This is a genomic window from Pseudomonas sp. LG1E9 (assembly GCF_003290225.1).
GTDB classification, from domain to species: Bacteria; Pseudomonadota; Gammaproteobacteria; order Pseudomonadales; family Pseudomonadaceae; genus Aquipseudomonas; species Aquipseudomonas cyclaminis.
In genome coordinates this window covers 2966221-3196906 of record NZ_CP029983.1, presented here as the reverse complement: position 1 = coordinate 3196906, position 230686 = coordinate 2966221, and the positions used below count along the sequence as shown (strand labels likewise).

The following is a 230686-nucleotide window of genomic DNA, read 5'->3' as shown; positions in this document are numbered from 1 at the left end:
TCCCCACTCAGCCCCCTACCAAGACCAGCGTGAGAAAAACACGCGCCTTAAACCGGAACAATCGGCAGCGCACGCTTATGTGCGGTCTTGCTGTACGCCCCCTCGACAATCGCCGTCACCCGCTCACTCACCGGTTCGCCCATCAGGTACGCATCAATCTCTTCGTATGAGCAACCATAGGCCTGCTCATCCAGCTTGCCCGGCGCCAGCTCTTCAAGGTCTGCGGTGGGGTGTTTGTGCACCAGCTCTGCCGGGGCGCCGAGGGCGCTGGCGAGCAGGCGCACCTGGGTTTTGGTCAGGCCGGACAGTGGCGCCAGGTCGCAGGCGCCGTCGCCAAACTTGGTAAAGAACCCCATCAGCGCTTCGGCGCCATGGTCGGTGCCGACCACCAGGCCATTGTGCAGGTTGGCCACGGCGTACTGCGCGATCATCCGAGTGCGGGCCTTGACGTTGCCTTTGATGAAGTCGACGTGGCTGGCGTTGGCCTCATTGGCGGTCAGGCTGGTCATCAGGCCGTCGACGCTGGCGGCGATATTGAGGGTCTCGACGTGGTCCGGGGAGATGAAGTCCAGGGAGGCCTGGGCATCGCTTTCATCCGCCTGGATGTTGTAAGGCAGGCGCATGGCGACAAAGCGTGCGGCGTAGTGTTCGCTACGCAGTTGCTCCACCGCCAATTGGCACAGACGGCCGGCAGTGAGGGAATCCACGCCACCGCTGATACCCAACACCAGGGCCTTGCAGCCCGAGTGACGCAACGTGGTCTTGATGAAGTCGATGCGTCGCTGGATTTCCTTGGCCTCACCGCCCTTCCCCAACTGCCGGTCGATATTCAGTTCCTGCGCGATACGGTCTTGCATGTCACACCTCCACAGTGCCGACGTTGAATACCTGGGCTGCATACTGCAAAAACGAGGCGTCTTCGCAGACGTTCTTGATCGGGTCATCGGAAAACTTCACCACCGGTTCGCCGTGCACCCGCACCAGTTTCATCACGATACTCAGCGGCTCCACGCCCTCCACATCGCAGGCCAGGCTGGTGCCCATGCCGAAACCGAACTTGGCCTTGCCACGCACGTGGCGCAGGATCGGCAGGCATTTTTCGAAGTTCAGGCCATCGGAGAACATCAGGTCCTTGGTCATCGGATCGATGCCCAGCTGTTTGTAGCGGGCCAGCACTTTGTCGGCCCAGACGATGGGATCACCGGAGTCCTGGCGCAGCCCGTCGTAGAGCTTGGCGAAGTACAGGTCGAAGTCCTTGAGGAAGAAGTCGGTGCTGATGCAGTCGGTCAGGGCGATACCGAGACGGCCACGGTATTCATGCACCCAGTTCTCCAGGGCGGCGTTCTGGCTTTCGCGCAGACGACCCAATTGCTGGTGCACCATCAGCCATTGGTGGGCCATGGTGCCGATCAGCGGCAAATCGAATTCGTAGGCCAGGTGCGCATTACTGGTGCCGACGAACTGGCCGGGGAAGTCGCGACGCATGATATCCACCACTTCGCGCTGGGCCTTGAAGGACAGCCGCCGACGGGTCGAGAAGTCGGAGACGCGCAGGTCGGCCAGTTCATCGCGGCTGAGGTTCTTCTCCAGCCAGTCAAACTTCTGGTAGAGCTTGCGAGTGACGTCTTCCAGGGTCACCTGGGGGTATTTGTCGCGGTTGCGCAGTTCGCTGACCAACGCGAGCACCGGCTGCTCGAACATGATGCAGTGCAGCATCGGGCCGACCACGCGGATGTTCAGTTGGCCGTCAACTTCGCTGACGTGGATATAGCGCAGGTTGAAGCGAAACAGGCCGAGGAAACGCTCGTAGTCCGGGGTGAGGTACTCGCGAAAGCGTGGGTTGAACAGAAAACGCAGCTCGCCTTCACGCATCTGCAAACTGGCAAGTTTGTCCAACTCGGCGCGCAACTGCGGGATCAAGTGGCCGAGTCTTTCCTTGGAGCGGACGATGAAGTTGTATTCCACATCGACGTTGGGGTACTGGTGCAACACCGCCTGCATCATGGTGAAGGTGTAGTAGTCGGTGTCGAGCAGGCCCTGGATGACCGGGGCTTCGTAGTCGTAGGCACTTTCCATGGTCAGTCTCCTTAACGCGCGGCCATCGCGGCCAGTTCTTCGCGGGTGCGGCTGATGCTGGCACCGGCCTTGAGCAACTCATTGACGGCATGCTCGCCGCCTTCCTCGCTGATCCCTCGGCACGCCGGCAGGTGCAGCACGACTTCGAGGCCGGCCTTGAGCAATTGCAGGGCGGTGGTCTTGACGCAGAAGTCCAGGGCCAGGCCGCCGACGATTACGCGAGTGACGCCTTGGGCCTTGAGGTACTCGATCACTCCGGTGGACAGCTTGTCGTGCAGGTCGTGGTAGCAGGCACCGTAGGGGTGCAGGTCGGGCTCGACGCCTTTCCAGATGAAGTAGTCGTAGTCATAAGGCGTGGGCAACTCGTCCAGCAAGGTGAAGCCTTCGGTGCCCGGTACGCAGTGACTGACCCACGTAAGGTCGGCGTGGACCAGGCCGGTGGGTTGCAGCATCTCGCTGGGCTTCGCGACCACCCAGGGTGCTTGCGGGGTATGGGCATCCTTGCTGCCGACGCGATGGCCGGCGAGGCTGGCCATGTAATTGAGTTCGGCGCCGATCAGGTCACCACCGGCCACAGGCAACTCGTTGGGGCACAGCGGCGTGAAGCTCTTCTGGGCGTCGACATCAAAGGATGCAATAGCAGTTTTCGAGAGGGTCATGGCGGTTCTCCTGTGGCCCGGCAACAAAAGTACATGTCATGTACTCTCATTGCAAGAAACATTTGCTTATCTATTCTCTATCGAGAACATGACATATCTTTTCGATCCGTTAGACTGAGCCCTCTTCGCCGTTCAGAAGGATGTTCACATGCCCCTTAGCGCCTACCTCCATACCGTCGACCTCTGCGTGCTGTTTTACTGCCGCGCGGCCGGTGAACTGAAACTGCTGCTGAACAAGCGCGACGCCGAGCCCTTCGCCGGGCATTGGGCGCTGCCGGGTGTGGTGGTGAATGGCGGTGTGCAGGACCTGAGCCTCAAGGATGCCGTGGAGCGGTTGCGCGCCAGTGACAAGGTCGGACTAAAACTGGCCTGGAGCGAGCAAGTGGGCACGGTGGGCGATGCGTTTCGCGACCCGCGCTGCTGGTCGTCGTCCACGTACTACCTGGCGATCCTGGCGGATGAGGTGGTCTTGGCTGACCATCAGGCGTGGTTTTCGTTGAGCGCAGTAGCTGACGGGAGCATCAAGCTGCCGTTCGATCACAACCTGATCGTGGCGGCGGTGCAGGAGCGGCTGGTATCCAAATCGCTGTACAGCAGTTTGCCACTGATGTTCCTGGGCGATGAATTCAGCGCGCCGCAAGCGACGACGATCTTTTCCCTGGTGCTGGAACGCCCGGTGCTGAAGACCAGTATCCGCCAGCGGTTATTGAAGCTGACCGAGGCGGGGTATCTGCGGGAGACGGGGCGCAAGAAGCAGGGTGAAGGGGGCAGGCCCCAGGCGACGCTAGAGAACCTCAAGCCTGGAGCGGTGTATTTTTTTGATCGCAGTTTTGCCGAGTGAACCCGCTATAAACAGGCGAACACTTGTGGCGAGCAGGCTCGCCACAATGATCACATTCCAAATCCGCGTTTTTAATTCATCCAGTTGCCGCCATCGACGTTGTAGGTCTGGGCCACCACGTAGTCGGCATCCTTGGACGCCAGGAAGATCGCCATTCCGGTCAGGTCCTCTGCGGTGCCCATTCGCCCGAACGGCACCTCGTCCCCTACCCGCTTCTTCTTCTCGCCGGGCGCCAGGCCTTCATGCCTGGCAAACAGCGCATCCACCCCATCCCAATGCTCACCGTCCACCACACCCGGTGCGATGGCGTTGACGTTGATGCCCTGCTTGATCAGGTTCAACCCCGCCGACTGCGTAAGGCTGATCACCGCCGCCTTGGTCGCGCAGTACACCGCGACTAACGGCTCACCCCGCCGCCCGGCCTGGCTGGCCATGTTGATGATTTTGCCGCCATGGCCCTGGCTGATCATCTGCCGGGCGGCGGCCTGCAGGGTGAACAGCGTGCCGGCGACGTTGATCGCGAACAGCCGCTCGAAGCTGTCGCGGGTGATGTCGACGATGGGCGCCAAGTCGAACAGCGCCGCGTTGTTGACCAGAATATCCAACTTGCCTGCATGGGCCACCACGGCGGCAATTGCGCCATCAATGGAGGCCTGGTCGGTGACATCCATCGCTACCGCATAGGCCTGCGGGCCCAGTTCGGCGGCGGTTTGCCCGGCGCGTTGCAAGTTGATGTCGGCGATGGCAACCGTCGCGCCTTCATTGATATAGGCCTGGGCAAACGCGCGGCCAATCCCCCGCGCCGATCCAGTGATCAGCGCGCTTTTACCTTCCAGTCGTTTCATGGGTGGTGTCCGTCAAGGTTACTTGGGATAGCCGGCGCGTTTCATTTCGCGCTCGGTGGTGGACTGCGCCTGCACCAAGGCCTGGTCAACCGTCATGCCGCCGGTGAGCGCTGCTGAAAACAGCTTGCCGACCGAGGTGCCGATGGCCTGGAACTCGGGGATGGTCACGTACTGAATGCCCACGTACGGCACCGGCTTGGCTGAAGGATGGGCGGGATCGGCGTGTTTCATCATCTCCAGGGTCACCTGGGCAAACGGCGCGGCCTTGAGATATGCCTCGTTGTAGGTGGACTGGCGCGTGCCCGGCGGTACGTTGGTGATGCCCTCTTTGTCGGCGACCAGTTGGATGTAGTCCTTGGAGGTGGCCCAGGTGATAAAGGCCTTGGCGGCGTCCTTGTGCTTGGAGGTGGCCGGGATCGCCAGGGACCAGGCGTAGAGCCAGGACGACCCTTTGTCGGTCACTTCGGTAGGCGCTGCGGCGAAACCGACAGTGTCGGCGACCTTGCTCTGGCTGGCATCTGTGGTGAAAGAGCCGGCGACGCTGGCGTCGACCCAAATCGCGCACTTGCCGCTGTTGAACAGCGCCAGAGTTTCGTTGAAGCCGTTGCTGGACACACCGGGCGGGCCGTATTGCTTGAGGGTGTTGACGTAGAAGTTGGCGGCGGCCTTCCATTCGGGGCTGGTCAGCTCGGGCCTCCATTGTTCGTCGAACCAGCGTGCGCCAAAGGCGTTGGCCATGGTACTCAGCAACGCGATGTTCTCCCCCCAGCCAGCCTTGCCCCGCAGGCACATGCCGTACTGACCTTGGTCCTTGGCGGTGAGCTTGGCGGCGAACTCGCCGAGTTGGCTCCAGGTGGGGTGCGCAGGCATGCTCAGTCCGGCACGCTTGAACAGGTCGGTGCGGTAGTAGGTGACGGTGCTTTCGCCATAGAACGGCAAGGCGTAGAGGGTGTTATTCACCGACAGGCCCTGGCGTACAGAGGGGAAAATATCGTCGACGTCGTAATCGGCCGGCAGTTCGCTCAGCGGTTCCAGCCAGCGTTTGGCGCCCCACAACGGGGTTTCGTAAGTGCCGATGGTCAGCACATCGAACTGCCCGCCCTGGGTGGCGATGTCGGTGGTGAGGCGTTGGCGCAGAACGTTTTCTTCGAGCACCACCCAATTGAGTTTGATGTCCGGGTGCTGCTGTTCAAACACCTTGGACAGGCGCTGCATGCGGATCATGTCGCTATTGTTGACCGTGGCAATCGTCACGGTATCAGCGGCGTGGCCAGGCAGAGCCAAAGCCAGGCCGGACAGCAGGAACAGTGCTTTGGGAAGCGTTGACATGGCGGTTTCCACCTGTTGTTTTTGTTGTTGAGCACCGATTACAGCAGCTCGGCCAAGCCCCCACAAACGCTTGACGAATGCCTGACTGATACTTTTTTAACCGCAACTCCAGGATCAAAAAAGCATCAGTGCCGGGTAAAGGCAGGGGTAGCACGCCCCCTGCAAACCCGCGTATTTTGGCGTGACCCAATGCACAAGAGGCAGCACCATGCCCGTCAGCCGCGCCACACTGTTCGAGCACCGCCCCGCCGAACTGGAAGTGATCCTGCCCGAGCCGGACCACTGCTTCCGCTGGTTCGAACACGACTATCCCTTTGACCTGGCGCGCTGGAACCACCACCCCGAATTTGAAATCCACCTGATCCGCCAAGGCAGCGGCAAGCTGGTGGCGGGCGACTATATCGGTGCCTTCAACGCCGGCCATGTCGCGTTGATCGGCCCTGACCTGCCCCACGACTGGATCGGCGAGCTGGCCCCCGGCGAACACCTGAGCGGGCGCGACGTGGTGCTGCAATTCGACGGCGCCGCCCTGCTCGCCCTGCGCAGCACCCTGCCGGAACTCGGTGACTTGCAACCGCTGTTCGAACAGGCCCGGCGCGGCCTGGAGTTCAGCGGCGACTGCGCCGTACAGGCGGCGCAGCTGATGGAGGTCATCGGCAGCGCCCATGGCCTGCAACGGCTGATCCTGTTCCTGCAACTGCTAGACACCCTGAAAAACGCGCTGCCCGCCCAGGTCAAGTCGCTGGCCAGCCCCTGCTATGCGCCCACCCTGGACGCCCGCAGTGCTGAACGCATCAACAAGGCATTCGATTACCTGATGCGCGAACTCACCGGCGACGTGCGCCTGTCGGTCATTGCCCAGCAACTGGAGATGAGCGAACCGGGATTCTCGCGGTTTTTCAAACGCAACACCGGCCACGGGTTTATCGACCTGATGCGCAAATTTCGCGTACAGCGCGCTTGCCGACTGTTGCTGCACACCGAGCGGTCGGTGGCAGATATCTGCTTTGAAGTGGGCTACGCCAACCTGTCCAATTTCAACCGACACTTTCGGATCGAGATGAACCAGACGCCGAGCGAATATCGCCGCGAAACCGCGCTGCACCTGTTCAATCCCATCGCAAAAATGACACCCAGTCATTTCTGATCAAAAGGTCGACTAATTTGTCTTTTTCCTAGGGCATTCAAGCCATTGAGCAAAGTTGGTACAGCCTGTGCAAACGTTTGCGGTACGAACTTGTCCGCCAAGTTCACCATGACCTGAGGAATCGGGTTCCAACCGCGTACGAATAGGGATTTTCAATGCACCTAACCTCAAGGCCGCGTGCCTGCTTTGGTGTTTCCTTGCTACTGGCCGCCGTTACGGGAGTACTCAGCGCACCCATTTTGGCGCAGGAAACACCCGCCGATGACTCAGCACAGGGCGAAACCCTCAGCCCTGAAGCCACCCAATCGAACAAAGGCCCGTATCTGTCGGAGTGGTTCAACCAGGACCTGACGCTGATCGGCAGCAAAGACATCAGCTTCGGCCCCAAGCCATCCGATGACATTTACCTGGAATACGAGTACTTCGGTCGCAAGGGCCCTTTCGAGCTGTATGGCTACATCGACGTGCCAAAGATCCTCGGCATCGGTAACAGCAATGACAAAGGCGTCTGGGACCACGGCTCGCCAGTGTTCATGGAGCATGAACCGCGTATTTCCATCGACTACCTGGCCGGTCGCAGCCTGGCCATCGGCCCGTTCAAGGAATGGTACGTGGCGTTTGACTGGATCTACGACCACGGCAGCAACAAGGAAAACCGCGCCAACACCCTGTACAGCGGCCTGGGCACCGACATCGACACCCATTCGCGGGTCAACCTGTCGGCCAACTTCTATGGGCGCTATCAGTGGGAAAACTACGGTGCGAGCAATGAATACTCATGGGACGGCTACCGCGCCCAGATGAAGTACATCGTGCCCATCGGCAAGTTCGACAACGGCGCCTCGCTGACTTACATCGGCTTCACCAACTACGATTTCGGCTCCGACCTGCACAAGGACAACCCGGCGCGCACCGCCAATTCCCTCGTGGCAACCAACGTGCTGCTGTACTCGTTTACCCACCTGCGCTTCACCCTGGTGGGCCGCTACTTCCATAACGGCGGCAACTGGGAGGATGGCAGCGAGTTGAATTTCGGCGAAGGCAACTTCCGCGCCCGCTCTGACGGCTGGGGCTACTACGCCGGTGTCGGTTACCAATTCTGATCAAGGAGCATGAGATGAACACGTTTACCCGTCTATCGATGGCCGTCGGCCTGGCCCTGATGCCGCACCTGGTGCTGGCAGATACCCCGGCACCGATCAAACCCAAAGTGATGCTGATCACCATGTTCGCCCCCGAGGCGCAAACCTGGATCGACCGCCTGCAACTCAAGCAGGAAGTGCGCGTGCCGGGCCTGTCCGCTGAATACCCGGTGATCCGCTGCAACACCCAGGACGTGTGCCTGCTGGTCACCGGCATGGGCCAGACCAACGCTGCCGCCTCCACCCTTGCCCTGGCGCTGTCGCCCAAGTTCGACCTGCGCCAGAGTTACTTCCTGATCGCCGGGATCGCCGGCATCAGCCCCAAGCACGGCACCATCGGCACTGCCGCCTGGGCGCATTACCTGGTGGAGTTTGGAACGCAGTGGGAGCTGGACTCGCGAGATGCGCCCAAGGATTGGCCAACCGGCTATCTGGGCATCAACACCAAAGGCCCCAACGAAAAACCGCCGCTGGACTACAAGACCGAAGTGTTTGAGCTCAACCCAAAGCTGCAGGCCAAGGCGTTTGCCTTGTCGCAAAAAGTCGAGCTGACGGAAAGCAAAGAATCGGCCGCCTGGCGCAAGCATTATCCTGCCGCCCCGGCCAACCAGCCGCCGCAAGTCACCCGCTGCGACACGCTGGCGGGCAACACCTGGTTCTCCGGCACGCGCCTGAGCGAACGTGCCGAGGTCTGGACCAAGCTGCTCACGGACAACAAAGGCGAATACTGCACCACCCAGCAGGAAGACAACTCCACCTACGAGGCCCTGCTGCGGGCCAGTCGTGAAGGGTTGGTGGATATTCAGCGCTTGGCCGTGGTGCGGGCAGGTTCCGATTTCGACCGGCCTTACCCTGGCTACAGCGAGGTGGATAACCTGCTCAAGTATGCCGACCAGGGCGGGTTCGCGCCGGCGTTGGAAAACCTGTACCGCACGGGCAATCCGTTGGTACAGGCAATCCTCAACAACTGGTCGGCCTGGGAAAAAGCTGTTCCCGACGCATGATCAGTGCAATCAAGGCAGCAGGATGATCTTGTCCGGGCTGCCTTGATTCACGCCTTGGGGGTTCACGTCAATCCAGGACGACCCGCAATGGTAATGACCACCGCTCGGCAATCCGAGTGAATTTTTAGCGCTGGGGGCGATCACTTGCTTACACCTCCAGGGTTGATGGACCAATGAATAACGCGAAACTGTTTGTGATCGACTACACCCTCCATGGCGAAGCCAAGTCATTCATTATCCGCCTGGAAAAACTCGATGCCGCCGAAGCCTGGCATTGGGCCAGCTGTGATGCCGGCGTGGGTCGTATTGGCCGTTTCGCCCGCGAACAGGTCAAGAAAACCAGCCAGGCTCAGGCCGAGAAATTTGGCATTACCCATGTGCAATGGCGCCGCTCGGACGCGCGCGCCCAGGCTTGAACAAGGAGAAATACCCATGGATTCACGCCCTCAAGTCAATGGCAAGGCTCGAATTGATTACACCCAGGACACCCTGTTTGGGCCACAGGCCAGACATGCTGAATGCCAGGTGAGCGTGCAGCACAAACCGGACAGGCTGGTGCTGAAGGTTTTCCAGCCGCTTCCGGATGATCTGCATGCTGCGAAAACGGTGGTGTTTGCGTTGGAGGGGCGGCGAACCAGCGGGGTAGTCAGAGGTCGGCAGCGCCTGTCGGACCATAGCCTCAGGCTGGAACTGGAAACCCAATAGCCGCTTCCAGACAGATCAAATGCGGGAGCGGTTTAACCGCTCCCAGCGCGTTCAGCCGTGGGCCGACTTGGCGCACTCGCAACCAGTCGCCGCAGCACACGGCTCACCATGGGCATGATGCTCCGCGCAGCCCTGGCAGCAATAGCCTTTACCGTCTTTCATCACAGCATCGACACCCAGTACACACTTGCAGTGTGGGCAGGCACAGGTTTGATCTGGCATGGTCAGACTCCTTCTTCATGGTCGTCTCGGTACGGCGAGCGCCGGCACCTTTAGCAATGACTGCCGGCTCACGCAGATCGTTCAAACCATCAGTCAGTGCGCGTATTACTGCGATACATGAATACCAGCGCCAGCGCGAGACACACCATCGCCAGCAGGCGACCGCCCGACAATTCGATGGCCGGGTTGCCCAGCCAGCCAAAGTTGTCGATCAGCATGCCCATGCCCAACTGCCCCGTGATCACCGCCACGGTCGCCACCGCCGTGCCGACCACCGGCACCGCACCGACCATCACCATCATGTACACCACACCGAACAACGCGCCGGTCAGTTGCCATTTAGGCACATCCAGCAGGCTCACGGCCTGTGCCGGTTCAAAGAAGAAAATCAACAGCGCGGTAGTGAGCGCGCCTACCGCGAAGGTCAGCAAACTGCTGCGCAATACACCGACTGTCTGGCCCAGACGGCCATTGATCGCCGCCTGCACACTCAATACCGCACCGGCCGCGATGACCACTACCAACAACAGAATCAGATTCATCGTCTTAACCTCGTGCAATCAGAACAAGTGCCACCACAATCAGCGCCAATGCGATCCAGCGCTCACCATTGACCCGCTTGCGCGCTGTGCCAAACCAGCCGAAGTGGTCGATCAACACGCTTTTGCCCACCTGACCGGACAGTATCGCGATCATGGTCATCGCAATGCCGATGTGCGGCGTGGCCAGGGTCAGCACCACCACGTACATCGGCCCCAGGAAGCCACCGATCAACTGCCAGCGCGGCAAGTCAGTGAGCGCCGGGCCTTTTTGCGGGCCGCTGAACAGCAGCAGCAGGAACAGAATCGCCGAACCCACGCCAAAGATGCTCAAGGTCGCCCACAGATGCCCCACCTGCACACCCAACGGGCCGAGCAAACCGGCCTCCACCGACAAGCCCATACCGGCAAGGATCACCAGCGGCAACAGCAGCAACCGCAGAAGGTTTTTTTTCGGCGTGGCGTTCGCCGCACCCTCGATAGAACTGGCCTGCATACATCACCTGCGCATCAACAAATGGATTAATGGCGCGCATTATCCAGTGGCCGTCCTGTGCGATAAATGGGAGCATACCAACAACACCTTTGCGCAAAACGCACAGCCTGGAGCCATGATGCAGGGTTTGAATGAATTGAGTTTCAAGGCGCTCCGCCTGTTCGTCGCGGTGCTGGACCACGGCAGCTTCTCTGAAGTGGCGCGCCGCGAAGGCCTGGCGCCCTCCTCGATCTCCCGCCAGATCCAGCTGATGGAACAGGCCCTGGGGCAACAGTTGTTGTATCGGCACACCCGTGCTGTCAGCCCCACCGAGGCTGGGCGTCTGCTCGGGCGGCACGCGCGCCTGATGCTCGAACAGCTGGAGTCCGCCGGCCAGGCCCTGCAGGAACAGGAAAGTGAGCCCAGCGGCCTGGTGCGGATCAATGCACCGATGGTATTCGGCCAGCGTCACCTCTCCCCCTGGCTGGGTGAGTTGTGCCGCCGCTACCCCAAGCTGCAACTGGACATCCAGCAAACCGACACCTACGTCGACCCGCTGCAAGATGGCACCGACCTGCTGTTTCGCATCGGCGTGCTCAACGACTCCGGCATGCAGGCCCGCATCTTCGCGCCCCAGCGCTTTCGCATCGCGGCCAGCCCGGCTTACCTGGCAAAGCACGGCACGCCCGTGCACCCCGACGAACTGATCAACCACCAATGCCTGGCCTACAAGGGCGTCACCGGCCAACAACGCTGGTTCTTCCGTCGTGACCAGGGCGACTGGACGCCCTACAGCGTCAAAGGCCCGATCACCGGCAACCACGCCGATACCCTCACCCACGCTGCCGAGCAAGGCTTGGGGCTGGTGGTGTTTCCGTCCTGGCTGATCGGCGAAAGCCTGCGCGCTGGCACCTTGCAGGCAGTGCTGACGGAATACGAGGTAGCGACCACGCTGGAGCCGCAGCAGATTGCGGCGTTGTGGCCGGGGAGTCGGCGCTTGTCGCTGAAGGTGAGGACGGTGATTGATTACTTTGTGGAGTGTTTCGGCGCCGTGCCTTATTGGGATCGTTGAGGATTTTTCCTATTTAACGAGGTGGGGGGTTTCTGATTTTACGGGCCATTATTTTATTCTGCTGTGGGCACTGGCGGATGACCCCAGGCTATCCAGCAAAGCCCGGAAACTGATTGAGAATGCAGCAGAGATTTACGTCAGCGCCCTCGCCCAGTACACGCCCCTGGCGATTCAGGTGTAAGCCACCAAAGCCGCTCGTACGGTCAATTCAAAACACCCACTGCCCAATCAACCATGCGTTCGCACCACTGATCACCGCAAACAGGAACCACACCAGCACCCGTGTCGGCAGGCTGTTCACAAACGGCCCCATCAGTTGCTTGTCGCCGGTCATGCGAATCAGCGGATACAGCGCAAACGGCAATTGCAGGCTCAGCACCACCTGGCTCAGGATCAGTAATTTGCCGATGGCATCGTCGCCCATCAGCCAGACCCCGAGGAACGCCGGGATCAGCGCCAGCCCACGGGTAATCAGCCGCCGCTGCCAGCAGGGAATGCGCAGGTTCAGGTAGCCTTCCATGATCACTTGCCCGGCGATGGTGCCGGTAAAGGTCGAGCTCTGCCCGGACGCGAGCAAGGCAACCCCGAACAGGATACTGGCGAACGCGCCACCTACCAGCGGGTCCAGCAGGTGGTAGGCATCCTGGATTTCCACCACATCGGTATGGCCGGTCTTGTGGAACGCGGCGGCGGCGAGTACCAGAATCGCAGCATTGACCAGCAAGGCCAGGGCCAGGGAGCCGATGGTGTCGATGCGCGCCAGCTTGACCGCGTCCTGTTTGCTGGCCAGGTCTTTGCCGATCAACCGGGTCTGCACGATTGAGCTGTGCAGGTAGAGGTTATGGGGCATCACCGTGGCGCCCAGGATGCCGATGGCCAGGTACAGCGGCGCGGCATCGCTGATGGCCGACAACGACGGTGTGAAGCCGCTGAATACGTCCGGCCAATACGGTTTGATCAGTACCAGTTCGATAAAGAAACACACGCCGATGGTCGCCACCAGCGCCAGCATGATCGCTTCGAGACGGCGGAAGCCCCGGTTTTGCAGGGCCAGGATCAGGAGCGTATCAAAGGCCGTGATCACAATGCCGGTGGTCAGGGAAACGCCCAGCAACAGGTGGAACGCCAGGGCACAGCCGAGCACTTCGGCCAGGTCGGTGGCGATGATGGAGATTTCCGCCAGCGCCCATTGGGTGCGGGCGGAACGTTTGCTGTAGCGCTCACGGCACAGTTGCGCCAAGTCCTTGCCAGTGGCGATGCCCAGTCGCGAGCACAGGCACTGCACCGCCATTCCCGCCAGGCTGGCCAACAACACCACAAACAACAGGCTGTAGCCATAGCGCGAACCGGCCTCGATGGCCGTTGCCCAGTTGCCGGGATCCATGTAGCCGATGGAGATCAGCAGGCCGGGGCCGGCAAACATGAGGGCGCGCTTGAAAAACGAAGCCTTGGGGTCGACGGCGACGGAGCCGGCCACTTCTGGCGGGCAGAACGGGGCGGTAGCAATTTTCGGCAGGCTGAATTTCACGCGGTATCCCAGGCAAACACACTCGACAGCGCGCAGCTTATCAGTCGGACGCGACCGTGCGCATCACCGTGTCCCGCGGCAGGTCAAACGCCTCCACCACCTGCACCACCAGGTCCATCTCCTGGTTCAGCGCCTCTCGTTCCATGCGCTGACGAATCACACCGATCACCAGCACCGCCAGGGTGGTGATCGAATACGCTGGCCCGGAAAACGCCCGCACCCCACTCACCAGCAGCATCGCTGCCGCCAGTGCCTGCCCCACTACCGGAATCGCCGTGGCCGCACCACGACGCAAGATAAACCCGGTCAGGCCCGCCAGCGCTGTACCGCTCAAGGCCGTGGTGGCCGAGCGCCCCACATCGAAACGCTTGAACAGCCCCTGTTCTTTCTGCGCGGCTGCCTTGAGCTCGGCGTCGAACACCTGCCGGTCGGCGTTACTGAGCTTGTCCTTGTACTGCTCGATCAACTTTTGCGCGACCTGGGTTTCGATGTCTGCCAGCACCACGGATTCGAGCGGCTCGTCAAACTTGATCCCGAGGCGTTGCGCCACATCTTCGGCGATCTGGCGATAACTCACGCCATGCCCACGGGCCAGGTTCATAAAGCTATCGCCGCCCATGCACTGCAACTCGATAGCCAGCTTGAGCGGCTCGCGCACCGAAGCATCAATCGATGCACTGCGCTTTTGCGCCATCAATTCGGCGAGGAACTTCAACTCCTCCGGCCGCGCCTGCAGCAGTACCGGGAACAGCTCCGCATCTTCCTCGGCAAAGCGCGCCTCGCTGCTGCGCTGGTCGGAGCGGATCATGCCGCGCCGTTCGTGCAACAGATCGGTGTACTGCACCACCGTCTGCAACTGCGGCCAATAAGCGGTGTGGTCGAATGTTGCGAGGTGCACATTGGTGACCTTGGCCTTGAGCGCCGGCGTGACCGCAATCGCGTAACGACCAATGCAGCGCTCCGTATCCGGCTTCATGGCCAGCGCCCAATCCTTGCTGGAATGGCAGTTGATCAGGCGTCCCTTGAGCGGCGCCGACACCTCACTCCACGGGCTCGACGTGCAGATCGCGCCGCCCATCAACAGCAGATTGTCCAACGGCAGTTCCCGCGCGGTTTCAGGGCTGGCCAGCAGGCTCTTGACCAGAATCCGCGCGCCCAGGGAATGGCCGATCAGGTTGATACGCCGCACGTCCAGCGACTCAGCGTGCAGGTAGGCCGCCAGCTCCGGCAGCAAACTCTTGGCCACTTCGTCTACCCGAGCCTCGACACTTTTGTAGTGATCGAGGAAATAGGCAATCGCCTTGCCGACGCCAACAGTCGCCGCACCGACGCTGCCGCCGCCGAGCACCGCGCCGATCACGTCCTTGACGGGCGCGAACAGGTTTTCCAGGAAGTGCCCCGCCGGCCAGAACAGCATCAGGTTGGTAGAGCCTTCGATACCCGCCAGCTGCGCCTTGAAATTGCCCAGTTGTTGCCGATTGAAGAACGCCGAATACCCGTGAACATAGAGATTGAGCACATCCCCCTGAGGCTCGCCGCACATTACGAACGTGGGCTTGCGGGTGCGGTGCATTTCATCCCACTGGTGTTGCATGGGGCGGTGACTCCTGGTGACAAGGGTGGCGATAGTAACAAAGCGAGGACCGCAGGGAGGTGAATCCTGACCGACGTGGCAACAGCAAAGGCCTGAGCAAGGGCGACACATCAAATACCTGACAGCGCGCCTGATGCTTGCCGGGTGTCTTGCCATGATACCGACAGAAAAATAATCGCGAATGAAAAAGCCCGGCACTCGGCCGGGCTAATGCAACAGGTTCAATATGCAAAATTGTCGATTTTTACCTGTCCATCAGGGAACGTCGCAATAATCTCCAGCTCTCCGCCCATTGCGCGGATGTAATCACGCAAGGTGCTGATGTACATGTCTGTGCGCCGCTCCATCTTGGAAACGGCGGCCTGGTTGATATTCAGCGCTTTGGCCAGGCTCTCCTGGCTCAGCTGCTGAGCCTTGCGCAGCTCGTGCAGCGGCATTTGCTTCAAGTGTTGCTCAAACAACTGCTTGGCTTCGGCGCGGGACTCCGGCGTCATGCGTGCTTGAAGTTCAGCGAATTTTTTAGCCATGGTGACGACCCTCTTGACTCAACATGTTCAAATGTACGTCGTACAACTTTTCTGCCAGCGGAACGTGCTTCTCATACCATCGGTGGTGCCCGGTCTTATCCCCGCCGATGAGCAATATCGCGCACCGCCGTGGATCAAAGGCGTACAACACTCGGTAAGGTCGCCCGGCATGCTGAATCCGTAGCTCCCGCAGATGTCCGTGCCGCGAGCCTTTGAGATCGCTGGTGTGGGGATAGCGCAAGCCCGGCCCGAAAAGCCCCAGCAGATCAACACTGGCAGATACCGACACTTGCTCATTAGTAAGCAGGCCATCCCACCAGCCTGCGAATTCATCCGTGTATTCAATGTCCCAGTCCATGCAAATATGCCACCCAAGGAATATAAACTCAAGAACGTAAAACTAGGTTTGAAGCTGCCAGGCTTCCACTCGCAATCCACGACAAATTGTTTGTATATCCTTCGAAGACGCCAGCAGGCAGCTCATTGCGCGGTAAGGAGCCGCGAGACACCGACGACATTCACCGCAAAAACACAATTTTCAAAATGTAAAAAGCGCTCTAATACCCGCCTGTTGACTGGTTTTGAATATCCTGGAGTTCGCAATGCCCCATGAAGGCAACCTGTTACAAGCAGCCGTGGTGTTCCTGCTCGCGGCGGTGCTGACCGTGCCCCTGGCCAAGCGCCTGCAGTTGGGCGCGGTGTTGGGCTATCTGTTTGCCGGTGTGATCATCGGCCCGTCGGTGCTGGGCCTGATAGGCAACCCGCAGAGCGTGGCGCAGTTTTCGGAGTTGGGGGTGGTGTTGCTGCTGTTCATCATCGGCCTGGAACTGTCGCCCAAGCGCTTATGGGTGATGCGCAAATCGGTATTTGGCGTTGGCCTGGCCCAGGTGCTGCTGACCGGAATGGTGATGGGCGCGGTAGCGCTCTGGGTATTTGGGCAGGCCTGGAACAGCGCCATCGTGCTGGGCCTGGGCCTGGCGCTGTCGTCCACCGCGTTTGGCCTGCAAAGCCTGGCCGAGCGTAAGGAGCTGAACCAACCCCACGGGCGCCTGGCGTTTGCCATCCTGCTGTTCCAGGACATCGCGGCCATCCCGCTGATTGCCATGGTGCCGTTGCTGGCCGGCAGTGATCACCCGACCACCGAAGCCCAGGGCCTGCAGCACGTTTTGCAGATCCTCGGCAGCATCGCCGTGGTGATCATCGGCGGGCGCTACCTGCTGCGGCCGGTATTTCGCATCGTTGCCAAGACCGGCCTGCGCGAAGTGTCCACCGCCACCGCGTTGCTGGTGGTGATCGGTACGGCCTGGCTGATGGAGCTGGTGGGCGTGTCCATGGCTCTCGGCGCCTTCCTCGCCGGTCTGCTGCTGGCGGACTCCGAATACCGCCACGAACTGGAATCCCAGATCGAGCCGTTCAAGGGCCTGCTGCTGGGGCTGTTCTTTATCAGCGTGGGCATGGGCGCCAACCTCAGCCTGTTGGTCAGTTCGCCCCTGGTGGTGATTGGCCTGACCCTGCTGCTGATCGGCCTCAAGCTGCCGCTGCTCTACGCCGTGGCCCGGCTGGTGGGCGACCTTAATCGCGAAAGCGCCCTGCGCCTGGGCGTAGTACTGGCTGCCGGCGGCGAATTCGCCTTCGTGGTGTTCAAGATCGGCCGCGACCAGGGCCTGTTCGAACCTCACCTGTACGACATCCTGGTGCTGACCATCACCCTGTCCATGGCGGTAACTCCGCTGTTGTTGCTGGTGTGCCCGAAGCTGTTCAAGCCCAAGGTCAAGCCGGTGGAAGTGCCCGAGGAATACCGCGCCATCGAAAGCGATGCGCCGCGCGTAGTGATCGCCGGGATGGGCCGTATGGGCCAGATCGTGGCGCGGATCCTGCGCGCCCAGAACATCTCGTTCATCGCCCTCGACACCTCGGTGGAAACCATCGAACTGACCCGCAGCTTCGGCGGCATGCCGGTGTTCTATGGCGACCCGCAACGCCCCGAGATCCTGCACGCGGCCAAGGTCGACCAGGCGGAGTTCTTTGTGATCGCCATGGATGACCCGGAGATCAACATCAAAACCGCCGAGCTGGTGCGCAGCCTCTACCCGCACATGAAAATCATCGCCCGCGCACGTAACCGCCAGCACGTACATCGCCTGGTGGACCTGGACGCCTCGCCGGTTCGCGAAACCTTCTATTCCAGCCTGGAAATGAGCCGCCGCACCCTGGTCGGCCTGGGCCTGAGCCAGGCCCAGGCCGATGCGCGCATCACCCGGTTCAAGAACCACGACCTGCAAGTCCTCGCCGCCCAGCACGCGGTATACGACGACGCCGCCAAAGTGATGCAAACCGCCCAGGAAGCCCGTACAGAGTTGGCGCGGCTGTTTGAGATGGACAGACTTGAGGAAGAGTCCGACAAGGCGTGAGGATGGGGATGAACGATATTGAGAATTTTCTGACAGAATGCTCCGTAATTTCGTTCATCCCTGGAGCGTTTCATGGCCACTTTCACCAAGACCGCCGCCCTGCTGGCCCTTGCGCTTACCGCCGGCAGCGTATTCGCCGCTGCCAAGCCGACCACGCAGACCATCTCCACCCTGGGCGGCAAGTTCACCTTCAGCCTGCCCAAGGCCTACACCGCCGACACCCTGTCGGCGGGCAAGGCCGAGGATGGCACTGCCGACACCCAGGGCACGATGTACGCCAACCAGACCACGAAAAGTGTGGTGATCGTCGCCGAAACCGTGCGTAACGACGGCGTCACCATCAAAGACAACGATCCGCAGTTCCTCGACGGCGCAGTGGCCGGTTTCGTCAAGGACCAGAGCACCGCCCTCCCCGACTTCAAAAAGCAAAGTGAGAAGAAACTGACCTTCAAGGGCATCGGCCTGCGCCAGGTAGACAGCACCGCCACCCAGGGCGGCGGCAAAACCTTGAACTCCACGTTCCTGGGCGGTTCGGGCAATCACCTGCTGGTGATCCAGGCGATCTCACGGGCGGATGATGCAAAAGGACATGCTGAACTGGTGAAGCAGATCACTGGCGGCAAGTAACCCATAGTCCTGATAACACCAATCAAGGTGGGAGGGGGCTTGCCCCCGATAGCCTATGTACACCGACAAACCGCCATCGGAGGCAAGCCTCCTCCCACATTTGAACTGAGTACACCCAACGAGGCTTGGTCATCTACCAGACCGCGACGGGAGCAAGCCGCCTCCCACCTTTATTCAGCGCGCTCACTTCGAATTCGTTTCCAGCCAGGCCTTCAAGTCCTGCACTTCCGCCTCGCTGACCGTGTGGTTCATCCCCGCATAACCATGAAACTCCGGCTTCAACCCCAGCCCCACCAATACCTCGTTCGCCCGCGTCGCCGACGCATAGGGCAGTGCCTGGTCCAGGGTACCGTGGCCAATAAAAATCGCCAGCCCGCCCAATCGCTCATCCGGCTTCAGTTCTGCCTTGAGCACGGGCAGCAGGCTACCGCTCAACGCCGCAATACCGCGCACCAACGTGGGATCACGTAACGCCACCTCGTAGGACATGATCGCGCCCTGGCTGAAACCCACCAGGAACACCCGATCAGGTCGGGTGTGGTACTTGGCGGTGGCCTTGGCCACAAAGTCTTTGATCAGCGCAGCGCTGCTCTGCAAATCGGCCGTCACACCATCGTAATCACCGTTACCCGGTGTCTTGGTAAACCAGCGAAAGCCGCTGGGCTGCACCGGCATCGGCGCCCGCACCGACAGGTAGGTCCAGGTGGACGGCAACGCGTCCTTGATGCCAAACAGGTCTTGCTCGTCACTGCCAAACCCGTGCAAAAAGATCACCAGGGGCTGGTTGCGTGCATCGCCCTGGGTCTGCTCCAGGTACGACAGCGGCAAATCGGTGTGCAGTTCCGCATCGGCCTGAGCAACACTGGCCACCAGGGCAAGCACGAGGGCGAACAGTTTAAGCATGGGACGTTACCTCAAAGTTTGCGCAGTAAATACGTGTCCATGATCCAGCCATTGGCCAGGCGCGCGGCCTTGCGCACCCGTTCGATCTCTTCAGCCACGTCGCTGACTTTGCCGCTGATCAGGATTTCATCGGGCGTGCCCAGGTAGGCGCCCCAGTAAATATCCAGATCCTGATCTGCCACCGAGCGGTAGGAATCTTCGGCATCCAGCATGACCACCAAGGTGTCGGCATCGCTGGCCTGCCCCGCCGCCAACCGGCGTCCCGTGGTGATTTCAACGGACTTGCCGATGCGGTTCAACGCCACCTTATGCTGGGCCGCCAGGGCCTGCACGCTGGTGATGCCGGGGATCACTTCGAATTCGAACGCGCAACGGCCGCTGGCCAGAATCGCCTGCAGGATACGAATGGTGCTGTCGTACAACGCCGGGTCGCCCCAGGCCAGGAACGCGCCGACTTCACCGTCAGCCATTTCCTCATTGATCATGCGCTCGAAGGTGGCCTGCTTGTCACGGTTGAGGTCCTGCACCGCTGTGGTGTAGTCGATTTCACCGCGTACACGCTCGGGGCAGTCGGCCTCGACAAAGCGGTAGCCGGGCTCGGTGATATAGGTCTCGCAGATTTCGCGGCGCAGGTCGATCAGCTTGTCTTTGCTCTGGCCCTTGTCCATCAGGAAAAACACGTCGGTGCGGTTCAGCGCCTTCACGGCCTGCATCGTGATGTAGTCAGGGTTGCCGGCGCCAATGCCGATGATCAGGATGCGTTTCATGGGTTGCTCTCATTGCGGGGCGTGGATTTTGCCATGATCCCGCGCCTGGGCGTGAGTCTCCAGGCGCAGGCGCCACACGGTGTTGAAGCGCAGCTCGGTGGCGGACAGCGGTTCGACGTCGATCTGGTAGAACATCGAGATCGGAAACTGCATGGCGTGCAGCAGCGCAGCGCGAATCACAAAGGGGTGGGTAATAGCCACTATGTGCCCGGGTTGGCTCTCGAGGGTTTTCATCCACTGCGCCACCCGCGTGCAAACTTGATCGACTGACTCGCCACCGTGGGGCGAGCTGGCGCTGCGGGCCATCCAGTCCATCAACACATCGCTGTCCAACTCGCTGATGGCCTGGCCCTTCCAGTCGCCAAAGTTGCCATCGCGCAAAGCCTCCTCAATTGACGCCTGGCCCCCGAACAACCCCGCCGTCTGCCAGGCGCGTACCTCGGGTGCGCACACCAGACGCAGTTTTTTCTTATAGCGCCCTTCTAGGGACAGCGCCGCGGCTTGCCAATCCATTACCACGGACTCGTTATCGGGAAAGCGCCCGTATTTTTGAGCGGGTGTAGCGGCATGGCAAATGAGGGTCAAGCGGGTGGCCTGCATCACTGCTTACTCTGCATCGGGGTGGCACCCGTATATCCCTGATATACACGTGCGGAACCGCCGAGTTTAAACAAACCACTACCTACACGCCACACGCATCAAAGCGCAATAACGGTGTCGCCTTTTCCCTGACTTTTTCGAGACCCCTTATGAAGATAGCTCCCCATGCAGTTTCTCTCAGGCCGCATCCGGTACCCCAGGAGAACACTCAGAAAAGCGACACATCAGAACATCCGAGAACCAAACGATCCCTTGTTTATAAAGTCACACAGTGGCCTGTAAATTCGCCAGAGCCCACCCCTACGGGTACACGCTTTCAACACATCCTGGAAAATAGCAAAGAGCTTGTGACGGATAGCGACGTCGAGATGGCAAGCCAGTATTGCGCCGCATTGATGTTACGGGAAAGAGCGAAGAACGTTGTCCGTAAAAAGGGGGATCTGCCACCCACCGTCACAAACATTCCACCGTTTTCCACCTTCGGCCAAGCCTGGGGACGCCTCACGCAGGCACTCAAAGAAGAGCCGTTTGCAAGTTTTGCCCAAACCCACAACATCGATATGTCCAGCCTGAGGTGGTTCCCCGACTCAAACGTGATGGAATGCAGCATCAACGGCAAAATTCATTCCTTCTCGCGCCATACGCCTGGCTGGACACATGCATCCGCCGCAGTTGCAGCCGCAGCAAAAGAAGTGGCGCCGGATGGACTTGAAACCTTCCAGTACACCGGCGAACACAGCGCCTCCATTGACGTGGTACGCAACTTCTATGGCGAAGGTCGAGAGGTCGACGCAGGGGGGCAGCTCGATTGCATCCGTGACTTACAGAAAGAAGCGAAATTCAAGGCCCTGAGGCCCTTCGACGGTCCACTCACGCCACAAGCCACACGCGTACGGCAGGCACTCGTCGAAACAGAGCACGCCATCGCCATGGCAACCTACTACCAGACCGCAGGCATAGCAGACGCAAGCCACCTGCCGCCAGCCTCGGAACGTGTCGAGAAAGGCGACCGGGCCCTTGCTCGCGAAGTCAGCAGATGGGTGACAGCCCAAGCCGCAGGCCCCAAAAACGACGTTGCTCAAATGGGAGTCTTCGACATTCCCGAAGACTCATCCTACGTGCAGGCAGTGCAAGCCTATAAAGAGGCCCTCTCCAGCAACGCGTTCAAGAGGTTCATGCAAGCAAGCAATATAGATCCAAAAACTGTATTGATCGATATAAAGGGGAATTTGCTTTTCCAGGCAACGGGCACAGTCGACCGCGCCAAATGGGCTCAATTCCCCGTTGAACATCCACAGTGGGCGGCCGTTCAATCTGACATTTTGAAAACGGCCCGCGAGATAAGGGGTAGTGATACGCAGATGTTGGGAAACTACAACTACGTACACGAGAGCTACCCCATGCTGGGCGTCCTGGATTTTTACGGCGTCCGCGAGCATTTCGACTCACCGCATTGGCTCGAACAAAACGCAGGACTCATCCGCGATGGTTTCCCCGCCCTGCTCAAAAACAACCCTGCGAACGACGCCCTCTCCCTTACTGTATGCGAACGCCAACAGGTAGCTAAACAGCGCTTGGCGCGTAGGGAAGAATTGCCCTCCCCAAGTTTGCCAACGCCTGAGTCACCGTTCCAGCCCAACGCGGCTATACAGGCACCGCCGCCCGGTGGGCCAGTGAACAGCATCGTCCAGAGCCTCTTTGCAGGGGAACCGAACATGCAGACGGTGGTAGCCGGTTTACTCAAGGACGCTATCAGCAAGTCATCCCCCTCGCTGGACGTGGATGTTCAGCAGTTGGCCTTCGTCGCCCCCGACACGGCCAATCCCGGTCAATTCCTGGAAACACGCCTGATGGATCTGGCAATGAACCATATCGCCGGTGCTGACGCGCCAGTTTTCAGCAGCGACGGCAAATTTGTCGACACCCGGGCTGATGTGTTGGCACGCACCGGCAACCCTGCGGGCACAGCGCTTGCCATCGATAAACCTGCGCTCCAGGTGGTGGTGAGCCAGTTGCCGGACAAGCTGGACGAGACGCTTCAGACAGCCCGGCTCAACTATTGGAGCCAGCCGCCATTCAGTGAACCGGTGCCAGGGTCTGACGCCGATTCTGCAGTGAATATCACCCCCCTTTTCGCTGGGGATCGACGGTCGATGCTGCGCGATCTGGTGCGCAGCAACCTGCGCCTGGCCAGCCTGAAACACCCTGGGCTGGATGACGAGCAACGCAAAACCCTGGAGCTGGCCGTGAACTTCCCCCATGGCCTGACACGCCCCAAACTCGCGGATAACTCCGAGGTGACCGTACACAGCTTTGCCAGCGCTAAAAGTACCGACCCAGACACCTTGAATTGTCCAACTCCCAGCCTGGTCATCGAACGCAAGATCGCGGGGCGCACAATCGTCCTGGCGTGCGAACCGAGCGGCAAGGTGACTGAGTATGCTTCCCTGGCTCGCGCCAAACAGGCATGGGACGAAACCCTCAAAGCTCAACACCCCACCGAAACGTTCAGCACCACCCTGACCAAGGTCGACGCTGATGCGTTCTATATGCAGGCAACCATTGTCATCAATTTGCGCAACGCAGATGCAGTGAACACGACCCCAACACTGCTGAGCCCGCAGCAACCAGATCCATCCCGGAACAAGGTGTCCGATTGGATAGGAAGTACCTGCGACGCCAATCGTTTCATTTTGCACGACCTTGTCCTGGAACTGGCGAGCTATATGCACCGCCATAAAGAACAGACCTATAACGGGGGTATCCCCGATATCCGCAGTTATACCCAGGACCAATTGAACGCGCAGTCACCGCGCCCTATTGCGTATGACCTCGATGAAGTGGAAGTGGTCTTTCACACGCCGTATGGCGGCACAGGCGCCGGATTCGGGTTCGGGGCCGTGCAGACCACAACCATGTCCCTCTGCGACGTCTTCATGCAGAACCTTGCCGGGCTGCCCGGCGGCCGCATAGAAGTGCGTCACAAACAGACGAAGGCGAAGGTCCCCCGGCTGGAAGCGCCAGGCGCCCTCATTGAACTGGTGCAAAAGATCGACGTGGGCAAAAACTACCCCGAGCGGCTGAAACTCGAATTGCTTGATGACCCCGCCAAAAAAACCGAGCGCCAACAGCGCTTCGCGGAACAAGTACCGATTGAACTGAAGATGAAGGCCCTGGAACTGACTGCCAAAGGCGCAGAGGGCTTCGACAACGCCATGGGGTTCCGCTACCTCCAGGCAATACTTGATCCCACACCGGGGCGTAAATACGTGAATGGCAACGAGATCACGCTGCGCCCATTGGCATTTGTACGCGAGCCCGGTGCGAAGCCCGATGTGGTCGAGAACATGTACCTGATCGAACCCAAGGACAGCGCAGTCGGCCCGCATATTCTCTATCGCCCCTTAATAGCGGATGAGCCCTTAATGGCGTTTCCTTCGCGCCAGGCGTTGATGGAGGATCTGCGTCGATCACAGCCGTTTCAAGACGACATCATTGCCTGGCTGCCTGATGACGCGACCCGAAAAATCTATCAGAACGATGGTTTCAGAGAACCCCATCTACCGCGGAACAGGTTGATACTCGATGACTTCTCGGTACTGTCCACGCCTGCGGCCCCCACTCTGGCTACGGAGGGCGATACCGTCGACAATCTCGCGACGAAACTGCAAACCGGGCAGTTGCTGAACCATCTGTACGACGCCAATGCCAAGGCACTGACGTCGTTGGCCGAGCGCCAGACGGTCTCTGATTCGCAAAGTCGTTGGGCGACCCTGAAAGAGGGCAGCTTCCTGTTACTCAACGCCTTACTGCCGGCCCTTCGCGGGCCAGCAGCCCTTATCGGCTTGGCGTTGCAGACTCAAGGCATCCTCGGCGATCTCAACACCCTGGCCGATGAGAAAAACAGCAACAAGGAACCTGCCCTGGCGGATCTGCTGCTAAACCTCGCATCGTTAGTGCTTCATACAAGTACACGACGAGCACCTAAACCAACTCGCGTCCCCCCACCACGGCTGGCGGACGATGCTGCAAACTTGCCCGCCAACCCTGCAATAACCGCTCTGAATGACAACCATCTGCCATCCACAGAGGCAACAGTGCCCGGTGAACTGGATGGAAAGCCCTATCGCACCATTGTTGAAGCCTTCCAAACGGGCGGTTTACTGATAAGAACTCTGCAGCTCAGGAATGCGCACCTGGAGTTTCACAATACCCAGGAGAACCTTGAAAGCATTCGTGCACAAGGCGACACAAACCGAGGACACGGTGGCCTGCGCAAATGGAGCCTGGCTCAAGCGGACTTATTGCCCAACTACTACAAAATGGGTGACAACGCCGGAGCCCTGCCGCGAAACATGGCAATATTGGCCATGCCGGAAAAACTCCATGACAACATCACCGCCATACATGAAAAAGACGCCTTCTCTGGAAACATACAGGCCGACACGCATTACCTGGGCAAGGAGAAAGCCCGTGAAAGCATGAAAAGTCTATTGCGCGACCTGCAAAACCAACAGAGCGAGCACCCCGACAGTGCACTGGAAAACAGCGAAATCCAGACGGTTGGCGTGCCACCCGATGCCCTGGTCGGCCTGGTCTTTTATGGATCAAACGGTCAAACCTGGGAGGCCGCCAAGCCACAGTTCCAGAACACCATTAACCGAGCGAGCAATGAATTCGACGGCAAGGCATATCCTGTCTTCACCTACAAGGTGGAGGGCGGTAAAACCCAACTGGAATACCTCGATACGCTGACGGTTGCTGCCCGCGCAGGCTAGCGCCACCTGTTGCAACGCTAATCAAACCACTCCCGCCGCCCCTCGAACGTGCTGACGATCAACGCCACAATCATCTGCACCGCCTCGGGGTGGCTCACCTGGGCATTCACCGCCAGCCACACCTGGCGCTGCATGCTTTCGGCCAACAAACCCGGTAACGCCACCAGCCCGCGGTCGAAGCTGCTCATGTAGTGCGGCAGCAAACCGATACACGCACCGCAGCGGATCATCTCCAGCATCAATGAATAGGCATGCACCTGCACCACGGCGGCCAGGCGCTGCTCCACCACCTGGTTCCATGGCTGCAAGACGTCAACCTGGGCGTCGGGTTGCCATTGCACCAGCATGTAGTCAGCCAGGTCTTCCACGCTGTCCGGGCGTGTGGTCAGCCGCGAGTAGCGCTTGGCGATGTGCGGCAAATAGTGCAGGCGCGCCAGGGCCCTTGGCGGTTCGGTGACAAAGCCCGGGCCGGGCACCGGGCTGTCGCTGTCCGCCAGCCACACCACCACATCCACGTCCACCGCTTGCAGGGACAATTGGCTGTCGATGGAGATGATTTCCAGGCGCACGCTGGCGTTGCGGCGCAGCAAGGCGATCAGATCGCGGCCGAGGATGTCATGCAGGATCGGCTCGGCCACCGCCACGCGGATCAGCGGCTGTTCCACCACCGGCAGGCGCCGCTCATGGGCCAGGGCGATCAGTTGCGCTTGTAATTGCTGGCCGTCGCGACTCAGCACCAGGCCGTTGCCCTGATAGCTGAACAACGAATGGCACAGGTGTGCTTCCAGCTGCGCCAGGCGCTTGCGCAGCAGCGTCGCCTTGATATTCAGGCTGCGCGCGGCCTGCATGAAGCAGCCGCAGCGCGCACTTACCAGGAAGTAGCGCGCCACCTGCGGGTCGATTTCATGGGCCAGGGCCAGCCAATGGCTACGCGGCTCGGCCACTGCGCGATAGGCGGCAGGGCCCTGAAGGTTGGACGGTTCCAGTAATGCCATAGGAGACTCCCTGTCTTGTTGGTCTATGCATCCAATGCGGGTTGACGCGCGTTACTCCAACACTTTGTTCAGCTCGGTACCGTCGATGCTCAAGGTCGCGGTGTTGAGCATGCCCTCCAGGTAGGCCTTGGCGATCTGCTCCTGACGCTGGGCACGCAAGGCCTGGGTCAAGCGTTCACGCAATTCATCAAGGGTTGCCGTACGCGCCGGTTGTTGACCGATCAACTTGAGCACATGGAACCCCGCCGGGCTCTGCACCACGTCCGACACTGCACCGACCTTGAGTCGCAACACCGTCTCGCGCACTTGCGGCACCAGTTGCTGCAACGGCTGCATCCCCGAATCACCTCCGCGCGCGGCGCTGTCCGGGTCCTGGGAAAACTGCGTGGCCAAGGCTGCGAAATCTCCCGGTGCGGCCTGGGCCTTGCGGCTCAACTCCTGGGCCTGACGGCGCACGGCGTCGAGGGCTTGCGGCTCGGTTACCGCGAGGAAAATCTGGCTCACCCGGTACAACGGCGGCGTCACCCATTGCGCCTTGCCGCTGTCGTAGGCCTGTTGCAACTCGGCAGCGTTGGGGTAATCGGCCGGGACTTGGCTGACCGACAGCATGTAGTCGCGAAACACGATTTGCTCGGTGGCGGCACGGGTCTGTTGCTCCACCTCCGGGCGCTGGCGCCAGCCCTGGGCGTCGGCCTGTTCGAGCACGGCTTTTTGCGCCAGGCGCGAGCGAATCCAGGTTTCCAGGGCGCCGCGATTGCCGCGCAATTGCTCACGGGATTCGGCCGGCAGGCTGGCGAGCACGTTTTTCAGTTCCGCCAGGTCGATCTGCTGGTTACCCAGGCGCGCCACCGCCGGCCCGGTTGACGCCGGGTTGATCACCGGCGCCGGTTGTTGCGCCGCCACCGGGTCGCTACCGGGTCGCAGGCTCAACGCCACAGCCACCACCAGCACGGCCAGCGCACCCGCGCCGACCATCAGTGTCGGCTTTTTCACAGGACAGGCGCCTCTTCCCCAACCGCTGCGGCCTGCAACTGCGCCGCGTGCTGGCTGTACTCACGCAGATAAACAATGAATTCCTGCAACAGACGGTCCCACAGTTCCAACTGACTGCGCAGGTGCGTGGCGCCGACGCCGGCCACCACCACGTCCATTTCCATCAACAGGAATTCACCCTGCACCGACAACCGCGCAAAGCGGCGCGAGGCGTTCCACACCTGGGCCAGGCCTTCAGGCAACTCGCCCTGGACCCGCAACGCGCAGCTGTACGTGAAGTCCACATAGCTGCCCTGTTCGGCCGTCGGGTTGCCGAAGCGCACGGCAAAACCGATGCCCTGGCTGGCGCTGAGCAACTGCACGATGCCATTTTGCTCGCTCTGGTTGACCCGGTAACCGGCTTCCTGCAACAGCTCGGTGAGGCTCTGGACGCTAACGCTGGTGATCAATTCGCTCATGGTCTGTTCTTCCTTGTCGATCAGTGGGTGACGCCCGCCTGGGGCGCATCAAAACGGCTCTTGTACAAATCGTCGCCAAAACCCTGGGCCAGTTCTTCGAACTTGACCCGCGTGCTGCTGGCGAAGGGCTGGCGGATACTCATCACCTGGGCCACATCGATTTTTTCGTAGGCGGTGAGCAACTGCTGGGCCACGCCGTACATCTGTTGATTCTTGACTGAACATTGCTGCACTTGTGTGTCACGCTCGCCCAATTGCGCCTGCAAACGGGCGCGCTCGGCCTCCTTGCCCTTGGCCAGCACCAGCAACTCGTCATAGGCCTTCTTGAACTTGCCGATCTGCTCGTTGCTCGCATTCACCTGGGCTTGCGCCTGGCTGTGCAGGTTTTGTTGCTGGCCGGCCAGTTGCTCGGCCACGCCACGGGCCTTTTCCAGCTCGGCGGTCAATTGCTTGATCTGTGCCTGGGCCTGCCTGGCCTGGGTTTCAGCAGCGATGCGTGCGGCACTGGCCTGGGCCTGTTCGCTTTGCAACGCCTGCAATTGCTGGGTGGTGCTGCGCAGTTGGGTACGCAGGCGCTCCTCCATGCCTTCGGCGCAAGCGCCGCTGGCGACAAACAACAACAGCAGCCCGCAGATTCGCGTGTTCATGTGGCATCTCCGTGCGCATCAAAAGCGCGTGTTGAGTTCCAGTTGCATCACATCCACTTCAAACGGCTGGCCATACACCTCGGACGCGCTCAACCAACGTGCGCTGGCGTAGATGTTCTTTTCGATGCCGTAGTTGGCGCCAATGAAGTAACCCTTGGCGTTGGTGCCGCCCAGGTGAAACGAGGAGTCATTGAAGCCGTCAGGCAAGGCGTCAGGCTGGATGTACTTGTAGCCGGCCAGCACGTTCCAGTCGCCACGCTTGCGCATCTCCAGCGCGCTGCCCAGGGTGAACGAGACCATCAAGGCATTGCCGCCACTTTCAAACTGGCCGTCGCTGTTGAGGTTGTTGACGATCTGGCCTTCGCTGCGCTTGAGCATTTCGCCCTTGTCGTAGGCCAGGTTGTGAATGAAGTTGCCCTGGCTGCGCAGCTTCAAGTCACTGGGCAACTCGCTGTCCCAGACGGCGTTGAGGTCCAGCACGTTGAATTTGGAGGCCAGGCCGACGTATTGCGGCTCCGGCGTGAGGCCTGGGGTGGCCGGGTTGGGCGTAATGTTGCGCAGGTTGAACACGCTGTTGCCCTTTTGCATGAAGGCCACGCGCGAGCCGTCTGTGTCGCAGCCGGGCTGACCTTTCCACGGTTCGCAAGGGCTGGAACGCTCGCCTTCGATGTCCTGGAACTGGTAGTAGGCAGCGGCAAGCTTGAGTTTGTTGCTGCGGTTGATCTTCCAGTCCGCACCAATCTGCCCGCCAAACAACCATTTGGTGTCGCTGTCTTGCTTGTCCACACCGTTGCTGCTGGCAGTGTCGGAGGTGTACTCGACCGGGAACGCGCCAAGGGTGCCGAACAGGCCCCACTCGCTGTTGAGGCTGTGATTGAAAATCGCCGCCACGCCATCGAAGTTGAGGTCGTTGGAATACATCATGTCGGTGGAATAAAACGGGTTGCCGATGCGCCCGCCGGTCAGTGTCACCGCGTCAGAGGCTTTCCAGCTCAGGTAACCCTGGTCGAGCCAGATGTCTTTCTTGCCGAACCCACCGCCCAGGGTCTGGGTGGTGGACACCGGGTTGTTGTCCGAACCGGTACCCAGGCGAATACCGGCGGTCCATTCCGGCGAAATCACCGCTTTCATGCCCAGGCGGGCGCGCAGGCGGAACAGGTTTTCGCGGTCCTCGCGGGTGTTGAGCAACGGCGGGAACCGCGTATTGGTGCCGGGGTTGACGTCATACGGGCCCGAATCGTTGAGCTTGGCGTAGTCGGTGATGGTGTCGTCGTTCTTTCCCGAAAAGTACCGCGACTCGTCGCGCAGACGGATATCGCCATCAAAACTCACCCGTGACACCCAGTCCGGGAAGGTGTTGGGTTGCGCCCAGTTTTCCTGCTTGGCGGTGGCCATGACTTCAGCCTTCACCTGATCGCGGATCTGGTCACGTACCGCTTGCGGCACGTACTGCACGCGCACATCGCCCGGCGCTGCGGCCGGGCCGCTGGCAACCACCGGCGCCGCATTGGCCTGGCGTGCCTGCAAGGCTTCCTTTTCGGCCTGGGCAATCAAGCCGTTGGCGGTGTCCTGGGTCAGCACGCCCTGCTGCACCAGCAGGCGGATCAGGTTGATGGTGACGTTTTCCGAAGGGGCAACCGGGGCTGCCGCCGCCTGGCCGACCAGGGTCGCGATGACCATGCCAACCGCCAGGGTCAGTCGATTCACGGGGGAAATCATGTGTACGCAACTCCTGTAAAAAACCGTTGAAAAAGAATTCGTTCAATCCGGGCGTCGGCCCTTAAGGGACAGGCGTACCGGCATCGTCACCGAGGCCGGCACCCGTTGTGTGGCATGGGGCGCACGCAAGGCGGCCAGGACCTGAGCGTCGGTGTCCGCATCCCCGCTGGACTTGGCCAACTGCGCACGGGTGACCTCGCCTTCGGCGTTCAGCCACAAGTCCGCCTGCACCGTGTAAGCCTTTTTGCGTAACTCCGGGTCTTCGCGCAGCAAGCGTTGAAACACCCCGGCCAGGTACTGCTTGTAAGTACCCGCGCCAAGGCCACCGCCGCCGGAACCGGCCATGCCGCCGCCCTTGCCTGCACCGATGTTGAAACCGTCGTTGCCCGACTGGGCATCGCCATCGATCTGCATCGGGTTGGCCAAATCATCGGCCGGTGACGGTGGTGCTTCTTCGGCTGGCTTGACCTCTTCCGGCTCGGGAGTGGGCACCGGTTCCGGTACTTTCTCTTCCACCTGAGGCTCGGGTTCCTTGGGCTTTTCCGGGGGCGGTGGCGGCGGTGGCGGCAACGGAATAATCGTCGGCACCTTCGGCGCTTCACGGCGTACGCCACTCATGTCATTGGCCCACTGCCATAAAAACCAGGCCGCCACGGCCGCCAGCAGCAGGCCAGCGCCCCACTTCAGCGGGCGCAGCGGTGGCGTTTTCTTGACCGGCAACGACGAGATCGGGATCTGTGCGGTCATGACTCAGCCCTGGCTCGGTTTGCCGGTGACCAGCCCGACCTGGGACAGCTCCAGCCGGCGCAGCAAGTCGAGCACCTCGATCACCTTCTGGTACTGCACCATGGCGTCGCCGCGCACGATCACCGGGAAATCCGGGTTCAGCGCTTTCTCGATGCGCAGGCGTTCTTCCAATTCGCCGAGGGTCACCGGGTAGGCATCGAGGAACACCTGGCCGCCGTCGTTGACGGAGATGGCCTTGGTCTTGGCCTCCGACAACGACACCGACGCACTGGCCTTGGGCAGATGGATCTGGATGCCCGAGACCTGGGCCGTAGCGGTGAGGATGAACATCACCAGCACCACCATCAGCACGTCCACCAGCGGCGTGATGTTGATACTGTCGACGGCCGCATCATCGTCATCGTCGTGGGAGGTATTTACGGAAGCCATGGCAATTCTCCTCAGGCCGGAACCGACGCGTGATGCTCGCGGCGGTGCGCGGTTTCACTGTGCTGGCTCTCGCCGTGCATCTCCGCCAGGCGGGTGATGAACTCGTCGACAAACACGCGCATGTCGGCGCTGACTTCCTTGTTGCGCGTGATCAGGCGGTTGTAGCCAAACAGCGCCGGGATCGCGACGAACAGGCCCATGGCCGTGGCCAGCAAGGCGGCCGCCATGCCGGGGGCAATCGCGTTGATGTTGACGTCACCGGCCATGGCCGTGCCGAGGAACACCACCATGATCCCCAGCACCGTGCCGAGCAGGCCGATGTACGGGCCGCCGGCAATGGCGTTGGAGAGGGTCGAGAGTTTGGAACTGAGTGCCTGGTTCTCGCGGGTGCGCACGCCATCCATGGAGCAGCGGATCGCTTCGATGGTCGCCGCCGACACCGACGAGGTATCGGCGCCCTGGGCGCGGCGCGTGCGGATCTCCTTGACCGCCACCAGGTACAGGCGCCACAGCGAGGAATGGGTCAGGCGCTCACCCAGTGGCGCGTCGTCGGCGTACATCTCCAAGCGTGTGCCGATCTGCGCGAAGTGCTCGCGAAACACCTCGTTGGCACTGCTCACGCGGCTGACCTGGCGGTTCTTGCGCAGCATGATGACCCACGACTGGAACATCATCGCCACCAGCACCAGGATGATCACCCAGGCATCCACCGGCACGGCGTTGAGCAAAAAGCCCAGGCTGCCAAAGCCCATGCCGGACTGTTCTTCATCCACTCCGTAAGCCACCAGTTTCGACTCGGCGCCCTGGGCACTGGCATCGGCCAGCAACAGCGCAGCCGGGCGCGCCACTTTGGACAGGCGCAGCTCATCCATGGCCCCGGCGAACGGCAAGTGCGTGCTGCCCGCTTCCGGCAGGTCGGCGCCCACCGCCAACGACGTGTTGAACGCCGGCATGGCCACGGCAAGGCTGGCGGTTTCGCGGCCGTTCACATACAGCGCGACTTTTTCACCCTCGGCGGTGAACGCCAGGTGCTGCCATTGGCCGGGGTTCAGCGGCTGGGTCGAGACGGCGCGCTGGCCGTCGATGTCCACAAACGGCATACCCTGATTCAAGCCCAACAACAGGCTGTGGGCGCCGTCGCGGCGGGCCAGGACGATTTGCTCGCCACTGGCCTGATCCAGGCGCAACCAGGCACTGAAGGTAAACGCACCACCTGCGGCATGTTGCAGCGACGGGCTGGCCGGCAACATCAGCGGCTGGCCGCCGAACTGCAAGGCGCGACCGATCACGCCGTCGATGCTCGCACCAGTGGCGTTCAACGCGGTATTGGCGTAGGCGGTGGTGTCCCGTGGCGGCGTCGCATTGGCGCCGTCAAAGTGATAGAGCGCGGTGTAATTGGGGTCAAATGCCAGCTGGCCGTTAGCAGTGGCCGGGGCCTTCTGGTTACCGTAGTACATCCACAAATCCTGGCGTTGGCCACCTTCGACCTTGGGCACATCGACCCAGATCAGCGCCATGCCCATCAACGGATCAAAGCTCTCGATCTGGTGATTGAACACGGTCTTGTCATCGGCACTCACAAAGCGCAGATCGCTGCCGTCGTCCTTGACCCCGTCAAAGGTGAAATTGCCGGTGTGCAGGCGCACCAGCAGCGCGGTGCGACCCAAGGCCTGGTTGATCGCGGCGCCTTGGGCGGTGGTGTCTACCGAAATCTGTTTGCGGTAGTGCCAATCGTCCTGCCACCAGGCGTGGGCGGTGGCCGGGAGCGCGAAGCCCAGGCAGATCAACAGGCTCAGAAATAGGCGTTGCATGGGTGAAGTCTCCGGAAGAAAAAGTCAGAACGTCGCCTGCACACTGAAGTGCAGTCGCGAATCCTGTTTCTGGGTGTTCGGTCCATCGAGCAGCGGGTAGCCCCAATCCAGGCTGCCGGACAACCATTTGCTCAAACTGGCGCGGGTGCCCAGGCCGACACTGGCCAGGCTGTATTCGTCTTCTTGCTCGGGCAGCGGGTCGTGCAGGCGCAGGCGCGCACCTTCGGCGAACGCATAGAAGCGCCACTCCTGCACATAACTGCCGAGGAACTTGGCCAGGGACGGCGTGCGCAGCTCCTGGGACAGCAGCAAGCCCTCGTCCCCGGTGCGCTCCGCCGCCAGGTAGCCGCGCACCGAAGTGGCGCCGCCGGCCGAGTACTGCTCGTTGGACACCAGCGGCCCCGAGGCCAATTGGAAACCGGCCTTGGACGCCGACTGCCAGTCGTTGGCGAAGGTGTAGCTGTAATTCAGGTCGCCCTTGAGCACGGCGAAACTGGCGCTGGCCTTGTAGCGTTTGTAGTCGAATTCTTCGGCGTCGCTGCCGTAGCCAAAGAAGGCGCGGGTGCCCACCACCAGGTTCAAGCCCAGGCCCAACTGGGATTGCTCGGTGTAGCGATAGCCGTTGTAGCCCAGGGTGAACGGCGCGTACTTGAGCGGCACCTGGTCGCTGCTGGAACCGAATTTCATCTGCTCGTCGAAGTCTTTGAAGTCGATACCAAACGAGAAGGAATTGGCCCAATTGCCGGCGGCTGGCAGGTTGTAGATCGCCGACACCCCATAGGAATGGCCCTTGCCGAGCACGTTGCTGCCACCGATCGTGGCGATGTTGCTGTCGGACTGGTAACCGGAAAACTGCAAGGTCCAGCGCTCATCCAGCGGCGCGCTGTACGAGCCCGACCAGACCTTGGCGTTGTCGGTGTCCTGGGGCGCGGTGAAGTACGTCAGGGAAATGCTGTGGCCCAGTTGCCACAGGTTGTCATAGCCCAGGGTCGCGACCGAGCGCAGCTTCTCGGTGTCGGCGCTGTAGTCGTTGTTCAGGCCGATACTGGCGTGCCAGGGGTTCTGGTCTTCCACCTGCAAATCCACATCCATGGTGCCGGGGCGCTGGCCTTCGCGTACCAGCGGCGTAACCTGGCGCCCGGCACTGCGGTTGAGCCCGGCCAACTGGGTTTGCACGCTGGCAAAGTCCGGCACCGCGCCCTCCTCCAGGCCCGGCACTTGCTCGCGGATTTCCACCGGCGAGTAGTGCTTGGCACCCACCACCCGCACCCGGCCGACCTTGGTTTCGCTGACTTGCAGGTAGACGATGCCGTCATCGACCTTCTGCTCCGGCAGTTCCACAAACACCGACTGGTAACCGCGTGCCTGGTAGATCTTCTGCAGCGCCTCACGGGCGCCTTCGATATCGTCGAGGGTCTTTTGCGGGCCCAGGAACGGGTACACCGCCTCCTCGATAGTGGCCGCATCGAGCACGGTATTGCCGCGCACGAAGTACTCGTTGACGTCCACTTTGCGTGCCGGTGCTGCGTCCTCCGCCAACGCGGGGTGGACCATGGCCCCCAGCGTCAAGCAGCACAGCACCAGCGTTGATTTGAACAGATGCTCCACACCGCCCCCTGACGTTCTAATGGTTATCGCCGCTGCCACCGGCACGGCGCCCGGCCGGCTCAATTGCTGGCGATCGAAGTGTTGCCGTGCCGGGCCAGCCAGGTGTGCAGCAAGGCGAAGTTCAGCGAGAACTCCGGCATGTGCAGCAAGGCGCCACAAAACACGTCACCGATGATTTTCTGGATGAGCTGCACCGCCCGCGGGTTGTTGAGCAGCGTGGCGATGTCGCGGGTGAGCACATGGATGCTCCAGACCTTCTGGTTCAGGTCCAGGCCGACGAACCAGCGGAACAGCAGGTTGTAGTTCAGCTGTTCATGCAGTTGCTGCTCGCTGGGTACCGAGTACAGCAGTTGCAGCAGCAGGATCTGCAGTACGGTCTGCGGCGCGATCAACATCGAAGGCTCGGCCACCAGCCAGTCGCGGTGCTGGTCGAGGACGTCGTCGATCTGCGGACGCAGCAACACCAGGGAATGGCCGGCGGGGATATAGCTGGAGACTTCCTTCAACGCGCCCTGCCAATCGTCCTGGGAGACGATCCACACCCAGGGTGCGCCGTAGCGATAGACCGACACCGGCTTCTTGCGCGCGGCTTCGACGATCTTTGACAGGCGCTGGTCGAGCTCCTGCATGCCGACTTTTGAATAACGTTCCATAGATCCCATTGCCCCACTCCTGGCGTCCTGCTGGCGGCTTTGAAAACACCTGCGCGGTGTTCTTGAGCGCGTTACACAGGAGAGACGGGGATGGGCTTGGGCTACCGAACTTTTGTCATGAAAGCTTCATTTTTCTGATGTTTGGAGACCCAATGTGGGAGGGGGCTTGCCCCCGATGAGCATGGGTATCTACACAACTCTCAAAGGCTTACACATAACACTGTGGTGAGCGGGCTTGTCCCGCGCTGGGTGGCGAAGCCGCCCTAAAACCAGGTGATCGGGTTCTTGCTGATGCTACGCGGTGTTTGTTATTGGGGCTGCTTCGCAGCCCAGCGCGGGACAAGCCCGCTCACCACAACAGCCCATTTGCCATAGATTCAGCATCCACTGGAAGTTGTGTCGATACCTATGCCCCGATGAGGGAGTGCCAGCTAATACATCTTTGCCTGACCCACTGCCATCGGGGGCAAGCCCCCTCCCACATTTGAACATCGAAAAAAAAACGGGGCGATCAAAGATCGCCCCAAAGTCCAACGAGAGGTCCTTGATCTACAAACTAATCTGCTTGCGCTCCTCATCCGTCAACCGCGCCCGCGCCTGTTCACTCAGCGGCCCGGCACCCAACACCTGCACCGGGCTGTTGGGGTTATACCCCGACGTTTTCTGCCCGTCTTCAGGCCCCCGCTGCACAGGCTCCGAACCAAAACTCAGCACCTCCACCGTCACAATCGAAGCCCTGCCCTGCTTCGCCGCCGCCTGCTGACTGCGCGCCGCGTCTTCTGCCGCCTGGGACGCCGCCGCACCCGCAGCACTGGCCGAGCTCATGGCCCCGGTGTTGACGGAGGCCGTCACCGGCACCCCGGACGACTTGCCCTGGGTCTGGATATTCGCCGCGTTCACCACCCGCAACGCGGCGATGTTGACGTTACCCGACACCCGTATCCCCGCCTCGCCCGCGTCGATGGTGCCCAACGGCGCGATCAGGTCGATGTCCCCTGCCGGCACTTCCGGGATCGGGTTCAGCGTGGCGATCCCCGCGCCGGTACTCGGCACCGACGGTGACAGGCCCACGTTGCCCCAGTTGTCATAGACGCGCTTGGGTGGCGTATACACCACGGTGGTCTTGGAGCCACGACCGGCGTTGATGTCACCCTCGGCGGTCCAGCCCATGATCGAGCCACCAAAGGTGGTCATGATGCGGCTCTGCCCCAGCAGGATGCTGCCCATGGAATACAGCTGAATGTCACCGGCACCCTGGGTGATCACACCCGCCGTGGCCGGTGGCGCCGCGCCTTCGATGCCGAAGGTCTGGCCGCCGCCGGGGGTGAGCATCTGGATCGAGCCGCCGGCATTGGTGTGCACGCCCGAGCCGTTGAACAGGGTGATGTCGCCCTGGTAAGTGATCGGGTTGCCGGCCACGTCCTTGGCCGGGAACAACGCCGCAATCGCCGCACGGCCACGCAGGTAACTACCCTCGCGCACGCCGCCGTCCTGGTTGTACTCACGGCCGGCGGCCTTGAGTTCGGCAAAATACACGTCACGGGCAAACACCCGTTGTTGCTCGGCGGGCAATGCGGCGTAGTAAGCACGGGCCTGCGCGCTGTCGCCGGCAAAGCCGAAGCGCTCGGCCAGCCAGGTGGCCAGTTCGTCCTCGTAGGTCTTGGCCACCTTGCCGCCCAGCAAGGACTCGCCCGCTTGTGCCTGGTTGAGCGGGTTCAGGTAGTTCTCTACGAACCGCTGGTAATCCGGCCCGTTGGCGCCGACACCCGCCTGCATGACGATGCTCGCGCCAGGGCGGTTGTCGCCCGGCAGCACTGCACCGAGGCTGGTCACACTGTGCTCGCCGCCCGTGCCTGTCAGCAGGATATTGCGCCCGGCCGACACTTCCAGCAGGCCAGGGCCGGCCACTTGGAAGTTGCTGTAGAGAATGTCGCGACCCGCAGACACGATGGAGATGTCGTTGGTGTTTTGGTGAATGAACAGATTGTCACTTGGCGCCGCCACAGCAAAACCATCGGTGCCAAAGGTACGGCCACTGCTGACGATATCCCGTCCGGCCATCATCAGTACCGCGCCATTGCCTTCATACCAGGTCTCACCTTCATGCACTGCCCCGGCGCTCTTCTGGAAGGTGATGATCCGACCGCTGCTTACCCCGATCAGGTCGCCGTCCATCGCGTAAAACCGTGCGGGTTCAGCACTGCCTGAGGATGAAGCCGCCGTGGTGCCGGCGCCGAATGCGAACAACGCCAGGTTGCTCGCGTTACCCGTGATCGACAGGTTACTGGCGACCACCGCGTTGCCAACCCGGCCTTGATACGCAGGATTCCACGGCGTCGCCATCGCGCTGTTCGCCGTGCCGGACTGGCTGACGGGCATGCCGCCGGCGTAGATCGAGTCCTGGGCGAGGAACTGCAACTGGCCGTTCTCGCCAGGCGCCAGCAGCAAGGGGTAGCTGTAGGTGTTGTCACCGTTGGTCTGCGCCTGCGCGGCTTTACCGTAATACAGGCTGCCGCCCGCTGCGGTCGCCCTGAGGATGGACGGGTAGACCACCGCCAGGTCGGCCGTCGCCTCGGAGCGGCTGAACGGTGTGAGGTTGCCGCCCAGTGAAAACAGATCAATCGCCGTGTCTTGGGTCCACAGCGTAAACCAGCTTGAACCGCTGCCGGGGTTCGCGCCTTGCGCAAAGGGTGATACGTGCGAAAGCTGAACGCGGCCCGGGTCTTCGACGTTCTGCACCACCAGGTCTCCCAGGGTCTGCAGGTTGAAGGTGGCATCACCGGGCACCAGGGTCATGCCGCCACGGGCAACGCTTCGCGTGGCAACCTGAGGGTCGAACGCGCGGGTTTCGCCAGGGCTTTGGGTGGGGGCGATGCTGCCGTACAGCAAGTCGACGCTGCCCACACTGAGGCTGCGCAACTGCACATCACCGCGCAGGTTGACCAGCACACCATCGCGATGATCCGCCGTCGCGGCCACGCTGGCCGGGTTCAGCGCACCACCGATGCGTACGCGTAAATCGCCGCCGCCGGTCAACTGCTGGCTGCCATCGCTGGCAATCCGGCCCGTGCTGCCGACGGCCAGGACCAGGCCCTGGCTATGGGGGTTGGCTCCGGAGCCATTGAGGTCGTAACCCAAGGTATCCAGCACCCCGGCGTTGCCGCCCACGTTCACGTCCAGATTGCCGCCGCCGAGGGTGCCGAAGCCGGTGAAACCGAGCATTTTGTCTGCTGCAGTGGTGGCGGTGTAGCTGCCAAAATTGATCCACCACGCGGTAGCTTGAGCCTGCCCGCCCGTAGCGACATCACCACTGCCCTGGCGCCACAGCCAGTTGCCGACCGCCGCCGAGTCCACCCCGGCATCCTGAGGGTTGGGGCGCGTCCGGCTGGCGGTGGTGCTGGTGATATTGCCGGTCAGGTCACCGCCGACATTCAGGGTCACATTGCCCCCCGCTTGCGGGTACCAGGCCCGGTAGAGACTGGTGGGTGAGCCGTTGACGAACTGTTCAAAGTAGCTGCCTGGGTCGTTCAGCACGCTGCCGGACGGCTGCGCCTTGGGCAGGTTGTAAGGGTCGCCGGCGAACGTGCCAGTCGATGACGTGCCCGCGGTATACACGCCGTACAGCGAATCCATGCTCAAGCTGCCCGCGCTCAACAGTTCCAGGTCGCCGCTGCCGGTGCGGATCACACTGAAGCGGGTACTCGAAGGCGTCGCCGCATATTCGGTCTTGCTCTGGGCCGCACAATATTCGGGAGCAATGGCGCACACCTCCTCCACCGTCGGCAATTGCAGGCTGGCGAGGAACTCATTGGTGATCACCGCCCCCACGGGAATGATCACGCCGGACTGGTTCAACAGATCATCGGCCGCTTGCTGCGTCCACACGTAGGTGACTTTGATCGCGCAATACTCCGGCGCACCGGCACAGAAATCTTCAATCGACCCCAGGCTCAAGTCATTGAGCAATTGCTGGTCGATAGGGTCGCCCTCTTTGATGTCCAACCCGGCCTCGCTCAGCACCGCCACCGCTGCGGCGGTCCAGGTCTGGACGCCCTTGCTCGGCAATTCCTTGGCATACATGCCGTAGTGATTGTCCGCCAAGTGAATATCACCGCTGCGCGGGTGGGCTTGCAGCAAACGGCTGTCCGCCGCCTCGGTGTCGGCACCGGCCACCAGGCGCAACGACCACGACTGGGTGCCTTCGGCCAGCATCGGCGAGATGGCCCACACCTGGCCGGCGTCGCCGGACACGCCGACCCGCAACTGCACCGAGGCCGCCCCGTTGGGCAACTTCACATCGGTGCCGGCGGGGATCAGCGCGCCCTTCGGCAAGTCCTTGCTGCCACTCAGTTGCACAGTGTTGTTGGCCAGGTTCGCACCGTGCACCGTCGGCAGCGGCACGCCTTTGGGCCAGGTCATGTCTTGCAGGCGGATGCCTTGGGTCAACAGTGTCCCGGCGCCCAGTTGGGTGCCCGCCACCAGGGTCTGCGCCTCACCGAGCAACGTACCGGCGGCGAACAACAGATTGCCCCCGGCATCGCGTATGTCGGCCGCCAATACACTGCCCGCCGGCAGCACCACGTCCTGGCCCAATGTCGCGGCCACCGGCAAACGGGTGCCGGCGGCGACCGTCAGGCCCTTGATCGGCAGGTCGTAGTTCAGCGTACTGCCCGCCGGGAAAGCCGTGCCGTCCGCCAGGGTCACACCATTGCCCGGCACCACGATGGTGCCGCCGCTGAAGTCCACACCGGGTAGCAGCACCCAGCCCTTGTCATCTTCGGACAGCGGCGGTTTGGCGAAGCCATCGTTGATGCTGCCGTAGATATTCAGGTCACCGCCGGCGCGCAGGGTCAGGCTGCCGGACTCACCGGAGCCGTAGACATTGTTGTCCTTCTGGCTATTGGGATTGAGGCTGGCATAGCGATAACCGGACAAGTCCAGGTCGCCCTGCACCACCAGGTCGCCGTCAGGGGTCTTGCTGACGATTTCCACGCCGGGGCGCAGGTGGAAGGCGTCGGCGTAGGTGGCGTTGTTCAGGCCGGCGAGCTCGTTCTGCGTCAGCTGTGTGTTGAGCAAGGCGGCATCGATGAAATCAACGGCCAGCTGGTGCTTATCATTCAGATAATCCTGGGTGATCTGCTGATACGGCCTGCCACTGGCGGTCGGATCGTTTTTCTGCGGTGCATCGTCGTAGCTCGCCATGCCGTTGAGGGTGATCGAGCGCGCGCCCTGAATGGTCAAGCGTCCGCTGGCGTCGATTGCCACGTCATTGCCCCCCAACCGGGGTGCGTTCAGTTCCAGAGTGCCGCGATTGCGTCCGTCATTGCCGACAGCCGCGCCGGTGCCGTGGCGCAGGTCGATGCGCACGCCATCGGCGAGGGTCAGTTGGCCGCTGCCGGAGCCCAGCACCACCATGGCGCGGTTCGGCGAGTCGATGATCTTGCCGTAGCTGTCCACCCGCAGCTTGCTGCCGTGGGCGTCGAGCACTGCGGTGCTGTCCAGGGTCAGGCCGTTTTTGCCGGCCAGGGTGATGCTGCCGACGCGTTCACCGCTGGCGTCCACCAGCCCGGTCACGCGCAGGCTGCCATTGTCCACGGACACGCTGACAGTCCCGGCCTTGAGCCCGTTGCCGATGGTCAGGTCGCCCTGCTTGAGCTGGAAGCTGCGCGCGCCGAACACCGCGCCCTGATTCAGGCGCTGGTTGAGGTCGGCAAACTGCTGGTCCAGAGCGCCGCTGCTGCCCAGGCGCTGGGCCTGGATCTCCACGGTACCGGCCGGCTGCGGCAACGAGGTGCCACCGGCGTTGTAATAACCACTGCTGCTGCCGAGGATCTTGCCTTGCAAATCGACGATGCCGCCTGCCGCATCCGTCGCCACCGCACGCAACTTGCCGGCCTGGTTGTGCTTGGCGGACAGGTCGATGGTCGCGCCCGCCGCCTGCAGGATATTGCCGCTGCGGCTGTCGAGCAGCACGTCGCCGCCCCAACCGTATTGGGTCACGTCGTTGAAGGTGATCCCACGACCGGCCACATCGATCAGCGCGTCATCGGTCAACAGCACATCGCCCCGCGCACTGAGGCTGACTTTGCCGCTGGGCAACACCACCGCAGTGGCCACACGGATGCTGTCGCCTTGCAGGGACAGCGTCGCGCCCTGGCCGCTGGCGCTGCCACGGGGGCCTGCCGAAGCGCCGATATCGATCGCACCGCCGGCCTTGATCGTGTTCACCGAACCGGCCTCACCGGTCATCAGCGGGGTGCGGATGGTCAGGTTGCCGCCGCTGTACTGGAAGCCGCTGACCGGGTCATAGGCGCCCTGGCGCTGGTAGACCGACAGGCTGCCCTTGTGGTTGGCGGTGATGCGCTCGCTGGCATTGAGGTTGACGTTGGCAAAGCCCAGGGCCAGGCGGTCGAAGCTTTTCACGTTGCTCGGTTGGCCAAAGTCGCCGTAGCCAAACTCGATGCGTTCGGCATTGATATCCAGGCGTCCGCTGCCGGTGCCTGCGCCGCCCGTCACCACCGCGCCGGGGGCGTTGGTCGCGCCCAGCCAGATCAGGTTGGCGGTGTGAATGGTCGCCACATCGCTGGCACCGCCGGCGCCATACATGGCCGGGGTGGACAGCATCAGGTTGCTCAGCAGCGACTTGCCGGTCAGCGGGTCATAGGTGTCGAGGCTGGCGCTGCCGTAGAAGTTAAAACCGTCACGCGCCGACAGCTGCAAGGTCTCCAGGGCCGGTGCGCCCAGTTGCGTATCGCCGCGCAGCAGGCGGTCGAGCAGCGTCTGGTTGAGGGTCAGGCCGGCTGGCAAGCGGTTCGCGGCTGCGGCGGCGGCGAGGGCTTCGACGCTGCCCAGGTTGATGGTGCTCACGCCCAGGTTGAGGTGACGGGTGCCATAGCGCACCTGGTCGCCGAGTTGGAAGCTGCTGTCGGTCAGGGCCACGATGCTGCCATCGGAATACAACCCGGTCTGGCCCAGGCATGCGCTACTGCCGCAGGCGCCCACGTTGATCCCCCCGCTGATCACGCCTGCGGGCTGGACGGCACCGACCACGTTGAGCAACCCGTTGGACACCGCGAGCATATTGGCAACCTGGTAGATAAAACCGTCGCGGGCATCGTAGCTGGCGGCGCCCTGCCCCAGGGTATTGATCGAAGCACCCTGCTCGACCACGATGGCGCCGGTGTTGCTCACCAGGAACACTTCGGGCGCGGCCAGCGTGGCGCCCGCACGCAGGGTCACGTTGCTATTGGCGGCATTCACACCCGATGCCAGGCCGATGAAGTTACCCGACTGGCCATACTCCACCGCAGTCAAGCCACCCACCATCAGCCTTGAGGCACCGATGGCATTGAGGGTGTCGGCTTTAAGGGTAATGCCGGAAAAACCGGCGGTCGCCGATGCGTCGGCGGCGACCACTTCGATACCCAGGCGACTCGGGTCCACCACCGCGACCGTGCCGCCATATCCGCCCGTCGCGGCATCAAAACGTCCGATACCGTCGAAGGCGAATGCATCGGCGCCCTGGCCGGGGCGCAATGCCAGTTTCAGGGTCTTGGCGTCGACTTCCAGCAGTGGGCGCGGCACGCCCAGCCTGGCCGCGTCGGCTTTGGCGAACTGGGCGTAACTGGTTTCGTTGTATTGGGAATAACGGCGCAGGGTGTCCGCCGAGGTCAGGATCAACTGGCTGGCGATGCTGTTGCGGATCCCGGTGTGGGCAATCGACAGCTGCCCGGCCGTCGACCACGAGCCATTGCGCATCAAGGTGGTCGCGGCGTCGCTGCCGAGCCCGGCCAGGCCATTGATCTCCACGCGAAAGGCGCCAGGCATCAAGGCGTACGTCGAGGGCATCAAGGTGTAGGTGCCCGCCGGCAACCCCGGCACACCCGCGCCAATGGTCACCTGCTGGCCCACCAGCGGCGCCACGGCACCGCCCTCGGCGGCCACCGGCGCCGCGCCGGGTTGCACGCCCGGCACAATCGCGTAGATCGGGTTGGTGGACAGCCCCGGCAGCACAAACCCACCGTTGGCGCCAAATTGCACCAGCGGGTTGTAACGCGCATCCGTGGAACCGCCGCGCCCGGAAACAAAACCGGCGCCGAGCAGCTCGCCACCGCCCGACAGGTCCAGGATGGCATCCGGCTGCACCGCAACCGACTGGCCGCCCAGAATGACGCCGACGCTCAAGTCGCTGTTGGTATTGGCCAGCCCGCCCTGGCCGAGGAATGTCACGGTCTTGCCGTTGTAGGTGTAGACCTGCCCGTCCAGCGTGCCGCCATAGGGCAATACCAGCCCCTTGCCGCTCACCGAGGTGACGCTGCCCGGCAACAATTGCACCAGGCTGCTGCCCATGCTGCCGATATCGATCAAGCCCAGGGGCGCGCGCACCACGCCGCCTTGCTTGACGGTGGCCGCACCCAGTTGCAGACGCCCGAATGCCGAATACGGCAGGGGCGCGTCCGTGCTGCCGACGCGGCCAATCGTCAATGTGCGCAACGGATCAAAGTCCAGGCCCAGATTCAGCGTGGTTGATTCGCCAAGGTAGCCAGCGATCACTCGGGCACTGACGTCTGAGCTCGGGTACACCTGCGCCGCCCGCAGGGTCATGTCGCCCTGGGTCAGCAACTGGGTACTGACCCCGGTGATGATGTCGTTTGCGGAGGCGCCGGCCAGAAAGCGCAGATCGCCCTGGCTGGTCAGGTTGACGTGGTCAAAGCCACGGAGCTCAAGGCTCGCCAGGCTATTGTCGGCGTTATACAAACTGCTGCGGTTACCGAAGATCACGTTGCCGCGCACTTCCACCAGGTCGCCGTCGGCATTGAACTGCGCCTCGGTTGCGCGCTGGGACGGCGCCGGCAGCACCGGCACCGGACGCACATACAGATCCTTGCCGGTTTCGGGCGGCGCGAGGTAGCCCGCCAGCAACAGGTGCGGCGCCTTGAGGTTGATACGGGAGTTGCCTGCCGCGTTTTCACTGAGCCCATAACCCCGGCTGTAAAGGCGCAGGCTCTGGCCCATGTCCAGGCTCACATCGCCGTCAAAGCTCAGCAGGCCATTGCTCAGCAGCGCGAGGTTATCGAAGCCGCCAGCAGTGACTTGATCCACGCCCAGGCGGCCATGCCCGTACTCCAGGCTGTCGCCCAGCGCAGTCGGTTGATGCACCTGGCTCACGACCAGGTCACGGACCTTGAGCACCCGGTCGGTGAGCCCGGCTTTCTGGTAATACGGGCTCTCGAGCACCAGGTTGAGACTACCGCCTGCCGCGCCAACACCACCGGCTTTGGCGACCAGGCTGCCGTCCAGGTACAGGCCGTTGTTCGAGGCCAGGCTGATGCTGCCGCCGTTGCTGGCGACCGCCACCGCGCCCTGCCCTGGAACATTCAGCAAGGCCTGGGTGCCGGACGCGTCCAGGCGCGCACCCTCACGTACCACTACGAACAAGTCGCTGGCCGTGGTCAGGCCGGTGTTCAGGTCAAGGGTGCCGCCAATGTTGATCGTGCCGCCGTCGCGTACCACGCCGTAGGTGCGCCCCCGGAAGTCCACTGCCGTGGCCGCCCGCGCCGCCACGTCGATCAATGCCTGTTCGCCAATCCAGATCGAGCGGTCATGGCCGCTGGCGTTCACTGCCTCCGACGCGCCAGTGGTCAAGCCACCCAAGGTGACGCTGCCGCCCCAGGCATTGAGCGTGCCGTCCAGGGTCAATTGCCCGATGCTGCGCAGCTGGATGGCTTGGCCGGGGTCGACGTTGATCACCGCGCCGTGGCCCACCGTCAGGGCTGTGCTCGCCATCTGCGCAGCGCCGGCGAAGACCGTGCCGGCGGTGAGGCTCAAGCCGGCGCCTCGGCGCTGGGTCAGCACGCCCTTGGTGGCGTCCTCCTGGTACAGCGGCGGCGTCCATTGCTCCAGGGCCGTGGCGGCATCGCTGCCGGTCGGCACTGTGGACGCTTGCGTACCCAAGCGATAGGTCGGCACGCTGACATCCACTTGGGTGCCGTCGGTGACGATCAGCCCTTCGTTGCCCGTGATGTCGTAGGCCGAGAACCCCTTATTGAAAAAGTCGCCGGCCAGTCGCAGCGTGTCGCTGTCCACCGCACCCGCACTGTCGCCGATCTGCACCTTGCGAGCCTGCAACGCCAGGGTGCCGCCGCCGTTCACGCCGTAGCCGCGCACGTCGCCATCCAGGCCCAGGGCACCGAGCGCGCCCAGCGTCACGCTGCCGCCCTTGCCGCCGATGAGCTTGCCGTCTACGCCAAGGGTCGCGCCGGAAGACACGTCCACCTCACTGCCCGCCGCCAGGTTGACGTTGTTCGAGCTGCGCAACGAGACCTTGCCGCCATTGACATACGCCACGCCGGTGCTGTTGGCCGGGTCAAGCAGCAGGTTGTTCCAGCGACCACGGGCATCGAGCTTGACGCCGGCCGCGACATTCACACTCGAACCCCCGGTCAGGGTCGTGTCTTCGACCGCGCCGGCCTTGAGTGGGTTGACCTGGCTGAGGATGTTGCCGGCATTGATGCTGCCACCCAGGGCCGTCAGATTCGCGTTGATATCAACCCTCGGCCCGAACAGGGTGATGTCGCCCCCATCCGCCACGCTGAGCGCGCCATTGACCGTCACCTGCTGCCGGGCCGCGACCTTGATCGCGCCCAACGGGTTGCCACTGAGCTGCCCGCTGTCGAGCAGGATCTTGCCCTGGCGCTCCTGGGGCAAGGCGGTGGCGAGGTCCAGGCCATCGGCGATGTTTGCCAGGTTGCCGTCGAGCGACACCTCGTCGGCGTTCGCCCCCAAGGCATAGCGCAAGGTGCCGGTGGTCTTGTTGTAGATCGGCGTGTATTGGCCAATGATCAACTGCGCAAGCTGGGCCATGGCCTTCTGGGATTGCTGGTAACCGTCGAGGTTGATGTTTGGCGCCTGGGTCTGGCGATCCCCCTGGAACACCGCGCTGATCATCTGGCCTTCCAGCACCGCGCTGGCGGTGCTCACCACCAGCTTGCCGGCGTCACGCCCCACGGTATAACCGGCCTCGTTACGGCCTTGCGGAGCAATCATCGGGTTGTAGTAGTACTCGGTCTGGCCCCAGCGAACGCTGGTGTCTTCATAGCCCTTGTAGATACCCGAATAAAGGATGTCACCCGGCGCCCTGGACAACTCGTACAAACGTCGATCCGGGCCCTTGAGCCAGGTTTGCCGGATATAGCCGCCTTGCACATCCACGGTGCCGCCCGACAGGTTGATCTGCGCGCCCTGCTGGGTCACCACATCCTTGCCGGTAAACGTCACGGTACCGCCCTGGGCCATCCATTCACCCACCGAATGGCCCTGGGTGCCAAGGTAGCCGCCGACTTCCAGCAGACCGCCAGCGGTGTACCAACGGTCGGTGGCATAGCCATTGGTACCGGCCGGGACAAACACCAGGTCGCGCAAGTCCACCCACACGTCGTTGTTGATCAGTTGCCCATTGTCGCGGTTGACCGGCGCATCCCGCTGCTCGTTGCCCTGCACATTGATCTTGATGTTATTGGCTTCCATCGACACCTTGACGCCCACGGCGCCTGACACGTCGATCATCGCGCCATCGCGCACCAGGCTGCGCTGGCCCGCGCTGACCGCCACCTGGCCGCCGGTGGCGAGGGTGATCGAGCCTTTCTGGAAGTCCACGGTGCCGCCGCTGACGATCTCGATCCGCGACTGGTCAGTGCGGTCGGACACGGCGCTGAGGTGGTTGAACTGCCCAACGATCAGGTTGGCGGGTGTGCCGTCGAGCTTGATCAGGCCGTTGTCTTTCTGGCTGTTGAGGGCGGTGCTGCCGCTGGCGTCCAGCAGGATCGCAGTGGTGCTGCCCTCGCCCAGGGTGATGCTGCCCGTGGTGTCGCTGGCCGAATTGAGCAAGTGAATGGAGCCACGGGTGTCCACCGAGGTGCTGGCCAGGGCCACGCCGTTTTGCTGCACATTGTGCCCGGCCAGGGTGACGTCGCCGGTGGCGGCCATGATCAGGCCGTTGTTGATCACTGTTCCCGCCGTGCTGCCGGTTTTCAGGCTGGCGGCGACTTCATTGCCACGGGTGGTGGAACGCTCGTTGCCCGCCGTGCCCACGCCTTTGCGGATGTAGAAACTGTCGCCGGCGGCCAGGGTGGTCTGGCCCTTGGCGGTGATGATCGTGCCGGCGTTTTCCACTTCGCTGCCGAGCAGCAAGGCATAGCCGCCCGCGTCGGTGGAGGTGGCGGCGTTGTGGGTCTGGATCAATGCACCGCGCTGTACCTCGACCTTGCCCGCCGCATCGGTGAACGTCGGTTGTGTGCCATTGGTGTCGACATAGAGGCCGCGCTGGGTGAACTGGTCATCGGTGATCGTCGCGGCCGCCGCCACCAGGTTGCGCACATTGACCTGGCTGGTGCCGCTGAAGACCACGCCGTTACGGTTCATGATCATCACCGTGCCGGCGCCCTTGATCTGGCCCTGGATCTCGCTGGGCCGTGAATCAGGATCATTGACGCGGTTGAGCACCGCCCAGGTCGACTGCTGCTGGAAATCCACGGTGGTGTTGCGCCCGACGTTGAAGGTCTCCCAATTGAGGATCGCCTTGTCGGCGGTCTGCTCGATGCTCACCGTGGTCTTGCCGCCCGCCTGGGTCTGGGTCGGTGCCTTGGCGTTGGTCCAGCCCTGGGTCAGGCTGTTATCCACCTGCAGGCCGCCCTTGCCGAGGCCATCGGGAATCGTCGAAACCTGACCGAACGCCGCCTGCCGACCCGCCGCCTGCGCCGCCTGTTGCGCCGCAATGGCCGCGACCGTGGTGTTGAGCGTGCTGATGGAGCGCGCCAACTGCTGGTTGACCCGCGCCTGCTGGTTCAGCGTCGGTACCGACGGCATCTGCCCCGCATTGATCCGCGCCGCCGTCGTCGCCTGGGTCGCCCCCTTGGCCGCGAACCAGGCCGGGCTGAACGCCGTCGCCGCATGGGCATTGCCCGCCACCACCAACAAGGCAATGACCTGGGCCAGAGGCTTGAGGCGCAACACAGTCTGGGCGTGCGAGCCCTGGGCATTCAGCTTGAGCGTGGGTGTGCAGCGGACCATCGGGAATCTTCCTTCTTTGTAATCGCCAGGCGCAAGACAGGCTCACGTATGAGGGTTAGGCGGTTGGCGAGGGGCGGGACTGAACTTCTGTCATGCAAAGTTCATAAAGGGCTGCTAACGCAAAAAAATCAGCAACGGCACGGGCCGTTGCTGATCGGTGTTGCGGGTCGTTGAAAGCCTGGGTTACAGCGGACGACCGATGGCGTTGCAGACGCTGGTGTTACCGATGCCTTGAGCGCTGGAAGCGGTGGCGAAGGTGTCACGCACGGCTTTTTTCCAGTTGGCTGGCAACGGCACGAAGCGGTTGTTGTTGATGGCGGTGTCGTTGTTGATCAGGTTGCCGTAGTGGCGGTTGAAGAACGCACGGACCTGGGTGGTCTGGGTGGCGTCGGCGTAGCACTGGCTGAAGATCACGTTAGTGAAGCCCAGGATCGGGTAGCCGCTGGACGGGTAAGCGAAAGTCGCCGGGCCGCTGGCGGTAGCCGCGAAGACCGGTACCCAGTTGTCCTGGTTGGTCGCGTCGATGAACGAACCATCAGCACGGGCTTCGGTTGGCGCAGGGATCTGGCTGATGGCGGTGGAAACGTTGGCAGGCGCAGGCGAAACACCGCCAACCTTGGCCACTTTGGTGGCGTCATCCAGACCGGCCAGGGTGGTCGCCGCGTAGTCCGGGCTCATGTAGGTGATCGCGCCATCTTGCGCGTTCAGCGCGGTCATTACGCCTTGGCTGCCGGTGGCTGCCACTGCGCCAGCAGGCAAGCCTGCACCGTAGCTGGACGAAAAGGTGGTGGTCACGGCGAACGGTTGCGTCTCAGCGCACTTGGCGTTGAGGAAGCGGGTGAACAGCTCGGTGGTACCGCTGGACTCGCTGCGGTAGATCACTTTGATCGCGCCGGTGCGACCCGAACCCGTGATCTGGCTCCAGTCGGTCAAGCGGCCCGAAAACACGCCGCACAGCTGGTTCACGCTCAGATCAACCGCGTTGGCACCGGCCTTGTTGAACGGAATGGCAACCGAAGTGGCCACCGAAGGTGCCTGGATCAATTTGCCCCAGGTCGGTTGCTTGTTGGTTTTGTAAGCCAACAGTTCGGCCGCGGTCAGCTTGGAATCGCTGCCTGCCCAGTGCACGTTCTTGTTGGTCACGCCAGCCACGAACTTGGTGTAGTCGTTGTTCAGGAACGCCGACTTGCCGTTGCCGCTGCCCACGCCGATGTAGGCGGCGAAGCCAGTGGTGAGGACGCCGGAGGTCTGGTAAAGCGGCTGTGGCAGGGTTGCGCCGCCGCCGTTGATGTCAGCCATTGCAGCCTGGGCCGAGCACAGTGCAGCGAGGGTCATGGATACCGCGAGAACGTTGCGCTTAAACATGAAGAATCTCCTTTCGTCGTGTTTGTACGTTTGGGGTAGATGGCTCTTGCATGACGCCATGGCTTCGGTCCCAAGGCCGTGATGCGGGGGTGGCCGGGGGGTGAAAACCATGGAGAGAAAGTCGCAGTTTCCGATGACAGATGTAGGAAAAAACCTCGGGAGGAAGCACTTGATTTTAAAAAGATTCTCGGGTGTTTTGGTCATGGTTTTGAGCGATTTGGCGGCAGATGACAGCGAGGTTTCAGCGTGGGTTTCGTCAAGGCGGCGCGGGCTGTGACAAGGGGCGTGGATATGACGGAATGAGGAACCCGAGGTTGGGGTCTGGCGATATTGGCCCGCCCCAAAAATCAACTGAACAGAAAAGGTCCAATGTGGGAGGGGGCTTCTGTGGCAAGCCCGCTCACCACAAGAGCCTCGTTTGCTAAGGTTATGTTTTCACCAAAGCCCCCCTCCCACATTTTTTACAGCGTGTCGTCAGGTGACGAGTTGGTTGATCTCGATGATCGGCAACAGCACCGCCATCACAATCACCAGCACCACGGCGCCCATGACCACGATCATCAGCGGCTCCAGCAACGCGGTCATGCCCATGGCGCGCCGCTCGATATCCCGCGACAGGGTTTGCGCCGCACGCTCCAGCATCGGCGGCAGCGAGCCGGTTTTTTCGCCGCTGGCAATCAGGTGGATCAGCACCGGCGGAAAGACTTTCTCCACCGCCAGCGCCGGCGCCAGGTTGACGCCTTCACGCACCTTGGCGGTGGCATCGTTGACGCACTGGCTCAGGCGCTCGTTGGACAAGGTCTGCCGCGCCGCCTCCAGCGCCCGCAACAACGGCACGCCGGCACCGCCGAGGATTGCCAGGGTCGAGGCAAACCGCGCAGTGTTCAGGCCCAGCACAAAGCGCCCGATCAGCGGCAGGCGCAGCACGCGGCTGTGCCAATTCAAGCGCGCCACCGGGTTGCGCAGGTACAGGCGCCAGCTCCAGAAACCGCCGACGATCCCGGCAAAACACAGCCAGCCCCAGGCGCGGATAAAGTCGCTCGCGTTGAGCATCGCCAGGGTCAGGCCCGGCAGGTCCTGGCGCGCCTGGGAAAACGCGCTGACCACCTGGGGCACCACGTAACTCAGCAAAAAAATCACAATGCCGATGGACACCAGACCCACCACACCGGGGTAGATAAATGCAGTGAGGATCTTGCCGCGCAGGTTGTTGCGTTCCTCGATGTAGTCGGCCAGGCGCTCCATCACCTGGGCGAGGTCACCGGATTCCTCCCCCGCCGCGATCAACGCGCGGTAGATCGACGGGAAATCCCGTGGCCGCGCCGCCAGCGCATCCGCCAGGCGCATGCCGCCGCGCACGTCGCCACGCACGGCCGCCAACGTCTGGGCGATGTGCTTTTTCTCGGCCTGCTCCACCGTGGCACTCAGCGCCGCCTCCAGCGGCAGGCTGGCACCGAGCAAGCTCGCCAGTTGCCGCGTGGCCCAGGCCAGGTCGTTGTCCGACAGCTTGGCGGCGAACAGGCTGCTGCCGGCGGTGGTTTGCTGATGGCCTTCGACCTGCACCAACAGCGCGGTCAGGCCACGGCTGCGCAGCACGGCAAACGCCCCGCTCTGGCTGTCGGCCTCCAGGTGCCCGGCCTCGACGTTGCCGTTGGCGTCGGCGGCTTCATAGCGATAGCGATTCATCAGGCGTCCCGTGTCACGCGCAGGATTTCTTCGGGGGCGGTGGCGCCGCTGCGTACCCAGCGCTCACCGTCCTCGCGCATGCTGAACATCCCGGCCCGGCGCGCGGCGAGGCGCAAATCCTGCTCGCCGGCGCCCTGGTGGATCAGGCTGCGCACATCGTCGTCTACGCAAAACAACTCATGGATACCGGTGCGGCCGCTGTAACCGACCTGGTTGCAATGTGAACATCCCACCGGACGCCAGGTGCCCGGCGCGGCCGGGTCTTCCTGCTTGCAATGGGGGCACAGGCGCCGCACCAACCGCTGGGCCAACACTCCCAGCAATGACGACGCCAGCAAGAACGGCTCGACCCCCATATCGATCAAGCGATTGACCGCCGACACCGCGTCGTTGGTGTGCAAGGTGGCCAGCACCAAGTGCCCGGTAAGCGAGGCCTGCACGGCGATCTGCGCGGTTTCCAGGTCGCGGATTTCGCCGATCATGATGATGTCCGGGTCCTGGCGCAGGATCGCCCGCAGCGCCAGGCCGAAGGTCATGTCGATCTTGGCGTTGACCTGGATTTGGCTGATGCCCGGCAAGTCGTACTCCACCGGGTCTTCCACGGTGAGGATATTGCTGGTGCTCGCATCCAGCCGCGCCAACGCCGCGTAGAGGCTGGTGGTCTTGCCGCTGCCGGTGGGCCCGGTGACCAGCACGATGCCGTGGGGCTGGCGGATCAACGTATCGAGGCGCGCCAGCAACTGCGCTTGCATGCCCAGGGTTTCCAACTGCAAACGCCCGGCCTGCTTGTCGAGCAGGCGCATCACCACCCGCTCGCCATGCCCGGTGGGCACCGTCGACACCCGAATATCAATCGGCCGCCCGGCCACCCGCAAGGCGATACGCCCATCCTGGGGCAGGCGTTTTTCGGCGATATCGAGCTGGGCCATGATCTTGATCCGCGACACCAACGCACCGTGCAGCGCTTTGCGCGGCGACACCACATCGCGCAGCGTGCCGTCGACGCGATAGCGCACCACGGAATGGGTTTCGTAGGGTTCGATGTGGATATCACTCGCCTCATCTCGGGCGGCCTGGGTGAGCAAGGCATTGATCATGCGGATCACCGGCGCACCGTCCTGGGTGTCGAGCAGATCGGTGATTTCGGGTATGTCCTGCATCAGGCGGTCGAGGTCCACCTCGTTCTCGGCAGCACCGACCACAGCGGCGGCGCTGCCCGTGTCGGCATAAGCGCTGGCGAGCAGGCCGTCGAGTTCGTCGTCGCGTACCTGCTCAATCGGCGACTCGCCAAACTGGCGCTGGACTTCACTGATGGACCAGCCGGGGGTTGAAGGGCAGACGGTGAGCAGCATGCCTTCGTCGCCGGGCCGCAGAAGGATGCGCTGGGATTTGGCCCAGGCGTAGGGCAGAAGGCTCATACCAGCCTCCCCCAGTAAAATGCGGTCAAAATGTGGGAGGGGGCTTGCCCCCGATGAGGGAGTGTCAGTTGGCAAATTTTTAACTGACCCACCGCCATCGGGGGCAAGCCCCCTCCCACATTTAATCCTGTGTACAACAGGCTCATGGCCGTGTCCCTGCCGGAATCGCCTTCTCCACCGAAGGCAACTGCGGCGCCTGCACATCCGGCATCGCCCAACTATGCTCCGGCTGCAGCCCACCTTGAGCCCGGCGCATATAGTCATAGCGATTCAACGTAATCGCCCGCCCCGACCCACTGTCACGGATGATGTAAGGCCGCAAGAACACCATCAGGTTGGTCTTGCTCACCGCCCGCCGCTCATTGCGAAACAACGCACCCAGCCCCGGAATGCTCGACAGCCACGGCACCGCTTCATTGCTCTGGCTGTACCCATCCTGCAGCAAGCCACCCAGGACCATGATCTGCCCGTCATCCAACAGAATGCTGGTATCAATCGCCCGCTTGTTAGTCACCGTCCCCGCGGCCACCGACGCCCGGGAATCCACGCTGCTGACTTCCTGATAGATATCCAGCTTCACCGTGCCGCCCTCGGAAATCTGCGGGCGCACGTTCAACTTGAGCCCCACTTCTTCACGCTGCACGGTCTGGAACGGGTTGTTGCTGGTGCCCCCGCCGCCGGTGACATAGCTGCCGGTGACAAACGGAATCGTCTGCCCCACAAAAATGCTCGCCGCTTCGTTGTCCAGGGTCAGCAGGTTGGGCGTGGACAGCACGTTGGTGCCGCCCTTGCTCTTCAAGGCGCGGGCCAGCACCTTGAGGTCGAGCACCTTGCCGATCCCTGGAATATCCACGGTGCCGTTGACCAGGCCGATGTTCAGGCCCTTGGGCAATACATCAATGCTGGTGGGACTGGCGGGTGTGCCGTTCAAGCCGCTGCCGCCGAGGTTGACCCCACTAAACCCGCCGCTGCCCGCCAGGTTGCCGGCCTGCCATTGCACGCCGAACTCGGTAGCGTCGTCCTCACCCACTTCCACGATCAGGCTTTCGATCACCACCTGGGCGCGGCGCTGGTCGAGCATGTCGATCACTTCGCGCAGGTTGCGGTACAGCGGGTCCGGCGCGGAGATCAACAAGGTGTTGGTGGTGGCGTCGGCCTGGATGGTCACGCCGCCGGCGCTGAACGCGGTGTCCTGGTCCTTGGACGGGCTGCCGGTAGCTTGCGGGTCCTGGCCATAGCTCGATTGCACGCCGCTGCCGGTGGGCGTGCCGCTGCTGTTCTGCGCGTTGCTGGCCGGGGTGGTGGTCTGGCCGTTGCCGCCCATGGCACTGAGTTTGCCGCGCGCCTCGTCGCTGACGCCGGAATCGCTCTCGCCGGTCAATAACCCGCGCAGCGACTGGGCCAGCTTGCCCGCCTGGGCGTTGCGCAGGTACACCACGTGCATATTGCTGGGGTTACTCTGGGCGTTGTCGAGCTTGTAGATCAGGTTGCGCGCCAGCTCGGTGCGTTCGGGGCTGCCGGAGCGAATAATGATCGAGTTGGAACGCGGATCGCCGATCACATTGATCTTCTGGGTCTGGTCGGCGCCCTGGGTTTCGAGCAGTTCGGCGACCATGGCGGCGATGTCGACAGCGATGCCGTTCTGGATCTGCACCACGTCGGTGTCGATGGCGCTGGGGGTGTCGATGCCACTGATGATCTGTGCAACCCGCGCCAGGTTTTCCGCATAGTCGGTGATGACGATGCTGTTGTTGCCGGGGTAAGCGTTGATCGGGTTGTTCGGCGACACAATGGGGCGCAGCACCGGGATCAGGTTCACCGCGTTTTCGTATTGCAGGCGGAAGGTGCGGGTCTGCATGCCACTGCTGCCAGCGCTGTAGATCGGCCCGCCGAGCAACTTGGCATCGGCCTCCGGCACCACCTGGGCCACGCCGCCTACATCCACCACGCTAAAGCCCTGCATGCGCAACGCGGCCAGCAGCATGTCGTAGGCCTGATGCGCGGGAACCTGGCCTTCGCTGACCAGGGTCAGGTTGCCCTTCACACGCGGGTCCACCAGAAATTGCTGGCCGGTGGCGCGGGACAGCGCGCGCACCACCGCCTGGATATCGGCGTCGACGAAGTTGAGTTGCACCGGTTGGTCGCCCAACGGGTTACGCGCCTTGACCGTCGCCGGGGCCTGGCCACGGGCGCTGTTGGTCACCCGATGCTGCACGGCGGGCTTGGGGACAAGTTCGCGCTGGCGATCCAGCACGCTATCGCCGCTGCGGCGCGTGTCGGCCAACGGCTGGCCGAGCTCGCTGTCCACCAGCAACGGCTTGGGCGCCTCCTGGCTGCTGCATGCACTGAGCGCCAGCAACAGCAGTGGCGCGGCCATACGAAAAGGGGGGACTGACCACTTCATGAAGCTTCCTTAGCGCCAAGCGCCTGATCCATGCGAACGGTCCCGGACACAGTGCCGGCCGAGGTGTCGACGGCGTCCGGGGCACGTTGCAAACGCGCCTCGGACACTTCCAGAGAAAATGAACGGGGATTGCCCAGCAACCAGCCCACCACGGCGTCGGCCGGGGCGTTGTCGAAGGTCAGGCGCCAACCGCCGGCGTCCAGCGCCTGCAACTGGTAATGGCCTTGCAGACCGGCGCTGTCCAGGGCCTGGCGCAGCGCCGCCTCGTCGGCGGGCCGAGGTGCGGTGACATCCTGCAACAGCACCTGCAAGGCGGCGGCCTGGGCGCGCAGCTTGGGGGTTTCGGCTTGCCAATAGTCGATCTTCTTCAACGCGGGCTGGACCAGCACCAGCCAGGTCAACAGGCTCGCCAGCACCAGGCCGACGCCCACCAGCATGCGTTTTTCACGCAGGGCCAGGCCGTTCCAGAACACCTGGGTCTGGCCGCGCATGCGGTGCCATTTATTCATCGCCGGCTCCCGGTTTTTCTACGACCTGCGCGGGGGCAATGCTCCAGCCATGGTCGTCCCGCGTGGCGGCAAACCCAGCCTGCGCCAAGGCCGCCTGCCACTCGCCCTCGACGGCCGGGCTACGGCTGTCGGCCAGCAACGCCAGTTGCAAGCGTCCTTGTTCGAAGGTCAGGGTGTCGACGCTGCCCACCATGAACGGCAACTGGCTGCCCACCAGTTGCAGCAGGCTGGGAAAGCGTTGGCCGGGATCGGCGGCGGCGCCGGTCTGGCGTGCCGTCAGTTGCTGGCGGGCCTGCTGCAACGGATTGAGCACCACCGGCAACTCGGGAAACGCCTGGCGTACCTGCTGACTCATCAACGCTTTGAGCCGCAAGCCTTCGTCCGCCTGACGGGCGGCATACAGATTGAGGCCAACCGTCCAGACCAGCGCAGCCAGCGCGACACAGGCCAGCGCCCGGCCCCACCCACCCTTGGAGCCTTCGCGCAGGCGTGCGTGCAAACCCCAGGCGGGCACGGCACCGGCCCAACGCTGCGCAGCGTCCACCAGCGGCATATCGAGGGCCTGCAACCCCAGCGGGTGCACCGCCGCTTGTTGCAGGCTGTCGCGGGTCAACAAACAGCCTTCGTCCAGCGCCGCTGCGCCCACGGGCAAAGCGTAGGGCGCCGGGTACAGGCCGCGCAGTTTGAGTTGCGCCAGCGCCAGGACCTGACCGAGCCGCTCCAGCCCGGCCTTGGGCACCCAGCCAACCTGCACGCGGCCGTCGCTTTCCCGGGGGCCGTGGGCCACGTGCATCTGCTCCACCGGGCCGAGGATCAACGCCTGGGCCGCGCAGGCCACGGCGGCCTGGGTTTTGGCGGCGGGCAATGGCGGCAATTCGAGGCTCGTCAGCAGGCTGTCGCGGGGGTGCAGAAAACAGTCCACCGCGTGGCGGCCCTTGCCCAATTGCGCCAGGCTTTCATGACCTTCGCGGACCACCGCGCCACGCTCCAGCCAGGCCCATTTCACCCGACTGTCGACCCTCAATTCAGCCAGCGGCGGCAAGGCAATGCGCAAGCGTTTCATACGCCCACCCGCGACCAGATCACCTGGGGCCGGCGACTCTCCGGACGGTGCAGCAGCGCATCAAGGGTCACCCGCCGTTGCGCCTGCCGCGCCTGGCCCTGCAGGCGAAACCACTCGCTGGTGATGCCCACCTGCACCGTGTCCACCGCCACCTGCGGCAAGTGCAGACGGTTGACGAAATCCCCCCGGTTGATAAACCAGTGCCCGCCGTCACGTTCAGCCACCAGCGCTTGGGCCTGGGACAGGCTCAGTTGCGGCACCACGGCGCTGAGCACTTCGGCGCGGGCGGTGTTGCCGTTGACCCAGGTGACGTCGGGCAGCACGCTGATATAGGTCTGCAGGCGCCGCACGACCTCGGGGTCGAGGCCTTCGATACCACTCAAGTCATCCAGGCTGCGCAGCATCGGGTATCTGGCAGGCGTGTCGAGTTGCTCATAGGACGCGATCACGCGCTGGCTGATGCGCCGGCTCACGGCCGGGTCAACGCCGATCAGGCGGCACAGGCGTTCGAAGCTCTGCACTTGCTCGACATCCACCCGCTGGCGATTGACCAGGTTGCGCAGGTTGAACTTGCCCTGCTCGTCTTCAACCCGGCCTTCGAACGCACCGCCCTGGGCACTGGCCCACGGCTGGTCCAGGCGGGTCAGCACGTCTTTCTGGCGCGCTTCCCACAGCATCTGCCGGCTGCGCTCAAGGCCGCCTTGCAACAGCCACTGGCCCTGGATGCGCATCTGCTCGGCTTCCAGGCTGCGGGTAAACACGCTCTGGCGCGTGAGCATGGCGCCGGCGATCACCGCCACCACGGCGGCGATCAGCAGCGCGCTGATAATCGCCATGCCGCGCTGCTTCACCACTGGGGGCGAATACCGTTTCATGGCGCGCCTTACAACTGCCAGGAGCCAATATCGGCATTCACACCATCGCCATCCGGCTGGCCATCGGCGCCGAGGGAGAACACATCGACTTCGCCGTTGGCGCCCGGATTGAGGTAGTGGTACGGGTGGCCCCACGGGTCATTCGGCAAACGGTCGAGGTAGGCGCGCCAGCTGGTGTTCTTGGCATCCGCCGGGCGCTCCACCAGCACTTTCAGGCCCTGGTTCATGTTCGGGTAGGTGCCGTGGTCGAGGCGGTAGAGTTTCAGCGCCTGCATCAAGCCGCCGATGTCTTGCCTGGCCGCCGTGGCCCGCGCCTGGTCCGGCCGGTCAAGCACCTTGGGCACCACCATCGCCGCCAGGATCCCGAGGATGACCACCACCACCATGATCTCGATCAAGGTAAAGCCACGCTGGCCGCGAGGGCCTGGCAATGGGGACGTTAGGCGCGCGATATCCATCTCGACATTCCTTGGGTGAGTGCATTTCGTGGCGCAGTGTTGCAAGAACACATGTCAGTCGTATTGAAAATCCTCGGGAGGTTCGGTCGCCAATCGGTCAACTCGCGGCGCTAGTCTGCGGGCCTGTTTCCAGGCTTTGAGAGCGTCATGTACGGCCATCGCAACGAGCGAGGATTTACCCTGATTGAAGTGCTGGTGGCGCTGGCGATCATTGCCGTGGCCATGGCCGCCGCTGTGCGTGTGGCTGGGTTGATGACCCAGAGCAACGGGCTGTTGCGGGACAAGTCGATGGCGCTGCTGGCGGCGCAAAGTCGCCTGGCGGAAGCCCGGTTGGAGGGCAGTCTGCGCAGCGGCAAGCAGACCATCGAGTGCGACCAGGGCCGCCTGAAACTGCGCTGCGAGCAGACCGTCAGCGCCGATGGCCCGCTGTTTCAGATCACCGTCCTGGTGCTCGACGCCAGTCGCGAAGCGCCGCCCCTGGCGCGCCTTGCCACTCAGGTCATGGCCGAGTGAGGCGCGGCAATGCGGGAGCGTCCGGCAGCTTGTCGAGGTTGACGCGCAGTTTCTCGCCGCCCCGCTCAATCTCCACACCATCGCCTTCGATGGCCGTCAGCCGCACGCCGGGGCTCAGGCGCTCACCCAATAGAAAGCTGCGCGGCGGGCCGTCGTTGAGGCTGAGGATCGCCACCGCACCGCGCACGCCGGCGAGTACGCCAGTGACCTTGACCTGCAACGCCGTCGGCGCATTGGAAAACCATTGCAGCGCCGGGTTATCACTGCGTGCCGCCAGGGCCTGCGGGGTGGCCTGGGGCGTATGGGATTGCGCGGAGGTGAGCAACAGTGGCGTCCACACTACCCCGCCGGCCAAGGCCGCCAGCAGCGCGCCGATCTGCACGCCCTGGGCGGGGGAAAATCGCAGGGAAAAAGCCATGGGTGGGACCTCCTGTTTGTCCGAGTCTCCAGCGTACAGGCCAATTCGCACGTTTTTATTTCACAACCTCGCCAGTTCAGCAGGTGCCCCACGATGAAACAACACGGCTTCACCCTGATCGAGCTGATGGTGGTGCTGGTGATCATCGGCATTGCCAGTGCCGCCATCAGCCTGAGCATCAAGCCCGACCCGCTGCACCTGCTGCGCAAAGACGCCGAGCGCCTGAGCCAGCTGTTGCAAGTGGCCCAGGCCGAAGCCCGCGCCGACGGCCGACCGATTACCTGGCGCGCCGATGCCAAGGGGTTTCGCTTCAATCGTCGCAGTGAGGACGGAATGGGCATGGAGGCGTTCAAGGGCGATGCCCAATTGCGCCCACGTCTATGGGAGAGCCCGTCGATGCAGATCAACATCGAACCCAGGCAGACCCTGGTACTCGATGCCGAGTGGATCAACCCACCCGTGCGCGTGGTGCTGTCCGACGGGCAACACAGCCTCAGCCTGCAACGGGATGCCGCCGGTTTGATGCGTGTGGTGAGCCTGCCATGAAGCGCGCTGAACAAGGTTTTACGCTGATCGAAGTGATGGTCGCGATCATGCTCATGGCGGTAGTCAGCCTGATCGCCTGGCGCGGGTTGGACAGCGTGACCCGTGCCGATCATCACCTGCAGGCGAGCACGGAACAGACTGAGGCCATGTTGCGCGTACTGAACCAGCTGCAACGGGACATCAGCCTCAGGGCCAGTGTGGAACTGACTGTGCCGAAAGACGGCGCCGATGGGTTGGCTGGCGTTTCCGTTCGCAGCTCCGACAGCAAAGGGTTTCAGTTGGACGTGATCCGCAGTGCCCCCGTGACAGGCGATGGCTTGCAGCGGGTGCGCTGGTGGCTCAAGGGCGACAGCCTGTATCGCGCCGCCGCGCCGGCGCGGGATCGGTTTCCGTTACCGGCGGCCAAGGATGGGGTCGTGGTGTTGACCGGGGTCAGCGATTTGCAGGTGCGGGTGTGGGACGCGGACAAGGGCTGGCGCCAGTTGAGTGGGAATAGGCGGGCGGATCCGCTGGGGTTGGAGATTCGGTTGGTCAGGCAGACGGCGCAGGGGGTGGAGCGGTATCGGCAGGTGCTGGGGCCTTTGCGGGTGGGGGGCGACTGAGATCAAAAGCCAGCGCCGATGCTGGCTGACATCGGTCTGATATGGAGATCCAAATGTGGGAGGGGCGGTGCGACGATTCGCCTTGTCCCGATGAGCATGGGTATCTACACAACTCTGTGGTGAGCGGGCTTGTCCCGCGCTGGGCTGCGCAGCAGCCCTAAAAGGTCACCGCAGCGTGCCAGAATCAATCGAGGTGAAAGTTTGGGGCCGCTTCGCAGCCCAGCGCGGGACAAGCCCGCTCACCACAACAGCCTATTTGCCATAGATTCACCATCCATTGAAAGATGTGTAGATACGCATGCCTCGATGAGGGAGTGTCAGTTGATGCAACTTTGACTGACCCACTGCTATCGTCGCACCGCCCCTCCCACATTTGGGCTGGGCTCAACTGCAGAGACCTAGCCTAACTCAACAAAACAACGCCCCCAGGCAACTCCGTACACTTGGCCCCATACGCATCCCGAATCAACAGCGCCACGCCCGCCAACTGCTGCAGACTGAAGCGCGCCTGCACCCGCCGCCGTCCCAGCTCCTTGTTAAGCAGCACCAGCATCCCCGGCCGATAGCGGTTGATTTCATCCACCACCGTCGCCAGCGTCGCGTTATCGAACACCAGCACCTGCTCACGCCAGGCCACCACCGCCTGCGTGTCCACCGTCGTCACGGCACTGACCCCGGCAGCGTCATAGCTTATTTGCCGACCACTGCCCAAACTCAGACTGTTGCCGCCAACGTCCACCGACAGCGATCCTTCGATGCAGGTGACGCACACCCGGCGATCGGTATGCCGCACATTGAACCGCGCCTGCGCCGCACTCACCCAGCCTTCCCCGGCCTGGACCTTGAGCGGTTGCGCAATATGGGCGACGACCTCGACCTCGCCTTCGAGCAGTTCAATCCCCTGCCCCACCCGGCTGATGCGTGTCTGCGTGTTGAGTTCCAGGCTCACGCCGTCGCTCAACAACACTTGGCGCTGCTCGCCGACCTCGGTGCGATAGTCCGCCGTGAGCCCGGAAAAACCGCCTGGCACACCGACACGCACCATCACCACCGCCGCCGACGCTGCAATCGCAGCACCGAGGAATGCGCGACGCCCGAACTGACGCGGCGCAGACGTTTGCTCCAGCGCCGGTGCCAATTGCTGCCACAACTCTTTGGCCTGTTCAAACGCCTGGGCATGCTCAGTGCTCTGGTCGCACCAGGCTTTGAGGGCCTTGGCATCGGCCACGGTGGCGCGGCCCGAGGTCAGCAGGAGCAGCCAGTCGCGAGCTTCATCGTGCAAGGGGCTGGCGGCGGACGGCCGGGCGAGGGAGAGGCTAAAAATGTTCAAGCGCGCACATACTCACGGTTTTATCAGGGACTCAACACTAAGACGGTTTTCCGGCGCCGGGACCGAACCGCTGGATCACTTTTCTTTCCAGACGCTTGGCGCAATGCCCCAGGGCGGCCTTGATTTCTTTCTCCACCATGCGCGTGGAGATGCCGAAGCGCTGGGAGATTTCCAGGTGCGGCGCTTCTTCCAGGCGGGCGGCGATCAGGATCTTGCGGCGGCGCGCGGGCAGTTCATACAGGGCTTTGACCAAGGACTGGATTTCTCGCTGGCCACCCACCACCCGCGACGGGTCCTGGGCTTCGTCGGCGCTTTGCAGCAATTCTTCCACCTCGCTGCCGGTGAGCAAGCGGGCGTCGGCTTGGCGGCGGTCGGCGGCGATGTTCAGGGCCATGCGGTACAGGTAGGCATTGGGTTGCGCCAGGTTCGGCGGCACTTCCATGCGGTCGACCCGCAGGTAGGTTTCGTGCAGGACGTCGTTGGCCAGGTCTTCCGAGCCCAAGCGCTTGCGCAAGCGCACCTTGAAGTCTTCGTAGGACGCCAGGAACAAGCTGACCATCGTACTGTGCCCGGTATTTTTCATCCGCCCGAGGCTCCTTTTACGGCTGTGCATTCCATGCGTGTTCCTGTGGTGTCGGGCATCAAGAGCAAAGTCAGTGGTTGGCGCAGTGAACTCGGCGCCGGGCGTTCCACCCGCGCAGCGCCGAGGCCGCGAACCAGTGCTTCATCGCGTTGTTCATCGCCGGTGGAGCTGACCAGCCGGCTGTGTTCGATCCTGCCGTCGCGGTTGACCCACACCTGCACCAGCGCACGAAAACTGCCGGGCCGGGTCAAGGGCGAACGGCACAGGCTGGTCTCGATGGCCTGCTGCAAGGCCGTCGCGTAGCTGTTATTGATCCGCGCAGCGCTGCGGGCCGCCGCACCACGAGCCGGGGGCGGTTGGCTGACCTCGGGCAACTGCAAGGTAAACGCATCGCTGCGTGCATAACGTGCCATCAGGCCGCTCCCCGTCAGCAACATCGCCAGAGCCTCCTGCGCCGTGAAACGACCGCGCACTCCAAAGGAGCGACGGCCCCGCGTCAATTCGCGGTCCACCAGCACCGCCATCCCGGTGGCGCGGCTGTAGGCTTGCAAGGCATGTTCAAGGTCTTGCGCGGGCAGGTTCAGTAACAACGGCGGCGACTGTGCCCGCGCAGCACTGCCGCCGGCCAGCAGCAACAGCAAGACCAGGGCGCATACGGCGCGCCTCCAGGCCCCCTGTTCACCCCCTGCGTTGCATCGCTGCACGGCCGACGCGCCCTAGAAAACCGTCATCCTGAGGCCCGTTTATGAACCTGATGTTACGGTGATAGCAAAAAAAACATCACGGTGACGAGAAGCCGGCTGCACTAGACTCCAAAGCCTTACCGGCCCACTCCCTCGGGCCTGCCAGGAGGCCATGATGAAGCTGCTCCCGACGCTCGCCAGCCTGTTGCTGTGCGCCTCCCTGCCCTTGCTCGCCCACGCCGACAACGCGCCCGGCGGTTGCACCGAAGTCACGGTGGATGGCTACAAGGCGCCCGACTATGGCTGCCTGGGCCAACACATGGGCAATGACACGAATGCAGCCAAGGCCGCGAAAAAAAACCGTGAGGCGCAAAACCTGTCCGTGGAAAAACGCCCGCCAAACGCCGTGGGCTTATCCACCCCGGCGGCAACCAGCGTGCGCATGGGCAATACCTTTGGTACATCGGTCAAGCCGCAACGGCCGTGAGCCTGGGGGGCAAGCCCCCTCCCACAAGGGTTATTCGGTAGATTGGAGAGCGAGGCTCAGGCCGCGTGGCTTTCCTTCTTCAAACTCTCCATATCGATCACGAACCGGTACTTCACATCGCCCTTGAGCATCCGCTCATACGCCTCGTTGATACCCTGGATATCGATCATCTCCACATCCGAGACAATCCCGTGTTTGGCGCAGAAGTCCAGCATGTCCTGGGTTTCCTGGATGCCGCCGATCAACGAGCCGGCCAGGCTGCGGCGCTTGAAGATCAGGCCGAATACCGCTGGCGACGGGTGCGGGCTGTCCGGGGCGCCGACCAACGTCATGGTGCCGTCGCGCTTGAGCAGGTTGAGAAACACGTCGAGGTTGTGCGGTGCGGCGACGGTGTTGAGGATGAAGTCCAGACTGTTGGCGACCTTGGCCATTTCATCCGGGTTCTTCGACACCACCACCTGGTCCGCGCCCAGGCGCAGGCCGTCTTCGCGTTTGTTGGGGGAAGTGGTGAACAGCGTGACGTGCGCGCCCATGGCATGGGCGATCTTCACCGCCATGTGGCCCAGGCCACCGAGGCCGACCACGCCGACCTTCTTGCCGGGGCCGACCTTCCAGTGATGCAGCGGCGAATAGGTGGTGATGCCCGCGCACAGCAACGGCGCCACCGCAGCCAGGTTGGAATCGTCGTGGGAGATGCGCAGCACGAACTTTTCCTTGACCACGATGCTGTCGGAGTAACCGCCGAAGGTGTTTTCACCGCCGAATACCGGGCCGTTGTAGGTGCCGGTAAAGCCGTTCTCGCAGTACTGCTCCTCGCCTTCGGCACAGGATGGACAGTGCTGGCAGCTGTCGACCATGCAGCCGACACCGGCCAGGTCGCCCACCTTGAATTTTTTCACGTTGGCGCCCACCGCCGTTACGCGGCCGACGATTTCATGGCCGGGTACCGAGGGGTACAGGGTGTTGTTCCACTCGTTGCGTGCGGTGTGCAGGTCGGAGTGGCACACGCCGCAATAGAGGATGTCGATCTGTACATCGTCCGCCCCTGGCGCACGGCGCTCGAAGGTGAAGGGCTTGAGCGAATCCTTGGAGTCCCGGGCGGCGTAGCTGTAGGTCTTGGCCATTTCGTTCACCTGCGTGATCAGACTGTGGAGGTCAGTGGACCAGCATAGACGCTGAACCGTTCAACCGAGCACACCCGTACAAGCCCTTCGTCAGGTTTACGGCAATAGTGCGCCAGCGTCTTCTCGCCCCCCTCAACCAGGAGTTTTCCATGAGCACATTCGTTGCCAAAGACGGTACCCAGATCTATTTCAAGGACTGGGGCAGCGGTAAACCCGTGCTGTTCAGCCACGGCTGGCCGCTGGATGCCGACATGTGGGAATACCAGATGGAATACCTCAGCAGCCGTGGCTACCGCACCATCGCGTTCGACCGCCGTGGCTTTGGCCGCTCGGACCAGCCGTGGACCGGCAACGACTACAACACCTTCGCCGACGATATCGCGCAACTGATCGAACACCTGGACCTCAAGGACGTGACCCTGGTGGGCTTCTCCATGGGCGGCGGCGACGTGGCGCGCTACATCGCCTGTCACGGCAGCGCGCGGGTTGCCGGGCTGGTGCTGTTGGGTGCAGTCACGCCGATCTTCGGCCAGCAGCCGGATTACGCGCAGGGTGTACCGCTGGACGTGTTCACCGGCATCAAGGCCGGCCTGCTCAAGGACCGTGCGCAGTTCATCGCGGACTTCAACACGCCGTTCTTCGGTCTCAACAAGGGGCAGACGGTCTCCGAAGGCACCCTGAGGCAGACCCTGCAAATCGCCATGCTGGCGTCCCTCAAGTCGACCGTGGATTGCGTCACCGCCTTCTCCGAAACCGACTTCCGTCCGGACATGGCCAAGATCGACGTGCCGACCCTGGTGATCCACGGTGATGGTGACCAGATCGTGCCGTTCGAAACCACCGGTAAAGTGGCCGCCGAGATGATCAAGGGCGCCGAGTTGAAGGTCTACAAGGACGCGCCCCACGGGTTTGCCGTGACCCACGCCCAGGCATTGAACGAAGACTTGCTGGCGTTCCTCAATCGCTGAAACCGCTCTCCTTATTCGGCCGGGGTTACCCGGCCTTTTTTTATTCAGGCAAAACGCTGGCCGAGCACAAAGCGCCCCGGCCCGGCAATCAGCACGCTGGTGAAGATGATCAACAGCAGCCAGCCGAACTGCCCTTCAAACACCGTCCACTGCGGATGCACCACCACCATGGCGATCAACAGCACCGCCAGGATCGGCAGGCACGCCAGGCGCACCCACACGCCGGCAACGATCAGCACCGGGCACAGCACTTCGGCAAAGATCGCCAGCAGCAGCGTGACGTGCGCGCCGAGGTGAAACGGGTCTTCGATCAGTTGCAGTTGGTCGTTGTAGTTGAGCACCTTGGGCACACCATGCACCCATAGCAGGAACAGCGCCCCGCTCGCCCGTAGAAACAACAGTCCCAGATCCTGATGTCTTGATTCGCTCATAGGTGCTCCCTGTTGGTTGAACGGTGGATTGTGTCCACTGAGCAGCGCGCAAGATTGCAAGCCTGTGCTGTTGTTCATGATCGCCGCCGGGGCGATAGTGGTCGCCCTGGCACTGGAACTGGGCATGCTTTGGCTGAACCGCCGGCCGCCCGATGCGGTCCCACTCCATACGCTCATCGCTGCAGGTAATTTCAAATGACACTCCCTAACGACATGACCCTGATCGAAATCACCAGCCCCGGTGGCCCAGAGGTGCTGCAACCGCGCCAGGCGCCAACACCTGTGGCCGGTCCCGGCGAGATCCTGATCCGCGTGCACGCCGCCGGGGTCAATCGCCCCGACGCCCTGCAACGCGCAGGCAAGTACCCGATGAAACCCGGCATGAGCCCGATTCCTGGTCTGGAAGTGGCCGGTGAAGTGGTGGCGCTGGGCGACGGCGTGACCGAGTTCGGCCTCGGTGACAAGGTATGCGCCCTGACCAATGGCGGCGGTTACGCGCAGTTTTGCACGGTGCCCGCCGGCCAGGCCTTACCGATCCCCGAAGGCATGGACTGGATTCAAGCCGCCGCCGTGCCGGAGACCTTCTTCACCGTGTGGGCCAACCTGTTCGGCCTCGGCGATGCGCATACCGGCCAACGGGTGCTGATCCATGGCGGCACCAGCGGCATCGGCACCACCGCACTGATGCTGTGCCGAGAGTTCGGCATCCAGGCCTTCGCCACCGCCGGCAGCGCCGACAAGTGCGCGGCCATCGCGAAGCTGGGCGCCGAGCCGATCAATTACCGCGAGCAGGCATTTGCCGAAGTCATCGCCCAACAGACCGACGGCCAGGGTGTGGACGTGATCCTCGACATCATGGGTGGCTCGTACCTCAACAACAACCTCAAGGCCCTGGCCATGGACGGGCACCTGGTGATGCTGGGCTTTCTCGGCGGCGCCAAGGCCAATGACGTCGACCTGCTGACGATCCTCGGCAAACGCGCGGTGATCACCGGCTCGCTGCTGCGCGCACGCACCAAGGACGAAAAAGCCGCGATTGCCGAACAGCTGCGCGAGTACATCTGGCCGGTGCTGGAGGCGGGGCGCTGCTTGCCGATCATCGACCAGGTGTTTGACTACACCGACGCCGCCAAGGCCCATGCACGGATGGAAGGTGGGGATCATATTGGGAAGATTGTGTTGCGGGTCGCGTAACCAGCAGGCACTAGACATCAAATGTGGGAGGGGGCAAGCCCCTCCCACATTGATTGCATGACTACCCGAGGTACGTGGGATAGTCGATATACCCCTCCTCACCGCCACCATACATCCCTGCCTCGCGCAGCGGATTCAATGGCCAGCCATTAAAAATCCGCTGCGGCAGGTCCGGGTTGGCAATGAACGGCCGCCCGAATGCGATCAAATCCGCCAGCCCGGCTTCGACCAGTTTCGCGCCACGTTCAGCGGTGTAGCGACCGGCATAGATGATGCGACCGCTGAAGGTGCTGCGCACGGCTTCACGGAAGCTGTCAGGCAGGATCGGCGCGTTGTCCCAGTCGGCCTCGGCGATGGACACATAGGCAATGCCCGACGCCTCCAACACCTTGATCGCTTCGATATAGGTGTGGTGCGGGTCTTCTTCCACCAGGCCGATGTACACACGGTCTTCGTCAGTGCCGCTGAACAACGGCGAGAACCGCACGCCAAGGCGTTCCGGGCCGACGACGGCGCTGACCGCTTCGACGATCTCACGCAGAAAACGCAGGCGGTTTTGCAGCGAGCCGCCGTATTCATCATCGCGGGTGTTGGAATGGGCCGAGATGAACTGATTGACCAGGTAACCATTGGCCGAATGGATTTCCACCCCGTCGAACCCGGCATCCACGGCGTTGCGCGCCGCCTGGGCGTAATGCCCCACCAGTTGCTTGACCTCAGCGGTGCTCAACGCGCGCGGCACCGGGGGTTGCACCAGTTCGCCGGCACCAGGCCCGGTGGCGATGAAGGCTTTGGCTTGCAAGGCCGCCAGCGCAGAAGGCGCCACCGGTGCCGCGCCGCCTGGCTGCAAGGCGTTATGGGAGACGCGCCCCACATGCCACAGTTGGGCGAAGATCACCCCGCCGTCGGCATGCACCGCGTCGGTGACTTTGCGCCAGCCGTCGATCTGCGCCGGGGTGTAGATGCCCGGTGTCCACGCATAACCCTGGCCACGGGGTTCGATCTGCGTGCCTTCGCTGACCATGAACCCGGCGCTGGCACGCTGGCGGTAATACTCGGCCATCAGATCGGTGGCGATATCGCCGGGCTGGGCGCTGCGCTGGCGGGTCAGCGGGGGCAGCACAACACGGTTGGTCAGCGTGTGATGGCCCAGTTTTACCGGGGTACTTAAAACGGTGTCAGTCATGGTTTTTTCCAAATTCGGGGCGCACGAAAGCATTGGCGACTCTATTGAGTCGCCAACAAATCGAGTGGTTGATTAAGTTAAGCGGTGAGTTTCAGCAGGGCTTTGGCCACATCGCTGGAGCTGCCGGGGTTCTGCCCGGTGACCAGCAGGCCATCGACGAGCACGAAGGATGCCCAGTCGGCGCCCTTCTCGTACTTGCCGCCCAGCTTCTTGAATTCATCTTCAATCAGGAACGGCACCACGCGGGTCAGGCCTACGGCTTCTTCTTCAGAGTTGGAGAAGCCAGTCACGCGACGACCCTTGATCAACGGCTCACCATTGACCGCCTTGACGTGACGCAGCGCGCCCGGCGCGTGGCAGACAAAACCGATGGGCTTGCCGGCACGCTCAAACGCTTCGATCAGTGCGATGGACACCGGCGACTCCGCCAGGTCCCACAACGGGCCGTGACCGCCTGGGTAGAACACCGTGTCAAAGGCATCCACGTTGACTGTGTCCAGCTTGACGGTGTTGGCCAATGCCCGCTGCGCGGCCGGGTCGGCGGCGAAGCGGCGGGTCTGCTCGGTTTGCGCATCCGGCTCGTCGCTGACCGGGTCCAACGGCGGCTGGCCACCGGCTGGGGAGGCCAGCACCACGTCGGCGCCGGCGTCCTTGAATGCGTAATACGGCGCGGCAAACTCTTCGAGCCAGAAGCCGGTCTTGCGCCCGGTATCGCCAAGCTGGTCGTGAGAGGTCAGTACCATTAATACTTTTTTCATTTTCCAGTGCCTCGATCAGTGAATATCAGTGTGTTCAGGGCGACCCAACAGCTGTCGGGTCAGCAACAACGCCTCATCAAACGGCGCGGATGTCAGGGTGATCTTGCTCATGACGCTGCTCCCCAGCCACAGCGCGTAAAGCTGCTGGGCCAAGTCCTGCGGGCGGTGCTGAAGCCGCAATGAGCCGTCTTCAATGCCGCGCTGCAGCGCCACGGCGAGTAATGCAATGGTGCGCGAAGTGCCGCGTTGCAGGGCCAGACGCATCGGCTCTGAAAGGTCAGACACCTCGGCACCCAGTTTGACGGCAAGGCATTTGCCCGCCTCGGTGCAGCCGGTCTGATTGTCGATCCAGGCGTCCCAATAGCGCATCAACTTGGCGTGCTGGGTTAAACCGGGTTGGTCGAACAGTTGCTGCATGCCGTGTACGTAGTGGTCGAAGTAGGTGTCGAGCAACACCACACCGAAGCCGTCCTTGGAGGTGAAGTAGTGATAGAACGACCCCTTGGGCACGTCGGCGGCTTGAAGGATTTCATTCAGGCCCACCGCAGAAAATCCCTTGCGGCCGACAATCACTTGCGCCGTGTCCAGAATGGTCTGTCGTGCATTTTTGGTTTCGCTGTTCATGCTTGATCCCGTCCGATTAGACCAGTCGTCTAGTTCGTTGAGGGAATGTTAGGGGCCACGCCGCACCCTCACAATGTCAGATACGCAAGGATTCCGGACATGAGCCGGCGCGGGTTGCCGTTTGCCCGGCACGCGCCGACAATCCACCCTCCCGCGCCCCTTGGAGAATGACGATGCACAGCGTTGCGCTGATGGTTTACCCGAACTTTCAATCCCTGAGCCTCAGCCTGGGCTCGGTGTTCGAGTGCGCGAACCTGCTGCGCGGGGAGCCGGCCTATGAGTTTCACCTGGTCTCTGAAAGCGGCGGCGCGGTGATGACCTCCCAGGGTTTTTCGGTGAACACCTCGCCGATTCGGCCCGAGGGCTATGACACGCTGATCGTCAGCGGTTATTTGGAATTCCGCCTGCCGGAGGCCAACCTGCTGGACTTGGTCAAGGCAGCCTCGGCGCAATCACGCCGCGTGGCCTCGTTGTGCATGGGCATCTTTGTGCTGGCCGACGCCGGATTGCTGGAAGGCAAGCGCACCACCACCCACTGGATTCACGCCCCGGCGTTTCGCAAGCGCTACCCGGCTATCCAACTGGAAGAAGACAAACTGTTTGTGGTGGACGGCCAGGTATGGACCGGCGCCGGCATGAGCGCCGGTGTGGACATGGCGCTGGCGATGGTGGAGAACGATTTGGGCAGCGACCTTGCCCGGCGCATTGCACGCAAACTGGTGATCGCCCAGCGCCGGGGCAGCGAGCAGTCGCAATTGTCGGCCCTGCTGGAGCTGGACCCCAAGTCCGACCGCGTGCAACTGGCCCTGGCCTACGCCCGCGAGAACCTCACCCATGACCTGTCCGTCGAAGCCCTGGCCGACGTCGCCCGTTTGAGCCCGCGCCAGTTCAGCCGGGTGTTCCGCGAAGAAACCGGGCAAACCCCGGCCAAGGCCATCGAAGCCCTGCGCGTGGAAGCTGCGCGGGCCATGATGGAAACCAGCCGTCACCCGGTGGAAGTGGTGGCCCGCGAAACCGGCTTCGGTGATCGCGAGCGCATGCGCCAGGCGTTTCTACGGGCGTTCGGGCAGCCGCCCCAGGCGATGCAGCAGGCGTTTAATGCAGCGCCGCTCGCGTGATCAAGTAGCTCACCAACTGCGGCTCGTCGTCCAGTTCGAGGGTCTGCACCGGGCGCGGCAGGTTGTCCAGCACCGTGCGCCAGAACGCCTGGGACACTTCATCCTGGTCATAAAAGCGCACCAGCCAATTGGCCTCGCCGCTGCACAGCACCTGGGTGGCAATGGCGCGGCCGATGCCTTTGCGGCGGTAGCGCTTGAGGATGAACAGGTCGGCCAGTTCCAGGGCGTCGATGCCTGATACCTCACTGTCCTCGATCAACAGGAACCCGGCGATATAGCCATCGACCAGCAGCAGGTTGGCGCTCCAGCGCGGGTCTTGCCAGTAGCGGTTCAGGTGCTCGTCATGGATGTAGAAGCGGCCGTCGGCCTCGACATCTTCCTGCTCCCAGTCCGACGACTCATAGGCGTAATACTGGTAGAGGTTGCGGATCAACTCGGCTTCTTCGGGGCCGGTCTGGATCAGTTCCACGGTGGTTTCGGGCATGGGGCTCTCGGTCAAAAAACGCAGGGCGCCATTGTTCACAAAACCTCGGAACAGTCCAATAGCGTCGCGAACCTTTCTAATTGCTGAACCGATTGCAAATAGCCGTCGGCCCTGCCGAAGCGCTGAAACATTTCGAATAAACTTCGCCGATATCTCCCTTTTTTCAAGGACACGTATTTTGACGAACGTCTGTTCCGCCGGCCTGGATGTGGGCTTTGCGTCCCTGGATTACCTGCAGATCTTCATCCTCGGTGTCATCCAGGGCATTACCGAATTGTTGCCGGTGTCGTCCACCGCTCACATGCGCGTGGTGCCCGCCATGCTCGGCTGGCAGGATCCCGGTTCGGCGTTTTCGGCGGCCATGCAGTTGGCGGCACTGGCGGCGGTGGTCAGTTATTTCTGGCGCGATGTGCAGCAGGTGACGACAGGCAGCATTGGTGCAGTGCGCCGTGGCGACTACAACGACCGGTGGTTCAAGCTCGCGGTAGCGATTGTGCTGGCGACGATTCCGATCTGTATCGCCGGCCTGGCACTGTCGTCGATCCTCAACAGCTGCAACTCGCCATTGCGTGGCTTGATGGTAATCGGCATTTCCTGCCTGGTGATGGCGGTGTTGCTCGCGGCAGCCGAGCTGCGTGCACGGCACACCCGCGACGTGAGCCAGATGCGCCTGCGCGATGCGCTGATCGTGGGTGTGGCGCAGATTGGCGCGTTGATTCCAGGGGTGTCGCGTTCGGGTTCGACGCTTACCGCCGCGTTGTTCCTCAACTTCAAGCGTGAAGAAGCCGCACGGTTTTCTTTCCTGCTGGGCCTGCCTGCTATCGCCCTCGCCGGTTTGAAAGAACTGTGGGTGTTGCTGCACGCCGATCTGCCAGCCCATGCCTGGCCGCACCTGTTGTTTGGCCTGGTGGTGGCCAGCGTCTCGGCGTTTTTTGCGATCTGGGGCCTGATGAAGTTTCTGGAGCGGTTCTCCACCTGGCCGTTCGTGATCTACCGGGCGTTGTTGGGGGTGTTCCTGATTGTGGCGGTGAGCACCGGGATGTTGGCCGGGTAAGGCCGCGTGCTGTTTTGGGGTGAGCGGGCCTCTGTGGTGACCTGGCTTCTGTGGTGGTCTGGCTTCTGTGGTGAGCGGGCTTCTGTGGTGAGCGGGCTTGCCCCGCGCTGGGCTGCGAAGCGGCCCCAAAACCTGACACTGGGATTTACCTGAAAAAACGCGGCGTTCTTAATGGGGCTGCTTCGCAGCCCAGCGCGGGGCAAGCCCGCTCACCACAGAAGCCTGCTCACCATAGAGGCCCGCTCACCACAAAAGCATGCTCACCACAAAAGCCAGGTCACCATACAGAATATGCCCACTCTCGTAAGGCCGCCTTCAGACCAGGGTTTGGCAGTCGTTCCAAACCTGGCGAATCAACCCCTGCATCTTCAACGCCTCAGCCCAGCGATCGCTGATTTCACGCCCATCGGCACCGGTGATCGCATACGGCGGCGGGCCCAGTTCGCAGGTGAACGACAGGCTCTGCCCTGTGTCGGGGCGCGCCAACCAGTCTTCGATGCCGTAGCGCCACCAGCCAATAAACCGCTCGACCCAGGCCTGATGCTGGGGGAATGCCATTGAGACCTGCACCTGCTCGCTGCTGGCCACGCGGCCATGAAACCCCCAGCTGTGGCGCAGGATCGTGCGGATCTGTTCGTCGTCTTCCACCGCGCCCGGCTCGGGCAACTCGCGCCCCACCACGTAGTGGGACAGGTCGGCCAGCAACTTCAAGTCGGGCATTTGCGCCAGCAGGTCGAGGGTGAACAGCAGGTCGTTGGTCAGGCGATACCGGTGGGTTTCCAGCAGCACCGGAAAATCCACCTGCTCGGCCAGGCGCTGCCAACCTTCGACCAGCCGCGCCGCGTCGGCCTGGGTGCGCGGGCGCACGTCGGCTTGCAGGGTGAGGTGGTGGCAGCCGTAGCGGCTGATTACATCCAGCGCGGCGGCGAGGTCATCCACCGATTGCGGAAACAGCTGGCCTTCGATCTGCAAGCCCCGCGCCGTCGCGGCGGCGTGCAGGCGTGTCACATCAGCGGGTTTCCAGTAATGGTCGGTGATGCCGTCGAAGCCGGCTGCGGCGATTCGATCCAGCTGCGCTTCGAGCGGGCCGGGCTCGGTCTGCATGGCCCACAGGGATTGGAATACCAGGAATTGGCGCATATCAGCTCCGCAGCAAGTGTTTGAGGGACAGCTCGGGGTCTGCCAGGCTGGATGGGTTGAGCACCGCGCGCGCCGTGATCAGGCGTTCGCACAGCTTGATGTCCTTGGCCACGCTGTTGCCGGGCGCCCAGCCGCAGGCGCCTTGCAAATGCCCGTCGGCATTGAGGTAGAACAGCAGCAGGCCGCCGGCCGGCAAGGCACGACTGATCAGGTGCGGGGTCATCGCGCCCACTGTCTGTAAGCCCCAGTCGTATTGATCAGACCAGAAACCGGGAATCGCTTCGAAAGGCACTTCACGCCCCAGCATATTCAGCGCCGCATGCCGACCCTGGGCCTCGGCGTTGCGCCAGGTTTCCTGGCGTTGGTACAGGCCATCGAGGCGAAACTCACAGACATCGCCGGCCGCATAGATGTCCGGCGCGCTGGTGCGCAGGTGTGCATCGACGCGGATGCCCTGCCCTACCTCCAGCCCCGCATTGGCGGCCAGTTCCAGATTGGGTTGCATGCCGATGCCGACCACCACCAGATCGCAGGGCAGCAACTGCCCGTCGACCAGTTGCACGGCGTCGTCATGGATGGATTCCAGTGCCACGTTCAAGCGCACGTCCACGCCTTGCTGGCGGTGCAGATCCAGCAGCGCCTGGCTGATTACCGGCGGCAGCACCCGCCCCGCCAGGCGCGGCCCGGCTTCCAGCACCGTGACCTCACACCCCAGGCCCCGGGCAGTGGCGGCCACTTCCAGGCCGATGAACCCGCCGCCGACAATCATCAGCCGTGTACCCGGACGCAAGGCACTGCGCAGGGCCAGGGCCTCGTCGTGGGTGCGCAGGTAAAGCACATTGGCCTGCGCCTGGAGCAAACGTCGCGCCCGCCCGCCGGTGGCCAGCAGCAAACCGGCATAGGCCAGCCACTGGCCGTCGGCGAGTTGCAGGCGATGGTGCTGCGGCTCCAACTGCGTCACCGGGTTGGCGGCGATATGCTCGATGCCCAGTTCGGCCAGGCGCGAGCTGTCGCACAGGCTGCACGCCGCCAGGTCCGCCGTGCCCTGCAAGAGGCCTTTGGACAGCGGCGGTCGCTCGTAGGGCAGGTGCGGCTCATCGCCGATCAGCACCAGGCGCCCGGTATAACCTTCTTCGCGCAGGGTCAGCGCCGCACGGCCACCGGCATGGCCGGCGCCGACGATGATCAGGGGTGCGTTCATCATCACACCGTGACAGCGAGCAGTACCCGCCCCGCTTCGACCCGCACCGGGTAGGTCTTGAGGTTGACGCACACCGGCGCGCCCATGGCCTTGCCGGTGCGGTAATCAAACCGCCCGTTGTGCTTGGGGCACTCGATGACGTGGTCCATCACCAGGCCATCGGCGAGGTGGATTTTCTCGTGGGTGCACAGGCCGGCGGTGGCGAAAAACTCATTATCGGCCGAGCGATACACCGCATAGGTGTGGGGCCCGTGGTCGAAGCGCAGCACGTCTTCTTCGTCTATCTCGCCCACGGCGCAGACGTCGATCCATTGATCGTTCATGGCGGTTTCTCTTGTTATAGATGGGGTTCAGCTGACTGCGGCTTCGGCACTCATCGGGGCATTGGCAGCCGGCTCCGCGCTCGGGCGAATCGGCCGCTGGATGAAATACGTCGGATCGCTGCGCTGCTTCCAGACGGTCGGCAGGATTTCCCGGTAGGCCTCGAAAATATTCGCATACGGCGGCGGGCAGTCGTTGCGGATCTCTTCGTGCAATTGCGCGAGGGCGTGGTACGGCACCATCGGGTACATGTGGTGTTCGAGGTGGTAGTTCATGTCCATGTAGATAAAGCGCAGCACGCGGTTCATGTAGATGGTGCGGCAGTTGCTGCGGTGGTCGAGCACGTCTTCGGCCAGGCCCACATGCTGGGTAAGGCCGAACAGGTAGCCGAGCCAGGCGCCGTAGATGCTCGGCAACCCCACCAGCATCAGCGGCAACCAGCTGTGCAGGTACAGCGCAGTGCCGATGACCAGCGCATAAATGCCAACCCAGATCCGCGCGGCGCGGAACACCTTGGGCCACTCGGATTCGGGGATAAAGTCCGCTTCCTGGGCACTCATCTGGCCCACCGCATGACGCGCCACGCCGCTGAAGGTTTTCCACGCCAAAGGCAGGTTGAACAGGCTCAGGAACATCATCAAGAAGCTCGGCGGACGCGGTTCGACGATTTCCGGGTCGCGGCCAACCACGATGGTATCGGTGTGGTGCCGGGCATGGCTCCAGCGCCAGACGTGGGGCTCGAAGATGCACATGAAGCTGGCGACCTGGTACAGCACGTCGTTCATCCAACGGGTCTTGAACGCGGTGCCGTGGCCGGTTTCGTGCCAGCGCGGGTTGGACGCCGTGCCGTAGAGCACGCCATAGGCGAGGAAGAACGGCACGCAGGCCCAGGAGCCCCAGAACCAGTAGCCGCCGAAACCGGTGGCGAACAGCGCGCTCACCCAGATGGCGGTGTCGCGCAAGGCCGGGCCGTCGCGGCGCTGCATCAGTTCTTTCATGCGTTTACGGGAAATCGGCGATTGGTACCAACTGGCCGAGACCAGGCCTTTTTCGGCAGCGCGGGCGGCTTCCGGGCCGGTCAGGCTGTAGTCGCGCCGGGCGGTGTGAGCGGTGTGTTCAGGCATTGTTATTGTTCTCCGCAAGCGGGTGGTTTCTGGTGCTTTGCGAAACCAACGATAGAGTGCGGCTAAATCACCCTCAAGGCCTTGAATCCATTCCCTATCAAGCTATCATCCAGGCCCAGCGGGGCTTGATAGTTTTCTATCAAGACGTTCAAGAGGGCTGTCATGAACAACAATAAACGCCCAACCATTGCCACCGTCGCCGCCCATGCGGGCCTGAGTGTGGCCACTGTTGATCGGGTGCTGAATGCGCGTGCTCCGGTGAATCCGGAAACGGCCGAGCAAGTATTCCAGGCCGCCGAAGCCGTGGGCTATTTTGCGGCGCGGCTGATCGGCCAGCGCATCCGCGAACGCCGGCCCACCTATCGCTTCGGCATTCTGCTGCTGGGCACCGCCCAGGCGTTCTATGCGCACCTGGCGCAGTCGATCAGCGACGCCGCGCAGCATCACGCCACGGCCAACCTGACCTGTCAGTTCGAATACATCAATGACCGCACGCCCAGCGCCATCGTCGCGCAGATCGAGCAACTGGCCGTGCAGTGTGATGCCCTGGCGGTGGTCAGCTTTGCCCACCCGCTGATCAATGCCTGCCTGGCGCAGATCCGCGAGGCCGGCGTGCCGGTGGTCGCCCTGCTCTCGGATATCCATGAACAGGCCCTGGAACCGTATGTCGGCCAGGACAACCATGTGGTCGGGCGCACCATGGGCTGGCTGCTCGCCCGCACCTGTGGCGCGCGCAAAGGCAGCGTCGGGATTCTATTGGGCGGCCACCGGTTCCTGGGGCATCAGGCACGGGTCGAAGGCCTGCACAGCTATTTGGCCGAACACGCGCCGGGGCTCAAGCCGCTGGAGCCGCTGATCAACCTGGACAACTGCGACATCACCGAAGAAGCCACCCTCGACCTGCTCACCCGCCACAGCGACCTGCGCGGCCTGTGCGTGGTGGGCGGCGGCGGTGACGGCATCATCAGCGCCCTGGCGCAGCTGCCCAAGCGCCCGGCGTTGTGTTGCATCCTGCAGGAGTCTACCGAGCTGTCTCGCCAGGCGTTGAGCCAGGGCTTGATTGATGTGGTGATGGACTCACAGCCACGGCAGACGGCGGTGGCGCTGGTGGGGCTGTTGGTGGAGTTGCAGAGTGCCGAAGGGTTTGATGCGATGCGGCATCGGGTGCATATCGCGCCGCAGATTGTGACGTCCGAAAATATGTGTGACTGAAGCGACGTCATGCGCTGTTGTGGTGACCTGGTTTCTGTGGTGAGGGGCTTCTGTGGCCATATTTTGAATTTACGCGCCGCGAAAATCCCCGGCATTCAGCCCGAATCGGCTCATTTTGTTGTACAGCCCACCCCGCGATACGTTCAGTTGTTGGGCGGCCAGGCGGATGTTGCCGCGGGTGCTTTTGAGCGCGGCGATGATGGCGTGCATCTCGTGGCTGCTCAGGTCTTGGGCGGGCTGGGGCTCGGAATGGCGCAGCGTGGCTCGCGGCCTGGTTTCCAGGGGTAAGTCGGCCGATTGGATGAGTTCCCCCGTCGCCAGGTTGGTCGCCCGTTCGATGGCGTTTTCCAGCTCCCGCACATTGCCCGGCCAGCCGTGGGCCGAGAGCAAGGCCAAGGCCTCCGGCGAAAAACCCTGCACCGATTTTCGCAACGAGCGCGCGCAACGCGTGAGGAAGTGCCGCGCCAGCAGCGGGATGTCTTCACGGCGCATGCGCAACGGCGGCACGGTCAGGTTCAGCACGTTGAGGCGGTAGTAGAGGTCTTCGCGGAACGCGCCTTCGGCCACGGCCTGGCTGAGGTTGCGGTGGGTGGCGGCGATGATGCGTACGTCCACCTGGCGTGCGCTTTTTGCGCCGACCCGCGCAATTTCACCCTCCTGCAACACCCGCAGCAGGCTGACCTGGGCGTCGAAGGACATGTCACCGATCTCATCCAGGAAAATGGTGCCGCCATCCGCCAGTTCGAACTTGCCCGCCGAGCCGCCCCGCGCCGAGCCGGTGAACGCGCCTTCGACATGGCCGAACAGTTCACTCTGCACCAGGTCCCGTGGAATCGCGCCGCAGTTGACCGCCACGAACGGGCCGTTGCAGCGCTCGCTGGCGTTATGGATCGCCTGGGCGAACAACTCCTTGCCGGTGCCGCTTTCACCCAGGATCAGGGTGGTGGCGTCACTGCGACTGGCGATGCGCGCCAGGTGCAGCGCGTCCTGGATCGCCCGCGAGGTGCCCTGCAGGGTCTCGAAGGTATACCGCGCCTGGGTGCCGACAAGGCGCCGGGTGATTTCGCGGATGCGCCGGTTCTCGCGCAGCGACACGATCACCCCACCCTGTTCCAGCGGGCACACTGAGACCAGGCAGGCGAGTTGGCTGCGGTCGTGCAGGTGGAAGGTGCAATCGAGGTCACGCACCGGCTCGCCCAGGGCGTCGCTCAATTCGCTGCGGCCCAGGCGCTGGAAGGGGCTGCCCACCAACTCCGGCCCGACCTGGAACAGCTGCCGGGCATAGCGGTTGAGCGCCTTGATGCAGCCGCGTTCATCCAATACCACCAGGCCTTCGTTAAGCACTTCGAGCACGGTTTGCTGTTCTTCAAGCAGCGCTTGCAGGGCCATCTGGCGTGATACGGCTTCGGCGGCAGCTTGCACGGTGCCCAAGGTGTGGAAGTGGAACCAACCGGGCTCGGCGGTGAGGGTGAGCATGGCCAAGGTCTGGCCCTGGGCATTCTTGATTGGCGCGGCGGCGCAGTGCATGCGGCGCTGGCGCAGGCCAACGGCGAAATTTTCCTCGGCCAGCACATACACCAGGCGGTCTTCGGCCAGGGCCAGGCCGGTGCAGTTGGTGCCTTGTACCGACTCCGACAGGCGGCTGCCCACGGGGGTGATGTCCAGCCCGCAGAAATACAGGGTGGTGCCGTCGGCATCGGTAAGGTTGATATGCCCGCGAGGGTTGTAGGCCAGCAGGCCACGCATGACTTGGGCTGCGGCCGCGATCAGCACGCGGTGGCTGGCCAGGGTGGCAGCCAGGATGTGAGGGTCGACGAAACGGTATTGGCTGTCGGCAGGATCGATACCCGCCTCGACGCTGCGCCGCCATGAATCCCAGATCACCTGGCGCACATCGGCCGGGCGTTCGACCAAACGTTCCTGGCACCCCTGCCACGCTTGCTCCAAGGCATTGATTGGGCCGTCGTTCAGCGCAGCAGGGCCGAGGGCTGTCAGGTAGTCGAGGTCTTGTACGCTGAAGGCCATGCTCATCACGGTCATCCATGTTCATATCTTTGACATGTCAGTATAGACATGTCATCCAAATGAACACATTTTGTTTATTGAATTCATATAAACCTATAACTATCAGCAACTTACGAATTGGCACAGGCTTTGCTCCTACCCCTTTGCCCATCAGGACCGTCCTGAGGCCAACAATAAGAAGGGGTCACCACATGAGTACACAGAACATCCGCCTGGGCTTGATCGGTGCTGGTCGCATGGGCAGCTTCCACGGCTTGACTGCTGCGCGGCATATCCCCGGCGCCAGCCTGGCCGCCATCGCCGATCCGACCCCAGGTCAAGCCGCTCGCCTGGCAGCAGAGTTGGGCGTGGACAAGGTCTACACCGACCCGCAACAGTTGCTCGACGACCCGGATATCGACGGCGTACTGATCGCCGCTCCTGCCCGCAGCCATGCCGAACTGGTGATCAGCGCCGCCCGCGCCGGCAAAGGGATTTTCTGCGAAAAACCCATGGCCATCACCCTCGATGAGGCCGACCGCGCCATCGCTGCCGCCGCCGATGCCCGCGTGCCGCTGCAGGTCGGCTTCAACCGGCGCTTCGCCAAGAGCTTTCGCACCGCGCACCTTGACGTGCTGGCCGGCCGTATCGGCACCCCACAGCTGCTTCGCTCGCTGACCCGCGACCCGGCGCTGAACAACCCGGCCAACTCGCCGCAATGGGTGATCTTCCTCGAAACCCTGATTCACGACTTCGACACCCTGCGCTACCTCAACCCCGGTGCCGAAGCCGTAGAAGTCCACGTAATGGCCGACGCGCTGATCGCCCCGCAATTCAAAAGCAAAGGCTTCCTCGACACCGCCGTGGTCACGATCCGCTTCGATAACGGTGCGATTGCCACCGCCGAGGCCAACTTCCAGGCCGTGTATGGCTACGATGTGCGCGGCGAAGTCTTCGGCAGCGCCGGCATGCTGACCATGGGTGGCGTACAGGAATCCGACCTGACGCGCTACCTGGCCCAAGGTATCCAGGCCGACACCCAGCGCCTGGACACCGACCTGCTGCGCGACGCCTACGTCGCCGAGCTCAACCACTTTGTCGACTGCCTGCGCACCGGTGCCAAGCCCCTGGCCAGCGGTGAAGACGCGCGGGCGGCCCTGGCGATTGCGCGCGCCTGCATCACCTCGTTCGAACAGGGCAAGGCGGTGGCCGTATGATCCCGTTCAAGCTGGCGATCAGTGCCGAGATGGTGTTTCTCGACCTGCCCTTCGTCGAGCGCGTCAAACGCATTCACGCCCTGGGCTTCAGCGCCGAAATCTGGGATTGGACCCACAAGGACATCGACGCGCTGGTCGCCACGGGCGCCGATTTCACCTCGATGACCGGCTACATCAGCGGCACCCTCACCGATCCCGATGGCATCCGCCAATTGCTCGACAGCGCCCGGGAATCTTTAGGCATCGCCGAACGCCTGAATTGCCCCAGCCTCAACCTGCACGGTACTGGCCTGGGTGAAGGCGGCCTGCCGGTGCAGCCCGTGAGCCAGGCCACCGGGCGCATGTGGCTGAGCGCCTGCAAGACCCTGGAAAAAATCGCCCGCCTGGGTGAAGACGCGGGCCGTGTGTTCCTGCTGGAAAACCTCAACACCGAAGTCGATCACCCCGGCGTTCCGTTCGCCCGCGCCGAGGACACATTGGCGCTGATCGAAGCCGTGGGCAGCCCCCACGTGAAGATGAACCTGGACCTGTACCATGCACAGATCGGCGAAGGAAACCTGATCGAACTGATCCAGCGCGCAGGCCCCGCCATCGGTGAGATCCAGGTGGCCGACGTGCCCGGACGCAAAGAGCCCGGCACCGGCGAAATCCACTACCCGGCCATTGCCAGGGCCTTGCATGGCATCGGCTACAGCGGCGTGGTTGGCCTGGAAGGCTGGGCCAGCGGCGACAGCGAGCTGGCCCTGGAGCGTTTCCGTCAAGCGTTCACCCTATAACAATAAAAGGAACACTCTCATGCATCGCTATTCATTGATCGTTGCCACGCTGTTACTGCTGTTCAGCCCATGGTCCTTCGCCGATTACCGAATCGGCGTGAGCATTGCCAGGGTCGACGATAACTTCATGACCTACGTGCGCAACGGCCTGGACAGCGCCGCCAAGCAGCACGGCGTGCAGATCCAGTTCGAAGACGCCCAGGGCGACGTGGTGCGCCAGCTCAACCAGGTCGAAGGCTTCCTTAACCAGAAGGTCGACGCGGTGATCGTACTGCCGGTGGATACCTCCGCCACCGCCAACATGACGCGCGCCGCCGTGGCCGCCAAGACGCCGTTGGTGTACGTCAACCGCCACCCGGATGAACGCACCCTGCCCAAGGGCGTGGTTACTGTGGCCTCCAACGACATTGAGGCCGGGCAATTGCAGATGCGCTTCCTGGCGGAAAAACTCGGTGGCAAGGGCAATGTGGCGATCATCATGGGCGACCTTGCGCAGAATGCCACCCACGACCGCACCGAGGGCGCCAAGCAGGTGCTCAAGGACTTTCCGGGGATCAAGGTGGTGGAGCAACAAAGCGCGGAATGGCAACGTAGCAAAGGCATGGACCTGACCAGCAACTGGTTGCTGGCGGGCACCCAGTTCGATGCCATCGTCGCCAACAACGATGAAATGGCGATTGGCGCGGCCATGGCATTGCAGCAATCGGGCAAGGCCAAGGGCGAAGTGGCGATTGTCGGTATCGACGGTTTGCCGGACGGTCTGGCGGCGGTCAAGCGCGGGATGCTGGCGGCGTCGGTGTTCCAGGACCCCAAGGCCCAGGCGACCAAGGCGGTGGAGTCGGCCATCAAGATGATCAAGGGCGAGCCGATCGAGTCGGAGGTGTGGGTGCCGTTTGAACTGATCAAGCCTGAGCAGGTGGCGGTGTTCGAACAGCGCTATAAATAAATCAAAGACAAGGAGATCCAAATGTGGGAGGGGCTTGCCCCCTCCCACACTGGGACCTCAATCAGTCGAGGTCGCTTGCGTCATGGCGTTCGGGCAACTGTTCCTCGCCCGACACCCGGTTCACCCGCCGCCCCCGCTGCACCGCCGGCCGCGCATCAATCGCGTCCGCCCAGCGCTGCACATGCGTGTATTCGTGTACCGACAGAAATTGTGCCGCGCCATACAAACGGCCTTTGACCAACCCGCCATACCACGGCCAGATCGCGATGTCGGCAATGGTGTATTCGTCTCCGGCAATGTACTCGCTGACCGCCAGGCGTTTATCCAGCACGTCCAACTGACGCTTGGCCTCCATGGCGAAGCGGTTGATCGGGTATTCCATCTTGCTCGGCGCATACGCATAGAAATGCCCGAAGCCACCGCCCAGGTAAGGCGCGCTGCCCATCTGCCAGAACAACCACGACAAACACTCCGCACGGGCCGCCGGTTCGGTGGGGAAGAACGCGCCGAATTTCTCGGCCAGGTACTGCAGGATCGCGCCAGACTCGAATACACGAATCGGCGTAGCGCCGCTGTGATCCATCAAGGCCGGGATCTTGGAGTTCGGGTTGACCCCGACAAAGCCGCTGCCGAACTGGTCGCCATCGCCGATCTTGATCAGCCAGGCGTCGTATTCCGCACCGCTGTGCCCCAGGGCCAGCAGCTCTTCGAGCAGGATCGTGACCTTCTGCCCATTGGGCGTGGCCAGGGAATACAGCTGCAACGGGTGCTTGCCGATGGGCAATTGTTTGTCGTGGGTAGCACCGGCGATGGGCCGGTTGATGCTGGCGAAGGTGCCGCCGCTTTCGGTGTCCCAGGTCCAGACTTTCGGGGGTACATACTCGGTCATGCTTACGACTCCAGAAGCGTTTGCGATCAACGAAGCGTTTCAGACTAAACCAAAGACGGGTGGTGCGTCACACTCCCCGCCGCAGCGTGCCGGGGCACCTGCACTCGCAGGGCGATCAACAATGCCGCCAACAGCATCAAGCAACCCGCCCCTATAAACACCCCATCAATGCCGGTGGCACTGAACATCGCGCCACCGCCCGCCGCACCCGCCGCGATTGCCGATTGCACCGAAGCGACCACCATGCCACCGGCACTTTCGGCCTGATCCGGCACCGCACGGGCTACCCAGTTGGACCACGCCACCGGCACACCACCGAAGGCCATGCCCCACAGTGCCAGGAGCAATGCCTGACCCGGCAGTGACGCGGGCAGCATCACCAGGGCCAACGCAGCGACGCCCACCAGGACCGGCATCAACACCAGGGTTCCCCGGGGGTTGCGCACCAGCAACCATCCGGCCAACAGTGTGCCGACAAAATTCGCCGCGCCAAACCCCAGCAGCATCAACGCCAGCCCTTGGGTGCCGACCCCGGTGGTGCTTTCCAGAAACGGGCGAATGTAGGTAAACAGCGCGAAGTGCCCGGTGTGCACCAACACGCAGCCGAACATACCGATGGCAATGCCGGGGCGCAGCAGTACATCCAGCACGGTGCGCAGGCGTGCGGTGCCGCTGGGTGCCAGGCGCGGCAGGGTGAACAGCTGGAACGCCAGGGTCACCGCGCCGACGGCGGCCGCAGCCACAAATGCACTGCGCCAGCCGTACAGGTCACCCAGGTAGCTGCCCAACGGCACCGCGACGACGGTACCCACCGCAATGCCGCTGAAGATGATCGACAGCGCACGGGGCAGCAACGCCGCCGGTACCAGGCGCATCGCCACGGCCGCCGCCATGCTCCAGAAACCGCCGAGAGCAATGCCCAGCAGGATGCGCATCAACAACAGCACCAGGAGGCTGGACGAGAACGCCACCAGCAGGTTGGAGGCAATCATCAGCGTGGAGAACCCCAACAGCACCAGGCGCCGGTCGATGCCGCGCGTCAGGCCAGGCACCAGCAAACCGGCGAACAACGCCACCACCGCCGTGACCGTGACCGCCTGCCCGGCCGACGCTTGCGACACACCCAGGTCCAAGGCCATCGGCGTCAGCAGGCTGGCCGGCAGGTACTCCGCCGTGAGCAGGCCGAACACGCCCATCGCCAGGGAAAACACCGCCATCCACGCGGGTGTGGTCGGTTCGACCCGTTCATCAACAGGGGCATGGGACACACAATCATTCATCACAAGACATCCTCAGGCATTAACGTGACGGCCAGTCTAGGTTCCGCCTTCAGGATGATCTATGATTCAAACCCTTGAGTTCTTGACCGAAACCCCGAATATGCCAGCCGACAATGCGTTCACCCTGTCCTCCGAGCTGATCAACGAACTGCTGCGCAGCATGCGCCTGCGCGGCGTGCAGTACCGGCGCATCCAGGCCGGGCCGGTGTTCGGCATCAGCTTTGCGGCCAAGCCGGGCCATGCGTATTTCCATTTTCTGGCCGCCGGCTGCGCGACCCTGCGCCTGCACGACGGCAGCCTCTTTGAGTTGTCGGCCGGCAATGCGGTGTTTATCGCCCACGGTGGCGCCCACGCGCTGTTATCCAAACCGGATGACCCCGTGCAGGACATCGCCAGCTTCGACGCCGCACCGCTGGGCGATACCGTGTGCGCGGTGAATGCCTCACCCGACGCTGCCTCCAGCACCCTGCTGTTCAGTGCCTGCATGGAGTTCGAACTCGACAGCATCCAGGGCCTCGGCAACTTGATGCCGGCCTTGATGCTGATCGATGCCGCAGGCCAGCGTTACCCTGGCCTGATGCCGATCCTGGCGGTGATGGAACGCGAAGTCTCCAGCGCCCGCGTCGGTTACGCCGGCATCCTTGCGCGCCTGGCCGATGTGGTGGCGGCGATGATCGTACGGGGCTGGGTCGAGTGCGCCTGCGCCAATGCGTCGGGTCTCGCGGCCGCCTTGCGCGACACCCGCTTGGCCGGTGCCCTGCTCGCCCTGCACCAGCAGCCGGGGCGCGACTGGAGCGTGGCCGAGCTCGCGGCGCACTGTCATACCTCACGCTCGGTGTTCGCGGATCGTTTCCAGGCGACCCTGGGGGTTCCGCCGTTGCGTTACGTGACCGAACTGCGCATGCGCCTCGCCAGCCAGTGGCTGACCCTGGAGCGACTGCCCATCGAAGAAGTGGCGCACCGCCTCGGCTACACCTCCCAGGCGGCCTTCAGTCGCGCCTACAAACGCATTACCGGGCAACCGCCGGGCGCCAGCCGCCAGGGTTTCAGGAGCGCGGTATGAGCGCCGGGCTTGAAGACATCCTCGTTGCGCCGGGCGGCCGAGTGCCCTTAATCTCTTGAGCTCGTCACCCTGATAGCAATGGAGGCTTCATGAAACTGGTCGGCATGCTGGATTCGCCTTACGTAAGGCGCGTAGCCATTTCCCTGGAGTTGTATGGGATTGAGTTTGTGCACGAGCCATTATCGGTGTTCAGCACCTACGCGGAATTTGCCGAGATCAACCCGGTGGTCAAGGCCCCGACCCTGGTGCTGGACGATGGCACGGTGTTGATGGATTCGAGCCTGATCCTGGAGTACCTCGAAGCCCTGGCCCCGGCGGACAGCAAACTGCTGCCCCAGCAACCGGTGGCACTTGCCAAGGACTTGCACGTTCTAGGGCTGGCGCTGGCAGCCTGTGAGAAGAGCGTGCAGATCGTCTATGAGCACAACCTGCGCCCGGCGGAGAAACAGCACGCGCCGTGGCTTGAGCGCGTAACCGGCCAGTTGCTCGCGGCCTATGGGTTACTGGACAAGCAGTTGGGTGACAGCCAAGTGCTGACCCAGGCGTCGATTACGGCGGCAGTCGCGTGGTCGTTCAGCCAGTTCACCGTGGCGTCGGTGGTCAAGGCCGATGCGTTCCCGAACCTGCGACGGCATGCCGAGCGTCTGGAGCAGCATCCGGCGTTCAAGCGTTACCCCATCGCCTAAGCACCGCAGTTCAAATATGGGAGGGGGCAAGCCTCCCCCCACACTGGCCTGGGTTGCATGAAGGACTGAGTCAGGCTCAGACCCAACCGCCATCCACAATAAAGTTTTGTGCCGAGCACATCGCCGAGGCATCCGAGGCGAGGAACAACGCCATGTTGGCGATGTGTTCCGGCATCACGCTGCCGGGCAGGCACTGGCTGCGGGCGATCAGTTCCTTGGCCGCGTCGTCCACCCACATCGCCAATTGCTTCTCGGTCATGACCCACCCCGGCACCAGCGTGTTGACGCGAATGCGGTGAGGCCCCAGCTCGCGCGCCAAGCCTCGGGTCATGCCGTGGGCGGCCGCCTTGCTGGCGGCGTATACCGGGTAGCCGGCGGAGGCCATCATCCAGCCGACCGAGCCCAGGTTGATGATCGCGCCGCCACCGGCCGCTTTCATCATCGGCACCACCGCCTTGGCCGCAAAGAAGGCGTGCTTGAGGTTGACCGAGATCAGCTTGTCGAAGGTGTCCGAGTCCACTTCTTCCAGGGTGTGGCGCACGTCATTGGCGGCGTTGTTCACCAGCACGGTGATCGGCCCCAATGAATGCTCGAAACGCTCGATGGCGGCCTTGTAGGCAATCTCATCGGTGATGTCGCAGCACACGAACTCCACGGTATGCCCCGCTGAACTCAGCAACGCCGCCAGGCGTTCGCCCTGGCTTTGTGCACGGTCCACAAAGCCGACCTTGGCACCCTGCGCGGCAAAGGCCCGCACCATGAACTCGCCGATGCCCGAGGCACCGCCAGACACCAGCACGGTTTTGCCTTCAAGGTCGGGATAAACAGCCTGTGCAGTACTCATATAACGGTTGCCTCGATCAATTAGTCTTATTTTATTTTACGAAATCGGCGTTAAAGGCTATAAATTCGCTGTCACACCGACAAAATATCGCTATTAGTAGAACTATTCCACTCAAAACAACAAAAGGAAGTTCGACCATGAAGCACCCTCGATACCTGCTCTCGGGCCTCGCCATGTCCCTGCTGGTTGCCAGTGGCGGCGCCCAGGCGGCAGGGCTGTCCAGCGAGCACAAAGCCTTCGGCAAGACCAACGACGGTACACCCGTCGAACAGTACATCCTGCGCAACAGCCATGGCATGCAAGCCACGGTCATCACCTACGGCGGCGTGTTGCAGTCGCTCAAAGTGCCGGATAAAAACGGCAAGGTCGACGACGTGGTGCTCGGCTTCGACGACGTGCAGGGCTACCAGGCCGGCACGGCGTTTTTTGGCGCGACCATCGGGCGCTTCGGCAACCGCCTGGCGGGCGGCGCCTTTGAACTCGACGGCAAGCGCTACCAGGTACCGCTCAACGATGGCCCCAACTCGCTGCACGGCGGCGCCCAGGGTTTTGACAAGCAGGTGTGGAAGGCCGAGTCGGTCAAGGACAAGGGCTCAGTCGGCGTGAAGCTGAGCTACCTGTCCAAGGACGGTGAAATGGGTTTCCCCGGCAACCTGAAGACCGAAGTCACCTACCGCCTCAACGACAACAACGAACTGCTCATCGACTACACCGCCACCACTGACAAACCCACGGTGCTCAACCTGACCAACCACAGCTACTTCAACCTGGCCGGCGCGGGCAACGGCGACATCCTCAAGCAAGTCGCTACCTTGCATGCCAGCCATTACACCCCGGTGAATGCCACGTTGATCCCTACGGGCGAGCTGGCACCGGTCAAAGGCACCCCGATGGACTTCCTGAAACCGACGCCGATCGGCCAGCACATCAAAGCCGATCATCCGCAGCTCAAGTTTGCCGAGCCCAAGCAAGGCGGGTTTGACTTCAACTGGGCGCTCGATACCCAGAGCGACGTCAAAAAGCTTGCCGCCGAGGTGCATGACCCTGAGTCGGGCCGGCGTTTGCAGCTGTACACCAGCGAGCCGGGGGTGCAGTTCTATACCAGCAACTTCCTGGATGGCTCGGTAAAGGGTAAAGGCGGCAAGACTTACCTGCACTGGAGCGGGTTTACCTTGGAGACGCAGCATTATCCGGATGCGCCTAACCAGCCGAAGTTTGCTTCAACCCGTTTGAATCCAGGGCAAACCTACAGCCAAAACACCGTGTTCAAATTCTCCGCCGATTAAAACTGTGGGAGGGGGCTTGCCCCCGATAGCGGTGGATCAGTCACTGATTTATCAACTGACCCACCGCTATCGGGGGCAAGCCCCCTCCCACATTAGCCCTCACATGGCGAGGGATCAGCGTTGTTTCATGCGGTCGATGACGACGGCCAGCAGCAGGATCGAGCCGCGAATTACGTACTGGTAAAACGTGTCGATGTTCTTCAGGTTCATCGCGTTTTCGATGATTGCCAAAATCAGCACCCCCGCAATCACATGCCGGATCATGCCGATCCCGCCGCTCAACGACACCCCGCCCAGCACGCATGCCGAGATCACCGTCAGTTCGAAACCCTGGCCGATCATTGGCTGGCCCGAGGTCATGCGCGAGGCGAGGATTACCCCGGCCAGTGCGCCGATCAAGCCGTGTACGGCGAAGATCAGGATCTTGGTGCGGTCAACGTTCACCCCGGCCAATAGCGCCGCTTCCGGGTTGCCGCCGATGGCCATGGTGTTGCGTCCGTAGGTGGTGTAGTTGAGCAGCCAGCCGAAAAACACGAAGCACACGATGGTGATCAGGATCGGCACCGGCACGCCGAACAACTGGCCGTTGCCGAACACGAAGAACTGCTCCTGGGACACGCCGACCGCCTTGCCGTCGGCAAAGATGTAGGCCAGGCCGCGTACGATCTGCATGGTCGCCAAGGTGGTGATCAGCGCGTTGACCCGCAGCTTGGCGATGACGATGCCGTTGATCAGCCCGACGATCAGGCCCATCAGCAGCGCGGCGCCGATGCCGAGCATGACGCTCTCGGTGTCGCGCATGACGATAGCTGCGACCACACCGGCGCAGGCAATCACCGAGCCCACCGACAAGTCAAAGTGCCCCGACGCCAGGCAGAACAGCATGGTGCAGGCGGCGATGCCGACGGTGGAAATCGCCAGGCCCAGGCCACGCATGTTCAGCGGCGAGAGGAAGTTGTCGATCAGCAAGGCGCACAGCACAAAGATGCCCACCGCCGCCAACAGCATCGCCCAGTTGTCGAGCAGTGCGCGCATATCGAGGGGTTTGCGTGCGGTTGGCAACGCGTTGTTTTGAGTGGTCATGGTCGTCTCTCAGTTCGTCACGCGGCGCGGCAGGGCCAGCTGCAGCAGGTTGGATTCGGTGGCGTGTTCACGGGTTTGTTCACCGCGCAGGGCGCCTTCGCACAGCACCAGGATGCGATCGGAAATCCCCATCACTTCCATCAGGTCACTGGACACCACAATCACCGCAATGCCGCTGGCCGCGAGGTTGTGGATGATCTGGTAAATCTCCGACTTGGCGCCGATGTCGATGCCCCGCGTCGGTTCATCCAGCAGCAGCACCTTCATCGGCATCGACAGCCAGCGGCCCAGAATGGCCTTCTGCTGATTGCCGCCGGACAGGTACATGATTTTCTGTTGCGCATCCGGCGTCTTGACTTTCATCGCCTTGATTTGCTGGTCGGCGTTGCCCTTTTCCCAGGTCTCGCGCAGCAACCAGCCAAACGAGGAATGGGCGCCACGGGCGCTGATGTTGATGTTCTCGGCGACACTGGAAAGCGGAATGATGCCCTCCTTCTTGCGGTCCTCGGGACACAGCAGAACACCGGCGGCGATGGCGTCGCGCGGGGAGCGCAGTTGCAGGTTTTCACCGCACAATTGCAGGCTGCCAGCGCTGCTGCGCTCCAGGCCGCTGAGCAAGCGGAACAACTCCGTGCGCCCTGCCCCGACCAAGCCGAACAGGCCGAGAATCTCGCCTTTGCGCACGTCAAAACTGATCGGTTCACGCAGGCCGGGGCCGAGCAAACCATCGACCTTGAGCGCCACATCGCCCTGCTCACGCGGGCGGTAGTCGTAGATATCCTGAATGTCGCGGCCGACCATGCAGGTCACCAACTGGTCGTGAGTCAACGCGCTCATGTCGTCAAAGGTGCGCACGTAACGGCCGTCCTTGAACACCGTCACCGCGTTGCAAATGCGGAACACTTCTTCCATGCGGTGCGACACGTAGAGCACCACTTTGCCCTCATCGCGCAGGCGCGTGATGATCGCCATCAAGCGGTCGATCTCCCGCGCCGACAGGCTGCTGGTGGGTTCGTCGAAGGCAATCACATGGGCGCCACGGGACAACGCCTTGGCGATTTCCACCAGTTGGCGTTGGCCCAGGGACAGCCGGCCGAGCTTTTCTTCAGGATCGATTTCATCCGCCAGGCCTTTGAGGCAAGCCAGGGCCTGCTTGCGCAGCAGGCCCCGGTTGACCACGCCGAAGCGCGACGGCAGATGGCCGAGGAACAGGTTCTCGGCCACGCTCATTTCCGGCACCAGGTGCAGCTCCTGATGGATCACCGCGACACCGCTGGCGATGCTGTCCGCCGCGCATTTGAACGCCATGGTCTGCTCGCCGATTTGCACGGTGCCGGTGCTTGGGATGTAAGCGCCGCCGAGGATTTTCAGCAGCGTCGACTTACCTGCGCCGTTCTCGCCCATCAACGCGTGCACCTGCCCCGGCTGGGCGCTGAAGCTGATGCCGTCCAGCGCCTTGACCCCGGGAAAGGTCTTGCCGATCCCCTCGAACCGCAGGGCCGCCGTACTCATTTCCACAGCCCGATCTTGGTCAGTTCTTCCTGGAAGTTGGCGCGGGTGATCAGGGTCACTTCATCCATCGCGGTGTACTTGGCGGGTTCCTTGCCGGTGGTCACCCACTCGTACATCGCCAGCGCGGTGTTGTAGCCCTCGATATGCGGGCTTGGCAGCATCGAGCCGAAGAAGCCGCTGTCGGCCTTTTTCAGTTCGCCGATGGCGTCGGTGCCATTGATGCCGATGCCGATCACGTTGGCCGCCTTGAAGCCGGCGCTTTCCGTGGCGCGCACACCGCCAAGCACGGTGTTGTCGTTCATGCCGCCGATGATCAGGTTTTTCGCGCCGCTGGGCAGCTTGACCAGCGCCGAGTTGGTGGCGTCCATGCTGCCGGGCACGTCGAGGGTTTTCAGCGCGGCGGTGAGGATATGGTCTTTCGGGATGCCGGCTTCTTCGAGGGATTTGATCGAGCCGTCGGTGCGTTTTTTGCCGGTGTCGAGTTCATTGAAGGTGTTGATCACCGCGTAGGTGTCTTTCCAATCCCAGCCACGTTTTTTCGCTTCGGCGGCCATGGCGGCGCCCTGTTTCTGGCCGACTTCAAACGCGGCCATGCCCAGGTACGGCACGTCCTCCATGAAATTGCCCTTGGCGTCGACGAAGCGGTCATCCACGGCCATGACTTTCAAGCCATTGAGCTTGGCCTTGGCCACGATGGCCGGGCCAAGCGACACGTCCGGCGGGCAGATCACAAAGCCCTTGGCGCCGTTGGCGGCCAGGCTGTCGATGGCAGAGAGGGTTTTTTCGCCATCGGGCACGGCGATCTTGATCACGGTAAAACCGTGTTCCTTACCGGCTTTTTCGGCGAAGGCCCATTCGGTCTGGAACCAGGGTTCTTCGGCTTGTTTGACCAGGAAGCCGATCTTTACTTCTTCGGCTGAGGCGATGCTGCTGAGGCTGCTTAACGCAACGGCGGCGGCAAGGACGCGTAGGACTTTTTTCATGAACGACACCTCTTGTTGTTGTTTTTGAGTCTTGGGGTTTAACCGGCAAAGCGATGGCAAGGTTTGCCAGGAATATCCACTTCAATAGCCAGCACCGCACCGTCCAGGGGGTGATCCAATGGACTGGCGGCACTGGTGATGTACAGCGTGGTGAGGTCGGGCCCACCGAATACGCAACTGGTGGGCCGGCTGACGGGCAGTTCGATGATGCGATCCACCTCGCCATCGGGCGTCAGACGCAACAGACAACTGCCGTCCCAACGGGCATTCCAGACATAGCCTTCGGCATCCATCGCCGAGCCATCCGGACCGCCCCGTGTGTGCGGGCCGAACCAGACCTGTGCCGGTTCGAGTTGGCCGTCGGGCTGGATCGCATAGTGGTACAACGTTCCATCCATGCTGTCGCCAAAGTGCACCCGGTTGCCCTCCTCGTTCCAGAGCAAGGTGTTGGGAATGCCCAGGCCGCTCAGCAACGGCGTGACCTGCCCATCGGCGTCGATGCGAAACAGGCCACCGGAACGCCGTGTGATCGGCAGGTCTTCGCCGTGTTCGCCGATGTTGTTCTGCATGGTGCCCAGCCACAGCCGCCCCTGGGCATCGCAGCGCGCTTCATTGCCACGGTTGCCCGGTTGCGGGTCGGCCACGCACAGCAGGGTCAGGGCTTCGGTGACCAGGTCCAGGCGGTAGACACCGCTGCTCAAGGTCACCAGGGCGTCGCCGCTTTCACGCGGGATAAAGGCCGAGACGTGCTCGGGCAATTGCCAGATCTGCAACTGCCCGTCCATCAGGCGCAAGGCCTGTTTGCCGGCGATATTGACCCAATACAGCGCCTGGGTGGGCGCGTCCCAGAACGGGCCTTCGCCCAATTGCGCACGGTGTGCAGTGACGGCCTTACACGACATGAAACCTCCGGGTTCCTTACAGCGAATCGCGCGATGGCGTGCCATCCACCAGGCGCTGGATACGCAACGGGTTAGCGTTTTTCAATGCATCGGGCAGCAGGCTATCAGGGTAGTTCTGGAAGCACACCGGACGCAGGAAACGATCGATGGCCAAGGTGCCGACCGAGGTGCCACGGGCATCGGACGTGGCCGGGTACGGGCCGCCATGCACCATCGAATCGCAGACTTCCACGCCGGTCGGGTAGCCGTTGAGCAGGATGCGCCCGACTTTCTGTTCCAGCAGCGGCGTGAGTTCGGCGAATTGCTGAAAGTCCGCCGGCTCGCCAATGATCGTGGCGGTGAGTTGACCGTGCAGGCCGTGCAGCGCGGCGCTGAGTTGGGCCTGGTCCGCCACTTCGATAAACACCGTGGTGGGGCCGAAAACTTCTTCTTGCAGCACGTCATCGCCATCGAGCAACAGGCGCACATCGGCCTTGAACAGCTGCGGTTGCGCCTGATTGCCCGCCTGGGTGCTGCCCGCCAGATGTTGAATGCCAGGGTGCGAGAGGAGTTTTTCCAGGCCCTTGCCGTAGCTGCTCAAGGTACCGGCGTTGAGCATGGTTTGCGCCGGTTGCTCGCCGATCAAGTGCGCCACCTGCTGGGTGAACGCAGTGAATGCCGGCGAGGCAATGCCGATCACCAGGCCAGGGTTGGTGCAGAACTGGCCACAGCCCTGCACCACCGACGCGGTGAGGTCACGGGCAACGGTCTCGGCCCGCGCCTGCAGCGCCTGGGGCAACACGATCACCGGGTTGATGCTCGACATCTCGGCAAACACCGGGATCGGTTGCGGACGCGCCGCGGCCATATCGCACAGGGCGCGGCCACCTTTGAGCGAGCCGGTGAAGCCCACGGCCTGGATCGCCGGGTGCTTGACCAGCGCCTCGCCGACGCCACCGCCAAAGATCATGTTGAACACACCGGCCGGCATCTCGGTCGCTTCAGCGGCGCGGATGATTGCATTGGCGACCTGTTCAGCCGTCGCCATGTGCCCGCTGTGCGCCTTGAACACCACCGGGCAACCGGCGGCCAGCGCGGCGGCGGTGTCACCGCCTGCCGTGGAGAATGCCAGGGGGAAATTGCTCGCGCCAAACACCGCTACCGGGCCGAGGCCGATGCGGTATTGACGCAGGTCCGGACGCGGCAGTGGTTGGCGATCCGGCAGGGCTTTGTCGATGCGCGCACCGTAGAAATCGCCGCGACGCAACACGGTTGCGAACAGGCGCATCTGGCCGCTGGTACGTCCGCGCTCGCCCTTGATGCGGGCCGCTGGCAAGGCGGTTTCACGGCAGACCAGCTCAACGAAGTTATCGCTCAGCGCATCCAGCTCGTCAGCGATCGCATCCAGAAATTGTGCGCGACGTGCGGCGCTCAATGCACGGTACGCCGGGTAAGCCTGCGCGGCGGCCTGGGCGGCGGCGTCGACTTCCTGCGCGGTGGCCTGGTAGAACGCCTGGGGCAAGGCTTCGCCGGTGCTGGCGTCGACGCTTTGCAGCGTAACGCTGCCGTTGGCGCTACGCTGGCCGCCGATGAAGTTGTGGCCGAGAAACTGGGTCATGTTGCGCTCCTTAAAGGGTGATGACATTGCCGGGTTCGAACACCGCATCGACGCTGCCGACACTGTTGATCAACGGCGCGCCGAACTCAGCCTGGCTGATCTCGAACACATCCCCCGGTTGGGTACGTATACCGTCGGCGAATGACAAGGTGGCGGTGCCGAAAAAGTGAATGTGCACGTCGCCCGGCTTGAGGAACTGGCTGTACTTGAAGTGGTGGTATTCGAGGTTTTCCAGGCTGTGGCACATATTGGCCTCGCCACTGAGGAATTCGTTCCGCCAGATTTCCTCACCGTTACGCAGGATGCGGCTGGTGCCGGCCAGGTGCTGGGGCAGTTCGCCGACGCGCAGCTCAGGGCCGTAGCTGCAACTGCGCAGTTTGGAATGGGCCAGATACAGGTAGTTCTTGCGCTCCATTACGTGGTCGGAGAACTCATTGCCCACCGCGAAGCCCAGGCGATAGGGCTTGCCGTCGTGGCCGATCACGTAGAGGCCGCCGATTTCCGGCTCCTCACCGGCATCTTCGGCAAATGGCGGCACCGGGAAGGCCTGGCCTGGGCGCACCACGATGCTGCCGTCGCCTTTGTAGAACCATTCAGGCTGCACACCCGCCTGGCCGGCGGCGGGTTTGCCGCCCTCCACGCCCCATTTGAAGATGCGCATGGTGTCGGTCAAGGCGCTGTCGTCACCGCCCTGGTGCATTTTGTCCCGCGCCGCGGCGCTGCCCAGGTGGGTCAGGCCGGTGCCGCTGATCAGCATGTGGGCCGGATCGGGGTGGTCCAGGGGCGGCAGGATTTTTTGTTCGGCCAGCAAGGCCGCGTAGTCGTGGCTGTCGCCCAGGCCGAGGCTGTCGACCTGCTGCTGCAGCTTGACGCCCGCTTCGATGGCGGCCAGCGCCAGTTCGCGCACGCTGTGGGCGCTGCGCACTTCACGCAGTTGCTTGCCTTCCACCACGCCAACGCGGCGCTCGCCATTATTGAGTTCGAACTGCACTAAACGCATGAAGGTTCTCCTAGATTAAGTACGTGTGGCGCCACGGGCGCTGGCGGCGAACTGGTCGGCGGGCAGCACATGCTTGCGCTCCAGCAGGCGATAGACCACGCCGGTCAGCAGCAGCCCGAACAGCATCACCCCGGACAGGAAGTACAAGCCCGAGGCCAGGTTGCCGGTGTATTCCTTGAGTGCGCCGATCACGAACGGGCCGATATAGCCGCCGAGGTTGCCCACCGAGTTGATCAACGCGATGCCAGCCGCCGCACTGGCGCCGGCGAAGAAGCGCCCCGGCAAGGTCCAGAACACCGCCGTGCACGAGAACATCGCAAATGCCGCCAGGCACAGCGCCGCCATTTGCAGCACCGGCACACTCAGCCAGGCGCTGCAGAACAGGCCGATGGCGCCCAGCACATACAGCACGGCGAGGTGGCCGTAGCGGTCATTCAAGCGGTCGGAACTGCGCGGGATGATCAGCAGGCCAATGATGCCGAAGATGTACGGCACGGCCGAGATGAAGCCGGTGGTGAGGTCGCTGCCGCCGAACTGTTTGATCAGCGTCGGCAGCCACAGGCCCAGGCCGTAGATGCTCAGGGTCACCGGCAGATAGAACAGCGCCAGCAGCAACACGCGTTTGTCCTTGAGCGCATGCAAGGGGTTGCCATGGCGGGTCTGGCCGTAGGCTTGCAGGTCTTTGTTGAGTTCGTCGGTCAACCAGGTTTTTTCGGCGTCGGTCATCCACTTGACCTGCTTGGGACCATCCGGCAGGTAACGCAGCACCGGCCAGGTCAGCAGGATCGCCGGGGTGCCGATCACGATAAACAACCACTGCCAGCCGTGCAGGCCGAGGATGCCGTCCATGCCCAGCAAGCCGCCGGACACCGGGCCGGTGATCATCATCGCGATGGGTTGGGACAGGATGAACAGCCCGAGGATCTTGCCGCGATGGCGCACCGGGAACCACTGGGTGATGTAGTACAGCACGCCTGGGAAGAACCCGGCTTCGGCCGCACCGAGCAGAAAGCGCATCACATAGAAGCTGTGCGGCCCCTGCACGAACGCCATGCCAATGGTGATGGCGCCCCAGGTGATCATGATCCGTGCGAACCAGCGCCGCGCGCCGAAGCGGTCGAGCATCAGGTTGCTGGGGATCTCGAACAGGAAGTAGCCGATGAAGAACAACCCCGCGCCCAGGCCATAGGCTGCATCACCGATACCGACGTCGGCGCCCATGTGCAACTTGGCAAAGCCCACGGCGGAGCGGTCCACGTAGGCAATCAGGTAGAGCAGGATCAGGAAGGGAATCAGTTTCAGCGTGATGCGCCGGATAAGCCGCAATTCCTCGCTCATGGGGTCGATCTCCGATTGTTGTTCTTATAGGAATCGGGGATGCCTCTCGCGGAACATCCGCCAGGGTCATACCTCAGTTAAGCCAGACTATATAGTAGGACTATTTGCAAAACAACTCTTCCAAAGCGAACATTTTGCGCTTATGTTTAGCCGCAGAGAGAACATATAGTCATACAATAAGAGAGACGATCATGTCTGATAAAAAGCCCGGCCTACGCTCCGCCCAGTGGTTTGGTACCGCCGACAAGAACGGCTTCATGTACCGCAGCTGGATGAAGAACCAGGGCATTGCCGACCATCAGTTCCATGGCAAGCCGATCATCGGTATCTGCAACACCTGGTCGGAGCTGACGCCGTGCAACGCGCACTTTCGCCAGATCGCCGAGCACGTCAAACGCGGCGTGATCGAGGCCGGCGGCTTCCCGGTGGAGTTCCCGGTGTTCTCCAACGGCGAATCCAACCTGCGCCCCACCGCCATGCTGACGCGCAACCTGGCGAGCATGGACGTGGAGGAAGCCATTCGCGGCAACCCCATCGACGGCGTGGTGCTGCTGACCGGCTGCGACAAGACCACCCCCGCCCTGCTGATGGGCGCCGCCAGTTGCGACGTGCCGGCCATCGTGGTCACCGGCGGGCCGATGCTCAATGGCAAGCACAAGGGCCAGGACATCGGCTCGGGCACCGTGGTGTGGCAGCTCAGTGAACAAGTGAAGGCCGGCACCATTACCCTGGATGATTTCCTTGCGGCCGAGGGCGGCATGTCGCGTTCGGCGGGCACCTGCAACACCATGGGCACCGCGTCGACCATGGCCTGCATGGCCGAGGCACTGGGCACCTCGCTGCCGCACAACGCGGCGATTCCGGCGGTGGATGCGCGGCGTTATGTGCTGGCGCATATGTCCGGCATGCGCGCCGTAGAGATGGTGCGCGAAGACTTGAAGCTGTCGAAGATCCTCACTAAAGAAGCCTTTGAAAACGCGATCCGCGTGAACGCCGCCATCGGCGGCTCGACCAACGCCGTGATCCACCTCAAAGCCATCGCCGGGCGCATCGGCGTCGAGCTCGACCTGGACGACTGGACCCGCATGGGCCGTGGCATGCCGACCATCGTCGACCTGCAGCCGTCGGGCCGCTTCCTGATGGAAGAGTTCTACTATGCCGGTGGCCTGCCCGCCGTACTGCGTCGCCTGGGCGAAGCCAACCTGATCCCGCACCCGAACGCGTTGACCGTCAACGGCAAGTCGCTCGGCGAAAACACCAAGGACTCGCCGATCTACGGCCAGGACGAAGTGATCCGCACACTGGACAACCCGATCCGCGCCGACGGCGGCATCTGCGTGCTGCGCGGCAACCTGGCGCCATTGGGGGCGGTACTCAAGCCATCGGCCGCCAGCCCGGAGCTGATGCAGCATCGCGGCCGTGCGGTGGTGTTCGAGAACTTCGACATGTACAAGGCGCGCATCAACGACCCCGAGCTGGATGTGGACGCCAACTCGATCCTGGTCATGAAAAACTGCGGGCCCAAGGGTTATCCGGGCATGGCCGAAGTCGGCAACATGGGCTTGCCGGCCAAGCTGCTGGCCCAGGGTGTGACCGATATGGTGCGTATTTCCGATGCGCGCATGAGCGGCACGGCGTATGGCACGGTGGTGTTGCACGTCGCGCCGGAAGCGGCCGCGGGCGGGCCGTTGGCCACGGTGAAGGAAGGTGACTGGATCGAACTGGACTGCGCCAACGGCCGTTTGCACCTGGACATCCCCGACGCAGAGCTGGCGGCGCGCATGGCCGACCTCAAGCCACCGCAAAACCTGATCGTCGGCGGCTACCGCCAGCTGTACATCGACCATGTGTTGCAGGCGGACCAGGGCTGCGACTTTGACTTCCTGGTGGGTTGCCGTGGGGCGGAAGTCCCCCGTCATTCCCACTAATTGGGATGCTATGATGCCGCGTCTTTAAGCCAGAGCCTCCCCGTCGTTATGGATCACCAGCCGCCCAAGCCGCGCAAGAGCATGCATGCCCAGATCGTTCAGGACTTGGGCATGCACATCGTTTCCGGCCGCTTCAAGCCCGAAGAAAGACTGCCCATGGAGGCCACGCTCTGCGAGGAGTACAAGGTCAGCCGCTCGGTGCTGCGCGAGGCAACCCGGGTGCTCAGCGCCAAGGGCCTGGTGTATTCCAAGCCACGGGTGGGCGCGGTGGTGAGGCCTCGGCTGAAGTGGCACCTGCTGGACCCGGATGTGTTGTCATGGTTGATGCAGTCCACGCCCCACAGTGAATTCTTCAATACCCTGGCCGGGGTGCGGCGCATCCTCGAACCGGAAATCGCCGCCATGGCCGCCACGACGGCGACCGATGAAGACATCGCCACTATCGAAAAAGCCTACACCGGCATGGAAACCGCGAAGACCCACGAAGACCTGTTGCAGGCCGACCTGGACTTCCACCGCGCCATTGCCGACGCCACGCGCAACGACCTGCTGGCGTATATGTGCAACATGCTGTCGTTGCCGTTGCGCGAGTCGATCAATATCACCAACCGCCGCCCGGACATCCAGGGCCTGAGCCTGCCCCGGCACAAGGCGATCCTCACCGCGATCCAGAACCGTGACGCGCTGGGCGCACGGCATGCGTCGCTGGTGCAGCTGGATGACACGCGGGTGGCGTTGGATACGGTGATGAATGTGCTCACGCCGCTCTGAATTCAAGGCGTAACACAAACCCAATGTGGGAGGGGGCTTGCCCCCGATGGCAATAGATCAGTCAATATTGCTGTGACTGATCCACCGCTATCGGGGGCAAGCCCCCTCCCACATTGGAGCTGTACAGGCCGTTAGAGGGTGTAGGCGATGCCGACCTGTACGGTGCGCGGGGCGCCTGGGTAGGCGTAGAAATTACCGAATGCGCCTTCTTCAAAGTCACGGTTGAACAGGTTCTTCACGTCCAGGTTGAGCCGGACTTTCTCGTTGACCTTGTAGTAGCCGAGCAGGTCGACCACGGTGTAGGCGTCCATCGTGAACGGCGTGTTGGAGGTCTGGCCGACGCGCTCATCCACGTATTTCGCACCTGCTCCCAGTCCCAGCCCCTTGAGGCTGCCATCTTGGAATTCATACACGTTTAGCAGGCTGAAGCTGTTGCGCGGGATGTTGGCGAGGTGGGTGCCGGCGCGCAGGGTGTTGTCCTTGGTGACTTCGGCGTCCACGTAGGCGTAGCCGCCAATTACGCGCCACTCGGGGGTGAGATTGCCGGCGACGTTCAAGTCAAAACCGCGACTGCGGACCTGGCCGGCGGCGACCCTGGAGTTGGTATCCAGCGGATCGGTAGTCAGGACATTCTTTTTATCGATCTGGTAAACCGCAGCGTCGATGCTCAACTGGCGATCCAGCGCTTCCCACTTGATGCCCATTTCATAAGACTTGCCCTTCTCCGGCTCAAAGCCTTCACCGGTCCGAGTGGCGCCCGTATTCGGCTTGAATGAACGCGCGGCATCCGCGTACACGGCGAGGGAGTCAGTGAGGTCGTAGATCAAGCCGACACGTGGCGTCACTGCGTTATCGCTGGCCTCCCAGCTCTTGGTATTGGCGACGTACGTCTCGTACTTGTGCTCAAACCGCTCGAAACGGGCGCCCGCCAGCACCTTCAAGCGCTCGGTCAGGGCGACCTGGTCCTGGACGAAGGCGGCGTAGGTCTTGAGGTTTTCTTTATCGTTCGTCGGCGTGTTGACCAAGGCAGGACGCGGCTTGCCGTAGACCGGGTTGAAGATATCGCTGGTGTAGGCGGCGGCGGAACGCTGGATGATCGACTTGTAGTCGTAGTCCTCGAATTCCACGCCGGTCAGCAAGGTGTGCTCGAAACCACCCGTGGAGAAATGACCGGTAAGGTTGAGCTGGGTGTCCTTGTCGGTCCACTCCAACTTGCGGTAGTTGAAGTTGCGGTTGAGGGTGTGGCCGTCGGCGGCCAGGCTGTTGGCCTCGATGGCGTTGCCTTGAAGCGTGCCGTCCAACCACTGAAAACCACCGCCCAGGGTCCAGTCTTCGTTGAGGATGTGCTCGAAACGCAGCTGGGCCATGTTGTTGTCGTTGTGCAACTTGCCGACGTCTTTATCACCCCAGAAGGTATCGCGGGACGCGGTGCCTTTCTGCGTGGAAAAACGCGTCAAACCACGATCCAACGGATGATTGTTGCGCATGAAGTCACCTTCAAAGATCACCTTCGTCTCATCGGTAGCTTGCCAGGTGATCACCGGCGTCACGCCGTAGCGTTCGGTTTCCACATGGTCACGGAAGGTGTCGCCGCCCTCGCCCACCACGTTCAGGCGATAGGCCAGGCGACCTTCTTCATCCAGCGGGCCGGAGGCGTCCAGGGTGCCGCGTTTCATGCCTTGGTCATTCAACTGGCTGCCGAGGGTCACGGTACGCTCGGGCAGCGGTTGCTTGGACACCACGTTGAAGGTGCCGCCTGGGTCGCCACGGCCGTAGAGCATGGTCGCGGGGCCGCGCAGTACTTCGAGGCGTTCGATGGTGTTGGCGTCCGGCATGTTCGGGTAGCCACGGTTGATCGGGAAACCGTTGCGGTAGAACTCGCCGGTGGTGAAGCCGCGCACGGTGAAGGTGGTCAGGCCCTGGCCGCCAAAATTGTTGGCACGGCCGACGCCGCCTGCATAGTCGAGGGCATCTTGCAGGCGGGTAGCGCCGATATCCTCGACTACATCCTTGGACACCACGCTGATGGACTGCGGGGTTTCATGAATCGAAGTGTCGGTGCGCGTCGCACTGGCTGAGCGTGTGGCGTGGTAGCCCTTGACCGGTCCCTGAGCGGTTTCATAGTCGGCCGTACCGGTCACATTGGTCGCTTGCAACTCCAGGCTGGTTTGCTCGGTAGGCGCGACATCCGCCCAGGTGAAGGGGGAAAACGCCTGCAACACGCAGATTGAAATCAGGGTACGACGCATGGATGTTGGACCTAGTGAATGAGCCAGATGGGACGGCAAACCTGCCAAGAATTCGCGGGGCATGCTATACCATCGCATTCTTGTTTGATATCTATTCTCATTCGTTATTTTTTGCGTATCTGCTTTGTATCAAAATCAAGATAAAGAAAAGCCACTCGATTGAGTGGCTCCCTGCACTGCGTGGCTCGCCTCAGCGATACCGCTCCAACCAATGCGCGTAAGGCGCCGGCAAGGTCCAGGAGGACTTGTCCACGCCCAGCTCCTTGGCCGCAAAGTACGCCCAATGCGGGTCGGCCAGGTGCGCACGGCCCACTGATACCAGGTCCAGATGCCCCGCCTGCAATGCGCCTTCTGCCAGTTGCGGCGTACCAAACCCCCACGCCGAGGTCACCGGAATACCGGCTTCACGCCGCACGCGTTCGGCAATCGGGCCCATAAAGGCCGGGCCCCACGGGATATTGGTGTCGGGAATGGTGAAACCGACGCTGACGCTCAGCAGGTCCAGGCCACCGGCCTTGAAGTTACGTGCCAGTTCGATGGATTCGGTGAGGGTCTGCTCGTCACGGCCGTCGTATTCGATCACGCCGAAACGCGCGGTCAATGGCAGGTTTTCCGGCCAGACTTCGCGTACGGCGGCCAGGGTTTCCAGGAGGAAGCGGCTGCGGTTGTCGAAGCTGCCACCGTAGGCGTCAGTGCGCTGGTTGGAATGCTCGGAGAAGAAGCTCTGGGCCAGGTAACCGTGGGCGAAGTGCAGTTCGATCCACTCGAAACCGGCGTCACGGGCACGGCGGGCAGCGTCGACGAAGTCCTGTTTAACCCGAGCGATGTCTTCCAGGGTCATGGCACGCGGTACGTTGGGCAGGTTCGCACCAAAAGCGATGGCCGAGGGCGCGATGGTTTCCCAGCTGCGGTCGTCGGCGGATGAAATATGGTCATCCCCTTCCCACGGACGGTTGGCGCTGGCTTTACGACCGGCATGGGCAATCTGGATGCCGGGCACCGAGCCTGCGGCCTTGATGGCCTGGACCATCGGCACGAACGCCTGGGCGTGGGCATCGCTCCAGATACCGGCGCAGCCTGGTGTGATTCGGCCTTCCGGCGCAACGGCAGTGGCCTCGACCACCAGCAAACCGGCGCCGCCACGGGCCATGCCGGCCAGATGCACGTGATGCCAATCGTTGACGATGCCGTCGTCGGCCATGTATTGGCACATCGGTGGGATGGCGATGCGGTTACGCAGGGTCACGTCTTTGAGTTTGAACGGTTCGAACAGAGCGGACATGGAAAACTCCAGCAGCAAGTGAGTGATTCGATAGTTCGATGGTAATCGAACAATGGTATTCAGCGATACCCCCCTGTTATCATCCGTCCCCATGCGAGCCTTCAAACACCCTGCCCTTCAAGACCTGACCTTAGAGCGTCTGCTGTACGCCTTGAGTGATCCGGTGCGCCTGGAAATTGTCCGCTACCTGGCGGGCGTGCCAGAGGCAACCTGTGGCGAACTGGACGGTGGGCGCCCCAAGTCGAGCATGTCCCACCACTTCCGGGTACTGCGCGATGCCGGCCTGGTGCACACCCGCAGCGTGGGCACGACCCATCTGAACTCGTTGCGCGCTGAAGAGCTGGAAAGCCGGTTTCCAGGATTGCTGGCCAGCGTTCTCAGCCAGCGCTGAGGCTGATTGCCTCACCGTCCAGGTACACGCGGTCTTTGCCGTTGTGCTTGGAGGCATACAGGTTGCGGTCGGCACATTTAAGTACCGCCGACATATCGGCCCCCGCCGAAAAACGCGCCATGCCCGCGCTGCAGGTGTAGTGGTGAGGTGGGGCCACACTGCAGCGGATCGACTGCAACAGGCGTAGCGCGAAATCACTGGCGACTGAAGGGTCATCGCCCACCAATAGCACGCCGAACTCCTCGCCGCCGATCCTGCCGAAGCTATGACTGCCTGGCGTCGATTTGAGGCAACCGGCCATGGCGCAGAGGATGGTGTCGCCGACATCGTGACCGAACTGGTCGTTCTTCAACTTGAAACTGTCAATGTCCAACATCATGAAATAGCCGCTCTCGCCTGCCGCAAGCAACGCGGCGAAGCTCTCCATAAAGGCGCGTCGATTCAGGATGGAGGTCAGGTAGTCTGTTTCAGCCAGTACCCGAAACTCACTCTCGACCAGCAACACCGAACGCAGGTTTTTCAGGTAGGACACATTAAGAACGCAGCCAATCGAAACGGACGCCGCGCAAAAGATAAACAAGTAAATATCGACGCCTTGGTAAATACCTACCGGAATATGGGGCCAGGCCATTAACCACACCACGATCGCACACACCAGAAAGTCCTGGACCGCGATAAACAGAATTGCACTGCACGCCACCAAGATCACTGCCAGCGGCAAGGCAAACACCTGCAACTGCAGGTCGGTGCGAACAACGTAGGTAAACCCGGCCGTCAACAGCGCCATGTAGACCACCCCCAGCGCCCGCCACAAATAATAGTGAGTGACGCGTCGGTGAAGCCGATACACAACGATCAGACAGAGGGTGACAATGACGGCCTGCACGCCCAGCAGCTTAGCGTGATCAGCCATCAGCACTCCAACCCACGCAATAATCCCGATAAGCTCGGCCTGTGCGATCGCGGGTGACAATAGCCTTTGCATCCGTGGCCTGAGTTTCAAAATAGCTGGCACCCCTTCACTCCTTGCGAATAAGCAGCCTACTGACTGTCGGCCTGACTCGCTTGCAGACTCAACAAGCAAGTTGCAAACGAATACGCCATAAAGCGTCTTACCAGATAAATAAACGGTGGCAGTACCTCAAGCATGGTCTTGGAATGGATTTTGAAATACCCCCGGTCAGCACCTTCTTGAACCAGACGAATAACGTGGGTTTTAGACACCGACAACTGCTCGGCGATTGAAAGATAAGACGACGACCTGAAACTTGCGCCCTGGTTATCCAGCGAACACGCGTCGTTATAAATCGCAAGCATCAACATATGTCCTGCATCGCGGTTTACCAGCCAATAACAGTCAGGCAGTAACAGATCAATCGTCAAATTTTCATTGAGCAACGTCGAATAACCTTTGAAGTAACGGGCGAGATACGCACGGTCATCCAACGCGCTCAAGTCCCGCAAAACAGCTTCGTCGGCGCACATCATCTCCAACGGCTCCACCACGGACGCCAGCATCAACCGGATTTCCCCACACGCCTGGGAAGATGGCCTGAACACGCGCAAGCGGCTGTCATCCGGATGCCCGGCCACCTTCATGAACCCCAGCGCCCTGAACAGCAGGAATATGGATTCCAGGCTGTTTTTCGAACAGAACCTGCGCGCCACGCAGAATTCTTTTACTTCCGACAGTAATGGCACGGGTTTGGAGAAATAGGTGCTCAATAATGTGTAGGACACCATCAAACGGTTGAACTTAAGTGCTGTCTTGTAGAAAAACGCTCTTTTTGAATAGGGCTCCAGCAACATTTTGTAATGATTACGCACGCACGCTTCAAATTCCACATGGCGCTCCAATGCTTGCGCCGTATCTTCCATCGCCAACTTCAACGAACTGCCACACATGAGAAAGAGCCCTGATCAAACAACTTGGATTATGATCTCAATGCAGTACCGGTAATGGCGTTTTGCCTTGAACGCAATCTATCGCGATTAAGTAAAAGGACATCGTCGCTACCAAAATTGTTCCAACATCCCGAAGTGGCTTAAGCGTTTCAGTTGCCCAGCGAACCTTCCCCCCAACCCGGCGTCCGAGCTAAGGCACTGTTGCTTACCGCTCACCGCGAGGTTGTCGTTTGAAAGCCGCCATCATCAAAAAGTACCGCCTGATCATCAAGACCATGGGCTACGTAGGCTGGTCGCTGTTCTGGCTGTTGCTGTGGGATATCGCCGTCACGGTGGATTTCATGCTGTTTCTCAATGCCAAGATCAACCTGCCGCTGATGCCCCTTACCCTGCTGGGTTCGGCGCTGATTGTGCTGATCAGCTTTCGCAACAGCAGCGCCTACAACCGCTGGTGGGAGGCCCGCACGCTGTGGGGCGCGATGGTCAATAACTCGCGCAGCTTTGCGCGCCAGGTGCTGACCCTGCTGGACGACCCCGGCAGCGAAGTGAACCCGGTCAAATCCACCCTGCTGCGCCGCCATGTGGCCTACGTCAATTGCCTGGCCGCGCACCTCAAAGGCGAGCCGTGCCCGGATGAAGTCCGCGCGTTTATCCCCACCGAGGAGTTCGCCCGCAACGGCGCCACCAATAACTTTGCCAACGATATCCTCACCGGCTCAGCGGCTATCCTGGCCCGGGAATACAAGGCCGGGCATCTGGACAGCATTCGCCTGGCCCGGCTGGAGTCGACCCTGGTGGACCTGTCCAACGCCCAAGGCGGCATGGAGCGTATCGCCAACACGCCACTGCCCTACCCTTACGTGTATTTTCCACGGCTGTTTATCTCGTTGTTCTGCCTGATCGTACCGGTGGGCCTGGTTGAATCCCTGGGCTGGTTCACCCCGCTGGCGTCTACGGTGGTGGGCTTTATGCTGCTGGCCATCGAACGCATCGGCACCGATTTGCAAAGCCCGTTCCGCTCCAGCGAACACCAGATCCAGATGGAAGCTATCTGCGAAACCATCGAAAAGAACCTGCAATCGATGCGACGCGACGCCCTGGCCGACGACCAAATCGGCTGATCACCACTGCGGCCCTAAAGTGCGTGACTTCGCGGTCGATAAACCGGAGGTACGCATGGGCCACACCCCCTCATAACAACACATGCGACGTTCAGCGCTACCCACTGCCTTGCCAAAACTATAAATACTCCGCAGGTGAAGTCATGAATATCAAGCAGAAGCTGACCTGGGCGTTCGCAGCTATCGCGTGCGTCCCCGTCATCCTGGTCGCCGTGTTGGTAGTGTTGAACCTGCGCGAGGGGGCCCAGGCCAATTTCCTCGACAGCAGCGGGCGCGAGATCCGCCAGATCGACAATGGCATGAAGCAGTTTTTCGACGGCATCAGCCAGAACGTCGACTTTGTGGCCAAGGACCCGCGTGTTATTGCGGCCAAGGACCTCAAGAGCTACGCCGGCGCCGACGCCGCGCAAATCCCCCTCACACCCACGAATAAAGCACTGCTGGATATCTTCGACCAGTTCGCCAAAAGCCATCCGAGCACCGCTTACCTGTCCCTGGGACTGAGCGACGGCGGCTACGCCAGCTGGCCGGACGACACCAAACTGAACAACTACGACCCCCGCGTGCGCCCTTGGTACAAAGCGGCCATCGCCGCGCCTGGCGCTACCGTGCGCACCGGCGCCTACTACTGGGCACCGGATGACGTAGTGCTGATCGGCACCGTGCACACCGTCGCTGACGCCACCGGCAATATCCTCGGTGTGGTCGGTCTGGACGTGTCGCTCAAGCAGCTCACCGAACTGGTGCGCAACATCAAGCTGGGCGACAGCGGCTACCTGATGCTGGTGGAAGCCAACGGCAACGTGCTGGTGGACCCCAGCGATGCCAAGCACAACTTCAAGCCCCTGGCGGACCTCGGCCCCAACTACGCGGAACTGTCCAAGCGCGGCGACGGCGTGACCCAGATCGACATCGACGGCGTGGCCTACATGGCCAACGTGGTCAGTTCCAAAGACCTGGGCTGGCGCTTTATCGGCCTGATCAAGCGCGACGAAGTGATGGCCGGCGCCACCAGCCTGACTTGGCTGATCGCCGCAATTGCCGCCGCGCTGGCGGTGGTCTTTGCGATTGTCGGCGCCAGTTTCGCCAGCGTCATCGTGCGTCCGATCCGTGGCGTGGCCGACGGCCTGCAAGAAATCGCTGAGGGGGAAGGCGACCTCACGCGCCAACTCAAAGTGCAGGGCAAGGACGAAACCGCCAGCCTGGCGGGCTGGTTCAACCAGTTCCTGAGCATGATTGCGCAACTGGTGCAGCGCATCGGTAACGCTTCATCCGACTTGCAAACCGCCGCCGCCGACACCAGTGAAGTGGCCAACAACATGAACCAGGCCGCCGGTCGCCAGCGTGAAGCGGTGGAACTGGTGAGCACTGCGTTCAACGAAATGGTCGCCACCGCCAACGAAGTGGCACGCTCTTGCAGCGCCGCAGCCACCAGTGCCGACGAAGGCTACCGCGATGTGCACACCGGCCAGCAACACATCGGCGAAGCCACCGGCAGCGTGCTCAAGCTCAGCGAAGACCTGCAGAAGTCGACCCAGACCATGCAGTTGCTGGAGCAGGACAGCCAGAACATCAACACCATCCTCGACACCATCCGTTCGATTGCCGAGCAGACCAACCTGCTGGCACTCAACGCCGCAATTGAAGCCGCACGTGCCGGTGACCAGGGCCGTGGCTTCGCCGTGGTTGCCGACGAAGTCCGCGCCCTGGCGCGTCGCACGGCTGACTCCACCGGCGAAATCGACAGCCTGCTGGGCAACCTCGCCCGCCGCACCCAGGAAGTCACGCAGCAGATGCAAGGCAGCCTGCTGGTGTCCCACACCAGCGTGGAACGCATCCAGCAAGCCCGCGACAGCTTCGACAAGATCCGTGGCTCGGTGGACTCGATCCGCGACCAGAACACCCAGATCGCCACGGCCGCCGAAGAACAGCACCAGGTGGCCGAAGAGATCAACCGACACATCGCGCAGATCCATGCCGATGCGCAGTTGGTTGAAGGCTTCGCCCATTCGGCGCAGACCGGGTCAGGTCGTTTGACGGATATTTCCGGTCAGCTCAAAGGCCTTGTGGGGCGCTTCAAGTTTTAAGCTTTCTCAGCCCGGGGTCGCTTGGGTGGGCGTGTATTGGCTACTATAGCCACGTATTACCCGCCCTTTGCCCAGCCACTCCGGAGCCTCAATGCCCACCCCCAAGGACACTGCCCCCGACAGCAGCCCACCGATGATTCCCGAGCAGCGCCGCGAGCAAATCCTGCGGCAATTGCGCAAGCATCAGGTGATGAGCGTGCACCAGCTGATGGAAATGTTCGACTGCTCGCACATGACCGTGCGCCGTGACATCGCGCTGTTGGAGCAGGAAGGTCGGGCGTATTCCGTTACCGGCGGGGTCAGGATCGCCAGCCAGTTGCACAGCGAACCAAGCCATCAATCCAAAGCCGTGGTGGAATTACCGCAAAAGCAGGCGATGGCAAGGTTGGCCGCGCGGTTGCTGCACGCGGACATGACCGTGTACCTGGACGCCGGCACCAGCACCCTGGAAATCGTGCCGTATATCAAGGCGCTGTCGGGCATGACGGTGGTGACCAACGACTTCGGAATCGTGCAGGCGCTGATGGATGCGACACAGGTGACCGTGATCCACACTGGCGGCCAACTGGATCACGATAACCACTCCTCCGTCGGTGGGCTGGCCGTGGCGACGTTGCGCCAGGTGGTGACGGATATCGCGTTTGTGTCCACCAGTTCGTGGGACCTGCACCGAGGCATCACCACCCCCTCGGCGCTGAAGGTCGAGGTCAAGCAAGTGGCAATGCAGTCAGCGGCTCAGGTGGTGCTGGTGGCGAGCAGTTCCAAGTACGGCACGTTCAGCATGTACCGCATCGCCGGGCTGGAACCGTTCGACGTGATCATCAGCGACGACGACCTGGCCCCGGCTGCGGCAGACGGCATCCGCAAGCGCGGGATTGAACTGATGCTGCCGGGTGATCCGTTGCCGGAGTGATGCCCTAGCCCCCTCCCACATTTGAGCGCTGTTGGCAGGCAGAACGGCTCGTCGACTATTGAGCAGTTTTCCAGTCCCGCAACCATTGCAAGCCTGCCGAGGTGTCGCCCTTTGGCCGGTATTCGCAACCGACCCAGCCGTCGTAACCCAACTGGTCCATCAGGTCGAACAAGTACGGGTAGTTCAGCTCGCCCAGGTCCGGCTCGTGGCGGTCCGGCACGCCGGCAATCTGGATATGGCCAATGCCGGCGAAGTCGCGGCGCAGTTTGGTGGCTATATCACCTTCGACGATCTGGCAGTGGTAGCAGTCGAACTGCACCTTGAGGTTGCTCGCACCGACTTCCCGGCAGATGGCGTGGGCCTGGTCCTGGCGGTTGAGGAAGAACCCCGGCATGTCGCGGGTGTTGATCGGCTCCAGCAATACCGTTACGCCAACCTGCGCCGCCGCGGCGCTGGCGTAGGCAAGGTTTTCCAGGTACACGGCGTGATGGCGCTGGCGCAGGTTTTCCGACGGCAGCAACCCCGCCATGACATGCACGCGGCTGTTACCGAGCACGGCGGCGTACGCCAGGGCGCGGTCGAAGCCGCTGCGAAACTCGGCCTCGCGCCCCGGCAGGCTGGCGATGCCCCGCTCCCCTGCGGCCCAGTCGCCCGGTGGCGCGTTGAACAAGGCCTGTTCCAGTCCGTTATCGCTCAGGCGCTGCCTGAGCACCTGCGCGTCGTAGTCGTAGGGGAACAGGTATTCCACCGCATCAAAACCATCGGCCTTGGCCGCGGCGAAGCGCTCAAGAAAGTCGTGTTGCGGATACAGCATGCTCAGGTTGGCGGCAAAACGAGGCATAAAAACTCCCAGGAGTCAGACAAAAGGCCAGATCAGCAGGGTAATCAGGAAACCCAAGGTGCCGAGCAACGTCGTGATCACCGTCCATGTGCGCAACCCGTCGGCCACATTAAGCCCGGCAAGCTTGGTGAAGATCCAGTAGCCGGCATCGTTGATATGGGACATGGCCAGCCCGCCACCGCCCATCGCCAGGCACAGCAGCGCCAGGTGGTTGGGCGTGAGGTTGAGGGTGGCGATCAGCGGGCTGATGATACCGGCCGTGGTCACCAGGGCAACGGTGGTGGAACCTTGCACCGCCCGCAGCAGCATGGTCAGCAAAAAGCCCAGGGCCAGCACCGGCAGGCCGGTGGTGCGCAGCATGTCGGAGACCACGGCGCCGATCCCGGTGTCCACCAGCACTTTGCCGAACACCCCGCCGGCACCGGCGATCAGGATCACCATGGCCACGCCCGGCAGCGCCGAGCCGATCACGTCCGAGACCTGGGTGCGGCTCCAGCCCCGACGAGAGCCCAGCAGCCAGGCGCACAGCAAGGTATCAATCAACAGCGCCACCAACGGCGCACCAAGCACGGTCATCACCCCACGCAGCATCGATTCAACCGGCAGCAGCGAGGTGGCCAGGGTGCCCAACAGGATCAGGACGATCGGCAGCAGAATCAGGCTCACGATCAGGCCGAAACCCGGCGCCGGGGCCGCTGGCAACTTGGCGACGATGGCGCTGGTGGACTCTTCCAGGCCCATGTGGGGCTCGGCAACGCCAGCCTGCTGCACCGCTTTGTCGTTGCCGTGGGTCCAGGCCTTCAAATCGTCATTGGTAACGTGGGGGCCATAGACTTCGGCACGAATGTCGTCGGTCATCGGGTAAAAGCGGCGGGTCATGCGCCCCGCCACGCGATAGCCGACGTAGCAGAGCAATGCAGTGATCGGCAGGCCGAACATCAGCACCCGACCCAAATCCGCCCCCAACTGACTGGCCGCCGCCACGGCGCCTGGATGGGGCGGCAGGAATGCATGCACCGTCAGCAGCGCCGCACACATCGGCAAGGCGAACATCAGCAGCGGTTTGCGCGCCCGGCGCGCCACGCCGTAGGCCAGCGGCATCAGGATAATCACCCCGACCTCAAAGAACACCGGCACGCCGATGATGAACCCGGCGATGGTCAGCGCCAATGGCGTGCGGCTGTTGCCGAATCGCTCGATCAGCGACTTGGCCAGGGCCTCGGCGCCACCGGAAAGCTCGATGATCCGCCCGATCATCGCGCCCAGGGCGATGATGATCGCGATATGACCGAGGGTCTTGCCCATGCCGCCTTCGATGGTCGCCACCAGGTCGGCCGGTTTCACCCCGGCCACCAGCGCCACCACGATACTCACCAGCATCAGCGCGACAAACGGCTGGAATTTGTACTTGAGGACCAGGAATAGCAGCAGCGCGATACCCGCGCCGGCAGTCAACATCAAAATCAGTGGGCTCATTCGAAAATGTCCTGTTGTTATTGTTTTTTGGCGCAAGCCGGCCCCGTCGAAATCCGCAGGCGGGTCTCGCTGGAGGCTTGCAGTTTCGGTCTACGGGTTACCAGTGCGCGCCGAACGTCTCGCGCAGTTCATCCAATGCCGCTTGATCCATCGGCGCGGGCCGAGGGTTACTCATCAACCAGAGCCTGGCGGTTTCTTCCAACTCTTCCAGGGCATAGCTGGCCCTGGACACTGAGCTTTCCCAGACCACCGGTCCGAGGCGTTCGAGCATCACTCCGCGCACACTGTTGGCCAGTTGCGCCACTTGCTCGGCGACCTTGGGCGAGCCAGGGCGTTGATAGCCGATCAATGGAATGTGCCCGACCTTCATCACTTGGTAGGGCGTGAGCGGCGGCAGGATATCGTCGTCGCGCCAGACACCGGCGAGGGTCAGCGCCACCAGATGGGTGGAATGGGTATGCACCACGCCGCCCACCGAAGGATTGCGGTCATACACCTGCCGATGCAAGGCCAGGGTCTTCGAAGGTTTATCCCCGGACACCCACTCGCCTTGCAGGTTGACCTTGGCAATTGCCGCCGGCTCAAGACGGCCGAGGCAGACGTCGGTAGGGGTAATCAGCCAACCATCGTCGAGGCGCGCGCTGATATTGCCGGCGCTGCCGACGGTGTAGCCGCGCTGATAAAGGCTGCGGCCGACGTCGCAGATTTCTTCGCGCTGGGCCTGCTCGTCGATGCCGCTCATTGGGCATCTCCGGCCAGGTGCGCGAGGGCTTTGGCAAAGAAGTCGCGGCCACCGAAGTTGCCCGACTTCAGCGCCAGCGCCAGCGGTTCGGCGGAGCTGCTGAGCGTGGCCGGCACGCCGGGGTCGATCTGCGCACCGATCTGCAACAGGTTGACGCCAAGCGCCTTGACCACGGCGCCGGAGGTCTCCCCGCCCGCCACCACGAAGCGCCGCACACCTTGCTCGCGCAGGCCGGCAGCAATCTCGCCCAACGCCTCCTCCACCAGCGCCCCGGCGCGTTCGACCCCGAGTTGTTGCTGCACCGCCTTGACCTCGGCCGGGGTGCTGGTGGCGTAAATCAACACGGTTTGTGAACTGTCACGGGCAAAGGCCAGCGCCTGTGCGACCACAGGCTCACCCGCGGCCAGGGCGACGGGGTCAATGCGCAACGCCGGGCGACCGGCTTCGCACCACGCGGCCACCTGGCCGAGGGTCGCTACCGACGCACTGCCTGCCAGCACCACTTCGCCGCCGCCGACCGTGGGCAATGCACTGACATCCAAATCACGCAGTTTACCGGCGCGTCGAAAATTGCCCGGCAGGCCCAACGCCAGGCCCGAGCCGCCCGTCAGCAACGGCAAGTCGGCGCAGGCACTGCCCAATGTGTAGAGATCCTGGTCCGACAGCGCGTCAGCGATGGCGATGCCCACCCCTTGCTCGCGCAGCTCGGCAATCTTCTGGCGTGTAGCGTCGAGACCCGCGGCGACCGCGTCGTAGCGCAGCAACCCCACCGGTAATTGCGTCTGCTGTTGCAGCACCCGCACCAGGTTCGCGTCGCCCATGGGCGTCAACGGGTGGTGCTGCATGCCCGATTCGCTGAGCAACTGGTCCTGCACAAACAAGTGGCCACGAAAAATTGTCCGGCCGTTTTCCGGGAAGGCCGGGCAGGCCAGCGTGAAGTCACTGCCCAGCGCCTTGAGCAACGCCTCGCTGACCTGGCCGATATTGCCGGCGGCGGTGGAATCAAAGGTGGAGCAGTACTTGAAGAAAATCTGCTCACAGCCCTGCCCGCGCAGCCACTCCAACGCGGCCAGTGATTCTTCGACGGCCTCGACAGCAGGCGTGGTGCGCGACTTGAGCGCGATGACGATGGCATCGGCATCCAGCCCATCGGCGACTTCGCGGCTGGGAATGCCAATGCTCTGCACCGTACGCATACCGCCGCGCACCAGCATGTTGGCAAGGTCGGTGGCGCCGGTGAAATCGTCGGCAATGCAGCCCAGCAACGGGCGTGCGGTGGGGTTAGTCATGGAGCGGTCCTCACACAGATTCGGGCTTGGCGGTCGGCAGATCGATGCCAGGGAAAATCTTGATCACCGCCGAATCGTCCTCGCGGCCGAAACCGGCGCTGGAGGCCTGCATGAACATCTGGTGCGCCGTGGCCGACAGCGGCAGTGGAAACTTGCTCGCACGGGCGGTATCCAGCACCAGGCCCAGGTCCTTGACGAAAATGTCCACGGCCGACAGCGGCGTGTAGTCGGCCTTGAGAATGTGCGGCACGCGGTTCTCGAACATCCACGAATTGCCGGCGCTGTGAGTGATCACCTCATACAAGGCATCGGCGTCGACCCCTTCGCGCAGGCCCAGGGCCATGGCTTCGGCGGATGCGGCGATGTGCACCCCGGCGAGCAATTGGTTGATGATCTTGACCTTGGAGCCCAGCCCGTGGACATCGCCCAGGCGATAGACCTTGCCGGCCATGCCCGCGAGTACCGCTTCGGCCTTGGCATAGGCGGCCTGCGGGCCGGACGTCATCATGGTCATTTCGCCGGCGGCGGCTTTGGCCGCACCGCCGGAAATCGGCGCATCCAGGTACAGCAGGCCGTGTTCGCCCAGGCGCTGGCCCAGTTCTACGGCGTAGGTCGGCGCCACGGTGGCACAGCCGATCAACAGGCTGTCTGGCCGCAACGCCGCCACGGCACCGCCTTCACCAAACAACACGGTCTCGGTCTGTTCGGCGTTGACCACCACCGTGATGATCACATCGCACGTGTCCGCCATGTGTGCGGGCGATGTGCACGCCACTCCGCCTTCGCCGGCGAACTGTTGGGTGACTGCCTCACGCACATCACAGGCATGCACATTGAACCCGGCGCGCAGCAGCGAGCGGGCAATGCCCAGCCCCATCGCGCCCAAACCGATCACACCGACATTCTTATTATTCATGGGTACTCCAGGGGAAAACGGCGGCTGACACCACACCGGCGAGCCGCGTTGGAATTGTGATCGATCATCCACCAATGAACGGATTATGTGAAGTATTTTTTCCATCTAACATTTTTTAACATCGACTCGATTAAATCTCACACCCGCCCTTTGTCGCCTCACCTCATTTTCGCCACTTGTGCTTTGCGTATTATGGTATACCATCATACGAAATCCTCACCCACACCTGATGGAGCCGCTCATGAGTTTCGAAATCCGCAAGATCGTCAGCTATGTAGAAGAGACCTTTATCGAAGGCGGCAAAGCCTCCGACACCCCGGTAAAAATGGTCGGCCTTGCCGTCGTACTGAAAAACCCCTGGCTCGGTCGCGGTTTCGTGGAAGACCTCAAGCCTGAGATCCGCGCCAACTGCTCCGACCTCGGTGCCCAGATGGTCGAGCGTCTGGTGAGCATCATCGGCGGCGCTGAAAAGATCGAAGCCTATGGCAAGGCCGCCGTGGTCGGTGCCGACGGCGAGATCGAACACGCCAGCGCGATCATCCACACCCTGCGCTTTGGCAACCACTACCGTGAAGCGGTCAAGGCCAAGAGCTACCTGAGCTTCACCAACAAGCGCGGCGGCCCAGGCACCTCGATCCAGGTACCGATGATGCACAAGGACGACGAAGGCCTGCGTTCGCACTACATCACCCTGGAAATGCAGATCGAAGACTCACCGCGTGCCGACGAAATCGTCGTGGTCCTGGGTTGCGCCGACGGCGGCCGCCTGCACCCGCGCATCGGCAATCGCTACATCGACCTGGAAGAACTGGCGGCGGAAAGCGCCCAGTAAGCACGGCCGGCCACCACAACAAAAAGCATGCAGGAGCGCTCCATGATTCGGCTCACCGCTGAACACACACCGGCTGGCACCAGTTACCTGGCGACCGGCCAAGGCCAGCCTGTGGTTTTGATCCACGGCGTGGGCCTGAATAAAGAAATGTGGGGCGGCCAGGTGGTTGGCCTGGCCACGAATTACCGCGTGATCAGCTACGACATGCTCGGCCACGGCGCCAGCCCACGCCCGGCCGCCGGCACGCCGCTGCTCGGTTACGCCGACCAGTTGCTGGAACTGCTCGACCACCTGCAACTGCCCAAGGCCACGGTGATCGGCTTTTCCATGGGCGGCCTGGTAGCGCGTGCCTTTGCGCTGCATTACCCGCAACGCCTGCAAGGCCTGGTGGTGCTCAACAGTGTGTTCAACCGCAGCCCCGAACAGCGCGAAGGCGTGATCGCCCGCACCGCCCAGGCCGCCGAACATGGCCCGGATGCGAATGCCGAAGCGGCGCTGTCGCGCTGGTTCAGCCGCGAATACCAGGCGGCCAACCCGGCGCAGATTGCTGCGCTGCGCGAAACCCTGGCGGGCAACGATCCCCAGGGCTACCTCACCACCTATGAACTGTTTGCGACCCAGGACATGTACCGCGCCGACGACCTGGGCAGCATCCAGGCGCCGACCCTGGTCGCCACCGGTGAGCTGGACCCCGGCTCCACGCCGCAGATGGCCCGGCAACTGGCCGAGCGCATTCCCGGCGCGACCGTTGCGGTACTGCCCGAGCAACGGCATATGATGCCGGTAGAATCGCCGCGCCTGGTCAACCAGCTGCTGCTGGGGTTTCTTGAAACGGCACACTCCCAACAACACCCGATAAAGGGGATCGTGGCATGACGCTTGAACGCTTCCAGATGTGCATCGGCGGTGAATGGGTCGATGCCCTGTCCGGCAAGACCTTTGACAGCCTCAATCCGGCGCTGGCCGAGCCTTGGGCGCAATTGCCCGACGCCGACGAAGCGGATGTGGAGCGCGCCGTACAGGCCGCCCAAACCGCTTTCGACAGCCCGGCCTGGCGCGGCCTCACCGCCACCGCACGGGGCAAACTGCTGCGTCGCCTGGGTGACCTGATCGCCGCAAACACAGAGCGACTGGCCCAGCTGGAAAGCCGCGACAACGGCAAGCTGATCCGCGAGACCCGTGGCCAGGTCAGCTACCTGCCAGAGTTTTTCCACTACACCGCAGGCCTGGCCGACAAGCTTGAAGGCGGCACCCTGCCGCTGGATAAACCCGACCTGTTCGCCTACACCGTGCACGAAGCCATGGGCGTGGTTGCCGCGATCATTCCGTGGAACAGCCCTCTGTACCTCACCGCGATCAAGCTCGCACCGGCCCTGGCGGCGGGCAACACCATTGTGATCAAACCGTCGGAACACGCCTCGGCGACCATTCTCGAACTGGCACGCCTGGCGCTGGAAGCCGGGATCCCACCGGGTGTGGTCAACGTGGTCACCGGTTACGGCCCGAGCACCGGCGCCGCCCTCACCCGCCATCCGCTGGTGCGCAAGATCGCCTTTACCGGCGGCGCGGCCACGGCGCGGCATGTGGTGCGCAGCAGCGCCGAGAACTTCGCCAAGCTGTCCCTGGAATTGGGCGGCAAGTCGCCGAACATCATCTTTGCCGATGCTGATCTGGACAGCGCCATCAATGGCGCGATTGCCGGCATCTACGCGGCGTCCGGGCAAAGCTGCGTGTCCGGCTCGCGCCTGCTGGTGCAGGCTGAAATCTACGACGAATTCGTCGACCGCCTGGTGGCACGCGCCCAGCGCATCCGCATCGGCAACCCCCAAGACGACGCCAGCGAAATGGGCCCCATGGCCACCGCGCAGCAACTGGCCGTGGTCGAAGGCCTGGTCGCCGATGCCATCGCCGAAGGCGCGCGCCTGCGCACCGGCGGCAAGCGCCCACAGAACCTCGGCGAAGGTTGGTTCTATGAGCCAACGCTGTTCGAGTGCGACCGCAATTCGATGAAAATCATGCAGGAAGAAGTGTTCGGCCCAGTGGCCTCAGTCATCCGTTTCAAGGATGAAGCCGAAGCTCTGGCCACCGCCAACGACTCGCAGTTCGGCCTCGCCGCCGGTATCTGGACCCGTGACCTGGGCCGCGCCCATCGCCTGGCGCGGGACGTGCGTTCGGGGATCATCTGGGTCAACACCTACCGTGCGGTGTCGGCGATGGCGCCCATCGGCGGTTTCAAGAACAGCGGCTACGGGCGCGAAAGCGGCATTGATTCGGTACTGGCCTACACCGAGCTGAAGACGGTGTGGATCAACCTCTCCCAGGCGCCCATGCCTGATCCTTTTGTGATGCGTTAAGAGTCCACGACCATGATCGAACCCGGCATTTATAAAGACGTCATGAGCTCCTTCCCCTCCGGCGTCACGGTGGTCACCGCCCTCGACCCGGACGGCGGTATCGTCGGCATTACCGCCAGCGCGTTCAGCGCGCTGTCGATTGACCCGGCGCTGGTGCTGTTCTGCCCCAACTATGCGTCGGACACCTACCCGATCCTGCGCGACAGCAAGCGGTTTGCAATCCACCTTTTGTCTGCCGACCAGACCGCCGAAGCCTATGCCTTTGCCAGCAAGGGCAAGGAAAAGGCCAAGGGCATCGAGTGGCACTTGAGCGAACTGGGCAACCCGCTGCTGGCCAAGGCCACGGCGATCATCGAGTGCGAGTTGTGGCGCGAATACGACGGTGGTGACCACGCGATCATCGTCGGCGCGGTGAAGAACCTGATCCTGCCCGCCGAACCGGTCACGCCGATGATCTACCACAAGGGCAAGCTGGGCCCATTGCCGACGCTGGCGTGAGGCGTCCGGGGGCCGTGAGGGTTTGTCGCTTAAAGAACGCAGCATGATAAACTTGGGCACGATTTTCGGCCCTCAATCGGCCCCCGGCCGGCCGAGGCCTCCAGTCAACCGCCACATTCAGAGCTAACCCCATGAAACGCGCGCCCCTCGACGACAGCTTCAAGGTCAATCACAACCCGGTCACCCTGCGCGAAATCGTGTTGGAAAAACTGCGCAGCGCCATCATGAACTTCCAGTTGCTGCCCGGTGACCGCCTGGTGGAGCGCGACCTGTGCGACCGTCTCGGCGTCAGCCGCACCTCGGTACGCGAAGCCTTGCGTCACCTGGAGTCCGAAGGCCTGGTGGAGTTCGCCGATGCCAAGGGCCCGCAAGTGGCAATCATCACCCTGGCCGACGCCGTCGACATCTATGAACTGCGTTGCGTGCTCGAAGGCTTGATCGTGCAGCTGTTCACCCTGCGCGCCAAGGCCAAGGACATCAAGGCCCTGGAAAAAGCCCTGGAAGAAAACCGCAAGGCCCTCAAGGACGGTGAACTGCAACAGGTCATCGACTCGGTCCAGGGCTTCTATGACGTGCTGCTCGAAGGCTCCGGCAACCACGTGGCCGCTACCCAATTGCGCCAGTTGCAGGCCCGCATCAGCTACCTGCGTGCCACCTCCGTGTCCCAGGAAAACCGTCGCGGCACCAGCAACCAGGAAATGGAACGCATGGTCCAGGCGATCAAGAGCGGCGACCCGCTCGCGGCCCACCAAGCGTGTGTCGATCACGTGCGTGCCGCCGCCGCCGTGGCTCTGGATTACCTCAAGCACAAACAGGAAGAGACCGGCAAGACGCCGGAAATCACCCTGCCGATCGCGCTCAAAGAACCGCGCATAGGCCGCTGACCGTGCCCAGCCCGCGCTTTTGCCCGACCTGCGGCGGCAGTGACCTCGGTCACCAACTGCCACCGGGCGATACCCATGAGCGCCTGATGTGCCGGGGCTGCGGCTATATCCATTACATCAATCCCAAGATCATCGCCGGCTGCATCATCGAGCAGGACGGCAAGTACCTGCTGTGCCAACGGGCTATTCCCCCGCGCCCCGGCACCTGGACCTTACCCGCAGGCTTCATGGAAGGTGGCGAAACCACTGAGCAGGCGGCATTGCGCGAGGTGTGGGAAGAAAGCGGCGTACGCGCCGAGATCGTCTCGCCCTACTCCATCTTCAGCGTGCCGAAGATCAGCGAGGTGTACATCATCTTCCGCGCGATTGCGCTGGAGATCACCGGGCAGTTCGGGCCGGAGACGCTGGATTACAAATTCTTCGCACCCGAGGACATTCCCTGGGACAGCATCTACTACCCGGCGATCCGGCAGATCCTCGAGCGGTATATCGAGGAGCGGCAGGTTGGGGTGTATGGCATTTATATCGGCAACGACGACAGCGGCAAGATTCACTTCATTCGCTGACCTCAAGGCCAAACACGAATCAAAATGTGGGAGGGGGCTTGCCCCCGATGGCGGTGGTTCAGCTACCTTATTCAGTGGCTGACACACTGCTATCGGGGGCAAGCCCCCTCCCACATTTGGACCACTATTTGGCTTGATAACTAGGGCGCCAAGCCTTCCACAATAATGATCTGCGCCACCCCCGCCCCCTCACGGTGCGCCTTGGCTTGCTGATACTCGGCAGACTCATAACACGCCACCGCCTGCTCGTAGCTATCAAACTCGATCACCACATTACGCTGCCGTGCCGGCCCGCCTTCCAGCGCCTCACTGCGCCCGCCCCTGGCCAGAAACCGCCCGCCGAACTTCGCAAACGCCGCCGGCGCGCGCTGGGTGTATTGCGTGTACTGCTCTGCATCAGACACATCCACATGGGCGATCCAATAGGCCTTCATCGTGACATCCTCTTGTTTAGATTTTGTGGTATACCATAATACATACAACCAACAAGTCGAGCATTTCACATGGCCTTCAACAGCATTGCAGACATCATCGAAGACTACCGCCAAGGCAAGATGGTGCTTCTGGTGGACGACGAAGACCGGGAAAACGAGGGTGACCTGTTGCTGCCCGCCGCCTGCTGCACCGCCGAGACTATAAGCTTCATGGCCCGTGAAGCCCGCGGCCTGATCTGCCTGACACTCACCGACGAGCACTGTCAGCGCCTGGGCCTTGAGCAAATGGTGCCGAGCAATGGCAGCGTGTTCAGCACCGCGTTTACCGTGTCCATCGAAGCCGCCACGGGCGTGACCACCGGCATCTCCGCCGCCGACCGCGCACGCACCGTGGCAGCGGCCGTGGACATCAATGCCGGACCGACCGACATCGTGCAGCCGGGGCATATCTTCCCGTTGCGCGCCAAGGATGGCGGCGTGCTGACTCGCGCCGGGCATACCGAAGCCGGTTGCGACCTGGCGCGCCTCGCCGGGCACACGCCGGCCTCGGTGATCGTCGAAGTAATGAACGACGACGGCACCATGGCCCGCCGTCCGGAGCTGGAAGTCTTCGCACGCAAACATGGCATCAAGATCGGCACCATCGCCGACCTGATCCACTACCGCCTCAGCACCGAACGCACCGTGGTGCGCATTGGTGAGCGCGACCTGCCCACGGTGCACGGCACCTTCCGCCTGATCACCTTTGAAGACCGTATCGACGGCGGCGTGCACATGGCGATGGTCATGGGCCAGTTGCACCGCGATACACCTGCACTGGTGCGCGTGCATGTGATCGACCCGCTGCGCGACCTGGTCGGTGCCGACTACAGCGGCCCGTCAAACTGGACGCTGTGGGCTGCCTTGCAACGCGTGGCGGCCGAAGGCAGCGGCGTGGTGGTGGTGCTGGCCAATCATGAGTCGTCCCAGGCCCTGTTGGAACGCGTACCGCAACTGACCCAGGCGCCGCGCCAGTTCAGCCGGTCGCAGTCGCGCATTTACTCGGAAGTCGGCACCGGAGCGCAAATTTTGCAGGACCTCGGGGTGGGCAAGTTGCGCCACCTGGGCCCACCTTTGAAATACGCAGGCTTGACCGGTTACGACCTCGAAGTAGTGGAAAGTATTCCCTTCGTTTCATGACCCGGCCAGATAGCCGGTATGGCAAAGTGCTTGCGCAAAGTTTGGAATACCATAATATGATATTCCATAGGTTGGATGACCTTTATAACGTCATCCACACCGACTGCTCCCGATAGGCGGGCATCCAAAGCCCCGCTCATAAACACAACAATGAGGGCGTAAAAATGGTGTTGAACAAAGGTGCAACCGCAGCGCTGTTTGCGGGACTACTGAGCGTGACCAGCCACGTCGCGCTGGCGGCCGAAAGCGTCAATTTCGTGAGCTGGGGCGGTAGCACCCAGGATGCGCAGAAGCAGGCGTGGGCTGACCCGTTCAGCAAGGCCAGCGGTATCACCGTCGTGCAGGATGGCCCCACCGACTACGGCAAACTCAAAGCCATGGTCGAGAGCGGCAACGTGCAGTGGGACGTGGTGGATGTGGAGGCCGACTTCGCCTTGCGCGCCGCCGCCGAAGGCCTGCTCGAACCGCTGGACTTCTCGGTGATCCAGCGCGACAAGATCGACCCGCGCTTCGTCTCCGACCACGGTGTCGGTTCGTTCTTCTTCTCCTTCGTGCTTGGCTACAACGAAGGCAAGCTCGGCGCGGGCAAACCCCAGGATTGGACCGCGCTGTTCGACACCAAGACCTACCCCGGCAAACGCGCCCTCTACAAATGGCCAAGCCCAGGCGTGCTCGAACTGGCGCTGCTGGCCGACGGTGTACCCGCCGACAAGCTCTACCCTCTGGACCTGGACCGCGCCTTCAAGAAACTCGACACCATCAAGAAAGACATCGTCTGGTGGGGCGGCGGCGCGCAGTCGCAACAACTGCTGGCCTCCGGCGAAGTCAGCATGGGGCAGTTCTGGAACGGCCGTATCCACGCCCTGCAGGAAGACGGTGCACCGGTCGGCGTGAGCTGGAAGCAAAACCTGGTGATGGCCGACATTCTCGTTGTGCCTAAAGGTTCGAAAAACAAAGCGGCAGCGATGAAATTCCTGGCCAATGCCAGCAGCGCCAAGGGCCAGGCGGATTTTTCCAACCTGACCGCCTATGCGCCGGTGAACATCGACAGCGTGCAGCGCCTGGATTCAGTCCTCGCACCCAACCTGCCGACGGCGTATGCCAAGGACCAGATCACCCTCGATTTCGCCTACTGGGCCAAGAACGGCCCGGCCATTGCGACACGGTGGAATGAATGGCTAGTCAAATGAAAATGACGGCAACCACACCGACCGGGAGCGCCCTCGGCGCTGCCGGTGCGGTACCGGCCAAGACACCCTCGCCGTCCCTGGCACAGCGTTGGCGCGGATCGAGCAACCTGATCCCGGCCCTGCTGTTTCTCGGCCTGTTCTTCCTCGCGCCGCTGATCGGCCTGCTGCTGCGCGGCGTGCTGGAGCCGGTGCCGGGCCTGGGCAACTATGAACAGCTGTTCGCCAACTCGGCCTATGCCCGGGTGTTGCTCAATACCTTTTCGGTGGCGGGACTGGTGACCTTGTTCAGCCTGCTACTGGGCTTTCCGCTGGCCTGGGCAATCACCCTGGTGCCGCGTGGCTGGGGGCGCTGGATGCTGAGCATTGTGCTGCTGTCGATGTGGACCAGCCTGCTGGCCCGCACCTATTCCTGGCTGGTGTTGCTGCAAGCCTCCGGGGTGATCAACAAGGCGTTGATGGCCATGGGCATCATCGATCAGCCATTGGAGATGGTGCATAACCTCACCGGCGTGGTGATCGGCATGAGCTACATCATGATCCCATTCATCGTGCTGCCGTTGCAGGCGACCATGCAGGCCATCGACCCGATGATCCTGCAGGCCGGCTCGATCTGCGGCGCGAGCCCGTGGACCAACTTCTTCCGTGTCTTCCTGCCGCTGTGCCGGCCGGGGTTGTTCTCCGGCGGGCTGATGGTGTTCGTGATGTCTCTCGGTTACTACGTCACCCCGGCGCTGCTCGGCGGTGCGCAGAACATGATGCTGCCCGAGTTCATCATTCAGCAGGTGCAGTCGTTCCTCAATTGGGGCCTGGCCAGTGCCGGCGCCGCGTTGCTGATCTTCATCACGCTGGTGTTGTTCTACTTCTACCTGAAGCTTCAGCCGGAATCCCCGGTTGGCGCCAGCAACGCGAGGTAAGCCGTCATGCTCCTGACCCCCAACGCCATGAGCCGCAGGATGCGCTTGGGCCTCTACACCACCACCGGGTTGATCGGCCTGTTCCTGCTGCTGCCGATCGTGTTTATCGTGCTGCTGTCGTTCGGCTCGTCGCAATGGCTGGTGTTCCCGCCGCCCGGCTGGACGCTCAAATGGTACGGCCAATTCTTTTCCAACCCCGATTGGATGAACGCCGCCATGGCCAGCCTCAAGGTCGCGGTGTTGACCACGGTGTTCGCCGTCGCCCTGGGCCTGCCCACCGCATTTGCCCTGGTGCGCGGGCGCTTCCCCGGCCGCGAGTTGCTTTACGGCCTGTTCACCCTGCCGATGATCGTGCCGCTGGTGATCATCGCCGTGGCGGTGTATGCGCTGTTCCTCAAGCTGGGCTACACCGGCACGATGTTCGCCTTTGTGGTCAGCCATGTGATCGTTGCGCTGCCGTTTACCATCATCTCGATCATCAACTCGCTGAAGCTGTTCGACCAGTCGATTGAAGACGCGGCGGTGATCTGCGGCGCCTCGCGCTTGCAGGCCGTGTTCAAGGTGACGTTCCCGGCAATTCGCCCTGGGATGGTCGCCGGTGCACTGTTCGCGTTCCTGGTCTCATGGGACGAAGTGGTGCTCAGCGTGATGATGGCCAGCCCGACCCTGCAAACCCTTCCCGTAAAAATGTGGACCACCCTGCGCCAGGACCTGACGCCTGTGATCGCCGTCGCCTCGACGCTGCTGATCGGCCTCTCGGTGCTGGTCATGGTGATTGCCGCCGCCGTTCGCCGGCGCACCGAAACCCGCGCTTGAGCGCCGAGGATTAAGACATGAGTGCAGTGATCAATGACCCCGTGCAAACACTTGGCCAAAGCCTGGTGAGCCTGCGCAACCTGAACAAGTTCTACGGCGAATTTGCTGCCGTGGACAACATCTCGCTGGACATCCAGGACGGCGAATTCCTCACCTTCCTCGGCTCCAGCGGCTCTGGCAAAAGCACCACCCTGTCGATGCTCGCCGGTTTCGAAACGCCGAGCAGCGGCGAGATCCTGGTCAGCGGCCAATCGCTGGTCAACGTGCCGCCGCACAAGCGCGACATCGGCATGGTGTTCCAGCGCTACTCGCTGTTCCCGCATTTGTCGGTGCGCGACAACATCGCCTTCCCCCTGGCGATCCGCAAACTGGCCAGCGCCGAGCGCGAAAAGCGTGTCGACGCCATGCTCAAGCTGGTGCAGCTTGAGCAGTTCGCACATCGCCGCCCTTCGCAACTGTCCGGTGGCCAACAGCAACGAGTCGCCATCGCCCGCGCGCTGGTGTACGAACCGCGCATCCTGCTGATGGACGAACCCCTCGGCGCCCTCGACAAAAAGCTGCGTGAAGACCTGCAGGACGAACTGCGCCAGCTGCACCGGCGCCTGGGCATCACCATCGTCTACGTGACCCACGACCAGGAAGAAGCCATGCGCCTGTCCCAGCGCATCGCGATTTTCAGCCACGGCAAGATCGTCGGCCTGGGCAGCGGCTTCGACCTGTACCAGAACCCGCCGAACGCGTTCGTGGCGTCGTTCCTCGGCAACTCCAACTTCCTCAAGCTCAAGGCCCAGGGCAACGCAGTGGCGTCGTTCGAAGGCCAATCCCTGTCGATCCGCCTGACCACCGGGTTGCGCACCGAACAGGACGTGCTGCTGATGATACGCCCGGAAAAAGCCCTGGCGCTGAGTGTCGAACAGGCCGCCGAGCAACCGCTGGCGGCGGGCTGGAATGAAGTGTCGGCCATCGTCGGGGAAGTGTTGTTTCTCGGCGAAAGCCAGACCTGCACCGTGCGCACCCTGGGCGGCACGTCGATGACGGTCAAGGCGCTATCGGCTGCGGGTATGCCGCTCAAGGCCGGCGACCCGGTGCGTGTGCGCTGGGCGACGGCGGATGCGTGTGTGTATACCGAGTGGGCCGAAAGCGACCTGAACAAGGCCGCTGGCGCGCATTGAGTCACGGTTGTGGGGCCAATGACGATTGCCTATCTGCTCAAAAACAACGCAAATCAAATGTGGGAGGGGGCAAGCCCCCTCCCACATCCAGACGAGAATCCCGGCGCTGGCGCCCCTCGCCACAGGGTTATGACAGTCGGTAGACCGCCTTGGCCTTGCGGGTGTGTTGACGTGTCGCCAGGCAGTAATACAACGGACACGTCACCACCAAACCCACCAGCCACGACAGGTCCGCGCCTTCCACCAGGTTGGCCCACGGCCCCACGTACAGCGACGTATTGGCAAACGGCAACTGCACGATGATGCCGATGAAGTACGCCACGATCGCATGCAGGTTAAAGCGCCCATACACGCCGCCATCTGCCTGGAAGATCGAAGCGATGTCATAGACGCCGCGCTTGATGACGTAGAAGTCGATCAGGTTGATCGACGCCCACGGCACCAGTACCAGCAACAGCGCGAGGATCAGGCCGATGAACTGCGAAATGAAATCCGCCGACGCGCCCAACGCCACCACGCAACAGCCGGCGAGGATCACGCCCGACAGCACCACGCGCACTTTGATACTGGGAGTCCAGTGGCTGGCGAAGGTCTGGATCGAAGTGACGATCGACAGCACCGCGCCGTACAGATTCAAGGCGTTGTGGCTGATGATATTGAGCAAAAACAGCACCATCAGGATCGGCCCCAGCCAACCGGTGGCCTGCTTGACCGCTACCATGGCTTCGGTGCCCTCGGGCGTGGCGAGTGCGGCAACCAGGCCAAAGGCGAAGGACAGGATCGTGCCGAGGGTGGCGCCCAGGTAGGTCGCAATGAAAGGCCGGGTAATTCCGATGTCCGCCGGCAGGTAACGCGAGTAGTCGCTGGTATAGGGCGAAAAGCTGATCTGCCAGATCACCCCCAGCGACACGGTGGCCAACCAGCCAGCCGCGTTGAAGCCGCCACGGCTCAGGAAATCCGCTGGTAGGTCATGGGCAAAGATGTAGGCAAACCCGGCGAGCAATGCGCTGCCCATCACCCAGGTGCCGATACGGTTCAAGGTGTGGATAAAGCGGTAGCCGATCACGCCGATGGCGGTGGCGCTGAGGGCGCCGATCAGGATGCTCGCCGGCACCGGCACCGACGGCACGATGCCGACGATGGATTTGCCAGCCAGCACGATGTTGGAAATAAAGAAGCCGATGTAGATCAGTGCGGCGAAGAACACAATCAGCAAGGCGCCGTAGCGGCCGAACTGGCCACGGCTCTGCACCATCTGCGGAATGCCCATGCGCGGGCCCTGGGCCGAGGCGAGGGCTATCACGATACCGCCGAGCAGGTGCCCGAGGGCAATTGCCAGCAGTCCCCAGGCCAGATTGAGGTGGAATACCTGGGCGACCATGGCGCCGGTGACGATGGGCAGCGGCGCGATGTTGGTGCTGAACCATAAAGTGAACAGGTCGCGGGCCTTTCCGTGGCGCTCTGCGAGAGGGACGTAATCGACCGTGTGATGCTCGATCAGGGGGTCTTGCCGGGACATCTGGGGCATGGAAATGAACTCGCGTTTGTCTGATCTTATAGTTGTTTGACGCCATACCGAGGGGAGCTCTTCGACCCTCTCGGATGAACACCATATTATGGTATTCCAACATTTCCACAAGACTGATCCGCTGTTTGTACCTGCAACTGATCCGGTTCCCTGTCGCCTTGAATCCCTTAAATTTCAGCCTGAACCCCAGCATTCATTGGATATTTCGCCAGAACAAGACGTTTATCGGGGGTTTAAAAAAGCGCTTGCAAGCTGTGTATTACGGTATACCATCATACCTAGAAATTAATAAAAACCGCTTCACCGCCAGAGGACCGTCACATGATCGATGCCGCCATCTACAAACAAGTGATGGGTTCATTTCCGTCCGGGGTCACCGTGATTACCACGCTCGATGACGACGGCCAGATCGTCGGCCTCACCGCCAGCGCCTTCAGCTCCTTGTCCATGGAACCGGCCCTGGTGCTGTTCTGCCCCAATTACAGCTCCGACTCCTACCCCATTCTGATCAAGAACAAGCGCTTTGCCATCCACGTCCTGTCGGGCGGCCAGCAAAGCGAAGCCTATGCGTTTGCGCGCAAGGGCAAAGACAAGGCCCAAGGCATCGAATGGACGCTCAGCGCGCTGGGCAACCCGATCCTGGCGAATGCCACGGCGGTGATCGAGTGCGAGCTGTGGCGTGAATATGAAGGCGGCGACCACGCGATCATGGTCGGCTCGGTGAAGAACCTGATCGTGCCGGAACAGGCCAACGGGCCCTTGGTCTATTGCCACGGCAAAATGGGCGCCCTGCCCGTGCCTGCCTGACCTCCCAGCAAACCCGGTATTTGCGCAAAACAACAACAGATTAGAGGTAAGCACCATGAAGTTTTCGCTGTTCGTACACATGGAACGTTGGGACGAAAGTGTCAGCCATCGTCAGTTGTTCGAAGACCTGACCGAACTGACCCTGATGGCCGAGGCCGGCGGTTTCAGCACCGTGTGGATTGGCGAACACCACGCCATGGAATACACCATTTCGCCAAGCCCGATGCCGCTGCTGGCTTACCTCGCGGCCAAGACCACCACGATTCATCTGGGCGCCGGCACCATCATCGCGCCGTTCTGGCACCCGCTGCGGGTGGCGGGCGAATGCGCCTTGCTCGACGTGATCAGCAACGGGCGCATGGAAGTCGGCCTGGCTCGCGGCGCGTACCAGGTGGAGTTTGACCGCATGGCCGGCGGCATGCCCGCCTCCAGCGGCGGCCAGGCCCTGCGTGAAATGGTGCCGGTGGTGCGTGCACTGTGGAAAGGCGACTACGCCCACGACGGCGAGATCTGGAAATTCCCCACCTCCACCAGCGTGCCCAAGCCGATCCAGCAGCCCAACCCGCCGATGTGGATCGCCGCCCGCGACCCGGACTCACACAACTTCGCGGTGGCCAACGGCTGCAATGTGATGGTGACGCCGCTGATGAAGGGCGACGAAGAAGTCCTCGATCTGAAAAACAAATTCCAGGCGGCCCTCGACAACAACCCCGACGTACCGCGCCCGCAATTGATGGTACTGCGCCACACCCATGTGCACGCGGCCGATGATCCGGAAGGTTGGAAAGTCGGGGCCAAGGCAATCTCGAAGTTCTATCGCACCTTCGATGCCTGGTTCGGCAATAAAGAAGTCCCGGTGAATGGCTTCCTGGCGCCAAGCCCGGAAGAAAAATTCGCCGCCCGCCCTGAGTTCGAACTGGAAAGCCTGCACAAGACCGCGATGATCGGCACCGCCGCCGAGATCATCCCGCGCATCCAGTACTACCAGGAACTGGGCGTGGATGAGTTCAGCTTCTGGTGCGATAACAGCTTGTCTCATGCAGAGAAGAAGAAGTCGCTGGCGCTGTTTATCGAGCAGGTGGTGCCGGCGTTTCGTTGACTGCTTGCAGGCTTCGCATCAAGCAGATGCGGAGCCTGCACGTCCGGCAATCAGCTGAACAGTTCGACACCCAACTGGAACGCAACCCACAGCGCCAGCCCCGTGGCAAAGAGCAGCGCGATATTTTCGAACAGGTTGTTGCGGTATTCCTTGCTCAACAGCGACTTCTGGTTGGACATGATCAGCAAGCCGAGGGAAATCACCGGCAAACCAATGATGTTCAACGCGCTGACGCCGATGGTCAGCGTGACAAAGTCCGGCATGCCCGGCAGCGACCAGATCAGTGGGGTCACCAGGATGAACAACATGAACCACTTGTGCAGCGGGTCATGGTGGAATTCTTTGCCGTAACGCTCGCGGCGTCCGGGCCGTACATGCTGGAAGGCATCGGTGATCAGCATTGGAAACGCCGTGGTTTTACCGGAGATGCTGGCAAACAACGTTGCGAACACGCCAATAAAGAAGATGTACCAGCCAATAGGGCCGAAGAAGATTTCGAGTGCCTTACCCAGGTCGCCCAGGGTCTTCACTTCAATGCCGTTGGGCCGCAGGATCTCGGCGCCTACAATCCAGATCGCCAGGTTGATCACAATGCCTACGAACACGGCAAATAGCAGGTCGTTGCGTTGGATGCGCTTGTGCTGTGGGCCAACCCAGCCTTTTTGACGCATGACATAGGGGTGCACGAAGTTGGCAATCGAGCCCGCCACCGCGCCGATCACCGAGACCGCCACCAGCAATGCCCCGTGTACGCCCTCATCCGGCGGAATGCTGAAACCAATCGTCCCTTTGACAATGCCCGCCATATCCGGCCCGGACATCACCGCCAGCGCAATGAATGCGAGGGTCATGATTGCCAGCAGGCCTTTCATCACACCTTCGATCATCGAATAGATATTGCGCCCGACCAGCAACCATACGGCCAACACCACCGCCACCGAACACAGCAATGCATAGTCGGTCTTGAACAGCATGGCCAGGGCTTCCCCCGCGCCCTTGATCATGTAGGCATTCATCAAATGCCCCATCAGCAGCGCATACACCAGCAGGAACCAGGCGAAAAACGGGTTCAACTGAGCGTAACCCTGGAGGATCGTCATGCCTTGGTTATTGCACAGCTGAAACCGCGCAATGATGTTGACGATCAGGTACCTGAGCAGCAGGGACACTGCCAGCACCCACATCATGGCGTAACCATAGTTGGCGCCGGCCACGGAGGACGTAATCAAATCGCCTGCGCCCAGCCAGGACAGTACCGCAATGACGCCGGGGCCAAGCAACTTGAGAAGTCGTACAACATGGCCGGGCGCAGAGGCCACAGCCTTGCCTTCGACAGAAGGAAAACCGGTCATAGGAGAGTCTCCGTTATTTTTTTTGTGAGAGCCTGGGTAGTCGAACACAATTGATATGACGTCGTACAACCATGATAGTGAGTTAAGTATTAATAAATGTTTCGTGCTAACCAGGGCGTCCGCAATGGCCTAAGACGCGTTGCAAAATGTACTATCTGGTTACTTATCTTGCTAAAATCGCGTCTTTGCCCTCTCACATTCGAGTCCTTTCGACATGAAACGAGCATCGCGCGCCCCTGGCGTCTCTAGATTCCTACTCCTGGGCCTGGGCGTTGTCATCGCCCTGCTCGGCCTTGCCCTCGCCGTCGGCGGCGCCAAACTGGTCAGTCTGGGTGGCTCCTGGTACTTCCTGATCGGCGGCGTCGTCATGGCGATTGCCGGCCTGTTGATTGCCCGGCGTAACCCGGCGGGCGCGTGGTTGTTCGCCGCATTCCTGGTCGGCACAGCCATCTGGGCCGTGGCGGATGTGGGCCTGGTGTTCTGGCCGCTGTTCTCGCGCGTGTTCATGTTCGCCGCCATCGGCATGGTCGTGGCGCTGGTGTATCCGCTGCTGGTCGGCAAGCCTGCACGCGGTGCCTATGGCGTCGCTGCCGTGTTGGCAGTGGGCGTAGCGGTTGCGGCGGGCAATATGTTTGTCGCCCACCCAAGTGTCGCCCCCACCGGTGCCGGCCCAGGCGTCACGCCCGTGGCCCCGGCCGATGCGCAGAAAGATTGGGCGCACTACGGCAACACCGAAGGCGGCAGCCGTTTCGCCGCGCTGGACCAGATCAACCGCGACAACGTCAACAAGCTCAAAGTCGCCTGGACCTACCACACCGGCGACGTAGCGATCAGCGACGGCAACGGTGCCGAAGACCAACTGACCCCGCTGCAGATCGGCAACAAAGTCTTCATCTGCACCCCGCACAACAACCTGATCGCCCTCGACGCCGACACCGGCAAAGAGCTGTGGAAGAACGAAGTCAACGCCAAGTCGGCGGTGTGGCAGCGTTGCCGTGGCATGGCGTATTTCGACGCCACCGCGCCGATTGCCCAGCCGCCCCAGCCCAACAGCTCGCCGATCATCGCCGCCACGGTTGCGCCCGGCGCGCAGTGCCAGCGCCGTTTGCTGACCAACACCATCGACGCACGCCTGATCGCGGTCGATGCCGACACCGGCAAATTCTGCGAAGACTTCGGCACCCACGGCCAAGTGGATTTGAAAGCCGGCCTGGGCAACGTCCCGGACAGCTACTACCAGCTCTCCTCTGCCCCACTGATCGCCGGCACCACCGTTGTGGTGGGCGGCCGCGTGGCGGATAACGTGCAGACCGACATGCCAGGCGGCGTGATCCGTGGTTTTGATGTAATCAGCGGCCAGATGCGCTGGGCCTTCGACCCCGGCAACCCAGAAGACAAACAAGCCCCGACCGGCGACAGCACCTACGTGCGCAGCACGCCAAACAGCTGGGCGCCGATGTCCTACGACCCGCTGATGAACACGATTTTCCTGCCGATGGGCAGTTCGTCCACCGATATCTACGGCGTTGAGCGCACCCAGCTCAACCATAAATACGGCGCTTCGGTGCTGGCCCTGGATGCCTCCAGCGGTGCGGAAAAATGGGTGTACCAGACCGTCCACAACGACCTGTGGGACTTCGACCTGCCGATGCAGCCAAGCCTGATCGACTTCACCCCGCCTGGCAGCGACAACGCTGTACCGGCGGTGGTGATTGGCACCAAGGCCGGGCAGATCTACGTGCTGGATCGCGCCACCGGCAAGCCGCTGACCGAGGTCAAAGACGTACCGGTCAAGGCCGCCAACATCCCCAATGAGCCCTACTCTCCAACCCAGCCTAAATCGGTGGGCATGCCGCAGATCGGCGCGCAAACCCTGACTGAATCGGACATGTGGGGCGCCACGCCGTACGACCAGTTGCTGTGCCGCATCGACTTCAAAGGCATGCGCTACGACGGTCTGTACACCGCGCCGGGCACCGATAAATCCCTGAGCTTTCCCGGCTCCCTGGGCGGCATGAACTGGGGCAGTATTTCCACCGACCCGGTGCACGGTTTTATCTTCGTCAACGACATGCGCCTGGGCCTGTGGATCCAGATGGTGCCGGCGCAGAAAAACGCCCAAACCTCCTCCGGTGGCGAAGCGCTGAACACCGGCATGGGCGCCGTCCCGCTCAAGGGCACGCCGTATGCCGTGAACAAAAACCGCTTCCTGTCGGTGGCCGGCATTCCGTGCCAGGCGCCGCCGTTCGGCACCCTGACCGCTATCGACATGAAGACCCAGAAAGTCGCGTGGCAAGTACCGGTCGGCACTGTTGAAGACACCGGCCCGCTGGGCATCCGCATGCACCTGCCAATCAAGATCGGCCTGCCGACCCTCGGCGGCACCCTGTCGACCCAGGGCGGTTTGATCTTTATCGCCGGTACCCAGGACTTCTACCTGCGCGCCTTCAACAGCGGCAATGGTGATGAAGTCTGGAAGGCCCGCCTGCCCGTCGGCAGCCAAGGCGGCCCGATGACCTACGTGTCGCCGAAAACCGGCAAGCAGTACGTAGTCATCACCGCTGGCGGTGCACGCCAATCCACTGACCGTGGCGACTACGTGATCGCCTACGCCCTGCCATAACCCCTCTGTCCGCGCGGTGCCCTTGCACCGCGCGCTCCGGTATCGGCACCAAGCCCCTTCTACATCGCCTGCATTTCAATAGGTGAGCGGTATCGTTAGTGGCATTTGGTCATGGTTTGTAAAGGGCCAGCAAGTCGGGTCGCTTTTAATTGCAGGACGTTTCCTAGACAATTCCTGCCGCCTTGTGCCTGTTGGAATCGCTGGCTAGTCCGCCGTCCGTCACTGCCAAATCAGTGATCGGGTTTAGTCGCCTGATCTTCCAACGCGTGCATGGTCCTTCATCAGTTTTATGGTGGCTGTGCGCAGGGCACCTTCGGGTGCGCCGGTATTTTCGCGTTGGAGCCGGTCGACTAACCTGCGTACAGCCGCCACCCTCGTTTAGTCGCGAAGGGTGTCGGCCCCTCATCCAACGCGAAGGTACACCATGAATAAAGTCATCCCCGATCCACCCTTTGATCCCGCCAAAGACCGCGCCGCCTTCAACCGCGCCATCGACCATTACCTGCCCACTCAAGGCCTCCACTCGGTCAACGAAGACCTGAGTTTCGAAGATGCCCTGCTTTACACCGCCAGCTTGCTCGACAGCGCTTCCGCCACGGCGCTGGATTGCGGTGACCTGCTACCAAGCCCCGAACGGGCGAAGATTCTGGCCGTGTGGCATTTGCTGGAAATTGCAAAGACCACCGTGGATCGCTCCATCGAATGCCTGAAGCCCGCTAAAGCAACTGCCTGAACACGTTAAAAAGGTGGGAGGGGGCTTGCCCCCGATGGCGGTGTCAGTCAATGAATTGATTGACTGATCCACCGCATTCGGGGGCAAGTCGAAGCGTCGCACCGCCCCTCCCACATTGGGTCCAGCAGTGTATGTAAGGCGTTACTCAGGCACGGGCAACTCAAACTCCGCACCCTGCTGGTACTCCCTCGGCGTACAACCCAATTCACGACGAAACACCGTATGCAGGTACTGCGCCGACTTGAAGCCGCACTTGGCCGCAATATCGGCAATCGCCAGTTCGTGGCTCTCCAGGCCCTTGGCGGCGGCGGCGAGTTTGAAGCGCAGGATCTCGTCATGCACGCTGCAGCCGCGCACCTTGCGAAAGTGCGCTTCCAGGGATGAGCGCGACACGCCGACATAGGCCGCCACCTGCGCGGTCTTGATGCCCTGGCAGGCGTACTGGCGGATAAACAGCAGCGCCTGCATCACGTACGGATTACCCAAGGGTTGATGCAAGCTGGAGGCCTGCACATTGATCGCCTCCGGCGGTACCAGGACCCGCGTACCCACGCAAGGCTTGCCATGCAGCATCTGGTGCAACAGTGCGGCGGCAGTACGGCCCATGGTTTCGGTGCCCTGGATAACCGAACTCAGCGGCACCCGCGTGAGGGTGCGGGTCAGCGGGTCGTTGTCGATGCCGATCAGCGCGACTTGCTCCGGCACGGCGATACCGGCGGTAAGGCAGACTTGCAGCAATTGCCGGGCACGGGCATCGGTGACGGCGATGATGCCGATGGGTTTGGGCAAACTTTCCAGCCAGGCGATCTGTTGCTCCACGGCGCTGTCCCACAACGGCGCGCTGGTGCCCAGGCCGCGATACACCTCAACGTGCAAACCATCGCGCAGCATCAGGCGGCGAAAGGCTTTTTCGCGCTCCTGGGCCCAGCGGTTGGCCTGGGCTTCGGGCAGGCTGAAACAGGCAAAGCGCGTCAGCCCGGCCTCGATCAGGTGCTCGTAGGCCAGCTTCATCAAGGCGTAATTGTCGGTGGCCACATAGGGAATGCCCTGGGGATAGGCGCGCGTATCCTCATAGGAACCGCCCACCGCCACCACCGGCAACTGGCTGCCAGCCAGCGCCTCGCCGATCAGCGGGTCGTCGAAGTCGGCAATGATCCCATCGCCTTGAAAGCGCTCGATGCCTTTGAGGCGGCACAGAAAGTCTTCTTCCAGGAACAAGTCCCAGGAGACCCGCGTACTGCTCAGGTAATTGCCGATGCCGGCGATGATGCCGCGGTCGTAGATTTTGCTGCCGTTGAACAACAGCGCAATGCGGTGCACGGGCGGTAGGGTTTTCATTGTTTTTGTCCTGGGGCCTGTTTCGACAGACTAGCCCTCACTGCACAAAATCGCACTACGCCTTGGTGATTTTCATAATCGGCAGGCCCATTGCCGTTGCTAGTATCCAGACACCGCCAAGAACAATAAGGAAAACGCCATGCCGTACTTCCCCGGTGTCGAGAAGGTTCGCTTCGAAGGCCCCAGCAGCGACTCCCCCCTCGCCTTTCGCCACTACGACGCCAACAAGTTGATCCTCGGCAAACCCATGCGCGAGCATCTGCGCATGGCGGCTTGTTATTGGCACACGTTCGTCTGGCCCGGTGCGGATATGTTCGGCGTGGGCACTTTCAAGCGCCCTTGGCAGCGCAGTGGCGATCCGATGGGACTGGCCATGGGCAAGGCGGATGCGGCCTTTGAGTTCTTTTCCAAGCTGGGTATCGACTACTACAGTTTTCACGACACCGACGTGGCGCCCGAAGGCAGTTCGCTCAAGGAATATCGCCAGCACTTCGCGCAGATGGTCGACCACCTGGAGCGCCACCAGGAACAGAGCGGTATCAAACTGCTGTGGGGCACCGCCAACTGCTTCAGCAACCCGCGCTTTGCCGCCGGCGCGGCCAGTAACCCGGACCCGGAAGTGTTCGCCTATGCCGCCGCCCAGGTGTACAGCGCGATGAACGCCACCCTGCGGCTCAAGGGTTCCAACTATGTGCTGTGGGGCGGCCGTGAAGGCTATGAAACCCTGCTCAATACCGACCTCAAGCGTGAGCGCGAACAGCTCGGGCGCTTTATGCGCATGGTGGTGGAACACAAGCACAAGATTGGCTTCAAGGGCGACCTGCTGATCGAGCCCAAGCCTCAGGAGCCGACCAAGCACCAATACGATTACGACAGCGCCACGGTGTTCGGCTTTTTGCATGAGTACGGCCTGGAACATGAGATCAAGGTGAATATCGAGGCCAACCACGCGACCCTGGCCGGGCACAGTTTCCATCACGAGATTGCCACGGCCGTGTCCCTCGGCATCTTCGGCAGCATCGACGCCAACCGTGGCGACCCGCAGAACGGCTGGGACACCGACCAGTTCCCCAACAGCGTCGAGGAAATGACCCTGGCCACTTATGAAATCCTCAAGGCTGGCGGGTTCAAGAACGGCGGCTATAACTTTGATTCCAAGGTGCGCCGCCAGAGCCTGGATGATGTGGATCTGTTCCACGGGCACGTCGCGGCCATGGACACGTTGGCGCTGGCCCTGGAACGTGCGGCAGCCATGGTGCAGAACGACCGGTTGCAACAGTTCAAGGACCAGCGCTATGCCGGCTGGCAACAGCCACTGGGCCAGGCGGTGCTGGCGGGTGAGTTCAGCCTGCAATCGCTGGCCGAGCATGCATTTGCCCAGGAGCTCAACCCTCAGGCGGTGAGTGGGCGGCAGGAGATGCTTGAAGGGGTTGTGAACCGGTTTATCTACACCTGAGTGATCCTGTGTACTTTTGCCTGTGGCTGCAGTTGGGGTTGTGGTTATGGTTGGGATTGTGGCTGGGATTGGGATTGTGGTGAGCGGGCTTGCCCCGCGCTGGGCTGCGAAGCAGCCCCAAACCAGACGACACAATTTTACCTGAAACACCGAGGTGCCTGACTTCAGGGCTGCTTCGCAGCCCAGCGCGGGGCAAGCCCGCTCACCACAACAGCAACAGCAACAGCAACAGCAACAGCAACAGCAACAGCAACAGCAACAGCAACAGCAACAGCAACAGCAACAGCAACAGCGGTGTTCGACTAGAGTCTTCCAACAACAATAAAAGGACGCACCACCATGAAGTCATTCAAACGCACCCTGCTCGCCACGGCCCTGGCCTTGCTCGCCCTGCCGGTCATGGCCGACCCTGCCCACCCGAAAATCGGTTTTTCCATCGACGACCTGCGCCTTGAACGCTGGTCCCGCGACCGTGACTACTTCGTCGCCGCTGCCGAAAAACTCGACGCGAAAGTCTTTGTGCAATCGGCCGATGCCAACGAGCAGAAGCAGATCTCCCAAATTGAAAACCTGATCTCCCGGGGCGTCGACGTCATCGTGATCGTGCCGTTCAACGCCACGGTGCTGACTAACGCGGTGGCCGAAGCCAAGAAAGCCGGGATCAAGGTGGTGTCCTATGACCGCCTGATTCTCAACGCGGACATCGACGCCTACATCTCCTTCGATAACGAAAAAGTCGGCGAAATGCAGGCCGCCGGCGTGCTGCAAGCCGCGCCCAAGGGAAACTACTTCCTGCTCGGCGGCGCGCCCACCGACAACAACGCCAAAGTGCTGCGCGAAGGCCAGATGAAGGTGCTGCAACCGGCCATCGACAAGGGCGATATCAAGGTGGTCGGCCAACAATGGGTCAAGGAGTGGAACCCCACCGAAGCCCTGAGCATCGTCGAAAACGCCCTGACGCGGAACAACAACAAGATCGACGCCATCGTCGCCTCCAACGACGCCACCGCCGGCGGTGCGATCCAGGCCCTGGCCGCGCAGAAACTCGCGGGCAAGGTGCCGATCTCCGGCCAGGACGCCGACCTCGCCGCAATCAAGCGCGTGATCGACGGCACCCAGACCATGACCGTGTACAAGCCGCTCAAGCTGATCGCCACCGAAGCCGCCAAGCTCTCGGTGCAACTGGCACGCAACGAAAAACCCACCTACAGCTCGCAGTACGACAACGGCAGCAAACAGGTCGACACCATCCTGCTCACCCCGACCCCGCTGACCAAGGCCAATATTGATCTGTTGGAGAAGGATGGGTTCTACACCAAAGAGCAGATTGCCGGGCAGTGACCGCCATGGCCGACTACCTGCTGCAAATGACCGGCATCGTCAAAACCTTTGGCGGTGTCAACGCCCTGAACGGCATCGACATCAGCGTGCGGCCGGGGGAGTGTGTCGGCCTGTGCGGTGAGAATGGCGCGGGCAAATCAACCTTGATGAAGGTGCTGTCGGCGGTCTACCCGTACGGCACCTGGGACGGCGAGATCCTCTGGGATGGGCAGCCGCTCAGGGCCCAGTCCATCAGCGAAACCGAGGCCGCGGGCATCGTGATCATCCACCAGGAGCTGACCCTGGTGCCCGACCTCTCGGTGGCCGAAAACATCTTTATGGGCCACGAGCTGACGTTGCCCGGTGGCCGCATGAACTACCCGGCGATGCTCCACCGCGCCGAAGCGCTGATGCGTGAACTCAAGGTGCCGGATATGAATGTCGCCTTGCCGGTGTCGCAATACGGCGGCGGCTACCAGCAACTGGTGGAAATCGCCAAGGCGCTGAATAAAAAAGCGCGCCTGCTGATCCTCGACGAGCCCTCGTCGGCCCTGACCCGTTCGGAAATCGAGGTGCTGCTCGACATCATCCGAGACCTCAAGGCCAAGGGCGTGGCCTGCGTGTACATCTCCCACAAGCTCGATGAAGTGGCGGCGGTGTGCGACACCATTGCGGTGATCCGCGACGGCAAGCACATCGCGACCACGGCCATGGCCGACATGGACATCCCGCAAATCATCACGCAGATGGTCGGGCGGGAAATGAGCAACCTCTACCCCACCGAACCCCATGACATCGGCGAGGTGATTTTCGAAGCGCGCAACGTCACCTGCTATGACGTGGACAACCCCAGGCGCAAGCGTGTCGATGATATTTCCTTCGTGCTCAAGCGCGGCGAAATCCTCGGCATCGCCGGACTGGTCGGTGCCGGGCGCACAGAACTGGTGTCGGCGCTGTTCGGCGCCTACCCCGGCCGCTACAGCGCCGAAGTGTGGCTGGACGGCCAGGTGATCGACACACGCACGCCGCTCAAATCGATCCGCGCCGGGCTGTGCATGGTGCCGGAAGACCGCAAGCGCCAAGGCATCGTTCCCGACCTGGGCGTGGGCCAGAACATCACCCTGGCGATCCTCGACACCTATGCCCATATGACCCGCATCGATGCCGAAGCCGAACTGGGCAGCATCGACCAGCAGATCGCACGCATGCACCTCAAGACCTCCAGCCCGTTCTTGCCGATCACCAGCCTCTCTGGCGGCAATCAGCAAAAGGCCGTGCTGGCAAAAATGCTGATGGCCAAGCCCAAGGTGCTGATCCTCGACGAGCCGACACGCGGGGTGGACGTGGGCGCCAAGTATGAGATCTACAAACTGATGGGCGCGCTGGCGGCCGAAGGCGTGTCGATCATCATGGTGTCTTCGGAACTGGCCGAAGTGCTCGGCGTGTCCAACCGCGTGCTGGTGATCGGCGACGGCCAACTGCGCGGCGACTTCATCAACGAGGGGCTCACCCAGGAACAAGTGCTCGCCGCCGCGCTCAGCCATAACAACAATAATGATCGGAAGACCGCGTAGATGAATCAGGTCAAACAGCTGTTTACCCGCTACAAAATGCTCGCCCTGGTGATCGCCGTGGCGGTGATCTGGCTGTTTTTCAGCTGGCAGACCGAGGGCGGTTTCCTGACACCGCGCAACCTGTCGAACCTGCTGCGCCAGATGGCGATCACCGGGATCCTGGCGTGCGGCATGGTGCTGGTGATTATCAGCGGCGAGATTGATCTGTCGGTGGGTTCGTTGCTGGGGTTGTTGGGCGGGTTGGCGGCGATCCTGGATGTGGTCTATCACATCCCGTTGCTGGCCAATCTCAGCCTGGTGGCGCTGTGCGGGCTGATGATCGGGTTGGCCAACGGCTACATGACGGCTTATCTGCGCATCCCTTCGTTTATCGTCGGATTGGGCGGCATGCTGGCGTTTCGCGGGATTCTGCTGGGGATCACCGGCGGCACCACCATTGCGCCGGTATCGCCGTCGCTGGTGTACGTGGGCCAGGGATATTTGCCGCACACAGTGGGCGTCGGCCTCGGGATTTTGTTGTTTGCGCTGACGCTGTTCTTGACCTGGAAACAACGGCGCAACCGTGCGCTCCACGGGCTGGCCGCGCATTCGCTGGTGCGTGATGTAGTGCGCGTCGGGGTGATCGGCGCGGTGCTCGCCGGGTTCGTCACCACCCTCAACAGCTACGACGGCATCCCCGTGCCGGTGCTGCTGTTGCTGGTGCTGCTCGGCGTGTTCAGCTACGTCACCAGCCAGACCGTGTTCGGTCGCCGCGTCTACGCGGTGGGCAGCAACATGGAGGCCACACGCCTGTCGGGCATCAACGTGCAGGCGGTGAAACTGTGGATCTTCGGCATCATGGGGGTGATGTGCGCACTGGCCGGCCTGGTCAACACCGCACGTCTCGCGGCGGGTTCGCCGTCGGCGGGCAACATGGGCGAACTGGATGCGATTGCGGCGTGCTTTATCGGCGGCACGTCGATGCGCGGTGGCTCGGGCACGGTGTATAGCGCGCTGCTCGGCGCGTTGGTGATTACCAGCCTGGATAACGGCATGTCGATGCTGGATGTGGACAGTTACTGGCAGATGATCGTCAAGGGCAGCATCCTGGTGCTGGCGGTGTGGGTGGACGTGAGTACGCGGGCGGGGCGCAGGTGAGTGATCCCAAGCACACCGCAGGCTAAATGTGGGAGGGGGCTTGCCCTCGAAGACGGTGGGTCAGCCACACATCCATTGACTGACACTCCGCTTTCGCGAGCAAGCCCGCTCCCACAATGACTATCCGGCGTTAACTACCGAACACCAACGCCACCGCCTGAGCCCCCGCATTTTTCTGCGTGAAGTCCTTGGCCTGGGCGGCTGTCTTCAAGGTATAGCCATAGTTGGAACTGGCCGTCCATTGGGCCTTGGGCGACTTCTGGTTGGTGATCGCCGGCACGCTGTTGGTGTCGGTGAATGTTCCGGTGCCCTTGTCATCCAACATGCCTTTGTTCTGGCTGCCCTCTCCAAAATAGTTGCTCTCAGAAAGGATGTTGGCGTTCTGCGCCAGGGTGAAACCCAGGTGGAAGTTGTTGATGTAGTTGTTGTAGACGTGGAAGTACCCGTAGCGCATCAAGCCCGGCGCGCGGACTTCCATGTTGTCGAAGCGGTTGTGGCACAACGTGAGGCGCGGGTAACCATTGAACTCGGCTTTGTTGTCATCGGCCGGGTGACCGAAGATCAGGCCATATTTGTGGTTACCGAAGAAGCAGTTGCTGATGGTGGCGTAGTCAGCCTTTTCACCGATGTACACCAATTTGTCTTCGCTGCCATCCGTGGTTGACCAGGTGTGGCCAACAAAGGAGCAATGATCGATCCAGTACTTGCTGCCGTAGTTCAGGTACACCTGAATATCGTCATTGGCCTTAATGCTGGCCGAATGCTTGAAGATAATATTTTGCAGAATGATGTTCTGCGACTGCGCGGTTGCACGCAGGTGAATATTCTCCAAGGTACGGTTCTGGAATGAGCCGATCAGGGTCTTGTTGGCGCCCATGTTGACCTTGGTGAGGCTCGACGCCGCGATGTTGCTGTTGATCACCAGGACCCGTGGGGTGGTGTCGCCAATGTTGGCTTTGAGTTGATCCAGCGTGGTGATACTGACCACCTGGCCAGACCAGCCGCCGGTGACTTTGGCGGCGAGTGCAAAACCGGTCAGGCCGGTGAGTTTGCTTTCTGGATACGACATGAGTTCCCTCTCTCTATAAAAACGGCTCGGTTTGACGAGCCTGTGCATTGAGTTAATCCGTTAACTTGCACACAGTGTTTGGCGTAGCTGATGGTGCCGTCCTGGTTGATCAGCGCTTAAACACTGTGTTTATGTACAGTATTATTCAATCGCCTGACCGTCAACCCTCGCGCAAAAAAAATGTGGGAGAGGCAAGCCCCTCCCACACTGGATTTCTACAATCCTGGATTACTTGGACACCGGCATCGCAAACTCCGCGCCCTGCTCGATGCTCTCCGACCAGCGCTGCATGATCGATTTTTGCTTGGTGTAGAAACGCACACCCTCGGTGCCATAGGCGTGCATGTCGCCAAACAGGCTCTTCTTCCAGCCACCAAACCCGTGCCAGGCCATCGGCACCGGGATCGGCACGTTGATGCCGACCATGCCCACCTGGATACGCCGCGCAAATTCGCGGGCAATGTTGCCGTCGCGGGTGAAGCAGCTGACGCCGTTGCCGAACTCGTGATCGTTGACCAGCTTGATCGCCTCGCCAAAATCGTTGACCCGCACACAGGCCAGGACCGGGCCGAAGATTTCTTCGCGGTAGATGCTCATTTCCTGGGTCACATGGTCGAACAGGGTCGCGCCGAGCCAGAAGCCGTTTTCCAGACCCGCTTCGGTGGGCACGTAGTCACGCCCGTCCAGCAGCAATTGCGCGCCGGACTGTACGCCCTGTTCGATGTAGCCGCTGATGCGTTCCAGCGCGGCGCGGGACACAATCGGGCCCATCTCGGCCTTGAGGTCGCGACCGTCAGTGATGCGCAGCTGCTTGGCGCGTTCGGTCAAGGCAGCAATGACTTTGTCACCGACATCGCCGACCAGCACGGCGACGGAGATTGCCATGCAGCGCTCGCCAGCACTGCCATAAGCAGCGCCCATCAGCGCGTCGACGGTTTTTTCGATGTCGGCGTCGGGCATCACCACCATATGGTTTTTCGCGCCGCCCAGGCCCTGTACACGCTTGCCGTTGCGCGCGCCGGTTTCGTAGATGTATTGGGCAATCGGTGTGGAGCCGACGAAGCTCACGGCCTTGACGTCAGGGTGTTCGATCAGTGCATCCACCGATTCCTTGTCGCCCTGCACCACGTTGAACACGCCTTTGGGCAGGCCGGCTTCACGCAGCAGCTCAGCCATGAACAGCGAGGCGCTTGGATCAGTCGGGCTTGGCTTGAGGATGAAGGTGTTGCCCGCCGCGATGGCGATCGGGTACATCCACATCGGCACCATCACCGGGAAGTTGAACGGCGTGACGCCGGCCACGACGCCCAGCGGTTGGCGCATTGTCCAGTTGTCCATGCCTCGGGAGACCTGGTCGGAGTGCTCGCCCTTGAGCAGGTTGGGAATGCCGCAGGCGAATTCCAGAATATCGATGCCACGGTCCACTTCGCCTTGGGCGTCGGTGAAGACTTTGCCGTGCTCGGCGACGATGATGCGCGCCAGGTCGTCCTTGCGCTCGCGCAGCAGGTGCAGGTACTGGAACAGCACACGGGCGCGGCGGATGGGCGGGGTGTCGGCCCAGCCGTCGAAGGCGGCTTGGGCGGCGGCAACGGCTTCGGAAACAGTCTGGCGGCTGGCCAGCGCAACGCGAGCGGTTTTTTCGCCGGTGGCCGGGTTGAAGACGTCCTGATAGCGATCATCGCGAGACACGCGCTGATCGTTGATGTAGTGCTCGATTGTAGTGGTCATGGCAGTCGATCCCGGTGGGTAGCGTTGGGACACACGATAGGCTTTCGCTTTGTTCCAAACCAGAGCAGAATCCTGAACTTATTGTCCACATATGCGAACAATACACCCATGGAAAAATCTGAGATCGAAGGGCTGTGGACCCATATCCACTGGCTTTCCATATTGGAAGAGCAAGGCACTTACACCGCAGCCGCCGCACGCCTGGGGGTGAGCAAGTCGGCGGTCAGCCAGCGGATTGCCGATCTGGAAAAGGCCACCGGCACCCAGTTGGTCACCCGCACCACGCGCAGTGTGCGGCTGACCGATGCGGGGCTGTCGCTGACCCGTGAAGTGCGTAGCGCCTATGCGCAAATCGCCCGCAGTTTCTCGTCGGTGCGTGACTCGGTGGGGGAGATTCGCGGGCTGGTGCGCCTTACCGCGCCAGTGGCATTTGCCCGACAGCAACTGGTGCCGCATCTGTCGGAATTCCTGCAGCGATACCCGCAAGTACGTATCCAGCTGGATGTGTCCGATGCGCTCAGTTCCCTGGCCGCCGAAGGCTACGACCTGGCCGTGCGCCACGGTTTCCAGGTGCCGGAAACCCACGTCGCCTGGAAACTCTGCGACACCGGCTCGGTGCTGGTGGCCACCCGCGACTACCTGCAACACCACGGCGAACCTCGCGAACCCGGCGACCTCTCGACCCACAACTGCCTGTTCTACCCTCGGGGTACCGACCAGCCTGCCTGGACCTTCGAGCGCGGCAGTAAAAACGTCGAACGCCTCACCGTGCCCATCGCCGGCAGCTTTGCCACCAATAACAGTGAGGCGCTGCGCGACTCGGCCCTCAACCACTTGGGCATTGCCCTGCTGCCGGACTTCAGCGCCCATGCCGCGCTGGCCAGCGGCAAGCTGGTGCAGGTGCTCAAGGACTGGACGCTCAAGGGCGCGTTTGCCAATGAGATCTACCTGATTCGGCCGTATTCGCCCCATGTGCCGAAGTCGGTGAGTGCGTTGGTCGGCTATTTGAAGGAGAAGCTGGCGGATGGGTTTCACTTCGCGGGTTGAGGTTTATCGCTTGATCAACAGGACTAAAAGTCCATAATGGACAAAATAGTTTAGTCGCGGAGATTTTCATGTCCAGCACGCCTCAAGTGATTAACCAGCTCCAGGCTCGCGAATTACTCGCGCAGGTCGATGTAACGCAGATCCTGCGCAAGCTGTTTCGAGACCTGGCGGCCGGGCAAGCGGTGCAGCCGGCGCAACAGTGGGTCGAGTTCCCCCAGGGTGCCGGCGACTTTATCAACTACCTGGGCGTGCTGGCGGAGGAAGGCGTCTATGGGGTGAAAACCTCGCCGTACATCGTGCGTGAGCAAGGGCCGCTGGTCACCGCATGGACGCTGTTGATGTCGATGCAGACCGGCCAGCCGCTGCTGTTGTGTGATGCCGCTGAGTTGACCACCGCGCGCACGGCCGCGACCACGGCATTGGCGGTGGATGCACTGGCGCCACAGTCGGCGCAACGGCTGGCGATTATCGGCAGCGGCAAGGTGGCCCAGGCTCACCTGCATTACGTGAAAACCCTGCGGGACTGGCAAAGCATCAAGGTTTTTTCGCCCCGCCTGGCCGGTAAAAGCTCCGCGTTTGAACGCCCGGACCCACGCGCAAGCATCGCCCCCACCTGCGATGCGGCCCTGGAAGATGCCGACGTGATCCTGCTGTGCACTTCATCGGCCGGCCCGGTGATCGACCCTTCGCGCTTGAACAAGCCTGCACTGATCACCTCCATCAGCACCAACGCCCCGCGTGCCCACGAAGTACCGCCGCAGTGCCTCAATGATATGGACGTGTTCTGCGACTATCGTCAGACCACCCCAGGTTCGGCCGGCGAGATGCTGATCGCCGCAGAACAGCACGGCTGGAACCCGAGTGCAGTCATGGGCGACCTTGCCGAACTGCTCAGTGACCAGGTACAGCCCCCGTCCTACGACCGCCATGTATTTTTCCGCTCCATCGGCCTGGGCCTGGAAGACATCGCACTGGCCAACGCCCTCTGGAGACGCCTATGAACCACGCAGATTTCATCATCATCGGCGGCGGTATTGCCGGCGCATCCACGGGTTTCTGGTTGTCGCAACACGGCAAGGTGCTGGTGCTGGAGCGAGAATCCCACCCGGCCTATCACTCCACGGGGCGTTCGGCAGCGCTCTACACCGCCGCCTACGGCACCCCGCAGGTGCGGGCGTTGACGCTCGCCAGCCGTGAGTTTTTCGACCAGCCGCCAACAGGGTTCTGCGAGCATCCTTTGCTGACGCCACGCGGCGAGATGACGGTGGACTTCACCGGCGACCCGGCCGAGTTGAACGCGCAATACCTCAGCGCCAAAGCCACTGTGCCGCAGGTCATACAGCTGAGTGCCGACGAGGCCTGTTCGAAGTTGCCGATCCTGCGTCGGGAAAAGGTCCACGGGGCAATCTATGACCCGACCGCCAGCGACATCGACACGGATGCCCTGCACCAAGGGTATTTGCGCGGGATCCGGCGCAACGGCGGTGACGTGCGTACCGACCGCCACGTGCTGGGCTTGAGCCGTGACAGTGCCGGTCTCTGGCACGTCAACACCCAGCACGACACCTTCACCGCCCCGATTATCATCAATGCCGCCGGTGCCTGGGCCGACCACATCGGGGGGCTGGCCGGTGCCGCCTCCATCGGCCTGCAACCCAAGCGCCGCTCGGCGTTTATCTTCGCCGGCCCTGAAGGCGTGGACAGCCACGGGTGGCCAATGCTGGTGGCCCTCGACGAAGCGTTCTACATGAAGCCCGACGCCGGCATGTTCCTTGGCTCACCGGCCAACGCCGACGTGGTCGAGCCCCAGGATATCCAGCCCGAAGAGCTGGACATCGCCATGGGCATCTACCAGATCGAAGAGGCCACCACCCTGACCATCCGCCGCCCGACCCGTTCCTGGGCTGGCCTGCGCAGTTTTGTGCACGACGGGGATTTGCTCTCGGGCTTCGATCCTCAGGTGCCGGGGCTGTTCTGGGTGGCAGCGCAAGGCGGTTATGGCATCCAGACTTCACCGGCCATGGGCCAAGCCAGCGCGGCACTGGTGCGCGACGCGCCGCTGCCGGAGGCATTGACGCGGTTCGGGCTGGACGCTGGTATGCTCTCCCCCGCCCGCCTGGAGCCCCATTGATGAACAGCGTCGAACCCGACAACGCCTTGCAGAACTTTCGTGCGATTGCCGATGCAATCGCCACCCTGTTTTTCCCCCACGCCGAAGTGGTGCTGCATGACCTGCGCTCGCAAAAGGTCGATTACATCGCCAATAACCTGTCGAAACGCGCGATTGGCGACGACTCGGCGCTGGAGGACATGCTCAGCGATGACGTCAGCGAAGTGAATATCGGCCCGTACGAAAAGCTTAACTGGGACGGCCAGAAAATTCGCAGCCTGAGCACCGTGCTGCGCGACACCAGCGGTCGGCCCCTGGCGGTGCTATGCATCAACCTGAATATTTCACTGTTCGAAAACGCCAAGGCGGCGCTGGACCTGTTCTTGTCGCCCAGCAAGTTGATCCCACAGCCGGATGCGCTGTTTCGCGATGACTGGCAGGAACGCATCAACACCTTCCTGCATGCCTGGATGCGCGAGCGCCAGTTGAGCCTGAACCTGCTGACCCGCGACCACAAACGCGAACTGGTGCTGGCGCTGCATGCCGAAGGCGCGTTCAAGGGCAAGAGCGCTTCGAACTACGTGGCGAACGTGCTGGGCATGGGGCGGGCGACGGTCTACAAGCATCTGAAGGAATTGAAGGGCTGAACCTTCAGCCCTGTTTTTGGGTTTGGTGGTGAGCGGGCCCGTGCATCAATCGCCGTAGATATCGGCCTTGAAGTATTGCTGCGAAATCTTCTGGTATTCGCCACTGGCGCGAATGCCATCAATCGCCGTATTCAACTCGCTGACCAGCGCCTCGTTGCCCTTGCGCACCGCAATCCCCGCGCCTTCACCCACATATTTCGGGTCCTTGAGTTCCGGCCCGACAAAGGCATAGCCCTTGCCCCGTGGCATTTGCAGGAAGTCATTCAAGGGGATGGTGTCGGCAAAGATCGCATCCAGGCGCCCTGACGCCAGGTCCATGTAGATCTCTTCGTTATTGCTGTAGCGCTTGACGATGATGCCCTTGGGCTCGAACACCTCGGTGGCGTAGCGGTCAGTGGTGGTCGCACGCTGCACGCCGACGGTCTTGCCCTTGAGACTGGCGTACTGGTCATCGACCACGGCGCCGTCCTTCATCACCAGGCGTGACGAGGTGAAATAGTACTTGTGGGTGAAGTCCACCGACTTCTTGCGGTCTTCGTTGATGGTCATGGACGACAACGCCATGTCGATTTTCTTCACCTTGAGGGAAGGAATCAGTCCATCGAACTCACCTTCAACCCACACGCACTTGACCTTCATCTGCGCGCACAGCGCATTGCCAATGTCGTAGTCGAAGCCGACGATCGTGCCTTCCTGGGTCTTGGAGGCAAACGGCGGATAGGCCGCCTCGATGCCGATGCGCAGGGTTTTCTCGGCGGCCAGTACGTGGCTGGAAGCGATCAAGGCCAGCGCGGTGATAAGCAAGCGTTTCTTCATGGGTGATCTCGCAGGTTGTTGTTGGTTTGGCAAGAGAGAAGAAAAAATGCAGCAGAAATATTTGTACTTATAATTCCATCCTGGACTTTTATGTATGAATCGTCAATCCAGCCTACGTACACATGACTTTTTTGCACAACGCACCGGTGTTTTTGAGCGTTCATCTCCGGATTTATGCATGCCTATACTCGGTCCAGCCTGCCGGTTTAGCCGCAGGCCGTCCCTACAACAATAATCAAGGACACCGACCATGACGCATCCCTTCCTGGCCGCCCGGGATTTCCTGCTCGCCCATCGCACCGACTACGCCACCGCCGCCCGCGACTTCCGCTGGCCGCAGTTGGATGCGTTCAACTGGGCCCTGGACTATTTCGATGTGATGGCCGAGGGCAATTCGGCCAAAGCGCTGTGGATCGTAGAAGAAGACGGCAGCGAGCAGCGCTACAGCTTCCAGCAGTTGGCCGCGCGCTCCAACCAGGTGGCCAACCATCTGCGCGCCGTGGGCGTGCGGCGTGGCGATCGGGTGCTGTTGATGCTCGGCAACGACGTGGCGCTGTGGGAAACCATGCTCGCTGCCTTCAAGCTCGGCGCGGTGGTCATCCCCGCCACCGCCCTGCTCAACCCGGATGATCTGCGCGACCGCATCGAGCGCGGCCAGGTGCGCCATCTGGTGGTCGGTGAGGCGCATGTGGGCAAATTCGACGGCCTGGGCGATGGCTGCAGTCGCATCTGTGTGGGCACGGCACCCGCTGGCTGGGTTGCGCACAACGCTGCGTTTGAATATCCCGAGCAGTTCGACGCCGAGGGCCGCACGTTGGCAATCGACCCGATGCTGCTGTATTTCACCTCCGGCACCACCTCCAAACCGAAGATGGTGCTGCACAGCCACCAGAGCTACCCGGTGGGTCACCTGTCGACGATGTACTGGATCGGCCTGCAACCGGGCGACCTGCACCTGAATATCTCGTCTCCAGGCTGGGCCAAGCACGCCTGGAGCTGCCTGTTCGCGCCGTGGAACGCCGGCGCGTGCATCTTTATCCATAACGTCGCGCGGTTCAGCGCGCCGGCCTTGCTGACGGCGCTGGAACAGTATCGCGTGACCAGCCTGTGCGCGCCGCCCACGGTGTGGCGCATGTTGATCCAGGAAGACTTGGCCAGTCACAAGACGCGCCTGAACCTGCGTGAATTGGTCGGCGCGGGCGAACCGCTGAACCCGGAGATCATCGAGCAGATCCAGCAGGCCTGGGGTTTGCCGCTGCGCGATGGCTTCGGCCAATCGGAAACCACCGCCCTGGTCGGTAACACGCCCGGCCAGTTGCTCAAGCCGGGCTCCATGGGCCGCCCGTTGCCGGGTTACCGCGTTGCGCTGCTCGACCCCGACGGCGTGCCTGCCACCGAGGGCGAAGTCGCCCTGCCCCTGGATGTGCGCCCTCTCGGTTTGATGATGGGCTACGAAGACAGCCCGGAAAAAACCGCTGAAGTGATGCGCGACGGTTACTACCGCACCGGTGACACCGCGCAGATCGACAGCGACGGCTACATCACTTTCGTCGGCCGCGCCGATGATGTATTCAAAGCCTCCGACTACCGCATCAGCCCGTTCGAGCTGGAAAGCGCGCTGATCGAACACCCGGCCGTGATGGAAGTCGCCGTAGTCCCCAGCCCCGACCCGCTGCGCCTGGCCGTGCCCAAAGCCTTCCTGATCCTGGCCCATGACGCCCCCGGCAGTGCCGAGCTGGCCAGGCATATCCTGGCCTTCGCCCGCGAACACCTGGCGCCGTACAAGCGCGTGCGGCGCATCGAGTTTGTCAGTGAACTGCCCAAGACCATTTCCGGCAAGATTCGCCGGGTGGAATTACGGCAGATGGAAGTGGTGCGTCGCCAAGGGAAGACACGGGGTGAACAGGAGCATTTCGAGGAGGATTTTTCCTGAGCCGATACCCGGTATTGAGCGGGCTGTCAGCGGTACCAGACGTTCCAGATAATTAAGCTGGTAAACCATATGAAGCCGAAATTGATCGGCCACAACGCCCAGCGCTTGAGGGATAAGGGGATGGCGGCCAGTTCGGCTTCGGTCACGTCCCCTCGCTTGATATGGGTCTTGGGCATTGCCAACAATTGACTGATCAAGATCATGCGATGAACCCTGTCGAGATGCGTATTTCGGCCCCAAAAACGTTTGTTATCGCAGACCACTTTGTTCTCGCTGAAGTAGCTTTCCAACGCTTCGAGCTTTGTGTATTCGACGTAGAAAGACAGTCCTGAACCAATCAGCGCCCCTGCAAATATAAAGATCGTAAAGACGAGATAAAAATCCATGATTAGGCGCCTTCTGGTTGAAAGATCAAATCACCGTCGATCTCTAGGATTTGGCCGCCAAGAAACGAACCGCGAGCGCCAACTACATCGCCCCCTACATACCCTCCCGCAGCACCGCCAATAACAGCACAAGCCAGCTCACCGTTTCCTTTAGCGGCAACGCCCAAAAAGAGCGTACAGGCGCGACGGGCTAATTTTGCACCGAGCGGCCCGCCCCAATAAGCGCCCGCCACGCCGCCCACCAACTTCCCCGACTCCACATATTTCGCCCGCCGACACTGCATCTCCCGCCCGTCCACATACGTCCCTTCCCCAACCACTTCGACGTCTTCGCAATCGCCCGCACCCGCTGCGCATACCCGGCGACCTCGCCCTTGTGCCCTTGTGCAAGCGATGCGTCGCCAAGGGGCGACACGGGGTGAACAGGAGCCTTTCGAGGAGGATTTTTCCTGAGCCGATACCCGGGATTGAGCGGGCTACCAGCGGTACCAGACGCTCCAGATAAATAAGCTGGCAGCCCATATGAAGCCGAAATTGGTCGGCCACAACGCCCAGCGCTTGAGGGATAAGGGGATGGCGGCCAGTTCGGCTTCGGTCACGTCCCCTCGCTTGATATGGGTCTTGGGCATTGCCAACAACTGATTGATCAAGAGCATGCGATAAAACCGGTCGACATGCGTATTTCGGCCCCAAAAACGTTTGTTATCGCAGACCACTTTGTTCTCGCTGAAGTAGCTTTCCAACGCTTCGAGCTTGGTGTATTCGACGTAGAAAGACAGCACGGCACCAATCAGGCCAGCTGCAAATACCAAAATTGTAAAGATGAGAAAGATATCCATGGTTAAGCACCCTCGGGTTGAAAGATCAGATCACCATCGATCTCCAGAATTTTCCCGCCAAGAAACGCGCCCGAGTCGCCGAATGCACCGCCCAACGTATATCCTCCTGCAGCACCGCCAATAACAGCACAAACCAACTCACCGTTTCCTTTAGCGGCAACGCCCAAAAAGAGCGTACAGGCACGACGGGCTAAATGTGAACCGAACTTCCCACCCCAATAAGCGCCCGCCACGCCGCCCACCAACTTCCCCGACTCCACATATTTCGCCCGCCGACACTGCATCTCCCGCCCGTCCACACACGCCTCCTTGATCTCCAAACCTGCCACGCCCACATCCAGCGCCAACCCCACATACGTCCCCTTCCCCAACCACTTCGACGTCTGCGCAATCGCCCGCATCCGCTGCGCATACCCGGCGATCTCGCCCTTGCGCAAATAGCTTTTGGTTGAAATCCCGAGCACCGTCTTCAACGCCTGATTGCCCCGCAACCCCGTGCCAAATCGTGCAGCGCCCTGCAACTGCGTTTCCAGCAGCCCAAACAGCACCTGGCGCTGGCGAAAAAACGCTTGCCGGTCCAGGCCGCCGTCCCGCAAACGCTGATGCAATCGCTCGATCTCCTCCAGGGTATGCACCACCTCGTTCAGATGCCGCGACCACGCCGATGTGGCGCTGCCTATCCCCAACGAGCTGTAGCCCAGAAGGCTCTGCAGCAAGTCATAGTCATTGACCACCCGGGCTCCGGCAGCACTCTCCAGTTCTCGGCGAATCGTCTCAGCCTGACGCACCAACCAGGCTTCCTCCAGCGAACAGGTGACGCTGTAAGCATCGGGAATGACGATCAACTGCCCAGGCGTCACCAGCCCATGGCGCAGATGATGATTCAACACATCGAAATGGGCCGAACGTTCCCGGCTTATGCCGCCGCCCATCAAGCGGGATTTCAGGCTGTGATAGTCCGTCGTGCGGTCGTTGATATAGCCATGCGCCATGCTTTACATCCCTGGATGCAATGAAGATGGCGTCGAAATATAAGCAAGCGAATGCTCCCCGGACACAAGCCCAGAGGGTCTGAATTACATTTGGGAAGTTGCCTACATCGCAGGAACGAGTCACCTACGGAAATGCCGCACTTGGGGCTTAGCGGACAACTGCCCGATCATTCGGGCAGTGCCGCCAAGCTACTTTGCGACTGCGCGAAACCGGTCACGCGCAAGCAGTGAACACGGTGCCGCCTACAGGTCGTAACGCAGCGCCATACCGAAGGTGCGCGGCGCGCCGGCGTCGATGATTTCGTCATCGCGGTTGTTGGTGACGTAGCGCTTGTCGAAGGCGTTTTTCACGAAGCCCGACACGGCTACGTTCTTGGTGACTTTGAATTCGCTGCTGAAGTTCGCCAGCACGTAGTTGTCGCTCCTGCGCTCGCCGTTGACCTTGCCCGCTGCATCGAATTCGTAGGCGGAAGGTGCACTGCTCTGGTACGTCACATCAGTGTTGAAGGTCAGGCGTTCGTTGACGCGATAGATGCCGCCCACCGAGGCCTTGTACTTGGGCGAGTAGTAGAACGCCTCGCCGCTGCGGTCCTGGCCATTGCCGACGACAAAATCCTTGTACTTGCCATCGGTGATGGCGCCGCCGACGGTCAGCGTCAGTTGCTCGCTGAGGTCTTTCTCGATGAACACTTCCAGGCCCTTGATATCACTGCGACCGGCGTTGTACACGTTGATAATGTTGCTGCCGGCTTGGCGCACGCTGACCTGCTGGTCTTTCCAGTCGGTGTAATACAGGTTGGCGCGGGCGCGCAGGGTATCTTCGAGGAATGAACCGCGGTACGACAGCTCATAGTTGGTGGTGTATTCCGGGTCATACGCCTCGTGACCGCTGCCGGAGCGCACATTCACGCCGCCGCCGCGATAACCTTTCTGCACCATGAAGCCCAAGTACTGGCCGGTGGCGAGTTCGTAGTTGATACCCAGTTTTGGCAGTACGGCCGCGAACGATTTCTTGACCTTGGCGGCCTCGGACAGGTCGTCCTGCTTGATGTCGGTGTCGTTGGTTTCGTGGTCGTAGCGCAGGCCGGTGACCAGGGTCCAACGCGGGGCGAAGGTCCAGTCGACCTCACCGAACAGCGCCTTGTTTTCGATGACCGTGTCGCCTTTGACCGTGACCGCCAGCACGTTATCGAACAGCAGTCGGTCGTGGAAGTTGTTGGAGTTGTGGCCGTAATAGGCGCCGAGGAAACTCTTCACCGTGTCCGAGTTGTAGTTCAGGCGCAACTCCTGGCCGAACAGGTTGCCATCCTGCTGGCGTCGGATGACTTCATTGGCGTCGGCGGTCTGGTCGAAGTCCAGGCGGTTGGTATAGTCGGACCGGGTGTTGGTGGTCAGGCTGGTCAGCGACCATTGGTCATCGAGGCGGTAGTCAACCTTGGCGCTGACGGTGTCCTGGTTGAGGTTGTCGAACGCCTGGGTATCGGAGGAAACCTTGTAGTAGCGGACCTTGTCCGGGGTGCGGGTGACCGAGTTGTCACCCTGGCGGTGCTCGTTGTGGGCGTAGGTGAGCAGGACGTCGAGATCGTCGCTGGGCAGGATCAACAGCTTTCCGCGAGCATTGCTGGTGCGGTGCGGGTTGGCGTCTTTACCGAGGGCGATGTTGTCGATGTAGCCATCGCCGTCCTGATAATCCAAGGCGATACGCCCGGCGATCTTGTCATCGACGATGCTGCCACCGCCGGCCACCGCTGCGCCTTTTTCACCGTAGTTGCCCACGTTGGTTTGCGCCGAGAAGGTCGGCTGGAACGTCGGGTTGCGCGTTTGGATCACCACGGCGCCAGCCAGGGAGTTACGCCCCTGGGTGGTGGATTGCGGGCCGAGGAAGACTTCGACCTGTTCCACATCCCACAAGCCGGTCGGGCTCAAGGTCAGGGTACGGTTGGGCTGCACCGCGCCATCGACATACACCGAAACGGCACCGTTGAGGGTGGCCGGGCCCTGGTCGTCGAAACCGGATACCGGTACACCGCGAATACCCCAGTTTTCGTTGCCGGCCTGGCTGTACACACCCGGCGTGCGCGCAAACACGTCGACCAGGCTGTGGTCGGCCTTGTCCCGCAGTTGTTGTTCGGTCACCACCACGACGCTGGATTGGGTCTGTTCAAGGGAGCGGTTGATTTTCTCGCCGCTCACTGTGATCGGGGCGATTTCCATTGTGTTCGGCTCAGTCGCCCAGGTACCGCCAGCCAAGCACACCGACCCGACCGCCAACGCAATTGTGTTCTGTTTGAAATTCACACCCTGCTCCCCTGCCATCCATCGTTATTGTTTTTTGCGGCGGGCTGAAGGCAGCCAAACGCCAGCGGGGCGGAGTCTAAGGGATAAGAATTCCAAAGTGAACATAATTGATAAGTGATCTCATTTGAGATAACTACGCATTCACGTATCAGCTTGAATACATTAGCGTAACGCTGACCGCCCGCTAAAAGGCGGCCCCGACACGCCCTTTACGCCGCCCTAGAAATCCACCGTGGCCGACACCTGCAACGTACGCGGATAACCCGGCGAAAACGCGCCATACGAGGCCACGCCAGACCAATACTCACGGTCGAACACGTTCTGCACCGTGGCGCGGAACGTGGTCGGCCGCCCTTCTATCTTCGTCGCATAGCGCGCGCCGGCATCAATGCGCGTCCAGGAATCCAGCGCCTGGGTATTGGCCTGGTTGACGTATTGGCTGTCGGTGTAGATCGCCCCGCCGGTGAGGGTAAAGCCTTCCAGCCACGGCGTGTCGTACTCGGCCCACAGGTTGGCCTGGATCTGCGGCACGCCGACCGGTTTGTTGCCCTGGTTGGCCGCCGTGGCGGATTTTGTCAGCTCGCCATCGAGAAAGGTCACGCCGCCCATCAGGCGGGTACCCGGCGCCACTTCACCGTAAACACTCAGCTCGACGCCACGGTTGCGCTGTTCGGCCTGCACTGAATACACACCGTTGGCCGCCAATTCACCGCTGGGCTTTTCGATCTGGAACAACGCCACGCTGGTCATGAAGGTGCCGTGTTCGTACTTCACGCCCAGCTCGTGTTGCCTGGATTCATACGGCGCAAAGGTTTCGCCCGCGTTGCTCGCCGTGCCGGGTGCGATATCGCCCTTGCTCAGGCCTTCGACGTAGTTGTAGTAGAGCGACACGTCGTCCCAAGGCTTGACCACCACACCCACCAAGGGCGTGGTGGCGTTGTCCTTGTAGCGGGAACTGACCGCGCCTGCGGCGTTGTAGTTGCGCGACTCAATGGCCTGGCGACGCAGGCCCAGTGTCAGTTGGACACGGTCATCCAGAACGCCCAGGGTATCGGTCAGCGCTACGCCAGACAGCTCGGATTCGGAAATGCGCAGCACCTTGGGCGTATTGATGGTTTGCTCGGGCCTGTCCACCGGATGGTAGATGTTCGAGCGAATGATCGTGCCGTTGTTGATGCCCCTGGACAGCTCGTCCTGGTAACGGGTCGCCATCAACGTGGTGGTGTGGGTCACCGGGCCGGTGGCGAACAGTGCGCGCAGGCCCACGTCGGCGGTGGAGCGGTCGACGTTGAATTTGTAATAGCCCGGAATGTTTTCGGTGTCACCGGCGTCGTTGAGGATACGCGGCACCTGGTCGGACATGCGCTTCACATCCGAGCGGCCCCCACCGGCATGGGCGAACACGGTGAGCGAGTCATTCAGGTCATATTCGCCGCCGAGCAACACCGACTGCTCCTTGGTGTCTGACCAACCCCACTTCTGCGGCAGGCTGGTGCGACCGTTCGGCGCAGAGGGCACGTCCACGCCCGGCGCGATGGTGAACGGCCGCGAGGCGCCCTCCCAGCTTTCTTTCTGACTGATGTAGTCAAGGTTCAGGCGCAGCCGTTCGCCGCGATAATCCAGGGCGATGGCGCCGATGCCGACGTCGCGGTGCTGGTCGTCGACGGCGGTGTCGCCGCCCTGGAGGCTGCCGTTGAAGCGCAGGCCAAACTGGTTTTCCTCACCGAAACGCCGGCTGATATCGAGGTGGCCGCCCACCTGGGTATCGGAGGCGTAGCTGCCGGTGAAGCGCGTCAGGTCTTGATCCAGCGGGCGCTTGGGCACAATGTTGATCACCCCGCCGACGCCGCTGTTGGGTGAGATGCCGTACATCAACGCACCCGGGCCCTTGAGCACTTCGACGCGTTCGGCGTACTCGGTAAACGCCCGGTAGTTGGGCGCCACGCCATACACGCCGTCATAGGCCAGCTCGCCCAGATTGCCCTCACCAATGGCAAAGCCGCGCACGAAGAACGAGTCGACAATCCCGCCGGTTTGCCCGGTCGAGCGCACCGACGGATCGCGTTCCAGGGCGTCGGCCACGGTCACGGTCTGCAGGTCGGCGAGGGTCTTGGCGGTGTAGCTGGTGACGCTGAATGGCGTGTCCATCACATCCTTGTTGCCCAGCATGCCCAGGCGTGCGCCACGGGCCACCTGGCCACCGGCGAGCACCTCAGGCAAGTCGGTGGGGCCGCTGTAGCGGGCGTTGACGTTGGTCGCGTCAAGGGTCAGGCTCTGCGCGCTGTCGTCAGTCGAGCCGGCGGTGGCGGCCCAGGCGTTGCCGCTGGCAGCGGCGACAATCAGGGCGGTACGAATGGCGAGGGTTAACCGGCTGGCAACAAGCATGGCGTCGGGGTCCTTTGATCAAGAGAAAATGAGAATTACTCCTGATGCCAGCCGACGCGCGAAAAAGTATCAGCCCCTGCGCATTTTTTTGAACACTGAGAGTGATGCATGCCACCGACCCGCGTCCTGATAGCCCTGCTGTTCGCGATCCAGCTTGTGTCCATGGGCGCCATGGAAATGAGCGGGCCGTTCTGGCCCGTGCACCTGCGCGGGTTGACTACCTCCGACAGCCTGTTCAGCTTCGCCAGCGTCGCGGTGTACGTGGGCCCGATGCTTGGCATCCTGCTGACCAGCGCATTCTGGGGTCGCATCGGCGATCGTTATGGCCACAAGCTGATGATGATCCGTGCGCTGGCGGGACTGACCCTGACCCAGTTGGGCCTGGCGCTGTTCAGCGACCTGTGGGCAATCCTGATCCTGCGTTTTTTGCAGGGTGCATTTGCCGGGTATATCGCCCCGGCCCAAGCCTACGGAGTGAGCATCGAGGTGCCTGCGCGGCGGGCGCGGCTGTTCGCGATCCTGCAGATTTCCACTAACGTCGGCTCACTATTGGGTGCGGTGGTCGGTGGCTTGATCCTCGATCACGCGACGTTCTTCTGGATCAACCTCAGCGCCGCAGCGCTCTGCGCGGTGTGCACGCTGATCGCAGCGGTGACCTTGCCGGATGTGCCGCCGGTGAAAAAATCCGCGCCCGCGCCAAAGAGCGATGCCTGGCAGGCATCTGCCCTGCTGCCGTTGCTGACGGTGATGGGCATTCTGCTCTTGGCGCGGATGCTGCCGCAGACCTCATTCGCGCTGTACGTGAGCACAACGTTCACGCTCAGCAACGCCCTGGTCGGGCTGTGCTACGGCTTGCTAGCACTGGGGTTCATCCTGTCGGCGACGGCGTGGGCGCGCCACTTCGAAGGCCGTACTCAGGCCGACACCTTGCGGCGCCTCACCTGGGTCGTAATCGGTTGCATTGTGCTGACTGCAGCGGCCGGCCTCACCCGCAACCCGCTGGTGTTTGTCATCGGCTACTTCCTGTGGGGCGTGCTGCTGGGCGCCACCACGCCGGTGCTGATGGCCTTGATTTCAAAGACTGCCGACAGCGCACAACAGGGCCACGTACTGGGAATCGCCCAAGGCACCGCGCAGTTCGCCTCGATTGCCGGGATAGCGGCCGGCGGCCTGCTCAGCCAGGCCTATGGCTTGGCGTATACCTACCTGTATGTGTGCCTGGCCTACGCCGCGGCGTTGATTGCGATTCTCGCGTTGCGCTCACGGCAGGTTTCCCCTTAGCATTGGGAATACTTCTCAATTGCACGGTTGCGCGCCATGAGCGAAAGCCTTCCCGCCGATAACTACAATCACCTGCGCGCAATCGAAGCCCTGTACAGCGGGCATCACGGCTGGCTGTACGCCACGCTCAAACGCAAACTCGGCAACGCCATGGACGCGGCGGATCTGGCCCAGGACACCTTCACCCGCATCCTGGCCTCCCAGGTCACGGTCATCGACCAGCCACGGGCCTACCTGACCTGCGTGGCCAAGGGCATCCTGGTCAATTGGTACCAGCGCAAGGCCCTCGAACGCGCCTATCTGGAGGCGCTCGCCCTCGTACCGCAGCAGGAAGCGCCCTCGCCGCAAGCCCATTTCATGGTCATGGAGACCCTGCACGAAATCGACGCAATGCTCGACTCGCTGCCACCGCTGGTGAAGCGGGCGTTCCTGCTGTCACAACTCAACGGCCTCAAGTACGACACCATCGCCGAGCAACTGGGCGTTTCGCTGATTACCGTCAAGCGCTACATGAAGCAGGCGTTCGTGCAATGCCTGATGCTGGTGGAATGAATGCTCAGCCTGCGCAAAGAGCCACCGCTGCCCACGGAAGTCCTTGAAGAAGCCGCCGAATGGCTGATGCGCCTGAGCGAAAACAACCTCAGCGACAGCGAACGCGCCGAGTGGCAACGCTGGAAGGTCAGCACCCCCGAGCGTGATCGCGCCTGGGCGCGGGCGCAATTGCTGCAAAGCAAGTTCGGTGGCCTGCCGCCGTCCCTGGCGATGTCGGCATTGGATCGCCCAAGCCACCCGGAACGCCGCGCCGCCCTGGGCAAACTCGCGCTGTTGCTGGCGTTGATGCCGGTGGGCTGGGGCAGCTGGAAACTCGCGCAATCCCAGCAATGGACCGCCGACTACCGCACCCGCGTCGGCGAGCGCCGCGAGCTGACCCTGGCCGATGGCTCACACATCACCCTCAACACCGCTACCGCTATCGATGTGCGGTTCGACAGCCAGCAGCGCCGGGTGCACCTGCGCGAAGGTGAAATCCTGGTGCAGACGGCACAGGACGCGTCCCGCCCGTTTCTGGTCAGCACACGCCAAGGCCTTATGCAGGCGCTGGGCACGCGGTTTACCGTGCGCGAACTGAGCGCGCGCACGCACCTGGCCGTGCTCGAAGGGGCCGTCCAGGTCGTGCTGGCCGACAACCGCCAGACCGCGCCGATAATCGTCAACGCCGGGCAACGTACGGAGTTTTCCGCGCAACAGTTCGGTGCGCTCACCGCCACCGACCGCAATGTCGGCGCCTGGGCCCAAGGCATGCTGATGGCCGACAACATGCGCCTGGCGGACTTCGTCGCGGAACTGACGCGCTATCGCCACGGCTTCGTGCGCTACGACCCGGCGATTGCCGACCTGCGCATCTCCGGCGCGTTCCCCATCAGCGACACCCAGCGCACCTTGAACATGTTGGTGCAGACCTATCCGGTGCTCGCCAACGGTCATTTGAACGGGTATTGGGTCACCCTCTCGCCGGCCTGAGCAGCCGCGAAAAATAAAACGCGCGGCGGCTGATACTTTTTCCGATCTCGGCTGGCAAACACACAGACCCCTTTTACCTCCCGTCCATAGGGCCGCCCTCCATGCTTGTGATTCGCAGCGCGCTGCTCAGCCTGGCCCTGGCCAGCACCGCCCTCGCGGCCGTGCCAGCGCAGCTGGATACGGTGGCGGTGCGCGCCTACCACATTGCCCCGGGCCCACTTGGCGCCACGCTGTCGAGTTTTGCCGTGGACGCCGGCATTGCCCTGTCGTTCCTCCCGGCCCTCACCGAAGGCCTGACCAGCCCTGGCCTGTCTGGCACCTACTCTACCCAGCAAGCCGCTACACGGCTGTTGGCCGGGAGCGGCCTGGAAATGGCGCTGCGCAGCGATGGCAGCTACACCCTGGTGCTGCGCCGGATCACGCTGTCGGACACCACGGTCAGTGCCGCCGAACAACGCGCCAGCAGCCTGCCGCCCCTGTACTCCGGCGGCCAGGTGGCCACGGGCGGACGCCTGGGCATGCTGGGCAATACCGACGTGATGGATGCGCCGTTCAGCGTCAGCACCTACAGCGCAGCGCTGATCAAGGACCAACAGGCAACCACCGTGGGCGATGTGCTGGAGCGTGACTCCTCGGTGCGCTCCACCGGGCAGACCGGCGGGATTGTCGACTCGTTTTTTATCCGTGGTTTCCCGGTGGGCGAAGGCAATCTCGGCGAGCTGGCGTTCGACGGCGTCTACGGTGTGGCGTCCAACTACCGCGTCTTCACCGAATACGCCGAGCGTATCGAAGTGGTCAAGGGCCCCGGCGCGCTGCTGTACGGCATGTCGCCCAACAGTGCCGTGGGCGGCGTGATCAACGTGGTGCCCAAGCGCTCCCTGGACGAAGACCTGACCCGCTACACCGCCAGTTATGCCCAGGATGCCCAGTTCGGTAATCACTTGGATATCAGCCGACGCTTCGGTGAAGAGCGCCGCTTTGGTGTGCGCCTCAATGGCAGCGTGCAGCGCGGCGACACGGTGATCGACGAGCAATCGCGCGAAGTCGGCCTGGGCGCCCTGTCCCTGGACTATCAGGGCGAACGCCTGCGCACCAGCCTGGACCTGATCTCCCAGGAAGAAGCATTTGGCGCTGCGTCGCGGCCGTTCCTGATCGAACCCGGCGTGGCCATCCCCTCTGCCGCCAATGGCCGTACCAACGTGAGCCAGGATTGGGGCTGGTCAAGAACCCGCGATAAGTCCGCCTTGCTCAGCGCTGAATACGACCTCAACGACAACCTGAGCGTATTCGCCCACGCCGGTGGCGGTCAGTCGGCGGTCGCGCGCATGTCCGACCAGACACCGAAAATCGTCAATGCCGCCGGGGACACCTCATCAACCCCCGGCTACTACCGCTTCGAAGTGCAACGCTACACCGTCGACATAGGCGCACGCCTGCGCTTCGACACAGGCCCCATCAGCCACAACGGCACCGTGCAGACCAGCCGTTACCGCGATCAACTGTCACGCGGGATTATTTCCGGGCCACCGGTGCTGTCGAATATCTACCACCCGACCGACCGTCCCGAACCGTCGATCGCCAAGCCCGATGCGCCCAAAGTCTCTGCCAGCGAATTGTCCGGCGTGGCCATCGCCGACACCCTGTCGGTGCTCGATGAACGCGTCCAGGTCACCGTGGGCCTGCGCCAACAGCGCATCCAATCCAACAACTACAACAGCGCCGGTGCCGTGACGACGGCCTATGACGACGGCAAGACCACCCCGCTGTTCGGCGCGGTGCTCAAACCATGGGAGCATGTGGCGTTCTACTACAACTACCTCGAAGGCCTGAGCAAGGGTGACGTGGCACCGTCCAACGCGGCGAATGCCGGCGAAGTCTTTGCGCCCTACGTTTCAAAACAGCATGAGATCGGGGTCAAGCTCGACTACGGCACCTTCATGTCGACCCTCGCCCTGTTCCAGATCCAGAAGCCCAGCGGCGAACTGGCCTCGGGGACGTTCTCCGTGCAGGGTGAGCAGCGCAACCGTGGCCTGGAGCTGAGTGTGTTCGGTGAGGTCGCCCCAGGCACACGCCTGCTCGGTGGCGTGACCCTGCTGGATGCGCAGTTGATCAAGACCAGCGTCGCCGCCCACCAGGGCAATACCCCGGTGGGCGTGCCCGAGGTGCAAGCCAACCTCTGGGCCGAATGGGACACCCCGTGGCTCGAAGGCCTGACGCTGACCAGCGGCGCGATCTACACCGCCAGCCAGTACGTCAACCAGGCCAACACACAGCAGCTCGATCCCTGGACGCGCTTTGATATCGGCGCGCGCTACAGCACGCGCATCGCCGAGCGGCCGACCACGTTCCGCGCCACGGTGCAGAATCTGTTCGACCGCGAGTACTGGTCGGGGGTCGCCTCCTACGGCGCGTTTTCCCAAGGCTCGCCGCGCACCCTCCTCCTCTCGGCCACGGTCGATTTCTGACACCTGCAAGGGCTTAATTCATGGTTTCCATTGTTCGACGCTGCCAGGTTTTTGCGGCGCTGCTCTTTACCGGCATGCTGGGGTTGGCCAGCGCCACAATGGCGGCGCCGACCACCGTCACCGATCTGCTGGGACGCAAGGTCCAGGTAAACCTGCCGGTGCAGCGGGTGATTCTCGGCGAAGGCCGCCAGCTGTACCTGCTGGCCGCACTGGACACGCAAAACCCCATCGAACGCATCGTCGGCTGGCGCAAGGACCTGATCCAGTCCGACCCGGACACCTACAACGCCTACCTGCGTAAATTTCCCGGGATCGCCAACATTCCCACCTTCGGCGGCTTTGAGGACGGCACCTTCGACATTGAGCAAGCCATTTCACAGCGCCCCGATGTGATCATCCTCAATATCGAGGCGCAACATGCCACTGAAGATGCGCGCTATATCGAGAAGCTCGGCGCCCTGGGCATCCCGGTGGTGTACGTGGATTTTCGCAACCAGCCGATGACCAACACCGAACCGACCATGCGCCTGTTCGGCCAATTGTTCGGCAAGGAGCAGCGGGCCGAGGATTTTATTGCGTTTCGCAACCAGCAGATCCGCCGGGTCACCGACGTGATTGCGTCGCAACAACCGGCGCGGCCGACGGTGTTCATCGAGCGGATCGGCGGCTACACCGACGATTGCTGCCTGAGTTTCGGCAATGAAAACTTCGGTCTGTTCGTAGAGATGGCCGGCGGCAACAACATCGCCAAAGGCATCATCCCAAGCACCTTCGGCCAATTGAACCCCGAGCAGGTGATCGTGGCCAACCCCGACCAGGTGGTGGTCACCAGCGCCAACTGGGAGGCTTTCGCCCCAGGCGGGCATTGGGTCGGCGTAGGGCCCGGCGCGGACATGGCTCAGGCGCGACGCAAACTTTCGTGGTACACCCAACGCCCGGCGTATGCCGGCATCAAGGCCCAGCAAACCCAGGCCTTCCACGCCATCTGGCATCAGTTCTACAACAGCCCTTACCAGTTCGTGGCGATTCAGCAATTGGCCAAGTGGTTTCACCCGGACCTGTTCGCCGAACTGGACCCCGAGGCGTCGTTTCGTGAACTGCACGAACGTTTCTTGCCGGTGCCTTACGCACCCGGTTATGCCGTGAGCCTCAAGCCATGAGCGCCGTGACCTACCGCAGCCTGGTGCTGCGCAAACGCCTGATCCTCGCTGCGTTGTTCGTATTATTGCTGTGCAGCGTGCTGCTCGACCTGGCGTCGGGGCCGGCGCGCTATAGCCTCAGTGAAGTGATGGGCGCCCTGCTCTCACCCGACAGCGCGGCGCCGCAAGTGCGCGTGGTGATGTGGGATATCCGCCTGCCCGTCGCGTTGATGGCCGTCGCGGTGGGCGCGGCATTATCCCTGGCCGGGGCGCAGATGCAGACCATCCTCAACAACCCGCTGGCCAGCCCCTTCACCCTGGGCCTGTCCGCCGCCGCCAGTTTTGGCGCGGCCATGGGCCTGGCGTTCGGCGTGGCGCTGTTTCCGTTGGCGGCGCAGTACATGGTGCCGGTCAATGCGTTCATCATGGCGATGCTCTGCGCCTTGCTGATTCATTTCCTCAGCCTGCGCCGCGGGGTCAGCGCCGAGACCCTCGTGCTGCTGGGCATTGCGCTGGTGTTCACCTTCAACGCGCTGCTGGCGCTGGTGCAGTTTTTTGCCACCGAGCAAGCCGTGGCCGCCGTGGTGTTCTGGACCATGGGCAGCCTGACCAAAGCCACCTGGCCCAAGCTTGGAGTGATCTGCCTGATCATCCTGCTCACCGCGCCCGTGTTCGCCCGGCGCGCCTGGGCCATGACCGCCCTGCGCCTGGGCGATGACAAGGCCGCCAGCTTCGGCATTAACGTGCGCAGCCTGCGCTTTCAGACGCTGATCATGGTCAGCCTGCTCGCCGCGTTCCCGGTGGCGTTTGTCGGCACCATCGGCTTTATCGGCCTGGTGGGCCCGCACATCGCGCGGATGTTGATTGGTGAAGACCAGCGCTTTTTCCTGCCGGCCTCGCTGCTCACCGGCGCGTTGATTTTGTCGGCCAGTTCGGTGGTCAGTAAAACCCTGATTCCGGGCGCGATCTTTCCCATCGGCGTGGTGACTTCGCTGATCGGCGTACCGTTCTTCATTTCCCTGATCCTGAGCGGGAAGAAACATTCATGGTAACCCTGCAACTGGAACATCTGGGCGCCCGCTACGGCCAGCGCAACATCATCAGCGGCGTGACCACGGCCGCCTTTACCGGCGGCCAGGTGGTGGCGGTGGTCGGCCCCAACGCTGCGGGCAAATCCACGCTGTTCAAGCGCATCGCCGGGCTGGTCGACGGGCCGGGCCGGGTGATTTTGCAGGGCTCGCAACAAGGCGCCCAGGCCATCAGCTACATGCCCCAGGGCCTGAATGGCAGCGCCCGGTTGACGGTTTACGAATCGGTGCTGCTGGCGCGCAAACAACTGTCGCCAGGCTGGGTGGTACAAGACGCAGAACTGCACCTGGTCGACGAGATGCTCGACGCCCTCGGCATCACCGACCTGGCCTTTCGTAACCTGGGCGAACTCAGCGGCGGGCAACAACAGCTGGTGTCCATCGCCCAGACCCTGGTGCGCGAACCCGAGGTGCTGCTGATGGACGAACCCACCAGCGCCCTCGATATGCACCGCCAGGTGCAGGTGCTGAGCTTCATGCGCGCCCTGGCACGCCAGCGCGAGGTCATCGTGTTTATCGCCCTGCACGACCTCAACCAGGCCCTGCGCTTTGCCGACCAGGTGCTGGTGATTGCCGACGGCACTGCCCAAGGCAGCGGGCCGAGCCATGAAGTGATCAACGAAGGAATGCTGCGTGCGGTGTACAAGGTCGAGGCGCGCATCGAGCGTTGCAGCCGTGGTCAGCTGCATATTTTGATCGATGACATCGTGTGAATAAAAAAGCCCGGTGGCGCAGCACCGGGCAAAACGAAGCGACCCGCTTCAGTAACGTGGTTTGACGGTTTTCCAATCCGGTTGATAGCGCTGCATCTGTTTCACGTCGTCGCGCTGGCGAATGCCACACGTCAGGTACTGGTCATGCAGCTTGCCCAATTGGTCATGGTCCAATTCCAGGCCCAGGCCCGGCGCGCGGGTGATCGTTACGCAGCCGTCGACAATCGGCAGTTTGCCGCCCTTGATCACCTCTTCGTCCGGCTCTTGCCACGGGTAATGGGTGTCGCAGGCATAGTCGAGGTTGGGCACCGATGCGGCCACGTGGGCCATGGCCATCAAGCTGATGCCCAGGTGCGAGTTGGAATGCATCGACACGCCCAGGCCAAAGGTCTGGCACATTTTCGCCAGTGCCTGGGTGTCGCGCAGGCCGCCCCAATAGTGGTGGTCGGCGAGCACGATCTGCACGCTGTCGAGCGCCACGCTGCGACGAAATTCGTCGAAGTCGGTGACCACCATATTGGTCGCCAGGGGCAGGCCGGTGCGTTTGTGCAACGCGGCCATGCCGTCCAGGCCGGGGGTCGGGTCTTCGTAATATTGCAGGTCGTCGCCGAGCAGTTCGGCCATGCGAATCGAGGTTTCCAGGGACCAGTTGCCGTTCGGGTCAATGCGCAGCGGCACGCCGGGGAAGGCCTTTTTCAGGGCCTTGATGCAGGACACTTCATGTTCGGGTTGCAGTGCACCGGCCTTGAGTTTGATGCTTTTGAAGCCGTAGGTGTCGATCATGCGCCGCGCCTGGGCGACGATCTGTTGCTCATCAAGCGCTTCGCCCCAGCTGTCGGGTTTGTAGGGTGAATCGATGTGCCGCGCATATTTGAAAAACAGGTAGGCGCTGAACGGGATCTGATCGCGGATCGCACCGCCGAGCAGGTCCACCAACGGCACATTCAGCGAGTGCGCCTGCAGGTCGAGAAACGCCACCTCGAACGCCGAATACGCATTGCTCACCGCCTTGCTCGCATGGGAGCCCGGTGCCAGTTCGGCACCGGCCAGGCTCGCCGGTTTATGCGCGGCGACGGTGGCCTGCACAATGGCGCGCAATTGGTTGAGGTTGAACGGGTCAAGGCCGATCAGCTGTGACTGCACCTGCTGCTGGATCGCCAACGCCGGGGCATCGCCGTAGCTTTCCCCCAGGCCGATGTAGCCCGTGTCGCTCTCGATCTCGATGATCGAGCGCAGCGCGAAGGGTTCATGAATACCGCTGGCGTTGAGCAGTGGCGGGTCACGGAAGGCAATCGGGGTGACGGTAACGCGGACAATTTTCAAGAGGCGGCTCCCTGTGGACCGGAACGCAAGGCGTGAGGATGAGTGGAAGATTTGGACGCAGGCGGCACCGTGCCCCGAGGCGCGGTGCGGGCAAAAAACACCACCACCGCCGCCACCAGCGAAGTGGCCGCCAAGCCATACAGGCCGCCCTCGATGGAGCCGGTGGTCTGCTCCAGCAAACCGAAGGTGGTGGGCGCGACAAAGCCGCCCAGGTTGCCTACCGAATTGATCAAGGCAATCACCGCCGCGGCGATGCGTGCATCCAGGTAACCCTGGGGAATCGGCCAGAACAACGCCGAGGCGGCCTTGAAACCAATCGCCGCAAAACAGATGGCGACAAAGGCAAACACCGGCCCTCCGGTGGTGGACATGAACATGCCAAACGCGGCGATCACCAGCATCAGCGACACCCACGCCTGTTGGTACTTCCACTTGCTGGCCAGGGACGCAAAACCGTACATGGCGACGATGGAAATCAACCAGGGAATGGAGTTGAACAGCCCTACCTGAAAGTCCCCCAGGTTGCCCATTTTCTTGATCATGCTCGGCAGCCAGAACGTGGCGCCGTAGATGGTCAGGGCGATGGAGAAGTAGATGAAGCAGAACAGCGCAATCTGTTTGTCGGCGAGCAACTTGAACATCGACGGCCGCACGCTCTGGCTCGCCTCACGGGCCTGCTGCTCCAGCGCAATGGCGGCGACCAATACGTGCTTTTCTTCGTCGCTGAGCCACTTGGCCTGATGGGGATGGGATTGCAACCAGAACCACACGAACCCGCAGAGCACGATGGAGGCAAAGCCCTCGATCAGGAACATCCACTGCCAGCCATGCAGGCTCAGGCCACTGACATTGAGCAACGCCCCCGACACCGGCCCGGATATCACCGAGGCGATGGCCGAGCCACTGAGGAAAATCGCCATCGCCTTGCCGCGCTCGGCGGCCGGCAACCATTGGGTGAAGTAATAAATGATCCCCGGGAAAAACCCGGCTTCGGCGGCACCGAGGATAAAGCGCAGGATGTAGAAGCTGGTTTCGCCCTGCACAAACGCCATGGCCATCGCCGCCGCGCCCCAGGTGAACATGATGCGCGTCAACCAGGCCCGTGCGCCGTAGCGTTGCAGCAGCAGGTTGGACGGCACTTCGAAGATCGCGTAACCAATGAAAAACAACCCGGCGCCCAAGCCATAGGCGGCCGCGCCAATGCCCAGGTCAGTCTCCATGTGGCTGCGCACAAAGCCGATATTGACCCGGTCGATGTAATTGACGATGAACATCACCACGAACAGCGGCAGGACATGACGCTTGACCTTGGCGGCCGCGCGGGCAAGCACGCTCGGGTCTGGCGGATTCTGGAGGGTATCCACGGGCAACTCCCATTCATTGTTTTTTTAAGGGACGCAGGGATCATGGACGCCGGGGATTGTTCCCGTCTAATCTAACTTGGCATTCGATTGATACCGGGATTAGATCAATGTTCGAGCTGACGCAACTGCGCTGCTTCACCACCGTGGCCACCGAGCTGAATTTCCGTCGTGCTGCCGAGCGGCTGAACATGACCCAGCCGCCACTGAGCCGGCAGATCCAATTGCTGGAGCACCACCTGGGCGTGGAGCTTTTTACCCGCACCACCCGCAGCGTCGCTCTCACCGCAGCGGGCCGTGCGTTTTTCATCGAAGCGCAGAACCTGCTGGAGCTGGCCCAGCAAGCGGCCGTCACTGCGCGACGCTTTGCCGAGGGCGATATCGGCACGGTCACTATCAGCTTCGTCGGCAGCGCGGTGTATGAGTTCCTGCCCAAGGTGATCGCCGAAGCGCGGCTCAAGCAGCCCCACGTCAAGATCGACCTGGCCGAGATGAACACCTACCAGCAGTACGAAGCCCTGCGCGCCCGGCGCATCGACCTCGGCATCGTGCGTGCGCCCCTGCTGGAACCGGGCTACGCCACCGAATGCCTGGTGCGCGAGCCCTTCGTGCTGGCGGTGCCGAGCAGCCATCGGCTGGCCAAGGCGCAGACGGTCAGCGTGCACGACCTCGACGCCCAACCCTTCCTGATGTACGCCCACGCCGCCTACCCGCCGTTCAACGAACTGCTCACCGGCCTGCTGCGCTCGGCCCGCGTCGCGCCGGACTATGTGCAGTGGCTCGGCTCGTCCCTGACCATCCTCGCGCTGGTCAACGCCGGCATGGGCCTGGCCCTGGTGCCCCGTTGCGCCAGCAGCGTGGTGTTCAAGAACGTGGTGTTCCGCGACATCGACCTGGGCGAAGGCGCGCAGAGCGAACTGCACCTGATCTGGCGCGAAAACAACGACAACCCGGCGTTTGCGATGCTGCTGGAAGGGATTCGCAGTGCAGTGCGCGAGGGGTGGGCCTGAAGAGCGGCGAACATCGGCTGTTGTTGCTCTGGCTTTGGCTCTGGCTCTGGCTCTTGCTCTGGCTCTTGCTCTTGCTCTGGCTCTTGCTCTGGCTCTTGCTCTTGCTCTTGCTCTTGCTCTTGCTCTTGCTCTTGCTCTTGCTCTTGCTCTTGCTCTTGCTCTTGCTCTGGCTCTGGCTCTTGCTCTTGCTCTGGCTCTTGCTCTTGCTCTGGCTCTTGCTCTTGCTCTTGCTCTTGCTCTTGCTCTTGCTCTGGCTCTGGCTCTTGTGGTGAGCGGGCTTGCCCCGCGCTGGGCTGCGCAGCAGCCCCATCAAGAACACCGCATTTCTTCCGGTAAATCTCGGTGGCAGGTTTTGGGGCTGCTGCGCAGCCCAGCGCGGGGCAAGCCCGCTCACCACAGAAAGCCCGCTCACCACAGAAAGCCTGTTGACCATAGAAAGCCTGTTGACCACAGACAATCGGTTCACCACAGAAAGCCTGTCGACCACAGACAATCGGTTCACCACAGAAAAGCCGGCCTCCACCCCCCTCAGCCACCCAATCCTGTTGAATCCTTGCCTGATCCTCTGAACATCACGGCTATGGCATAGATCCGCCCCGCGCAGTGGTCTAGAGTTCGACGATGGGCGACTTGCAGTCGCACCACTCCTATAAGAAATCAGCACCACCAACCGATGATCAGCAGGTGAGCCAGCCATGGAATTACGTATCAACCAAAAGGCCTATCAGGTCGATGCCGAAGCCGACACGCCCCTGCTGTGGGTGATCCGCGACAATCTGGGCATGACCGGCACCAAATACGGCTGCGGCCTGGCCCAGTGCGGCGCCTGTTCGGTGCTGGTGGACGGCAATGTGGTGCGTTCGTGCGTCACCCCGGTGGCCGGGGTCGTTGGTCGCGAAATCACTACCATCGAGGCCATCGAAGCCGATGACGTGGGCAAGCGCGTGGTCAGCGCCTGGGTCGAGCACCAGGTCGCGCAATGCGGTTATTGCCAGTCCGGGCAAGTGATGGCCGCCACCGCGCTGCTCAAGCACACGCCCGCACCCACCAAGGAGCAGATCGACGCGGCGATGGTCAACCTGTGCCGGTGCGGCACCTACAACGCCATCCATGCCGCCATGGATCACTTGGCCACCGGGAAGGAGACTGCCTGATGAATACGCCAGCATTCATCCCGGGTGAGCCTGTCAACCTGTCGCGTCGGCGCTTCCTGGCGAGTACCGCCGTGGGTGCGTTGGTCATCGGTTTCGGCCTGCCACTCGGCTCGGGCCGGGTGCAGGCGGCCACCGGCACCGCAGCCGAACGCGGTACGCAGGTGCCGGCATTCCTGGAGATTCGCCCGGACGGCACTGTGCGTTTGCTCAGCCCCTTTATGGAAGGCGGTCAAGGCACCCACACCGCCATGGCGCAGATTGTCGGCGAAGAACTCGACGCCGACCCGGCTACGTTCATCGTCGAAGCCGCGCCACCCGGCGAAGCCTATGTGGTGATGGACAACGGCATGCGCATCACCGGCGGCAGCATGTCGGTGCGCATGAGCTACCCGACCATGCGCCGCCTCGGTGCCCTCGCCCGCGCCATGTTGTTGCAGGCCGGTGCCGAGCAACTCGGTGTGCCCGTGGGTGAGCTGACCACCCAACCCGGCCGCGTGATTCACGCTGCATCCGGCCGTTCCCTGGGCTACGGCGAGTTGGCCAGCCGCGCCCTGGACATGCCAGTGCCTGACGCCGCAAGCATCACCCTGCGCGATCCGAGCCAATTCCGCTGGATCGGTAAACCGGTCAAGCGTGTAGACGCCTACGACAAATCCACCGGCAAAGCGCTGTACAGCATCGACCTGAAAGTCGACGACATGCTCCACGCCGCCGTGCAGCACGCGCCGCGCCTGGGCATGACCGTGGGCAGCCTGCGCAACCAGGCGCAGGTCGAAGCCATGCCCGGCGTGCACTCGGTGCATCAACTGCCCGGCGCCGTGGCGGTCGTCGCCGAACGCTGGTGGCATGCCAAGCGTGCGGTGGAAGCCATCCAGGTCGACTGGCTGGAACCGACTGCCGACTCCAAAGTCCGCGCCATGCCCGCTGACTTTTCCAGCGATGGTTTTCGCGACTTCCTCGCGGCCCAGCAAGGCCCGGCCCGTGACGACGAAAACGAAGGCGATGTGGCCGGCGCACTGAAAAACGCCAAGACCCAGGTCGAGGCCACCTACCACAACCAGTACGTCAACCACGCCCAGTTGGAGCCGCCTTCAGCCCTGGCGCGTTTCAACCCCAACGGCACCCTGGACATCTGGCTGCCTAACCAGGCGCCGGACATGTTCCGTGCCGACATCGCCAAGCGCACCGGCCTGGCGCCCGAGCAGATCAACCTGCATTCGCCGCTGCTGGGCGGTTTTTTCGGTCGGCACTTCCTGTATGACTCGGCCAGCCCTTACCCGCAGGCCATTGCCCTGGCCAAGGCGGTGGGCCGTCCGGTCAAGCTGATCTGGAGCCGTGAAGAAGAGTTCCTGCGCGATGTGCTGCGCCCGGTTGCGGTGGTCAAGTTCCGCGCCGCGCTGGATGCCGACGGCCTGCCCGTCGCCATCGAAGCGGTCAGCGCCACCGAAGGCCCCAGCGAAGCCATCGCCGGCAAACAGGGCGAAAAACTCGACCCCACCGCCCTCGAAGGTTTGTCGGGCAAGAGCTACGCCATCCCCAACAAACGCATCGCGCAGATTTACGTCAAAGGCCCGGCCATGCTCGGCTACTGGCGCTCGGTGGGTAACTCGCTGAATGACTTCTTCTACGAAGCGTTCCTCGATGAACTGGCGGACCAGGGCAAGCGCGACCCCTATGAGTTGCGCCTGCATCTGCTGCGTGACAACCCCCGGCTGACCACCTTGCTCAAGGCGGTGGGCGAGTTGTCCGGCGGCTGGAAACGCGGCCCCTACACCGCCGAAGACGGCACACGACGGGCGCGTGGCGTGGCCATGGCCTCGCCGTTCGGCTCCCACGCTGCGGTGATTGCCGAGGTGTCGATTGAACACGGCCAGGTAAAAGTGCACCACATCTGGGAAGCCATCGACCCTGGCAGCATCGTCAACCCGGCGATTGTCCAGGCGCAGGTCAACGGCGCGGTGGCCCTGGGCCTGTCGCAAACCTTACTGGAGGAAGCGGTGTACGTGGACGGCAAGCCACGGGCGCGCAATTACGACCTTTACCCGATCCTGCCGCCGTCCCGCATGGCGCAGGTGCATGTAAAGATCATCGAGAGTGGTGAAAAGATGGGCGGCATCGGTGAGCCTCCGCTCCCCGCTGTGGCGCCGGCCGTGGTCAACGCGGTGGCGCAATTGACCGGCCAGCGCGTGCGCAGCCTGCCATTAAGCCGACACACCTTCAGCTAACCGAGCGAGACCGCCCATGAACAACCGTCGATTCGCAAGAACCGTAGGCTGGCTCGCGCTGCCCTGCGTCGTCGCCGCCGGCCTGCTGGCCTGGTATGTCAGCCGCCAACCCGCTACACCGTTTGAAGCGCCACAGGCAGCCAGTGCCGACCCGGCCCTGGTCAGTCGTGGCGAGTACGTCGCCCGCGTCAGCGACTGCGTGGCCTGCCACAGCCTGGCCGGCAAGGCACCGTTCGCCGGTGGCCTGGAAATGGCCACGCCGTTGGGAGCGATTCACGCCACCAACATCACCCCGGACCGCACCCACGGGATCGGCACTTACAGCCTGGCCGATTTTGATCGCGCAGTGCGTCACGGCGTGGCACCGGGCGGCCGCCGGCTCTATCCGGCCATGCCCTATCCGTCGTATGCCAAGCTCAGCGACGACGATATCCAGGCGCTGTACGCGTTTTTCATGAAAGGCGTGCAACCGGCCAACCAGCCGAATATCCCCAGCGATATTCCCTGGCCGCTGAACATGCGCTGGCCCATCGCCCTGTGGAACGGCGTGTTTGCACCGACCGCCACCTACGCCGCCAACCCCAACCAGGACGCGCTGTGGAATCGCGGCGCCTATATCGTCCAAGGCCCAGGCCACTGCGGCAGTTGCCACACACCGCGCGGCCTGGCTTTTAACGAAAAGGCTTTGGATGAATCCGGCAAGCCGTTCCTCGCCGGCGCCCTGCTCGATGGCTGGTACGCACCCAGCCTGCGCCAGGACCCCAACAGCGGTTTGGGTCGCTGGAGCGAGCCGCAGATCGTGCAGTTCCTCAAGACCGGCCGCAACCAGCACGCGGTGGTCTATGGCTCGATGACCGAAGCGTTCAACAACTCCACGCAGTTCATGGCCGACGACGACCTGGCCGCCATCGCCCGTTACCTCAAGTCGCTGCCCGGCGACCCGCAGCGCGACGGCACGCCTTGGCAGTACGTAACCGCCGCCGTGCGCCAGGACGTCCCCGGCGCCCACACCTACTCCACCCGCTGCGCCTCGTGCCATGGCGCAGACGGCAAAGGCCAGCCCGAGTGGATGCCACCTCTCGCGGGCGCCACTTCGGCCTTGGTCAAGGAGACGGCGTCAGCGATCAACATCACCCTCAATGGCGCACAACGCGTGGTCGCCGCTGGCGTGCCGGATGCCTACCGCATGCCGGCGTTTCGCGAGCAATTGTCCGACCAGGAAATCGCCGAGGTGCTGACGTTTGTGCGCAGTACTTGGGGTAACCAGGGCGGCGCGGTGGACGCCAAGGCGGTGGGCAAACTACGCGGGCATACAGACCCGGCAAGCAGCAGCCCGATTATTTTGCATATGCGTTGAAGGTCGCTCTTGCGACCCTTTCCACGGCGTGGTCATTAACCTGAGCACGCCGCGGAATAAAGGGCAATGTGCACAAACTTGGTATTGACCCGGCCCCGTGCACGCTGACCTATCTGACTACTCGCCGGCTCAAGTTCGCCTATTCTGACAATCAAAACAGAATCCTTCTACGTAACGGATTGGCCATTACGCGCGCAAATATGTTGGCAATTTCAGCAAGATCGAGACCCAACTGACCGAGCGGAACATGGCAAATTCACACTACCGCTATATAGCTGGCCATCTTCCTGACTGACGGTTTCTTCAACTGCTTTTTAATACATATAAAGTATGCATAATGAAGAGATTCAGGATTCAATACGACGAGGCAAAAAACATCGCAAATCAGCAAAAGCACAAGGGCATAACCCTGGCCGACGCAGAACCGGTGTTCAACGATGAGATGGCCCTGACCATACAAGACCCCGATCACGATGAAGAGCGCTGGGTGACCATGGGCAGCGACGCGAGGGGACGAATTCTGGTAGTGACGTACACTTATCGCGATCCAAATTTCGTACGCGTTATCAGCGCCAGGCTCGCATCAAGAAATGAACGGCGTCGTTATCTGGAGGCTTGAACAATGAAAGACGAATACGATTTCACCCACGGCAAACGTGGTGCTGTCGCCAGCAACAAGGGCAAGACCCGCATCACCATCATGCTTGACGACGCGGTAATCGAAGCCGCCCGTGAACGCGCCGAAAGCGCCGGTACGGGCTATCAGACCGTGATCAACAATCTGTTGCGTCAGGCGTTGATTTCGCAACAAGCACACAATCTGGCTCCCGCCCCCAGGAAGCGGGCTAAAACCCTGCACGTTATCAACAATGGCATCAGCCTCTCTGAGGTTGAAGCGCTTGAACAGCAGCTCATCGCTGTCGCTGGCGAGCTGAATCGAGTGCTGGGAACATCCAGATCGGTCGATTGACCAAGGCTTATACCGAGGTCGACCAGGGCATACCTGGCGGTCAAAGCGCCTCAGGCAGAAAAAGCCCGCGGGCGCTCTGCGGGGTTGGTGTGTGCCGGTGCGGTTGCTGACGGGCTAGCTGTGCCTGAAGCTGTGCGACGGCATCCAATACCCGCTGCGCCCACTGCTCATCCTGGGGGTCCACCACGACTACGCGAAAACCGTGGTCCTGGCCTTCACTGTGCACGCCTTCGGAGTCATCCACATGCAGGTCGATGTCGAAGGCCGGTGGGAATTTCGACGGTGCGTTCGACAGCCCGTGCGCCGTCAGCGCCTGGTTGTGCAGCACGCTGTTGACCACGCCGTCGACGCGGATGCCGTACAGCATCAGCCAGCGCCGGATATAGGACGGCGTACGCCCGGACGAGGTGTAGACCCAGACGCTGCAACCCTGGCGGCGCAGTTCGCGGGTCAGGGAGCGTGTGCCGATGCGCAGCGGCTCACCCAGCCAGCGGTGCACGCAGGCTGGCAGCCGGCTCGGCTCGACGTCGCAGTGGTGGAGCTGGCAGGCCAGGGTGTCGTCTATGTCGAATGAAATACGGATGCGCGGGCGCTTGAGCAACTGCGTCGGGAGGAGGCGCTGCATGGCCTGCCCTGCCCTGGCGAACAGGCGAGAACCGCTCATCAATGGCCCCCTTGATAGGCGGGCAAGGGCGTGTCCTGGAGAAAAAACCTCATTGGATCCGGTGCCTGTTCTTCCAGGAAGGCGGCGTATTTTTTCTTGATCTTGGGCAATTCGTACAACGCCTTGACTCCATGTTTGGCTGAGTTGCGGATGACCGACGACGGGTTGAAGTAACCCTCGGCGTTCTCCAGCGACAGCACGAACGGCGGCAAACCCGCACGCATCAGCAGATAGCTGACGATCAGCGAGCCGCTGCGGTGGTTGCCTTCAATAAACAACTGCGGCTTGCTGAGGATGCGCACATACACCCCGGCTGCGCGCTTCCACACCGATTCACTGCGATACGCGCAGTACCAGTTGTACAAGTCCTTGATGCCGCCCTCGACGTTGTTGAAGAAGTGTTCTTCGGTCGCCGCCAGGTGCTGGGCGTATTCCAGGCGACGGCTCGGGTCGCTGCCACAGAGTACGGTGGCGTTGATCTCCAGCATCAGGTTCAGTTGCTGAAGGTCAAACAGGTCGACGCCCCGCGCCACATAATCGTCAATCAGCGCATAGCCTTCAAGCACGTTGTGCAGCACTTCGTCCGTCAGTGGGTCGCGTGGCTCGGTGAAGTCCTGGCTGAGCGCGGCAAAGCGCTGCTGCACCTCACGCAGTGCGCGTTCAATCGCAGGCAGATCAAGGCGTCGCGTTGCAGGCATCAGCTGAACTTACCCGTGATGTAGTCCCCGGTCATTTGCTCGCGCGGGTTCTCGAAAATCTGCGCCGTTGGGCCCATCTCAACCAGATAGCCGGTGCGCGTGCCCTGGGAAATATCCACCGAGAAAAACGCCGTGGTGTCGGCCACACGGATGGCCTGCTGCATGTTGTGGGTCACCAGGGCGATGGTGTAGTCCTTTTTCAGCTCGACCATCAACTCTTCGACCCGGCGCGTGGCAATCGGGTCAAGCGCCGAGCACGGTTCGTCGAGCAACAGCACTTCCGGCTCGGTGGCGATGGCGCGGGCAATGCACAAGCGCTGCTGCTGGCCACCGGACAGCGACAGGCCGCTGACCTTGAGCTTGTCCTTGACCTCATCCCACAGCGCGGCGCCTTGCAGGGCGTGCTTGACGCGGTCGCCCAGGTCGCCTTTGTAGCGGTTCAGGCGCAGGCCAAAGGCCACGTTATCGAAGATGCTCATGGAGAACGGGTTCGGCTGCTGGAACACCATGCCGATATAGCGGCGCACCACCACCGGGTCCACGCCCTTGCCGTAGACGTCCTGCCCGAGGAAGTGCACATGGCCCTCGAAGCGGAAGCCTTTGACCAGGTCGTTCATACGGTTGAGGCTGCGCAGCACGGTACTTTTACCGCAGCCGGACGGCCCGATGAAGCCGGTGATCTTGTTCTTTTCGATCGGCACATGGCTGTCACGCACAGCCATGAAGTTGCCGTAGAAGATCTTGTCCAGCTTGCAGTCCATGACCACAGGCGCCTGGGTGACAAACGGAGCGGCTATTTGCGCAGTTGATACGTTCAAGATTCAGGTGCTCCCGTTTTCAATACTTTGGCTTGCCGAAAATACGGCTCACGATGTTCACGACCAGCACGATCATTACCAGTACCAGCGACGCCGCCCAGGCGAGTTCAAGCTGGTTGTCGAAGGGCATGCCGGAGAAGTTGTAGATCAGCACGGCCAGCGAAGCCGTCGGGTTCATCACCGCCAGGCTGCCGTCGTGGTAGATCCAGTAGTTGCTGAACAGCGCGGTAAACAACAGCGGCGCGGTTTCGCCTGCGGCGCGGGCCACGGCGAGCATCACGCCGGTGAGGATGGCCGGCAGGCCGGTGGGCAAGACGATTTTCCAGATCACCTGGGAGCGGGTGCAGCCCATGCCGTAGGCGGCGTCCTTCATGATCTTGGGCACCATGCGCATCGACTCTTCAGCGGTCAGCACCACGATGGGCAGCATCAGCACCGCCAGCGCTACACCACCGGCCGGGGCCGAGTAGGTGCCGGTGGTCATCACCACCAGGGCGTAGGCAAACACACCGGCCAGGATCGAAGGCAGGCCGGTGAGCATCTTCGCGGCAAAGCGCGCGGCGTTCGCCAGTTTGCTCTCCGGGCCCAGTTCGGCGAGGAAGATCGCCGCCATGATGCCGACCGGCACCGCAATGGCTGCCGCGATGCCAACCATCACGAAGGTACCCGCCATGGCGTTGCCGAAACCGCCGCCGGTCTCGAAACCGGTGGGCGGCAGTTCGGTGAATACTTCAAGGCTCAGGCGCGCCCCGCCGCGCATGATCAGCATGTAGAGCACGGAAATCAGCGGCACGCTGGCCAGCAGCGCGCCGGTCCACACCAGGGTCGTCAACACCAGGCTGCGCAGGGCACGGCCTTCGAACCGGCGTTGCAGGCTGGGCAGCGCACCGGCGGGAGACGTCAGGTCGGTTGCAGCAGAAAGATCAGTCATCACTTATTACCCCGTTGGGCGTACATCATGATCATGGAGCCGAAGATGTTGACGATCAGCGTAATCAACATCAGCACCAGTGCGGCGTACATCAGCACCTCGATCTCGTTCGGCCCGGCTTCGGGGAAGTTCAGCGCCAGCAACGCCGCCAGGGTGTTGGCCGGCGCGAACAGCGAAAGCGAGATGTTGTTGGCGTTGCCCACCAGCATGGCCAGCGCCATGGTTTCACCGAGGGCGCGGCCCAGGCCCAACACCAGGGAACCGAAGATGCCGGTAGCGGCGGACGGCACCATCACCTTGAGAATCGCTTCCCAGTGGGTGGTGCCCATGCCGTAGGCGGCCTGCTTGGTTTTCATGGGGACGGCGGTGAGGGCGTCCTGGGACACGGCCGCGATGGTCGGCAGAATCATGATCGCCAGCACCAGCGCGGCTGGGAGCAGCCCCGGCCCGCTCAACGAGGTGCCGAAAAAAGGGATCCAGCCCAGTTCGCTGTTCAACCATGCGGTCAGCGGCCGAATCGCCGGGATGACCACGTAAATGCCCCACAGGCCGTAAACGACGCTGGGGATGGCCGCGAGCAGTTCGACGATGGTACGAAACACCGCCGCCAGCTTCGCCGGCAAGAAATCCTGAGTGAGAAAAATCGCCATGCTGACGCCAAAAACACCGGCGATCAGTAACGCGATAAAGGCACTGTAGAGCGTGCCCCAGATGGCCGGCAGAATGCCGTACTTGCCTTGATTGACATCCCAGACGCTGCCGAACAGCACGTCAAAGCCGTGCTTCTCCATGCCTGGGAGGGCCTTGCGCCCCACTTCAAACACCAGCGCAAACACCAGCGCCAGCACCAGCACCACGCCTATCCGCGCAAGCGCACGGAAGGTGCGATCAACCAGGAAATCCTTCGTCGAAGGTGGCTGGCAGGCAGAGTCCGGGTTACCCGGTACGACAAACGGTGTGTTCATTGGCTGATTCCGGAACAAGGGGGTAACTCTCCCGGCGGGGCTCACAGCGCCCGCCAAGAGAGGCCACACGAGCGTTACTGAATGTTGGCGGACGCTTTGCGAACCTGATCAACCACCGATTGCGGCAGCGGGATATAGCCCATCGAGTCGGCGATTTTCTGCCCTTCGGTCAGGCTGTATTCGACCATGTCACGCATGGCTTTGGCCTTGGCCGGGTTGCCGTTGTCCTTGCGGAAGATCATCCAGGTGTAGGACGTGATCGGGTAGGACTTGGCACCGTCCGGATCCGGCAGCCAGGCCACCAGGCTTTCCGGCATCTTCACTGCGGCCAGCGCTTCGGCACCGCTTTCGGCGTTAGGGACCACGTACTTGCCGGCCTTGTTCTGCAGCTGGGCAAAGTTAACCTTGGCCAGTTTGGCGAAGCCGTATTCGATGTAGCCAATCGCGCCCGGAGTCTGGCGTACGGTGGCGGTCACACCGTCGTTCTTCGGCGATTTGATGAATTTGTCGCTGGCGGGCCAGTTAACGGTGTTGCCTTCACCCAGGTCCTTCTGGAACTGCGGATTGATGGCCGCCAAGTGCTTGGTGAATACCGCAGTGGTGCCGCTGGAGTCTGCACGCACGACCACGGTGATCGGCATATCCGGCATCTTCAGGTCAGGGTTGGCGGCGACGATCTGCGGATCGTTCCACTTGGTGATCTTGCCCAGGAAGATGTTGGAGTACACATCGCGGGGCAACTTCAGCTCTTTGGGATTGCCTGGCAGGTTGAACGCCAGCACGATCTCGCCCGCGGTCATCGGCAGAAGCTGCACGCCTTCGGCGACCTTGGCGATGTCTTCATCTTTCATGGCCGAGTCACTGGCGGCGAAGTCCACGGTTTTGTTCAGGAAGTCCTGGACACCCGCCCCGCTCCCCTTGGATTGGTAGTCAACCGTGACACCAGCGGTCTTCTTGCTGAAATCCTTGAACCAGGTGAGGTAGATCGGCGCAGGGAAGCTGGCGCCAGAACCTGTCAGACGGACGTTTTCGGCAGCAAATACCGAGGTGGCACTGAGAGAAACCGCAACGGCGAGTGCAGCAGACTTCATCAGACGTTTCATTCAGGGAAATCCTTGTGATTACGGGCTCCCGGAACTTTGCAGCAGCATTGTTACGCTTTTATGAAAATTGAATGGCAAACCGCTATTTCGTCCCTCATTTCCGCCACAGCCAACTATTTAGCGGTCAGTGGCGCCGATAACTTTTCTGTCCGGAGGGCGTGAGGCAGAACACCCCGCCCCGTGGCCCGGTGCAGTACGTACCGCTACCGCAGCTGCAGCTCTCTGAACGACCTTGCAGCGGTTGCACAGCGGGGCGTGCCAAGCGGTTGCCGGTATAGGCGGTGCAACTTCTTTTCGAGGCGCTGATGGAACCGTCGTTGCAGAGGAAGACATCGCCATCACACCCGGCAATGCCCCCCTTACGACCGGAGCAAGGGGTATTGGCCGCCAGGGCGGACAGGCTAGACAGCATCAACACGAGGCCCAGGACAAGTACGCGGATATGGCCAGGAAGCATAAGGAATACTCGAGATAAGTGGCCCAATGCTATCAATCTTTATACGTAACTGCTGGCTAATGTCACACAACCCTGTAGTGAGCGGGCTTGCCCCGCGCTGGGCTGCGCAGCAGCCCCAACAAGGCCACCGCAGAGTGCCAGAATTAAGCGAGGTGAAGGTTTTGGGGCTGCTACGCAGCCCAGCGCGGGGCAAGCCCGCTCACCACAAAAGCCGCTCACCACAAGAATATGGTGGTTCAGGGCGTCGGTTGCACGTCCTTGAAGACCACCCCTTGGCTACCGCTCACTTGCCACGGATTGGCGCCGCCGGTCTGGCTGAACACCACGTGCTCGAAGCGTGAGTCTTTCAACCCATCGATACGCGCCTTGGCCGCGCCGCTGAAACGTACGCGCTCAAACACCAAACCCTCATGGTAGGCGCTGTGCGCAGCATCGCCCTTGACTTCGATCGCCGCGCCTTGGGCGTTTTCCACGCTGACATCGCTCACGCGGATGTCCTTGAACTGCCCGGCAATTGTTGAGCGCTCGTAGTCGAGTTTGGCGTTGGGGTCGTTGTAGTCAAGGGTGAAGATGAAGGCCTGCTTGACCGTGTTGCGAATCGCCGAATCACGGAAGGTGACGTTGCGCGCACCACCGCCCATGAAGTTGGTGCTTTTCATGCGCAGCCCGGCGTCGGTGCCGTCGGAGACGTTGTCTTCAGCCAGGATGTTCTGGATCCATGCGCCTGTATGACTGCCAGCCACCACCATGCCGTGGCCCTTGCGGAAGTAGTTGTTGAAAATCCACGCATCTTCCTGAGGCGACTGGTGCACGGCATTCGCACCGGTGCCGGCGGCGAAGTTGACGCAGTCGTCGCCGGTGTCGAAGAAGTTGTTGAAGACCATCGCGCCCTTGCTGTTGGCGAATTCGATGCCGTCCCCGTTGTTGGCGTCGTAGGTCTTGTGGGTGGTGTTGGCCAGCACCACGTTTTCAGTCTCCAGGTTCATGATGCCGTGGAACGCCGGGTTGAGTACGGTGAAGCCGCCGTAGAACACGTTCTTGACGTTGCGCAGGGTGATCAACGAGGAACGCATCTGCCCATAGGCGTCCTTGACGTTCATGCCCCGTGCCACGGCTTGCTCGACCTGGGCCTTGGCGAGGATGCCGTCCTGGGCATAGCGGGTGTTGTCGCTGGGCAGGTAGAACGGCAGCGCCTGGCCGCGCTCGTCGATGACGTCGGCGTTGCGCTTCCAGCCGTTGCCGTCGAGGGTGCCCTTGCCGACGATGCGGATGTTTTCGAACGTTTGATGCTGGCGCGGATCGCGGGGCAACGCGTTGATCAGCGAGGCTGGGCGCACGGTGGTGGAATACGGGTACTGGATATAACCGGCCAATGGGTAATCTTCAGCGCGTTCGGAACCGAGCAGGGTCGCGCCTTCGGCGATCTCCAGGGTCATGTTGCTCTTGAGGTAGAGCGCGCCGCTTTTATAGGTACCTTTGGGCAGCAGGACTTTGCAGCCTGGGGTGCAGGCATCGACGGCGTTCTGGATCGCCAGGGTATCAAGGTGGCTACCGTCGCCTTTGGCGCCGTATTTCTTCACGTCAAACAGCGCCGCAACCTGGGTGGTACGTTGCTGTACGGGGGCGCTGTCTGCCGACTCCTTGCCGTTTGCGTCCACCGAACGCACGGTGAAACGGTAGGCCGTGTCGGGCTTCAAGCCTTGGGCGGTGTAGCTGTGGATGCCGATGCGATGGTGGAAGTTGGCCGTGTCCTGGCGGTAGAACTGGTCGATATAGGGCTTGGCCGGTGACACCTGATCGTTGTTGGCGTTGGCACTGCCCAACAACACGCCGTTGGCGTACACGTGGTAATCCTGGATGCCGCCATGATCGGCAGGCTTCTCCCAGACCAGGATGATCTGCTGATCGTCATAGGCCAGGGTGGGTACTTGCAGTTTTGACGGTGCTTGCAGCGCCCAGGACAGCGGGCTGCAACCGAGGGCGATAAGGGCAAGCGCGCAATGCGCTGAGGGTTTATACGGCATGTTGTTCTCCTTGTTTTTGCCGGTATTCACGTTGAAGGGCTGCATCTGTTGCGTGGAAGCTTCGAGGTATTGGCTGCGATTGAGGAAGGTTGAATCTATTCCCCCAGCAATCCCCGTAGGAGCTGTCGAGCTTTAGCGAGGCTGCGATGCAGGCGACTCGGTTTTGCCGACACACCGCAGCGATCCCATCGCAGCCTCGCTGGGGCTCGACAGCTCCTACATTGGAGGTTCGTACTCGCCTTACTGGGCGCCGAGGGCCTCGATCAGCACCGCCAGTTGCTCCACTTCATCGGGCAGCAAGTCGGTCAGCGGCGCACGTACCGGGCCGGCGTCATGGCCAACCAAACGCGCACCGGCCTTGACGATGCTCACGCCATAACCTTCACAGCGGTTGCGAATCGCCAGGTACGGCAGGAAGAAATCATCAATCAAACGGCCCACGGTCGCGTGGTCGTCGGCAGCCACGGCGCGGTAGAAGTCCATCGCGGTTTTCGGGATGAAGTTGAACACCGCCGAGGAATAGACCGGCACGCCGAGGGCTTTGTAGGCAGCGGCGTAGACTTCGGCAGTCGGCAGGCCGCCGAGGTAGGTCAGGCGGTCGCCCAGGCGACGGCGGATGCTGACCATGGATTCGACCTCACCAATGCCATCCTTGAAGCCGATCAGGTTCGGGCAGCGCTCGGCCAGCTGTTCCAGGCTGTCGGCGTTGAGGCGGCACAGGTTGCGGTTGTACACCACCACGCCGAAATCCACCGAGTTGCACACTTGCTCAACGTGCGCCACCAAGCCCTTCTGGCTGGCTTCGGTGAGGTAATGGGGCATCAGCAAAATACCCGCGGCGCCCAGGCGCTCGGCTTCCTGGGCGTAAGCGATGGCTTGGCGCGTCGGGCCACCGGCACCGGCGAGGATCGGCACCTGACCTTTGCAGGTGTCCACGGCAGTCTTGATGATCTGCGTGTATTCCTTGGACTCCAGGGAGAAGAATTCCCCGGTGCCCCCTGCCGCGAACAACGCACTGGCGCCATAAGGCGCCAGCCATTCCAGGCGGCGAGCGTAGGTGTCGGCGCGGAAGTCGCCGGCGGCATCAAAGTCGGTGACCGGGAACGAGAGCAAGCCGGAAGACAGGACTGTTTTTAGTTCTTGTGGCGTCATGTTCGCAAACCTTTATTCGAAATTTGAATGGAATATCTTAAGAGGTATGTCATCGTACAACTACAAAAATAGTAATGCCACCCTCTAAACGCCTTTCATGGTTAAAATGCCATTAAACCCAATGAAATAAGCGTTTATTCACATCAATAAATAAATGAACCAAAGCACAGTCATATGATGACTAGCGCTTTTAGCCTACACGTCGCCGCTCGGACTCCTGACTGAAGTCACGGCTGGCCTGCACCAGCATGCGCGTGTAATCGTGCTCCGCCTGGTCCTGGCTAAGGGCCTGACAGTCGAGCAGTTCGACGATCTTGCCGTGCTGCATCACCGCCACCCGGTCGCACAAGTGAGTCACCACGCCCAGGTCATGGGTCACCAGCAAGTAGGTGAGTTTCTCGCGCTGACGCAGGTCCGCCAGCAGGTTGAGGATCTCGGCCTGGACCGACACATCCAGCGCCGAGGTCGGTTCATCCAGCAACAGCACCCGTGGCTCCAGGATCAAGGCCCGCGCAATTGCCACGCGCTGGCGCTGCCCGCCGGACAGTTGGTGCGGGTAGCGAAAGCGGAAACTGTCGTTCAGGCCAACCTTGAGCAGGATCTCGTTGATGCGGTCGTCCTTGTCCCCTACCCCGTGGATAATCAGCGGCTCGCGCAATGCGGTGTCGATGGTGTGTCGAGGGTGCAAGGAGCCGTAAGGATCCTGGAAGACCATTTGCACCTTGCGAAAGTGCTCCTTGGAAATTTTGTGATGCAACGGCGCGCCGGCAATGCTCAGCTCGCCGTTCCAGTGCCGGTATTGTCCGGCCAGACAGCGCAGCACGGTGGTCTTGCCCGAGCCGGACTCCCCCACCAGGCCGAACGATTCTCCGTCGGCGACACTCAGGCTCACATCGTGCAGCACTTGGTTGATGGCAGCGCCTGTGCCGAAGCTCAGGTTCAAGGCGTGCGCTTGGATCATGGGCATGGTCGGGTTCCTTATTGGGTCAGCCAGAGAGGATCGCGCTTGAGCACCGGCAGGTGCGCACGGCGGTTATCCATGCTCGGCAGCGCGGCCAGCAGGCCACGGGTGTAGGGGTGCTCGGCGTAGTGCAGGTCACAGGCGGCCAGGGATTCGACGACGCGCCCGGCATACATCACCAGCACGCGGTCGCAGTAGTTGCGCACCAGGTTGAGGTCGTGGCTGACGAAGATCAGCCCCATCTGCTGCTGGTCCACCAACTCTTCCAGCACGTTGAGCACTTGTTGGCGCACCGAGACATCCAGAGCCGAGGTGGGCTCGTCGGCGATGATCACTTCCGGACGGGTGATCACCATCATCGCGATCATGATGCGCTGCCCCATGCCGCCGGAGACTTCGTGGGGGTACAGGTTATAGACGCGCTGCGGGTCGCGGATGTGCACCTGCTCCAGCATCTGCAGCACGCGCTCACGGGCATCGCTGCGGCTGGCCTTGTGGTGGGCCAAGTAGGCTTCGGCGATCTGGTCGCCGACCTTGACCACTGGGTTCAGCGAATACTTGGGGTCCTGCATGATCATCGAGATGCGCTGGCCGCGAATCTTCTGCATGGCTTTTTCACTGGCCGACAGCAGGTCGACCTCGCCAAACGCCATGGCCTTGGCGGTGATCCTGGCGCTGGGCGGATGCAGCTTGAGCAGGCTGCGGCCCACGGTGGATTTACCGGAGCCGGACTCACCGACAATCGCCAGTTTTTCACGGCCCAAGGTGAAGGACACATCGCGCACGGCGTGGGTTTCTTTCTGGCCACTGACGAAGCGCACGTTAAGCCCTTCGACATTCAGTTTGATGGCGGACATCAGGTGTTCCTCCGATTATTCGCTGCGCGGATCAAGGATGTCCCGCAGGCCATCGCCCAACAGGTTGAAAGCCAGGCTGACCAGCATGATCGCCGCCCCTGGCACCGCCACCAGCCACCAGCATTCGAGCATGTAGCGGCGGCCAGTGGAGATCATTGCGCCCCACTCCGGCAGCGGCGCCTGGGCGCCCAGGCCTAGAAAGCCCAGTGCCGCAGCGGTGAGGATGATCCCCGCCATGTTCATGGTCAGGCGGATGATCACCGAGGACAGGCACATCGGCACGATATGGCGCAGGATAATCCGCGCCGGCGAGGCGCCTTGCAGCTCCACCGCGACGACGAAATCAGCGTTACGCAAGGACAGGGTTTCAGCCCGCGCCAGCCGCGCAATCGGCGGCCAGGAGGTCAAGGCTATCGCCACCACCGCATGTTCCAGGCCAGGGCCGAGCGCCGCGATAAAGGCCAGGGCCAGGACCAGGCTGGGGAAGGAGATGAAGATGTCGGTCAGGCGCATGAACACGGTGTCGACCGCGCCACCGAAGTAGCCCGATACGGTGCCGATAAACAACCCGATCGGCCCCACAATCACCGTCACCAGACCAATGATGTACAGCGTGATCCGCGAGCCGTAGACCAGCCGGCTGAAGATGTCCCGGCCATATTCATCGGTGCCGAACCAATGCGCCGAGCCCGGTGCCTGCAAGGCATTGGCAAGATTCTGCGCCACCGGATCGTGGGTGGCGATCCACGGCGCAAAGGCCGCGACGACCACCAACAGCAGCGCCACCAGCAGGCCTGCCAGGGTCATGGGGTTGCGCAACAGGTGACGCAACACCCGCAGGCCACTCTTGCAAAAAGCATCGAAGCTGGAGCCTGGCGAGCGATCCACCGGGCGCTTCGTCGCCGATTCGATGGAAGACAGATTGGCATTCATAAGCATCTTCTCTGTGTGAATTCTGGAAGCACTCAACGCTGCTTGTAGACACCCAGGTAACGGGTGGCCTCGGCATCGTCACCGGTGAAGCCCTTGACGTCGGCAGCGCTGACCACGGTGTCGGTCATCTGCGAAATCATCAGGATCGGCCCCACTTGCTGGTCGTAAAGGTTTTGCGCCTGGTGGTACAGGCTGACCCGCTGCGCCGAATCACGCGTCACGCCGGCCTGGTCGATCAGGCTGTTGATCTGCGGATTGAAAAACGAAGCGCGCCAGCCCTGGAAGTTCGGCAGGCCGGCGTCATCGCTGTTGTTGGGGTTGTAGGCAAAGGTGCGCAGGCTGAAATACGGGTGCGGGTAACGCTCGGCGCCACGGGCCACGATGATCTCGAAATTGCGCGCGCGCATCGCGCCGTACACCTGGTTGCCGGTACCGGTGACGATACTGGCCTTGATCCCGCCTTCGGCCAGCGTGGCTTGCAAGCGCGCAGCGATATCAATGAACGGCGGCTCCGACAGCGTGCGAATGGTGGTGTTGAAGCCCTCGGGGTAACCGGCCTCTGCCAGCAGGGCTTTCGCCTTGGCCACGTCCATGTGATAGCCGGGATCCGGCAGCCGCGCTTCCAGGCCCAACTGCATCGGCTGCTGGTTGAGCTTGCCGTAATACGGCATCACTTGTTGGTCCAGGCCTTTGTAGTCGATCAGGTTGCGCACCGCTTCGCGCACCTTGGGCTTGGCGAATTCCGGCTGCTTCATGCTCATGGCGACGTAGTACATGGTGCCGCGTGGCAGCGACTGCACCTGGATCTTGTCCGAGCCGTCGATGGCGCGAATGTCCGGTGCGGCCATGCCGTAGGCCAGGTCCAGATCGCCGCGTTCGAGCATCAGGCGCAGGGACTGGGACTCGGTCATGTGCCGCACCACCACGCGCTTGAGCTTGGCCGCGCCGCCCCAGTAGCCATCGAAACGCGTCAGCAGCAGCGAGTCGTTGGCGCTCCATTTGGTCAGCACGAAGGGGCCGCTACCCGCCTCGTTCGTCACCAGCCAACCGGCGCCGAGGTCACCGTTTTTTTCATGGGCCAGGGCGGTCTTGCGGTCCACGATCACGGCGCTGGGCGAGATCGCCAGGGAGTCCACCAACAACAAGGGGTCCATGGTCTGCGGCAGGTCGACCACCAGGGTGTGGGCATCCGTGGCGCGGATCAGCGCCTGAATGTTGTCGACGCTGTAGCCATAGGCTTTCCAGGTGGTCGCCAGGCCGAAGTTGAGCTTCATCACGCGGTACAGCGACCACGCCACATCTTCGGCGGTCAGCGGGTTGCCCGAATGGAATTTCACGTCCTGGCGCAGATAAAACGTCACCTGCTTGCCGTCCTCGCTGATGTCCCAGCGTTCGGCCAGTTGCGGCAGGTGTTTTTCCGGGTTGCCCTGGTCACGCTTGATCAGCGTGTCGTAAAGGTTGGCATTGACGCCTGACGCATCCAGGCCGGGCGCGTTGGCCGGGTCGATGGAGAACAGGTTGACCATGCTCATGCCGACGATCAGCTGATCGGCCGGGGTCTTGGCGCTGGCCAGGGTCATCGGGCCGAGGGCGAGGATGGCGGTCAGCAGGCCGAGGTGCAGTTTCGAAAATACAGTCGTCATTAAAGAATCCTTCTTTTTATAGTTTTTTTGCGTAGCGCCTTAACGAGTGCGCGGATCGAACACCTTGTACAAGGCATCGCTGATCAGGTTGAGCGCGACGAAAATCAGGCCGATCACCAGCACGCAGCCCATCACCGCGTTCATGTCACCGAGCATCAGGCTGCTGGTGAGATATTGGCCGAACCCCGGCCAGGCGAACACGGTTTCGATCAGCACTGCACCTTCGAGCAGCGAGCCGTAGGCCAGCGCAACCACGGTGAGCAACTGCACGAGGATGTTGCGAAACGCATGCCCCCACACCACTTGGCGCCGGGACAAACCCTTGACCCGTGCGGTGATGATGTACTCCTGGGACAACTGCTCCAGCATGAAACTGCGGGTCATGCGGCTGATGTACGCCACCGAGTTCAGGCCCAGGATCAGCGCCGGCAACACGATATGCCGCAGAGCGCTGGCGAAGGCATCCCAGTCGCGGGCGAGTGAGGTGTCGATCAGCAACAGGCCGGTAACCTCGGGCACCATGCCGTCGTAGGCCAGGTCGATGCGCCCCGCGCCGCCAGCCCAGCCGAGCCAGGCGTAGAAGACCAGCAGGCCCATCATGCCCAGCCAGAAAATCGGTGTGGAATAACCGAACAGGGTGATCACCCGCGCCACGTGGTCGCCGAGCCGACCTTGATTGCTCGCCGCACACACGCCCAGCGGCAAGCCGATCAGCACGCCGAACAGGATCGCCAACGTGGCCAGTTCGATGGTCGCCGGGAACACGCGCAGGATGTCATCCAGCACTGGGTGGCCGGTGAGCAGCGCATTGCCGAAATCACCGTGGAGCAGGTCATTGAGGTAAAGGCCGAACTGGGTCCAGATCGGCTTGTCGAGGCCCATCGACCGGTACACCTGGTCGTAGGTGGAGCTGTCGGCGTCCGGCCCGACTACCGCCAGCACGGGGTCAAGCGGCATGACCCGGCCGATGATAAAGGTCAGCGCCAACAGGCCGAGCAACGTCACCAGCACGGTGCTGGCGCGCCGTAGGGTATTGGAAGCGCGAGCGCCCATGACAGAGGCAGTCATAACAAACATAGTGAGCTCCTGGTAAATCGATCAGCGCTTTTTGTAGACGTCTTTGTAGCGCGTGGTCGCAGCGGTGTGGCCCTGGAAGTCGGCCACGTCGGTGTACACCACCACGGTGTCGGTCATCTGCGAGACCGGCAAAATGGCCCCGACCTGCTGATCGACCTGCGCCTGGATCTCGCGGTACTGCGTCAGTTGTTTGTCGGCATCCGGTTCGACTTCTGCATGCTCAATCAACTGGTTCAGTTCAGGGCTGTAGAACGAGGTGCGCCAGCCCTGGAAGTTGGTCAGTTTGGCTTCATCGCGGTTATCCGGGTTGTACACCAGGGTGCGCAGGCTGGAATGGGGATGACGCTCCGCCCCGCCACCGCCGCGACCGACGATGATGTCGAAGGTGCGCTCGCGCATGGCGCCGTAGATCTGGTTACCGGTGCCGGTAATGATGCTGGCTTCGATACCGGCCTGGGCCAGGGTCGATTGCAGGTTGGAGGCAATGTTGATGAAGGGCGGTTCGGCCAGCACGCGAATGGTGGTCTTGAAGCCGTTCGGGTAACCGGCTTCAGCCAGCCAGGCCTTGGCCTGCTCGACGCTGAGTTTGTAGCCGGGATCCGGCAGGCGCGCCGCCAGACCCAATGGCATCGGCCGCTGGTTGATCACGCCGTAATGAGGCATGACCGTCTGGTTGATGCCCTGGTAGTCGATCAGCGAACGCACGGCCTTGCGCACACGCGCATCGGCGAACATCGGCTGCTTCACACTCAGGGCCACGTAATACAGGGTGCCGCGTTGCAGGGTCTGGGTGCGCACCTTGTCACTTTTTTGCAGGGCTTCGATGTCCGGCGCCGACATGCCTTTGGCAATGTCCAGGTCGCCGCGCTCGATCATCAGGCGCAACGACTGCGACTCGGTCATGTTGCGCATCACGATGCGCTTGAGCTTGGCCGGGCCGCCCCAGTAACCGTCGAAGCGGGTCATCAGGATGACATCGTTGGCGCGCCAGTCATTGAGCACAAATGCGCCGCTGCCGGCGGCGTGGGTCACCAGCCAGGCGGCGCCCATGTCGCTGCCTTTCTGGTGTTCGAGGACTTTTTTGCGGTCGAGGATGAACGCACTCGGCGAGGTCGCCAGGGTGTTGAGCACCAGCAGCGGATCGGTCGGCCGTGGCAGTTCGATCACGAACGTATTGGCATCCGTGGCGCGCATGTAGCGCTCGACGTTTTCGGCGGTGAACCCGTAGGCCTTCCAGGTGGAGGCCAGCGCGAGGTTGAGCTTGAGCACCCGGTGCAGCGACCAGGCGACGTCTTCGGCGCTCAAGTCATTGCCGGACTGGAACTTCACCCCACTGCGCAGGTTGAAGGTCAGGGTCTTGCGGTCTTCACTGACCTGCCAGCGCTCGGCCAGCGCCGGTACCAGGCGATCTGGCTGGGCGACGTCCTGCACCAGCAACATGTCATACAGGTTGGCGTTGATTTCCGACACGTCCAGGCCGGTGGCGGCCGCCGGGTCGAGGGACAGCAGATTGATCATGCTCATGCCGACGATCAGCTGATCGGCCGGGGTTTTGGCAAAGCTTGCAGGTACGGCGGTAACGGCCAGGGCGGCAACGAATACCCGCGCCCACAGCGAAGGGAATATGTTCATAGCGAGAGTGCCTTTTTTATATTTATAGGGCTCTCGGCCAGCTCAACGTATGCCGAACTGACCGTTTACACGTCAGAAGCTCTTGAGCGTATTGGTCTCGATGTAGTTGAAATTGATGTCTTCGCCCAGGCCCGGCGCGTCGGACAGGTGCACAAACCCATCGTTGTCCATCGGGTCCACCAGGCGATTGAGGTAGGCCGGTACTTCGTCGTAGTCCAGGTACGGGTGCAACAGGCCACGCTCATACCAAGTGCAGTTCTTGATCGCGCCGACCACCGCCAGGTTGGCAGCGCCGTTGCCGTGAATTTCGCAGTCCATGCCAAACGATTCGGCCAGGTGCGCGACCTTCAGGCACGGCGCAATGCCGCCGACGCCCGCAACACCGGCACGCAAGATATCGCACACATCGTGCTTGACCCAACTGGCGCGAGCGAGGTGTTTGCCGGACAGGGTTTCCGGGCCAAGCACCGGAATATCCAGCTGCCCTGCGAGCCAGGCATAGGACTCGGCGGACTCTTCCATCATCGGTTCTTCGAACCAGGCGAAGTCGAGTTTCTCCAGCTCGCGACCGATGTACAGCGCCTCGGTGCGGCTGTACCAGTGGTAACCGTCGAGCATCAGCGCGATGTCCGGGCCAACCGCTTCACGCACGGCCGCGCAGGCTTTGACGTCGATGCGCGGGCTCGGCGCGAAGGACACCGGCGGCATCCAGGTGTGCAGCTTGATGGCCTTGTAGCCGCGCTGCACCAGGGTCTCGGCGAAGCGCCCGTAATCTTCGGGGGTAGCGAGGCCGCCGGGCAGCTCGTCGCCACACATGGTCGAGCCGTAGGCCGGCACCTTGTCGCGGAAACCACCAATCAACTTGTGCACCGGCACGCCGAGTTTGCGCCCCGCCCAATCCCACAGCGCCTGCTCAACCAGAGCCAAGGCGCGGTCGGTCAGTTGGCTGGCACTGCCACGCTGCCAATGGGCGAGGTCCTGCCAGATCTTTTCGCGATCAAAGGCGTTCTGCCCCACCAGCACTTTGCGCACGAACCCATCCAGCACATACGGGCGGATCAATTCAGGGGCGCCGAACGCAAAACCTTCCTGGCCGTCTTCAGTCTGGATGCGCAGCAAAGCCATCTGCGCCTGGGTGACATCACCGGGGTGGGCATGGCCGGCGCTGTCGACTGCGCGGCGGGTCGGGTAGGAAAACACCTGGACGTTGACTGCTGTGATTCTCATGGACGTCTTAAGCCTTCTTATTGGATTTGAGACAGGAATGTCGTCTGTTGAGACCGATCATAGGTCATCGTACAACACTTGAAAAGACCCAATAATCTGCCCCGCCTTAACGTGATTTTCCCGCAAAACCCCGTAAAACCCCTATTTTTAAAGACAACCAATGAATAACAGCGGTTGCTGTAAAGCCCTATTCATAGGGGACATATGTTTCAAAGTGTTTCAAATCGACCGATAACCGCTAGACGAGTCGTCTTGTCGTACGATAACGTATATCGGCACCTTAGATGAGAGCCACACGCAACAACGCATCGCCGTAGCAACCGTCAAACGACCCTAACAAAAACAAAAAAAGAAGACCGTATGAACACCACCCTACGCACGCTCGTTACTGCCCTGGCCCTCGGCCTGCCGCTGTATGTCAGCGCTGACTCTGCCAGCATCAACTACCGCCACCAGTTCACTGAGGAAGACAGCGCCCACGCTGACCGAATCAAGCTCAACTACCGCCTGGACAGTGGCCTGGGTTTTGAAGCGGAAATGAAATACCGCACGGCCGGGGACCGTGAAGATGTGGCCTACGACAACATGGTCAACAACGGGCATGAGTTCACTGTGAGCTACAACTACAAGCTCAGCCCGCAATCGACGTTGACCCCGGCGTTCCAGATGGACAGCTCGAAGGACTCGACCACCTACAAGCTGGGTCTCAAGTACAACTACAAGATCAACGATGCCTTCTACGCCGCCACGCGCTATCGCCTGGACACCAAGAAACTGGACCGCGACCAGGTCAATGAAGACCTGCCTGACCACATCAAGGATGACCAGACCACCCATCGTTTCGAAGGCTGGCTGGGCTACACGCCGGCCAGTAAGTGGGCGTACGAATATCAGTTCATCTACTTCAAGACTGACTACATCCGCTACGACAACAAGAAGAGCGACTACGAACAGAACCTGATCGTCAAATACAAGCTCACCAAGGAATGGGCCCCGTTCATGGAGATTGGTGATGTGAAGGTCAACTCCACCACTGAGGACCGCCAGGCGCGGTGGCGCCTGGGCATCCAATACAACTTCATGTAACGCCCCCTCCCCGCGACTTGCCTGGCGAACGCGCATCGCTCGCCAGGCAACGCCTATGCCTTCAGCGCTCAAAGGAAGACCTGACCATGACCACACAGCCCAAACCCTTCACCCGCATTCTGCTCACCGGCGCCGCCGGCGGCCTGGGGCAGATCCTGCGCGAAACCCTGCAGGCCCACGCCCACATCGTGCGCGCCTCGGACATCAGCGCCATGGCGCCCAGCGCGGGCGCACACGACGAAGTGATCCAGTGCAACCTGGCCGACAAGGCTGCCGTGGCGGCGCTGGTCGATGGCGTTGACGCGATCGTGCACCTGGGCGGGATTTCAGTGGAGCGGCCGTTCGAGGAGATTCTCGACGCCAATATTCGCGGCACCTTCCATATTTACGAGGCGGCGCGGCAACAGGGGGTCAAGCGGATTGTGTTCGCCAGCTCCAACCACGTCACCGGTTTTTACCCCCAGGACGTGGAACTGGATGTGCACGCACAGCGCCGCCCGGATGGTTACTACGCGCTCTCCAAGGCTTACGGCGAAGACCTGGCGGCGTTCTATTTCCATCGCTACGGGATTGAAACCGTGAGCTTGCGCATTGGCTCGTCGTTCCCCGAACCGCGTAACCGACGGATGCTGCACACCTGGCTGAGCTATGCGGACCTCGATCATCTGGTAGCGCGCGCCCTGCTGGCCAAGGACGTAGGGCACAGTGTGGTGTATGGCGTTTCAGCCAATAAGGAGCGCTGGTGGAGCAATCGGCATGCCGAGCACCTGGGCTTTGCGCCGCAGGACAGCTCGGAGCAGTTTCGCGCCAAGGTCGAGCAGCAACCGCAACCGGCGGCGGATGAACCCGGCGCCGGGCTTCAAGGCGGCGCGTTCACCGCAGCGGGGCCGTTCGACAATTCGGCGGCCGCCGCTTCATAGGCCCGGCGCATACGTTCGCGACTGTTGGACAGATGCAGGCGCATAGCGGCGCGAGCGGCGTCTGCGTCGCGGCGCAAAATGGCTTTGTAGATGTCCTCGTGCTCGCGGCTCAGACGCTCCAGGTAGGGCTCTTTATTGGCGTTGGCCAAGCGCTTTGAGTGCAAGCGTGTACGCGGCAGGATGTTGACCCCGAGGTGCAACATGATGTCGGTGAAATAGCGATTGCCGGTGGCCAACGCGATCTGCTGGTGAAACTGGAAGTCTGCCGTCACCGCGTAATCGGCACTCACCGCCCGCGAATTCAGCGCATCCAGTGAGTCGCGCATCACCTGCAATTGCTGTTCGGTGCGGCCCACACAGGCCAGGCCGGCCGCTTCCACTTCCAGGCAGATGCGCAGCTCCAGCACCGCCAGCACGTCCTGCAGGGTGACGATGGTGTCCGGGTCGATCCGAAACCCGCTGGGGCTGGGAATATCCTTCACAAACGTGCCGACGCCGTGCCGGGTTTCCACCAGGCCAGAAGCTTGCAGACGCGAGATGGCCTCACGCACCACGGTGCGACTCACGCCGTGTTCGGCCATCACTTCGGATTCGGTAGGCAGTTTGGTTGCGCGCGCAAGTTCCCCGGTGCAGATGCGCCGGGAAAGCTCGGTGACCAGTTCTTCAGCCAGGCTGCGGTGCCGGCGGCGAACGGTGGGCTGGACGTTCGGGTTGTCCATCAAGAACGGGTATCTCGGTTGGCGAATGAATGCCCATCATAGCGCATTCAGTTGTACGACAACCTTCCCTTTAGCCCGCCCCGTCTCCACATAGGCCAACGCCTCCGCTGTCGACTCAAACGCGAAGGTGCGGTCCACCACCGGCTTGATCGCACCCGACTCCACCAGTGCGGTGATCTCACGCAGTTGCTCGCCATTGGCCCGCATGAACACGAATGAGTAGCTGACCCCGCATTGACGCGCTTTGCGTCGAATGCCGTAGCTCAATAGACCCATGACGCGCTTCAAGACCCAGGACAAGCCTTGCTCCTGGGCAAACTGCGGTGTCGGCGGGCCAGCGATGGAAATGAGCCGTCCGCCGGGCTTGAGGACTTTGAGCGATTTCGCCAGTACGTCTGCGCCCAGGCTGTTGAGGACCACGTCATAGCCTTGCAGGACACTATCGAATGCCTGCTTCTGGTAATCGATGACCAGGTCCGCCCCCAAAGCCTTGACCCATTCGACATTGCGCGTACTGGTGGTCGTCGCCACAAACGCGCCCAAGTGCTTGGCCAGTTGAATCGCGATCGTGCCCACACCGCCCGAGCCTGCATGAATCAGCACCTTCTGGCCTTTTTTGAGCTGGGCGGTTTCCACCAGCACCTGCCACGCGGTCAAGCTGACCAGCGGTAGCGCTGCCGCCTGCGTCATGTCGAGGTTGCCGGGCTTGAATGCCAACGCATCTTCCCTCACGCAGACCCGCTCGGCGAAGGTGCCGATGCGCTCGTCATGAGGCCGCGCATAGACCTCGTCGCCCGGCTTGAAGCGCTTGACCTTGGCCCCTGTCCGCACGACCACACCCGCCAAGTCATTGCCCAGCACCAGCGGGAACCGATACGGCAGGATCAGCTTGAACTCGCCCTTTCTGATCTTGGCGTCCAACAGGTTGATGCTGGCGGCATGCACCTGCACCAGCACCTCGTTATCCCGCACTTCAGGCTCGGGCAACTGGCCGATCCGACCAGGGTCTTTGTAGCGTTCGATGAAAAATGCCTTCATGGGATCAGCTCTGTACGGAGTAAGTCGGCGGTACGCGATTGCACATTATTGAGGACGATAGCGCTCGGCGGCGTGGGCCTGACGCAGTTCCGCCAGCAACCCCTGACGCGCAGACTGGAGGCTGTCCCAGCGCGCGGCGTCGTGCAGCGGCGGTATGGTCACGAGTTCGCGGCGGTCGAAGCCGATCAGTGCGGCATCCACCAGCTCGCCCACCTCCATGACCTCCGGCAGCGTGTTGATGTCGATGCCCGAGCGTTCCCAGATTTCAGTGCGAGTGGCTGCCGGCAGTACTGCCTGTACATAAACGCCCTTGCCGGAAAGTTCCAGACTCATGCCCTGGGACAGGAATTGCACGAACGCCTTGGTCGCGCCATACAGCGTCATTCCCAACTCCGGTGCCAGGCCGACCACCGAGCCGATATTCACGATGGCGCCTTCGCCGGCCTCTGCCAATCTCGGGGCAATTGCCCGGGCGAGCCGCGTCAGCGAGGTGACGTTCAGCGCGATCAGTTGCTCGATGCTTTCGCCTGTCTGTGCCATGAAATCTCCCGTTTGGGCGGCGCCTGCGTTGTTGATCAGCACGCCGATGCGCGTGTCATCGCGCAGGCGTGCTTCAACAACAGCCAGGTCCGCTTGCTGAGTGAGATCGGCCTGCAGCACATCCACCGCCACGCCGTGCTCCTGACGCAAGCGCGCAGCCAGGGTGTCCAGCCGCGCCTTGTCGCGGGCAACCAGCACCAGGTCGTGGCCGCGCTGGGCAAAGCGCTCGGCGTAGGTGGCGCCAATACCGCTGGACGCGCCGGTGATCAGGATAGAAGAAGCGTTCGTCATGGCTGTGCTCTCTAGGTTAACAACGATTAGGTGGGACGGCCTTTATGATGTCGATCATAATCTTATTCGTCAATGGTTTTGATGCTGATCGACATCAATGTATAGTAAGGCGCAGAAAACAGTGGTCAGCAGCGAGGGTCAGGGTATGAGGGTCAGCAAAGCACAAGTGCAGTTAAACCGGGCGCACATCGTCGAAACGGCCTCCCGGTTGTTCCGCGAGCGCGGTTATGACGGCGTCGGCGTGGCCGACCTTATGGCCGAAGCCGGATTCACCCATGGCGGGTTCTACAAGCACTTCGGGTCAAAGGCCGACTTGATGGCTGAAGCTGCCGCCAGCGGGCTGTGCCAATCGCTGACCGACAGCGCGGGGCTTGGCGCCGATGAGTTCTTCAATCGTTACGTGTCCAGGGAGCACCGTGATGCGCCCGGCCAGGGTTGCACGATGTCAGCCCTGTGCGGGGATGCCGCGCGCCAGTCAGAAACGGTCAAGGCGACGTTCGCCGAAGGCATCGACAACGCGCTGGCCGCCCTTCAACAGGACGCTGGCGGGCAGGATGAGGACGTTCGGGCACAGATGATCAACCGGTTCGCCCATGCCATCGGCGCCATTGTGTTATCCCGCGCCTGCCCTGACGACTCGCCATTGGCGGATGAAATCCTGGAGGTTTGCCGCAGGGCATTGCTCGCTGACGAATCAGCCCTCAAGGCTTGATATTTTTCAGCTCATTGAGCAAACCCAGCAATTGCTCCATTTTCTCCGCGCCAAACTGCGCCTCGATTTTCTGGTAGTTGCTTTCCATGCCCGCACTCATGGAGACGAAGCACTGCTGGCCGCGTTCGGTCAGGTCGACAAACACACGGCGCTGATCCTGGCTGGACTTCTGCCGACGCACCAGGCCATCACGTTCCAGGCGGCTGAGCACGCCGGTCATGCTCGGCTTGAGAATGCACGCCTGCTGGGCCAGTTGATGGCTTTCGAGTTCACCCTGCTGGTGCAGTATGCGAATGACTCGCCACTGTTGTTCGGTCAATTCGTGCTGGTTCAGCGCGGGTCGGAAAAAAGCCATTGCGGCTTCACGCGCTTGCAGCAGGGTCAGGGTCAGCGACGGTCGGGGGTTGGCCATATCGGCACCAGTTGGAGGGGCGAGTCGGCAGCTTAGTGTCGCGGGCCAGCAGGTGCAAGCCTATGAAAAGTGCAATCGGTTCCGTGTAAAAGCCATTCTGTCGCACCGCTGAGCTGGTCATGCTGATCCGTACAAGATCAACAAGACCAAGGCGCACTCCCCCATGCCTGGCTCAACGCAAACCCAATTGCCGCTGGCGGTACTCCCCCGGAGTGAGCTCTGCGTAGCGCTGGAAAAACCGACTGAAATAGGCCGGGTCCTTGAAGCCGAGCTGGTAGCAGATTTCATTGGCGGAGCTGCCCGTGAACATCAGCAGCCGCTTGGCCTCCTGCATGAGCCGCTCCAGGATCAGGCGCTTGGACGGCAGGTCGGCGATACGCCGGCACACATCGTTGAGCCGTGCCTCGGTCACCCCGATGCCTTGCGCATACCGCGACAACGGCCAGTGCTGCTGGTAGTGCGCTTCAATCAACTCGTTGAAGCGGTGGAAAATCCTCAAGTCTTCATGCCGCGCCGGCGTGGCTTTGAGCGAGTGGGAGCACAGCCGCAACAGGCTGATCATGATCAAGCGCGTCAGGCTGTCCAGGGCCGCACTGTGCCCTGGACGCGGGGCCTCGACCTCTTCGCTGAGTGCCTCGAACAAAAAATCCAGGCGGCGGATTTCACTCGTGTAGTGCGGCCCCAACTGCGCCAGCGCCACACACGCGGCCGGCAGTTGCGCGCCGGCCGGCGCGAGGCTGGGGTCGGCATCGATCAGTTGCCAGACCAGTTGCTGACGCACCGTCAACACATGCCCGTCGCTGTCGGCCTCAGTCACAAAGGCGTGCGGCACGGTAGGCGGCGTGAGAAAGAACATCGGCCCCGACTCGACGTACTGCTGGTCATCCAGATAGACGCGCACCGTGCCGCTTTTCACGTAGTGCACCTGGAAGAACCGGTCGTGGCGGTGGACCGGCATATTGCGCCCGAAAAACCCCGCCAGGTTGGCCAGCCGGTCGTAATGGACCTGCGCGTCGCTGTAGCGCTGGTCGTACACCTGGCCAATGTTGATGTTCGGGATGGGTTGCCGGTCGGTCATCGCACGCTACTCGTTTTTATTCTGATTGGCGGGGTGCTGCCACGCTCATCCTGCATCGATTCGGGCCGCACAACCACCGCATCGAGAGTGTGCCACGCTTGACGATAGTTAACATCTTAATTATAACTGTTAACACATTAACGAAATACAGGGCCCCATGGCTCTGCCAGGAGAACGCATGAGCCGCGCCTTGCATGACGTCGCGACGGGCACCCTTTTTGGGGTCGCGCTGAACTACCAGGGGTTGCTGAAACAGCACCTCGCCGAATTCGAACAACCGCCGTACCAGAAGCCCCCGGTCAAGCCGGTGCTGTTTATCAAGACGCCCAATACGCGCAACCAGCACGGCGCCAACGTTGTGCACCCAGGCCAGGGCGAACGCTTGCAACCCGGCCCGGCCTTGGGGGTGGTGATGGCCAAGAGTGCCAGCCGCGTCAGCCAGGCCGACGCGCTCGATTACGTCGCCGGATTCACCATTATCAATGAATTCAGCCTGCCGGAAGACAGCTACTACCGCCCCGCCGTCAAAGCCAAATGCCGGGATGGTTTCTGCGCCATCGGGCCAGAGTTGGTACCCACCGCCCAGGTCGCCGACCCGCACAGCCTGGCAATCACGCTGTACGTCAACGGCGAGATTCGCCAGCACAACACCACGGCAAACTGCGTGCGCAGCATTGCGTTGCTGATCGCCGAAATCAGCGAGTTCATGACCCTGCACGCCGGCGATGTGCTGATCACCGGCACACCGGAAGGTCGCGTCGATGTGCAGCCGGGTGACACCGTCGAAGTCGAAATCAGCGGTTTGGGCCGCCTCGTCAACCACGTCGTGGCCGAGTAAACAGGAGCTTCCATGAAACACGCCCGTATCCAGTTTGAAGGCCAGATCCACCTCGCCCACGTCGAAGACCACAACGCCGTGCGCCTGGCCGATGGTCGCCTGCTGGCCGAAGACCAAGTGCAATGGCTGCCACCGGCCACCGGCAGCATGTTTGCCCTGGGCTTGAACTACGCCGATCACGCCGCAGAGTTGGCGTTCAAGCCACCGACCGAGCCGCTGGCTTTCATCAAGTCGCCAGGCACCTACACCGGCCACAACCAGGTGACCTGGCGCCCGGACAACGTCGCCTACATGCACTACGAGTGCGAACTGGTGGCCGTCATCGGCAAACCGGCACGCAACGTCAAACGCGCAGACGCGCTGGACTACGTGGCGGGCTACACGGTGTGCAACGACTACGCGATCCGCGACTACCTGGAAAACTACTACCGCCCCAACCTGCGCGTGAAAAACCGCGACGCCACCACGCCGGTCGGTCCGTGGATCGTCGACGTGGCCGACGTGCCAGACCCGAGCAACCTGACCCTGCGCACCTGGATCAACGGTGAACTGCGCCAGGAAGGCAGCACCAAGGACATGATTTTCGACATCCCCTACCTGATCGAATACCTGTCCAGCTTCATGACCTTGCAGCCCGGCGACATGATCGCCACCGGCACGCCGGAAGGCCTGGCAGACGTGGTGCCCGGTGATGAAGTGGTGGTGGAAGTAGAAGGCGTCGGCCGCCTGGTCAATCGAATTGTCAGCGAAGCGGCGTTCTTCAGCGCCCGTAAAGAGGCTTGAGCAGCATGATCAAACACTGGATCAACGGCCGTGAGGTCGAAAGCAAAGACGTGTTCGTCAACTACAACCCGGCCACCGGCGACGCCATCGGTGAAGTCGCCAGCGGCGGCGCCGAAGAAGTGGCCCAGGCCGTAGCCGCCGCCAAGGAAGCCTTTCCGAAGTGGGCAGGCACGCCGGCCAAAGAACGTGCGCGCCTGATGCGCAAGCTGGGTGAACTGATCGAACAGAACGTGCCGCACCTGGCCGAGCTGGAAACCCTCGACACCGGCCTGCCAATCCACCAGACCAAAAACGTGTTGATCCCCCGCGCTTCGCACAACTTCGATTTCTTCGCCGAAGTCTGCACGCGCATGGACGGCCACAGCTACCCGGTCGACGACCAGATGCTCAACTACACCCTGTACCAACCGGTGGGTGTCTGCGCGCTGGTGTCGCCGTGGAATGTGCCGTTCATGACGGCCACCTGGAAGACCGCGCCATGCCTGGCGCTGGGCAATACCGCCGTGCTGAAAATGTCCGAACTGTCGCCATTGACCGCCAACGAACTGGGGCGCCTGGCTGTGGAAGCCGGCATTCCCAACGGCGTGCTGAACGTGATCCAGGGCTACGGCGCCACGGCCGGTGATGCGTTGGTGCGTCACCCGGATGTACGTGCGATTTCCTTCACCGGCGGCACCGCCACCGGCAAGAAGATCATGCAGACCGCCGGCCTGAAAAAGTACTCCATGGAACTGGGCGGCAAGTCGCCGGTGCTGATCTTTGAAGACGCCGACCTGGAACGCGCACTCGACGCGGCACTGTTCACGATCTTCTCGCTCAATGGCGAACGCTGCACCGCCGGCAGCCGGATCTTTATCCAGGAAAGCGTGTACCCGCAGTTCGTCGCCGAGTTTGCCGCCCGCGCCAAACGCTTGATCGTCGGCGACCCGCAAGACCCGAAAACCCAAGTCGGCTCGATGATCACCCAAGCCCACTACGACAAGGTCACCGGCTACATCAAGATCGGCCTTGAAGAAGGCGCCACCCTCCTCGCCGGCGGCCTGGAACGCCCGGCCAACTTGCCGGCGCACTTGAGCAAAGGCCAGTTTATCCAGCCGACGGTGTTCGCTGACGTGAGCAACAGCATGCGCATTGCCCAGGAAGAAATCTTCGGCCCGGTGGTGTGCCTGATTCCCTTCAAGGACGAAGCCGAAGCCCTCAAGCTGGCCAACGAAACCGAGTATGGCCTGGCGTCGTACATCTGGACCCAGGACATCGGCAAGGCGCATCGTCTGGCCTACGGCATCGAAGCCGGCATGGTGTTCATCAACAGCCAGAACGTACGCGACCTGCGCCAGCCGTTCGGTGGCGTGAAAGGCTCCGGCACCGGCCGTGAAGGCGGCCAATACAGCTTCGAGGTGTTCGCCGAGATCAAGAACGTGTGCATCTCGATGGGCAGCCATCACATTCCACGCTGGGGCGTCTGATTTAGACCGGCGAGGGAGCTTGCTCCCTCATCACCCGAAGCCCCCAAGACAAGAATAATTATTCAGGAGAATCATCATGGGCGAAGTCGTCCTGGCTGCGAAAATCTGCCATGTACCCTCGATGTATTTGTCGGAGCTGCCCGGCAAGCACCACGGCTGCCGTGAAGCGGCGATTGCCGGCCACAAGGAAATCGGGCGCCGCGCCCGCGAACTGGGCGCCGATACCGCCGTGGTGTTCGATGTGCACTGGCTGGTCAATAGCGCCTATCACGTCAACAGCGGCGAGCACTTCAAGGGCACCTACACCAGCAACGAGCTGCCGCACTTCATCAAAAACATGGACTACGAATACCCAGGCTGCCCGGAGCTGGGCGAACTGATCGCCGCTGAAGCCAACGCCGCCGACGTGCGCACCCTGGCCCACAACATCCCCAGCCTGGAGCTGGAATACGGCACGCTGGTGCCGATGCGCTACATGCACATGGGCGTGCCTGAAGATCAGAAATTCAATGTCGTGTCGATCGCCGCCTGGTGCGCCTGGCATCGCCTGCAAGACAGCTTCACCTTTGGCGCCGCCGTGCGCCGGGCCATCGAAAAGAGCGACCGCAAAGTCGTGGTGCTGGCCTCGGGTTCTCTGTCGCACCGGTTCTCCGACGACCGCAATGCCGAAGCCAATATCCATAACTGGACGCGGGAATTCGACAAACAGGTCGACCTGCATGTGGTGGAACTGTGGCGCCAGGGCCGCTGGAAAGAGTTCTGCGCCATGCTGCCGGACTATGCCGAACACTGCTTTGGCGAAGGCAAGATGCACGACACCGCAATGCTCCTCGGGCTGCTTGGCGGGCCGGATTATGACAAGCCTGCCGAGATCATCACCGCGCCGTTTGGCAGCTCGGGCACCGGGCAGATCAACGCTGTTTTCCCTGTTTGACCGTATGGCCACACGGTGTCGCCGTGTGGCCTGAAGGAGCCATTCATGCCCCATTTCATCGCTGAATACACCGACAACATCGAACAGCAGGCGGACTTGCCCGGCCTGTTTGAAAAAGTCCACGCCACCCTGGGCGACAGCGGCGTATTCCCGCTGGGCGGCATCCGCAGCCGTGGCGTGCGTCTGGACACCTGGCGCATGGCCGATGGCAAGCACGACTACGCCTTCGTGCACATGACTCTCAAGGTCGGCCACGGTCGCGACCTGGCAACCCGGCAGAAGGTCGCCGAACAGCTCTTCGAGGTGATCACCGGGCACTTTGCCGCGCTTCAGGCCCAACGCCTGCTGGCCTTGTCGTTTGAAATGATCGAACTGCACGAGCAGCTCAACTTCAAGCAGAACAACGTGCACGCCTTCCTCAAGGCGCAGGTGGGCTAGCACGCCCCGCCTGCTCACGCCATCGGCCTTCTCAGACAAAAAGTATAAAACCATGAGCACAGCCAATACCGCCGACAGCCTCGGCAGCGTCGCCCGCGACCGCACCCACGGCACCATCACCTGGCGGCTGATGCCGCTGTTGCTGATCTGCTACCTCTTCGCCCACCTCGACCGCATCAATATCGGCTTTGCCAAGATGCAAATGAGCGCCGACCTGAATTTCAGCGACACGGTCTACGGCTTCGGCGCCGGTCTGTTTTTCGTCGCCTACGCGCTGTTCGGCGTGCCGAGCAACATGGCCTTGGACCGTGTCGGCCCGAGGCGTTGGATCGCCACACTGATGGTGGTGTGGGGCGCATTGTCGACCTGCATGTTCATGGTCGACAGCGCCACGGGCTTCTATGTGCTGCGCTTCTTGCTCGGGGTGGCCGAGGCGGGTTTCTTCCCTGGCATTCTGGTGTTCTTGAACCGCTGGTATCCCGCCGGTCGACGTGCGCAAGTCACCGCGCTGTTTGCGATTGCCGTGCCCATGGCCGGGGTGGTTGGCGGGCCGCTGTCGGGCGGCATCCTTGAGCATTTTCATGACCTGGGCGGCCTGCGCGGCTGGCAGTGGATGTTTGTCATCGAGGGCGCGCCGGTCATCCTGCTCGGGCTGGTGGTACTCAAGTGCCTGCCGGACAGTTTCGAAACCGTCACCTGGCTGACGCCTGGGCAAAAACAACAATTGCGCGAGCAACTGCACACCGAGGAACAGCGCAAATCCATCACCTCGTTTTCCGCGATTCTGCGCAACCCGCAAGTGTGGCTGCTGGTGGCGGTGTATTTCGCAGTGATGCTGGCGGTCAACACCCTGGCGTTCTGGATGCCGACGCTGATCCACGGCGCCGGCGTCGGCAGCGACGGCAAGGTCGGGCTGCTCAGCGCGGTGCCCTACCTGGCGGGCTGCTTTTTCATGATCGGCTGCGGGCGTTCGTCGGATCGCCAGCGTGAACGCCGCTGGCACCTGTGCGTGCCCTTGCTGATGGCGGCCGCCGGCATTGCCATCGCCGGGCTCGCCCCCGCCAATCCGGTCCTGGTGCTGGGCGGCCTGATCCTCGCCGGCATGGGCGCCAGCGCCGCGTTGCCGATGTTCTGGCAGTTGCCGCCGGCGTTCCTGTCCAACACCACCCAGGCCGCCGGCATTGCCTTGATCAGCTCCTTCGGCAGCATCGCGTCCTTTTTCGCGCCCTACCTGATCGGCTGGATGCGCGACACCACCCACAGCGCCAGCCTGGCCCTTTACGCCCTGGCGCTGCTGATTGCACTCGGTGGTTTGCTGGTGCTGCGCACTCAGGCCGCCATCGTCAACCCTCACTGAGAGACCCTTGTCATGCTTGATCAACAGCTTATCCAGCAAGCCGCCGCCCGCCTCGACCAGGCCGAACGGTCACGGGAACAGGTGCGCCAGTTTTCCCTGGAGCACCCGGCGATCACCATCGAAGACGCCTACGCGATCCAGCGCGCCTGGGTCGCCCAGAAGATCAAGGACGGGCGCAAGCTGGTCGGCCACAAGATCGGCCTGACTTCCCGCGCCATGCAGGTGTCATCCAACATCACCGAGCCGGATTACGGCGCGCTGCTCGATGACATGTTCTTCGATGAGGGCACCGATATTCCCTTCGAGCGTTTTATCGTGCCGCGGGTCGAAGTGGAATTGGCGTTCATCCTGGGCAAACCGCTCAAAGGGCCGAACGTGACGGTGTTTGATGTACTGGACGCCACCGAGTGGGTGATCCCGGCGCTGGAAATCATCGACGCCCGCATCCAGCAGATCGACCCGCATACCAATGCCACGCGCAAGGTGTTCGACACCATCTCCGACAACGCTGCCAACGCTGGCGTGGTCATGGGCGGACGCGCCGTGCGCCCCACCGAAATCGACCTGCGCAAAGTGCCCGCAGTGCTCTACCGCAATGGCGTGATCGAAGAGTCCGGCGTGTCGGCCGCTGTGCTCAATCACCCCGCCAAAGGCGTGGCCTGGCTCGCCAATAAACTCGCCGCCTATGACGTGACCCTGCAACCTGGGCAAATCATCCTCGGCGGCTCCTTCACCCGCCCGGTGGCGGCCAACCCTGGCGATACCTTCCATGTCGACTACGACATGCTGGGCTCGATCGCCTGCCGTTTCGTTTAACCGGAGATTGCTCGATGGATATGCCTATCAACACCTTCAAGCAACGCCTGCACAGCGGCGAACCGCAGATTGGCCTGTGGCTGGGATTGTCCGATGCCTACTGCGCGGAACTGGCCGCCAACGCCGGCTTCGACTGGCTGTTGATCGACGGCGAACACGCCCCCAACGACCTGCGCGGCATGCTCGGTCAGCTCCAGGCCGTGGCACCCTACCCCAGCCATCCGGTGATTCGCCCGGTCATCGGCGACACCGCGCTGATCAAGCAAGTGCTCGACATCGGCGTACAGACGTTGCTGGTGCCGATGGTGGAAAGCGCCACGCAGGCCCGGGAACTGGTCAAAGCGATCCACTACCCGCCCAACGGCGTGCGCGGCGTCGGCAGCGCGCTGGCACGGGCGTCGCGCTGGAACAGCATTGCCGGTTACCTCGACAAAGCCGACGAGCAGATGTGCCTGCTGGTGCAGATCGAAAGCCGCGAAGGCCTGGCCAATCTGGATGCGATTGCGGCGGTGGAAGGCGTAGATGGGGTGTTTATTGGCCCTGCTGACCTCAGCGCCTCAATGGGTTATCGCGGCAACCCTGGTCACCCTGAAGTGCAGGCGGCGATTGAAGACGCCATCGCGCGCATCCGCCAAGCGGGGAAAGCCGCCGGTATTCTCAGCGCCGATCAGGCATTGGCCCGGCGTTACATCGAACTGGGTGCCGCGTTTGTGGCGGTAGGCGTGGACACTACGGTGCTGATGCGTGGGCTGCAAAGCCTGGCGGCGGCGTTCAAAGATGCACCGGCGCCCGCAAGCACCGCCGGTGCTATCTATTGACAATGCGAAGGTCACCGAGGCCTTAGAGCCGAATATCAGTCCAAATGTGGGAGGGGCTTGCCCCCTCCCATATAGGGAGATCGGTTATCAGCGCTTCAGGGTTTTGAGCTCATTGAGCAACGTCAGCAGCGTCTGCAACTTCTCCTCGCCGAACCCGGCCTGCAAACGCTGATAATTGGCCTCCATACATTGGCTCATCGAAGCGAAACAGGCCTGCCCCTTCTCGGCCAACCGCACCAGCACCCGCCGCTGATCCTGCTGCGCCTTGCGCCGCTCAACCATCCCTGCCGCCTCCATGCGCACCAGCACACCCGTCATGCTTGGTTTGAGGATGCACGCCAGCTCTGCCAGGCGATTGATCTCCAGCTCATCGTGCTGGCTCAGGATGCGAATGACCCGCCATTGCTGCTCGGTCAAACCGTGCTGGTTAAGGGACGGACGAAAAAAACCCATGGCGGCTTCACGCGCATGGAGCAAAGTAAGGGTCAAGGATTGGCGCGGTTTGGGCATGGGCACTGGCGTCGCAATTAGTTAACAGATTAACAACATTCTAGCATTGGCCATCAGTCGCCGTGTGCAGCTTTACCGCCGTGCGGGATCCATGGGCGACATTGGCAGCCACGGTCAAGACCGGCGGCACACAGAATCAAGACACCTACCGCTCGGAAGGCAGTTAATACACCCCAACAGGCACAGAGCTGTTTATCGGCTCTGCAGTGAGTTTCCCTTCACTTTTCCAGGCTGCGCCATGATCAATATCGAAACGCCGACCTACTACTCGGCAACCAAGAAATACAACCTCAGCTTCCCGACCCTTGAACAGGACGTGGAAGCCGACGTGGTAGTGATTGGTGGCGGTTTCTCCGGCATCAACACCGCCCTGGAACTTGCTGAAAAAGGCATCACCAACATTGTGGTGCTCGAAGCGCGCTACCTGGGCTTTGGCGGCACGGGCCGCAACGGCGGGCAGATCATGGCGGGGATCGGCCATGACCTGGAAAAGATCAAGCAACAAGTGGGCGACGAAGGCCTGCGCCAGATCTTTGAAATCAGCGAGCTGGGCGCCGGCATCATCAAGGACCGCATCGCCAAATACGCGATCGACGCCGACTTCTGCCACGGCTACGGCTACATGGGCTTCAACGCCCGCCAGGAAAAAACCCTGCGCGCCTGGGAGAAAGACTTCAAGTCGATCAATACCCAGGATGAAATCCGCTTTCTGGGCGGCTCCGAGGTCAAGCAGATCATTGGTTCCGACGCCTATACCAGCGCGTTGCTGCACATGGGCGGCGGGCATGTGCACTCGCTCAACCTGCTGCTGGGCGAAGCCAAGGCGCTGGCCAGCCATGGCGTGCGCATCTATGAGCACAGCCCGGCGCTGGAAGTGAGTTATGGCGAGCGCATCACCGTGCGCACCGGGCGCGGCTCGGTCAAGGCGTCCAAATTACTGTGGGCCTGTGACAGTTTCCTCAACAAACTCGAACCCGAACTGCACAAGACCACCGTCAACACCTACGCCTTCCAGTTGATGACCGAACCGCTGTCGGACGAGATGATCCAGCGCATCAGCCCGATACGCGGCGCCTACAGCGATATTCGCCCGGTGATCGACTACTACCGCGTCACCAACGAAAACCGCCTGCTGTTCGGCGCCGCCACGCCGTTTGTCGAGCACATCCCGCTGGACCTCAAGGCCTGGAACCGCAACCTGATGCTGAAGATTTTCCCGTACCTCAAGGACGTGAAGATCGACCTGGCCTGGGGCGGCCCGATGGCGACCGGGGCCAACCTGTTTCCGCAGATCGGCACCCTCAGCGGCCGCCCGAATGCCTTTTACGTGCAGGGTTACGCCGGCTTTGGCGTCACGCCCAGCCACATCATCTGCAAGGTCCTGGCCGAAGGCATGAGCGAGGGCTCATCGCGCTACGACCTGATCAGCTCGGTCAAGCATGCGCAGATCCTCGGCAAGGACCATATCCGCCCACTGCTGCTGACCGCCGGCAAAAGCCTTCATCAACTGTCGGGTTACTTCAACGGTCGTCGTTGATGCCCACCGTTTCATTCTCAGGAGAACTGCCATGCCCATTACCACGCTCAAGAAAGACATCCAATTATCCGACCTCGATGCCTGGGGCACTGTTGCCGACCTCGGTTCCGAAATCCTTGAAGGCGAAGTCAACGCCTTCGGCAAAATGACCTTTGGCGCACCGACCGACCCGGTCAGCAGTGCCTATTTCGGCACCACCCAAGGCAAGTTCCGCATGGTTTACCCATTCGCGGAACAGGCCACCGTGGTCACCGGCGAAGTGGTGTTGACCGATGAAAGCACCGGCCAGAGCACCCGCTACAAGGCCGGCGACAGCTGGTTCGTGACCAAGGGCACGGCGGTGCTGTGGGAGGTTGTGAGCGAGAGTTTTGTGAAGCATTATTTCGCCGTTGTCTGATGGTTCTGGCTGCCGGCTTCGGTCGGCAGCGTTTTCTCCGGCGCAGGTGACTGACCATGCACGCCATCCCCGCTCAGGAAGTCGCCGGCCATTGCCTGCAGGCGTTCACCCAGCTCGTGCCCGCCAGCCAGGCGGCGTTCTATTGTGTCGACCGCCAGCTTCAAGCCCGCGACTTCCGGCTGCACGGCATGAGTGGCGAGATGCACCGCGACTACCTGGACAACTACCGACAGTTCGACCCGTTGCAACCGCGCAATTGCCTGTCCACCGGGCTGGCCGTGGTCCCGCTGGGTCTGGCCATGGCCCGGCAACCCCTGCGTGACAGCCGCCGCTATCGGGACTTTCTGGCGCGTTACGGAGTGGTCGACGTGGTGGAAATTGTCGCCCATCGCGCCCACCAGCCCCAGGCTGCCATCTCGTTACTGCGCACCGCCGCACAAGGCGCCTTTACCCCCGACCAATTGGCGCAACTCAATGCCTTGCAGGCCTTGCTGCAAATGGCGGTGGCCAACATGCAGCCCTGTGACGATGCATTGGCTGCCTTCACCCCCAAAGAACGCCAGATCGCGTGGTTGTTGCGTCAAGGCGCAAGCAACAAGCAACTGGCGCTGGAGCTGGACATCGGCCTGCCCACCATCAAGACCCACCTGATCCATCTGTTCCGCAAGGCGGGCGTGAGCAACCGCACCGAACTGGTGACGGCGCTGTTTCTGTAGCGGGCTCAACCATTCGGTTGATAGGCGGGCGCGCGGCTCCAGCCCATGCTCCGGGTTGTCCATCCAACCCACCGGAGCCATGCTATGACCACCCCATCCGACTGGATCACCGTAGGCGCGCTCGCCGACGGTTTCGCGCCTGACGCGTTCATCCTGCCCAACCTCGCCGACCTCAACGGCAAGACCTTCACCCTGCACTTCGCCAATGGCTGGCAGATCGAGCACCGCTTCGAGACCGAAGCGCTGCACTGGCATGCCGCCGATGGACATTCCAGCGGTTCGGCTGCCTACCGCGCCACGTCGGTGCGGCCGGGGCTGTACCTGGTCGACTTCATCAAGCACGAAGCCGGCCAGGCGTGGTCGATCAGCCTGGTGCTGGAGACCGCCACAGCGTCGTTCACCGCCGTGATCGGCCGCATGCCGCGCCGCGAGCAGACTGAAGAAGGCCTCTACAGCCGCGCCCTGGCCGGCAAGGCATTGACCTCGGTTGAGGTGGACTTCCTGCACGGCAGCCTGGATCAACCCTGGCAGCCCGGGATTTGCCCTCACACGCCAACCCAGGAACTGACCGGTTTGCGCAATCTGTATCGCTACAGCCCCAGCGAAGTGTACGAGCACATCTACTTGAACGATCAGTTCTACGCCTGGCAATGCATCAAGGGCGTTGAGCAAGGCCTGTGCGATACCGACCGCTGCCACTACTACAAAATCGCCGAGGAGCTGTACCTGTTTGTCTGGCGCGAAAAAATCATCCCGACCTTGGGCCTGGTCTTGATCGACCTGCAACAGCACCGCAGCGACGGCAAGATTTTCGGCTATGCCGATGCGTCCTTCGCTGAGCTGTCGAACTTTCCGGTCAGTTCCTATTGCCAAGTGCTCAACCGCACGGAGTATCCCGATGCCTGACCCACGCACCGTCGTCATCACCGGCGCAGGTACCGGCATCGGCGCCGCCTGCGCCCGGTTGTACGCCGCCGAGGGGGCCAACCTGGTCCTGATCGGCCGGCGCCGCGAGCCGTTGGAACAGGTGGCCGAGGAAACCGGTGGCCTGGTCCTGGTCGGAGATGCGGCCTGCCCCGATACCTGGGAAGGGTTTATCGCGCACATTCGCACGCGCTATGGCCGACTCGACGTGCTGCTGGCGTGTGCCGGTGGGCACGGCGTCGGCAGCGCCAGTCAAACCAGCCCGTCCACCTGGGAAGCCGCCTTGCGCAGCAACCTGGACAGCGCGTTCTACAGCGCCCGCGCCTGCCTGCCGCTGCTGATCGAAAACGCCGGCAATATCGTGCTGCTCGGCTCCATCGCCGCCCTGGCCGCCGGGCCTGAAGTCTGCGGCTACACCACCGCCAAGCATGCGCTGCTCGGGCTTAACCGCTCGTTGGCACGGGACTATGGGCCGCGTGGAGTCAGGGTGAACGCAGTGTGCCCAGGCTGGGTGACCACGCCGATGGCCGATCAGGAGATGCAGCCGTTGATGGACTTTTACGGTGACACCTTGCCGCGAGCCTATGCCCGCGTCTGCGCCGACGTGCCGTTGCGCCGCCCCGCCAGCGCTGACGAAATCGCCAAGGTGTGCCGCTTCCTCGCCAGCCCCGATGCCTCGATCATCACCGGCGCAAGCGTGGTCGCGGACGGCGGTTCGAGCATCGTCGACGTACCGACGCTGGCCTATGCCCATCTGGAGACCGCCCATGGCTGAAGACTTGAATTTCAGCGGCAAAACCGTGCTGGTCACCGGCGGCGCCCAAGGCATCGGCCAGGCTATCGTCGAGGCATTCGCATGGCGCGGCGCGCGCGTGATGATCGCCGACCTGCGCCTGGCGCAAGCCCAGGCACTGGCCGAAGACTTGTGCGTGCGGGGCTGCCGGGTCGAAGCCATGGCACTTGATCTGGCGAATACCACCGCCGTGTTCGACGCCGTCAGGGCCATAGACCAGCACTGGGGCCGCCTGGATATCCTGGTGCACAACGCCGGCTACTTCCCCTTGACCCCCTTCGCCCAGATCACCCCCGCCGTGCTGGAACGCACACTTGCGGTCAACCTCTCGGCGCTGTTCTGGCTGACCCAGGCCGCCTTGCCGATGTTCCAGCGTCAAGGCGGCGGCTGCGTGCTGGTCACCTCATCGGTCACCGGGCCACGGGTGGCCTATCCGGGCCTCAGTCACTACGCTGCGTCAAAGGCTGGGGTCAACGGGTTTATCCGCAGCGCGGCGCTGGAACTGGCCGGCGATGGGGTACGAGTCAACGGCGTGGAACCTGGGATGATTGCCACACCGGCCATGGGCAACCTGGGCGATGGCCAAGTCAACGCCGACATCGCCAACCGCGTGCCACTCGGAAGGCTCGGCGCGCCGGAGGATATTGCCGGGGCGATGCTGTTCCTGGCATCCGACCTGGCGGCTTACATCACCGGGCAGACTATTGTGGTAGATGGCGGGTCGACGTTGCCTGAGGTGAAATAACCGCTGCCGGAGCAACTACGGGAGGGGGCTTGCGCCCTCCTACATTTTGATCAGGGTGTGTTCGTGGAATAGCGCCCGGCCCTTTCCAGCATTGACAGTGAATCACCGAACACCCGCGACAACGCCGCCAACCGCTTTACGTAACCCTGTGGCGTCGAATAGATCAACTCCACATGTAAGCTGTCGACGATGCCCAGGTAGGCATCGCAAAACACCTGCAGCGCCGCGGGCTCTACCCTGCTGTACCGACCTCGTGCTGCACGCTGGAAGTCTTCACGGATGCAGCCCAGATACCCCTCGAATCCTGCGGTAATCACACCGCGAATCTGCGCTGGCGGAAAGTACGCCGTGCGCAGCAGAAAGCGCAGGTGCGCCGAGCCTTCATAGCGGCCAATCAAGCGCTCAAGGTGCAAGTGCCCTGGCATCCCCGTGCCCCCGGACTCGTCCTGGAAGCACCCCGCGATGTAGTGATGTTCGTGGTCCAGGGCAATCTGAAAGACCGTCTGAAACAGCGCATCCTTGCTCGCAAAATGCGCGTACAGCGACGCCTTGCGCATGCCCGCACCGGTCGCGATGTCGTTCAGCGACGAGGCGTCGTATCCATGATCGGCAAAGTGGTCGACCGCCACCGCACAAATCTTACTGGCCGACAGGCTGAGCGCTTTCATTGATCGACCGATAACCTAAGCCGCGCCGACCGCTTGTTGCAGGTGGGTCGACCGAAAGTCCTTGGGCGACAGCTCGAATTGCTTCTTGAACGAGCGGCTGAAGTGCGCCGAATCGGTGAAGCCCCACTTGTAGGCAATCGAGGTGATCGACTCGCTCTTGAGGAATGGATTGGTCAGGTCATCCGCGCTGCGCTTGAGCCGCGCCCGCTGGATGTAGCGGCAGACGCTGTCGTCCTGCTCTTCAAACAGGCGGTACAAGTGTCGCACCGAGATGTTCAGCCGATTGGCCAGGCCCACGGGGCTCAAGCCCGGTTGAGTCAAGGACTCATCGATGACTTTCTGCACATAGCTGCGCAGGTTGCTGCCTTGCAATGAAGCGGCGCTGTCACCCTGGGTGTTATCCACGTCAAACGCCGAACCCAGCAACGACACAAACGCCGCCTGCAGTGCCTGGGCCTCTTCCATCGAATCCTGCCCCTGCAGCCCTTCCCGGCACAGTTGGTCCATCAGCACATGGAGCATCCGTCCACAGGCCTTGCTCGATGAGATCTTGCCGAAGGTTTTCGAGGCGTTGCCCAGTTGCTTGCAGACTTCGTTGCGAGAGAGGGACAGCGACGCGTGTTCGATCAGGCCAAACGGGCTGATCTCGATTGAGCCGGTGGAATCCATCAGCAGCATGTCACCTGGCGCCAACTGGATAACCTCGTCGTTCTGGGTGATCTGGCAATAGCCGCTGCGCTGGCTGACGAGGAAGCAATGCTGGTCGTTGTCGTGATCGGGGTTGGCCCGTACGCGCTTGATCAGGCCGGCATTGGTACGCAGGGAAGCCAGTGACAGGCAGCCCCGTGAGAGCGTCGACACCTCGCCGATGAACAGCGAACGGTTGAAGGCCAGTTCAGTGTCGAAATGGCCGCAGGCCGCTCGCAAATCCTGAGTCCAGGTGTCCAATCCAGGGTGCGCAGATTGATAGGTGCTCATGGCAACTCCACAGTGGCTTCTTGTTTTTGTCGGCCAATAGTTAACATGTTATCTATATAGGCGCAACAACTACGTAATGCCGTGTGCAGAAGCAGTAATGATGCCAAGTAACCAAAAATCAGAACGCGCCCAGCGCCCGCTTCAATCCCGTCAGGACATCGAACAAAGCCTCTCGCTGCGCACCGCTCAAGGCGATATAGCGACGAAACGCGGGCATGCGGTTGACCACCTCGCTGCCTCCCATGTGTTCAAGCCGTACCTGCCACTGCAGGCCGTCCAGTTCGATGCGCAGGCGCTTGAAATCCAGCACCATCAACGCGTGATGCAGTGCCTGATCCTGCTTCAACGCAACTTCAAGCCTGGGCAGCAAAGTCGGCGCACCCGCCCGCTGCCGAAACCCCAGCCCCGTGCGCCGAATCGACCCGCGGTGGTGCAGCTCAAAGCGTGCATTGCCCTGCTCTGAGGCGGGCACCTTGATCACGAATTCAGTCATGACCAGGTGCATCAGCAACTGCGATTCAGTGCGCTCGCCAACCGCCACTTGCAGGCCGCTATCACCCAGGCCGAACACCGCGCCTGTCGGTCCCGTCGAGGTGAAACCCGCCAGGCCAAGGTTGCGGCGCAGGTACTCAAGCGTGACGCCGGGGCGGTAGCCGGCCGGGGCGCGTTGGGCACTGAACAGCTCAGACAGCTTTTGCAGCATGCTCGATATACCCGTGGTGAGGGTTGCCAGGCTCATGGGAAAACTCCTTGGCCAGCACGTCTTCTACCGACGCCGGCTTGAATGGATTGACCTTCTGCACCACCAATGTCCAGAACAGCGCATAGGTCGCGGTGATCCCGAGCATCACGCCAAACGGCACATAGATGTCGGCGGGATTCATGCCCGGTGGGGTGATGAACCACATGCCCAGCAAGATGCCGACGCTGGACAGGATCTGCGGCAACGGGAAGAACGGCGAACGATAGGCCCGTGGCAGATCAGGACGACGAATGCGCAGGATCACCACCGACAGCGTCACCAGCAGGTAAGAGAAACTCCACGCACACACCGCAGCCAGCACCAGGTGCATGATGTTGTCGGTATTGCCGCCCAGCCACAGCGCATACAGGCACGGGATCAGCATCGCCACCAGGATGCACACCAGCGGTGTCTTGAAGCGCGGGTGCAGGTAGGTGAACACCTTGGGCAATGCACCGTCCACGGCCATGCCGTAGAGAATCCGCGGTACACCGGCCATCAGCGTGTTGATAGTGGCGGCACCGGCAAACAGAAAACCGATCCCCAGCCACAGCGGCCCGACTTGCCCCATGACCTGCTCGGCAAACCGGGGGATCGCCATCGGCGTGTCGAGCAGGTGCACGCCCGAGGCGGCGTCCAACAGCACGTTTTCGACTTGGCGCTTCATCGCCGCGCCATAGATGAACATGCAGGTGGCAACGCTCAGCAAGCCCAGAATCATCGCCTTGGGCATGACCTTGGCCGAGTTGCGCAAGTCCGGGGCCAGCGGCGTGACAAACTCACAGCCGACAAACATGAACATCGCCATGCCCACCAGCGACAGAATGGTGATCAGGTCAGTGCCCACCAGCGACACGCCGAACCAGCCATCCAGTTGCACCGCCGGTGCCGCAATCAGGCCCATCACGCCAAACACCATCAGCGTGGTCCACATGCCGAAGGTCAGGATGATCTCGGCCCGGCCAAAGGCGCTGACCCCGAAGGCATTGAGGATGCCGAACACCACGACGAACCCGACCCCCAGCAACCAGGAGCCGCCGGCCGATTCCGCGAGGGTATTGAGGTGCTCGAAGTTCACCAGGGCCATGACGCCGGACAGAATGGTCTCGGCGGTGCCGGCGAACACATGCACGATCAAGTAGGCCGACAAGGTGCCGGTGATCGCAAAGAAACGCCCCATGCCGCAATTGATGTAGTCGTAGACCGAACCGGTGGTCGGCAGGATCGAGGCGGCTTCGGCAAAGGTGGTCGCCTGGGCCAGCATCATCACCACCGCGATCAACATCGCCACCGCAAAGGCGCTGCCGCCGATCCCGAACCCCATGGTCGCGGTAAGAATCACCGGGCTGGCCATGATCAGGCCAATGGTGCTGGCCAGCGCGGTCGGAAAGCCGACGCTGCCTCGTTTCAAATGCTGTGTGAGCCGGTCATTGATCGACATGGTGCGGATCCTCGAAAGCGGATTTCTTAGTGGATGCATCGAGCCGTACAAGGAGCCGGCGATAACGCCCTCCCCAGCCAGTCCCTGATCGAAACGGCATCGAGCCAAATCACTGTGCGCCCAGGACATACCGAGCGTCTTGCCCATGTCTGCCGCCGCTTTTGTTGCTGCCTGCCAACGCGTGCGGCTGGTCTGCCTCAAGGCGACGCTGCTGGAAAGCCTCACGGTCGTACCCGCTTTCTAGTGTTCGTGCTGATGCAACATCGTCTGAATCTGATGGGTCGCCTGGCGGGTGTTTTCCGCCAGCTTGCGTACCTCATCGGCCACCACTGAAAACCCACGGCCGACCTCACCCGCCCGCGCCGCTTCAATAGCAGCGTTCAAGGCCAACAGGTTAGTCTGGTCGGCGATGCCCTTGATCACACTCACCACGGTGGCGATCTGGCCGTAGGTTGCCTGATTGTGCTCCAGCAACTGCTGATGGGTGGTCTTGGCCGACTGTTCATCACTGATGTCGCGCACCGCGCCGATTACCCGCGTCAACTGCCGCTGGGCATCACGCACTGCCCGCCCGCGCTCGCGACACCAGATGTAGCCACGGCTCTTGTGGCGCATCCGGTATTCGAATACATACTCGCCGCTGCCATGGGACGCGAGGATTTCCCGGTCGAAGATCGCCATGATCTTGGGTAAATCATCGGGATGGGTGACGCTCACCTGAGCATCCCAACCATCGGGCAGCTCATGGGGAGCATAGCCCAGCAGCAGGCGAAACTGATTGAAAATCCGCATCTGGCTGCCGGGGTTCTGCACGTCGCCGTTGACCACGGTGATGTCCCAGCAGCCTTCAGTCATGGTGGAGAGCAGCAGCTCCCAGATCTGCGTTTCCTGTTGATGCTGATCGCAAAGCTGCCGGTATTGGTGCACCTCAGCGTCCAATGTCCCCTCACGCTGGCGGGCCTGCTCCAGTTGTTGTCGAAGGGTTTGAAGCGCCTGTTCGCTGATTGCCTGCTGGGTAGCCTGGTCCCTGGCGGCGGCCTCGGCGAGAAGCCGTTGGTGATCTGCCTGTGCAAGCTGTTGAGCGAGCTGTTGCCTGAGAGACTCCGCGAGGTCCTGCATCGGCTTTTTTTTCTTGAAGAACATCGGTCTGTCCTTTGCGCATCGAGTCTAAACCCTGGATCTGATCGCAAACCGACAGTGATTGCTTGTACGAGCCTGCAAGGGACTTGCGCCTGGCTGCCACACACGATGTGGGAGGGGCTTGCCCCCTCCCACATTTGACCGGCTGTGTCTGCAGGACCGGTGAACTGCTCACCCGCTCATCAGCACTGGCTGATCAACTGCTTGAGCACCGTCTTGAAGGTTTCGATCTGGTCCTGGCTGAACTCGGCAAACACCTTCTCCTGCTGCTCCCGCGCAATCGCCCACAGGTCTTCGGTCTGCTCGACGCCGGCAGCGGTGAGGCGTACGCCGTGTTCATCGTCGTCCACCAGGCCCTTGCGCTTGAGGTTCGCCACCGCATCTTCAATTTCCCGCACTGGCATCGCCACTTCCCGCAACAGCTCGCTGGGGCTTAGCCGGGCATCATTCTCCAGCACCATCAGCATCCGCGCCTCGTTGGTGCGCAGGCCGGTGGACAGTTGCCGGGGCTGGTAGCTGGATTGGTAGGCGCGTACCGCCTGGGTCATCAGGTAGTACAGGTTGTGGCGCAGTCGCCCTTGGAAATGGCTGCTCGGCGGTTGGCTTTCATCACGTTTGGTCATGCGCGTATGGGGCAGGACCATGGAGTACGCGCCCTGATGGTAGAGCAGCGGCGCGCGGCCGAAATCGTCGAAGGCCACCACCTTGCCGATCATGATCCAGTGGTCGCCGCCATCCACTTGCTGGTAGTTCTCGCAGTGAAACCGCGCCGAACAATCGGCGAACACCGGTGCACCGCCCGCCCCGGGTTCGTACGCGATCTCGGCGAAACGGTCGTCCTTGGGCCGCGCAAAATTGTTCGACAGGTCAATCTGGTCTGCCGCCAGCACGTTGACCGCAAAATGGCTGGCCTGCTCGAACACCTCATGGCTGTTGGAGCGTTTGTCGAGGCTCCACAGCACCAGCGGCGGGTCGAGAGACACCGAGTTGAAACTGTTGGCGGTAACACCCACCTGGCGCCCGGTAGAGTCGGCGGCGGTGACCACGGTGACGCCCGTGGCGAAGTTGCCCAGGGCGCGGCGAAAGGCCCGTGGGTCGAAGGTCGATTCAGACATGCAAGACTCCCGGGCTGCGTCAGGCGCAGCCCTGATTGTTGTTTTCAAAAGCACCTTCAGATCATGCTTGGATCGGGCTCCAGGCCCATCAGCTCGCGGCCGAGGATCTGCGCGCAGACGTCGTAGTCGGTGTAGGCATGGGCGCCGGTCATGTGCGAATCGCGGAACAGGCGCTGCATCTCGTTGTGTTCGAACCAGGCATTGCCGCCGGCGGCTTCGAACAGGCGATCCACCGCCTGGATGCACATCTTGGTGGCATACGCCTGGTTGGTGCGCCAGAACGCCAGGGTTTCGCGATCGGGGTAGCGCTGCTGTTCACTGTGCTCGGCATGTTCGGCCCAGGTCTTTTCCAGAAACGCCCGCGCAGCGCCGACCTGGTGCGTCGACTCGGCCAGCCGCATTAACGCCGGAGTCGCCGCACCGACCGCAGCGCCGGTGTAGGCACGCACCCGCGTCCTGGTCTTTTCGCGGAACACCTCCAGCATCCGCTCGGCGACGCCCAGGCTCACCGTGGAAAAACCGCTGGCGAAATACGGACGGTAAGGCGAGTAAAACACCTTGCTGTCCGGGTACAAGCCGAAGCCTGCAGACTTGCCCTCCATCATGTCCTTGGCCTTCTGGATGCGATGCTCCGGTACGAAGGCCTTGTCGATGATCAGGGTCTTGGTGCCGCTGCCTTTCATGCCCGCCGCAAACCAGTCATCGCGGATCTGATAGTCGCTGCGGGGCAGCACCGCAAAGCAGTAATCCTGAGTGCCCTCGGCAGTGGGCCGACGGAAACCGACAATCGCCCATTCAGCGTGGTCGCAACCGCTGCTCCAGCCCATTTCACCGCTGAACAGCACACCGCCCTCGACCGCCTCGGTGCGCCCGAACGGCGCGATGCTGCTGCTGGCCGTGGCATTCGGGTCATCGCCCCAGACTTCCTGCTGCAACTGGGCCGAAAACAAGGCCAGTTGATGACTGTGGGTGCACAGCAAGCTCATGGCCCAAGCCGTGCTGGCGCAGGCTCCGGCGAGCAACGCAATACAGTCGGCAAATTGTGGCAGCGACAACTCCATGCCACCGAACGCCTTGGGCTGGAATGCACGGTGCAGGCCGATGCCTTTGAGCAGCGCAATGTTCTCGGCAGGCACCTTGCGGTCCTGCTCGGCCTGGAAGGCATTGGCGGCGATGGTTGGCAACACGGACTTGAGGTCTTCGAGGAGCGGGTTTGGCTTTTTCATGGATGGCCCTGCTTATTATTGGATGTCCGCGCAACCCCATGAAGCGAGGCGTGGCGCCGGATGCAGGGCCAGTATGGAGCGCGGCTTGCTGGCCGAACATGCACCTTCCAGAGTCAAGATTGTACTTTTCACAGGGCTGGCAGCCACAGACATAGCGCTCGGCAGGCACAGTCAAGCCGGGCACTCCCGTGAGGATTAACCTCGGGGCTTTCTTTGTTCGCGATCAGGAAAACCCCATGAGCGATATTTCACTGCTGCCTCAGGTCGACGCCTTCCTCGCTCGACACCACGCGCTGTTTATCGACGGTGGCTCTGTGCAAAGCCACTCCAGCCGCACGCTGGACGTGATCAACCCGGCCACCGGCCAAGTCATCGCCCAGGTCGCCGACGCCGACCCGGCCGATGTCGATGCGGCTGTAGATTCGGCCCGGCGTGGCTTCAAGCAGTGGTCCCAGGTGGCACCGGCCGTGCGCGGCAATGTGCTGCTTAAACTGGCCGACCTGCTGGAGCAACACCGCGAAGAACTGGCGCAGATCGAAACCTGCCAATCGGGCAAGATCATCCAGATTTCCCGCGCATTCGAAGTCGATCAGGCCGCGCATTTTTTGCGTTACTACGCCGGCTGGGCCACCAAAATCAGCGGCCAGACCATCACCCCGTCGCTGCCCTCCTTCGCTGGCGAGCGCTACACCGCGTTCACCCTGCGTGAGCCGGTCGGGGTGGTGGTCGGCATCGTGCCGTGGAATTTTTCGACCATGATCGCCATCTGGAAGCTCGCCTCGGCGCTTGTGACCGGTTGCAGCATCATCATCAAGCCCAGCGAGTTCACGCCGTTGACCATCCTGCGCATTGCCGAACTGGCGATTGACGCCGGCCTGCCTGCCGGTGTGCTGAACGTACTGACCGGTGGCGGCCTGGTGGGCAAAGCCCTGATCGAACACCCCGGCACCAACAAAGTGTCATTCACCGGCTCGGTGCCGACCGGGATCGCCGTGGGCCAGAGCGCCATGGGCGCCGGACTGACCCGCACTACCCTGGAACTGGGCGGCAAAAACTCGGCCGGATTCCTGCGCGATGTGGATCTGGACAAGGCCGTCAACGGCATCATAGAGGCGGGTTTCCTGCATTCCGGGCAGATCTGCGCCGCCGCCGAGCGCTTCTTTGTGCATCGCTCGCAGATCGAAGCCGTCATGGGCACGCTGGCCCAACGCCTGAGCAGCCTGAACATCGGTTCGCCCCTGGATGAGCGCACCGAATTCGGTCCGGTCACCAACCGCCAACATCAACTCAAACTCGGTGAGTTCTTTGCCAAGGCCCGCGCCGAAAACAACACCATTATTCACGGCGGCCACCTGATCGACCGTCCGGGCTGCTACGTCGAGCCGACGATCATCCTCGCCAACACCGTCAACGACACCTTGCTCAACGAGGAGACCTTCGGCCCTATCGCCACATTCTTCCCCTACGACACTGAAGAGGAGCTGCTGGCCTTGATGAACAACACGCCTTACGGCTTGAGCGCCAGCCTCTGGACCAATGACCTGGGCAAGGCCCTGCGCATGGTGCCCGCCATCGAAGCCGGCACGGTGTGGGTAAACATGCACACCATGCTGGACCCGGCGGTGCCGTTTGGCGGCAATAAATCCTCGGGGATAGGCCGGGAGTTCGGCAGCGCATTCATTGAGGATTACACCGAGCTGAAATCGGTGATGATTCGCTACTGAGCCCAACCGCGAGATTTTTCGGTTTCCTTGTGACGGCCTTTACGGTTCTGGCTATCAAACAACGCGCGCCTGGAAAAAGCATACAAGGTGTCCCATGGGACAGAGTCAAGCATGTCCGGGCCTGACTCTACCTGCCTCGACCACTGCACCGGCCATCAAAAATGTGCAGAATTGCTCGCCGCGTCCCTCCATGATCGGGCTATGATCGGCCGATATGAACCGGACGCCCGATGCCCCATGCCCGTAGACCTGCAAGCGCTCTACCCCAAACTGATCCACCTGATGCTGGATACGGTGTTTGTCGTCGACAGTGATAACCAGATTGTCTTCGTGAGCGACGCCTGCGAAGCCCTGCTCGGCTACCGTGCCGAAGAGCTGACGGGCACGCTGATCACCCGGTACATGCACCCGGAAGACCTGGCACGTACGCGGGCCTCGATTGTCCGGGTCATGAATGGCAAACCCCATGTCGACTTTCGCAACCGCTATATCCGCAAGGATGGCAGTGTCGTGCACATCCTGTGGGCGGCGTTCTGGTCCCAGGAAGTCGGCGCGCGGATCGGGGTCGCACGGGACGTGACGGCGCTTACCCAGGCCGAAGAAGAATTACGCTTCCTTGCCCATCATGATCCGCTGACGGCGCTGACCAACCGGTCGCTGTTCAATGATCGACTGGACGGCGCCCTGCTCGCCGCACGGTCTCACAACAGTGCCCTGGCACTGCTATTTCTGGACATCAATGACTTCAAGGGCATCAATGACGTGCATGGCCATGCCATGGGCGACCGCGTGCTGTGTGTGATTGCCCGGCGGTTGGAACGCTGCGTGCGCGAGGGCGACCTGGTGGCCCGGATGGGCGGGGATGAATTCACCGTGCTGTTGGCGGATGCGCCGTCGCGGGACGCGATTGGCGCAAAGGTGGCGCAGATCCTCGCGGTCATGGCCGAGCCGCTGGGCGCTGAGTTTGGTGAGGTAAAGATGCCGTCCTGCAGTATCGGCGTGGCGATCTATCCGGCGGACGGAGAAGACGCCGATACCCTGCTCAGCCATGCCGACAGTGATATGTACCGGATCAAAAGACACCGGTTTGCCGCTGAGTGACGAGGGGCATTGAGGCGGCTGGGCCTTGTAAACGACCCATCGCCAACCACACCTCGCCATTTGCGAAAGAAAGCACATCATTACGCAATCAGTGGTACGACAACATTCAAATCACATGATAGTATTTCTCATGCAGCGGACGTTCGATTCGCTGCACCAGTGGCAAGGACGTCCGCTCGAGAAACGCGCATGCCTGTGCGCGTTCAACTACTCAAGTTAATCAAGGATCTGATTACTCATGACAAAACCCTCAACTTTCACTGCCTGCAAACTGGCCAGCGCTGTTGTCGGCGCCCTGCTGTTTTCCAGCGTTCCAGCCCACGCAGCGGACATTTGGCTGGATTCGGCCACGACTGGCTGGGCCACTCAGAACGGCGGGACCAAGGGTGGTTCCCGTGCAGCAGCGAATAACATCTACACGGCAAAAAACGCCGCCGAACTGAAAACCGCACTGAAGGCTTCGGTCGGCGCCAACGGCCGCATCATCAAAATCACCGGCATCATCGACATCAGCGAAGGCAAAGCTTATACGACGACTGCCGATATGAAAGTACATGGTCGCCTGGATATTCCCGGTAAAACCACCATCGTCGGTACCACCAGCAATGCCGAAATCCGCGAGGGTTTCTTCTATGCCAAGGAAAACGACGTCATCATCCGCAACATCACCATCGAAAACCCTTGGGACCCTGAGCCGATCTGGGACAAGGACGATGGCAGCGCGGGCAACTGGAACTCCGAGTACGACGGCCTGACCATCGAAGGCGCCAACAACGTGTGGGTCGATCACGTGACCTTCACCGATGGCCGCCGCACCGATGACCAGAACGGCAGCGCCAATGGCCGTCCGAAGCAGCATCACGACGGTGCGCTGGACGTCAAGAACGGCGCCAACTACGTGACCATTTCGTATTCGGCGTTCAAGTCCCACGAGAAGAACAACCTGATCGGTTCCAGCGATTCACGCACCACCGATGACGGCAAGCTCAAGGTCACTATCCACAACACGCTGTTCGAGAACATCTCGGCCCGTGCGCCGCGCGTGCGTTTCGGCCAGGTGCATCTGTACAACAACTACCACGTGGGCAGCACCAGCCATAAGGTCTACCCGTTCTCGTACGCCCATGGCGTGGGCAAGAACTCGAAGATCTTCTCCGAGCGTAACGCCTTCGAAATCAGTGGCATCAGCGGTTGCGACAAGATCGCCGGCGATTACGGTGGCAGTGTCTACCGCGACAGCGGCTCGACCCTCAACGGCAGTGCCCTGAGCTGCTCATGGAGTTCGAGCATCGGCTGGACCCCGCCTTACAGCTACACCCCGCTGGCTGCCGACAAGGTCGCCGCCGACGTCAAGGCCAAGGCCGGCGCCGGTAAGCTCTAAGTGACGGTGCAACATCAGTGAAAGGAAAGCCCTCGGTGACGAGGGCTTTTTTGTGCGCGCGCCTACTGCACCAATTGGTTGATCTCGATGATCGGCAACAACACCGCCAGCACGATCACCAGCACCACCGCGCCCATCACCACGATCATCAGGGGTTCAAGCAGTGCGGTCATGCCCATCGCCCGGCGCTCGATATCGCGGGACAGCGTTTGCGCTGCACGATCCAGCATCGGCGGCAGCGAGCCGGTTTTTTCGCCACTGGCGATCAGGTGGATCAGCAGTGGCGGGAACACTTTCTCCACCGCCAGCGCCGTGGCCAGGCTGACGCCTTCACGCACTTTGGCAGTGGCTTCGTTGACACTTTGGCTCAGGCAATCGTTGGACAGGGTCTGGCGCGCAGCTTCCAACGCACGCAGCAACGGCACCCCGGCACCGCCGAGAATCGCCAGGGTCGACGCAAACCGCGCGGTATTGAGCCCCAGCACAAAGCGCCCGATCAACGGCAGGCGCAATACCCGACGATGCCAGCGCAAACGCGCCACGGAGTTGCGCAGGTACACTCGCCAGCCCCATAACCCTGCCACCAGCGCGCTGAAACACAGCCACCCCCACCCGCGAATGAAATCACTGGCGTTGAGCATGGCCAAGGTCAATCCGGGCAAGTCCTGGCGCGCCTGGGAAAATGCGCTGACCACCTGCGGCACCACGTAGCTGAGCAGGAAGATCACGATAGCAATCGACACCAGCCCGACGACTCCCGGATAGATGAACGCGGTGAGGATTTTACTGCGCAGGTTGTTACGCTCTTCGATGTAATCGGCCAGCCGCTCCATGACCTGGGCGAGGTCACCGGACTCTTCCCCGGCCGCAATCAGCGCCCGGTAAATCTCTGGAAAGTCCCGTGGCCGTGCGGCCAAGGCATCGGCCAGACGCATGCCACCGCGCACATCGGCACGCACCGCAGTCAGGGCCTGGACGATGTGCTTGCGCTCGGCCTGTTCCACCGTGGCACTCAACGCTGCCTCCAACGGCAGGCTGGCGCTGAGCAGGCTGGCCAACTGTCGGGTGGCCCAGGCCAGGTCGTTGTCGGAAAGCTTGGCGCTGAACATCCCCCCGCGCCCAGGCTCACTGTTCTCAAGCTGTACTTGCAAAGCGGTCAAACCGCGCCGGTGCAAAAGGCTGAATGCCTCGCGCTGGCTGTCGGCCTCCAGGTGCCCGGTCTCAACCTTGCCCGTGGCGTCAGCGGCCTCAAAACGGTAGCGGTTCATCAGGCGTCCCGTGTCACGCGCAGCACTTCTTCAGGCGCGGTCACGCCACTGCTGACCCAACGCTCGCCGTCCTCACGCATGCTGAACATGCCGGCGTTGCGCGCTGCGGCTTTAAGCGCCTGTTCGCCGGCGCCCTGATGGATCAGCGTGCGAATGTCATCGTCGATGCAGAACAACTCATGAATGCCGGTGCGGCCGCTGTAACCCGTGTGATTACATGCAACACACCCCAGCGGGCGCCAGGTGCCTGGACTGGCGGAATCTTCTTCCTTGCAGTGCGGACATAGCCGGCGTACCAGGCGCTGCGCCAGAACGCCGAGCATTGACGACGCCAGCAAGAACGGCTCGACGCCCATGTCGATCAAGCGATTGACCGCCGACACCGCGTCGTTGGTGTGCAAGGTGGCCAGCACCAAGTGCCCGGTAAGCGAGGCCTGCACGGCGATCTGCGCGGTTTCCAGGTCGCGGATTTCGCCGATCATGATGATGTCCGGGTCCTGGCGCAGGATCGCCCGCAGCGCCAGGCCGAAGGTCATGTCGATCTTGGCGTTGACCTGGATTTGGCTGATGCCCGGCAAGTCGTACTCCACCGGGTCTTCCACGGTGAGGATATTGCTGGTGCTCGCATCCAGCCGCGCCAACGCCGCGTAGAGGCTGGTGGTCTTGCCGCTGCCGGTGGGCCCGGTGACCAGCACGATGCCGTGGGGCTGGCGGATCAACGTATCGAGGCGCGCCAGCAACTGCGCTTGCATGCCCAGGGTTTCCAACTGCAAACGCCCGGCCTGCTTGTCGAGCAGGCGCATCACCACCCGCTCGCCATGCCCGGTGGGCACCGTCGACACCCGAATATCAATCGGCCGCCCGGCCACCCGCAAGGCGATACGCCCATCCTGGGGCAGGCGTTTTTCGGCGATATCGAGCTGGGCCATGATCTTGATCCGCGACACCAACGCACCGTGCAGCGCTTTGCGCGGCGACACCACATCGCGCAGCGTGCCGTCGACGCGATAGCGCACCACGGAATGGGTTTCGTAGGGTTCGATGTGGATATCACTCGCCTCATCTCGGGCGGCCTGGGTGAGCAAGGCATTGATCATGCGGATCACCGGCGCACCGTCCTGGGTGTCGAGCAGATCGGTGATTTCGGGTATGTCCTGCATCAGGCGGTCGAGGTCCACCTCGTTCTCGGCAGCACCGACCACAGCGGCGGCGCTGCCCGTGTCGGCATAAGCGCTGGCGAGCAGGCCGTCGAGTTCGTCGTCGCGTACCTGCTCAATCGGCGACTCGCCAAACTGGCGCTGGACTTCACTGATGGACCAGCCGGGGGTTGAAGGGCAGACGGTGAGCAGCATGCCTTCGTCGCCGGGCCGCAGAAGGATGCGCTGGGATTTGGCCCAGGCGTAGGGCAGAAGGCTCATACCAGCCTCCCCCAGTAAAATGCGGTCAAAATGTGGGAGGGGGCTTGCCCCCGATGAGGGAGTGTCAGTTGGCAAATTTTTAACTGACCCACCGCCATCGGGGGCAAGCCCCCTCCCACATTTAGTTCTGTGTACAGCAGGCTCATCGCCGTGTCCCTGCCGGAATCGCCTTCTCCACCGAAGGCAACTGCGGCGCCTGCACATCCGGCATCGCCCAACTATGCTCCGGCTGCAACCCACCTTGAGCCCGGCGCATATAGTCATAGCGATTCAACGTAATCGCCCGCCCCGCCCCACTGTCACGGATGATGTAAGGCCGCAAAAAGACCATCAGATTGGTCTTGTTCACCGCCCGCCGCTCATTGCGAAACAACGCCCCCAGCCCCGGAATACTCGACAGCCACGGCACCGCTTCATTGCTCTGGCTGTACCCATCCTGCAGCAAGCCACCCAGGACCATGATCTGCCCATCGTCGAGCAGAATACTGGTGTCGATAGCGCGCTTATTGGTGACGATACCCGCCGAGGCCGCGCTGCTGGAGGCGCGTTCGTCGATGCTGCTGACTTCCTGGTAGATATCCAGCTTGACCGTGCCGCCCTCGGAAATCTGTGGCCGCACATTCAGCTTCAAACCGACCTCTTCGCGGGTGACGGTCTGGAACGGGTTGTTGCTGGTACCGCCGCCGCCCGTCACGTAGCTGCCACTCACGAATGGGATGGTCTGGCCCACAAAAATACTCGCGGCCTCGTTGTCCAGCGTCAGCAAGTTGGGCGTCGACAGCACGTTGGTGCCGCCTTTGCTTTTGAGCGCCCGGGCCAACACCTTGAGGTCCATGACCTTGCCAATGCCGGGCACATCCACCGTGCCATTGATAAAGCCCAGGCTGAGCCCGCCGGGCAGCACGTCAACGCTGGTCTTGCCATTGAGGTTAAACCCCGTGCCGCCCAGGTTGGCGCCGCCGATCACGCCTTTGCCGGCCAGGTCGCCGCTTTGCCACTGCACGCCGAACTCATTGGCGTCGTCCTCACCCACTTCAACGATGAGGCTTTCGATCACCACCTGAGCGCGGCGCTGGTCGAGCATGTCGATGACTTCGCGCAGGTTGCGATACAAAGGTTCCGGGGCGGAAATCAGCAGGGTGTTGGTGGTCGAGTCAGCCTGGAGGGTAACGCCACCGGCACTGAACGCAACGTTTTGCTCGCTCTGTTGCGCACCGGCCTGGCTGGTCGAGTTGCTGGTTGTCTGCGCCGATTCACTGGTGCTGGTGGTACTTTGGCTGCTGCTCTGCCCGGTCTGGCTGCCCGTGGTACTGGCGCCCATCGTGCTGAGTACCGACCGCGCATTATCACCACTGCCGCTGTCGCTCTCGCCGGTCAGCAAACCGCGCAGGGTCTGCGCCAGTTTTGCCGCCTGGGCATTGCGCAGGTACACCACATGAAAATTACTCGGGTTGGCCTGGGCGTTATCGAGCTTATAGATCAGATTGCGTGCCAGCTCGGTCCGCTCGGGGCTGCCGGCGCGGATCACGATGGCGTTGGAGCGGGGATCGCCCACCACCGTGATTTTCTGCGTCGGGTCGCCGCCGGCCTGCTCCAGCAGTTGCGCAACCATCTCGGCGATGTCCACGGCGATGCCGTTCTGAACCTGCACCACATCGGTATCGATAGCACTCGGGGTGTCGATGCCTTCGATCAACTGCGCCACCCGCGTGAGGTTCTCGGCGTAGTCGGTGACCACGATGGTGTTGTTGCCCGGATAGGCGTTGATCGGGTTGTTCGGCGACACAATCGGGCGCAGCACCGGGATCAGGTTCACCGCGTTTTCGTAGTGCAGGCGGAACGTGCGCGTGAGCATGCCATTGCCGCCAGGTTTGTCGGCACTGTAGATCGGCCCGCCCAGTAGCTTGGCATCAGCTTCGGGCACCACTTGCGCGACGCCCCCCACGTCCACCACGCTGAACCCCTGCATGCGCAGCGCCGCCAGCAGCATGTCGTAAGCCTGATGCGCCGGCACCTGCCCTTCGGAAACCAGCGTAAGGCTGCCCTTCACACGTGGGTCCACCAGGAACTGCTGCCCGGTGGCGCGGGACAATGCCCGCACCACGGCCTGAATGTCGGCCTCGACGAAATTCAGCGTGACCGGCTGAGCACCCAACGGTGTGCTCGATACCGTGCCGTTACGACCCGCGCCGCTGCTGCGCGCAGGGCTGGCGACCTTGTGCAGCGGCCGCACCTGCCGTTCGATTTGCACCTGCGCACGTTGCCTGTCCACGAGCGCGTCACCGCTGCGCTGGGTGATGGCCAGGGGCACGCCGAGTTCACTGTCCAACGGCGAATCAACGCTGGGATGCACGCTGCAGGCACCCAACGCCAGCAACATAAACGGCGCCGCCGTCCTTACATAATGGGAACCTGACCACTTCATGAAGCTTCCTTAGCGACCTGCATCTGATCCATGCGGACGGTTCCTGAGAGAGTGCCTGCCGTGTTGTCGGGCGTGGCTTCGCCTGCACGCTGCAAATACGCCTCGACCACGTCCAGGGAAAATTGGTTTGGGTAACTCAATAACCAGCCGATCACCGCATCGGCGGGCGCAGCGTCCAGTGTCAGTTGCCAGCCCCCATCCTGGGCCTGCAAGCGGTAGTGCCCAGCCAATCCGCCGCTATCCAGGGATTGCGCCAAGGCGTGCGCACGGTTCAGCCCGGCAGGCGGGGCTACCTCGCGCAGCAACAGTTCCAGCGCCTGACTCTGGGAACGCAATTTCGGGGTTTCGACCTGCCAGTAGTCGAGCTGCCTGAGGGGGGGTTGGATCAATGAGACCCAGACCAGTAGGCTGGCGAGAAACACCGTCGCGCCACTGAGCATGATTTTTTCGCGGGGGGCCAATGCGTTCCAACGCCCTCGCAACGCCACCAGCCTCTGGCTATTCATCGCTGTCTTCCTGGCTGGCATCAGGCTCAGCGGGCTCGGCCAGCGCGGTGAGCGTCCATACGCGTCCCTCGCGGCTGGCGGAGAGTCCCACCGGGCTCAATGCGGCGTGCACCGTGCTGTCTGCAACGGGAGGCGCCTCGGCCGTCATCTGCACCTGTAACTGGCGCTGGCTGAACGTCAACGCCTGCACGCTGCCGACCATGGACGGCAACGCACTGGCGGCGTGTTTTACCAGGTACGCAAAATCATGCTGGACCTGCGCTGCCCCGCCCCCTTGCCGGGCCGCCAATTGCTGACGGGCCTGTTGCAGGGGATTGAGGATCACCGGCAGCTCTGGAAATGCTTGCTTCATGCGCTGGTTCATCTGCTGTTTGAGCTGTTGCCCCTGGGCGATTTCACGGGCGGCGTAAAGGTTCAGCCCGGCGACCCAGACGCCGACGGCCAGCGCACAACAAGCCGCTGCCCTGCCCCAGCCGGCTGCCGGTGCAGCGCCCTTGCCGATGCCTGCGTGCAAACTCCAACCTGGCGCGGCGCCGCTCCAGCACTGCTGATCCACGGGCCACAGCAGCGTTTCCCCGGCAGCCGCGAGCGCCTGCAGACGGTCCTCGGCCAACGGTTCCACCGCCGCGTGGGCTTGGGTGAAACGCAGCAGTAACTGGCCGTCCACCACGCACGTACTGACCTGCCCTGCCGGCGGCACAGGCAACCGGTAAGGTGCTGGGTACAGGCCGCGAAGCTTCAGTTGATGCAGGCCGAGCAACTGGCCGACCCGATCCAGGGCGGCCTTGGGCAGCCAGCCCAAATGCACCTGCCCAGCGCTGTCCCGAGCACTGTGTGCCACATGCATCTGCTCGCTGCGCCCCAGAATCAGCGCCTGCGCAGCACAGGTGACAGCCGCAGCGGTGCGTGCCGCAGAAAGAGGTGGCAAGTCAATACGGGTGAGGATGCTGTCGGTGGGGTGAAGGAAACACTCGACGCTGTGAGCCTTGAAGGTTTGCCCCAAGCGTTCCAGGGTGCTGCTGGCGATGTGGCGGATGCTGCCGTTGCGGTCCAGTTGCGCGAACTCAAGCTCGCTGTGTGACGTCAAGCCATCCAATGGCGGCAAGGCAATGCGCAGGCGCGTCATACGCCGAGCCTCGACCAGATGACCCTCGGCATCGCGTCTTCCGGGCGATACAGCAGCGCGTCCAACTGAACACGGCGCTGGTTGCGACGGGCCTGCCCGTGGAGCAGGAACCACTCACTGGTGATCCCCACATCAAGTTCATCCACGTTGAGTTTGGGCAATTGCACGCGGTTGACGAAATCGCCGCGATTGATAAACCACTGGCCTCTGTCGCGCCCCGCCACCAACTGGCTGGCCTGGGCCAGGGACAACCCCGGCACGACGGCCGCGAGGACCTCGGCACTGGCCGTGTTGCTGTTGACCCAGGTAGTCACCGGAATAATGCTGAAGTATTGCTCCAACCGGGCCAACAGCGGCTCGTCGAGGCCTTCGATACCGCGCAATTGGTCAAGGCTGCGCAGCATCGGCTGGGTGGCGGGTAACGCTGGCCCCGGCAGGCCTGATGCCGACGCAACCGGCTTGCGTGGGTAGCCCGCGATGACACGTTGGCTGATGCGCTGGGCCAGACGCGCATCTACACCGATCATTGCGCACAGCCGCTCGAAACTGCGCATCTGCCCGAGATCCACCTGCTCGCGGACGACCAAATTGCGCAGATTGAACTTGCCTTGCAGGTCTTCAAGACGGCCTTCGAATTCG

General features: G+C 62.1%; 203 protein-coding genes and 6 pseudogenes (1 of these 209 cut by a window edge). 90 read left to right on the top strand and 119 right to left on the bottom strand.

Annotated elements, in window-relative coordinates:
- Positions 1–47: 47 nt before the first annotated feature.
- Genes nadE through DNK50_RS15050 form a run of 3 tightly spaced genes read right to left on the bottom strand, consistent with a single transcriptional unit; the run spans position 48 to position 2735 of the window.
- Positions 48–857, bottom strand: coding sequence for an ammonia-dependent NAD(+) synthetase (nadE, locus tag DNK50_RS15060; protein ID WP_112194861.1), 810 nt, complete (start codon positions 855–857; stop codon positions 48–50).
- Position 858: 1 nt separating this feature from the next.
- On the bottom strand, positions 859–2076 hold the full coding sequence (pncB, locus tag DNK50_RS15055) for a nicotinate phosphoribosyltransferase (protein ID WP_112194860.1): 1218 nt from the start codon (positions 2074–2076) through the stop codon (positions 859–861).
- A gap of 11 nt (positions 2077–2087) precedes the next feature.
- Positions 2088–2735: a nicotinamidase gene (locus DNK50_RS15050; protein ID WP_112194858.1), complete on the bottom strand. Its 648-nt coding sequence runs from the start codon at positions 2733–2735 to the stop codon at positions 2088–2090.
- Positions 2736–2883: 148 nt separating this feature from the next.
- Between DNK50_RS15050 and DNK50_RS15045 the strand changes: the two genes are divergently transcribed.
- On the top strand, positions 2884–3576 hold the full coding sequence (locus DNK50_RS15045) for an NUDIX hydrolase (protein WP_099584219.1): 693 nt from the start codon (positions 2884–2886) through the stop codon (positions 3574–3576).
- A 71-nt stretch (positions 3577–3647) separates the two neighbouring features.
- On the opposite strand, the gene DNK50_RS15040 is transcribed toward DNK50_RS15045, so the two are convergent.
- Together DNK50_RS15040 and DNK50_RS15035 are read right to left on the bottom strand one after the other, a co-directional pair.
- Positions 3648–4421 (bottom strand): L-iditol 2-dehydrogenase, encoded by a 774-nt coding sequence (locus DNK50_RS15040; RefSeq protein ID WP_112194856.1) that lies wholly within the window; start codon positions 4419–4421, stop codon positions 3648–3650.
- Between the two features lie 18 nt (positions 4422–4439).
- Positions 4440–5750: a sugar ABC transporter substrate-binding protein gene (locus DNK50_RS15035; RefSeq protein ID WP_112194854.1), complete on the bottom strand. Its 1311-nt coding sequence runs from the start codon at positions 5748–5750 to the stop codon at positions 4440–4442.
- A gap of 208 nt (positions 5751–5958) precedes the next feature.
- Between DNK50_RS15035 and DNK50_RS15030 the strand changes: the two genes are divergently transcribed.
- The 5 genes from DNK50_RS15030 (at position 5959) to DNK50_RS15010 (ending at position 9748) form a co-directional block, all read left to right on the top strand.
- Positions 5959–6897, top strand: coding sequence for an AraC family transcriptional regulator (locus DNK50_RS15030; protein WP_112194852.1), 939 nt, complete (start codon positions 5959–5961; stop codon positions 6895–6897).
- Positions 6898–7052: 155 nt separating this feature from the next.
- Complete coding sequence (locus DNK50_RS15025; RefSeq protein ID WP_112194850.1) at positions 7053–8000, top strand: nucleoside-specific channel-forming protein Tsx; 948 nt, start codon at positions 7053–7055, stop codon at positions 7998–8000.
- Positions 8001–8014: 14 nt separating this feature from the next.
- Positions 8015–9043: a purine nucleoside permease gene (locus tag DNK50_RS15020; protein WP_112194848.1), complete on the top strand. Its 1029-nt coding sequence runs from the start codon at positions 8015–8017 to the stop codon at positions 9041–9043.
- A gap of 173 nt (positions 9044–9216) precedes the next feature.
- A complete protein-coding gene (locus DNK50_RS15015) occupies positions 9217–9459 on the top strand; it encodes a DUF6555 family protein (protein ID WP_099584213.1) in 243 nt (80 codons plus the stop codon).
- Positions 9460–9475: 16 nt separating this feature from the next.
- Positions 9476–9748, top strand: coding sequence for a hypothetical protein (locus tag DNK50_RS15010; RefSeq protein WP_112194846.1), 273 nt, complete (start codon positions 9476–9478; stop codon positions 9746–9748).
- Positions 9749–9799: 51 nt separating this feature from the next.
- Here DNK50_RS15010 and DNK50_RS15005 read toward each other — a convergent pair whose 3' ends face one another.
- The 3 genes from DNK50_RS15005 to DNK50_RS14995 form a co-directional block, all read right to left on the bottom strand.
- On the bottom strand, positions 9800–9970 hold the full coding sequence (locus DNK50_RS15005; RefSeq protein WP_099584211.1) for a metallothionein: 171 nt from the start codon (positions 9968–9970) through the stop codon (positions 9800–9802).
- A gap of 89 nt (positions 9971–10059) precedes the next feature.
- A complete protein-coding gene (locus DNK50_RS15000; RefSeq protein ID WP_099584210.1) occupies positions 10060–10512 on the bottom strand; it encodes a DMT family transporter in 453 nt (150 codons plus the stop codon).
- A gap of 4 nt (positions 10513–10516) precedes the next feature.
- Complete coding sequence (locus DNK50_RS14995; RefSeq protein ID WP_099584209.1) at positions 10517–11005, bottom strand: DMT family transporter; 489 nt, start codon at positions 11003–11005, stop codon at positions 10517–10519.
- A 118-nt stretch (positions 11006–11123) separates the two neighbouring features.
- Between DNK50_RS14995 and DNK50_RS14990 the strand changes: the two genes are divergently transcribed.
- Positions 11124–12056 (top strand): LysR family transcriptional regulator, encoded by a 933-nt coding sequence (locus DNK50_RS14990; RefSeq protein ID WP_099584208.1) that lies wholly within the window; start codon positions 11124–11126, stop codon positions 12054–12056.
- Positions 12057–12111: 55 nt separating this feature from the next.
- Positions 12112–12234, top strand: a pseudogene (locus DNK50_RS29170) (PIN domain nuclease); the annotation flags it as partial.
- 30 nt (positions 12235–12264) lie between these two features.
- Here DNK50_RS29170 and DNK50_RS14980 read toward each other — a convergent pair.
- The 4 genes from DNK50_RS14980 to DNK50_RS14965 all read right to left on the bottom strand — a co-directional run bounded on the left by DNK50_RS14980 (position 12265) and on the right by DNK50_RS14965 (position 16063).
- The gene (locus tag DNK50_RS14980) at positions 12265–13584 is read right to left on the bottom strand and encodes an Nramp family divalent metal transporter (RefSeq protein ID WP_099584207.1); all 1320 of its coding nucleotides are present in this window, start codon (positions 13582–13584) and stop codon (positions 12265–12267) included.
- A gap of 40 nt (positions 13585–13624) precedes the next feature.
- A complete protein-coding gene (locus DNK50_RS14975) occupies positions 13625–15178 on the bottom strand; it encodes a DUF726 domain-containing protein (protein ID WP_112194844.1) in 1554 nt (517 codons plus the stop codon).
- Positions 15179–15399: 221 nt separating this feature from the next.
- Positions 15400–15705, bottom strand: a complete 306-nt coding sequence (locus DNK50_RS14970; RefSeq protein ID WP_112194842.1) for an XRE family transcriptional regulator — start codon at positions 15703–15705, stop codon at positions 15400–15402.
- A complete protein-coding gene (locus tag DNK50_RS14965) occupies positions 15698–16063 on the bottom strand; it encodes a type II toxin-antitoxin system RelE/ParE family toxin (RefSeq protein WP_112194840.1) in 366 nt (121 codons plus the stop codon). The genes DNK50_RS14970 and DNK50_RS14965 overlap by 8 nt, the downstream gene beginning before the upstream one ends.
- 244 nt (positions 16064–16307) lie before the next feature.
- Between DNK50_RS14965 and DNK50_RS14960 the strand changes: the two genes are divergently transcribed.
- Entirely contained in the window at positions 16308–18116 is a 1809-nt protein-coding gene (locus DNK50_RS14960) for a monovalent cation:proton antiporter-2 (CPA2) family protein (RefSeq protein ID WP_099584186.1), read from the top strand.
- Positions 18117–18188: 72 nt separating this feature from the next.
- A complete protein-coding gene (locus DNK50_RS14955; RefSeq protein ID WP_112194838.1) occupies positions 18189–18743 on the top strand; it encodes a hypothetical protein in 555 nt (184 codons plus the stop codon).
- 183 nt (positions 18744–18926) lie between these two features.
- Here DNK50_RS14955 and DNK50_RS14950 read toward each other — a convergent pair whose 3' ends face one another.
- Genes DNK50_RS14950 through DNK50_RS14940 form a run of 3 tightly spaced genes read right to left on the bottom strand, consistent with a single transcriptional unit; the run spans position 18927 to position 21013 of the window.
- The gene (locus tag DNK50_RS14950) at positions 18927–19646 is read right to left on the bottom strand and encodes an alpha/beta hydrolase (RefSeq protein WP_112194836.1); all 720 of its coding nucleotides are present in this window, start codon (positions 19644–19646) and stop codon (positions 18927–18929) included.
- A gap of 11 nt (positions 19647–19657) precedes the next feature.
- A complete protein-coding gene (gene cobF, locus DNK50_RS14945; protein ID WP_112194834.1) occupies positions 19658–20413 on the bottom strand; it encodes a precorrin-6A synthase (deacetylating) in 756 nt (251 codons plus the stop codon).
- Positions 20414–20422: 9 nt separating this feature from the next.
- Entirely contained in the window at positions 20423–21013 is a 591-nt protein-coding gene (locus DNK50_RS14940) for a histidine phosphatase family protein (protein WP_112194832.1), read from the bottom strand.
- Positions 21014–21360: 347 nt separating this feature from the next.
- Between DNK50_RS14940 and DNK50_RS14935 the strand changes: the two genes are divergently transcribed.
- A complete protein-coding gene (locus tag DNK50_RS14935) occupies positions 21361–25791 on the top strand; it encodes a DUF6543 domain-containing protein (protein ID WP_112194830.1) in 4431 nt (1476 codons plus the stop codon).
- Between the two features lie 17 nt (positions 25792–25808).
- Here DNK50_RS14935 and DNK50_RS14930 read toward each other — a convergent pair whose 3' ends face one another.
- The 19 genes from DNK50_RS14930 to gspG form a co-directional block, all read right to left on the bottom strand.
- The gene (locus tag DNK50_RS14930) at positions 25809–26786 is read right to left on the bottom strand and encodes a LysR family transcriptional regulator (RefSeq protein WP_099584180.1); all 978 of its coding nucleotides are present in this window, start codon (positions 26784–26786) and stop codon (positions 25809–25811) included.
- 51 nt (positions 26787–26837) lie between these two features.
- Positions 26838–27779, bottom strand: coding sequence for a peptidylprolyl isomerase (locus DNK50_RS14925; RefSeq protein ID WP_112194828.1), 942 nt, complete (start codon positions 27777–27779; stop codon positions 26838–26840).
- A complete protein-coding gene (locus DNK50_RS14920; RefSeq protein ID WP_099584178.1) occupies positions 27776–28237 on the bottom strand; it encodes a YbjN domain-containing protein in 462 nt (153 codons plus the stop codon). Before DNK50_RS14920 ends, DNK50_RS14925 begins: the two co-directional genes overlap by 4 nt.
- Positions 28238–28257: 20 nt before the next feature.
- Positions 28258–28884, bottom strand: a complete 627-nt coding sequence (locus DNK50_RS14915; protein WP_099584177.1) for a DNA repair protein — start codon at positions 28882–28884, stop codon at positions 28258–28260.
- Between the two features lie 18 nt (positions 28885–28902).
- Positions 28903–30603 (bottom strand): putative porin, encoded by a 1701-nt coding sequence (locus DNK50_RS14910; protein ID WP_112194826.1) that lies wholly within the window; start codon positions 30601–30603, stop codon positions 28903–28905.
- Between the two features lie 42 nt (positions 30604–30645).
- Positions 30646–31350 carry an energy transducer TonB gene (locus DNK50_RS14905; protein ID WP_112194824.1) on the bottom strand — a complete coding sequence of 235 codons (705 nt, stop codon included), beginning with the start codon at positions 31348–31350 and terminating at the stop codon, positions 30646–30648.
- Positions 31351–31353: 3 nt separating this feature from the next.
- Positions 31354–31779 carry a biopolymer transporter ExbD gene (locus tag DNK50_RS14900; RefSeq protein WP_016980095.1) on the bottom strand — a complete coding sequence of 142 codons (426 nt, stop codon included), beginning with the start codon at positions 31777–31779 and terminating at the stop codon, positions 31354–31356.
- Between the two features lie 11 nt (positions 31780–31790).
- Positions 31791–33590 (bottom strand): DUF2341 domain-containing protein, encoded by a 1800-nt coding sequence (locus tag DNK50_RS14895; RefSeq protein WP_099584174.1) that lies wholly within the window; start codon positions 33588–33590, stop codon positions 31791–31793.
- A 24-nt stretch (positions 33591–33614) separates the two neighbouring features.
- Positions 33615–35198, bottom strand: coding sequence for a ShlB/FhaC/HecB family hemolysin secretion/activation protein (locus DNK50_RS14890; protein ID WP_112194822.1), 1584 nt, complete (start codon positions 35196–35198; stop codon positions 33615–33617).
- A 59-nt stretch (positions 35199–35257) separates the two neighbouring features.
- On the bottom strand, positions 35258–35851 hold the full coding sequence (locus DNK50_RS14885) for a transposase (protein ID WP_099584172.1): 594 nt from the start codon (positions 35849–35851) through the stop codon (positions 35258–35260).
- A gap of 549 nt (positions 35852–36400) precedes the next feature.
- Positions 36401–48919, bottom strand: coding sequence for a filamentous haemagglutinin family protein (locus tag DNK50_RS14880; protein WP_112194820.1), 12519 nt, complete (start codon positions 48917–48919; stop codon positions 36401–36403).
- Positions 48920–49102: 183 nt separating this feature from the next.
- Positions 49103–50284 carry a substrate-binding domain-containing protein gene (locus DNK50_RS14875; protein ID WP_099584170.1) on the bottom strand — a complete coding sequence of 394 codons (1182 nt, stop codon included), beginning with the start codon at positions 50282–50284 and terminating at the stop codon, positions 49103–49105.
- A 474-nt stretch (positions 50285–50758) separates the two neighbouring features.
- A complete protein-coding gene (gene gspF / locus DNK50_RS14870; RefSeq protein ID WP_099584169.1) occupies positions 50759–51970 on the bottom strand; it encodes a type II secretion system inner membrane protein GspF in 1212 nt (403 codons plus the stop codon).
- Positions 51970–53388 (bottom strand): type II secretion system ATPase GspE, encoded by a 1419-nt coding sequence (gspE, locus tag DNK50_RS14865; RefSeq protein WP_112194818.1) that lies wholly within the window; start codon positions 53386–53388, stop codon positions 51970–51972. The genes gspF (DNK50_RS14870) and gspE (DNK50_RS14865) overlap by 1 nt, the downstream gene beginning before the upstream one ends.
- A 142-nt stretch (positions 53389–53530) precedes the next feature.
- A complete protein-coding gene (gspD, locus tag DNK50_RS14860) occupies positions 53531–55792 on the bottom strand; it encodes a type II secretion system secretin GspD (RefSeq protein ID WP_112194816.1) in 2262 nt (753 codons plus the stop codon).
- Positions 55789–56301, bottom strand: coding sequence for a type II secretion system protein GspM (gspM, locus tag DNK50_RS14855; protein WP_112194814.1), 513 nt, complete (start codon positions 56299–56301; stop codon positions 55789–55791). The genes gspD (DNK50_RS14860) and gspM (DNK50_RS14855) overlap by 4 nt, the downstream gene beginning before the upstream one ends.
- Positions 56294–57364: a type II secretion system protein GspL gene (gene gspL, locus DNK50_RS14850; protein ID WP_112194812.1), complete on the bottom strand. Its 1071-nt coding sequence runs from the start codon at positions 57362–57364 to the stop codon at positions 56294–56296. Before gspL (DNK50_RS14850) ends, gspM (DNK50_RS14855) begins: the two co-directional genes overlap by 8 nt.
- Positions 57361–58239, bottom strand: coding sequence for a type II secretion system minor pseudopilin GspK (gene gspK / locus DNK50_RS14845; RefSeq protein WP_158878771.1), 879 nt, complete (start codon positions 58237–58239; stop codon positions 57361–57363). The genes gspL (DNK50_RS14850) and gspK (DNK50_RS14845) overlap by 4 nt, the downstream gene beginning before the upstream one ends.
- Positions 58240–58247: 8 nt before the next feature.
- On the bottom strand, positions 58248–58697 hold the full coding sequence (gene gspG / locus DNK50_RS14840) for a type II secretion system major pseudopilin GspG (protein WP_099586432.1): 450 nt from the start codon (positions 58695–58697) through the stop codon (positions 58248–58250).
- A 147-nt stretch (positions 58698–58844) separates the two neighbouring features.
- Between gspG and gspI the strand changes: the two genes are divergently transcribed.
- On the top strand, positions 58845–59210 hold the full coding sequence (gene gspI / locus DNK50_RS14835) for a type II secretion system minor pseudopilin GspI (RefSeq protein ID WP_112194810.1): 366 nt from the start codon (positions 58845–58847) through the stop codon (positions 59208–59210).
- Here the strand turns inward: gspI and DNK50_RS14830 are convergent.
- Complete coding sequence (locus DNK50_RS14830; RefSeq protein WP_112194808.1) at positions 59197–59628, bottom strand: type II secretion system protein N; 432 nt, start codon at positions 59626–59628, stop codon at positions 59197–59199. The genes gspI and DNK50_RS14830 overlap by 14 nt on opposite strands.
- A 93-nt stretch (positions 59629–59721) precedes the next feature.
- Between DNK50_RS14830 and gspH the strand changes: the two genes are divergently transcribed.
- Positions 59722–60174 carry a type II secretion system minor pseudopilin GspH gene (gene gspH / locus DNK50_RS14825; RefSeq protein ID WP_099586429.1) on the top strand — a complete coding sequence of 151 codons (453 nt, stop codon included), beginning with the start codon at positions 59722–59724 and terminating at the stop codon, positions 60172–60174.
- A complete protein-coding gene (locus DNK50_RS14820; protein WP_112194806.1) occupies positions 60171–60776 on the top strand; it encodes a type II secretion system protein GspJ in 606 nt (201 codons plus the stop codon). The genes gspH and DNK50_RS14820 overlap by 4 nt, the downstream gene beginning before the upstream one ends.
- 403 nt (positions 60777–61179) lie before the next feature.
- Here DNK50_RS14820 and DNK50_RS14815 read toward each other — a convergent pair whose 3' ends face one another.
- From DNK50_RS14815 to DNK50_RS14805, 3 genes are read right to left on the bottom strand one after another with little or no spacing between them, the layout of a single operon-like run.
- Positions 61180–62106, bottom strand: coding sequence for a FecR domain-containing protein (locus DNK50_RS14815; RefSeq protein WP_099586427.1), 927 nt, complete (start codon positions 62104–62106; stop codon positions 61180–61182).
- A 37-nt stretch (positions 62107–62143) separates the two neighbouring features.
- Positions 62144–62689, bottom strand: coding sequence for an RNA polymerase sigma factor (locus DNK50_RS14810; protein WP_099586426.1), 546 nt, complete (start codon positions 62687–62689; stop codon positions 62144–62146).
- Positions 62686–63330 carry a secretin and TonB N-terminal domain-containing protein gene (locus tag DNK50_RS14805; RefSeq protein WP_099586425.1) on the bottom strand — a complete coding sequence of 215 codons (645 nt, stop codon included), beginning with the start codon at positions 63328–63330 and terminating at the stop codon, positions 62686–62688. Before DNK50_RS14805 ends, DNK50_RS14810 begins: the two co-directional genes overlap by 4 nt.
- Positions 63331–63547: 217 nt before the next feature.
- Between DNK50_RS14805 and DNK50_RS14800 the strand changes: the two genes are divergently transcribed.
- Entirely contained in the window at positions 63548–63859 is a 312-nt protein-coding gene (locus tag DNK50_RS14800) for a hypothetical protein (protein ID WP_112194804.1), read from the top strand.
- 56 nt (positions 63860–63915) lie between these two features.
- Here DNK50_RS14800 and DNK50_RS14795 read toward each other — a convergent pair whose 3' ends face one another.
- A complete protein-coding gene (locus tag DNK50_RS14795; protein ID WP_112194802.1) occupies positions 63916–64983 on the bottom strand; it encodes an NAD(P)-dependent alcohol dehydrogenase in 1068 nt (355 codons plus the stop codon).
- 149 nt (positions 64984–65132) lie between these two features.
- Here DNK50_RS14795 and DNK50_RS14790 point away from each other — a divergent pair, with 149 nt between their 5' ends.
- Positions 65133–65951, top strand: coding sequence for an alpha/beta fold hydrolase (locus DNK50_RS14790; protein WP_112194800.1), 819 nt, complete (start codon positions 65133–65135; stop codon positions 65949–65951).
- Positions 65952–65995: 44 nt separating this feature from the next.
- Here DNK50_RS14790 and DNK50_RS14785 read toward each other — a convergent pair whose 3' ends face one another.
- Positions 65996–66382 (bottom strand): DoxX family protein, encoded by a 387-nt coding sequence (locus DNK50_RS14785; protein WP_112194798.1) that lies wholly within the window; start codon positions 66380–66382, stop codon positions 65996–65998.
- 195 nt (positions 66383–66577) lie between these two features.
- On the opposite strand from DNK50_RS14785, the gene DNK50_RS14775 reads away from it, so the two are divergent.
- Complete coding sequence (locus DNK50_RS14775) at positions 66578–67576, top strand: NAD(P)H-quinone oxidoreductase (protein ID WP_112194796.1); 999 nt, start codon at positions 66578–66580, stop codon at positions 67574–67576.
- Positions 67577–67637: 61 nt separating this feature from the next.
- Here the strand turns inward: DNK50_RS14775 and DNK50_RS14770 are convergent, their stop codons facing one another.
- The 3 genes and pseudogenes from DNK50_RS14770 to DNK50_RS14760 all read right to left on the bottom strand — a co-directional run bounded on the left by DNK50_RS14770 (position 67638) and on the right by DNK50_RS14760 (position 70144).
- Positions 67638–68762, bottom strand: a complete 1125-nt coding sequence (locus DNK50_RS14770; RefSeq protein ID WP_112196943.1) for an alkene reductase — start codon at positions 68760–68762, stop codon at positions 67638–67640.
- Between the two features lie 77 nt (positions 68763–68839).
- Entirely contained in the window at positions 68840–69520 is a 681-nt protein-coding gene (locus DNK50_RS14765) for a type 1 glutamine amidotransferase domain-containing protein (protein ID WP_256595271.1), read from the bottom strand.
- Positions 69517–70144, bottom strand: a pseudogene (locus DNK50_RS14760) (TetR/AcrR family transcriptional regulator). Before DNK50_RS14760 ends, DNK50_RS14765 begins: the two are co-directional and overlap by 4 nt.
- A 173-nt stretch (positions 70145–70317) precedes the next feature.
- Between DNK50_RS14760 and DNK50_RS14755 the strand changes: the two are divergent.
- Positions 70318–71262: a GlxA family transcriptional regulator gene (locus DNK50_RS14755; RefSeq protein ID WP_099586417.1), complete on the top strand. Its 945-nt coding sequence runs from the start codon at positions 70318–70320 to the stop codon at positions 71260–71262.
- Here the strand turns inward: DNK50_RS14755 and DNK50_RS14750 are convergent.
- Positions 71240–71746 (bottom strand): GNAT family N-acetyltransferase, encoded by a 507-nt coding sequence (locus DNK50_RS14750; protein WP_099586436.1) that lies wholly within the window; start codon positions 71744–71746, stop codon positions 71240–71242. The genes DNK50_RS14755 and DNK50_RS14750 overlap by 23 nt on opposite strands.
- A gap of 178 nt (positions 71747–71924) precedes the next feature.
- Between DNK50_RS14750 and DNK50_RS14745 the strand changes: the two genes are divergently transcribed.
- Positions 71925–72800 (top strand): undecaprenyl-diphosphate phosphatase, encoded by an 876-nt coding sequence (locus DNK50_RS14745; protein WP_112194792.1) that lies wholly within the window; start codon positions 71925–71927, stop codon positions 72798–72800.
- Between the two features lie 315 nt (positions 72801–73115).
- Here the strand turns inward: DNK50_RS14745 and DNK50_RS14740 are convergent, their stop codons facing one another.
- From DNK50_RS14740 to DNK50_RS14725, 4 genes are read right to left on the bottom strand one after another with little or no spacing between them, the layout of a single operon-like run.
- Complete coding sequence (locus DNK50_RS14740) at positions 73116–73940, bottom strand: sugar phosphate isomerase/epimerase (protein WP_112194790.1); 825 nt, start codon at positions 73938–73940, stop codon at positions 73116–73118.
- A 1-nt stretch (position 73941) separates the two neighbouring features.
- A complete protein-coding gene (locus DNK50_RS14735) occupies positions 73942–75141 on the bottom strand; it encodes an NAD(P)/FAD-dependent oxidoreductase (protein ID WP_112194788.1) in 1200 nt (399 codons plus the stop codon).
- A 2-nt stretch (positions 75142–75143) separates the two neighbouring features.
- Positions 75144–75464, bottom strand: a complete 321-nt coding sequence (locus DNK50_RS14730) for a MocE family 2Fe-2S type ferredoxin (RefSeq protein ID WP_099586413.1) — start codon at positions 75462–75464, stop codon at positions 75144–75146.
- Positions 75465–75491: 27 nt separating this feature from the next.
- Positions 75492–76586 (bottom strand): fatty acid desaturase family protein, encoded by a 1095-nt coding sequence (locus tag DNK50_RS14725; RefSeq protein ID WP_112194786.1) that lies wholly within the window; start codon positions 76584–76586, stop codon positions 75492–75494.
- Between the two features lie 162 nt (positions 76587–76748).
- Here DNK50_RS14725 and DNK50_RS14720 point away from each other — a divergent pair, with 162 nt between their 5' ends.
- Positions 76749–77798 carry a LacI family DNA-binding transcriptional regulator gene (locus tag DNK50_RS14720; protein ID WP_099586411.1) on the top strand — a complete coding sequence of 350 codons (1050 nt, stop codon included), beginning with the start codon at positions 76749–76751 and terminating at the stop codon, positions 77796–77798.
- A gap of 69 nt (positions 77799–77867) precedes the next feature.
- Here the strand turns inward: DNK50_RS14720 and DNK50_RS14715 are convergent, their stop codons facing one another.
- Complete coding sequence (locus DNK50_RS14715) at positions 77868–79829, bottom strand: sigma-54-dependent Fis family transcriptional regulator (protein WP_112194784.1); 1962 nt, start codon at positions 79827–79829, stop codon at positions 77868–77870.
- A gap of 185 nt (positions 79830–80014) precedes the next feature.
- Between DNK50_RS14715 and DNK50_RS14710 the strand changes: the two genes are divergently transcribed.
- Genes DNK50_RS14710 through DNK50_RS14700 form a run of 3 tightly spaced genes read left to right on the top strand, consistent with a single transcriptional unit; the run spans position 80015 to position 82741 of the window.
- Entirely contained in the window at positions 80015–81019 is a 1005-nt protein-coding gene (locus tag DNK50_RS14710) for a Gfo/Idh/MocA family oxidoreductase (protein ID WP_099586409.1), read from the top strand.
- Positions 81016–81795: a TIM barrel protein gene (locus DNK50_RS14705; protein ID WP_112194782.1), complete on the top strand. Its 780-nt coding sequence runs from the start codon at positions 81016–81018 to the stop codon at positions 81793–81795. Before DNK50_RS14710 ends, DNK50_RS14705 begins: the two co-directional genes overlap by 4 nt.
- A 19-nt stretch (positions 81796–81814) precedes the next feature.
- Positions 81815–82741 carry a sugar ABC transporter substrate-binding protein gene (locus tag DNK50_RS14700; RefSeq protein WP_099586407.1) on the top strand — a complete coding sequence of 309 codons (927 nt, stop codon included), beginning with the start codon at positions 81815–81817 and terminating at the stop codon, positions 82739–82741.
- A gap of 61 nt (positions 82742–82802) precedes the next feature.
- On the opposite strand, the gene yghU is transcribed toward DNK50_RS14700, so the two are convergent.
- Both yghU and DNK50_RS14690 read right to left on the bottom strand, forming a co-directional pair.
- Positions 82803–83630: a glutathione-dependent disulfide-bond oxidoreductase gene (gene yghU, locus DNK50_RS14695; protein ID WP_112194780.1), complete on the bottom strand. Its 828-nt coding sequence runs from the start codon at positions 83628–83630 to the stop codon at positions 82803–82805.
- A 44-nt stretch (positions 83631–83674) separates the two neighbouring features.
- Complete coding sequence (locus DNK50_RS14690; RefSeq protein WP_112194778.1) at positions 83675–84910, bottom strand: MFS transporter; 1236 nt, start codon at positions 84908–84910, stop codon at positions 83675–83677.
- 100 nt (positions 84911–85010) lie between these two features.
- On the opposite strand from DNK50_RS14690, the gene DNK50_RS14685 reads away from it, so the two are divergent.
- Positions 85011–85973 (top strand): AraC family transcriptional regulator, encoded by a 963-nt coding sequence (locus tag DNK50_RS14685; protein ID WP_099586435.1) that lies wholly within the window; start codon positions 85011–85013, stop codon positions 85971–85973.
- A gap of 89 nt (positions 85974–86062) precedes the next feature.
- Positions 86063–86659, top strand: a complete 597-nt coding sequence (locus tag DNK50_RS14680) for a glutathione S-transferase (RefSeq protein WP_112194776.1) — start codon at positions 86063–86065, stop codon at positions 86657–86659.
- A 76-nt stretch (positions 86660–86735) separates the two neighbouring features.
- Here DNK50_RS14680 and DNK50_RS14675 read toward each other — a convergent pair whose 3' ends face one another.
- The gene (locus tag DNK50_RS14675) at positions 86736–87503 is read right to left on the bottom strand and encodes an SDR family NAD(P)-dependent oxidoreductase (protein WP_112194774.1); all 768 of its coding nucleotides are present in this window, start codon (positions 87501–87503) and stop codon (positions 86736–86738) included.
- A 137-nt stretch (positions 87504–87640) separates the two neighbouring features.
- Here DNK50_RS14675 and DNK50_RS14670 point away from each other — a divergent pair, with 137 nt between their 5' ends.
- Entirely contained in the window at positions 87641–88789 is a 1149-nt protein-coding gene (locus DNK50_RS14670) for an aldose epimerase family protein (RefSeq protein ID WP_112194772.1), read from the top strand.
- A 114-nt stretch (positions 88790–88903) separates the two neighbouring features.
- Here DNK50_RS14670 and araH read toward each other — a convergent pair whose 3' ends face one another.
- From araH to DNK50_RS14635, 7 genes are read right to left on the bottom strand one after another with little or no spacing between them, the layout of a single operon-like run.
- A complete protein-coding gene (araH, locus tag DNK50_RS14665; protein WP_112194770.1) occupies positions 88904–89872 on the bottom strand; it encodes an L-arabinose ABC transporter permease AraH in 969 nt (322 codons plus the stop codon).
- 9 nt (positions 89873–89881) lie between these two features.
- Positions 89882–91384, bottom strand: coding sequence for an L-arabinose ABC transporter ATP-binding protein AraG (araG, locus tag DNK50_RS14660; RefSeq protein ID WP_112194768.1), 1503 nt, complete (start codon positions 91382–91384; stop codon positions 89882–89884).
- Entirely contained in the window at positions 91381–92367 is a 987-nt protein-coding gene (locus tag DNK50_RS14655; RefSeq protein WP_112194766.1) for a substrate-binding domain-containing protein, read from the bottom strand. The genes araG and DNK50_RS14655 overlap by 4 nt, the downstream gene beginning before the upstream one ends.
- Positions 92368–92405: 38 nt before the next feature.
- On the bottom strand, positions 92406–93269 hold the full coding sequence (locus tag DNK50_RS14650) for an SMP-30/gluconolactonase/LRE family protein (RefSeq protein ID WP_112194764.1): 864 nt from the start codon (positions 93267–93269) through the stop codon (positions 92406–92408).
- Positions 93270–93285: 16 nt separating this feature from the next.
- Positions 93286–94866 carry an aldehyde dehydrogenase (NADP(+)) gene (locus DNK50_RS14645; protein WP_112194762.1) on the bottom strand — a complete coding sequence of 527 codons (1581 nt, stop codon included), beginning with the start codon at positions 94864–94866 and terminating at the stop codon, positions 93286–93288.
- A gap of 10 nt (positions 94867–94876) precedes the next feature.
- Complete coding sequence (gene araD1, locus DNK50_RS14640; RefSeq protein ID WP_099584591.1) at positions 94877–95866, bottom strand: AraD1 family protein; 990 nt, start codon at positions 95864–95866, stop codon at positions 94877–94879.
- Positions 95867–95881: 15 nt separating this feature from the next.
- Positions 95882–97204, bottom strand: a complete 1323-nt coding sequence (locus DNK50_RS14635; RefSeq protein WP_099584590.1) for an MFS transporter — start codon at positions 97202–97204, stop codon at positions 95882–95884.
- 191 nt (positions 97205–97395) lie between these two features.
- Here DNK50_RS14635 and DNK50_RS14630 point away from each other — a divergent pair, with 191 nt between their 5' ends.
- Both DNK50_RS14630 and DNK50_RS14625 read left to right on the top strand, forming a co-directional pair.
- Positions 97396–99132: an IlvD/Edd family dehydratase gene (locus DNK50_RS14630; protein ID WP_099584589.1), complete on the top strand. Its 1737-nt coding sequence runs from the start codon at positions 97396–97398 to the stop codon at positions 99130–99132.
- 48 nt (positions 99133–99180) lie between these two features.
- A complete protein-coding gene (locus tag DNK50_RS14625; RefSeq protein ID WP_099584588.1) occupies positions 99181–99903 on the top strand; it encodes a FadR/GntR family transcriptional regulator in 723 nt (240 codons plus the stop codon).
- A 131-nt stretch (positions 99904–100034) separates the two neighbouring features.
- On the opposite strand, the gene DNK50_RS14620 is transcribed toward DNK50_RS14625, so the two are convergent.
- Both DNK50_RS14620 and DNK50_RS14615 read right to left on the bottom strand, forming a co-directional pair.
- Positions 100035–102152, bottom strand: a complete 2118-nt coding sequence (locus DNK50_RS14620) for a TonB-dependent siderophore receptor (RefSeq protein WP_112194760.1) — start codon at positions 102150–102152, stop codon at positions 100035–100037.
- Positions 102153–102342: 190 nt separating this feature from the next.
- Positions 102343–103434 (bottom strand): NADH:flavin oxidoreductase/NADH oxidase, encoded by a 1092-nt coding sequence (locus tag DNK50_RS14615; protein ID WP_099584586.1) that lies wholly within the window; start codon positions 103432–103434, stop codon positions 102343–102345.
- Between the two features lie 91 nt (positions 103435–103525).
- Here DNK50_RS14615 and DNK50_RS14610 point away from each other — a divergent pair, with 91 nt between their 5' ends.
- Positions 103526–103825, top strand: a complete 300-nt coding sequence (locus DNK50_RS14610) for a helix-turn-helix transcriptional regulator (RefSeq protein ID WP_112196942.1) — start codon at positions 103526–103528, stop codon at positions 103823–103825.
- On the opposite strand, the gene DNK50_RS14605 is transcribed toward DNK50_RS14610, so the two are convergent.
- On the bottom strand, positions 103812–104840 hold the full coding sequence (locus tag DNK50_RS14605; RefSeq protein ID WP_177411525.1) for a GGDEF domain-containing protein: 1029 nt from the start codon (positions 104838–104840) through the stop codon (positions 103812–103814). The two genes, DNK50_RS14610 and DNK50_RS14605, sit on opposite strands and share 14 nt — an antisense overlap.
- A gap of 26 nt (positions 104841–104866) precedes the next feature.
- The gene (locus tag DNK50_RS14600) at positions 104867–105703 is read right to left on the bottom strand and encodes a hypothetical protein (protein WP_112194756.1); all 837 of its coding nucleotides are present in this window, start codon (positions 105701–105703) and stop codon (positions 104867–104869) included.
- Between the two features lie 257 nt (positions 105704–105960).
- On the opposite strand from DNK50_RS14600, the gene DNK50_RS14595 reads away from it, so the two are divergent.
- The 4 genes and pseudogenes from DNK50_RS14595 (at position 105961) to DNK50_RS14585 (ending at position 109851) form a co-directional block, all read left to right on the top strand.
- Entirely contained in the window at positions 105961–106851 is an 891-nt protein-coding gene (locus tag DNK50_RS14595; protein WP_099584583.1) for a bestrophin family protein, read from the top strand.
- Positions 106852–106994: 143 nt separating this feature from the next.
- Positions 106995–108026: pseudogene (locus tag DNK50_RS29530) on the top strand (cache domain-containing protein); the annotation flags it as partial.
- Between the two features lie 375 nt (positions 108027–108401).
- Positions 108402–108938, top strand: a pseudogene (locus tag DNK50_RS29525) (methyl-accepting chemotaxis protein); the annotation flags it as partial.
- Between the two features lie 91 nt (positions 108939–109029).
- Positions 109030–109851 (top strand): DeoR/GlpR family DNA-binding transcription regulator, encoded by an 822-nt coding sequence (locus tag DNK50_RS14585; RefSeq protein ID WP_112194754.1) that lies wholly within the window; start codon positions 109030–109032, stop codon positions 109849–109851.
- Positions 109852–109906: 55 nt separating this feature from the next.
- Here DNK50_RS14585 and otnI read toward each other — a convergent pair whose 3' ends face one another.
- From otnI to ltnD, 5 genes are all read right to left on the bottom strand, one after another.
- Positions 109907–110692: a 2-oxo-tetronate isomerase gene (gene otnI / locus DNK50_RS14580; protein WP_112194752.1), complete on the bottom strand. Its 786-nt coding sequence runs from the start codon at positions 110690–110692 to the stop codon at positions 109907–109909.
- Positions 110693–110707: 15 nt separating this feature from the next.
- Entirely contained in the window at positions 110708–112168 is a 1461-nt protein-coding gene (locus tag DNK50_RS14575) for an SLC13 family permease (protein ID WP_112194750.1), read from the bottom strand.
- 97 nt (positions 112169–112265) lie between these two features.
- Positions 112266–112910 (bottom strand): aldolase, encoded by a 645-nt coding sequence (locus DNK50_RS14570; protein ID WP_112194748.1) that lies wholly within the window; start codon positions 112908–112910, stop codon positions 112266–112268.
- Entirely contained in the window at positions 112907–114199 is a 1293-nt protein-coding gene (gene otnK, locus DNK50_RS14565; RefSeq protein WP_112194746.1) for a 3-oxo-tetronate kinase, read from the bottom strand. The genes DNK50_RS14570 and otnK overlap by 4 nt, the downstream gene beginning before the upstream one ends.
- 10 nt (positions 114200–114209) lie before the next feature.
- Positions 114210–115220: an L-threonate dehydrogenase gene (gene ltnD / locus DNK50_RS14560; RefSeq protein ID WP_112194744.1), complete on the bottom strand. Its 1011-nt coding sequence runs from the start codon at positions 115218–115220 to the stop codon at positions 114210–114212.
- 136 nt (positions 115221–115356) lie between these two features.
- Between ltnD and DNK50_RS14555 the strand changes: the two genes are divergently transcribed.
- From DNK50_RS14555 to DNK50_RS14530, 6 genes are all read left to right on the top strand, one after another.
- Positions 115357–115947 carry an amino acid synthesis family protein gene (locus DNK50_RS14555; protein ID WP_099584575.1) on the top strand — a complete coding sequence of 197 codons (591 nt, stop codon included), beginning with the start codon at positions 115357–115359 and terminating at the stop codon, positions 115945–115947.
- Positions 115948–115989: 42 nt separating this feature from the next.
- Entirely contained in the window at positions 115990–116823 is an 834-nt protein-coding gene (locus DNK50_RS14550) for an alpha/beta fold hydrolase (protein WP_112194743.1), read from the top strand.
- Complete coding sequence (locus DNK50_RS14545; RefSeq protein WP_112194741.1) at positions 116820–118301, top strand: aldehyde dehydrogenase; 1482 nt, start codon at positions 116820–116822, stop codon at positions 118299–118301. Before DNK50_RS14550 ends, DNK50_RS14545 begins: the two co-directional genes overlap by 4 nt.
- 12 nt (positions 118302–118313) lie before the next feature.
- Positions 118314–118799, top strand: coding sequence for a flavin reductase family protein (locus DNK50_RS14540; RefSeq protein ID WP_112194739.1), 486 nt, complete (start codon positions 118314–118316; stop codon positions 118797–118799).
- A gap of 131 nt (positions 118800–118930) precedes the next feature.
- Positions 118931–119683: a GntR family transcriptional regulator gene (locus tag DNK50_RS14535; RefSeq protein ID WP_112194737.1), complete on the top strand. Its 753-nt coding sequence runs from the start codon at positions 118931–118933 to the stop codon at positions 119681–119683.
- Positions 119684–119685: 2 nt separating this feature from the next.
- The gene (locus tag DNK50_RS14530; RefSeq protein ID WP_112194736.1) at positions 119686–120249 is read left to right on the top strand and encodes an NUDIX hydrolase; all 564 of its coding nucleotides are present in this window, start codon (positions 119686–119688) and stop codon (positions 120247–120249) included.
- 140 nt (positions 120250–120389) lie between these two features.
- Here DNK50_RS14530 and DNK50_RS14525 read toward each other — a convergent pair whose 3' ends face one another.
- A complete protein-coding gene (locus tag DNK50_RS14525; protein ID WP_112194734.1) occupies positions 120390–120683 on the bottom strand; it encodes a DUF1330 domain-containing protein in 294 nt (97 codons plus the stop codon).
- 69 nt (positions 120684–120752) lie between these two features.
- Here DNK50_RS14525 and ribBA point away from each other — a divergent pair, with 69 nt between their 5' ends.
- From ribBA to DNK50_RS14500, 5 genes are all read left to right on the top strand, one after another.
- Positions 120753–121862: a bifunctional 3,4-dihydroxy-2-butanone-4-phosphate synthase/GTP cyclohydrolase II gene (gene ribBA, locus DNK50_RS14520; protein ID WP_099584568.1), complete on the top strand. Its 1110-nt coding sequence runs from the start codon at positions 120753–120755 to the stop codon at positions 121860–121862.
- A gap of 164 nt (positions 121863–122026) precedes the next feature.
- The gene (locus DNK50_RS14515; protein ID WP_112194732.1) at positions 122027–123052 is read left to right on the top strand and encodes an ABC transporter substrate-binding protein; all 1026 of its coding nucleotides are present in this window, start codon (positions 122027–122029) and stop codon (positions 123050–123052) included.
- On the top strand, positions 123049–123966 hold the full coding sequence (locus tag DNK50_RS14510; protein WP_099584566.1) for an ABC transporter permease: 918 nt from the start codon (positions 123049–123051) through the stop codon (positions 123964–123966). Before DNK50_RS14515 ends, DNK50_RS14510 begins: the two co-directional genes overlap by 4 nt.
- A 6-nt stretch (positions 123967–123972) precedes the next feature.
- Positions 123973–124782, top strand: coding sequence for an ABC transporter permease (locus tag DNK50_RS14505; protein WP_112194730.1), 810 nt, complete (start codon positions 123973–123975; stop codon positions 124780–124782).
- Between the two features lie 17 nt (positions 124783–124799).
- Positions 124800–125954, top strand: a complete 1155-nt coding sequence (locus DNK50_RS14500; protein ID WP_112194728.1) for an ABC transporter ATP-binding protein — start codon at positions 124800–124802, stop codon at positions 125952–125954.
- Between the two features lie 127 nt (positions 125955–126081).
- Here DNK50_RS14500 and DNK50_RS14495 read toward each other — a convergent pair whose 3' ends face one another.
- The gene (locus DNK50_RS14495; protein WP_099584599.1) at positions 126082–127482 is read right to left on the bottom strand and encodes a cytosine permease; all 1401 of its coding nucleotides are present in this window, start codon (positions 127480–127482) and stop codon (positions 126082–126084) included.
- 321 nt (positions 127483–127803) lie between these two features.
- Between DNK50_RS14495 and DNK50_RS14490 the strand changes: the two genes are divergently transcribed.
- Positions 127804–128289: a flavin reductase family protein gene (locus DNK50_RS14490; RefSeq protein ID WP_112194727.1), complete on the top strand. Its 486-nt coding sequence runs from the start codon at positions 127804–127806 to the stop codon at positions 128287–128289.
- Positions 128290–128344: 55 nt separating this feature from the next.
- A complete protein-coding gene (locus DNK50_RS14485; RefSeq protein WP_099584563.1) occupies positions 128345–129388 on the top strand; it encodes an LLM class flavin-dependent oxidoreductase in 1044 nt (347 codons plus the stop codon).
- Between the two features lie 50 nt (positions 129389–129438).
- On the opposite strand, the gene DNK50_RS14480 is transcribed toward DNK50_RS14485, so the two are convergent.
- Positions 129439–130740 carry an Nramp family divalent metal transporter gene (locus DNK50_RS14480; RefSeq protein ID WP_112194725.1) on the bottom strand — a complete coding sequence of 434 codons (1302 nt, stop codon included), beginning with the start codon at positions 130738–130740 and terminating at the stop codon, positions 129439–129441.
- A gap of 214 nt (positions 130741–130954) precedes the next feature.
- On the opposite strand from DNK50_RS14480, the gene DNK50_RS14475 reads away from it, so the two are divergent.
- Both DNK50_RS14475 and DNK50_RS14470 read left to right on the top strand, forming a co-directional pair.
- Positions 130955–133363 (top strand): glucose/quinate/shikimate family membrane-bound PQQ-dependent dehydrogenase, encoded by a 2409-nt coding sequence (locus DNK50_RS14475; RefSeq protein WP_112194723.1) that lies wholly within the window; start codon positions 130955–130957, stop codon positions 133361–133363.
- A 424-nt stretch (positions 133364–133787) separates the two neighbouring features.
- Positions 133788–134096, top strand: a complete 309-nt coding sequence (locus DNK50_RS14470; protein WP_112194721.1) for a DUF6124 family protein — start codon at positions 133788–133790, stop codon at positions 134094–134096.
- A gap of 141 nt (positions 134097–134237) precedes the next feature.
- On the opposite strand, the gene DNK50_RS14465 is transcribed toward DNK50_RS14470, so the two are convergent.
- A complete protein-coding gene (locus DNK50_RS14465; RefSeq protein ID WP_112194719.1) occupies positions 134238–135434 on the bottom strand; it encodes a XylR family transcriptional regulator in 1197 nt (398 codons plus the stop codon).
- Positions 135435–135573: 139 nt separating this feature from the next.
- Here DNK50_RS14465 and xylA point away from each other — a divergent pair, with 139 nt between their 5' ends.
- Positions 135574–136890 (top strand): xylose isomerase, encoded by a 1317-nt coding sequence (gene xylA, locus DNK50_RS14460; protein ID WP_112194717.1) that lies wholly within the window; start codon positions 135574–135576, stop codon positions 136888–136890.
- A 202-nt stretch (positions 136891–137092) separates the two neighbouring features.
- Here xylA and DNK50_RS28795 read toward each other — a convergent pair whose 3' ends face one another.
- Positions 137093–137239: a hypothetical protein gene (locus DNK50_RS28795; RefSeq protein WP_162633378.1), complete on the bottom strand. Its 147-nt coding sequence runs from the start codon at positions 137237–137239 to the stop codon at positions 137093–137095.
- On the opposite strand from DNK50_RS28795, the gene xylF reads away from it, so the two are divergent.
- From xylF to DNK50_RS14445, 3 genes are read left to right on the top strand one after another with little or no spacing between them, the layout of a single operon-like run.
- A complete protein-coding gene (gene xylF, locus DNK50_RS14455; RefSeq protein ID WP_099584557.1) occupies positions 137230–138231 on the top strand; it encodes a D-xylose ABC transporter substrate-binding protein in 1002 nt (333 codons plus the stop codon). The two genes, DNK50_RS28795 and xylF, sit on opposite strands and share 10 nt — an antisense overlap.
- 5 nt (positions 138232–138236) lie before the next feature.
- A complete protein-coding gene (xylG, locus tag DNK50_RS14450) occupies positions 138237–139784 on the top strand; it encodes a D-xylose ABC transporter ATP-binding protein (protein ID WP_177411523.1) in 1548 nt (515 codons plus the stop codon).
- Positions 139785–140921 (top strand): sugar ABC transporter permease, encoded by a 1137-nt coding sequence (locus tag DNK50_RS14445; protein ID WP_112194715.1) that lies wholly within the window; start codon positions 139785–139787, stop codon positions 140919–140921. It abuts the gene before it with no gap.
- A gap of 130 nt (positions 140922–141051) precedes the next feature.
- Here DNK50_RS14445 and DNK50_RS14440 read toward each other — a convergent pair whose 3' ends face one another.
- Together DNK50_RS14440 and DNK50_RS14435 are read right to left on the bottom strand one after the other, a co-directional pair.
- Entirely contained in the window at positions 141052–141990 is a 939-nt protein-coding gene (locus DNK50_RS14440; protein WP_112194713.1) for a pectate lyase, read from the bottom strand.
- Between the two features lie 228 nt (positions 141991–142218).
- Positions 142219–143718 (bottom strand): CoA-acylating methylmalonate-semialdehyde dehydrogenase, encoded by a 1500-nt coding sequence (locus DNK50_RS14435; RefSeq protein WP_099584553.1) that lies wholly within the window; start codon positions 143716–143718, stop codon positions 142219–142221.
- Between the two features lie 108 nt (positions 143719–143826).
- On the opposite strand from DNK50_RS14435, the gene DNK50_RS14430 reads away from it, so the two are divergent.
- From DNK50_RS14430 to DNK50_RS14415, 4 genes are all read left to right on the top strand, one after another.
- Positions 143827–144765, top strand: coding sequence for a LysR family transcriptional regulator (locus DNK50_RS14430; protein ID WP_112194711.1), 939 nt, complete (start codon positions 143827–143829; stop codon positions 144763–144765).
- Between the two features lie 68 nt (positions 144766–144833).
- The gene (locus DNK50_RS14425; protein WP_112194709.1) at positions 144834–145766 is read left to right on the top strand and encodes an ornithine cyclodeaminase family protein; all 933 of its coding nucleotides are present in this window, start codon (positions 144834–144836) and stop codon (positions 145764–145766) included.
- Positions 145763–146896 (top strand): FAD-binding oxidoreductase, encoded by a 1134-nt coding sequence (locus DNK50_RS14420; RefSeq protein WP_112194707.1) that lies wholly within the window; start codon positions 145763–145765, stop codon positions 146894–146896. The genes DNK50_RS14425 and DNK50_RS14420 overlap by 4 nt, the downstream gene beginning before the upstream one ends.
- Positions 146896–147522 (top strand): transcriptional regulator, encoded by a 627-nt coding sequence (locus DNK50_RS14415; RefSeq protein ID WP_099584549.1) that lies wholly within the window; start codon positions 146896–146898, stop codon positions 147520–147522. Before DNK50_RS14420 ends, DNK50_RS14415 begins: the two co-directional genes overlap by 1 nt.
- A gap of 45 nt (positions 147523–147567) precedes the next feature.
- Here the strand turns inward: DNK50_RS14415 and DNK50_RS14410 are convergent, their stop codons facing one another.
- The gene (locus DNK50_RS14410; RefSeq protein WP_099584548.1) at positions 147568–148338 is read right to left on the bottom strand and encodes an ABC transporter substrate-binding protein; all 771 of its coding nucleotides are present in this window, start codon (positions 148336–148338) and stop codon (positions 147568–147570) included.
- Between the two features lie 250 nt (positions 148339–148588).
- Between DNK50_RS14410 and DNK50_RS14405 the strand changes: the two genes are divergently transcribed.
- Entirely contained in the window at positions 148589–150271 is a 1683-nt protein-coding gene (locus tag DNK50_RS14405) for an AMP-binding protein (protein ID WP_112194705.1), read from the top strand.
- Between the two features lie 26 nt (positions 150272–150297).
- Here DNK50_RS14405 and DNK50_RS14400 read toward each other — a convergent pair whose 3' ends face one another.
- From DNK50_RS14400 to DNK50_RS14375, 5 genes are all read right to left on the bottom strand, one after another.
- Positions 150298–150657: a hypothetical protein gene (locus DNK50_RS14400; RefSeq protein ID WP_099584545.1), complete on the bottom strand. Its 360-nt coding sequence runs from the start codon at positions 150655–150657 to the stop codon at positions 150298–150300.
- A 476-nt stretch (positions 150658–151133) separates the two neighbouring features.
- Positions 151134–151496 carry a hypothetical protein gene (locus DNK50_RS14390; RefSeq protein ID WP_112194703.1) on the bottom strand — a complete coding sequence of 121 codons (363 nt, stop codon included), beginning with the start codon at positions 151494–151496 and terminating at the stop codon, positions 151134–151136.
- 2 nt (positions 151497–151498) lie between these two features.
- Entirely contained in the window at positions 151499–152488 is a 990-nt protein-coding gene (locus DNK50_RS14385; protein ID WP_112194701.1) for a hypothetical protein, read from the bottom strand.
- 243 nt (positions 152489–152731) lie between these two features.
- Positions 152732–154786, bottom strand: a complete 2055-nt coding sequence (locus DNK50_RS14380; RefSeq protein WP_112194699.1) for a TonB-dependent receptor — start codon at positions 154784–154786, stop codon at positions 152732–152734.
- A gap of 219 nt (positions 154787–155005) precedes the next feature.
- Entirely contained in the window at positions 155006–157171 is a 2166-nt protein-coding gene (locus tag DNK50_RS14375; protein WP_112194697.1) for a TonB-dependent siderophore receptor, read from the bottom strand.
- Positions 157172–157279: 108 nt separating this feature from the next.
- Between DNK50_RS14375 and DNK50_RS14370 the strand changes: the two genes are divergently transcribed.
- The 7 genes from DNK50_RS14370 (at position 157280) to DNK50_RS14340 (ending at position 165378) form a co-directional block, all read left to right on the top strand.
- Complete coding sequence (locus tag DNK50_RS14370; RefSeq protein ID WP_099584541.1) at positions 157280–158452, top strand: MFS transporter; 1173 nt, start codon at positions 157280–157282, stop codon at positions 158450–158452.
- Positions 158453–158488: 36 nt separating this feature from the next.
- Positions 158489–159004, top strand: coding sequence for a sigma-70 family RNA polymerase sigma factor (locus DNK50_RS14365; RefSeq protein ID WP_112194695.1), 516 nt, complete (start codon positions 158489–158491; stop codon positions 159002–159004).
- A complete protein-coding gene (locus DNK50_RS14360) occupies positions 159005–159973 on the top strand; it encodes a FecR domain-containing protein (RefSeq protein WP_112194693.1) in 969 nt (322 codons plus the stop codon).
- 101 nt (positions 159974–160074) lie between these two features.
- Positions 160075–162438 (top strand): TonB-dependent receptor, encoded by a 2364-nt coding sequence (locus DNK50_RS14355; protein WP_112194691.1) that lies wholly within the window; start codon positions 160075–160077, stop codon positions 162436–162438.
- 20 nt (positions 162439–162458) lie between these two features.
- On the top strand, positions 162459–163598 hold the full coding sequence (locus DNK50_RS14350) for an ABC transporter substrate-binding protein (RefSeq protein ID WP_112194689.1): 1140 nt from the start codon (positions 162459–162461) through the stop codon (positions 163596–163598).
- Positions 163595–164629 (top strand): iron ABC transporter permease, encoded by a 1035-nt coding sequence (locus DNK50_RS14345; RefSeq protein ID WP_099584536.1) that lies wholly within the window; start codon positions 163595–163597, stop codon positions 164627–164629. The genes DNK50_RS14350 and DNK50_RS14345 overlap by 4 nt, the downstream gene beginning before the upstream one ends.
- Positions 164623–165378, top strand: a complete 756-nt coding sequence (locus DNK50_RS14340; RefSeq protein ID WP_112194687.1) for an ABC transporter ATP-binding protein — start codon at positions 164623–164625, stop codon at positions 165376–165378. Before DNK50_RS14345 ends, DNK50_RS14340 begins: the two co-directional genes overlap by 7 nt.
- Positions 165379–165426: 48 nt before the next feature.
- Here the strand turns inward: DNK50_RS14340 and DNK50_RS14335 are convergent, their stop codons facing one another.
- On the bottom strand, positions 165427–166701 hold the full coding sequence (locus DNK50_RS14335; protein WP_112194686.1) for a glucarate dehydratase family protein: 1275 nt from the start codon (positions 166699–166701) through the stop codon (positions 165427–165429).
- A complete protein-coding gene (locus DNK50_RS14330) occupies positions 166698–168065 on the bottom strand; it encodes an MFS transporter (RefSeq protein WP_099584598.1) in 1368 nt (455 codons plus the stop codon). Before DNK50_RS14330 ends, DNK50_RS14335 begins: the two co-directional genes overlap by 4 nt.
- Before the next feature lie 107 nt (positions 168066–168172).
- On the opposite strand from DNK50_RS14330, the gene DNK50_RS14325 reads away from it, so the two are divergent.
- From DNK50_RS14325 to DNK50_RS14295, 6 genes are all read left to right on the top strand, one after another.
- Complete coding sequence (locus tag DNK50_RS14325) at positions 168173–169072, top strand: LysR family transcriptional regulator (RefSeq protein WP_099584533.1); 900 nt, start codon at positions 168173–168175, stop codon at positions 169070–169072.
- A gap of 695 nt (positions 169073–169767) precedes the next feature.
- Complete coding sequence (locus tag DNK50_RS14315) at positions 169768–170226, top strand: (2Fe-2S)-binding protein (RefSeq protein ID WP_099584532.1); 459 nt, start codon at positions 169768–169770, stop codon at positions 170224–170226.
- Positions 170226–172451, top strand: coding sequence for a molybdopterin cofactor-binding domain-containing protein (locus DNK50_RS14310; protein WP_112194684.1), 2226 nt, complete (start codon positions 170226–170228; stop codon positions 172449–172451). The genes DNK50_RS14315 and DNK50_RS14310 overlap by 1 nt, the downstream gene beginning before the upstream one ends.
- 16 nt (positions 172452–172467) lie before the next feature.
- Positions 172468–173808: a cytochrome c gene (locus DNK50_RS14305; RefSeq protein ID WP_112194682.1), complete on the top strand. Its 1341-nt coding sequence runs from the start codon at positions 172468–172470 to the stop codon at positions 173806–173808.
- Positions 173809–174145: 337 nt separating this feature from the next.
- The gene (locus tag DNK50_RS14300) at positions 174146–174427 is read left to right on the top strand and encodes a BrnT family toxin (RefSeq protein ID WP_112194680.1); all 282 of its coding nucleotides are present in this window, start codon (positions 174146–174148) and stop codon (positions 174425–174427) included.
- 3 nt (positions 174428–174430) lie between these two features.
- Complete coding sequence (locus DNK50_RS14295) at positions 174431–174778, top strand: BrnA antitoxin family protein (protein ID WP_112194678.1); 348 nt, start codon at positions 174431–174433, stop codon at positions 174776–174778.
- Positions 174779–174818: 40 nt separating this feature from the next.
- On the opposite strand, the gene DNK50_RS14290 is transcribed toward DNK50_RS14295, so the two are convergent.
- The 16 genes from DNK50_RS14290 to DNK50_RS14215 all read right to left on the bottom strand — a co-directional run bounded on the left by DNK50_RS14290 (position 174819) and on the right by DNK50_RS14215 (position 191920).
- Positions 174819–175442, bottom strand: coding sequence for a hypothetical protein (locus tag DNK50_RS14290; protein WP_099584527.1), 624 nt, complete (start codon positions 175440–175442; stop codon positions 174819–174821).
- Entirely contained in the window at positions 175442–176140 is a 699-nt protein-coding gene (locus tag DNK50_RS14285; protein WP_112194676.1) for a hypothetical protein, read from the bottom strand. Before DNK50_RS14285 ends, DNK50_RS14290 begins: the two co-directional genes overlap by 1 nt.
- Entirely contained in the window at positions 176140–176901 is a 762-nt protein-coding gene (gene pstB / locus DNK50_RS14280; protein ID WP_217284518.1) for a phosphate ABC transporter ATP-binding protein PstB, read from the bottom strand. Before pstB ends, DNK50_RS14285 begins: the two co-directional genes overlap by 1 nt.
- A 76-nt stretch (positions 176902–176977) precedes the next feature.
- Positions 176978–177889, bottom strand: a complete 912-nt coding sequence (gene pstA / locus DNK50_RS14275; protein ID WP_099584524.1) for a phosphate ABC transporter permease PstA — start codon at positions 177887–177889, stop codon at positions 176978–176980.
- Positions 177889–178854 carry a phosphate ABC transporter permease subunit PstC gene (gene pstC / locus DNK50_RS14270; protein ID WP_099584523.1) on the bottom strand — a complete coding sequence of 322 codons (966 nt, stop codon included), beginning with the start codon at positions 178852–178854 and terminating at the stop codon, positions 177889–177891. The genes pstA and pstC overlap by 1 nt, the downstream gene beginning before the upstream one ends.
- A 74-nt stretch (positions 178855–178928) precedes the next feature.
- Positions 178929–179957, bottom strand: coding sequence for a phosphate ABC transporter substrate-binding protein PstS (gene pstS / locus DNK50_RS14265; RefSeq protein WP_099584522.1), 1029 nt, complete (start codon positions 179955–179957; stop codon positions 178929–178931).
- A 124-nt stretch (positions 179958–180081) separates the two neighbouring features.
- A complete protein-coding gene (locus DNK50_RS29160) occupies positions 180082–180369 on the bottom strand; it encodes a hypothetical protein (protein WP_371926573.1) in 288 nt (95 codons plus the stop codon).
- Positions 180370–180650: 281 nt separating this feature from the next.
- Entirely contained in the window at positions 180651–182438 is a 1788-nt protein-coding gene (locus tag DNK50_RS14255; RefSeq protein ID WP_112196941.1) for a glycosyl hydrolase family 28 protein, read from the bottom strand.
- Positions 182439–182678: 240 nt separating this feature from the next.
- Positions 182679–183590, bottom strand: a complete 912-nt coding sequence (kdgD, locus tag DNK50_RS14250; protein ID WP_099584520.1) for a 5-dehydro-4-deoxyglucarate dehydratase — start codon at positions 183588–183590, stop codon at positions 182679–182681.
- 190 nt (positions 183591–183780) lie between these two features.
- A complete protein-coding gene (locus DNK50_RS14245; protein ID WP_112194674.1) occupies positions 183781–184557 on the bottom strand; it encodes an ABC transporter ATP-binding protein in 777 nt (258 codons plus the stop codon).
- An 11-nt stretch (positions 184558–184568) separates the two neighbouring features.
- A complete protein-coding gene (locus DNK50_RS14240) occupies positions 184569–185408 on the bottom strand; it encodes an ABC transporter ATP-binding protein (protein WP_099584518.1) in 840 nt (279 codons plus the stop codon).
- A 15-nt stretch (positions 185409–185423) separates the two neighbouring features.
- Positions 185424–186341 carry an ABC transporter permease gene (locus tag DNK50_RS14235; protein WP_160385064.1) on the bottom strand — a complete coding sequence of 306 codons (918 nt, stop codon included), beginning with the start codon at positions 186339–186341 and terminating at the stop codon, positions 185424–185426.
- A gap of 32 nt (positions 186342–186373) precedes the next feature.
- Positions 186374–187984 carry an ABC transporter substrate-binding protein gene (locus tag DNK50_RS14230; RefSeq protein ID WP_112194672.1) on the bottom strand — a complete coding sequence of 537 codons (1611 nt, stop codon included), beginning with the start codon at positions 187982–187984 and terminating at the stop codon, positions 186374–186376.
- 39 nt (positions 187985–188023) lie between these two features.
- Entirely contained in the window at positions 188024–189037 is a 1014-nt protein-coding gene (locus DNK50_RS14225; RefSeq protein ID WP_371929521.1) for an ABC transporter permease, read from the bottom strand.
- 45 nt (positions 189038–189082) lie between these two features.
- Positions 189083–190693, bottom strand: coding sequence for an ABC transporter substrate-binding protein (locus DNK50_RS14220; RefSeq protein ID WP_112194670.1), 1611 nt, complete (start codon positions 190691–190693; stop codon positions 189083–189085).
- A gap of 72 nt (positions 190694–190765) precedes the next feature.
- On the bottom strand, positions 190766–191920 hold the full coding sequence (locus DNK50_RS14215; RefSeq protein ID WP_099584514.1) for a mandelate racemase family protein: 1155 nt from the start codon (positions 191918–191920) through the stop codon (positions 190766–190768).
- A 360-nt stretch (positions 191921–192280) separates the two neighbouring features.
- On the opposite strand from DNK50_RS14215, the gene DNK50_RS14210 reads away from it, so the two are divergent.
- Both DNK50_RS14210 and DNK50_RS14205 read left to right on the top strand, forming a co-directional pair.
- Positions 192281–193006, top strand: coding sequence for an oligogalacturonate-specific porin KdgM family protein (locus tag DNK50_RS14210; protein WP_099584513.1), 726 nt, complete (start codon positions 192281–192283; stop codon positions 193004–193006).
- 86 nt (positions 193007–193092) lie between these two features.
- Positions 193093–193926 carry an NAD(P)-dependent oxidoreductase gene (locus DNK50_RS14205; RefSeq protein ID WP_112194668.1) on the top strand — a complete coding sequence of 278 codons (834 nt, stop codon included), beginning with the start codon at positions 193093–193095 and terminating at the stop codon, positions 193924–193926.
- Here DNK50_RS14205 and DNK50_RS14200 read toward each other — a convergent pair.
- From DNK50_RS14200 to DNK50_RS14190, 3 genes are read right to left on the bottom strand one after another with little or no spacing between them, the layout of a single operon-like run.
- Complete coding sequence (locus tag DNK50_RS14200; RefSeq protein WP_099584511.1) at positions 193866–194645, bottom strand: FadR/GntR family transcriptional regulator; 780 nt, start codon at positions 194643–194645, stop codon at positions 193866–193868. The genes DNK50_RS14205 and DNK50_RS14200 overlap by 61 nt on opposite strands.
- A 36-nt stretch (positions 194646–194681) precedes the next feature.
- Positions 194682–195683, bottom strand: coding sequence for an NADP-dependent oxidoreductase (locus DNK50_RS14195; RefSeq protein ID WP_099584510.1), 1002 nt, complete (start codon positions 195681–195683; stop codon positions 194682–194684).
- A 45-nt stretch (positions 195684–195728) separates the two neighbouring features.
- Positions 195729–196514, bottom strand: coding sequence for an SDR family oxidoreductase (locus DNK50_RS14190; RefSeq protein ID WP_112194666.1), 786 nt, complete (start codon positions 196512–196514; stop codon positions 195729–195731).
- 145 nt (positions 196515–196659) lie between these two features.
- On the opposite strand from DNK50_RS14190, the gene DNK50_RS14185 reads away from it, so the two are divergent.
- On the top strand, positions 196660–197226 hold the full coding sequence (locus DNK50_RS14185) for a TetR/AcrR family transcriptional regulator (protein WP_099584595.1): 567 nt from the start codon (positions 196660–196662) through the stop codon (positions 197224–197226).
- Here DNK50_RS14185 and hpaR (DNK50_RS14180) read toward each other — a convergent pair.
- Positions 197216–197638 (bottom strand): homoprotocatechuate degradation operon regulator HpaR, encoded by a 423-nt coding sequence (hpaR, locus tag DNK50_RS14180; protein WP_099584508.1) that lies wholly within the window; start codon positions 197636–197638, stop codon positions 197216–197218. The genes DNK50_RS14185 and hpaR (DNK50_RS14180) overlap by 11 nt on opposite strands.
- A gap of 172 nt (positions 197639–197810) precedes the next feature.
- A complete protein-coding gene (gene hpaA, locus DNK50_RS14175; RefSeq protein WP_112194664.1) occupies positions 197811–198716 on the bottom strand; it encodes a 4-hydroxyphenylacetate catabolism regulatory protein HpaA in 906 nt (301 codons plus the stop codon).
- 178 nt (positions 198717–198894) lie between these two features.
- On the opposite strand from hpaA, the gene DNK50_RS14170 reads away from it, so the two are divergent.
- The 8 genes from DNK50_RS14170 (at position 198895) to hpaI (ending at position 206166) form a co-directional block, all read left to right on the top strand.
- On the top strand, positions 198895–199554 hold the full coding sequence (locus DNK50_RS14170) for a fumarylacetoacetate hydrolase family protein (RefSeq protein WP_112194662.1): 660 nt from the start codon (positions 198895–198897) through the stop codon (positions 199552–199554).
- A gap of 12 nt (positions 199555–199566) precedes the next feature.
- Positions 199567–200337 (top strand): fumarylacetoacetate hydrolase family protein, encoded by a 771-nt coding sequence (locus DNK50_RS14165; RefSeq protein ID WP_112194660.1) that lies wholly within the window; start codon positions 199567–199569, stop codon positions 200335–200337.
- Between the two features lie 5 nt (positions 200338–200342).
- On the top strand, positions 200343–201803 hold the full coding sequence (gene hpaE / locus DNK50_RS14160; protein ID WP_112194658.1) for a 5-carboxymethyl-2-hydroxymuconate semialdehyde dehydrogenase: 1461 nt from the start codon (positions 200343–200345) through the stop codon (positions 201801–201803).
- A 76-nt stretch (positions 201804–201879) separates the two neighbouring features.
- Entirely contained in the window at positions 201880–202737 is an 858-nt protein-coding gene (gene hpaD, locus DNK50_RS14155; protein ID WP_112194656.1) for a 3,4-dihydroxyphenylacetate 2,3-dioxygenase, read from the top strand.
- 45 nt (positions 202738–202782) lie between these two features.
- The gene (locus DNK50_RS14150; RefSeq protein ID WP_099584502.1) at positions 202783–203175 is read left to right on the top strand and encodes a 5-carboxymethyl-2-hydroxymuconate Delta-isomerase; all 393 of its coding nucleotides are present in this window, start codon (positions 202783–202785) and stop codon (positions 203173–203175) included.
- A gap of 52 nt (positions 203176–203227) precedes the next feature.
- Entirely contained in the window at positions 203228–204532 is a 1305-nt protein-coding gene (locus tag DNK50_RS14145; RefSeq protein WP_112194654.1) for an MFS transporter, read from the top strand.
- A gap of 12 nt (positions 204533–204544) precedes the next feature.
- Positions 204545–205348, top strand: a complete 804-nt coding sequence (gene hpaH, locus DNK50_RS14140) for a 2-oxo-hept-4-ene-1,7-dioate hydratase (RefSeq protein WP_112194652.1) — start codon at positions 204545–204547, stop codon at positions 205346–205348.
- A 14-nt stretch (positions 205349–205362) separates the two neighbouring features.
- Positions 205363–206166, top strand: a complete 804-nt coding sequence (hpaI, locus tag DNK50_RS14135) for a 4-hydroxy-2-oxoheptanedioate aldolase (protein ID WP_112194650.1) — start codon at positions 205363–205365, stop codon at positions 206164–206166.
- 87 nt (positions 206167–206253) lie between these two features.
- On the opposite strand, the gene hpaR (DNK50_RS14130) is transcribed toward hpaI, so the two are convergent.
- On the bottom strand, positions 206254–206676 hold the full coding sequence (gene hpaR, locus DNK50_RS14130; protein WP_099584498.1) for a homoprotocatechuate degradation operon regulator HpaR: 423 nt from the start codon (positions 206674–206676) through the stop codon (positions 206254–206256).
- A 238-nt stretch (positions 206677–206914) separates the two neighbouring features.
- On the opposite strand from hpaR (DNK50_RS14130), the gene DNK50_RS14125 reads away from it, so the two are divergent.
- The 6 genes from DNK50_RS14125 (at position 206915) to DNK50_RS14100 (ending at position 211788) form a co-directional block, all read left to right on the top strand.
- Entirely contained in the window at positions 206915–208213 is a 1299-nt protein-coding gene (locus DNK50_RS14125; protein WP_112194648.1) for an FAD-binding oxidoreductase, read from the top strand.
- Positions 208214–208244: 31 nt separating this feature from the next.
- A complete protein-coding gene (locus DNK50_RS14120; protein WP_112194646.1) occupies positions 208245–208610 on the top strand; it encodes a cupin domain-containing protein in 366 nt (121 codons plus the stop codon).
- Positions 208611–208666: 56 nt separating this feature from the next.
- Positions 208667–209326, top strand: a complete 660-nt coding sequence (locus DNK50_RS14115) for a helix-turn-helix transcriptional regulator (RefSeq protein WP_112194644.1) — start codon at positions 208667–208669, stop codon at positions 209324–209326.
- 84 nt (positions 209327–209410) lie between these two features.
- Positions 209411–210232: a molybdenum cofactor biosynthesis F family protein gene (locus DNK50_RS14110; RefSeq protein WP_112194642.1), complete on the top strand. Its 822-nt coding sequence runs from the start codon at positions 209411–209413 to the stop codon at positions 210230–210232.
- Entirely contained in the window at positions 210225–211025 is an 801-nt protein-coding gene (locus tag DNK50_RS14105; RefSeq protein ID WP_112194640.1) for an SDR family NAD(P)-dependent oxidoreductase, read from the top strand. The genes DNK50_RS14110 and DNK50_RS14105 overlap by 8 nt, the downstream gene beginning before the upstream one ends.
- Positions 211018–211788, top strand: coding sequence for an SDR family oxidoreductase (locus tag DNK50_RS14100; RefSeq protein ID WP_112194638.1), 771 nt, complete (start codon positions 211018–211020; stop codon positions 211786–211788). Before DNK50_RS14105 ends, DNK50_RS14100 begins: the two co-directional genes overlap by 8 nt.
- A 50-nt stretch (positions 211789–211838) precedes the next feature.
- Here the strand turns inward: DNK50_RS14100 and DNK50_RS14095 are convergent, their stop codons facing one another.
- From DNK50_RS14095 to DNK50_RS14065, 8 genes and pseudogenes are all read right to left on the bottom strand, one after another.
- Positions 211839–212456 carry a TetR/AcrR family transcriptional regulator gene (locus tag DNK50_RS14095; protein WP_112194636.1) on the bottom strand — a complete coding sequence of 206 codons (618 nt, stop codon included), beginning with the start codon at positions 212454–212456 and terminating at the stop codon, positions 211839–211841.
- 15 nt (positions 212457–212471) lie between these two features.
- Positions 212472–213434: a transcriptional regulator FeaR gene (feaR, locus tag DNK50_RS14090; protein WP_112194634.1), complete on the bottom strand. Its 963-nt coding sequence runs from the start codon at positions 213432–213434 to the stop codon at positions 212472–212474.
- A 118-nt stretch (positions 213435–213552) separates the two neighbouring features.
- Entirely contained in the window at positions 213553–214137 is a 585-nt protein-coding gene (locus DNK50_RS14085) for a DUF3156 family protein (RefSeq protein WP_112194632.1), read from the bottom strand.
- Complete coding sequence (locus DNK50_RS14080) at positions 214118–215617, bottom strand: APC family permease (RefSeq protein ID WP_099584488.1); 1500 nt, start codon at positions 215615–215617, stop codon at positions 214118–214120. The genes DNK50_RS14085 and DNK50_RS14080 overlap by 20 nt, the downstream gene beginning before the upstream one ends.
- A gap of 252 nt (positions 215618–215869) precedes the next feature.
- Positions 215870–216139 (bottom strand): annotated as a pseudogene (locus DNK50_RS29520) (methyl-accepting chemotaxis protein); the annotation flags it as partial.
- 27 nt (positions 216140–216166) lie between these two features.
- Positions 216167–216409, bottom strand: a pseudogene (locus DNK50_RS29515) (PAS domain-containing protein); the annotation flags it as partial.
- A gap of 530 nt (positions 216410–216939) precedes the next feature.
- The gene (locus DNK50_RS14070) at positions 216940–217872 is read right to left on the bottom strand and encodes a p-hydroxyphenylacetate 3-hydroxylase reductase component (RefSeq protein ID WP_112194629.1); all 933 of its coding nucleotides are present in this window, start codon (positions 217870–217872) and stop codon (positions 216940–216942) included.
- A 56-nt stretch (positions 217873–217928) separates the two neighbouring features.
- Entirely contained in the window at positions 217929–219098 is a 1170-nt protein-coding gene (locus tag DNK50_RS14065; protein WP_112194627.1) for a p-hydroxyphenylacetate 3-hydroxylase oxygenase component, read from the bottom strand.
- 236 nt (positions 219099–219334) lie between these two features.
- On the opposite strand from DNK50_RS14065, the gene DNK50_RS14060 reads away from it, so the two are divergent.
- The 3 genes from DNK50_RS14060 (at position 219335) to DNK50_RS14050 (ending at position 223304) form a co-directional block, all read left to right on the top strand.
- Positions 219335–220822: an aldehyde dehydrogenase family protein gene (locus DNK50_RS14060; RefSeq protein ID WP_112194625.1), complete on the top strand. Its 1488-nt coding sequence runs from the start codon at positions 219335–219337 to the stop codon at positions 220820–220822.
- A 237-nt stretch (positions 220823–221059) separates the two neighbouring features.
- A complete protein-coding gene (locus tag DNK50_RS14055; RefSeq protein ID WP_112196940.1) occupies positions 221060–221923 on the top strand; it encodes a sensor domain-containing diguanylate cyclase in 864 nt (287 codons plus the stop codon).
- A 238-nt stretch (positions 221924–222161) separates the two neighbouring features.
- The gene (locus DNK50_RS14050) at positions 222162–223304 is read left to right on the top strand and encodes a polysaccharide lyase family 1 protein (RefSeq protein WP_112194623.1); all 1143 of its coding nucleotides are present in this window, start codon (positions 222162–222164) and stop codon (positions 223302–223304) included.
- Between the two features lie 62 nt (positions 223305–223366).
- Here the strand turns inward: DNK50_RS14050 and gspF (DNK50_RS14045) are convergent, their stop codons facing one another.
- The 6 genes from gspF (DNK50_RS14045) to gspK (DNK50_RS14020) form a co-directional block, all read right to left on the bottom strand.
- Positions 223367–224572 (bottom strand): type II secretion system inner membrane protein GspF, encoded by a 1206-nt coding sequence (gene gspF, locus DNK50_RS14045; RefSeq protein ID WP_112194621.1) that lies wholly within the window; start codon positions 224570–224572, stop codon positions 223367–223369.
- Entirely contained in the window at positions 224572–225990 is a 1419-nt protein-coding gene (gene gspE, locus DNK50_RS14040) for a type II secretion system ATPase GspE (protein WP_112194619.1), read from the bottom strand. Before gspE (DNK50_RS14040) ends, gspF (DNK50_RS14045) begins: the two co-directional genes overlap by 1 nt.
- Positions 225991–226132: 142 nt before the next feature.
- Positions 226133–228415: a type II secretion system secretin GspD gene (gspD, locus tag DNK50_RS14035; RefSeq protein WP_112194617.1), complete on the bottom strand. Its 2283-nt coding sequence runs from the start codon at positions 228413–228415 to the stop codon at positions 226133–226135.
- Positions 228412–228921, bottom strand: coding sequence for a type II secretion system protein GspM (gspM, locus tag DNK50_RS14030; RefSeq protein ID WP_256595604.1), 510 nt, complete (start codon positions 228919–228921; stop codon positions 228412–228414). The genes gspD (DNK50_RS14035) and gspM (DNK50_RS14030) overlap by 4 nt, the downstream gene beginning before the upstream one ends.
- Positions 228914–230047 carry a type II secretion system protein GspL gene (gene gspL, locus DNK50_RS14025; protein WP_112194612.1) on the bottom strand — a complete coding sequence of 378 codons (1134 nt, stop codon included), beginning with the start codon at positions 230045–230047 and terminating at the stop codon, positions 228914–228916. The genes gspM (DNK50_RS14030) and gspL (DNK50_RS14025) overlap by 8 nt, the downstream gene beginning before the upstream one ends.
- On the bottom strand, positions 230044–230686 hold the 3' portion of the coding sequence (gene gspK / locus DNK50_RS14020) for a type II secretion system minor pseudopilin GspK (RefSeq protein WP_112194610.1). The gene runs 281 nt beyond the window's last position; only the last 643 of its 924 coding nucleotides appear in the window; its start codon lies off the right edge, out of view — the gene reads right to left on this strand; the stop codon is at positions 230044–230046. The genes gspL (DNK50_RS14025) and gspK (DNK50_RS14020) overlap by 4 nt, the downstream gene beginning before the upstream one ends.

Excerpts from the sequence above, each read along its gene's own strand:
- nadE (WP_112194861.1), bottom strand. The coding sequence starts at position 857 with ATGCAAGACCGTATCGCGCAGGAACTGAATATCGACCGGCAGTTGGGG.
- pncB (WP_112194860.1), bottom strand. The coding sequence starts at position 2,076 with ATGGAAAGTGCCTACGACTACGAAGCCCCGGTCATCCAGGGCCTGCTC.
- DNK50_RS15050 (WP_112194858.1), bottom strand. The coding sequence starts at position 2,735 with ATGACCCTCTCGAAAACTGCTATTGCATCCTTTGATGTCGACGCCCAG.
- DNK50_RS15045 (WP_099584219.1), top strand. The coding sequence starts at position 2,884 with ATGCCCCTTAGCGCCTACCTCCATACCGTCGACCTCTGCGTGCTGTTT.
- DNK50_RS15040 (WP_112194856.1), bottom strand. The coding sequence starts at position 4,421 with ATGAAACGACTGGAAGGTAAAAGCGCGCTGATCACTGGATCGGCGCGG.
- DNK50_RS15035 (WP_112194854.1), bottom strand. The coding sequence starts at position 5,750 with ATGTCAACGCTTCCCAAAGCACTGTTCCTGCTGTCCGGCCTGGCTTTG.
- DNK50_RS15030 (WP_112194852.1), top strand. The coding sequence starts at position 5,959 with ATGCCCGTCAGCCGCGCCACACTGTTCGAGCACCGCCCCGCCGAACTG.
- DNK50_RS15025 (WP_112194850.1), top strand. The coding sequence starts at position 7,053 with ATGCACCTAACCTCAAGGCCGCGTGCCTGCTTTGGTGTTTCCTTGCTA.
- DNK50_RS15020 (WP_112194848.1), top strand. The coding sequence starts at position 8,015 with ATGAACACGTTTACCCGTCTATCGATGGCCGTCGGCCTGGCCCTGATG.
- DNK50_RS15015 (WP_099584213.1), top strand. The coding sequence starts at position 9,217 with ATGAATAACGCGAAACTGTTTGTGATCGACTACACCCTCCATGGCGAA.
- DNK50_RS15010 (WP_112194846.1), top strand. The coding sequence starts at position 9,476 with ATGGATTCACGCCCTCAAGTCAATGGCAAGGCTCGAATTGATTACACC.
- DNK50_RS15005 (WP_099584211.1), bottom strand. The coding sequence starts at position 9,970 with ATGCCAGATCAAACCTGTGCCTGCCCACACTGCAAGTGTGTACTGGGT.
- DNK50_RS15000 (WP_099584210.1), bottom strand. The coding sequence starts at position 10,512 with ATGAATCTGATTCTGTTGTTGGTAGTGGTCATCGCGGCCGGTGCGGTA.
- DNK50_RS14995 (WP_099584209.1), bottom strand. The coding sequence starts at position 11,005 with ATGCAGGCCAGTTCTATCGAGGGTGCGGCGAACGCCACGCCGAAAAAA.
- DNK50_RS14990 (WP_099584208.1), top strand. The coding sequence starts at position 11,124 with ATGCAGGGTTTGAATGAATTGAGTTTCAAGGCGCTCCGCCTGTTCGTC.
- DNK50_RS14975 (WP_112194844.1), bottom strand. The coding sequence starts at position 15,178 with ATGCAACACCAGTGGGATGAAATGCACCGCACCCGCAAGCCCACGTTC.
- DNK50_RS14970 (WP_112194842.1), bottom strand. The coding sequence starts at position 15,705 with ATGGCTAAAAAATTCGCTGAACTTCAAGCACGCATGACGCCGGAGTCC.
- DNK50_RS14965 (WP_112194840.1), bottom strand. The coding sequence starts at position 16,063 with ATGGACTGGGACATTGAATACACGGATGAATTCGCAGGCTGGTGGGAT.
- DNK50_RS14960 (WP_099584186.1), top strand. The coding sequence starts at position 16,308 with ATGCCCCATGAAGGCAACCTGTTACAAGCAGCCGTGGTGTTCCTGCTC.
- DNK50_RS14955 (WP_112194838.1), top strand. The coding sequence starts at position 18,189 with ATGGCCACTTTCACCAAGACCGCCGCCCTGCTGGCCCTTGCGCTTACC.
- DNK50_RS14950 (WP_112194836.1), bottom strand. The coding sequence starts at position 19,646 with ATGCTTAAACTGTTCGCCCTCGTGCTTGCCCTGGTGGCCAGTGTTGCT.
- cobF (WP_112194834.1), bottom strand. The coding sequence starts at position 20,413 with ATGAAACGCATCCTGATCATCGGCATTGGCGCCGGCAACCCTGACTAC.
- DNK50_RS14940 (WP_112194832.1), bottom strand. The coding sequence starts at position 21,013 with ATGCAGGCCACCCGCTTGACCCTCATTTGCCATGCCGCTACACCCGCT.
- DNK50_RS14930 (WP_099584180.1), bottom strand. The coding sequence starts at position 26,786 with ATGGCATTACTGGAACCGTCCAACCTTCAGGGCCCTGCCGCCTATCGC.
- DNK50_RS14920 (WP_099584178.1), bottom strand. The coding sequence starts at position 28,237 with ATGAGCGAATTGATCACCAGCGTTAGCGTCCAGAGCCTCACCGAGCTG.
- DNK50_RS14915 (WP_099584177.1), bottom strand. The coding sequence starts at position 28,884 with ATGAACACGCGAATCTGCGGGCTGCTGTTGTTGTTTGTCGCCAGCGGC.
- DNK50_RS14910 (WP_112194826.1), bottom strand. The coding sequence starts at position 30,603 with ATGATTTCCCCCGTGAATCGACTGACCCTGGCGGTTGGCATGGTCATC.
- DNK50_RS14905 (WP_112194824.1), bottom strand. The coding sequence starts at position 31,350 with ATGACCGCACAGATCCCGATCTCGTCGTTGCCGGTCAAGAAAACGCCA.
- DNK50_RS14900 (WP_016980095.1), bottom strand. The coding sequence starts at position 31,779 with ATGGCTTCCGTAAATACCTCCCACGACGATGACGATGATGCGGCCGTC.
- DNK50_RS14895 (WP_099584174.1), bottom strand. The coding sequence starts at position 33,590 with ATGCAACGCCTATTTCTGAGCCTGTTGATCTGCCTGGGCTTCGCGCTC.
- DNK50_RS14885 (WP_099584172.1), bottom strand. The coding sequence starts at position 35,851 with ATGGAACGTTATTCAAAAGTCGGCATGCAGGAGCTCGACCAGCGCCTG.
- DNK50_RS14880 (WP_112194820.1), bottom strand. The coding sequence starts at position 48,919 with ATGGTCCGCTGCACACCCACGCTCAAGCTGAATGCCCAGGGCTCGCAC.
- DNK50_RS14875 (WP_099584170.1), bottom strand. The coding sequence starts at position 50,284 with ATGTTTAAGCGCAACGTTCTCGCGGTATCCATGACCCTCGCTGCACTG.
- gspF (WP_099584169.1), bottom strand. The coding sequence starts at position 51,970 with ATGAATCGCTATCGCTATGAAGCCGCCGACGCCAACGGCAACGTCGAG.
- gspE (WP_112194818.1), bottom strand. The coding sequence starts at position 53,388 with ATGAGCCTTCTGCCCTACGCCTGGGCCAAATCCCAGCGCATCCTTCTG.
- gspD (WP_112194816.1), bottom strand. The coding sequence starts at position 55,792 with ATGAAGTGGTCAGTCCCCCCTTTTCGTATGGCCGCGCCACTGCTGTTG.
- gspM (WP_112194814.1), bottom strand. The coding sequence starts at position 56,301 with ATGAATAAATGGCACCGCATGCGCGGCCAGACCCAGGTGTTCTGGAAC.
- gspL (WP_112194812.1), bottom strand. The coding sequence starts at position 57,364 with ATGAAACGCTTGCGCATTGCCTTGCCGCCGCTGGCTGAATTGAGGGTC.
- gspK (WP_158878771.1), bottom strand. The coding sequence starts at position 58,239 with ATGAAACGGTATTCGCCCCCAGTGGTGAAGCAGCGCGGCATGGCGATT.
- gspG (WP_099586432.1), bottom strand. The coding sequence starts at position 58,697 with ATGGATATCGCGCGCCTAACGTCCCCATTGCCAGGCCCTCGCGGCCAG.
- gspI (WP_112194810.1), top strand. The coding sequence starts at position 58,845 with ATGTACGGCCATCGCAACGAGCGAGGATTTACCCTGATTGAAGTGCTG.
- DNK50_RS14830 (WP_112194808.1), bottom strand. The coding sequence starts at position 59,628 with ATGGCTTTTTCCCTGCGATTTTCCCCCGCCCAGGGCGTGCAGATCGGC.
- gspH (WP_099586429.1), top strand. The coding sequence starts at position 59,722 with ATGAAACAACACGGCTTCACCCTGATCGAGCTGATGGTGGTGCTGGTG.
- DNK50_RS14820 (WP_112194806.1), top strand. The coding sequence starts at position 60,171 with ATGAAGCGCGCTGAACAAGGTTTTACGCTGATCGAAGTGATGGTCGCG.
- DNK50_RS14810 (WP_099586426.1), bottom strand. The coding sequence starts at position 62,689 with ATGAAAAATACCGGGCACAGTACGATGGTCAGCTTGTTCCTGGCGTCC.
- DNK50_RS14800 (WP_112194804.1), top strand. The coding sequence starts at position 63,548 with ATGAAGCTGCTCCCGACGCTCGCCAGCCTGTTGCTGTGCGCCTCCCTG.
- DNK50_RS14795 (WP_112194802.1), bottom strand. The coding sequence starts at position 64,983 with ATGGCCAAGACCTACAGCTACGCCGCCCGGGACTCCAAGGATTCGCTC.
- DNK50_RS14790 (WP_112194800.1), top strand. The coding sequence starts at position 65,133 with ATGAGCACATTCGTTGCCAAAGACGGTACCCAGATCTATTTCAAGGAC.
- DNK50_RS14785 (WP_112194798.1), bottom strand. The coding sequence starts at position 66,382 with ATGAGCGAATCAAGACATCAGGATCTGGGACTGTTGTTTCTACGGGCG.
- DNK50_RS14775 (WP_112194796.1), top strand. The coding sequence starts at position 66,578 with ATGACACTCCCTAACGACATGACCCTGATCGAAATCACCAGCCCCGGT.
- DNK50_RS14770 (WP_112196943.1), bottom strand. The coding sequence starts at position 68,762 with ATGACTGACACCGTTTTAAGTACCCCGGTAAAACTGGGCCATCACACG.
- DNK50_RS14765 (WP_256595271.1), bottom strand. The coding sequence starts at position 69,520 with ATGAAAAAAGTATTAATGGTACTGACCTCTCACGACCAGCTTGGCGAT.
- DNK50_RS14755 (WP_099586417.1), top strand. The coding sequence starts at position 70,318 with ATGCACAGCGTTGCGCTGATGGTTTACCCGAACTTTCAATCCCTGAGC.
- DNK50_RS14750 (WP_099586436.1), bottom strand. The coding sequence starts at position 71,746 with ATGCCCGAAACCACCGTGGAACTGATCCAGACCGGCCCCGAAGAAGCC.
- DNK50_RS14740 (WP_112194790.1), bottom strand. The coding sequence starts at position 73,940 with ATGCGCCAATTCCTGGTATTCCAATCCCTGTGGGCCATGCAGACCGAG.
- DNK50_RS14735 (WP_112194788.1), bottom strand. The coding sequence starts at position 75,141 with ATGAACGCACCCCTGATCATCGTCGGCGCCGGCCATGCCGGTGGCCGT.
- DNK50_RS14730 (WP_099586413.1), bottom strand. The coding sequence starts at position 75,464 with ATGAACGATCAATGGATCGACGTCTGCGCCGTGGGCGAGATAGACGAA.
- DNK50_RS14725 (WP_112194786.1), bottom strand. The coding sequence starts at position 76,586 with ATGCCTGAACACACCGCTCACACCGCCCGGCGCGACTACAGCCTGACC.
- DNK50_RS14720 (WP_099586411.1), top strand. The coding sequence starts at position 76,749 with ATGAACAACAATAAACGCCCAACCATTGCCACCGTCGCCGCCCATGCG.
- DNK50_RS14715 (WP_112194784.1), bottom strand. The coding sequence starts at position 79,829 with ATGAGCATGGCCTTCAGCGTACAAGACCTCGACTACCTGACAGCCCTC.
- DNK50_RS14710 (WP_099586409.1), top strand. The coding sequence starts at position 80,015 with ATGAGTACACAGAACATCCGCCTGGGCTTGATCGGTGCTGGTCGCATG.
- DNK50_RS14705 (WP_112194782.1), top strand. The coding sequence starts at position 81,016 with ATGATCCCGTTCAAGCTGGCGATCAGTGCCGAGATGGTGTTTCTCGAC.
- DNK50_RS14700 (WP_099586407.1), top strand. The coding sequence starts at position 81,815 with ATGCATCGCTATTCATTGATCGTTGCCACGCTGTTACTGCTGTTCAGC.
- yghU (WP_112194780.1), bottom strand. The coding sequence starts at position 83,630 with ATGACCGAGTATGTACCCCCGAAAGTCTGGACCTGGGACACCGAAAGC.
- DNK50_RS14690 (WP_112194778.1), bottom strand. The coding sequence starts at position 84,910 with ATGAATGATTGTGTGTCCCATGCCCCTGTTGATGAACGGGTCGAACCG.
- DNK50_RS14685 (WP_099586435.1), top strand. The coding sequence starts at position 85,011 with ATGCCAGCCGACAATGCGTTCACCCTGTCCTCCGAGCTGATCAACGAA.
- DNK50_RS14680 (WP_112194776.1), top strand. The coding sequence starts at position 86,063 with ATGAAACTGGTCGGCATGCTGGATTCGCCTTACGTAAGGCGCGTAGCC.
- DNK50_RS14675 (WP_112194774.1), bottom strand. The coding sequence starts at position 87,503 with ATGAGTACTGCACAGGCTGTTTATCCCGACCTTGAAGGCAAAACCGTG.
- DNK50_RS14670 (WP_112194772.1), top strand. The coding sequence starts at position 87,641 with ATGAAGCACCCTCGATACCTGCTCTCGGGCCTCGCCATGTCCCTGCTG.
- araH (WP_112194770.1), bottom strand. The coding sequence starts at position 89,872 with ATGACCACTCAAAACAACGCGTTGCCAACCGCACGCAAACCCCTCGAT.
- araG (WP_112194768.1), bottom strand. The coding sequence starts at position 91,384 with ATGAGTACGGCGGCCCTGCGGTTCGAGGGGATCGGCAAGACCTTTCCC.
- DNK50_RS14655 (WP_112194766.1), bottom strand. The coding sequence starts at position 92,367 with ATGAAAAAAGTCCTACGCGTCCTTGCCGCCGCCGTTGCGTTAAGCAGC.
- DNK50_RS14650 (WP_112194764.1), bottom strand. The coding sequence starts at position 93,269 with ATGTCGTGTAAGGCCGTCACTGCACACCGTGCGCAATTGGGCGAAGGC.
- DNK50_RS14645 (WP_112194762.1), bottom strand. The coding sequence starts at position 94,866 with ATGACCCAGTTTCTCGGCCACAACTTCATCGGCGGCCAGCGTAGCGCC.
- araD1 (WP_099584591.1), bottom strand. The coding sequence starts at position 95,866 with ATGCGTTTAGTGCAGTTCGAACTCAATAATGGCGAGCGCCGCGTTGGC.
- DNK50_RS14635 (WP_099584590.1), bottom strand. The coding sequence starts at position 97,204 with ATGAGCGAGGAATTGCGGCTTATCCGGCGCATCACGCTGAAACTGATT.
- DNK50_RS14630 (WP_099584589.1), top strand. The coding sequence starts at position 97,396 with ATGTCTGATAAAAAGCCCGGCCTACGCTCCGCCCAGTGGTTTGGTACC.
- DNK50_RS14625 (WP_099584588.1), top strand. The coding sequence starts at position 99,181 with ATGGATCACCAGCCGCCCAAGCCGCGCAAGAGCATGCATGCCCAGATC.
- DNK50_RS14620 (WP_112194760.1), bottom strand. The coding sequence starts at position 102,152 with ATGCGTCGTACCCTGATTTCAATCTGCGTGTTGCAGGCGTTTTCCCCC.
- DNK50_RS14615 (WP_099584586.1), bottom strand. The coding sequence starts at position 103,434 with ATGTCCGCTCTGTTCGAACCGTTCAAACTCAAAGACGTGACCCTGCGT.
- DNK50_RS14610 (WP_112196942.1), top strand. The coding sequence starts at position 103,526 with ATGCGAGCCTTCAAACACCCTGCCCTTCAAGACCTGACCTTAGAGCGT.
- DNK50_RS14600 (WP_112194756.1), bottom strand. The coding sequence starts at position 105,703 with ATGGAAGATACGGCGCAAGCATTGGAGCGCCATGTGGAATTTGAAGCG.
- DNK50_RS14585 (WP_112194754.1), top strand. The coding sequence starts at position 109,030 with ATGCCCACCCCCAAGGACACTGCCCCCGACAGCAGCCCACCGATGATT.
- otnI (WP_112194752.1), bottom strand. The coding sequence starts at position 110,692 with ATGCCTCGTTTTGCCGCCAACCTGAGCATGCTGTATCCGCAACACGAC.
- DNK50_RS14575 (WP_112194750.1), bottom strand. The coding sequence starts at position 112,168 with ATGAGCCCACTGATTTTGATGTTGACTGCCGGCGCGGGTATCGCGCTG.
- DNK50_RS14570 (WP_112194748.1), bottom strand. The coding sequence starts at position 112,910 with ATGAGCGGCATCGACGAGCAGGCCCAGCGCGAAGAAATCTGCGACGTC.
- otnK (WP_112194746.1), bottom strand. The coding sequence starts at position 114,199 with ATGACTAACCCCACCGCACGCCCGTTGCTGGGCTGCATTGCCGACGAT.
- ltnD (WP_112194744.1), bottom strand. The coding sequence starts at position 115,220 with ATGGAAAAAATACTTCACATAATCCGTTCATTGGTGGATGATCGATCA.
- DNK50_RS14555 (WP_099584575.1), top strand. The coding sequence starts at position 115,357 with ATGAGTTTCGAAATCCGCAAGATCGTCAGCTATGTAGAAGAGACCTTT.
- DNK50_RS14550 (WP_112194743.1), top strand. The coding sequence starts at position 115,990 with ATGATTCGGCTCACCGCTGAACACACACCGGCTGGCACCAGTTACCTG.
- DNK50_RS14545 (WP_112194741.1), top strand. The coding sequence starts at position 116,820 with ATGACGCTTGAACGCTTCCAGATGTGCATCGGCGGTGAATGGGTCGAT.
- DNK50_RS14540 (WP_112194739.1), top strand. The coding sequence starts at position 118,314 with ATGATCGAACCCGGCATTTATAAAGACGTCATGAGCTCCTTCCCCTCC.
- DNK50_RS14535 (WP_112194737.1), top strand. The coding sequence starts at position 118,931 with ATGAAACGCGCGCCCCTCGACGACAGCTTCAAGGTCAATCACAACCCG.
- DNK50_RS14525 (WP_112194734.1), bottom strand. The coding sequence starts at position 120,683 with ATGAAGGCCTATTGGATCGCCCATGTGGATGTGTCTGATGCAGAGCAG.
- ribBA (WP_099584568.1), top strand. The coding sequence starts at position 120,753 with ATGGCCTTCAACAGCATTGCAGACATCATCGAAGACTACCGCCAAGGC.
- DNK50_RS14515 (WP_112194732.1), top strand. The coding sequence starts at position 122,027 with ATGGTGTTGAACAAAGGTGCAACCGCAGCGCTGTTTGCGGGACTACTG.
- DNK50_RS14510 (WP_099584566.1), top strand. The coding sequence starts at position 123,049 with ATGAAAATGACGGCAACCACACCGACCGGGAGCGCCCTCGGCGCTGCC.
- DNK50_RS14505 (WP_112194730.1), top strand. The coding sequence starts at position 123,973 with ATGCTCCTGACCCCCAACGCCATGAGCCGCAGGATGCGCTTGGGCCTC.
- DNK50_RS14500 (WP_112194728.1), top strand. The coding sequence starts at position 124,800 with ATGAGTGCAGTGATCAATGACCCCGTGCAAACACTTGGCCAAAGCCTG.
- DNK50_RS14495 (WP_099584599.1), bottom strand. The coding sequence starts at position 127,482 with ATGCCCCAGATGTCCCGGCAAGACCCCCTGATCGAGCATCACACGGTC.
- DNK50_RS14490 (WP_112194727.1), top strand. The coding sequence starts at position 127,804 with ATGATCGATGCCGCCATCTACAAACAAGTGATGGGTTCATTTCCGTCC.
- DNK50_RS14485 (WP_099584563.1), top strand. The coding sequence starts at position 128,345 with ATGAAGTTTTCGCTGTTCGTACACATGGAACGTTGGGACGAAAGTGTC.
- DNK50_RS14480 (WP_112194725.1), bottom strand. The coding sequence starts at position 130,740 with ATGACCGGTTTTCCTTCTGTCGAAGGCAAGGCTGTGGCCTCTGCGCCC.
- DNK50_RS14475 (WP_112194723.1), top strand. The coding sequence starts at position 130,955 with ATGAAACGAGCATCGCGCGCCCCTGGCGTCTCTAGATTCCTACTCCTG.
- DNK50_RS14470 (WP_112194721.1), top strand. The coding sequence starts at position 133,788 with ATGAATAAAGTCATCCCCGATCCACCCTTTGATCCCGCCAAAGACCGC.
- DNK50_RS14465 (WP_112194719.1), bottom strand. The coding sequence starts at position 135,434 with ATGAAAACCCTACCGCCCGTGCACCGCATTGCGCTGTTGTTCAACGGC.
- xylA (WP_112194717.1), top strand. The coding sequence starts at position 135,574 with ATGCCGTACTTCCCCGGTGTCGAGAAGGTTCGCTTCGAAGGCCCCAGC.
- xylF (WP_099584557.1), top strand. The coding sequence starts at position 137,230 with ATGAAGTCATTCAAACGCACCCTGCTCGCCACGGCCCTGGCCTTGCTC.
- DNK50_RS28795 (WP_162633378.1), bottom strand. The coding sequence starts at position 137,239 with ATGACTTCATGGTGGTGCGTCCTTTTATTGTTGTTGGAAGACTCTAGT.
- xylG (WP_177411523.1), top strand. The coding sequence starts at position 138,237 with ATGGCCGACTACCTGCTGCAAATGACCGGCATCGTCAAAACCTTTGGC.
- DNK50_RS14445 (WP_112194715.1), top strand. The coding sequence starts at position 139,785 with ATGAATCAGGTCAAACAGCTGTTTACCCGCTACAAAATGCTCGCCCTG.
- DNK50_RS14440 (WP_112194713.1), bottom strand. The coding sequence starts at position 141,990 with ATGTCGTATCCAGAAAGCAAACTCACCGGCCTGACCGGTTTTGCACTC.
- DNK50_RS14435 (WP_099584553.1), bottom strand. The coding sequence starts at position 143,718 with ATGACCACTACAATCGAGCACTACATCAACGATCAGCGCGTGTCTCGC.
- DNK50_RS14430 (WP_112194711.1), top strand. The coding sequence starts at position 143,827 with ATGGAAAAATCTGAGATCGAAGGGCTGTGGACCCATATCCACTGGCTT.
- DNK50_RS14425 (WP_112194709.1), top strand. The coding sequence starts at position 144,834 with ATGTCCAGCACGCCTCAAGTGATTAACCAGCTCCAGGCTCGCGAATTA.
- DNK50_RS14420 (WP_112194707.1), top strand. The coding sequence starts at position 145,763 with ATGAACCACGCAGATTTCATCATCATCGGCGGCGGTATTGCCGGCGCA.
- DNK50_RS14415 (WP_099584549.1), top strand. The coding sequence starts at position 146,896 with ATGAACAGCGTCGAACCCGACAACGCCTTGCAGAACTTTCGTGCGATT.
- DNK50_RS14410 (WP_099584548.1), bottom strand. The coding sequence starts at position 148,338 with ATGAAGAAACGCTTGCTTATCACCGCGCTGGCCTTGATCGCTTCCAGC.
- DNK50_RS14405 (WP_112194705.1), top strand. The coding sequence starts at position 148,589 with ATGACGCATCCCTTCCTGGCCGCCCGGGATTTCCTGCTCGCCCATCGC.
- DNK50_RS14400 (WP_099584545.1), bottom strand. The coding sequence starts at position 150,657 with ATGGATTTTTATCTCGTCTTTACGATCTTTATATTTGCAGGGGCGCTG.
- DNK50_RS14390 (WP_112194703.1), bottom strand. The coding sequence starts at position 151,496 with ATGGATATCTTTCTCATCTTTACAATTTTGGTATTTGCAGCTGGCCTG.
- DNK50_RS14385 (WP_112194701.1), bottom strand. The coding sequence starts at position 152,488 with ATGGCGCATGGCTATATCAACGACCGCACGACGGACTATCACAGCCTG.
- DNK50_RS14375 (WP_112194697.1), bottom strand. The coding sequence starts at position 157,171 with ATGCTTGTTGCCAGCCGGTTAACCCTCGCCATTCGTACCGCCCTGATT.
- DNK50_RS14370 (WP_099584541.1), top strand. The coding sequence starts at position 157,280 with ATGCCACCGACCCGCGTCCTGATAGCCCTGCTGTTCGCGATCCAGCTT.
- DNK50_RS14365 (WP_112194695.1), top strand. The coding sequence starts at position 158,489 with ATGAGCGAAAGCCTTCCCGCCGATAACTACAATCACCTGCGCGCAATC.
- DNK50_RS14360 (WP_112194693.1), top strand. The coding sequence starts at position 159,005 with ATGCTCAGCCTGCGCAAAGAGCCACCGCTGCCCACGGAAGTCCTTGAA.
- DNK50_RS14355 (WP_112194691.1), top strand. The coding sequence starts at position 160,075 with ATGCTTGTGATTCGCAGCGCGCTGCTCAGCCTGGCCCTGGCCAGCACC.
- DNK50_RS14350 (WP_112194689.1), top strand. The coding sequence starts at position 162,459 with ATGGTTTCCATTGTTCGACGCTGCCAGGTTTTTGCGGCGCTGCTCTTT.
- DNK50_RS14345 (WP_099584536.1), top strand. The coding sequence starts at position 163,595 with ATGAGCGCCGTGACCTACCGCAGCCTGGTGCTGCGCAAACGCCTGATC.
- DNK50_RS14340 (WP_112194687.1), top strand. The coding sequence starts at position 164,623 with ATGGTAACCCTGCAACTGGAACATCTGGGCGCCCGCTACGGCCAGCGC.
- DNK50_RS14325 (WP_099584533.1), top strand. The coding sequence starts at position 168,173 with ATGTTCGAGCTGACGCAACTGCGCTGCTTCACCACCGTGGCCACCGAG.
- DNK50_RS14315 (WP_099584532.1), top strand. The coding sequence starts at position 169,768 with ATGGAATTACGTATCAACCAAAAGGCCTATCAGGTCGATGCCGAAGCC.
- DNK50_RS14310 (WP_112194684.1), top strand. The coding sequence starts at position 170,226 with ATGAATACGCCAGCATTCATCCCGGGTGAGCCTGTCAACCTGTCGCGT.
- DNK50_RS14305 (WP_112194682.1), top strand. The coding sequence starts at position 172,468 with ATGAACAACCGTCGATTCGCAAGAACCGTAGGCTGGCTCGCGCTGCCC.
- DNK50_RS14300 (WP_112194680.1), top strand. The coding sequence starts at position 174,146 with ATGAAGAGATTCAGGATTCAATACGACGAGGCAAAAAACATCGCAAAT.
- DNK50_RS14295 (WP_112194678.1), top strand. The coding sequence starts at position 174,431 with ATGAAAGACGAATACGATTTCACCCACGGCAAACGTGGTGCTGTCGCC.
- DNK50_RS14290 (WP_099584527.1), bottom strand. The coding sequence starts at position 175,442 with ATGAGCGGTTCTCGCCTGTTCGCCAGGGCAGGGCAGGCCATGCAGCGC.
- DNK50_RS14285 (WP_112194676.1), bottom strand. The coding sequence starts at position 176,140 with ATGCCTGCAACGCGACGCCTTGATCTGCCTGCGATTGAACGCGCACTG.
- pstB (WP_217284518.1), bottom strand. The coding sequence starts at position 176,901 with ATGGACTGCAAGCTGGACAAGATCTTCTACGGCAACTTCATGGCTGTG.
- pstA (WP_099584524.1), bottom strand. The coding sequence starts at position 177,889 with ATGACTGATCTTTCTGCTGCAACCGACCTGACGTCTCCCGCCGGTGCG.
- pstC (WP_099584523.1), bottom strand. The coding sequence starts at position 178,854 with ATGAACACACCGTTTGTCGTACCGGGTAACCCGGACTCTGCCTGCCAG.
- pstS (WP_099584522.1), bottom strand. The coding sequence starts at position 179,957 with ATGAAACGTCTGATGAAGTCTGCTGCACTCGCCGTTGCGGTTTCTCTC.
- DNK50_RS29160 (WP_371926573.1), bottom strand. The coding sequence starts at position 180,369 with ATGCTGTCTAGCCTGTCCGCCCTGGCGGCCAATACCCCTTGCTCCGGT.
- DNK50_RS14255 (WP_112196941.1), bottom strand. The coding sequence starts at position 182,438 with ATGCCGTATAAACCCTCAGCGCATTGCGCGCTTGCCCTTATCGCCCTC.
- kdgD (WP_099584520.1), bottom strand. The coding sequence starts at position 183,590 with ATGACGCCACAAGAACTAAAAACAGTCCTGTCTTCCGGCTTGCTCTCG.
- DNK50_RS14245 (WP_112194674.1), bottom strand. The coding sequence starts at position 184,557 with ATGCCCATGATCCAAGCGCACGCCTTGAACCTGAGCTTCGGCACAGGC.
- DNK50_RS14240 (WP_099584518.1), bottom strand. The coding sequence starts at position 185,408 with ATGTCCGCCATCAAACTGAATGTCGAAGGGCTTAACGTGCGCTTCGTC.
- DNK50_RS14235 (WP_160385064.1), bottom strand. The coding sequence starts at position 186,341 with ATGAATGCCAATCTGTCTTCCATCGAATCGGCGACGAAGCGCCCGGTG.
- DNK50_RS14230 (WP_112194672.1), bottom strand. The coding sequence starts at position 187,984 with ATGACGACTGTATTTTCGAAACTGCACCTCGGCCTGCTGACCGCCATC.
- DNK50_RS14225 (WP_371929521.1), bottom strand. The coding sequence starts at position 189,037 with ATGGGCGCTCGCGCTTCCAATACCCTACGGCGCGCCAGCACCGTGCTG.
- DNK50_RS14220 (WP_112194670.1), bottom strand. The coding sequence starts at position 190,693 with ATGAACATATTCCCTTCGCTGTGGGCGCGGGTATTCGTTGCCGCCCTG.
- DNK50_RS14215 (WP_099584514.1), bottom strand. The coding sequence starts at position 191,920 with ATGAGAATCACAGCAGTCAACGTCCAGGTGTTTTCCTACCCGACCCGC.
- DNK50_RS14210 (WP_099584513.1), top strand. The coding sequence starts at position 192,281 with ATGAACACCACCCTACGCACGCTCGTTACTGCCCTGGCCCTCGGCCTG.
- DNK50_RS14205 (WP_112194668.1), top strand. The coding sequence starts at position 193,093 with ATGACCACACAGCCCAAACCCTTCACCCGCATTCTGCTCACCGGCGCC.
- DNK50_RS14200 (WP_099584511.1), bottom strand. The coding sequence starts at position 194,645 with ATGGACAACCCGAACGTCCAGCCCACCGTTCGCCGCCGGCACCGCAGC.
- DNK50_RS14195 (WP_099584510.1), bottom strand. The coding sequence starts at position 195,683 with ATGAAGGCATTTTTCATCGAACGCTACAAAGACCCTGGTCGGATCGGC.
- DNK50_RS14190 (WP_112194666.1), bottom strand. The coding sequence starts at position 196,514 with ATGACGAACGCTTCTTCTATCCTGATCACCGGCGCGTCCAGCGGTATT.
- DNK50_RS14185 (WP_099584595.1), top strand. The coding sequence starts at position 196,660 with ATGAGGGTCAGCAAAGCACAAGTGCAGTTAAACCGGGCGCACATCGTC.
- hpaR (WP_099584508.1), bottom strand. The coding sequence starts at position 197,638 with ATGGCCAACCCCCGACCGTCGCTGACCCTGACCCTGCTGCAAGCGCGT.
- hpaA (WP_112194664.1), bottom strand. The coding sequence starts at position 198,716 with ATGACCGACCGGCAACCCATCCCGAACATCAACATTGGCCAGGTGTAC.
- DNK50_RS14170 (WP_112194662.1), top strand. The coding sequence starts at position 198,895 with ATGAGCCGCGCCTTGCATGACGTCGCGACGGGCACCCTTTTTGGGGTC.
- DNK50_RS14165 (WP_112194660.1), top strand. The coding sequence starts at position 199,567 with ATGAAACACGCCCGTATCCAGTTTGAAGGCCAGATCCACCTCGCCCAC.
- hpaE (WP_112194658.1), top strand. The coding sequence starts at position 200,343 with ATGATCAAACACTGGATCAACGGCCGTGAGGTCGAAAGCAAAGACGTG.
- hpaD (WP_112194656.1), top strand. The coding sequence starts at position 201,880 with ATGGGCGAAGTCGTCCTGGCTGCGAAAATCTGCCATGTACCCTCGATG.
- DNK50_RS14150 (WP_099584502.1), top strand. The coding sequence starts at position 202,783 with ATGCCCCATTTCATCGCTGAATACACCGACAACATCGAACAGCAGGCG.
- DNK50_RS14145 (WP_112194654.1), top strand. The coding sequence starts at position 203,228 with ATGAGCACAGCCAATACCGCCGACAGCCTCGGCAGCGTCGCCCGCGAC.
- hpaH (WP_112194652.1), top strand. The coding sequence starts at position 204,545 with ATGCTTGATCAACAGCTTATCCAGCAAGCCGCCGCCCGCCTCGACCAG.
- hpaI (WP_112194650.1), top strand. The coding sequence starts at position 205,363 with ATGGATATGCCTATCAACACCTTCAAGCAACGCCTGCACAGCGGCGAA.
- hpaR (WP_099584498.1), bottom strand. The coding sequence starts at position 206,676 with ATGCCCAAACCGCGCCAATCCTTGACCCTTACTTTGCTCCATGCGCGT.
- DNK50_RS14125 (WP_112194648.1), top strand. The coding sequence starts at position 206,915 with ATGATCAATATCGAAACGCCGACCTACTACTCGGCAACCAAGAAATAC.
- DNK50_RS14120 (WP_112194646.1), top strand. The coding sequence starts at position 208,245 with ATGCCCATTACCACGCTCAAGAAAGACATCCAATTATCCGACCTCGAT.
- DNK50_RS14115 (WP_112194644.1), top strand. The coding sequence starts at position 208,667 with ATGCACGCCATCCCCGCTCAGGAAGTCGCCGGCCATTGCCTGCAGGCG.
- DNK50_RS14110 (WP_112194642.1), top strand. The coding sequence starts at position 209,411 with ATGACCACCCCATCCGACTGGATCACCGTAGGCGCGCTCGCCGACGGT.
- DNK50_RS14105 (WP_112194640.1), top strand. The coding sequence starts at position 210,225 with ATGCCTGACCCACGCACCGTCGTCATCACCGGCGCAGGTACCGGCATC.
- DNK50_RS14100 (WP_112194638.1), top strand. The coding sequence starts at position 211,018 with ATGGCTGAAGACTTGAATTTCAGCGGCAAAACCGTGCTGGTCACCGGC.
- DNK50_RS14095 (WP_112194636.1), bottom strand. The coding sequence starts at position 212,456 with ATGAAAGCGCTCAGCCTGTCGGCCAGTAAGATTTGTGCGGTGGCGGTC.
- feaR (WP_112194634.1), bottom strand. The coding sequence starts at position 213,434 with ATGAGCACCTATCAATCTGCGCACCCTGGATTGGACACCTGGACTCAG.
- DNK50_RS14085 (WP_112194632.1), bottom strand. The coding sequence starts at position 214,137 with ATGCTGCAAAAGCTGTCTGAGCTGTTCAGTGCCCAACGCGCCCCGGCC.
- DNK50_RS14080 (WP_099584488.1), bottom strand. The coding sequence starts at position 215,617 with ATGTCGATCAATGACCGGCTCACACAGCATTTGAAACGAGGCAGCGTC.
- DNK50_RS14070 (WP_112194629.1), bottom strand. The coding sequence starts at position 217,872 with ATGTCTGAATCGACCTTCGACCCACGGGCCTTTCGCCGCGCCCTGGGC.
- DNK50_RS14065 (WP_112194627.1), bottom strand. The coding sequence starts at position 219,098 with ATGAAAAAGCCAAACCCGCTCCTCGAAGACCTCAAGTCCGTGTTGCCA.
- DNK50_RS14060 (WP_112194625.1), top strand. The coding sequence starts at position 219,335 with ATGAGCGATATTTCACTGCTGCCTCAGGTCGACGCCTTCCTCGCTCGA.
- DNK50_RS14055 (WP_112196940.1), top strand. The coding sequence starts at position 221,060 with ATGCCCGTAGACCTGCAAGCGCTCTACCCCAAACTGATCCACCTGATG.
- DNK50_RS14050 (WP_112194623.1), top strand. The coding sequence starts at position 222,162 with ATGACAAAACCCTCAACTTTCACTGCCTGCAAACTGGCCAGCGCTGTT.
- gspF (WP_112194621.1), bottom strand. The coding sequence starts at position 224,572 with ATGAACCGCTACCGTTTTGAGGCCGCTGACGCCACGGGCAAGGTTGAG.
- gspE (WP_112194619.1), bottom strand. The coding sequence starts at position 225,990 with ATGAGCCTTCTGCCCTACGCCTGGGCCAAATCCCAGCGCATCCTTCTG.
- gspD (WP_112194617.1), bottom strand. The coding sequence starts at position 228,415 with ATGAAGTGGTCAGGTTCCCATTATGTAAGGACGGCGGCGCCGTTTATG.
- gspM (WP_256595604.1), bottom strand. The coding sequence starts at position 228,921 with ATGAATAGCCAGAGGCTGGTGGCGTTGCGAGGGCGTTGGAACGCATTG.
- gspL (WP_112194612.1), bottom strand. The coding sequence starts at position 230,047 with ATGACGCGCCTGCGCATTGCCTTGCCGCCATTGGATGGCTTGACGTCA.